Origin of the sequence: Alishewanella jeotgali KCTC 22429 (assembly GCF_000245735.1) — a bacterium.
GTDB lineage: Bacteria > Pseudomonadota > Gammaproteobacteria > Enterobacterales > Alteromonadaceae > Alishewanella > Alishewanella jeotgali.
Map to the genome: position 1 here is coordinate 346,028 of NZ_AHTH01000005.1, position 226,577 is coordinate 572,604.

Genomic DNA, 226,577 nt, shown 5'->3' on the forward strand with positions numbered 1-226,577 from the left:
AATTTTTTAGCAGCTTGCGTAGATTAAAAGTGAGACCGTCAAGGATAGAAATGATGAACACACAGCAAATAGTTAGCGACATCTTGCGATCCGTTTTACAAATTGACCGCCCCTTTACCGCCACGACTCCGCTACTCGGTGCGATCCCGGAATTTGATTCTATGGCGGTAATAGCTATCCTGACCGAACTGGAAAATCAGCTGGGAATTGCCATCAGTGATGATGAGATTTCAGCCGAAATTTTTGAGAATTTCGGGCAGTTACAACAATATGTTGACTCTAAACTTGCGGCTTGAAGTTAGCGTTGTGGCGAAGTGATGTTATTAGGTCTTAGTGTTACTTTAGGGCTCAAGGCACGCTGGAAAGAAGCGTAGCTCAGATGCAGGAATTCTTTGTCCGACAGCTTAACATTATGCATTTACCTGCTAAACTGGCTAAATAAAATACAGAATTTATCTGTCTGTCGAAACAGCGCATCAGTGATTAGTGACACTGACAGTGGTAGTCAGATCTCGACGGTATTCCGCTTTTAGTTACGGCTGGCTAAGTGGTAGTGCGGCTTGCTTTGCCGCAACACCCGCTTGCTCAGCGTTGTTGATTACCACATGGAGTGTTGTTAGATGAAAAAAATCACCTTGGTCGCAGCGAGTTTAATGCTGGCTTTAACAATAGGCTGCAGCAAAAAAGATAGTGCAGCTCACTATCAGGATGCCCTCGCTTTTATCGCTAATCAACAGTACAACTCCGCAATAATCGAGCTCAAATCAGCAGTGCAACAAGCTCCGGATAACGCTGAGTATCGCTTAGCATTGGGTTTGACCTACTTACAAATAGGTGATGCGGTGTCGGCTGAAAAAGAGCTACAGTTGGCTAAGCAGGGAGGTATTACCGCCGCCGACATTGCTGTACCACTGGTAAGAGCGAGCTATATCGCAGGCAATTTTAGTGAAGTGTTGGCTCTGTATCCGGAAGCAGAAGAGCTAGAGCAGCCGATAGCCGACTATATCAAACTTTATCGGGCCTTGGCCGAGTTAGAGCTTGGCGCTGCCGACCGGGCCGTTTTTTTATTTCATGAGCTGTCATTGTCAGAATATCAAGACATTCAGGCATTTGCTCAAAGCAATTTGATGATAACCACGACCCAGTATGAAGAAGCCATCAATCTGCTGCAGAGTATTCCAACAACCAGCCCACATTACGCTGAAACACTATCACTCATTGGTAATCTGCATTTAGTTAACGATAAGTTCGCACCGGCCAGCGAAGCTTTCTCTGCCTTAATCAAGCTACAACCCCGTAATTTCAAAGCCCGTTTACTCGCCGGCCAAGCATTAATCCGTGATAACCGTTATCAGGAAGCAAATCAGCATATTGAGATGATTTTACGCGCGCTGCCAGAACAGGCTTATGCAAACTACTTAAAGTCGTTAATTGAATATGATGCAAAAGATTTTGTAAAGGCCAAAGAATTCGCGGAAAAAGCCATTACTAGTGGTTATCGGGCACCTCAACCGCGGCTGATCGCCGGCTTATCTGCTTTCCAGTTGGGTTTAGAGTCGCAGGCCCTACATAACTTCTCAGCTATGGGCCAGGCATTGGACGCTTTTCCTTCTGCAAAGCGACTTTATGTTGCATTACAGCTTAAAGCCGGTGAACCGGGTATCGCCAGAGATGCCTTAAGTTCTACTCCTCCCAGCGCTGAAGATTTAAACCTGTATGCAACCACTGCTTTTAATTTGGCTCAGGCTGGTGACAACCGTGCCGCTGCAGAACTTATCGCTAAGTACGATAGTGCAGGCTTTAATGACATCAATTCGTTACTGACCATGGGGCAATTGAAACTGAGTGTGCCTGGCCAGGAAATGGCTGGCATCCGCGATCTGGAGCTGGCCTTGATGATGGAGCCTGGGCATCATCAAACGCGACTCATTCTTGCCAGCAGTTACATGCGACAACAACAATATGAAAAAGTTTACCAATTAGCTGATGGTTGGATAAAAGACCCGGAAACCGCCTTTATGGGGCATAATCTGAAAGCCTATGCCGAGTTGGTACAATTTAAACCCGAAAACGCAAAAGTTCATTTAGCCGCAGCGAAGGCAACCGGAAGCGATAATCCATTTACACCGCTAATGCTAGCCTCTGTCGCCGCTTTTGAAACAAACTATACCGAAGCCAAGAATATCCTGGATCAGTTACTAAACTCACACCCCGATTATATTCCGGCAATAACACAAGCCTTTATCGTCAATCATCGTTTAGGCGATACATCGTCAGTAATAAAACATACCAAGGCGCAATTGGCTAAAAATCCGCAAAACTATCATCTTCGGCTTGCTTTTGCCCGCTATCTGCACAGTGCCGCCGATTTCAATGAGGTGATAAACCTGTTGCAAGCGGTGGATACCAGTCAGCAATTACCCGTTGCTCATTGGATGATTCTGGTTGATAGCTATGTACAGCTAGGTAATAGCTCTGAAGCGAGCAAACTCAGTCAAGCATGGCATCAGCAAGACCCTGACAATATTCAGGCAACCTTACTATATGTTGAGATCCTCCGGCGAAATAATAACGTAACCGAAGCCTTACAAATCCTTGATCGACACCTGCTACGTCAAACACAACATCCGCAATTGCTAATGGCTAAATTGAAACTCCAGACCGAGTATCGCATGCCGGATAAAGCTATTGAGACGATCAAACAAAGCCCGGCTGAATTTCAGGGACTCGCTGAGGTAAAATTTCTACATGGCCGTAACCTAATGGCTTTGGGGCAAAAAAGTGCTGCGCTGAATTTATTTTTGGAAAGTTATAAAGATGACGCCTCAGCACAAACTGCGATGTTTATCGCTGAAATTTACAGGCAAGATGTCTCGCTGCGCCAAGCCATAGGCTTTGTCGAAAATCATATTGCCAAACACGACACCACGCCAGGCTTACAAATGGTATATGCCAACTTACTGATGCAAACAGATATCAGTAAGTCCGTATCCATCTATCAACAACTGGTAGAGTCAAGCCCCGATAATCTGGTGTTGTTGAATAACTATGCCTGGATGTTAATTGAGCATGGAGAGGCGGAGAAAGCTCTTACTTATGTTAGTCGGGCCATGCGTCTGGACGATAAGAATCCGGACATACTGGATACCTATGGTGCTGCTTTGCTAAAACTGCAACGTTATCAAGATGCCTTAAGCTATTTTGAAAGATCCCTGGCGATCCGGCCAGAACATGATGAGGTTAAATTGAACTACGCTGAAGCACTTATTTTAGTGGACAATAAAGCCAAAGCCTCACAAATCCTAAATTCGATAAATAGCCACGATGCCCGCTTGACACAGCGCAAACTCCAGCTTAGCCAACAGCTCTAGCAGTAACGGGCCTATGACCGGGCCCGTTCCTAGCCTCCTTAACCACGATATCACTGACTAATACTGGCGCAGGTGTCAGCTTTATTTACACTCACACTTCCCCCGGCAAATCCACAACATCCAAACTTAACGCAAACTATTGTTTTTATTTAAAAAAAATACAAGCGACAATGTTGGTATAGTTTCTGCTTATTACTAACGGGAATCACGAGAGTGGTTTAAACAGAATGCGTCTTTAGAAGGAAATTACCATGAAAAAATTAATCTTGGCTGCCTTTGCCGCATCGGGTTTGATGCTAAGTAGTGCAGCGTCAGCGGGAATGATGTATATAAATGTTGGCACAAATGATTATGATTTAGCTCGTTTACATCCAGTTTTGGCTGATGCTGATTTCAGAACAGGTAATTTTCGCGAGTTAAGTTATAACTTCCTTTGGGCAACATCGGTCTATCAGCAAGTCGGTGGTGTTTTAACCGGTACGTTCTTTGACACTAATAATTCAGCCACATTATTAGCTCTAGGTATTCCACTTGCAGGTATTACCGTGCCCAATTTATCTGAAAACGGTACTGTTAATTTACGGCATCCCGACTGCTCGCTACTAGCTGGTGAGTGTGATATTGATGCGTTAAGTCCACTGGTACCACCATTAGCATCAAATAATGAGGGATTCTTGCAATCTTGGGATATGCAGCTGTTATACACCTTTAACGGTATCCTAACTGCTACTGGTCCAAAATTTACTGGAGGCCAGATTGATTTCATTTTCAATGATTTTGCAAATCCAATAAATAATAGAACCGTACTCACTGCAACAGTAGTCGGCTCAAAAATTGACTTGGCAAATTTAGATATTTTCTTTGATGTTACCTATGCTGAAACAGGTTTCTTATGGGTGGAAAATAGTAAAGGGGTTTTCGTAGACGCGGCAGCCGGTATACCTGATGGAAAATTTGTAAGACTAGCTCTTAATACCAATGTTAGCCCACCAATCCCAACACCAACAAGTCTAGGGGTAATCGGCAACAATGCTATCCGCCAGTCGTCTCTAAATGGAGGTTTCAGTGCTAGTATCCCAGTTCCAGAGCCAATGTCAGTAACTTTATTAGGTTTGGGTTTACTGGGCATGGGCGCAGCTGGACGTAGACTACGTAGAACTGCGAAATCGGCATAAACCAATACAAATTTCGTATTCAGTTATAAAACGCCAGAGTGATCTGGCGTTTCTATTTCAGCTAATAGCAGCTGAACAACAAAACTAGTTTATACCTAACTGGCGCTTCGCCAGTTTAACTTTTAACTTAAACCATGGGTTAGCGGCACCAAAGGGCATCCAGCTGTATGCAAGCTTATTGCAATAGCCATCAAACTGCATACCTCTTGGTGCACAAATAAGTTCGCCACGACCAAGTAAAATCTTACTGGCATAGGCCGCTGCAATACCCGCACTTAAGGTACAGCCCACTATGGTAGACGGGCCACGTTTATTCGCAAGATCTACCCGACTAGGATCAACCAGATAACTTCGCTGTAATCCTTTGGGCGCCAGCCCGAGATAGAACCGGACAAACTGTTCTGACTCCGTATGTTGGGCTAAGCCAAAATACTCTTCAAAGCTCATTTCTCCCGGCATAAAACAAAGAAAAGCAGTTCCCATTCCCAGCGGCGCCGCCGTAATAGCAGGGATCTGTTTGCGATGACAAATCTCAAACATTAACCGTCGTGCTTTAACCGCAAAGAAATCCAGACTATCAACATAGAGGTCAACACCTTCTAAAAAGGCCTCTGCGTTTTGTTCATTTACACCCTGTGGAAAATCCGCTAATTGGACTTGCGGATTAATGTCCCTCAACATTTGACTGATCACCGCCAATTTAGGTTTATCCAAGGTGCTCATGGTCGCGCCGATCTGACGGTTAAAGTTTTCAATGCCGAAGCTATCAAAATCCGCCAGGGCAAAGTGTCCAATACCCAGTCTGGCGAGCGTGAGTGTATGAATACCACCCACCCCACCACAGCCCGCAATGGCGACTTTTTTACTGCTTAAAATTTGCTGTTCTTGTTCAGTAAACCAGCCAATATTGCGGGAAAAGGCAGCATGATAATCAAACGGTGGAGATAATTCTGCGTGCGTTGTTGTCATACCGTTCTCTTAACGCTCTAGATAAGGTAACAAGAGGACCTGTGGATGGAGGCTATTAAACAGATACTGATACAGCTCCAGTATTTCCGGCGACAACTTCGCGGTGTAATTTTCCTTGCGCAAATAAAACAAGGCTCTAACGCCGTGATAATCCATTTCATCCCCTAATTGCTCAAACGGAAATCCAATTCGTTCGAGCCGTTTCTTTAATCTGGGTTCTACCACAACAAACATTGCGCGGTGATGGCACATCTCAGACAAAGCGATAATACTCAGATACAATCCGACGGCAATATTTGGAAAATTACGTCTCTCCTCTTCGCTAAATACCGCTTCGTCACTACTAAATTCATTAACAACAAAGGGAGTATTTTGTTCACCCAAGCGTCGTCTAAAGGTCTCTGGCACTGCTAATCTGGAAATTTCACTATAAGAGCCTCTTTTATAGTCTGCTAAATTTATAGCACCAGGTCTTATGGAATTAAGGCAATGCGCTTCAAATGGCAATAAACACTCGGGTCTGTTTGGTGGTGATATCACCAATCTTGCAGTACCGGCATAACGTTTACTGGTTTTATGTCTGAGCAACAACGTAAACGAATAGCTATCACACTCATCGGTTTCCATCCGATCTTCCCGCTCTGGCTCCCAGCCTAATTCCTCACAATACACGGCATGACGGATCCGATAAGCCTCTTCCTGCAACGCCTTGGTATTGGCAAATTCGATATCAAAATACTGAGCAAAGTTTTCTGCCAGTGTTTTGCTGGTCATAGCGGCATCCATTAAAAGTTTCCTTTACTTAGTTTAGTGTAAAAGCCGCTACCACGCATTAGAACGGCGCTAAAGTTGTTGTTATGTCAGACATTCCAAGCATGACTACTATCATAGTATCCGAGGTTAAGTTCAACGGTATCACTCTAATTTGTAGGCTGATTTTCTACCATCTAACGAACTCATTGCTATACTGACTTTAGTATGCGCTAATCCGTCTAATATTCCAGCATCAAGCCGCGCATTTTTTCACCAGCTAAGCTAGTATTGAGCTGTTTATCAGGAACTAGAAACGGGCAGCTACGGATATGCATTTGGGGAAACTAACTTTACTCTTTGTTGTTATACTCTCTTTTCAAAATAGTGCAGAGCCACTGGTTAATACTATAGCCGCAGTAAAACCTTCAATTGTGGCCATAGGGGTATATAATCCCACCAGTTCTCCACGGATCCGCTTAGTTGGCACCGGTTTTGTTGTTCAGCCCGGCAATCAAGTCGTGACTAATTATCACGTAATAGCCTCAGCGCTGGATCAGAATCGCCAGGAAGTTTATGTTGTATTATCCGGGCATGGTCAGCAAATGAGTCGACATAATATTACCCAGCAACGCTCAGCGCCCGCCTACGACCTCGCAGTACTAACCATAGAGCAACGGCTACCAGCCCTTTCCCTTTATCAGCAGGCATCACTGATTGCTGAAGGAACAAGCGTTGCTTTTACCGGCTATCCGATCACCCAGGTGCTTGGCTTATATCCCGCGACACATCGCGGTATAATAGCAGCGCAAACACCTGTAGCCATTCCGGCCGATCACTCAGCTAACCTACAAGCAGCGGCTATCCGCAGACTCGGAGCACCCTACTTAGTTTATCAACTTGATGCGACTGCTTACCCAGGCAATAGCGGCAGCCCCCTCTATTTACCCGCAACGGGCCAAGTGATAGCGATTATAAATCAGGTACATATCAAATCAACACGGGAAGCTGTACTAAGTGACCCCAGTGGCATTACCTACGCCATCCCGGTGCAACATCTGTTGCCACTATTAGAAAGTTCAAATTAGCTATGTCATCGCTGTTTACCGCTTCCCCTGAGCAAATTGGTTTTGCTATCGCTGCCTTAGCCTATAGCATGCTGCTGCTACTACTCTTAACCACCAGAAAAACCAGTGTTCCTAAGCTGCTGCTACTTGCCTACACCGCCGGCTGTATTTCCTGGGCTCTCTGGTACACCGTGACTAATGCAATACCCTACTCAGGAACGGCGAGTAAATTTTTCGAATGGTTAAGGCAGCTACTGCTGATACTATTTCTTCTTGCGGCATTACAGTTACAAAACAGTCTAAAGCAGTTTCTACTCCGTCCTCACGTTATATTGGCCTTAGGCTTAGCCCTGGCATGGATGGGGTTAGCCTGGCTTTTGCCAGACACCAACAGCTTGCTATACACCGGTAGCTTGGCATTTTGTATTATACAGTTGGCCTTACTTGAAACCCTGTATCGTAAAGCTTCAGTTGCAGAACGGTGGCAATTTAAACCCCTGGTCATCGCACTGGGCGCGACCGCTGTGTTTGACTTCGTACTTTTGGCTGAGTCTGCTTTGTTCGCCAGAATTGATATGCAACTGTGGCAAGCAAGAGGTTTTGTTTTTGCGTTACTGGTGCCAGTATTAACACTATCCATCCGGCGCATCAAAGTCTGGGAGATAGAAGTGTACATCTCCCGCGATGTGGTGTTACAGAGCACCCTAGTATTGGCCGCGGGCATCTATCTCTGCTTGTTAGCGCTTACTGGATTTTACTTGCGCTATATTGGCGGAAGTTGGTCGGAGTTACTGCAAACCAGCTTTATGGTGCTGGGGTTCGTCCTGATGTTGCTGCTGCTGTTCTCAGGTACCGTAAGAAGAAAGCTTAAAGTTTTTATTGAAAAACACTTCTTTGCAAACCGCTTCGATTATCGTGAACAATGGCTAAAATTAACACAGGGCTTACGTCAGGTTGATTTGAACCAGCCTAATCGCTATCAGCAAATTCTCAGTGTTTGGTTGGAATCTATCCATTACCAACAGGGTGCGCTATTGCAGTTTCAAACTCCCACGCAAATTAAAGTGCTGGCATTGCTGCAACGCCCGGCGATAACAGAGTCGGAACAGCAATTACTTTACAGGTACTATCAGCAACACCAGGCTGATGCCTGGCAGTTGGATTTGAACCAATCAGAAGAGAGTTTGACGGCAGGGCTGGAGCGAAGTGAGTTAAAGTTTCAACTCCTGATGCCTATACGAACCAAAAGTACATTATGGGGAGTGTGTTTGATGCAAAGCAGCCCAGGTCAACAATTAACATTAAACTGGGAATTACGCGATTATCTTTCTGTCGTCTCAGAACAAATCGTCGCTTTGCTACAACTTATTCAAAGTAGCGATAAGTTGAGCGAAAATGCTCAGTTTGCAGCCTTTAGTCGGATGTCAGCCTTTGTGTTACATGATTTAAAAAATGTAAAAGCTCAACTAGACCTGTTATTAAGAAATGCCGTAAAACACAAGCATAACCCGGAGTTTATTGAGGACAGCTTTACTACGCTCGCCGCCATGCAGCAGCGACTCGATCATATGTTAGCACAACTTAACTCTAAACAAGCCCCGGTGCCAAGCGCGCGCAATTTCTCAGTGGCCCCCCTACTTGAAAACGTTATCAAGCAACGTTGTAGTAATAAGCTACCAAGCCCTCAGCTTAGCGTACACAGTAACACCAACTTAAATCTTGATCCGGAGCGTTTTGCCAACATCATGTTTCATCTGTTGGACAATGCGCAACATGCCACAGCTGAAGATGGAAAAATTGTGCTCGACCTGGATACGACTGCTAATGAGGTCATCATAGTTATTAGCGACACTGGCTGCGGCATGACCAGTGATTTTATCGAACAGCGCCTATTCAGGCCCTTTGATACCACCAAAGGCAATGCCGGTATGGGCATAGGAGTGTACGATGCCAAGAACTATATTGAGCAAGCTGGTGGTTCACTTTCCGTATCAAGTGAACCTGGTGTAGGTACTACCTTTACTATCAAACTTCCGCTACACTCAAATGAGCTTAGCGAGTCAATACCTGCGATTCAGGCACAAGGATTGTAGCATGCAAACCGTTCTAGTTATTGAAGACGATCTGGGTATCCAAAAGCAATTAAAATGGAGCCTAAGTGATTACGAGCTAATATTTGCCGGCGACCGTCAGCAAGCCATGACGCAGCTTCGTCGTTACGAGCCAGCAGTTGTCACACTCGACTTGGGGCTTCCTCCTGATCCGGCTAATGCGTCTGAAGGTCTGGCGTGCCTTACCGAAATACTTAGTGCCAAACCTGAAACTAAAGTTATCGTCATAACCGGTAGTACAGATAACAGCCATGCTCTACAGGCTATTGCGCTGGGTGCCTATGATTACTATCAAAAACCACTAGATGCGGAAGTGTTGAATATCATTATTCAGCGTGCTTTTAAACTATCGTCGCTAGAGTCAGAAAATCGGGCGCTAAGAGCAAGTTACCAACAACAGTCTGAAATCATAGGTAATAGCGACGCTATTGTTAAAGCGTGTCGAACCGTTGAAAAGATTGCACCCACCGAAATCACTACCCTCTTGTATGGTGAGAGTGGCACTGGCAAGGAAGTATTTGCCCGGGCTATCCACCGACAAAGCCCGCGACTAAATAAACCCTTTGTTGCCATCAACTGCGCCTCAATCCCAGAAAACTTACTGGAAAGTGAGCTATTTGGTTATGAAAAGGGCGCTTTTACCGGAGCGGTTAAAACTACGCTTGGTAAAATTGAGTGCGCCAATGGTGGCACCTTGCTACTAGATGAAATTGGCGATATGCCTATGTCATTACAGGCAAAAATGCTGCGTTTTTTACAAGAGCGCGTAATCGAAAGGATTGGTGGGCGTCACGAAATAGAAGTGGATGTAAGAGTGATTTGTGCAACACACCGTGATCTGCCAGACATGGTAGCACAGCAAAGCTTTCGTGAAGACTTATACTACCGCGTTAGTGAGATCGTGTTACAAATCCCGCCACTACGCCAACGCGGCTATGATGTTATCCTGATAGCTAAAGCTCTGTTGCATCGATTTAATCAGGAATACAAAACCGAGATCCAAGGTTTTACGGATTGTGCTACGCGGGCTATGTTAAGTCACAATTGGCCCGGTAACATCCGGGAATTACAAAATAAATTGAAGTCAGCCGTTATCCTCGCTGAAAGTAAGTTTCTAACAGCTGGCGATCTCGGCTTTAGAACAACAGAGCTTAATCAGCAGCAAACATTGCGCCAAGTACGGGAACACGCTGAATCGGCAGCTATCAGGCACGCTTATATTCTTGCTAATAACAACTTATCAAAAACTGCAGATGTGCTGGGTATCACTCGCCCTACTCTGTACGCATTAATCGATAAATATCGACTTTACGACTTACGGCAAACGGATAATGAAGCCAATTTCTGATCCCCGGACGGTGCATTTAATGTTTATCGGAGATAAAAAAACCCGCCGCAGCGGGTTTTTTATTAGCACTTGCTTTACAGAGTAATGCCTTTTACGCGGGCTTTTTCTCTAATATAGCCTTCATAACTATTCGCTTGACGCGCTGTCGTTGAATCTCGCTTAGCTTGCTGCAAAGAAGCATAAGCTTCACGCAACTTACCTTGATTCAGGAAAGCATCTACCATGCTCATATGAACGCGGCCTGAGTTACTTGAATCACGAGCCAGTGCTGCTTCAAACGCCTTAATGGCATCGTTGTAACGCTGGATCGACATAAAGGCAAAGCCTTGACGACGATAAGCATCTGCTTCGTTGGTCAGAGCTGCTAGCTCACCGTAGTACTGTGCAGCCTTGGCAAACTCACGAGCCGCCTGAAAGTTAGAAGCCACAGCAGCCAACATAGTGCGGTCTTTCTTAATCTTACCGCTCTTGAGATATTTCTCATAAATTGTTGCTGCTTTGTATGGAATATTATTATTCGCATACATTTGACCCATCATCTTCAGCTCTGACTCCAATTCCAGATAGCCATTATTGTAGGCAATTTGGAATGCGCTCAGCGATTTCTGATAATCTTCGACTAACGTGTAAAAGTTAGCCAAGTAAACCCAGAACTGCCGCTCTTCCGGGAACAGTTGTACCATAGTCTCTACAGTTTCAATTGTTTTCGGATAATTACGAGATTCGTAAAGCGCACCCATTTTCAACATATAATGCTGTCTGTTTGGCTCGCGTGCATAACGAATAGCGTTATCAATTGGTGTCAGAACTTTCTGATACTCTTGTAACTGGTAGTAGGCATTCGCAATACGTAAATAAACGTCCGGGTCATTCTCTCCGGTAAACCGGATCCATGCCTCATAGTTTTTAATCGCATCACGATGCATATTTTCCATCGACTGCAAGTCAGCAACCAGCTTCAACGATGAAGCTTGGTCGGTGAAGCTTAATAAATCTGGCTTAGTCGCTTGTTCCAGATACTTAATGGCTTGCTTCGGATCCTTTGTCGCGTAAAGATTACCGATAAAGCGTGCTAAAAACGCATTATCGAAATCGCTTCCGCCGCGGATCTCCAGCAGGACCTTTAATGCCTCATCAACCTTTTCTTCGTTATAAAGCTCAAAAGCCCGGGTAACACCCCGACCAACCCGTTCACCGGGTAAGGTCGTACGACGATTCTTGCGCTCTTCGATGCGAGCACGATCAGCATCAGTTAATGTCACCTGAGCTGAAGCCGGCACTGTAAAACTAAAGCTTGCAGCAACCAACAGCGCAGAAGAGATAAGAGATAATTTCTTCATAAATTAACCTCCCTGAGCCATGTCTAAAGTAAAGTCCAGCTGCACTTGCTGACCAGGCTGACGCACTGGTTTACCGTCCACAACTTTCGGGCTGTACTTCCAACGACGTAATGCGCGGATAGCTTCACGGTCAAACACGCGGCGTGGTTCAGCTTCGATAACTTCAACTTCATCTACACTGCCATCTTCCATAATGGTAAACCGCAAACGAACCCAGCCTTGCAGACCATCACGAGCGGCCTGAACCGGATAACGTGGTTCAATCCGTACGATTGGCGTCGCGTCACCGTCACGTAATAACGAGCCCGGATCGCCCAAACCGGTGTTAGCACCTAAGTCCAAGCCTGGCATATTGAATGACACTGCACCGGCAGTATTACTCATTTCAGGCTCCGGCTGCGGCTGCTGCGGCGGCTGTGCCGGCGGCGGCGGTGGTGGCGGTGGCGGTGGATTCCGCGTCTGTGTATCTGAGTCCGGCGGCGTGGTATTAATCTCGATGACAATACGCTCCTGCTCAGGAGGCCGGCGGTCGCCGCTGCCCTCAATGAGCAGCGCCATAATCAGAAACAACAGGAACGTTACCACGGCACCGATAATTAACGATGTTAGGAAACGTACCATAGTTAGTTATTCTCCCCGGCAACAGTAATAACCAGCGATGGGTCAGCAGCTTTAATCTGATCCATTACTTCCATTACTACACCGTGTTTCGCTTCTTTGTCAGCCTGGATAATGATGGTATCCGTCGGTGACTCCGCTCTTAAACGCTCAATGTTGGCAGAAACCCGCTCAACATCAACTGGCCGTTTGTCCATCCAAACTTCACCATTAGCACGGATCGCAATAAAGATCGTAGCGCTTGGCTTTTTCACAGCTTGGGTGGCTTCGGGTTTGTTGACATCAATACCGGCTTCCTTCACGAAAGAGGTCGTCACGATAAAGAAGATCAACATAATGAAAACGATGTCCATCATCGGCGTAATGTCGATTGCGGCCTCTTCGTCTTCGCGTATACGTTTACGTGCCATAAAAATTCTCTCTTAATGATGCGGTAAGCTGTCAACGAGATCTGCTTTTTCCCGTTTGACTTTCACTTCCAGCCGCGAACTGAAAAATACACCCGACAAGGCAGCAACCATACCGGCCATTGTTGGAATAGTTGCCATGGAAATACCCGCCGCCATAGTGCGAGGGTTACCGGTACCTTGGGTGGCCATAATATCGAACACCGCAATCATACCTGTTACCGTTCCAAGCAGGCCCACTAACGGGCACATTGCAACTAGTGTCTTTATCAGTAACATTCTTTGATCGAGTTTATCCGTCGCTTCAGAAATCCAGCAGTCACGGATCTTATGCGCATACCAGGAAGTGGTGTCTTCCCGGGCATCCCACTTCGCAACAATTTCCCGTTTCATTTTCGGAAAAATCGAAGTGACATACCAGTAGCGCTCAATCATCAATACCCACATAATGAAGAGCACCGCGGCGACAACGTACAAGACGTTGCCACCCGTATGGATAAAATCCTGTACCGATTCCCACAGCCCTATTAGCTGGAGCATCATTAGGCTTTCTCCTTCTCCGCGTGAGCCGCTACGATACCAGCGCTTTGCTCATCCAGAACTTGCAGAATTGATTTAGCACGAGATTGTACAATGCTGTGTACGAATAACAGTGGCAGTGCAGCAATCAGACCCAGAGCGGTAGTTACCAGCGCCAGAGAGATTGAACCGGCCATCAGTTTCGGGTCACCAGTACCGTACAGGGTAATTTGCTGGAACGTCAGGATCATACCGATAACAGTACCTAACAGACCCATCAGCGGCGCTACAGCAGCAAACAGTTTGATTAAGCCGATACCACGGTCAACTTTTGGCGTTTCGCGCAGGATAGCTTCGTCCAGTTTCAGTTCCAGGTTTTCTACGTCAGCATCTTTGTTGTCGTGGTAAACTTTCAGGATCCGGCCCAGTGGGTTGCCAGTAGACGGGTTGTTCAGGTTTTTCAGCTGAGCACGCATCTTGGCACCAACAGCAGACAATACCAGTACCCGCTCTAACGCGATCAGTAAGCCGATGAACAGTAATACCGTGATCAGGTAACCTACAGTGCCACCCTGGTGGTAGTATTCCATCAGTGTTGCACGTTGCTGGTTCAGACGTAACAGTGAGTTACCCTTAGTCGGGTCAACGTACAGGCTGGTTAATTCACCGGCGCGGGCGTTGTGGAACGCTGCTACTGAACTATGGATTTTTGACTGTGGAGCACGGCCCAGTGGTTGGATCTGGTCAGTGTCTACGTTACGAATTAAATAATCAGTGCCAGTGGTCAGGTGGAAAGCACCGAAACGGGTTACGCGCTGGGTAGAAGTACCACCAGCCAGTTCAACCACTTCAGCATCAAACTTAGCAATCTTACCTGATTCAGTCATTTCAGTTAACATCGCTACCCATAGCTCTTCCATTTGCTCAATGGTTGGCAGTTCAGTAGCTGCAGCGATATCACGCAGTACTACGTCACGACCTGGGTACTGAGCACTAACGATCGAGCTTGAAATAGTACCAACGGTTTTGTTCGCTGTTTGACGAACCACACCGAATACCTCACCCATAGTACCCAGGGCGCTTTGCAGCTCCTGTTGTTTCTGAGCAATAGCGATATCGTTTTGGGCATATTGTTGCTGTAAACGCTTACCACGGGCTTCTTCTTCAGCCAGTTGGCGCTTAGCAGTGTTTAACAGGGCTTGCTTGTCTGCACGCTCAGCCAGGAAAGCACGCTCACGCTCTTGGTTGATCCGGCCTTCCACAGTGCGCTGTTGTTGGATTTGCTGTAATAACTGATCCAGCTTCTGAGTGTTTGCAGTCGCGTTAAAGGCTACTGATGCAGAAAGTGTTACTGCCGCAGCGACGACTAAACTTTTAATTGCCAATTTCATCTATTCTTACTCCGCTGCGAAAAGTGGTACACGATCCATTTCAAGCGTGGCTTCACGACGTGCCATCTTGATAAAGTTACCGATTGACGGTAAGTATGAATCCGCTAACTTATCCCAGCTACCAGTGCTCTTGTTATACACCCAGCCTGAGCTGCCATCTAATGCCAGCGCCATCAGCGCTAAACGGCCCAGATGTACGAAATCAACAGTAATGTCGCTACCGCCAGTGCTCAGTGTGCCCTGGAAGGCAGCCAGCTCTGTGCCGTAACCCATTTCGATTTCATAGGCTTCTAAAATTTGACGGAATTGCTCAGAACGCTGCACGTCTGAACGGGCCATCAGATCACGTAAACGTTGTACGCGCTCTAAACGACGGTCGGTACGCAGCGGGATGTCAGCCTGAATAAATTGCTCTAATGAGTCAATCATGCGGAACATCAGTGGCACTGTGCCTTGGTTGGTCTTTTCTAAGCCGTCGATCTGACGCTGGATGCGGTCAATTTGACGTTGCTGGTCAGCAACCAGTGTAGCCAGGAAATCGTTGTAAACTTTCAGGTTGTCGGTTTGGTCAACGACAACACGATATTCGCCCAGCAGTTCCTGAGTCTGCTCATAAATAGTATTGATTTTTTCCTGAGACTGTACTGCTGCACGCTGGATTTGTGCATTTGCCTGATGCAGATCTTTTAAATCTGTCGCTGCAGCTGAACCAGCCAGGGCAAAACTGCCCGCCAGTGCAGAAGCAACAAGGCTCATATGGATTTTTTTATTAAACATAGTTCCCAACCAATTATTGCTGATTAACGTAACCTGATGTTGTAAGGGGTCGCCGTATAGCACGGCAGCAGCCCTCGTTTTAGAGGGTAAACCGCCCGCATCATTACAGGTAAAACGCCGGATGTCAACAGACAGCCAGCGCTGATAAGGCTTTCACCACCTGCCCTGTACGGAGGGTTTAGCACCAATTTTAAGCCGCGTTAAACAGAGCACTCACCTTGTTTAACGCGCATTAAAAATTCTGGTTATTTAATGTTCGGCGTTAATTTACCCGCCACATATAAATCAACCATCTTATCCAATGACAACGGCTTGATTTTACTGCCTTGCCCGGCGCAGCCAAAGGCTTCATAGCGGGCAATACAGATATCCGCCATTGCTTTTACGGATTCCTGTAAATATTTACGCGGATCAAATTCGGCCGGGTGCTTCGCCAGATAGCGACGGATCGCACCGGTCGACGCCAGACGCAGGTCGGTATCAATATTGACCTTACGCACTCCGTATTTGATCCCTTGCTGGATTTGCTCTACCGGCACACCATAGGTTTCCGGGATAGCACCGCCATATTCGTTGATAATTTCCAGCCAGTCTTGCGGCACCGAAGAGGAGCCGTGCATCACCAGATGGGTATCCGGGATCCGCTCATGAATGGCTTTAATACGGTCAATCGCCAGAATATCATCTGTTGGTGGCCGGCTAAACTTGTAAGCACCATGAGAAGTGCCACAAGCAATAGCCAGGGCATCAACCTGGGTTTCACGCACAAACTGCGCGGCTTCTTCCGGATCAGTCAGCATCTGATCATGGCTGAGCTTACAATCTGCACCTATGCCATCTTCTTCACCTGCCTCACCGGTTTCCAATGAGCCTAAACAACCTAACTCACCTTCTACTGAGACACCACAAGCATGCGCTATTTCGACAACCCGGCGGGTTACTTCGACGTTATAAGCATAGTCCATTGGCGTTTTACCGTCTTCGCCAAGAGAGCCATCCATCATCACTGACGAGAAGCCCAATTGAATGGAGCGCTGACACACGGCTAATGAGGTACCGTGATCCTGGTGCATCACCACCGGAATATGCGGAAACTCTTCCACTGCCGCCAGGATTAAATGACGCAGGAAAGGCGCACCGGCGTATTTGCGGGCACCGGCTGATGCCTGCACTATTACTGGGCTATCCGTTTTATCGGCAGCCAGCATAATGGCACGCATCTGTTCAAGGTTATTTACGTTAAACGCCGGCACGCCGTAGCCGAATTCGGCGGCGTGATCGAGCATTTGCCGTAAGGAAATCAGAGCCATTGCTTCCTCTCTTTTATACTAAGGTACAGTTTTAGGTAAAAAGTTTTCTTTTTTGTTATTGTTTAATTCTGAGCGCGTTCTTCTAAAATTGCTACTGCTGGCAGCGTTTTTCCTTCCAGAAATTCCAGAAATGCTCCACCACCGGTCGAAATGTAGGAAATTTGAGCCGCAACATCGTATTTATCAATTGCCGCCAGGGTGTCACCGCCACCGGCAATTGAAAACGCCTCGCTTTGTGCGATAGCTTCAGCCAGCGCCTGGGTGCCGGCACCAAACTGCTCAAATTCAAACACTCCGACCGGGCCATTCCAGACAATGGTACCGGCATTTTTCAAAATAGCCGTTAATTCGGCGATGGTGGCCGGGCCAACATCAAAAATCATATCGTCAGCGGCTACCGCAGCGACGTTTTTCAGCTCCGCCTTTGCCTCGGCACTAAAGGCTTTACCTGTTACCACATCGGTTGGTACCGGGATATTACCACCACGGGCTTTCGCCTGTGCCATTAAGCGCTGCGCTTCCGGGATCAGATCATTTTCACACAGTGACTTACCGACATTGTGACCTTGAGCTGCAATAAAGGTATTGGCAATACCGCCACCAACAATCAGCTGATCAACAATACCAGACAGTGACTCCAGTACGGTCAGCTTGGTGGAGACTTTAGACCCCCCGACGATAGCGACCAGTGGCCGTTTTGGATTTTTCAGTGCAGCGGATAACGCATCCAGTTCTGCGGTCAGTAACGGACCGGCGCAGGCGACCTTAGCATACTTGGCGACACCATGAGTCGATGCCTGAGCGCGGTGCGCTGTACCAAAGGCATCCATCACAAACACATCGCAAAGCGCAGCCAGTTTTTGCGCCAGCTCATCGTTGTTTTTGCCTTCGCCTTTATTAAAGCGCACGTTTTCAAACACCACGACTTCGCCCTGCGCAACCTCAACACCCTTTAGGTAGTCTGCAACCAGCCGCACCGGTGCCGTTAACGCTTTAGCCAAATAGTCTGCTACCGGCTGCATTGAGGATTCGGCGTCAAACACGCCCTCTTCCGGCCGGCCCAGATGCGACATCACCATCACTTTCGCGCCCTTGGCCAGCGCCAGTTCAATGGTGGGAATTGCGGCTTTTAAGCGTGCATCTGAGGTTACCACGCCGTCTTTAACCGGTACGTTTAAATCTTCGCGGATCAATACACGTTTGCCGTGCAGATCTAAGTCGCTCATACGGATCACAGACATCTTTCTCTCCCTGGGATTAAACTCGAATTAAAGTTGCAATTAAAAATCCTGGCTCATCACTCTGGCGGTATCCAACATCCGGTTGGCAAAGCCCCATTCGTTATCGCACCACACCAGGCATTTCACTAATCTTTTGTGGCTGACCCGGGTTTGGCTGCCATCGACAATGCAGGAGTGCGGATCATGGTTAAAGTCGACCGACACTAATGGCGCTTCAGTGTAATCTAAAATGCCGCTCAGTGCGGTCTGACCGGCTGCGCGCAATACCCGGTTAATTTCGGCGATGGTCACGTCCTGATGCAGGGTAACGCTAAGGTCCATCGCCGTAACATTAATAGTGGGCACCCGCACCGCTATGGCTTCAAAACGCCCGGCCAGATGCGGCATAATCCGCTCGATCCCCAGTGCCAGCTTGGTATCCACCGGAATAATCGAATGGCTGGCAGCACGGGTGCGGCGTAAATCCGGATGGTAGGCATCAATCACCTGCTGGTCATTCATTGACGCATGAATGGTCGTAATAGTACCGCTTTCAACACCAAAGTGCTGATCCAGTACCTGGATCACCGGTACAATACAGTTAGTGGTACAGGAACCGGCCGAAACCACCTGCATCTGCGCGTCTAACAAATGCTGATTAATGCCGTAAATTACTGTGGCATCGATATCGGCGTCCGCCGGGTGCGAAAATAACACTTTTTTGGCACCGGCCTGCAAATGCCAGTTGGCGTGCTCCCGGCTGTGAAAAACACCGGTACACTCCAGCACAATATCCACCCCAAGCTCGCGCCAGGGTAACTCCAGCGGATCAGGTTCATTAAAGAGTGCAATCTTGTCGCCGGCGACACTCAAGCCACCCGGGATCGCCGCAACCGGATAGCGAAAACGGCCATGGGCACTGTCGTAACGTAGCAGATGCGCCACACCTTCGGCTTGCGCCAGCTCATTAATCGCAACCACCTGCAACTGCTGTTGCCAGCCGTTTTCATAAATGGCGCGCAAAATGTTGCGACCGATACGGCCAAAGCCGTTTATTGCCAGTTTAATTGTCATAAGCTCAGCATGAAAAAACGGGCCCGGTAAGGGCCCGTTACAAAACCAGAATTACGCCAGCAAGTTTCTGGCAGTCGCCAGCACGTTAGCGGCGGTAATACCAAAGTGTTCAAATAGCTGCTCAGCCGGTGCCGACTCACCAAACGTCTGCATACCAATCACGGCGCCATTTAAACCAACGTATTTATACCAGGTATCCATAATACCGGCTTCCACCGCAATCCGCTTGCTGACACTGGCTGGCAGCACGGCTTCACGGTAACTGGCGTCCTGTTGCTCAAACACATCCGTCGATGGCATAGACACAACTCGCACGGCCTTACCTTCGGCTTGCAACGTTTTAGCAGCCTGCATCGCCAGCTCTACTTCGGAGCCGGTAGCAATGATAATTAGCTCAGGCGTCGCGGCAGAGTCCAGCAGCACATAGCCGCCGCGCTTAATCGCGGCCAGTTGTGCTGCGGTACGCGGCTGCTGTACCAGGTTCTGGCGGGTAAAAATCAGCGAACTTGGGCCATCTTGGCGCTCAATCGCTTGCTGCCAGGCCACCGCTGATTCTACCTGATCGCAAGGGCGCCAGTTCATCAGATTCGGGGTAACACGTAAGCTGGCCAGCTGCTCGACCGGTTGATGCGTTGGACCGTCTTCACCCAAACCAATTGAATCGTGGGTATAAACAAAGATCACTCTTTGCTTCATCAACGCAGCCATCCGCACGGCATTACGGGCATATTCCATAAACATCAGGAAGGTCGCGCCGTAAGGGACAAAGCCACCATGCAGCGCGATACCATTCATCATGGCAGACATACCAAATTCGCGCACTCCGTAGTAAACATAGTTACCGGCGGCATCGTCTCTGGTCAGCGGCTTAGAGCCAGACCAAATGGTCAGGTTAGAGCCGGCTAAGTCGGCCGAGCCACCCATAAACTCCGGTAATAGCGGGCCAAAGGCATTTAACGCATTTTGTGATGCCTTACGGGTGGCAATGGTTGCCGGGTTGGCTTGTAATTGTTCAATATAAGCCTGGCTTTGTGCCGCCCAATCGGCAGGTAAAGTACCGGCATGACGACGCTTAAACTCAGCAGCCAGTTCCGGATAAGCTTTTTCGTATTCAGCAAAGCGCCGTTGCCAACTTTGTTCTGCTGCCGCGCCAGTCGCCTTGGCATCCCAGTCAGCATAGATATCCGCCGGGATTTCAAAGGGGGCGTAAGGCCATTGTAAAAATTCGCGGGCAGCGGCAATTTCCGCTTCACCCAGTGGTGCACCATGGCAGTCATGGCTGCCACCTTTATTCGGTGCGCCATAACCGATCACGGTTTTGGTGCAGATCAGTGTCGGTTTGTCGGTCACGGCGCGTGCCTGTTCAATCGCCGCTTTAATCGCTTCCGGATTATGGCCATCAACATTGGCCACCACATGCCAGCCGTAGGCTTCAAAGCGCGCAGGGGTATTATCGGTAAACCAGCCTTCAACATGGCCATCAATCGAGATACCGTTATCATCCCAGAACGCAATCAGCTTTCCTAAACCAAGAGTACCGGCCAAGGAGCAGGCTTCGTGCGAAATCCCTTCCATTAAACAGCCATCGCCCAGGAACACATAAGTATAGTGGTCAACAATGTCAAAACCGGGGCGGTTAAACTGCGCCGCCAGCGCTTTTTCGGCCAGCGCCATCCCCACGGCATTGGTAATACCCTGCCCCAGCGGTCCGGTGGTGGTTTCTACGCCCGGCGCATAACCGAACTCCGGATGACCCGGGGTTTTAGAATGCAGCTGGCGGAACTGCTTTAGATCATCCAGTGACAATTGATAGCCGCTCAGATGTAACAGCGAATAGATCAGCATCGAGCCGTGACCATTCGACAGTACAAAGCGGTCGCGGTCGGCCCAGCCTGGGTTTTGCGGGTTATGTTTCAGATAGTCACGCCATAACACTTCGGCAATATCGGCCATCCCCATTGGGGCGCCCGGGTGGCCTGATTTAGCTTTTTGCACCGCGTCCATACTTAAGGCACGGATGGCATTGGCGAGTTGTTTACGAGATGGCATGCAGACTCCTGACAAATTGCGCTGATTATTCAGACTTGAGGTTTGCAGTGTAACCCGACACAGGCTGTTACTAAAACGATTACTGTGGGGGTTTAGATGGCTGTATTTTCACCCAGCCGCCGTCAGATGGCAAATGATTATCTGCGACCTTTTTTGCAGCGCGGTGATCTGGTAGCTCGCGTTTACGTAATTTCCGGCATGAAAGACGTCTGGGCGTAAATTTTTCTGGTAATCGCCGGGGGCTTTCACTAAAATAAGCGGCTATTTTTTTGGCGCCTGCCGGCTAAACTGAACTGGCAACAGCTGCGCCTGCTTAATCTCAGCGCTGTGACAGTGTCACGGCGCTTTATGTATTAACTAACGTGGTGGAAACTAACAGATGGCACAACATATTTTCACGTCTGAGTCTGTATCTGAAGGGCATCCGGATAAAATCGCTGATCAGATTTCCGATGCGGTACTGGATGCGATCCTGGAACAAGACAGCAAGGCGCGTGTTGCCTGTGAGACCTTCGTTAAAACAGGTATGGTGTTAGTCGGTGGCGAAATCACGACTTCTGCCTGGGTTGATATCGAAGAGCTGGTACGCAAAACCGTACGTGAAATTGGCTACACCCATTCTGATATGGGTTTTGACGCCGACTCCTGCGCTGTATTAAATGCGATTGGTAAACAATCACCCGATATCAATCAGGGTGTAGATAAAGCTGATCCGCGTGAGCAAGGCGCGGGTGACCAGGGTTTAATGTTTGGCTACGCCAGTAACGAAACCGACGTGCTGATGCCGGCCCCTATTACCTATTCACACCGCTTGGTACAGCGTCAGGCCCAGGTGCGTAAAGACGGTACCCTGCCGTGGTTACGCCCGGATGCCAAGTCGCAGTTAAGCTTTATTTACGAAGACGGTAAGCCAGTCGGTATCGATGCCGTAGTATTATCTACCCAGCACTGTGACACCATCAGCACCGCTGATCTGCGTGAGGCGGTAATGGAAGAAATCATTAAGCCAGTATTACCGGCGGAGTGGTTAAACAGCAAAACCAAGTTCTTTATCAACCCAACCGGTCGTTTTGTGATCGGTGGCCCTATGGGTGACTGTGGTTTAACCGGCCGCAAGATTATCGTAGATAGCTACGGTGGTATGGCGCGCCATGGTGGTGGTGCTTTCTCTGGTAAAGATCCATCAAAGGTTGACCGCTCAGCGGCTTATGCTGCTCGCTATGTCGCGAAAAACCTGGTTGCGGCTGGCCTGGCAGAGCGTCTGGAGCTGCAGGTATCCTATGCTATTGGTGTTGCCGAACCCACTTCAATCAGCCTGGAAACCTTCGGTACCAGCAAACTGAGTGAAGACGAGCTGATCAAACTGGTACGTGAGCATTTCGATCTGCGTCCTTATGGCCTGATCCAAATGTTGGATCTGGAACGACCAATTTATCAGCCTACGGCGGCTTACGGTCACTTCGGCCGTAACGAGTTCCCGTGGGAGAAAACCGATAAAGCTGAGCTGTTACGTCAGTACGCAAAGTAAGCGACTTAATGCTTAACGGCTGAAAAAGGAGAGGAGACTCTCCTTTTTTCTTTTTAATTTGGCGCTTCAGCCGATTTGCCGCTTACCCGCAGCGCGCTTTTGTGTATTATTAGGGCGTTTTAGCCTCCAGGGTCTGATTGCTGCTGGCAATCACACAATAAAAAAGCAAGAAAAAGGAACTGCTATGTCAGAACAAACCGCCGCCGTGAATAACGGCTGGATGAACCGTGCGCTCAATACCATTGAGGTGATCGGGAATAAATTACCCGATCCGGCCGTGCTCTTTGCACTGTTAATGGTGATCGTCTGGGGCCTGTCCTGGTTATTTTCCGGAATGACCTTTACCGAAATCGACCCTCGCAGCGGACAGCAGGTGCAAATTGTTAACTTGCTATCCGGGGCTGCTCTTACTCAGTTTGCCTCCAATATCGTGACAACCTTTGTTAACTTCCCGCCATTAGGTGTGGTATTGGTCGCGATGTTAGGTTTAGGTGTCGCGGAATATACCGGCTTTATTAATGCCGGTTTACGCTCTATTCTGGCCGTAACACCCAAGATGTTACTAACCCCGGTGCTGATTGCCGTGGGTGTACTAAGCCATGTGGCGGTAGACGCCGGCTATGTGCTGGTTATTCCGCTGGGTGCGGTAATTTTCTATGCTGCGGGCCGTCATCCACTGGCAGGTATCGCAGCGGCCTTTGCCGGTGTCTCCGGTGGTTTCTCTGCCACTTTCTTTGTGCCCTCCAGCCTGGACCCGTTACTGGCCGGTATGACTCAGGTTTCAGCTCAGTTGCTGGATCCAACTGTTACCATCAATCCGCTAAATAACTATATCTTTACCACCGCATCTACCTTCCTGATCGTATTAGTCGGCTGGTTTTTAACGGATAAAGTGATTGAACCGCGCCTGCAAGCCACTAAGGTTGATGGCGATACGTCACAGATGGTGAAAATGGATGCACTGAGTGCACAAGAGCGGAAAGGCTTACGCGCTGCCGTGATTTCGATGTTTGTCGTGGCCGCCCTGCTGGCACTGAGTATTGTTGTACCTGCCGCAACGCCTTGGGCAGCACCCGCTGAGCAAGTTGCCGAGGGGATGAACCCGCTGCTGGTTGCCGCCTCGCCACTGATGAAGTCGATTGTAACGCTGATTTTTGTATTCTTCCTGGTACCGGGTATCGTCTATGGTTATGTTGCCGGTACAGTGCAAACCCACCGCGATGTGATTAAAGGCATGAGCAATGCTATGAGTGGTATGGGCTACTATATCGTGATGGCGTTCTTCTGTGCGCTGTTCCTGTATGCCTTTAACCAGTCGAATCTGGGGGTATTACTGGCGTTAAAAGGCGCCAATGCGTTAAAAGCCATGGGACTACCACTGGCAATGACGCTGGTAGGTATCGTGTTTTTATCCGGTTTAGTTAACCTGGTTGTCGGCTCTGCTTCTGCCAAATGGGCTCTGATTGGCGCTATCATGGTACCGATGCTGATGGAACTGGGTATTTCACCGGATCTGACCCAGGCAGCTTACCGCGTTGGTGACTCTTCGACCAACATTATCACCCCACTGCTGCCGTACTTCCCACTGATCGTCGTGTTCTGTCAAAAGTATGTGAAGAACAGCGGCATTGGTACTCTGGTAGCGTTAATGCTGCCCTACTCTATTGCGATGCTGGTACTCTGGACTGCCTTCCTGCTTGGCTTCTGGGCACTGGATATTCCGCTGGGCTTAGGTGCCTCATACGAGTATATTCCTAACCGCTAAGCAACACGCGTTTTGACTAAGGCCCTGCGGGGCCTTTTTTTATGGATTAGCGCTGGGTTAAGACAAAACACTGTTAATATTAGCCTCAGGCTTTTTTCAGTTAAACAGAACCACAAGATGCGAACAATACGAATCTACCAACCATTAGCCTTGCCAGCCGGCGCTAAGCTTGCCCTGAGTGACGACGCGGCCAACCACGTCGGCCGGGTGCTGCGAATGCAAGCGGGACAGCCATTACAATTGTTTAATGGCGATGGCAAAAACTATGCCGCTACCATCAGCGAAGTCGGCAAGAAACAGCTATGGGTTACTATCGACAGCAGCAGCGACAATCCGGTCGAATCACCGCTGCGTATCCACTTAGGTCAGGGCATTTCCCGCGGTGACCGGATGGATTTTGCCATTCAAAAGGCGGTAGAGCTTGGCGTGACCGAAATCACCCCGCTGTTTACCGAGCGCTGCGGTGTAAAACTGGATGCCGAGCGTTTGGCAAAACGTACCGAGCAGTGGCAAAAAATTGCGATCAGCGCCTGCGAGCAAAGCGGACGCAGTGTGGTGCCCACAGTGCACACGGCGGTGAGTCTGCAACAATGGCTGACCACCCCAACAAAAGCTTTACGGCTGACCTTGGATCCGCGCGCTGCCGCCACCATTAAGACCCTAACTCCGGCCAGCGATATTCAGTTGGTAATAGGTCCGGAAGGTGGCTTTACCGATACCGAAGTCAGCCAGACCGCGGCCGCCGGCTTTACCGGTATTACGCTGGGTCCGAGAATTTTGCGCACTGAAACGGCAGCGCTGACCGCGATCAGCGCCCTGCAACTGCAATTTGGCGATCTCGCCTGAGGATAAGCATGACAGCAATTAAACTTGGCATCGTGATGGACCCGATTGCGGACATCAATATCAAAAAAGACTCCAGCTTTGCTATGCTGCTGGAAGCGCAGCGCCGCGGCTATGAAATTCACTATATGGAAATGGCGGATCTGTATTTACTGCAAGGTCAGGCCCGCGCCCGTACGCGCTTACTCAGTGTCGAACCCAACCCGGCGCGCTGGTATCACTTTGGTAGCGAACAGGATCTGGCGCTGAGCGAGCTCAACGTGATTCTGATGCGCAAAGATCCGCCCTTTGATACCGAATATATCTACTCCACCTATATGCTGGAGCGCGCCGAAGATGCCGGCACTCTGATTGTCAATAAGCCGCAAAGTCTGCGCGATGCCAACGAAAAGCTCTATACCAGCTGGTTTAGTCAGTTTACGCCAAAAACCCTGGTTAGCCGCGATCCTAAGCGCTTAAAAGCCTTCTATCAGCAAGAACAGGATGTGATTTTAAAACCACTGGATGGCATGGGCGGCGCCTCGATCTTCCGCTTAAAACCTGAAGATCCGAATGTCAGTGTAATTTTAGAAACGCTCACCGCCCATGGCAGTCAGTATGCGATGGCGCAGCGCTATATTCCGGAAATTGTCGATGGCGATAAACGAATCTTAGTGGTTGACGGCGAACCTGTGCCATACTGCTTAGCACGGATCCCCGCTTCGGGTGAAACCCGCGGTAATTTAGCCGCCGGCGGCCGTGGCGAAGCCCGTCAGCTGTCAGACAGCGACTGGGCCATTGCCAAAGCCATAGGCCCAACCTTAAAGGCCAAAGGTTTAATCTTCGTCGGTCTGGACGTGATCGGTGACAAACTGACCGAAATTAATGTCACCAGCCCGACCTGTATCCGGGAAATCGAAGCCGCCTTCCCGATCAGTATTACCGGTATGTTATTTGATGCTATTGAGCGTCGCCTGGCAGCAGGTTCGTAGTGAGTTGGTCGCACCACAGGTTGATCAAGGAGAACAGTATGCAAGGTTTCCAGAATCATTTTTTAATCGCAATGCCATCACTGGACGATCCGATGTTTAAACGCAGTGTCACTTACCTGTGTGAACATAACGAAGAAGGCGCCATGGGCATAGTGGTCAATCACCCGATGAATGTGTCACTGGCTGAGCTGTTAGAGCAGCTGGAAATCAGCTACGATGCCAAGAGTCCGGCGGCACAAGCCAAGGTGGTTGCGGGTGGGCCGGTACAGCATGACCGTGGCTTTGTATTGCATACCGCCAAGCCAGGTTATCACAGCAGTTTACAGCTGGAAAATGGTTTAATGGTTACCACCTCGAAAGATATTTTGCAGGATCTGACTACCGAGCAGGCACCGGAGAAGTTCTTACTGGCGCTGGGCTATGCTGGCTGGACTGCCGGCCAGTTGGAGCAGGAAATCGCCGATAACAGCTGGTTGGTGATCCCGGCCGACAACCGGATTATTTTTGATCTCAGCCATGCCGAGAAATGGCAAAAGGCCACTGCCAGTATCGGTATTCAACCATGGCAACTGACCGGTGAGGCAGGACACGCCTGATGACCGCCCGCACTATTTTATGTTTTGATTATGGCACTAAAAGTATCGGCGTGGCCGTAGGCTCAGAGCTTACTGGCAGCGCCACCTTGCTCGCAGCTTTAAAGGCCAAAGACGGGATCCCGGATTGGCAGCACATTGAACGTTTAATTCAGGAATGGCAACCACAGCTGTTGTTAGTGGGCTTGCCACTGAATATGGACGGCAGCGAGCAGGAGTTTACCGCCCGTACCCGTAAATTTGCCAACCGCTTACATGGCCGCTTTGGTTTACCTATTGCTTATCATGATGAGCGCTTATCCACCGCCGATGCGCGTAGCCGCTTATTCGCCGAGGGCGGCTATCGCAATTTAAGCAAAGATAAGGTGGATAGCCTGTCGGCGCAGATTATTTTTGAAGGCTGGTATGAACAACAAGGCTAAACCGGCGTTAGCGCCGGGTTATTATCAGCATTATAAAGGCGCTTATTATCAGTTGCTGGACCTGGCTCGTCATAGTGAAACCGAGGAATGGCTGGCGATCTACCGGGCACTGTATGCTGACTTTGGCCTTTGGGCCCGCCCTGCCACCATGTTTGCCGAGAACGTTGAAATTGCCGGTGAGCTGATCCCACGTTTTCAGTATATCGGCACTGAGCCGCCGGCAGGTTTAACGCTGCCAGTTGCCGATTAGGCTGCCAGCATTAACCTTGCTGCTGCCGGTACCACTCGCCTAAAATCAGGCTGGCCGCAACACTGACATTCAGTGACTCTACCTTGCCCGAGCCCGGAATTTGCAGCGCAATATCGGCACTCTTAGCCACATTTTTCGATACGCCAAACATCTCTTCGCCAAATACAATCACCACTTTGGCTGGCAAGGCAGTGTTATAAAGCGAGCTGCCGCCATGGCTGGACGTGGTGATCAGCGTATAGCCCGCGTCTTTACAAAGCTTAAGCGCCAGCGGCAAATCATCACATGCCAGGCCATCGACAAACTCACCACCGCCTTCAGCGGTACGTAAAGCGGCACCGGATTGCAATAACTGCGGCTCGCGCATAATAATGCCGTTTACGCCAAAGTGGGCGCAGCTACGGGTAATGGCGCCCAGATTATGCGGATTGCCGACCCCATCCAGTGCCAGTAAACAATCCTGTTTACGCTTTTGCCGCAAATACAGTGCCAGGCTGGTGACCGGCTTGCGTTTCACCAACAGCACTATGCCACCGTGGTGCTGACTGCCGGCCACTTTTTCCAGCTCAGTATCATCCACTAAGTGATAGGCACGCTTTTGCTGCGCCAGATATTTCATTAAGTCTGCAAACCGGGGCGCTAACTCGCTGTTGATATAGAGCCGGATAATCGCTTCCGGGCGCTGGCGGAATAACTCGCGACAGGCGTTTTCGCCATAAACTTTGCTTTCCTCCTGCCGCGGCGCCTTTGCCGTTTCTTTGGCCGCCACTTTTGGCAAACCTACTCCAACCGTAGCGCTCTGGCTAACTGCGGCTTTCGCTTTTGTCTGGCGCTGCCAGGGCTTTTGCAGTGGGTCGCGGCTTTTGGCGGCGGATGATTTTTTGTTGCTGGCAGACATGCGGTGTCCTGACGGGTTAACTAAGCTTAAGACCGGCGGCTATGATACTTGTTTTTTTATGCTAACGCAGTATCCTTGCCAGCCTGAACCCGATCTAAGGTTAATGCATGCTCAGTTACCGCCACAGTTTTCACGCCGGCAATCATGCCGATGTGTTAAAACATCTGACCGAAGTTGCCATTCTGGATTACCTGCTGCAAAAAGATAAGCCCTTGTGCTATCACGACACCCATGCCGGTGCCGGCCTGTACAGCTTGCAAAGCAGCCAGGCGCAGAAAACCGCCGAATATACTGAGGGTATCGGCAAGCTGTGGCACTATCAGCCGCAAAGCCCGTTACTTGGCAAATATCTGGATGTCGTAAAGCAGTTAAACCCGGATGGCGAACTGAATTTCTATCCCGGTTCACCCAAGATTGCCGCCATGCTGCTGCGCGCCGGCGATCAGCTGCAGGCCACCGAGCTGCATCCAAGTGATTTTCCGCTGCTGCAAAGCCAGTTTTTACAGCGCCGTTTAACGCGGATTGAGAATATTGATGCCTTCGCCGGTATTAAGGCGATGTTGCCACCTTTAGTTAAACGCGGCCTGGTATTAATTGACCCACCGTATGAGCTGAAAACCGAATATCAGGATCTGATTAAAGGCCTGCAGGAAGCCTATAAACGCTTCCCACAAGCAACCTATGCGATCTGGTATCCGGTGATTGAGCGCCATAGTATTGAACAGTTTATCGCGGCCATTGTCGCCACCGGCATTAAGAATCAGCTACGGATTGAATTTAACCTGCATGCCGACAGCCCGGGCCATGGTATGACCGGTAGCGGTATGCTGGTGGTTAACCCGCCCTATACCCTGGCACAAAGCCTGGCACCGGCGCTGTCTGAAGTACAGCAACAGCTGGGCAACCCAGCCAGTCATTATCAGATTATGCAACTTGTTGGAGAATAACCATGCGCCTGGCGCTTATCGTTTTATTGTTAACCCTGAGTAGCTATAGCTATGGCTTTGGCCGCACCGGTCATGCCATGGTGTGTGATATGGCGTTGCAGCTGTTGTCCGCTAAGGCACAGCAGCAAGTCGCCAGCCTGGTTGAAGCCTCGCCGCACCATGAGTTTGGTGCCGCCTGTGCCTGGCCGGATGAAGTGCGCAGCCAGGAGGAGTTTCGTTGGACGGCACCGCACCACTACGTCAATATGCCACGCGGCGAAAAACAGGTGAAGGCCGAATATTGCCCGGAGCATGGCTGCATTTTATCGGCGATTAGCATGATGCAACAGCGCCTGAGCGCCGATAGCAGCGACTGGCAAGCACTGCTTTTTTTAGCACATCACCTGGGTGATCTGCATCAGCCATTGCATGTCAGCTATGCTGATGACCTTGGCGGCAACCGCACTGCAGTCTATTTCTACAGCCACGAACTGCCAACCAATCTGCATGGCGTCTGGGATAGCAATATGCTGCATAAGCTTGGCTATGACGAAGATTTTCTGCTGCAGGAGCAGTTATTTGAACAAATTACCGCTGAGCAGCGCGCCAGCTGGCAACAGGGCGAGGTACTCGATTGGGCCAATGAGTCGGCGGCCATTACCTATGATATTTATCAACATTACCGCCCCGGCATGTTGATTGACGATGCCTATCTGGAACAATACCAAGGGGTGCTGCTAACCCGCTTGCAGCAGGCAGCAGTGCGCTTGGCGCTAGTGTTGGAACAGTTACTAGGTGAATAACTTGTGAACTTGAGGTATCTGACCCCGAACTAAGGTTCGGGGTCAGATACCTTTGGTTTTTGGTTGCTGCTACCGTTGCTATTAGCGGATCCAGCCTTTACTAATTTGCCGGAATAACTCTGTACCAGCCCGCTCCAGCCACTCAAAGGCAACCATCTCACGACTCACCAGCACCGCACCTGCCTGCTGCATCCGGTTTAACCCCAGTTGCTTATTTTCAGCGGTACGGGAGCCTACCGCATCCGTCACCACAAATACCTGATAGCCCGCCGTCAGCAAATCCATAACAGTTTGCAGCACACAAACATGGGTCTCAGTACCTATTACCACCACCTGACGGCGACCACTCTCTGCCAGGCGCTGCTGAATATGGGCTTCGCGACAGGCACTAAAATGGATTTTCTCCAGCACCGCATCTGGTGTCAGCCATTCCAGTACCGAAGGTAAGCTGTGTCCCAAGCCTTTGGGGTAATGCTCAGTAGCCAGTACCGGCACCTGACATAAACCGGCGACCTGTAACAACCAAATCGCTGCGCGTTCCACTTCATCAGTCAAGTCGATGGCAGGAGCCAGTTTGGTTTGTAAATCAATGACCAGTAGCTGACTTTGTCCGGCGTTAAGTAACATGAAGTACTCCTGAACTGATTCGGCTGACTTAAAACAGCTAACTTAAAACTGACCGCGCCATAAGGCATGACACAGGGTTTCGTCTTTATCACGGCTTAGCAGAATGCGCGCTAATATTTGATCTTCCGCACCTGCTTCACCACTGAGACCAATTTGTGCCTCAAAATGCAGTTCCGGATCCAGCTCGCCGCCGGCTAATTCTTCCCAGCCGGCACCTGGCGGCAGCAAATCGACATAACTACGGTTTTCATAGTGTTGCTGATAGGTCTGATAATCACTGGCGCTTAAATTATCCGGCGCCAGTTCGTCAAAAATATCAAAGGCATGGTCGCACAATTCATCCAGCGACCAGAGTTCTACATGTTGCATCTTTGTCTCCTGCTTGGTGTACCTCAGTATAACACTGCTGCCCGGTGCAAACAGCTTTTGCCACCAAACAACGCGTTATCAGACTGGCAATAGGTGTATAATTGCCGGTAATACACATTGCGGATCTGACTCTCAACAAGGTTGCGGGACAACAGGGTTGCAGCTCCGCTCCCAACTACAGGCTTGGTTATGTATATCTGTCCACTTTGTCAGGCGCCACTGCTACAACAGGCACAGCAGTTTCGCTGTCCACAGCGCCACAGCTTTGATCTGGCCCGCGAAGGCTATGTGAACTTACTGCCGGTACAACAAAAAAAATCTAAAGATCCCGGTGATAATCAGTTAATGATGCAGGCAAGGCGTCAGTTCCTGCAAGCCGGCTGGTATCAGCCTGTCGTGACGGCCCTGCTTGAGCAGCTGTCAGCCTTGGCGGTAAGCGAACTGTTGGATTTGGGTTGTGGTGAGGGCTATTACAGCGGTCAACTGCAGCAGGCACTGCCGGCGTTGGCAATCAATGGCGTAGATATTTCTAAAGCAGCAATTAAAGCCGCTGCCAAACAGTATCCGCAAGTTCGCTTTGCCGTTGCCAGCAGTTACCAGTTACCTTTCGCAGCCGCCAGTTTTGATGCCATTTTGCGCATCTACGCCCCTTCGCTGGATGCAGAGCTATGCCGGGTATTGCGTGACGGTGGCGCTTTGTTCAGTGTCAGTCCGGCGCCGGAGCATCTAAAGGAAGTCAAGGCGGCGGTTTACCCGCAGGTACGGTTACACAGCGCTGAGGTGGTCGCCATCGACGGCTTACAACATGTGCAGCGACAGCGGCTAAGTTTTAGCTTACAGCTGCCGGCCGATGATCTAAAGGCGCTGATTACCATGGTACCACTGGGCTGGAAATTCAGTCCGCCGGCGCTGGAGCACTTTATCGCCGGCGCACCGGCGATAAGCTGTGACTTTTATCTGGATCGCTATCAAAAACCGCTGCCCTGAACCGGCAGCAGCACTTAAACAGTTAACAATCAGCCGCTTTGGCTTGAGGTGGCGAGGCTTGAGATTGCGAAGCTGGCGCTTTGCACCCGGCCAGCATCAGCTGCCGGTCCTGCTGCTGCAAAGCCGTAAACATGGTGGACCAGAAATGGGTCGTTAATTCGGTGATCACTCTGGACTCGGCATTCATCAGGATCACCAACCCCAATTCGCGCTCTTTGGAATAGGCCAGTTCGGCGCGAAAACCCTGCACCCAGCCACCGTGAAATACCAGCTGTTCCTGTCCAAACTTATACAGGCGCCAACCCAGACCATAGTGCGCATCCTTCAGGTGAGGCCGCCACATCTGGCGATTTAAGTAGCGCGGTGTCCTGACCTTACGGCTGGTGATTTGCTCCAACAAGGGTTCAGGCAGCACGTCCGGGTTATATCCCAGTTGGGCAATCAACCAGTAGCCTAAATCAACCGCACTGGCATTAACACCGGCTGCCGGCGCAAAGCGATAGTAGCTCTCATTCACCGCGCGGGCGTGCCACTGGCCCCGTGCTTTAACATGCGGTGTGGCCCGGTTTGGGCTATCCAGATAGCCCTGTAACCCCACCGTCGCGGTCGGCATTTTTAACGGTTCAAAAATATTTCGCTTCAACAGGGTGGCATAGTCCTGCTTGGTCGTTTGCTGCATCACCGGCTCAATCAGGCTAAATAACACATTCTGATAGCCATAACACTGCCCCGGATTACACAGCGGATCGAGCTTATTAAAATGCGGAATAATCCGCTCTGGCGGGTAATTAGCCTCAATCAGGTTATCGTAGGCATTGGCTATCACCCCGGTACTTTGCGATAACAGGTGTTCAACCTTCAGCTTATTATTAAACGAGCGTGTTTTAAAGCTTAGTTCCGGTACATAACGCACCACCGGATCGTCCCAGCGAAAATGGCCTTGCGCTGCCAGTATTGCCGCCAGACCGCCAGCAAAGGTTTTGGATACGGAAGCAATCCGGAATACGGTATAGGCATCTACCGGCAAATTCGAGCCCACTTCCCGCACACCATAACCATTGGCAGCGATAATGCGGTTCTTATACACGATGGCATAGGCAGCGCCGGGAATGTTTTGCTCCGCCATTTGTTGTTGAAAAAACTGCTCAAACTCCCGTACCAAAGGATCGGGAACGGCGGCATTGGCAAGACTACTGGTGAGCAGTAACACCAGACTACAGACTCTTTTCAGCACTGGGACCTCGGCAACGTCAGGTTGCTTATTCAGTTTTCTTATATTGTTAACGCCGTTCACACCAACACAGCGTCTTATCTTATCTCACTATCATAGCAGTAACTTTTAGGCTTGCTCCAGCCGCAGCCAGCGAAAAGCCGCGATTAATCGTATTTTTTCGCCTTCTCAGCCGGCTTTACACAACCTTTACCCTACCCCCTCTTTGTCAGTCTGGCGTAACTGGTTATAGTAAAATCAGAAATTTTATGGAGTTATTTCTATGCGCCTTTGGCAGATCCTGATTGTTGTCGCCTTGCTGGCCGGGCTGGGCTGGTACCTGATGCCCGATAATAAAGAACAAATTCAATATCAAACCCAAAGCGTCAGCCGCGGTGATATTGAGAGCGTGGTCAATACTGCCGGCACCACCCGTGCCGTAGTCACGGTGGAGGTCGGTACTGAAGTCTCGGGTCTGATCACCGAATTACTGGCTGATTTTAATGACGATGTGACTCAGGGTCAGCTGATCGCGCGCCTCGATGACCGTACTTATCTGGCCAGATTACGCCAATCCGAGGCCGACGTGGTGATGGCCAAAGCCAATCTGGAGCAACAGCAGGCCAACTTATTAAAAGCCGAAGCAGAATTAAGCCGGGCCGAGCGCGCCCACCAACGCCAGCAACAACTGATGCGCCAGGGGCTGACCAACCAGAGTGAACTGGACACCGCCTTGGCAAACTTTGAAACGGCACGGGCGCAAATCAGTGTCGCCCGTGCTCAGATCAGCAGCGCTCAGGCACAATTGCTGCAACGGGAAGCGCAGTTAGAGCAGGCCAAACTGGATCTGGATCGTACCCAAATCCGCTCTCCGGTCAATGGCACCATTATTGACCGGCAGGTTGATATTGGGCAGACCGTTGCCGCCAGCCTGTCAGCACCAACCCTCTTTACCATAGCGCAGGATCTGCGACAGATGCAGATAGAAGCCGACGTTGACGAAGCCGATATCGGTAAATTAGCTGAAGGCCAGCAAGTCAGATTTCAGGTCGATGCCTATCCGAACCGCCAGTTTAACGGCCAGGTGTCGCAGGTACGCAAAGCTGCGACCAACGTTTCCAATGTCGTGACCTACAAAGTGATTATTGATGCACCGAACCAACAGCAATTGCTGTTACCCGGCATGACAGCCAATATCAATGTCATTCGTGGCCAGCAAACTGACGTGCTGCGGGTACCTAATGCCGCGCTGCGTTTTCGGCCCGCCGGCGCAGCCAACCCCGCAGCTTCGCAACCGGATCCGGCTGCTGAGTTGATCCGGGAGCTGGGATTAAGCAGCGATAAAGCCAGTGCGGTGCGTCGGGTCTTTGCTGACTTTACCAGTGGCTTACAGCAGGCGCGCAGCGCCAGTGCCAATAACCCGATGACTGATATGCGGGCGCAGATGCAGCAACTGCGACAAAAGCTAAACAATGAGTTACAGCTGGTGCTGTCGGAGCAGGAGTATCAGCGCTACAGCGAAATAAACGCCCAGCGCCGGCAGCAACGGGGCCAGGGTGACAGCGGCACGGCAGCCACTGTCTGGGTACTGGATAGTAAGCAACAACCCAAGGCCATCAACCTTAGGGTTGGCCTTAGCAATGACGAGTACAGCGAGGTGTTGTCCGGTGAACTCAGCCAGGGCGACAAGGTGATAGTCCGCGCAGTCAGGGTGGAATAAATGCAAAACGCGGTGATGGCAACCCTGAAGGTTGAAAAACACTACCGGATGGGTGAACAGGTACTTAAAGCCTTAAAAGGGGTCAGTGTCGGTATCGGACAAGGCGACTTTGTTGCGGTGATGGGGCCTTCCGGCTCGGGTAAGTCCACCTTTATGAATATGCTCGGCTGTCTTGACTCTCCGAGCAGCGGGCAAATATTACTGAAAGGCACCGATGTTACCCGGATGAGCGCCGCTGAACTGGCGACAGTGCGCAACCGGCACATCGGCTTTGTGTTTCAGCAGTTTAATTTACTGCCACGCACCACTGCACTGGACAATGTGATGCTGCCACTGCTCTATACCGCTATGCCAAGGGCACAAGCCCGGGAGCGGGCCAGGCACTGTCTGGAGCTAGTTGGTCTGGGTAAACGCCTTGACCATCATCCATCACAGCTTTCTGGTGGTCAGCAACAACGGGTGGCGATTGCCCGGGCACTGGTAAATGAACCAGATATTATTCTGGCGGATGAACCCACAGGTGCACTGGATACTGAAACCGGGCTCGAGATCATGGCCTTATTCCAGCAACTGCATCAGCAAGGTAAAACACTGGTGCTGGTTACCCACGAGCCGGATATCGCCGCCTTTGCCAGCCGGCAACTGGTATTTCGCGATGGCTTACTGCTGACCGATCGGCAAAGTTCGCCACTGGATGCGCAGCAAGCACTGGCAGACTTCAGGCAACACCGATTGGCGGAGGCACTGAAATGAATAGTCTGATGCTGTTAAACGTAGCCTGGGTGGCACTGCGGGTCAATTTACTGCGCAGTATTCTGACCATGCTGGGGATTATTATTGGTGTCGCCGCGGTTATTATTATGCTGGCACTGGGCTCCGGTGCCCGTTACGAAGTAGACCAACAGATCAAGAACCTTGGTGGTAATGTCTTTATTGTGTTTAGCCGGATGCGTTTTATGGGCGGCGCCCAGCAAGGTGGCACCGGTCAGAGCCTGACCGAGATGGATGCCCTGGCTATTGAAAATCAGATCCCGCAGGTAACAGTGGCCGCGCCCATGGTGCAATCGTCGGGTCAGGTGATCTACGGCAACCTGAACTGGGCTCCCAGTATCCTCGGTGTCGATAATAAGATTTATCAGGCCCAAAGCTGGTCACTCGCCGAAGGCCGCACCTTTACTGAAACCGAGCTAAGCAGCGCGGGTCGGGTAGCGGTAATTGGCCAGACCGTAAAACGTGAGCTATTTGGTGCCAGTGATCCGCTGGGGCAAACCGTGCGCATTAACAAGGTACCGGTCACCATTATCGGCGTATTAAACGGCAAAGGGCAGAATACTCAGGGCAACGATCAGGATGATATCGTCTTTATGCCGATTGATACCGTGCGTAAAAGGATCTCCGGTATCACGCTGTCGAGCCCGAAAGCCGTGCGCTCCATAGTAGTGCAGGTGGCCTCCGATCGGGATATGCCACTGGTGGAACAGGAGCTGGATGCCCTGCTCAGACAGCGGCTGCGCACCACCGCTAACGACCCGCCGTTTCGGATCCGTAATTTATCCGAGATGGTCGAAACCCGTGCCCAAACCATGCAGATTTTTAATGGCTTACTGGCGGCTGTAGCCTCAGTTTCGCTGTTAGTGGGAGGCATTGGCATTATGAATATTATGCTGGTATCGGTAACAGAGCGGACCCGGGAAATTGGCCTGAGGATGGCGGTTGGCGCCAGGCCGGCCGATATTTTGCGCCAGTTTTTGATTGAAGCCGTGCTGCTCTGTGCCCTCGGTGGCGCCCTGGGTTTAACGCTGGCACTGGGCACCACCTGGGCGGTGGAGCACTTTTTGGGCTATACCGCTATTATTGAGCCACAAGTGGTGCTGATGAGTATTGGCTTTTCGGCCTTAATCGGCGTCTTTTTCGGTTATTATCCGGCGCGCAAAGCCTCACGCTTACAACCGATAGAAGCACTGCGTTACGAGTAACGAAGCCTTCGCAAGGCAGCAAGATAAGAGAGGGCGTAGTTTCAAGTTTGATGCTACGCCCTGCTGGCGCTGTCGGTCAGATTAAGGCCAGCAGCAATAAGCGCAGCCAGATAATCCAGAGCACCAGACAGCCAAGTAAAAATACCCGGAAGCGGCTACGCAGCACATTACTGCCAATGTGGATCAGGCTATGCCAGTAGCGAAGTACCACAAAGGTTGCACCCAATAGTACAAAGCCAAGATCGGCAAGACCGAACTGCAGAATAAACAATACCGCGGCAATGTATAACAGCGGCATCTGGAACTGATTATCAAAATTACGGCTGGTCGCTATCACCTGCTCGTTGGCACCGCTCAGGTCCATAGTGCGAAACGCCGCCATCTTAATCTCTTTATTTTTGGCCGCCTGAAACCGCCGCCGCCCCATCAGGATCATTACGCCACTGGTCAGTAATACCTGGGCAAATACCGTCAGTAACAACCATTTTTCCATTTTTATTCCTTAGATTCTGTGGTTTACTGCCGGCAGTATGCCGCGCTCAGCCAGAAGCATGCAACTTTTTACTGTGAACCGGCTCTTAGTTGACAATGAACCGCGACTGAATCATCGGAACAAGGAATTAATGGAACAAGCTAATGCTCTGATGCTGCTAAAAAGTCTGGCCGCCGAACAAGATGGTCTGGCCTTGTTAAAAACCCTGGTTAAGTGGCTACAGGGGCCACGTTTTAGTTTTGAGCGCCGCAAAAGAGCGCAAAAGTTGCTGGAAACCCTGGCCTTGTACCCGGCCGAGCAACGTCAGATCGCCGATACGCTGCTAAGTTGGCTCTGTCAGGTGCATCTGTATCCGGCTTTGGTCAGTCTGGGCGTATTTTCCCGGCGCGGTTTTTTACGCGAGCTGTCCAGCCGACTGTACGAAAAAATCAACCCTGCGCCACGCGATCTGACCGAGCTAAAAGATGTGCTGGCGGAGCTGTATAAAGAGGTGGCTCACGACGAAGAGGCTGACGATAGCAATGAAGGACTGCTGCTAAAGCTCAGTCAACTCTTGCTGCCAGCGGCCAGCCCGACGGTATTAGCGCAATTCGATGCTCATCTGCGCGAAGAGACATTATGCGCCCTGGAGATGCTAAGCGTTTGGATCGCCGCCGAAGAGATGGAGCCGGATCTGATGCGCCTAGATAAGCGCCTGAATAATATCGACTCGGCCTTTATCGCCCTGCACCGTGAGCTGACCGCACTGGTGCAGCACTGCCGCCAGCAGCAGGAACAACCTTATGATGTCGCCCATTATCATGTGATGATGGCGCAGTGTAATGAACAGGTTGACCGGCTACGCCGGCGCACAGCAACAGCGGGGAGCTCTGTTGCGGTAGCTCATCTTCTGGAGCGACTGGAGCAAACGCTGCAACGGATCACCCAACTGGTCACACTGGTTACCTGCGGACAAGCGCCCCAGTTACGCCAGCTAAGTATTGAACTGGCCGGGCAGTTGCTGGATACCAGTCGCGATAATAGCAGTGTCCGGGCCCTGTGGCGCAGTAGCACCCAGTTATTATCGAAAAGCATCAGCGTTAATAAAAGTAGTCATGGTGAGCACTATATTGCGCGCGATAAAAAGCAGTATCTGCGCTTATTTGGCTCAGCAGCCGGTGCCGGCGTGATTATTGCCTCTATGGCTCTGCTGAAGATTTATATCGAAAGCCTGCCATTATCGGCTTTTAGCAATGCGCTGTTGGTTAGCCTGAACTATGGTCTGGGCTTTGTGCTGATCCATTTATTGGGGCTGACGGTAGCCACCAAGCAGCCGGCGATGACCGCCGCCAGCTTTGCCGCAGAAGTTGAAAAAGGTGAAAATGGCCGCGCTGCCCATAAAAAACTCGCCACTCTGCTGCTCGATGTAAACCGCTCACAGTGGGCCGCCGTCTGGGGTAACGTCAGTGTCGCAGTACTGACCGCCAGCAGTATCGCGCTGGCATACGCTGCCTGGCAGGGTAAGCCGCTCCTGGACAGCGCCGCCGTCAGCTATCAGTTACAAGCGGTCGCGCCCTGGCATGGTTCGTTATTTTTCGCGGCTATTGCCGGTATCTGGCTGTTTTGTTCCGGTATCATTGCTGGCTTCTTTGATAACAGAGCCAATTATCTGGATCTGCGGCAACGGCTTTATCACCACCCGTTGCTGAAGAAACTGCTACCCGAACGCCCCCGCCAAGCCTTTGCCAACTACTGGCATGACAACTATGGCCCCTTGGCCGGTAATTTTATCTTCGGCCTGTTACTGGGCATGACCGGCTACGTCGGCTATTTGCTGCAACTGCCGCTGGATATCCGCCATGTCGCCTTCGCCTCTGCTAATCTGGGTTACAGCACCATCAGCGGCGGCCTGGGCCCCTTTAGCTTTTTGTTTTATTTATGTCTGGTGCTGCTGATTGGCTTTGTTAACCTGTGGGTCAGCTTTACGCTGGCCTTAACGGTCGCACTGCGCGCCCGCGGCAGCCGGATCAGTAAATTCTCGCTGCTGCTAAAAGCGGTAGTGGAACAAATTAAACAAAACCCGCTAAATCTGTTTGTGCCAGTTACAGTGCTGGCAAAAACCACTGCTGCGGTTAAAAAAGCCGAAGATAGCCCTGCTGCTGTTAAAAAAGCAGAAGACAGCCCTGCTGAGCCAAAACACCAGTCCTAGCTGCCCGCTTAAATACCTGACGTGATGCCTAATTACACCGCCGCTCAACATATTGCGCGGCGGTGTTTCGTTTAAACCGCACTGTCTTACTGCTGTCATATTGCTACTTTATATTTTCTGCCAGAGTCTTGTTATACTGCGCCTTCAATTGCAAAAGGTAAGCTTATGGCGCAACTCTATTTTTATTACTCGGCAATGAATGCCGGCAAGTCGACCTCGCTGCTGCAAAGTGCCTACAACTATCAAGAGCGCGGTATGACCGTCGCGATCTATACCGCAGCGCTGGATCATCGCTTTGGTTTAGGTAAGGTCAGCTCGCGGATAGGGCTGTCGATGGACGCCCATATTTTTGACGCGGACTTTGATTTTGTGCAGCACATTGACCAGCTAAAACAACAAGGCCGGCTCGATTGCGTGCTGATTGACGAGGCGCAATTTTTAAGTAAGGCCCAGGTCAGGCAACTCACCGATGTGGTTGATACTCTTGGGATCCCGGTGCTGGCGTTTGGCTTACGCACCGATTTTCTCGGGGAGACCTTTGCCGGCAGTGAGGCGCTGTTAGCCTGGGCCGACAAATTGATTGAACTGAAAACCATCTGTCACTGCGGCCGTAAAGCCAACTTCGTAGTGCGGCTGGATGAACAGGGACAACCGGCCAGAGCTGGCTCCCAGGTACAGATTGGCGGTAATGAAAGCTATGTTTCAATGTGCCGCCAGCACTTTAAAGCGCTTGTCTGGCAAGCCGACGACGATTAATGGAGTAAAGTATGCGGATCCTCTATGGTGTGCAGGCAACAGGAAATGGTCATATCAGCCGCGCCCGAGCCATGGAGCCGTATTTACGCCAGCAGGGTGCCGAGGTCGACTTTCTGTTTTCCGGCCGCCCGGCGGAGCAGTTTTTTGATATGCAGGCCTTTGGCCATTACCAGCTAAGACAGGGTCTGACCTTTGTGACGGCAGCTGGCCGGGTAAATTACTGGCAAAGCTTCCGCCAGGCCTCTGTACGGCAACTGTGGCAGGATGTCCGCCAATTGGATCTGAGCCGTTACGATATTATTCTGAACGATTTTGAACCGGTAACGGCCTGGGCAGCACGGCAGCAGAAAAAGCCCTGTATCGGCATTGGCCATCAGTATGCGTTTTTGCATCCGATCCCGATGGAAAACGCTAACCTGCTCAGTCAGGGCATCTTTCGTTACTTTGCCCCAGCCAACTATAGCCTGGGATTACACTGGCATCATTTTAACGCCCCTATCCTGCCGCCAATTATTCATACCACCTTTGAAGCGGTGGCCAGCGAACCGACACTGGTGCTGGTCTATCTGCCGTTTGAAGATCAGCAACAGGTGTTACAGTTATTGTCGCCACTGACCGAATATCAGTTTAGTGTGTTTGGCCCGGGCCTGCCGGCACAGCAGCTGGGGCACATTCAAACCCAGCCGCCTAGTCTGGATGCCTTCAAACAAACGCTGGCGCGCTGCAGCGCAGTGCTGAGCAATGCCGGCTTTGAGTTAATTAGTGAAGCGCTGCAATTGCAAAAACGCATTCTGGTTAAACCGCTACAAGGGCAGATGGAACAGCAGTCAAACGCTCTGGCACTAACGAAGTTAGGTTTGGCAGAGCGCAGTGATAGCCTTAACAGCGCCGTGATTGCCAACTGGCTGCATAACGATAGTCAACTAAGACAGGTACAGTATCCGGATGTCGCCAGGGCCATTTGCCAGTGGCTGGCAGCTGATACGCCGGATCAGGCGGCGAGCCTGAGCAAAGCGTTATGGCAGCAGGTATCAGGTTTTTAGGTCTATACGTTGGTGAATATTGTGCCAGTTATCCGGGAACTTGCCCTGCAGCACATAAGAAAACGCAATCAGCTCGGCAATAATCAGATAAAGCTCGCGCGGGATCTGTTCGCCCAGTTCTAGCTTACTCAGCAGTTTACTTAGCTCAGCATCTTCATGGATCAAGACACCATGCTCGCGGGCCAGCGCAATAATATCGGCAGCTAACTGACCATGGCCTTTGGCAATGATCAGAGGCGCCTGACTGCCGTCATACTTTAGCGCACTGGCACTGAGTTCGGGATTGGGATTATCGGTTTTGTCCGGCATAGTGTCACCTGCGCCAGCGCAAGCTTACTGACCGCGCTGCTGGCGGTGTAAATTAAATAACAGTTCAGCTTCAGCCCGTGGCAATTCACACTCGCGGATAATTTCTTCCAGATCGGCGCCAAGCTCTACCATTTTCACTGCCCGGCTGTAGATCTTGCTTTCAGGATCGCTTAAAGCAATAACTTGCTGTTGCTGTTGTAACTCATCCAGGTCCTGACGTAAGCCCTGTTGCTGCTCCTGCATCTTCAGCACCCGCTGCCCCACGCCAATCAAGCCAGAGCGCAGCTCCTCGAGTTCGGCGTGTAGCTGCTGGTTCTGGCTTTGCGCTGCGTCAAACTGTTGCTGCAAGATGCCTAGCTGTTCAGCTTGCTGGCGCAGCCGCTGATACCCGAAAACGGCAGTGAGCAGCAGTAGGATCGCCAGCGCGGCCAGCGCAACAGTAATCAGTATGATATTCATCAGATGCTACTGATTTCGTCCCATTCTTCGTCATTCAGTAATTTATTCAGATCAACCAGAATTAGCAGCTGACCATCGCGATTCGCAACGCCCTGAATAAAGCGCGCACTCTCGTCAGTACCGACGTTAGGTGCGTTATCAATTTCAGATTGTTTCAGATAGACCACTTCCGCCACGCTATCGACCAGAATACCGATCACCTGCTTCTCAGCTTCAATAATCACTACCCGGGTATTATCGCTGACTTCTGCCGGCGGTAAACCAAAACGGGCGCGGGTATCAATCACTGTTACCACATTACCGCGCAGGTTGATGATCCCCAGCACATAATCCGGTGAACCCGGCACCGGTGCAATTTCGGAGTAACGCAACACTTCCTGCACCTGCATCACGTTAATACCGTAGGTTTCTTCCTGCAAACGGAAGGTCACCCACTGCAATACCTGATCCGCGGCCTGGTTCTTATCAGCTTGCTCTGAAAACTTACTATTCATCTACAGCTCCTTTGGGTCTGCTGGTTCAGGCGTTAATATCAAGGCCCTGGTTTAATAAATTGACCAGCTCATCAACATCAACGAGTACACATTTTTGTTCTTTAATCAGGCCCGCCATCCAGGGCCGTTTCCCCTCGTGCTCACGCCATTTTATTTGTTCTGGTTCTAGCGTAATGGTGTCAATTAATTGCTCACAACTCAAGCCCCAATCGCTGGTACCCAGCATAATAACATATTGATAGTTTAGCTCTGTTGCCAGTTCCGGGGTATATTTTTCCGGCATCACCCAACGGGCAGTATCCACCAGCTGAATTTTTTGTTGCCGATGCAGCATAATGCCTTTAAACCAGTCTGGTTTGCCAAATAACGCATTCACGGCACCGACTTCATGAATACCGCCAAGTTCGGTCAGCGGCACCGCAATTTTTAAACCGGCGACACTGAAAAATAATGCCTGAAAACGCTGCTGGCGATAGGGCTTTTCGGCTTTCACAACGGTCGCGGCTACCGTAGGTTGCGCCAGACGCTCGGCGATCGGAATAGCGCGTTGTAACATCTCCGGCGTATTCAGCACTGCGGGTGCGCTCTGAACCTCTGGTGTGGTTTGCGCTTTTGTTGTGGTTTGCACTTTTGCTGTAGCAGGCACTACCGGCTCTGCAACCTTGGCAACGGGTACGGCCTGGGCCAGCAACCGATTTAATTCCGCTTTACGACTCTGTGCCAGTTCGGCTTCAGCAAGTGTCGGCGCCGCCATAACAGGGACTGCCGCTTTCGCTGCGGCTGGCTTGGTCACAGCTGCTGGCACCAACGGCTGCTCAGCATCTTCCTCGGTTAACAACGCCTGCAAATAATGCTGGATGACCTTCTGACTCGCAATAAGACTGCTCATTTCAAGCCTCCGGACTTAACTGTAACAGATAGGTCAGTAAGGTATTATAGGCAAAAACGCCACGTGAATTACCAGCAAAGACATTGGGCGGGGTTTGTGCCAGAGAGGCATCACGAAACTTGGTATCTACCGGCACTACGGCAGACCAGACCCGGTCCTGATATTTAGCTTTCAGCTCTTTATAGGCCTCCAGTGAGGCTTTGGTCCTTTTATCGTACATGGTTGGGATTATAGTAAAGGTCAGCTCCTGCTTCGAGCTACGCATCAACGCCATAGTAGCAATCATCCGGTCCAGGCCCTTCAGCGCCAGAAATTCGGTTTGTACCGGGATCAATACCCGATCACAGGCCGCCAGCGCATTAACCATCAACACCCCCATTACCGGTGGGCAGTCAATCAGGACATAATCATAATCCTGCTCAATCAGCTTCAAACCTTTCTTTAAGATCAGGCCCATACCACTCTGGTTTCCTAACGAGCGGTCCAGCGTCGCCAGTGACATTGAAGCCGGCAGGATATCGAGCCGCTCTGCCGTACTGGGGCAAAGTGATTGCAGAATTTCCTCGCGGCTGATTGTTTTGCCCCGGGTGAAAATATCGTAGACACTGACTTCAAGTTCCTCAGCGTCAATACCAAAGTAATAGGTTAAAGACGCGTGCGGATCCATATCGACCAACAACACACGATAGCCACGCTCAGCTAACAAACCACCTAGTGTGACAGTAGTGGTGGTTTTACCGACGCCACCTTTTTGATTCGCAATAGTCCAAATTACCACGTTATGGATCCTGTCGTTCGGGTACCGCGTCGGGGTTATCGCGACGGGTAGTGATCCGGATACCGCCACCCGGCAGGCTAATCACCTGAATGGTTCCATCCTCGCTTTGTACCTCGCCAGGCTGTGGCTCGGCGATGGCCGCCGGCAGCTCAGCAGGGCGCACATTATTATCAGGCCGGTAACCGTAGCGGGAAATCGCAATTTCTACCTTACGGTTGGCAGCCCGCCCCGCAGCCGTGCTGTTATCCGCGGTCGGATAATACTGGCCATACCCCTCTATCGCCATACGCTGCGGCGGCGTGCCCTGACTTTCCAGCAATCTGAGTACTGAGGTCGCCCGCGCCACCGACAGTTCCCAATTCGACGAGAATAGCTCATTCGCGATCGGTACATTATCAGTGTAGCCGCGTATGCGTAAAAAATTATTGATCGGGTTTATAATTTTACCAATTTCCTGCAGTACTACCCGTGCCGAATTGGTTGCAGCCGCACTGCCGGATGGGAACAGCAAGCCACTACTCAGTTCAATCACTAACCAGTCTTGCTCCAGTCGAACCTTGGCTAAACCCTGGTCCAACAGTTGCGTCAGCGACTGGGTGAGTTCCTGCTCCAGCGATTGTAGCGGACTTCCCAGATAATGCTGGCGAAGATCGGTCAACTCTTTGGCATCAGCTAATAGCTCCGGGCCTTTTGCCTGCTCTAATGAGCTGCCATAGCGTTCAAAGTCACTTTGCGGTGCAGTCTGAGTTAACACGCCAGCGCCGCTGAGGCCGGTTTCACTTTGCCGCGGTTTATCAAAAATCCGGGTCAAAGACTCTGTTAAAACACTGTATTCTTCCTGCTTTAACAGCGACAGGGCGTAGAGCACTACGAACAAGGCAAACATCAGGGTCATATAGTCAGCATAGGAAACCAACCAACGGTCAAGATCTTCGCGCTCTGTAGTTTGCTGGTGTCTGCGCTGCCGGTACATAGCTTAGCCCGGTAAATAGGATTGCAGTTTAGGCTCAATGGCTTTGGGATTCTGGCCCTGAGCGATAGAAACCAGCCCTTCAATAATTAGCTCGTGGTACAGGCTTTGCTGTTGGATCAGGTTTTTTAGCTTATTGCCTATCGGGATAAACACCAGGTTGGCAAAACCTACACCGTATATGGTTGCAACAAAGGCAGTGGCAATGCCTGCGCCGAGCAACTTGGGATCACTGATATTGGCCATCGCCTGGATCAATCCCAACACAGCACCAATAATGCCGATAGTCGGGCTGTAGCCCCCCATGGCTTCAAAGATTCTGGCACCGCGCAGTAAACGCTCGCGCTCCAGGCTAAGCTCGGCATCAAGCGTCGCTTGCAATTGCGCGGCATCGGCACCGTCAACCAGTAAGTTCAGCCCGCGATGTAAAAAGGGATCACTTTCCTGCAGCGCAGCATCTTCCAGAGATAAAAAACCATTCGCCCTGGCGGCAGAACCCCAATCGACAATCCGGCCGATGGTGCGTTTCACGGGTAAGCGCGAGGACTGAAACACCCAGGGTAACAGGCGAAAACCAAGTTGAAACTGGTGAAAAGGCGTCTGCAGCATTACGGCGCCGAGGGTACCACCGAACACGATGATAAAGGCCGGTAAATGCAGTAAGGTAGCAACAGCACCACCTTCCAGCATAAAGCCACCGGTCACTGCAAAGAGCGCCAGCAACAGTCCGCCAAGCGCCAGCTTATCCATGTTTTACTTCCTGCAGCATACGGGCCGCGACATCTTCCAGACTCACTTCCTGATCCATTAAGCCCGCTGCAGCAATGGCTTGCGGCATACCATAAACCACACAGCTAGCTTCATCCTGGGCCCAGATGGTAGCGCCCTGCTGCTTTAGCAGTCTGGCACCTTCCCGGCCATCAGCCCCCATGCCGGTCAGTACTATTGCCAGTACCTTATCCTGGTAAACCCGGGCAGCAGTGGCAAAGGTAATATCGACGCTGGGTTTAAAGGTGATCCGTGGCGAATCGTCTTCTTTGATCCTTAAGCGTGCCTGACCTTCTGAGCCCTCAACCAACATCTGCTTACCGCCGGGTGCCAGATAGGCCACGCCGGGCTTTAACAGATCATTGTCTTCGGCTTCTTTGATTTCAATTTTGGCCAGACTATTCAGCCGCTGGGCAAAAGCGCCGGTAAAGGCGGCCGGCATATGCTGGATCAAAATAATCGGCAACGGGAAGGTCGCTGGCAGCGCGGTCAGGATCCGTTGTAAGGCGACGGGGCCCCCGGTAGAGGTACCGATAGCAACAATTTTATAATCCTTGCCACTGGCACTGAAATGGCTGCGTGGTGTTAAAGCCGGCCGTTCAAAACGACCGCGCTCTGCAGCCCCAGACTCCAGTGTCCGCTCTACCGCTCTGCCACCAAGTGGTTGGCGAAGCACACTGCTCTGACTACTGCGGGCTAAGGCTGAAGTACTAAAGGTTGAACGCCCCAGTGGCCTGCGTCTGGCTACCGCCCGAACCCGCTCGCGCAGTAATTCACCAGCTTCCTGTTTATCGCGGGCAATATCCTCAAACTTCTTTGGCAGAAAATCGACAGCGCCGGCTTCCAGCGCATCAAGCGTCGCTCTCGCCCCCTCGTGAGTAAGGGAAGAGAACATCAGGATTGGAATGCGTTGGACTTTTAAAATTTCCCGCACTGCCGAGATGCCGTCTAAAACCGGCATCTCAATATCCATGGTGATAACATCGGGTTTTAATGCCAGGGCTTTTTCAACCGCTTCGCGGCCGTTTACTGCACTATCGATAACTTCAAGTTCTGCGTCAGCCGACAGGATCTCCTGTAACCGGCGACGGAAGAAGCTGGAGTCATCAACGATCAATACCCTAATTGCCATAGATTACCTGCTTATCCATGCAGCCGGTTAAACTGTTCAAATTTAATCTTGGATTTCTTCGCATAATGCTTCAGCAAATTAGGCACATCCAGGATCAGGGCAATACCGCCATCAGAGGTAATGGTCGCGCCAGCCATACCCGGTGTCCCCTGCAACAGGGCGTCCAGCGCTTTAATCACAACCTCTTCCTGGCCAATCAACTGATCAACCACAAAGCCGACCTGCTGCTGACCAATTTGCACTATGACTACATGACCCTGGGCCCGGCGCAGTTTTTTATCCGAGTTTTTCACCAGCCAGTGCTCGAGGTAAAACAATGGAATGGCTTTGTTACGAACAACAATTGTCAACTGACCGTCAACAATATTGGTTTTCGCCAGATCAAGGTGGAAAATCTCGTTCACACCGGCCAGCGGTAAGGCAAAGGTCTGCTTACCGACAATTACCATTAGGGTTGGCAGGATCGCCAGCGTCAGAGGCACCTTAATTTCCAGCAAGGTGCCCTCACCCAGTTTGGAGTGAATATGCACGGTACCGTTGAGTTGGGTGATCTTAGTTTTCACCACGTCCATACCGACACCACGGCCGGAAATATCGGAGATCTGTTCTTTGGTTGAAAAACCCGGTGCGAAAATCAGGTTAAAGGCGTCGGTATCCGACATCCGCGCTGCGGTATCGGCATCAATAACACCGCGCTTTATCGCCAGATTTTTCAGCTTCTCCGGATCCATACCTGCGCCATCATCCTGAATTGTCAACAGGATATGGTCACCGGCTTGTTGCGCGGCTAACTTGACCACACCAGTACGCGGCTTACCGGCAGCCTGACGCACATCCGGTAACTCAATACCATGGTCAACCGAGTTTCGCACTAAATGCACCAGTGGGTCGGCCAGCGCTTCGACCAGGTTCTTATCCAGGTCGGTCTCTTCACCTTCCAAGATCAGGTCGATATCTTTTTTCAGAGAGCGGGCCAAATCGCGTACCACGCGCGGGAAACGACCAAATACTTTCTTAATTGGCTGCATTCGCGTTTTCATTACCGCGCCCTGAATGTCGGCAGTCACCACATCCAGGTTAGCGATGGCTTTACTCATTTCCTCGTTTTGCGCAGAGCCCGATAAACTAACCAACCGGTTTCTGACTAATACCAGTTCACCGACCATATTCATAATCTGATCCAGCCGTTTGGTATCAACCCGCACCGTGGTCTCAGCAACCACTGCCCCTTTATCTGCGGCGGCAGCACTCGCTACTGGCGCTACCGGTGCTTCCGAAGCTTTAACCGGCGTGGCAGCAGGAGCGGCAACCGGTGCTGGGGGCGCTACTTCGGCTTTAGCTGCTGCCGGGGTTACCGGTGCCTTACCCTTGCCATGCAATTGATCCAGCAGTGCTTCAAACTCATCGTCGGTAATTTCATCTGCCTTAGCAGCGGGTACGACCGGCGCTGAGGCTGCCGCAGTCACAGTAGCAGTCACTTCCGGCTTAAAGCTCCCCTTGCCATGCAGCTGGTCAAGCAAGGCTTCAAACTCATCATCAGTAATATCATCGCCTGCGGTCGCTGGCATCGCCGGCACATTGGTCGTCACCTCGGTGCGACCAGGAGCACCCGCGCCATGAAGTTCATCGAGCATGCGCTCAAATTCATCTTCGGTAATGCTGTCGATATCATCGCCGGCAGCGCTGCTATCTGGCGTGGCGGTTAGTTGCTGCACCTTTGCAACCTGTGGTGCAACCGGAGCAGTAACCGCAGGTGCAGCCTTGGCTGCCTGAGGTGCTGCCTCGCCCGGTGTTTCCGGCTCGGAATAGAAATGCAACGCAGCTAATAGCTGAGGATCGGCCGGGGTCAACGGCTGACGGGCTTTCACCTCAGTAAACATTTCATTGACCACATCCAGAGCCTGTAAGATAACATCCATCAGCTCGGGGGTAACGCTGCGCTTGCCGGTACGGAGAATATCAAACACGTTTTCAGCGCCATGGCAGGCGTCGACTAATTCGGTCAGCGACAGAAAACCGGCGCCACCTTTAACGGTATGGAAACCGCGAAAAATAGCATTTAACAGAGCAGTGTCTTGAGGATTATTCTCAAGCTCGACCAGCTGTTCTTGCAACAGCTCAAGTATTTCACCAGCTTCGACCAGAAAATCCTGGAGGATGTCTTCATCCATATCAAAACTCATCAGTAAGCACCTCTGTTAAAAACCTAAGCTGGATAAAAGATCGTCGACATCGTCCTGCCCGGTTACAACGTCGTCACGCCCTTGAGCATCAATTATTGGGCCTTCAGCCTCACCAGCCAGAATTTTTCGCTTCACTGGTTTTTGCTCCAGATGCTGCAGATTGGTTGTACCAAAGGCGGTGAGTAAGCCGATCAAACTTTCTTCCACCTCCCGCACCAATTCGATGACACGCCGTAAAATTTGACCTGTGAGGTCCTGATAATCCTGCGCCATCAACACATCTGTTAATAGCTGATTCAAACGCGTCGACTCATCAACAGTCTGTTTTAAAAAACCGTCAACGCCATGACACAGCGTCTTAAACTCACCTAGTTTCAGGTCCCGAGTCATCAATTTCTGCCATTGCGGAAGTAATAGCCCTAGCTTTTGGCTGATCTGATCTGCAATAGGTAAACAGGATTCAACTGCATCCATAGTCCGGTTAGCAGCCTGCTCCGTCATATCAATAACATGATTCAAGCGCTTTTTTGCGTCAGGGATATCTTCTTCAAGCAGGTTGTTAAGCGAAGGATCAATTTGGAAGTTCTTGAGCGAGTCATGCAGTTGTCGTGTCAGCTTACCAACCTCTGCAAATAACTCAGAAGAACCCGGCATACCGAGTTGTTGTACCAACTCGTTCGCGATCTCCTGCTCACCCATTTCCAACAACTGAACCAATTCTTTCGCCTGTTCGAGTGTGATGAGCGGGGCCGTACTAGCAGGCATAGTGTTACTCCTTGGTCAGATACGGCTTAACCTATCCGCTCAAATACTTTTGCCAACTTTTCCTGTAAGGTAGCAGCAGTAAAAGGTTTCACAATGTAGCCATTGACACCCGCTTGGGCCGCCGCAATGATTTGTTCCTTTTTGGCTTCTGCCGTAACCATTAACACAGGGATATGCTTAAGCTTGGCATCTGCACGAATAGCCCTAAGCAAATCAATGCCCTGCATACCAGGCATATTCCAGTCAGTAACCACAAAATCAAAGTCCCCACCTTGCAGCATAGGGAGCGCTGTACTGCCATCATCGGCTTCCGAAATATTGGTAAAACCAAGATCACGTAACAGGTTTTTAATGATGCGTCTCATGGTTGAAAAGTCATCAACCACAAGAATTTTCATATTCTTATCCAAAGTCCCCTCCGAAGAGAAAGTCATCCCAATATTCAGGATACACTACAACCAAGCCTGCATCCGCGCTTTTAACCGCACTAATGCCTGACTATGAATCTGACTGATACGGGACTCACTGACATCCAGCACCGCCCCGATCTCTTTTAAGTTTAGCTCGTCATTATAATACAGTGACAATACTAACGCTTCCCGCTCAGGTAAACTACTGATATGTTTTGTCAGAGCAGTGTTAAAGGCTTCATTTGCCTGTTCCTGATACAACTGATCCGTATCGACATCATCTGCTGTTACCAGCACATCCTCAGAGATACCGAGGTCCTCAATACCAATGATTCGGCCAGAGCTAACGTCACTAAGCATATGATGATATTCATCTAAAGAGATAGCAAGTTTTTCTGCAACTTCATGATCCCGTACATCACGCCCCAATTGCGCTTCGAGCTCGGCAATGGTCTCGGCAATAAGCCGCGCATTACGATGGACGGACCTGGGAGTCCAGTCGCCACGCCGAATTTCATCCAGCATGGCCCCCCGGATACGGATCCCAGCAAAGGTTTCGAAGCTGGCTCCTTTGCTACCATCAAAATTTTTCGCGGCTTCAATTAAGCCAATCATGCCTGCTTGGATTAAGTCATCTGCTTGTACGCTGGCCGGGAGACGGGCCAGCAAATGATAAGCAATACGTTTTACCAGTGGGGCATGACGTTCCACCAGTTGTTGCATGTGATCAATACCACCATAAGCGGCCAGCTTACTGTTCACAAGTCCCCCTAATCAGAATGTGGCTGCACAAGTTGCTCCAAAAAAAACTCCAGATGGCCTGAAGCGCTATCTGGTAATGGCCACTTAACAACTTTTAATGCCAGTGTTTTAATCGCCATGCTGGCAGGCGTTGTGGGATAAGCATCAATAAAGGCTTTTTGTTTTCTCGCCGCGCGACGGACATTCTCATCCTGCGGCACCGTTGCAACGAGCTCGAGGTTAACATCCAGAAAGCGGTCAGTCACCCGGGTAAGTTTAGCAAATAATTCTTGCCCTTCTTTGATACTACGCACCATATTGGCGACTATTTTAAATTTTTCTACACCATGATCCCGACTCAACAATTTCATCAGGGCGTAGGCGTCAGTAATTGACGAGGGTTCATCACATACCACGACCAGCACATCTTGTGACGCTCTGGAAAAGCTCAACACCATATCCGAAATGCCTGCCGCGGTATCCACCAATAATACATCAACTGGCGTTTCTAATTCGCTGAAGGCTCTAATTAGACTGGCGTGCTCAACCGGCGACAACTCGGTCATATCCTGATTACCCGACGTGGCCGGTACAATTTTAATGCCGAAAGGACCGTCCACCAAAATATCATCCAAGGTGGCGCTACCATTTAAGACATGTGATAAGTTTTTCTCAACCCGCAGCCCCAACATCACGTCACAGTTAGCTAACCCCAGATCTGCATCCAATACCAGTACTTTCTTTCCCAACTGTGCTAAAGCCATAGCGAGATTCAAAGTGACATTGGTTTTACCCACGCCACCTTTACCGCCGGTAATTGATATGACTTTACTTTTCTGTTTGTTCATACGTCTGAGACCACTGGCTTGATCTTCTACTGCTTCATATTTATGCATATAAGGCATCTACCTGGGACATCTCGCTCTGATACCATTGATGTGTAGCACTGCTATGTTGTAAACGTAACTTATCGGCAAGGGCGACAAGCGCAGCTGCCTCTGCAACTTTCAAATCTTCCGGTACACGTTGGCCATCGGTGAGATAACTTACCGGCAAGGCGTGTTGTAGAGCGACATTAATAGCTTCACCCAAACTTAAACTCTCATCTAACTTGGTGAAGATGCATCCAGACAAAGCGATACGTTTGAACTGCTGCACGCTCTCTTGCATTACTTTAGCCTGAGCCGTTGCCGACAATACCAGATAACTGCGAATTTTAACACGAGCGTTATTGACCAAGGATGTTAACTGCTCAGCCAGGCGTAAATCCCGCTGGCTCATTCCTGCTGTATCAATCAATATCAGTTTACGTTGTTGAAGCTGATTCAACAAGATAGAGAGCTCTTCACTATCTTTCGCTTGTTTTACCGGACAGCCGATAATACGACCAAAGGTTGCCAGTTGCTCAAAAGCGCCAATCCGGAAACAATCAGTCGTAATCAGTGCAACCTGATCGGCACCGTGCCTTTTAGCAAAGCCGGCGGCAAGTTTAGCAACTGTCGTCGTTTTACCCACTCCGGTGGGACCGACCAGTGCAATTACGCCACCACGGCGCAGAATATCATCGCTCGTCGTCGTCAACTGGCCTGTCAGAAGCTCCAGAGCAGTCTGCCAGGCATCCTGAGTATTTAAATCTTCTGGCATAAAGCAGGCTAACTGATCAGCAACCTGTTCTGATAAACCTAGCTGTTTCAAATTATCAATTACCAGAGCTCTGACCGGCTCACGTCTTGCCAGGTCCTGCCACATCAGACCGGATACCTGATGTTGTAACAATTGGCGCATTGACAACATTTCAGTCTGCATTTTCGCAAACTGCTGCTGCATTAACTCCGCCTGTTGCTGTTGTAATTTACTTATCTCCTGCCATTGCGGTGGCATTGAATGTTGATTATTCATTGGGCGCTCAAACTGTGGCGCCCTGTTCAGTACTGGGGTCTCTGCTGCTGGAGCCGCTTTGGCAGTCTGCTTTAACTCAGGGTCTCTGACTTGCTGCTTCAGCATCTGACGGGCAAGTAAAGCTTTGAGTGAATCAGCGGGCTCAACCTCATCTGATTCATCAATACGGATATTTACTTTGGGTTCAGCCCGACTACTGACCGGTGTGATATCTTCTACCCCGGCAGGTGCTTTCCTGGAGGCCGGCTCGGCGTCAATGGCCGCGACAATCTCTACGCCATCTGCGACTTTTTTATTGGATAAAATGATGGCATCCGGCCCGAGAAACTCTTTAACTTCTGCCAGCGCACTACGCATATCTTTAGCAACAAAGCGCTTAATCTTCATGAGTTACTCCTAATTCGACTGACCGATGACACTAACAATGCGGATTTGCTTATCATCCGGAATTTCCTGATATGACAATACCCGTAAACCTGGAATAGTGTATTTCACGAATCGTGCCATAACTGAGCGTAAAATTCCTGACGTCAGCATTACTGCACTTTCTCCGGTTAATTCCTGATTTTGATGCGCTTCCTGCAACGACTGCTGGATCCTGTCTGCCAGACCCGGTTCTATGCCAGCGCCGTCGTTGCCTGCAGCTTGCATTGACTGATGCAGCATCTGTTCAAGCTCAGGCGCAAAAGTAATAACCGGTATTTCCTGCTTGCTACCGACAACCTCCTGCACGATTAAGCGCCGCAAGGCTATCCGACACGCTGCCGTTAAAACGTCAATATCCTGACTCTTAGCACCGTACTCAACCAAGGTTTGCACTATGGTTCGCATATCCCGGATCGGTACTCCTTCATGTAGCAAATTCTGTAACACCTTAACCACGGCCGTAAGCGGCAAGGTTTCAGGTACAAGACCTTCAACTAACTTAGGTGAATGCTTGCCCAGCATATCCAGTAAGTTTTGAACCTCTTCGTGGCCAAGCAGGCTGGCGGCATTATTAGTTAAGATCTGACTGAGATGTGTCGCCACCACGGTAGCGGCATCGACTACAGTGTAGCCCAGAGTTTGTGCATGTTCCCGCTGATCCTTACTAATCCAAACCGCATCCAGACCGAATGCCGGGTCTTTAGTAACAATCCCCTTAACGGTGCCAAAAACCTGACCCGGATTAATTGCCAGTTCACTATCGTGTCGCAGTTCGCCCTCACCATTGGTAACGCCCATCAAGGCAACCCGATAACTGTTTGGCTCCAAATCCAGGTTGTCGCGAATATGTACCGGCGGGATCAGAAATCCCAGCTCCTGGGATAACTTTTTACGAACACCTTTGATTCGATTTAACAGCTCCCCACCCTGAGCTTTGTCTACCAGTGGGATCAGACGGTAACCAACTTCAAGCCCAATCACATCCACGCCTTGCACGTCATCCCAGCCAATTTCTTTTACCGGTTGCACATCACTCATCGCATTGCTGGCACTGGTTGGTCGCTGCTGTAACTGGGCAGCCTTAGTGGTTGCCAATTTTTTCGTATACCAGGCCACCCCACCCAAAAGCGCTGCCAATGAAAGAAAGGCGAAATGTGGCATGCCTGGGACTACCCCCATCAAGGTCATAACCCCTGCGGCAACAAAAAGCACATGGGTATTATCACCAAGCTGGCTTTGCATCTCTTTACCAAGATCGCCCTCTTTATTCTGGCGGGTGACAATAATGGCGGTACCGATTGACAATAACAGGCCAGGGATTTGGGCCACCAGGCCATCACCGATGGTCAGCAAGGTATAGATTTCCATCGCTTGGCTAAAACTGAGGCCATGCTGCACCATACCGATAAAAATACCGCCAACCAGGTTAATCACCAGTATCACGATACCAGCAATGGCATCACCTTTTACAAACTTACTGGCACCATCCATCGAGCCATAGAAGTCGGCTTCACTGGTCACCTCCTCGCGGCGCTTGCGTGCTTCTTCCTGGGTAATCAAGCCTGAGTTTAGATCGGCGTCAATCGCCATTTGCTTACCGGGCATCGCGTCCAAAGTAAAGCGGGCTGATACTTCGGCAATACGGCCAGCGCCCTTGGTAACGACGACAAAGTTAATAATAATCAGGATCAGAAACACCACGATACCAACGGCATAGTTGCCACCGATAACCACGGAACCAAAGGCTTCAATCACAGCCCCTGCGGCATCCCCGCCATTATGACCTTCCAACAGCACGACACGGGTACTGGCGACATTCAATGCCAGACGCAGAATAGTGGCAACCAGCAATACACTGGGGAAAATACCGAAATCCAGCGGTCTGCGGGTATATATCGTCACCAACAGTACCACCAGCGCCAGCGCAATATTAAAAGAAAACAGGATATCCAGCATCAACGGTGGCAGCGGTAGCACGACCATCGCCAATGCGGCCAGAATCAAAATGGGCGTCCCGATCCCTTTTAGGTGTTGAAGATGAGCTTTATCAAATTTACTGAAATACTGAGCAAATTGCATGAGCGGCCTGACAAGGTATTGACACTAACCCGTGTTTCAGCAAGAACTATTCCAGTCTGTTAGTGAGCTGTACTAAGTGCTGAAAATTACAGCGTTAGTGACGCACCTCTGGTGGGATTGGCAACTCTTTAGCCAGTGCTTTCGGCCTGCTCCCCTTGCCTTTGCGATAAAGGTTAAGCTGATAAACATAAGCCAGTACCTGCGCTACTGCGGCGAACAATTGTTCCGGGATTGGATGATCAAGCTTGGTAGTGTAATAAATTGAGCGCGCCAGTGCCGGTGATTCAATCACCGGGATCTTATGCTCTCTGGCAATATTACGGATATGCATCGCAACCTCATCCACGCCCTTCGCAACCACGGCCGGCGCGCGGAACTTGCCTTGATCATATTTCAGCGCCACCGCATAGTGCGTTGGGTTGGTGACGATAACATCCGCGGTAGGTACCTGTTGCATCATCCGCTTCATCGACATCTGCATCTGGGTGCGGCGGATCCGGGCTTTGATTTCCGGGCTACCCTCAGTATTTTTGTGCTCGTCTTTGATTTCCTGCAACGACATTTTCAACTGCTCGGTGTGATGCCACTTTTGATAGGGTGCGTCGACCAGCGCTATTACTGAAATACTGGCACACAACCCTAAAAACAACCAGCCAAGAAAATAGAGTGCCGATTCGATATTATTTGGCTCACTCATTAGCGACAACGCCATAATATCCATAAAGAACAGCTTTAGTAGCAAATAGGCAATGCCGACCACTACCGCTACTTTTAGAATGCTTTTGCCAAGCTCCATTAATGCCTGTAAACCAAACATCCGCTTGAACCCCTGGAGCGGGCTCATTTTGCTGGCTTTCGGTGCTGCGGCTTCCCAACTAAAGTTATAACCACCTAACAGAATATTGCCGATAAAGGCCGCAATCAGGATCAGTAAAAAAATGCCGGCCAAGGGTGCCGCCAGCTCTCTGCCGGCGTCCCCCCAGGCGGTAAACATACTGTTGGTTTCAAAGATATCTTTTTGGTCTAAGCGCATCAGCCGTTGGCCGATGTTTAACATCGCCATCGCTAACATCTTGCCAAAAATCAGTAAGGCAGCGGCGCTGCCAATTAAAACAAAAGCCGTGCCAAGGTCTTTTGAGCGGGCGATCTGGCCCTTTTTCGCTGCGTCTTGCAGCTTCTTGGGCGTGGGCTGTTCGGTTTTTTCGGCGCTGGAATCTTCTGCCACGTCAGCCTCCTAACAGCCAATCAGCCGGCAGCTATAGTCAATGACATGCTCCCACTGCTTTTCGTAATGAAATAGGAAGGTATCCAGCGTCAGCCACAAAATCAGTAATCCGGCTAGCATGGTGATTGGAAAACCAATCGAGAAAATATTTAACTGCGGTGCGGCACGGGTCATAATACCAAAGGACAGATTCACCACCAGCATGGCAACAATAGGTGCCAGTGCGATAGCCAGGGCGGTAGCAAACATCCAGCCACCGAATTCGATAATGGTCCAGTAACTGGTTACGTCCCACCATTGACCATTGATCGGCAGCGTCTCAAAACTGAATACCAGCATTTGGATCATAATCAGGTGGCCGTTAAAGACAAAGAACAGCAAGGTAGCCAGGATCAGATAAAACTGACCAATAGCTGGCACCGAAATCCCGCTGGCCGGATCTGCCATCGAAGCAAAAGCTAAACCAGTTTGGGTTGCCAATAACTGCCCCGCTAAAATAAAAGTATTGATAAACATCAGCGAGATAAAGCCCAGTGCAAAGCCGATGGTCAGCTGCAGCAATACCTCCAGTAACATCGCAAATGAAATGAGATCAGGATAGATAGTTTTCGGCAGCATCGGCATCATCACTAAGGTGATCAATACCACCAGCGCGGTTTTGATCCGGGTTGGAATAGTGCGCACGCCCAAACCAGCCATAATCATCAGCATGCCGGAGACCCGACACAGCGGCAGTAAAAAATCCGCTATGGTCTGCATCAGGGTTGCCATCAGAATTTCCATTGGCTGACCTAACCGACAACCTGCGGAATGCTTTGATACAGCTCAGTGGTGTAATCCATAATTACCCGCACTAACCAATGACCGCCAAAGATTAACGCCAACAGCGTAACGATTAACCGCGGTAAAAAGCTCAGCGTTTGTTCGTTAATCGAGGTCGCAGCCTGAAATACCGCCACGATCAGACCAACAAAGAGTGATGGCAGAATAATGGCACTTACCAGCAGGATCACGATAAATAACGAGTCCCGCAACACATCAACAAAGGTTTCCGGACTCATGTGCCAACTCCATAACTGGTCGCCAGGGTGCCCATCACCAGGATCCAGCCGTCAACCAGTACAAACATCATCAGTTTAAACGGCAACGAGATAATCATTGGCGATAGCATCATCATACCCATCGCCATCAGTACGCTCGCCACCACCAAATCAATAATCAGAAATGGGATAAATAACATAAAACCAATCTGAAACGCCGTTTTCAGCTCGCTGGTGACAAAGGCGGGTACCACCACGGTCATCGGGTAGTCCTGCGGATTTTCCGCAACCTCTAAACCGGCGATCTGAGCAAAGGTATCCAGATCTCTTACCCGGGTCTGATGCAGCATAAAGGCTTTTAACGGCACTATGGCTGCATCCAGTGCCTGCACCGGGTTTAGGGTTTCTTCCAGATAAGGTTGAATCGCCTGTTCATTAATAGATTTAAACACCGGCGCCATGATAAAGAACGTCAGAAATAGCGTGATACCAATTAGCACCTGGTTGGAAGGGGTTTGTTGTAAGCCTATCGCCTGACGCAGAATAGCCAGCACCACTATGATGCGGGTAAAGCTGGTCATCATAATGACCATCGCCGGAATAAAGCTCAGCGCCGTCATAATGGCCAGCACCTGCAGCGTCACGCTGTAGGACTGAGAACCATCAGGATTAGTCGTGACCGTAACGGCCGATAAGGTGCCGTTATCGGCCAGCAGTTGTGGGCTTAACAGCACCAGCAACAGAATAAACAACACTCGCAGCATGCCAACTTCTATTTTTTCAGGAATGACTGCAGCTGTGTATGAAAATCTGATGCCAACTTTTCTTCAGGAAGTGGATTTTCTAATTCAAAGAGGAAATTAACACTATGTGGGGTGACACCAATTACTCGCTGTTTCCCTTGTATTTCAATAACTAATATACGCTCTCGCTGTCCAAGAGGCATAGCAGTTACGACCTTAATATGCCGGCCACCCGGCAGGCGAAGCGTCAATTTCTTGAAAAGCCAGCCAAGCCCAAGCACTAAAAATATCACCAGTGCCAAAGAAATGACGATTTTTCCAAGTGCCATAGCGCTACTGGGCTCGGTTGCCGCCCTTGGTACTGCCTCACGACCGGCTGGCGCTGCCCGGGCTGCTCTGGCATCTAATGGCGCAGGCGGAGCAAGATCAGTCTCAGCGTCTGCCGGTTTGACTTGCTGCGTTTCAGCTGTGTCCTGCCGCAACTCTGATGACGGGCTAGCAGCGGATACGGCACCGCTCAGACACAACACCAATAATATAACCAGACTGCTTTTCATCAGCGGAGTTTCTTAATCCGTTCAATTTGACTGATCACGTCAGTTAAACGAATACCGAACTTGTCGTTAACGACTACAACCTCGCCGTGTGCAATCAGCGTACCGTTAACCAGGACATCCAGCGGTTCACCAGCGATCCGATCAAGCTCTACCACTGATCCCTGATTAAGCTGCAACAGATTACGAATGCTGATCTTGGCCCGACCGACTTCCATCGAAATCGTTACCGGGATATCCAGAATGGTATCTAGCTTACGCTTATCAACCGACGCGGCCTTATCATCCTGTAGTTCTTCTAACTCTACCGATCTGGCACCGCCTTCAGCTTCAGCCATGGCAGCTGCCCATTCGTCCATCGTATCCTGCTCATTCGCCATTTTTCGTTACCTTCTTTCCCGCTCGCCGAAATTTAAATCGGCTTCTAATTCTGAAATATCTGCATCGTTGTCTAACCGACGCCCGCCTTTGGTGAAGACCTGGAGCTCTGATTTCACGGATTCTGGCCGCTTAATTTTTTCGATAATTTTTAATGCCACATTATCGCGTGACCGCCCAACCTTAGCCCGGAATGTCGGCAACTCCTCTACCAGGACTGTAACATGCTCAGGGATATCAACCGGGATAATGTCACCTGCCTTGAGGTTCATAATTTCACGCAGCGTCAAATCAACGTCCAGCATCCTGGTGCTGAGGTCGACTTTAACATCCATGATTTCGTCACGTAATGCTTTAGACCAACGTAAATCGGTATCTTCTTTATCACTTTGCACACCGGCGTCCAGCAACTCCCGGATCGGCTCGAGCATTGAATAAGGCAAAGCAATATGAAAATCACCACCACCGCCATCCAATTCGATATGAAATGAACTGATTACCACAACCTCTGTCGGGCTGACAATATTCGCCATCGCCGGGTTAACCTCGGAGTCCAGATATTCAAAGGACACATCCATAACCGGCGCCCAGGCTTCTTTATAATCCTCGAAAATTAACTTTAGCAGCATCTGAATGATGCGCCGCTCGGTCGGCGTAAACTCCCGACCTTCAATTTTAGCGTGGTAGCGGCCATCACCACCGAAGAAGTTATCCACTAAAATAAACACCAGGCGGGCTTCCATCGTAATCAGGCCTGTGCCTTTCAACGGCCGGAATCGCACCATATTTAAGCTAGTGGGCACAAATAAGGTATGAACATATTCGCCGAATTTGATCATCTGTACGCCGTTTATCGAAACCTCGGCAGTACGACGCATCATGTTAAATAAGCTAATCCGCATGTGGCGGGCAAAACGCTCATTAACCATCTCCAGTGTCGGCATCCGACCGCGAACAATGCGATCCTGCGATGAAAAATCGAACTGGATGGTCCGCGAGCTATCAGTCTGCCCATTGCTATCTGGAATTTCTTCTTCGACTTCATCAACGCCATGTAACAGCGCATCAATTTCATCTTGCGATAATAAATCGGACACGGTTACTCACTCTATTGCATCACAAAACCGGTAAACAGAACTTCAGCGACAACCACAGTGCCAACCACACCAAGCATGGCGTTTTGTAAATCAATCAAGGCTCTGTTCTTCAATTCTTCTTTACCCGTTGTGGTAATTAGTTCGTCCGCACTAGCAGCACTAAAAGTTGCCAGCAGGGTTCCTTCGATTAGCGGGATATGCCGTAGCGCTAACGCTTGGTTCGCATCACCACGCACCATCAGTTGTACTCGGATTTGTACCAAACGGTCACGGTTACTCCCCGCAACATTAAACACAAAGGGTCTTGGCATTTGTATATACAATGCCGTTCCCTGCATAGCCGCCGGCTGGCTCGCCTCCGTTACAGTGCCTCCATCGCTCTGACTGGCTGGTGTTGGTGTTGAACCTGCGAACCAGAAATACGCACCTACAGCACCAAGCAACACCAGTAGCACAACGCCGAGCATCAGTATTTTTTTGCGTTTTGCCGCCTGATCGACTAACTCTAATTCGTTATCAGCCATGTCTGCCTGGCTCTCCTTTTGCTAAACGCCTGTACTGCCAAATATTATGCTCATCAGCTATGAACTTTGTAAATGAAAAGTCCTGCCCCCGCTACATTCTGGTTCTAATATTTCGCTTATGCGTAGTAATCAACCAGTCGCTCACTATGTTTTACATCCAGCTGTTGCCTGGCCGTTACTTCGTCTTCCAAAGTCCCCAAAGGTCCTTCGGCGTTGGCTCTTTGTCGCTGCTCAGCGTCCTGCTGTTGGCGTGATTGTTGTTGTACCTGCCCCTCACCCAACTGAATACCTTGTTGCTGCAACATATCGCGTAATCTGGGCATTTGTTGCTCTAACAATTCTTTTGCTTGCTGCTGCTGCACAATAAACTGTACCGAAGCTTGCTCCTGTTGTAGATTGATCCGGATTTGCATTTGTCCTAGCTCTGCCGGGTCCAGACGTATTTCTGCGACCTGAATATTCTGCCGAACCATTAACTGTACCCGCTCGCGTAGCTGTCCCGCGGCGTCTTGCTGCTGTAAGTTAAGTTGTTTCAGTTTAGCACTCAGCTCGGTTGATGGCGCAATGCTGGCTGCCGGGCGGCTGGATTCGCTGGTAGCAAGGCTTTCCTGTCTGGCCAGCTGGTGTACAAAGCTTTCTGTTTGATTTTGCTGCCCCGCTGTCGGTTGCATCCTAACTTCAAGATTAGTCAGCTGAAAATGACGTTGCTCTGGCTGTTGCTCTTTAGCATCTGAGTTATTTTGCCCGGTACTCCCTGCAGACGGAGCCGTGGCTGCTGCAGCCTCGGTTTTTTGGGCGTTATTATGAGCAACTTGTGAGCTTAGTGTGCCCGTTGCCGCTTGCGAAACGGTCGTTGGCTGACTGAGTTGCGCTCCATTCTCGGCATTCGGTACCACTTTTACGGCGGATTGGGCAGACTGTTCAGCATCGACGAGCGCAGACAAGGTGCCGGCAACGTCACTGCTTGGTTTGGCCTCAGCAGGCTTTACGGCGGTAAAGGCTAAGTTTGCTGTTGAGATATCCTGTTCCACAGTACCATCAACTACTGCAGCAGCAACTGAGGTTTGCTCTCGCAACGTCGCTGTTGGCGTGCCAGATACCGCGCCCTCAGTATCACTCTGCACGGTTGCTGAAGTAACTATTGACTCGGTATCTATTCCCGCTGGCCGGTCTGTTCCGGTCAAATCCGTTACCGGCGTCGATACCGGTTGCGCCGTCATCGCGGGTTGAGTAACGCCAGGCTGCTGCGTGCCACGACCTTCCGATACAGAAGGCTCTGCCAGCGACTCGTTTAGGACTTGCGCTAAGCGATCATCCGCTACAGGTTCGGAGATTGCAACGGACAACGACTGAGGAGGCTGCACAGGTTGCGACATAACGGGCTTTTCCTGTGCTGAAACTTCAGCATTGCTGCTTACTCGCTCGCTCTGTAACAACGCAGCTTGCTGATACCTTGGCTGCGCCACAGCAGAGGGTTCGTTTTGAGTAGTCTGCTGAGCTGTTGCTGGCTGACTCGGCGGAGCGGTGATTTTACCCTTAACATCACGTTGTTCTCCGCGTTCCGCAGTCGTTACTTCAGCCGGCTTGACGGTCGTTACTTCAGCCGGCTTGACGGTCGTTATTGCTTTGTCACTATGCTCAACTGACTCCGGCTCCTGCGTCAAACTGTTGACAGGCACAGCGGGGCGCGCCGCTGTCGTGCCAATCTCCTGCTGAGGCTTGGCGTTATTTGTGCTGTCAGATGTAATAGGATTGACTTGCTCAGCACCCGGCTCAACAACTTGTTCGACTGAGTTGTGGTTCTGTGCTGGCTGCATGTTCAGCGGCAGCTCCGTTGCAGTTGGCAGCTTGCTGGAGTGCAGATGATTGGCTTCCGGGCTAGCCATGGTTGAATATTCAAACTCTGGATCGGGCACTGGCCCCACGCTGTCAACCCGAGGTTCATCCTGAAGTTGATGCCATTTCGCGGCGCCTTGCAGTTTCTTCTCAAGTTGATCACTGGTTTGATTAGCGCGTTGAATCAGACCTAACCAAGTTGCCGCATTATCAGCTAGCACTAGCTTAGCGTCAGTTAATGGCGGCTCTGTTTCGATTTCCGTTACTACCGGCGGCAAACTTTCAATCGGTAACGAGGGGTTGCGTACTGCTGTGGCAGCACCGTCTTGTGATCGAGACTGCGGTTGCAACACGGCCTCCTCTGCGCTGACTTCAGCAGACACTACCTGAGCACTTTCCACTGTGACAGTTTCACGGAGCAGGGCCGCGCTACTGGCCATGGTGGTGGCAATTTCTTGCCGGCGGCTCAGTTCTGGCCGAGCGACCTGCTCATCTGCAAGTAACTGCTGAAACAAACTGGCCTGCTGCCCGCTCGCCTCATCCGTTAGTGTGCGAGCGGCCAACACTTTGTCTGTGCCGCTTAGGCTCTCAGCAGAGCTAAGTAAGAATGTTAGCGGTAAAGCTTGCGTCATCTGCGTGCTGCCTTCTGTCAGATACAGGGATTGATTACCCGATAAGCCTCGTTATATTGACGTATTGCATACAAATTCCGCGCCAACTTGATAAGGTGTTTAGGTATTGGCAACAAAGCAGTAAGCATCATCAGGGCTATTATTTAATTCGTCACCTCGTCCGCCAGCAGGCGCTGGTAAAACCGCTGCCCCGCGTATTCATCCGCCATTTTTTGTTGTTGGCGGTTCTGGAGCAGAAGATCACGCTGTTGTGCCTGCTCCACCAGTTTTTCCAGCGCCTTACGTTTGGTTTGCATTTTCAACCAGCTTTGTCGTCTTTGTTCTGCCGCATTTCGCGATTGTTGTATCACCCGTCCCTGCTGACTCAGTGCTTCGTCGAGTTTGCTGATGAAAGCGACATATTGATTATACTGACGCCCTCCCAGTCCCACCGCCCCCTGCTGCAGGCTTTGCTGAATATATTCTGTGCGGTAGTTGGCCAGTCCCTGATATTTCTGCTCCGCCTGTTGGTATAATTGCTGCGCCTTAATAAACTGCGCCTGCAGTTTTTCTTCCCGCTCTTTTTGTACCTTAATCAGCAAGGCTAGTTTGCTTTGACTCATGTTCTACTCCGTCCTGGCGGGACAAGTTGGCTGAGCGCTGTCAGACAATCGTCATAAGGGACAATTTCTTTCATACCTTGCTGCAAAAACTGATTGATTTTTGGCAGCATATTGATTGCCAGGTCAAGCTGCGGATCGCTACCCCGAACATAAGCACCAATCGCAATCAAGTCCTTACTCTGCTGATAGCTGGCATAAAGCTGTTTAATACTGCGGGCTAAAAGCTGATGCTCGTCACTGGTGACGGCGGGCATAACCCGGCTGATCGATTTTTCAATGTCGACGGCAGGGAAATGCCCGGCATCGGCCAGGCTCCGCGACAACACGATATGGCCATCCAAGATCGCACGCGAGGCATCAGCAATCGGATCCTGTAAGTCATCACCTTCAGAGAGTACAGTGTAAAAAGCAGTGATTGAGCCCTGATTTAACGCACCGTTACCCGCTCGCTCTACCAGTGCTGGTAATTTGGCAAATACTGAAGGGGGATAGCCTTTAGTGGCAGGCGGCTCACCAACCGCAAGAGCTATTTCTCGTTGTGCCTGGGCATAACGGGTAATCGAATCAATAAGCAGCAACACATCCAGACCTTGATCACGAAAATACTCGGCGACTTGCACCGCTGTTTCACAGCCTTTTAAACGCATTAATGGGGAGACATCTGCAGGTGCTGCCACCACCACGGCCCGCGATTTACCTTCCTCACCTAAAATCTCGTCAATAAATTCCTTAACCTCCCGACCCCGCTCCCCAACCAAGCCAACGACGATAACATCTGCAGCAGTACCTCGAGTCATCATACCGAGCAACACACTTTTACCCACGCCAGAACCGGCAAACAACCCCATACGCTGGCCTTTACCGACGGTTAAGATGGCGTTAATAGCCCGCACGCCGACATCCAAAGGTTGTTTAATTGGACGTCGGTGCAGAGGATTAATAGCTTTTCCCTTACCTGTGCCATAGTGGGTAGCGGCAATAGCCCCCTTACCGTCCAGCGGGCGTCCAACGCCATCAATAACCCGGCCTAACAGTGCCATACTCAAAGGAATGCCTTTGTAATGCAGCATGGGGGTGACCTTAGCGCCCGGCACAACGCCCTCGATGTCTTCCTGAGGCATTAAGAACACCCGTTCCTGAGCAAAGCCCACGACTTCAGCCAGAATATTACCGCGTGCACTTTCGACCAAACAGGCTTGACCAATAGCTGCACTGCAGCCGGTGGCTTCCAGCGTTAACCCAACCACCCGGATTAAACGCCCTGACACTGCAGGGCGACTGCTATGAATATATTTATGTTGCTGCTGAACAAATTGCAGCATACCGGAGGTATCAGCCATGCTTACTCACTTCTACACAGCACCTGTTTCAGGCGATGTTAGTCACTGTGCGTTTGCTGATGCAGGAAATGTTCCAAACTGCTGGTCAATCTTTGCGTCAAACTTCTGTCAACGCTGGATTTTTCTGATTCAACCAAACAACCACCCCTTTCCACTGTTGGCTCAGCCCGCAGTTGCCACTGTCGTTGTTGTAGTTCGTCGTCACTAAAATGCTGTCGGATAGTTAATAAATCATCCGGATGTACCTTAATCCGCATTTGGCTGGTTTGCAGAGGTAAGGCCGAAGTAGCTTCCTGCAATGCTTGCAGTATGATCTGAGGATTAGTTTTTACTTCTACCCCTAATACCGCTTGCGCCATCGCGAGCGCCAACTCAGTTAAAGCCTGTTCAACCTGAACGTCTAAACCACGTAGCGGTTGCTGCAGCTGGTCTATTAGTTGCGATAATTGTGCCCGCCTGTCATCAATTTCAGGCTGAGCCGCCGCTATGGCTTGTTTTTTACCTTCGGCCAGTCCTTGGGTGACACCATCTTGTAAGCCTTGTTCTCGCCCCTCAGCATACCCCTTGCTAAAGCCTTCCTCTTTGCCCTCAGCAAACCCCTCATCATAGGCTGCTTGCCGGATCTGCTCTATATCCTCAGCCGTTAAGGGTTTGTATTCGGGCGTATCAGCTATGACAGCTTCGCTGGCTGCCACTGGCGGCCGGCGCAGATTCAGAGCATTAGTCAACCCAGGCTTTAGTTCTGTCTCAGCAGAAAGATCCAGGGTTTTCCAGGCTCGCAGCAACTCTTCAACTTCTGCATCTGGCGAAAAGGGCTTTTTGGAGCGAAAGGCGTCTGTTGTCATGCAAGGGCTCTTTTCAGTATATTTCTATCATGCTACCGGCAGTTTCAGATACCGCTGGCAGACGATACCGGCTGATGCGTTGTATTCAAGAGACATTATAGGAACTCTTCTCCGCCGCCACCACCCAACATAATTTCGCCAGCGTCCGACAAGCGGCGTGCCACAGACAGAATTTCTTTCTGAGCCGTTTCAACCTCGCTCACCCGAACAGGGCCCATGGCCTCCAAATCATCTTGCAACAACTCTGCGGCTCGCTTCGACATATTCTTAAAGATCTTCTCTTTGAGATTCTCATCGGTGCCTTTTAGAGCCTTCATCAGCACGTCCTGCTGTACTTCTCGCAGAATGGTTTGAATACCGCGGTCGTCGACATCAATCAGGTTTTCAAACACAAACATCAGATCCTGGATCTGCTGTGCCATCTCCTCGTCGTGTTCACGGATGGCATCCATCAACTGACCTTCGAGGTTGGTATCCAGGTAGTTCAAAATATCCGCCGCAGCCTTTAAGCCCCCCATCTTCGCTGTTTGCGCGCCAGCCTGACCGGCAAATTGCTTCTCCATAATCTCGTTGAGTTCTTGTAAGGCTGCAGGTTGCACTTCTTCCAGATTGGCAATTCGCATAGTCAGATCGAGCCGCACCTTCTCCGGGAATTGCGATAAAATTTCTGCCGATTGCTCTGGCTCCAGATAAGATAAAACGATGGTTTGGATCTGCGGGTGCTCGTTGCGAATAATATTGGCAACCTGTTTTGAGTCCATCCACTTTAATGAGTCCAGACCGCGGGCACCGCCACCCAAGACAATTTGGTCAATCAGATTCGCGGCTTTTTCTTCACCCAGTGCAGCGGTAAGGGCACGCTTAATAAATTCTTCACTCTGGAAGCCGATAGTACTGAAGTTCTGAATTTGCTCAATAAAACGACGATGTACCGCAGCGATTTTTGCCTGATTTAAGTCGGTCGTTTGTGCCATTGCCAAACCGACTTTTTGCACCTGCTTTGGCTCCAGATGCTTCAGAATTTGCGCGGCATCCTCTTCTGATAAACTCAGTAACAGAATGGCTGCTTTTTCAACACCATCCAGCTTACTGATGTCGAATTCTTTTATGGCTTTATTTTCACTCATCTTCTGCTAACCAATTCTTGACGACCAGAGAGGACAATTCCGGTTCGTTCGCTACCAGCGCCCTTACCGCTCTTAATAAATCTTCGTCACCATGCAAGTCTGGCAACATCAAGGTGCCATCCGGTGCAAAACCGACTGCTTTATCATCAAATGTCGAGGCGGCCATATCGAGATCGTCCCCTAAATCCAACCCTTGAGTTAAGGCATTCTCATCATAGGCTTCACTGGTCTCAGCCGGGTTCATCAATTTCTGCAGCATCGGCTTAACGATGGCCAACAGAATCACAATCACCAATAAAGCACCCATTACTACCTTAACGACCTGCAAGAACCAATCCTGCAGATAAAATGGCTCGACCGTTTCGACATCAACCTGCTCTCGGACAAAGGGCACGGAGATCACCTCGATAGTATCACCACGTTGTACGTCAAAGCCAACGCCACCTTGTAATAAACGGCGGATATTATCCAAATCAGCCTGACTACGCGGTCTGGCAACCTGGCTGCCATCATCAGCCGTTGTCATTTGATAATCGATCGCAACAGAAACACTTAAACGCCGGATAATGCCGCTTTGTTGGCTAGTATGGCTGATGGTGGTATCCAGCTCGAAATTACGGGTTGACTCGCGATGACTACGACCCGGTATTACCGCCTGCGAACTGGCGGTAGTAGCCTGCTCCGGGATTGCTGAAGGCATTGGAGGTTGATTTGATAAAGCACCGGGAATACCACTGCTCCCGCCGCCAACGCTGTTTTCTTCCACTACCATTTCGCTGCGTACCGCAGGCAGATCCGGATTGAAGCGCTTCTGGGTTTGTTCAATTGCAGTGAAGTCCATCACCAGATCAACCTGTGCCGTGTAATTACCTAATCCCAGTACAGGCATTAAAATCGAGTCGACTTTCTGACGGTATTCATCCTCACGACTTCTCTGAATTTCTAACTCGCGGCGGTTGCGAGCGGCAGAGCCATCAATAGAACCTGAGTTGAGTAATCGACCATTCTGATCGGTTACCGTTACCCGGCCCGGAGCCAACCCCTGAACAGCAGAAGCCACTAAGTCAACAATAGCCTCAACTTCACTATCGCGAATTACCCGACCACCGCGCGCGGTAACCAATACTGTTGCTGAGGGTTGTGCTTGTTGGCGGGCAAAAACGTTTTCCTTAGGAATGGCTAGAAGCACTCTGGCGCGGGCGACGCTTTGCAACTCTTCAATGGTACGCGCTAACTGTTGCTCACGGCTATGTTTCAACCGCTCCATTTCCAAACGCTGACTAACGCCAAAACCGCTGTCTTGCAACAAAAACTCGGTTCCCAGCGAAGGTTCTTGTGTCATGCCTGCACGCGATAAACTTAAACGCACGTCCTGCAGTGTGTTTTCGGGTACCAGAATCACATTACCTTCAAGCTTATATTTGAATTTCTGCGCATCCAGATGATCAAGCGTCTGGATTAACTCCTGTGTCGCATAGGTCCCCAGTGGCCGCATTTCCGGCGCCCTGGCCCATAAAATAATCAGAAAGGCTATCGCTAACAAAATGGTTAACGCGACAACCAGAGTCACTTGTCTTAGTAAGTCACCACTGCTGTTAAAAGCGCCAAGAATACCGGGTTTCGCAGCAGGCGCTGCTTCACTCGAAAAATCGGTATTGGTTAAAGCCAGCTCTGTAGATTGATTATCTGCCACAATACTTCTCCTAATGCCCGCCTAACTTAAACCGGCATTGACATAATTTCTTTGTACGCTTCCACTAATTTATTGCGTACCTGCACTGTGGCTTCAAAAGCCAGTGATGATTTTTGCGATGCGATCATGGCTTGCGCCAAGGATACCCGGGGATCGCCCAGCTCAACAGCATTGCGCATCGCACTGGCCTGTTGCTGCAGATCATTAACGTTACCCAGGGCATTTTTGAATAAGGTAGTAAAATCAGACTGGCTACCATTAACCGGCGCGATATCCATGGCGGGTTTAGCTTCTGCCGGTAAGGCTCTGGCCTGGCTGGCCATGCTTTGCATCTGTGCGTATAACGCCTGACCTTTGATTTGCATAAGAGTGCCTGTCAAAAATTTGCTGTTAAGCTGATACAGGCACTAAAGCAAGGGTTATGCCACCTCGATACCGAGATCGCGCATTCTGGCCAACTTATAACGTAAAGTACGGTCACTGATCCCAAGTCTGGCTGCCGCCTCTTTACGTTTATTGTCACAGGCACGCATAGTGGCCAGAATTAGCTTATGTTCCTGTTGGTGGATCTCGCTCTTAAAGTGACTCTCTTCCGCCAACGTTTCGGGATCTTGGCTGGCAGCGCTTGGCACAAAAGGATGGGACTCTAGCAGGATATCGTTCGCCTCAAGTTGGTTGCCACTTTGCAGAATCAGCGCCCGTTGCATCACATTATCCAGCTCACGTACGTTACCCGGCCAGTGATGTGCTAATAAGCGCTGTTTTGCCGCAGCTGTAAAAACCGGGATGCCACGTTCTTGTTGTCGGGCATATTTTGTCAGCAAATGCTCGGCTAATGGCAAGATATCGCCCGGCCGCTCACTTAGCGCTGGCCAGCATAGGGGAAAAACATTTAACCGATAATACAGATCCTCACGTAATACACCTTCACTAACAGCCTGACGCAGCTCGCGATTGCTGGTAGCCAGAATGCGGATATCGAGTTTTATCAGTTTACGAGCGCCAAGGCGTTCGACCTCCCGCTCCTGCAGTACCCGCAGTAGTTTGGCCTGCAGGTTCAGTGGCATCTCTGTTACCTCGTCCAGTAGTAAGGTACCGCCATTAGCTTGTTCAAACTTACCCGGGCAGGCATTCACTGCTCCGGTATAGGCGCCTTTTTCATAACCAAACAGCGTTGCTTCCAACATATTTTCTGGGATCGCTGCACAGTTAATTGCCACAAAGGGCGCGCTACTGCGGCTGGACTGCTGGTGGATATAACGCGCCAACACTTCCTTACCCGAGCCGCTTGGCCCCAGAATCATCACGCTGGCCTCGCTTCGAGCCACTTTTTCTGCCAGTTGTAACAGAGCCAAACTTTTCGGATCGGCGACTACCGGCTGATTAGCTGATGCCGGCACAGTTTTCACATAACGACTGACCATCGAGACAAGCACTTCCGGTGAGAAAGGCTTGCTCAGATAGTCAATAGCGCCCAAACGCATTGCTTCAACCGCATCCTGCACGTTAGCGTAGGCGGTCATTAGCAAAACAGGCAGTTGCGGATAATGCTCATTCAGGGTTTGTAGTAAATTCAAGCCTGACACCGATCCCATCTGCACATCTGATACCACCAACTGCACCTTTTGCGTTTTCAACAGCAACAGCGCCTGCTCGGCACAATCTGCTGCCAGCGGCGAATAGCCAGCCAGTAATAAGGTATCACACAGGGCTTCACGCAGACCGGCATCGTCTTCAACGACTAGCACCACTAAATCAGACATGGCTCGTCTCCTGTTGCTGCTGTTTGGGTTTAATGGCAACTTTGCCTTTCGCATTTTGCGCCATTATTGGCAGAGTAATCGCAAAGCAGGCGCCACTGAGCTGAGCACTTGGCCGCTCGGCAGGCAATAAGTAACGGATCTGCCCCTGGTGACTCTGGATCACTGCTTGTACCACCGCCAGCCCAAGACCACTGCCTCCGGCTTTACGGGTAAAAAAGGGTTCAAAAATATGCGGTAACAACTCAGGTTCAATACCGGGGCCACTGTCGCTTAAAAGCAGAGTGAACTGTTGCGCGTTCTCGCGTTGCAACCCTAAACGGATCTGCGCACCGGGGCCGGTCGCCTGGACGCTGTTTTGTAGCAAATTTAATAGGGCTTCACACAGACTTTGCGGGTTGGCTAGCAACTGAATGTCTTCTTCAACACAACAAAATTGGAGTTCGGCGTTGGAGCTTAACAACATGGCTTCACTGCGCTCAGCAAAGATCGAGAGTAACTGCTGAAGAGACAACGGCTGCACAGCCTGGGCAGTGCCAGAGCGAGCAAACAACAACATGTCGTTTACCTGCTGCTCTAACTCTCGTAAGCGCAACACCAATTTTTGCTGAAATTGCTCGCGCCGTTGCACCGCCAACAGTGGTGTGGATAAATTCTCAGCGTAAAGCATAGCGGAGGCTAAGGGCGTGCGGATTTGATGTGCCAGCGTCGCCATCATTTTACCCAGCGTAGACAGACGCTGCAGATGATTGATCCGCTGCTGTAAAGCACGGGTTTCGGTTAAGTCGGTCAGTACGATCAGCTGGCCGGGGTTTAACGCACTGATCGCAATATGCAGGCGACGTCCGTCTTTTAACGACACTTCCAAACCATCGTCGCTACGTGGCTGAAAACAGCGGTTGATAACAGTTAACCAGCGCTGCCCCAATAAAGGTTCACCCAAGATCGCTAAGGCCACCGGATTCGCTTCCACTACCAAACCTTTAGCATCCAATATAATGACGCCTGAAGGTAAGGCTCGCAGAATTTGCTCAAAACGGAAGATATCGGACATGCAGTGATATAGCTCGGGCTTGATTAATACTAACCGGAGTTATGCAGAGATTATGCCAAAAAAAGCATAACAAAATCAGCCAGCTAGACAGTCAAATAAACGTCAGTAGTAGCACTGACCTGGGGTTCCTGTTACTTTAGTGCATCACTGTAGGGAAAAGAGAATTCTAATGGACATAATCGAAACAACTACCAAGCTACTCGCTCTTTTTAATTCGAAGCAAAACCCGCTGTTTGACGAGCGCGGCGCTCAAATTATCGAACTTGCCAATAAGTGGGTTAAACTAAACCAAATCTCGCCCTTGTCTCAAGAGGCGGCTGAGCAATATCTAGAGATGTCGTCGAAGAATCTCTATGCACTGATGTTTTTGTATTCATTGCTTGGACAAAGTAAGAGTATTAAGCTTAATTTTGATCAATTAGTTAAACAGATTACTCAATCTGAGTTGCATCCGAATGAGAAATTCTTTTTATACAATCAGTTAAAATCACTTTCTTTTCAAGGTTTAAATGCAATTTCAAAATCTGAATTAAGTGCATTGTATACTGATATTCTGTCCTCATTTAACAGCTATCTCGCCCCCAGCCTTCGCTACATCTCGGCAAGTGAGAGAAACAATAATTTGGTAATAGTTTTTACTGGCCAATTTTTGGGAATGCAGCACGCCCCCTCGAAAACGGCTTTGGACAGAATTCGCGTTTTAATAGAAACCTTAAACAAAGAAGTTGTTTTTATTAATACCTGTGAGCTTCTTACTGCAGCAGGCGCCATTCCATGGTACGGCAGTACGATTTCAACCCGCTATGAATTTGAACAGCAAATTATCGAGTTTAAGGGTTGTCATTTTAAGTTTGCACAGTGCTCTAAAGCGATGCCAAACCTTCAGGAAATGGCCTCAATACTAGATGTAGTTAAGGCATTAAGGCCAAGTTTCACCCTAACTATTGGCGAAAGCCTGCTGGCAGATATTAGCAGCCAGATAGTACCTAATCTTGTAATCGCTACTGTCTTTAGCAGCTTACCCTACACCCGAAGCCAATTTCGGGTCATTGGCCGCCCAGTTACCGCTGACGACTCCAAGTTTTTAGAGGAGCAGAATTTATCACCAGAAGGCGTTCTTGAGAGTCTTTTTACTTTCGATTTTAAGCCGCAGACTCATCACTACACCAGAACTGAGCTGAATTTACCATCAGATAAATTTGTGGTTATGATGGTTGGCGCTCGGCTGGATAGTGAAATTACTACTGCATTTATTGAGACACTCCGACCACTTTTTAATAAGGGGGTTTGTTTTGTGACAGTGGGCCAATTCGATTGCTACGAGCGCTATTGTCAGCAAATACCAGGCTTTGAGGAGAGCTTTGTTCACCTCGGTTTTCAAGAGGATATTTTGGCGGTACTTGAGTGTTGCGACCTCTACCTTAATCCCCCTAGAGTTGGGGGTGGCAGCTCGGTAGCTGAGGCTCTGTATAAACAAAAACCGGTAGTAACGTTAAACAAAGGTGACGGTGCCGTAACCGCTGGCCAAGCATTTGTTGTAGAAGACGATGAATTGCTGGTTGAGACCATCTGTAGATATAAAGAAGACGCGGCTTTTTACTTTGCACAGCAACAGGAGGCTGAACAACGCGCAGCGCTTTTGACCAACAGTGATAAAGCATTTGCAGAAGTTATCCAACTCGCTTTTTTGAATACCTTGTTTGACCTACCTTGGCAGGTTCCAACAAAATCCTAAAACCGAGGCGGGATTGTTAGATACTGCTACTCCTCTTTCCCCAAGTTATACTTCCGCATTTTTTCGACCAGCGTAGTGCGGCGCAGGCCTAATACCTCCGCCGCCCGGGCGACAATAAAATCATGTCGTTCCAGTGCCTGAGAGATAAAACGCACTTCCAGCTCGGCTAAAAACTCTTTGAGATCTAAACCTGTCTCTGGCAGCTCCTGCAGCTCAAAAGATTGGCTGCCCGCAGCAAAAGCCAGTTGAATTTCGTCAAACGCCGTATCGGGTTCAGTCGCGACCTCAAGTTCCTCATCCGGCGTCTGAAATAACGCATTGAGTAAATCGCGTTCCTGTAATTCCTCGGGATAAACTGGCTGATAAGAGTCGACCTCCAGATGCTGGTATTTTTTGGGCAGCTCTGCTACATCAACCACTTGATCCGGATACATAATTACCATCCGCTCCAACAGGTTAGCTAACTCGCGAACGTTACCAGGCCAGGGATGTAGTTTCAGACTTTCCAAGGCACGCTCAGTAAATTTGACTTTGGCCTGATGCGCCTGATATTGCCGCTGTAATAACTCATTAATCAGCAGAGGTAAATCCTCTGCCCGTTCGCTAAGCGCCGGTGTTTCAATCGGGAATACATTCAGGCGGTAATATAAGTCTTCACGAAAGCTACCATCGCTAATCATAGTTTCCAGATCGCGATGCGTGGCAGCAATAATCCGCACATCAGCTCTAATGATTTGGGTGCCACCCACGCGTTCAAAAATTCGCTCCTGCAGTACGCGCAGCAACTTAACCTGCATTGGCTGTGGCATATCACCAATTTCATCCAAAAACAGCGTACCGCCCTGCGCCAATTCAAAACGGCCTTTGCGGGTAGAAATCGCGCCGGTGAAGGCACCTTTTTCGTGACCAAACAGCTCACTTTCTAAGAGCTCAGCCGGAATCGCACCGCAGTTGATAGGCACAAAGGGGCCACTGGCCCGGGTCGACAACAAATGGATATTTCGGGCGACGACTTCTTTACCGGTACCCGATGGTCCCAACACCAGCACGTTGGCCTCCGTTTTTGCGACTTGTTGGATCAAGAACCGGACCTTTTGCATTGCCGGAGTTTGCCCCACCATGCCGTCAAATTTAGCCTGGCTGTCTGCCATTTTATGAGTTGGCAGTAAGCGATGATACTGCTGAGCATCTCGCAGCAGCTGAGTGAGGCTGTTGTAGGCAAAGGGCTCGGACAACACGCCAATCACATTTGCATGTTCGAGCAGAGACGACTGACTATCGCCAACCAGTAAAAACGCGCAGGCTGGAAATTGCCGCACCAGTTTGTGTGCATCTAACTCACCGCATTTCCCGAGTAATACCACAGCTTCTGAGTCTAGCTGCAACTTATCCTGCACTGACGCTGGATTAAGCTGCTGCTGAGCTTCGCCGATAAAACTAAGTACTGTTGCCAAACGCTCGGCTCGATCAATTTGCAAATCAAAGATATACAGCAGCGGTGTGGAAGACATAGCAACACGATTTATTCTGGTTATTTGTTTTCATTGTACAAGCTGAATGTCAGCATGCAAGATGAAATGCTGGTTTTTTGACGCTAAATTAAGACCCACGTCAAAAAACCAGCGGAATTTAATGGCTGGTTAACTAAGAAACGACAAGGCCTGCTCTGCGGAGACCCGGGCCTGCAGCGCGACATTGATTGAACTTTGCGTCAGGATATTAGCAGCGGCGCGATCGCTGCTAGCGCGCGCATAATCTAAATCCGCGATCCGACTACGTGCATCTGAGGTGGCGACTTCACGCCCAGAAACCGCGTTTAATGCACTTTGCAAACGATTAATACTGGCTCCCGTTTCCGCCTGAAAAGCACTAATCTGCTCGCTGGCAGCACGAATACTGCTTTGTGCAGTAGTTAAACCTTGTGGGTTTGTCAGATCTAAATTAAAGATATTTTGTGCTGATAGTAGCGCCTGTGCGTCACGCGTTTGCAGATTAAGTTCACCGTCACCGGCATTAAAGCTGCGCGCCGAATCACTAAATAAGCGGTTACCAGCAAATTCTGTTTGTAAACCTTGCTGTATATTGGCCAGATAGCCCTGTGCTTCTGTTTGCAATGTCTGACGGTCTTGCGCACTGTAGATACCGTTACCCGCAGCTATCGCTAAGCGGTCTAACTCCAGTAAGTTATCATTAACCCCCTGCAGCGCCTGCTCGTAAACCCGGGCAAAGGCGATGCCATCTGCCAAATTCCGCTGCCCTTGTTGCTGGGCATTAATGGCACTGGTTAAACGGTTACTGATTTGCAGGCCGGCAGCATCATCGGCTGCACTATTGATACGTTTGGCGGTGGCTTGCTGTTGCGAGAGCTTTTGTTGCTGCTGCAGTACGTTATTTAGGATATTACTGTTGGGGGGTGTAACCTTCATCAGACACCTCAGACATTTCAGATCGCTATCGGCTAAGCATAGCTTGGATTAGCCAGGCGCTCAACTTTACGACAATTAAGCCGATAACTTAGCAGTGTTTTGTCTGCACAAAAAAAAACAACTAGACTACAAGTTGAGTAAATTGATTTCGCTCGGTTTTTTTATAAAGTTGCGTTAATCTGTTGGCAGGTCTCTAATAACAATCACAATAACAGGTGAGCGAATATGTTTGATGGTAAATCAATCCTGATTACTGGCGGTACCGGTTCGTTCGGCCATAAATATACTGCTACCCTGTTAGCGCGTTATAAGCCAAAGAAAATCATCATTTTCTCCCGCGACGAACTAAAACAATATGAGATGCAACAGCGTTTTCATGACCGCTGTATGCGCTACTTTATTGGTGATGTGCGGGATGCGGAGCGTTTACGGCGAGCTATGCATGGCGTTGACTATGTGATCCACGCCGCAGCCTTAAAACAAGTGCCAGCAGCTGAATACAACCCCACAGAATGCATAAAAACTAATATCAATGGTGCTGAAAATGTGATTAATGCCGCCATTGACTGTAATGTTGATAAGGTTATTGCCCTTTCTACGGATAAGGCTGCTAACCCGGTTAACTTGTACGGTGCGACCAAACTCGCTTCAGATAAGCTTTTTATTGCAGCCAACAATATGGTGGGCAGCAGTCGACCGCGTTTTTCAGTCGTGCGCTATGGCAATGTGGTTGGCTCCAGAGGATCTGTGGTGCCCTTTTTTCAGCAACTGATTAATCAAGGTTCCGACCATCTTCCAGTAACACATCAACAAATGACGCGCTTTTGGATCACCCTGCAGCAAGGGGTCGATTTTGTGTTGAAGAATTTCGAGCGGATGCTGGGCGGTGAGATTTTTGTACCTAAAATCCCCTCTATTCGAATTACAGATTTGGCAAAAGCCATGGCACCCGATTTACCGATAAAAATTGTTGGTATTCGTCCCGGGGAGAAATTACATGAAATGATGTGCCCCGGCGATATGTCTTTTCATACCTATGAATTTGCTGACCATTATCTGATTGCGCCAGCAATTAAGTTTTTTAACCGTAGCAATGATTTCACCACTAATGCCCTGGGTGAGCACGGACAATTAGTTGAGCAGGGTTTCGAATATGTGTCGGACACCAATCCGCACTTTTTAACTATCGATGAAATCCGTCATTGTAATCTGGTGGCTGAGCAATGATACCCTACGGCAAGCAACAACTGGATGCAGCCGATCTTGCAGCAGTTCAAGAGGTACTGCAATCCAATTGGCTCACTCAGGGGCCTAAAGTGCCGGCTTTTGAACAAGCCATTGCCGATTATTGTCAGGTCTCGTTTGCCGTTGCTGTTAACAGCGCCACCTCCGCCCTGCATATCGCATGCTTGGCATTGGGCGTTGGCCCAGGTGCTCGGGTTTGGACTTCGCCTAACTCTTTTGTCGCTTCAGCTAACTGTGCCCTGTACTGCGGTGCTACTGTCGACTTTGTCGATATTGAGCTTGATTCCGGCAATATGTCCGTGGCGGCACTTGAAGAAAAGCTAAGACTGGCGCAGCGGCAAAATCAGTTACCTAAAGTGGTGATACCAGTACATTTTGCCGGTCAGTCCTGTGATATGCAGGCAATAGCCGCCCTGGCTGAACAATATGGCTTTCATATCATTGAGGATGCCTCGCATGCGATTGGTGCCCGCTACCAAAATCAACCCGTAGGTAACTGCCGTTATTCAGATATCACTGTGTTTAGCTTCCATCCGGTGAAAATTATTACCAGCGGTGAAGGTGGCATGACCACCACGCAAAATCCGAAACTTGCACGGAAAATGCAGATGTTACGCAGCCACGGTATCACCTCTGAAGCTACAGAGTTGACCGAGCCAAGCCATGGTGTCTGGTATTATCAGCAGCAATTACTTGGGTTTAATTATCGTCTAACCGATATTCATGCCGCGCTGGGTTTAAGCCAGTTTTCCAAACTGGATAGCTTTGTGAGTGCGCGCCAGCAACTGGTTGAGCATTACAACCAGGCTTTTAACCGTTATGCCGAGATTAAGCCTTTGAGCCAACACCCTGATAGCTATAGTAGTTATCATCTTTATGTTGTAAGACTAATAAGTCTGACGCAGGAACAACACAAAGTCTGTGTCGGATACCTAAGACAACACGGCATAGTTGGGCACTTGCACTATACCCCTATTTACCTGCAACCCTACTATCAACAGTTAGGATTTAAAGCAGGCTACTGCCCACAAGCTGAGAACTATTATCAACAGGCGGTAACTCTACCTTTATTTCCGGGTTTAACACCTGAAGCACAACAGTTCGTTGTAACAACTTTAAGCGCATTTTTAGAGCAGTAGCAATGAATATCGCGATTATTCCAGCACGTGGTGGTAGTAAGCGCATACCCCGGAAAAATATTAAGGACTTTTGTGGTAAGCCAATGCTGGCTTATCCGATCCAGGCAGCATTACAAAGTGGCGTAATTGATAAAGTCGTGGTCTCGACCGACGACGCTGAAATTGCTGAAGTCGCGCTAGAATATGGTGCCGAGGTGCCTTTTCTACGACAATCGCAACTCGCCGACGATTATACCGGCACTACAGAGGTGATCCGGGATGCGATTTCGCAACTGCAATCTTTGGGTTGGCCACTCGAGCACTGCGCTTGCCTTTATGCTACTGCACCCCTATTGGATGCTGGGCTAATTGGTGAACTGCTGCATAGACTTGTCGCAACTAAGGCAGATTTTGTGTTTACCGCAGCGCGCTTTGCTTTTCCTATTCAAAGAGCATTAGTGTTAACCGAAACCGGCGGAGTTGCCCCTTTTGACCCAGCCAGTATCAGTAAACGCTCACAGGATCTGATACCGACATTTCATGATGCCGGTCAGCTTTACTGGGCTAAAGCATCGACCTGGCTTGATCTGCAAAAAAGTGTGTTTAGCGCCAACTCACAACTTTACGAACTGCCATCGCATCGGGTTCAGGATATCGACACACCAGATGACTGGCGACGGGCTGAATACCTATATCGGATGTTACAACAGGAACAGAGCTAAGATGCGGGTACTGTTTCGGGTTGATGCGTCAGTAACAATAGGTAGTGGGCATATTATGCGCTGCCTAACCCTGGCAAAAGCTTTGCTAAAACATGGAGCTATATGCCGTTTTGCCTGTCGGAACAATAAAGGGCATTTAATAGATTTGCTACAACAAGCTGGCTTTAAGACGTTAAGTTTGCCAGCGGAGCTTTTTGGCGAAGAAGATGATGCACTCGCTACATTAGGGCTAATTACAGAACCCTATCAGCTGTTGGTTATTGATCATTACCAGCTTGGTCAACGATATGGCAAGCTACTGCGCCAACGTTGCCAGAAAATTATGGTGATTGATGATTTGGCAAACCGTCCTCTTGAATGCGACCTGCTGTTGGATCAAAACCTGCTTCCGGATATGGATAGTCGCTATCGTTCGCTGGTACCAGCGGGTTGTCAGCAGCTGTTAGGTCCACGTTATGCTTTACTACGCGAAGAATTTTATCAGCCGCATTGTCAAAGAATTCCAAACCACCTTTTGGTCAGTTTTGGCGGTAGCGATGAACAAAACTTAACCTCTATGGCAATAGAAGCCATTGCCAGCCTAAAGTCTCTCCCTGTTACTGCCGATATAGTGATAGGGCTAAATAACCCCTGGCAAGCCAGTATCAAACAGCAATGTGCACAGCTGTCGAATGTTCAGTTACATATTCAAACTAATGCTATGGCGGTATTAATGCAAAAAGCGCAATTGATGCTCGGCGCCGGCGGTGCAACCCATTGGGAGCGCTGTATTACTGGTTTACCAGCCTTAGTGGTGCCAGTGGCAGAGAATCAGCAAGCAACGACAGCGTATTTAGATAAACTGGGCGCCTGTGTCTGGATAGGAGCATACAGTGATATTTCGCCAAGAATTATTGCTGACAAGGTTAGTTACTATCTTAGTAAACCTGAGCAACTAGCAGCGATTAGCGAAGCGGCAAAGCGCGTAATTCCAAAAGACACCGGTACACTCCAGGTCGTAGAGCAACTTACTAAGTCGGTAGCATAAACAACATGACAGAAATTAAGATCGGCAATCGGTTAATTGGCGCCAAACAACCGCCTTTCATTATTGCAGAATTGTCCGGTAACCATGACCAATCGCTGGATAAAGCTTTGGCAATGGTCGATGCAGCAGCAAAATGTGGTGCTGATGCGATAAAAATACAAACCTACACTGCGGATAGCATGACACTAGACATTAGTTACGGCGATTTTGTTATTCAAGATGCTGATAATTTGTGGCAAGGCCAATCACTACACGATTTATATCAAAAAGCCATGACACCGTGGAATTGGCATAAAACGATTTTTGACCGTGCAGCTTCGCACGGTATGCTGGCCTTTAGCACACCTTTTGATTTGGCTGCTGTCGAATACCTCGAACAATTAAATACACCCTGCTATAAAATTGCTTCATTTGAAAATAGCGACCATGGTTTGCTGGCTGCGGTGGCTAAAACCGGTAAGCCAGTAATAATGTCTACCGGCATGGCAACACAGAGTGAGCTAGCGGAGTCAGTTGAGGTTCTTCGAAAACATGGCTGTTGTGATCTTATTTTACTTAAATGTACTTCGCATTATCCGGCCGCCCCGGTAGATGCTAACCTAGCAACCATACCACACCTCGCTGAATTGTTTGGCTGCCAGGTGGGCTTATCTGATCATACAGCAGGTATAGGGGTCGCGGTTGCAAGTGTCGTGCTCGGTGCAACAATCATTGAAAAACATTTTGTGCTGGATAGAAGTGAAGGTGGTGTCGACGCCGAGTTTTCATTGGAGCCAACAGAGTTCTCCGCCTTAGTGCAGGAATGTAATCGAGCAGCTGTCGCACTAGGCAAGGTGACCTACGGCGGAACTGAAAAGGAGCAAGCATCACGCAAATACCGGCGCTCACTTTATATTGCCGAAGATATGCAAGCAGGTGATGTGTTTAATCCAACAAATCTGCGTTCGATTCGCCCAGGACGTGGGCTGGAGCCTAAATACTTGCCAATGTTGCTGGGAAAGCCAATTAGAAAGGCTGCCAGCAAAGGCACTGCAATGAGCTGGGATTTGATTTAATCCTATGCCTATAGCAAAACGTTACCCGCTGTCTGAGTTTAAACCACTAACCATCGACTTACTCGAGCAGGTATGGCGATGGCGTAACTTGCCAGACATTCGGCGGAATATGCATAGCAACGCTAGTATTAGCTGGCCACAGCATCTTAACTGGTTTGAGACGCTGCAAAACGATCCACAGCGCAAATTTTTTGTATTTTTTCAGGATAACCGGCCTATTGGGGTATTAAATTTTACCCATCAGAGTAAAGGCGCAATGGCATGGGGCTGTTATCTGGGTGAAACCAATGTCTGGCCGGGTTCAGGCTTACTACTCGAAATTGCTGCCCTCGACTATATTGCCAACCAAGCAAACTACCACACGCTTTACGCAGAGGTGTTATCCTTTAATCACAACGTGATTAAACTGCATCAGTTATTTGATTATCAGCAACTCGAGGACAAGACTGGTGGAGTGCGCGATAATCAACCTTATGTTGTCAAAATCTTTTGTTATCAGCTCGAGCGTTGGCGGCTCAACCGCGACGTCATTTTGGCGAAATTGCCTAAACAAATTACTGCCGCCGCTAAGCAGATCTTTTTTTACTAAAAACAGGTTTAACCGTGAACATAGAACAACATATTAAAGATAGCTTAACCCAGGTCGCACAGCTGGCCAATTGTCATTTAATTACCGATATTGAACAAGATACTGTACTACTGCAAAGCGGGCTGGATTCACTTGGTTTTGCCATGTTAGTTGCTCAATTAGAAGAGGACCTGGGTATAGATCCTTTCAGCGAAATGCAAATCGCAATTTACCCACGTACTTTCGGCGAGTTTGTCAAAATTTACCAGCTGGCGCTAAAGGCTTAATTCTTGTTATGTCGCTACTGCAACGTTTAGAGCAAGCGAATTATCAAACAACAGCGATTGCAGCTGAATGTGAATGTAGCTATAGCGAATTAATCAATAATGCCCAACAAATTCGTCACCAATACCCAGATTTAAAACACCAGACCGTCGCGGTACGCTTTAAAGATTTATCAAATTTCTGTGCGCAAATACTGGCATTCGATGGCTGGTGCAGCAAGCTTTACTTGTTATCAGATAAAGCTTTACTACCTGATGACATAACATTGTTTCCCGACGGCGTTAGCAGCATAGCATCGCAGCCAGAACACCGTGAGTTGCTCTCGAAAGAAATTACTACTCACTGGTTTATGGCCACTTCCGGGACCACAGACATACCAAAGTGGATTGGTCATAGCCTCGATAGCTTAACCCGGGCAGTAAAAATAAATGTCAATAACGCAGCTCTGCGCTGGGCTCTTTGTTATCAGCCAACACGCTTTGCTGGGCTACAAGTTGTCCTACAAAGCCTGCTCACAGGAGCTACACTGGTTGACTGCACTAACGGTGATGCAGCGCAGCGATTTACTGAGATGCAAAGAGGTGCAGTCAATGCAATATCTGCAACTCCTTCCTTATGGCGTCAGTTGCTTATGACAAATGAGATGTTAAGTCTACCACTTAAGCGGATTACTCTCGGCGGTGAAATCGCCGGACAGCGGCTGCTAGATAACTTGGCAGCGTTATTTCCTCAGGCTAAACTACTCCACATTTATGCTTCAACTGAAGCTGGGGTAGGCTTTGCAGTTTCCGATAAAAAAGCTGGTTTTCCACTTAACTGGCTCAAACAAGGCCATAACGGGCTCAGTTTTAAAGTAGATAGCCGACAACACTTATGGTTGAAACCTCCACAGAAACCTGACATTAACCTAGCAGATCGAATAGATGTTGAGGGCTTTCTCGACTCGGAGGACTTAGTTGAAGTTACCGAAGACCGTGTCCACTTTCTCGGCCGGGCCAACGGCCTAATTAATGTCGGCGGTAGTAAAGTACAGCCGGAGCAAGTAGAGCAAGTATTACTGCAACACCCCGCAGTGTTGCAAGCTCGGGTCTATGCTAAAAGCAACAGTGTACTAGGCCAACTCGTTGCGGCAGATTTGCAAGTCGCGCCAAATCACGATGTCAAAACATTGAAACTTCAGCTTATTCAACACTGTATGGCGTCATTGGCTCGCTATCAGCTACCAACGCAGCTAAATTTTGTTGACAACATAGCGACCAATGCCAGTGGCAAACTAAGTCGTAAGCGAGAGGATAAAGAATGACTAAATTGGTGGTGGTAACTGGCGCTAGTCGCGGTTTGGGGCTAACGATTTGTCAGCAGTTACTAGTTTCAGGATACCACGTGCTGGCACTTGCAAGATCGCAAAGTCCAATGCTGACTGGTTTACTCGCTGAATACTCAAGCACACTAAACTTTGTCGCAGCTGACTTATCCGATTTGGAAAATATTTCATCGCTGTGCAGCAAACTAGTGCAGCAATACGGCAGGCCGTACGCCCTTGTTAATAATGCAGCCGTCGGCTATGACGGCGTACTCGCTACCATGCATAATAGTGAGATTACGAAACTTCTGGATCTCAACATTCAGGCACCTATTTTGCTTTGTAAATACCTGCTAAGGCCAATGTTACTAAATCAAAATGGGCGTATTGTAAACATATCATCAATTATCGCCCGCACCGGCTTTAATGGTTTAAGTGTGTATGCCGCCAGTAAATCTGCATTAGAGGGGTTTAGCAAATCACTGGCGCGCGAAGTGGGCAAAGCTGGCATTACCGTTAACTGTGTAGCGCCGGGCTATATGCAAACTGATATGACGCAAAGTTTACAGGGTGACAAGCTAGAAAGTATTAAAAGGCGCAGCCCACTGGGCCGACTTGCTACACCGGATGATGCCGCAGCGGCGGTGCTGTATTTGCTAAGTGAGCAAGCTGCGGCAATAACCGGCAGTATTATTACTGTCGATGCTGGTAGTGCGGCATAAATTATAGATTTTATTTTCAGCTCAACAGGTAAAGACAAGAAGCATTTATGAGCAAGCCAAACGTTTTACTGAACAAATCTGAATTAAATTTCATTGCCTACTACCAACGTTTCAGTCAGCTATATTATAGCTCGGAGACAGCCATTATCTATGGCACAGGTGACAATGCAAGGAGGGCTTTCGAATATCTAAGTAAAGGGAGTTTGTCCATAGCGGGTTTTTGTGAAAGCAGCGCCATCGATGATAAAAAAACCTTCATGAATTTACCTGTATTTTCTGTTGACACAGCTATTCGTGAAAACGTTATCATTTTAATTGCTAGCAGTTGGTACTCCGACATTATTAAAGGACTTCAGAAACGCAGCTTCACTAATTACCTTAATATAAGCCTGCTTGCAGTAGCACGATTTGCTCCTAGTACTAACATCGACGTAGAGATTTCGTGGTTAAAGTCTATGCTTGACCTCAACTCGCAACAGATACTTAGCGACCTGTTTGAAGCAATATGCAGTGAGTTGCAGTTTTCTTATCCTCGGAGCACATACCCGCAGTATCTTCACCCCGATATTTTGATTCAAGAAGACGCGCTGGTCGTGGACGGCGGTGCATGCCGAGGTGAAATTTTTGGCACTTTCGCTGGGCAACTAAGAGGTAAAACCTTCATATGCTTTGAACCTGACCCACAAAATGCGACTTTATTGCGTCAGCATCTGTCTGCTCTTGCTCCAGAAGCAACGGTTATATTAGAAGAAAAAGGACTTTGGCATAGTGACGGCATGCTTCGGTTTATTGCGGCAGACACTTCCGGTGCTCACTTCAACTGTACGATAGATGAACGCGGCACTACAGAAATTAGAACCTGCTCAATCGACACCTATTTCCAAAAATACGGGCGTGTGCCCGACTTCATCAAGATGGATATAGAAGGTGCAGAACTCGACGCGCTGGAGGGCGCCAAAGGGGTCATAGAGCATCATCATCCGGCGTTAGCGATTTGTACCTACCATTATCTTGATGACCTATGGGTAATTCCAAGATGGATTACCAGCGTCTACAGCGGCTATAGCTTACGTCTGGGCCACCACTCAAACAGCTGGTATGAGACTGTGCTATATGCGGGAGATATTAACCATTGATACTACCAAGATATAATATTAATCGATCCATTTGCCCCGGCGAACAGCTGTTATCTCACGTTCAACGTTATTAACAACATATCTATCCAGCTTAAATAAGTCCGAATAAAACTCAGCATCTCTGACTGTTCGATGTAAATTGTCACCATGCATGTCATGAGAACCGGCCTTTCTCGTAGAGATGTTTAACAATATAACTCCGTCGGACGAAAGAACACGATTTAGCTCTGTCGATAAAGTTAATATATCCTCTACATCAAGATGCTCAATGACATCAAAACAAGTGATAACATCAAAATAATTATCTTCGAAAGGTAAAACATCATTATCTAAAAGAAATAACTTGCTACTCTCTATCCCTCTTTTTTTGGCAATACTTAATGCAACTTCGCTTACGTCTATACCATAGGAATCCTTACCAAATATCTTGGATCCTAACAAGCCGACGACGAAACCAACTCCACAACCATAGTCGAGGTGTCTTTTCCCCACAGCTCTAAGGACTTCTGAATACTCGATAGCTATTCGGTATCCCGGACTCAGCTCTGCCTTCAAATACTCTGGATTGTTAAGAAAAACATGATCATAAATCTTTGAATAGAATGAATAGTTCATTTATCGTCTCAAAAACATTAAGTTTACTTAATAACAAACCATGTTGGATATTCACAATAAGGAATTGGTTCGTGACAATCTATGATGTTTAAAGAAAGAGAATTTGTTTTTACAAATGAATCAACAACCTCCATAACCATCGGCCAATCAGGATGATAGTCATCTCCCGCGAAAATTCCGTTTGGTTTCAATTTAGGAAACCAATCATGCAAGGTCTTTCCTTCCTCCTCACCTGTATGGGCATAACCATCAACATAGATAAAGTCAAAATAACTATCAGGAAATAAGTCTAGCGCTTCGTCAAACCTCATCTTAATCAAAGAGTACTTCTCTTTGAAACGTTCGAGTTTCCTCAATGCAGTTTTGTACTGATAGACATCATGCCCCCTATCGCCAGCATACATATCGACACCATACAAAAAAGACAAATGATTTAACTGCATTATTCTTTCAGATAAGACACCTTCTGCAACCCCTAATTCAATACCAACGCCCCCCTTAATCGCATTAAAAATGACGCTTTCTCTTTTAACTTTAGTCATGCTTGAGGCCTCCATGAACGAAATTATTTTCTAGCCGGGTGCGAAAATCTGTCCGGCCATAATCCGGAACATTGATACGACAATACTCATCAAACCTCTTTAATTCTTTACTCTGCAATGGCGTCAAAGGCTCGCCCAACACGCCAAAAAGAACACTAATCGATTCGTCAAAGCTCATATCATTCACACCTGAAGGCGCCAAAGAACCGCCACCTTTAAAAAAGGTATCGATTTCTAATGGAACATCATTTTTTACTATCTGCAAACCTGCTAACTCAGGATAGAGGTGACTGTCTCTGCCAATCTCTGTATTGAAACCGAAAACCCTAGCTGGGACATTGTTACGATGTGCATCGTATAACAACGTCGAGTATGTTGACAGCAAAAGATGGCAATGTACCAGAATCTGATCGACCGAGATATCCAGTAGTCCGGTAATAACATCATCGATAAGTAAGACATTTTTAAACTGACTGCCATAATTAACAGCGCAGTCCTCAGGATGAGGCCTGACGAAAAATAATATCTCCGGGTGTTTTCGGCTCATCTCTTCTAATACAGATCTTACATCAGCGCTGTTTACATTATGCGCGTTAGCCCAATGAAGGTTAGTTGCGACCATCACATATTTTGAAAACTTCTGCACCCAACTACCTAAAATCTCAGAAAGACCCTTTCCGGAACGGCAATAAACAGGTTTGACATTACCGACGGAAAATATTTTTGAACGAAATACCTGGTGACACCGAAGCTTAACCTCCTCCGCAACCTGCTCGTTCCAAACGCAGGTATATTCCGTCATAGTACAAAAAACATCTGGCAAGGTTATGCCGTGCTGCAGCGTCACGGTAACCACTCGTCGTTCACGTGCTTTCTCAATGAGTCGAGAACACGAAAAATGCATAGGAGACTGTGGACCGAGTGTTGATGTGAATAACAGGTCACCTGGCAGCAACCGGTTCCGATCAAAATCGGGGAGATTTACAGAGCTAATACAGTGATTATTCAAGAACTTTTGGACGATCATTAAATGATGAAAAGCGAAATTACTATTATTCACGATGACCTTGACAGCTTTACTACCCCAGCGGGATACCAGGCCCCTTAAAAATACAAGGTCCTGAAAAAAGTGTACTAAATAGTAAATAGCGAAGCTGCCCGCCGGTTGGGCGGAGTCTGATGAGTAGCCAACAATATGACGATCGTTAGATAACACAGGAAAGACCGAGGTAGCCTTGGTAACTTCCACAGCGTATATGTTGGGCGATAAAATATCGGATCCGTCTTTATAAGGGCAATATTTACTCCAATGCGCAGCTATTAGATTGAAACGATTATCATCAAACATTATATGCGCGGCAAGACGCGCAGTTTTAAGAACAGTAAGGCCTAATGATCGGATAATACTCAACCATTGATCTTTCGGGGCAGTAGTTTCAAAACGAGATGAAAATGACGGGCCAATTTGAAATACTAATACCTGTGAATCCTGGTTATTAAACGACGAAGAAATAAAGTGTCGCATATTTTGTAAACTGAACTGATTGAGTAGGAGGCAGTTTGGAGCATCAAGCCACCGTTGAAACAATAAGTATCCTTCCGTACCAAGGTGAACAACCTCCACAGTTGCAGCGCCTGCGTACAAGTCAGACAGACGATATATCAACCTTGTGTAGGTGTCTGAATGGGAAGACTGCGGCAATTCAGACATTACAGACCTAATAGACGGGCAATAAATTTAGAGAAAAACAACGTCTTAACCCGCACGGTGTAGTACCTAAACCCATTGTATACAAACCCCAGCCACCCATAGCTCAACACTATCTGCCCCTCATGCCACAAAGAACGTCTGATAATCCCGTAATTTACCCTACGTAATGCGTCCGACTTTCTTATTGATAACTCAAGGCTGCGGGGGATCAGAATCCTCCTCGTCTCACCACTGGCATCGTCCCGTCTTTCAGATGAGTAAATTATTTCAAGTTCACTCGGAGACGGATGGCTTAAAACTCTGTTTATCACGTTTAACACACTGTTGATGTCGTAGGGTAGCGGAGACCTGAAAAACTCTGCAATTGAAGATTGCTCGTTATTTAAGACGAGATTGACGTTTGGCTGAAAAGAAGAAAAATCGGACATTGAGGAAATATTATCCGGCTCCAAAAGCTTCTCAATAAAGTGCCAATGGCGTAAGACCGCCGTATGGTTTAATTCCAAACTTGCCGCCGCAGAGGAACCCATTAATCCATATATGAAGTCTTGATGTGATACCGGGTTTACCTTTTTGTAATTTGAAAAGTAAACAAAGCCACTAATACACCGAACATCGGGGAAAAGACCGCTTAAAACTTCTGACACTGTGCCATACAGCCCGGAGTCGACAATGACGGCATTGTCACCTGGTCTCGAAGGGAAGTTAGCTAACAACAGTTCACGTTGATAAAGCAGGTAAGAGGATATTGAATCCATATTGCCGTCAATAAGCGCGTCAACAGCAAGCCATTTACTAACAGAACCCGGAGTAATAGTAGAATTTAAGATATTTTCCTCAAAGAACGCAGTATATTTAATCGGGCAAATCACTTCCTGGCTTTCCAACAGCTTTGCGATAAGATAGCGGATAGTCTTTTGAGGGAACATTACAGAACACATATGCCCACCCCATAAACTGCTTTCTGCTAAAGCTGCCTTAACTACCACTAATCGCGATACGGGAAAATCACGCATTTCGTACCCAGGAGAAATTCTGTTGGCAGCAAGAAACATTTTATAAAATTCGTATAAAACAATACCAGAGCGCCGGCAGAAATAGAGCGTGGTGTTTCCAACTGCAGAGTACATCGTTGCCAAAGCGTGAAGCCGCTGGCAGAACTCAAAGAAATAGGGCCCCATCGTCTGACGATACAGCTGATCAAAATTCATTATTAAACTTACTCCCATACTCAGGTACAGAAATAAATGCGGTGTCCTTCCCGTCTTTTAGATCGAAATAATATTTTCTATCAAAATGATATTGCTGTTCCGTTAACTCTTCGCTACGCCTCAAAGACCATAAATACATTTCGGGGTGGACAAGCGCCAGCGGATTTTGAGTGCGTTGTGCGTCGACGAGGCCCAGTGAAGCAGCCGTTTCCGACTTAATAAATAAAAATATGTTTTGTTTATACCAAAACTCGATACCTGGGAGATCCCATATAAGCGGCCTAATTACATCGTAACAGTCGTATCCAAACGAAGAAAACAATTTACACCAGTAAGCAGGCCAGTTTTCGGTGCGGTGCCCTGTCCCCCCCTGATAAGGAATGGCTGCGGAAAATAAAACGACATCACCATGAGCACTCAAATTTTGAATGAATGACGTGTGAGACTCAACGTTAAGATGTTCTGCAACTTCCAATGAAATAATTAAATCATATTTTTTACTCAGGGTAAAAGACTTGCAAACGTCTAACTCGCGAAAGCAGGAGGGGGGGATCATCAACATATCTTTCGCAGAAGACCCACCGTCGACACCGAAGATATCTCCGACTCCGTGATTATGAGCTGCTGCGAGCCACGACCCTGTTCCGCATCCCACATCTAATACTGATTTAGGTTTCCCTATTAAGTCGAAAAGAATCGATAACGTCGCCACACCTGACCTTAGTGAGTAAGATGCTTGATTTATATAGAAATTTTCATTGTAAATGTCAGAATCACTCATTTAATATTCCTCTAAGTGTCAAATCCGTCAATAACCCCAATATCCGCTCTTTATAATAGAAATATTTGTTTCTAGGCATAAATGTTGCTGACACCTTATTTGCTAGCGGTATAAGGTAATCACTGGCATAATTGTCTCCAATATGGTGAATTTTGTCCGGCGCAACAGAGTATTTTTCAATTATCCACGTAAATGCATTCCCACGATGTTTTGAAACGCCAATTTCGTTACTCATGTAAATTTCACAATGTAGTTCAGCATTATTCTGTGTCAAAATTTTTCTAATAAATTCAGACGATAAATACATATCACTGAGTAGTATCACCTTTTTTCCAGACTTTTCCATCGTAACCAGAAACTTCACTAGTGGAGAATTCAGTTTCAATGATGAAAATTCAAAATTATATTCTGCTTCTTCTAACACAGATATCGTTATTTTTTCGTCAGATAGCATCTCACACTGTATTTTATGAATTTCTCTAAGTGATGGCTCTGCGATCAGTCTTTTCTCATATAAATTGTATAGCCATCGATGCGCTGTAAGTCGTGCCAGGAAAATGTGTTCAATGCTAGATTTCTTGCTTTGACTAAGCTTGTTAACTTCCCGGGCGGTAGCATAAAACCTGGCTTTTTCTGAGCAACCGTCGCGGAGCAATAACGTATCGAAAATATCCACACAAACCACGGTGACACCAACAGGTAACACTATTTTCAATGCCATTTAAATTACTACCCTCGATGAACTTATCATATAAATCCCACTTCCGGCGCTTCGCGCTTTATGAAATAAGCTATTTCCTGATAATAAGCAAAAGACGCTATGATAATGAAATTAATGCCAGAACCCGCTAACTCTCCCGGGTCCCGCACCGGACAGCCATTTAATTCTAAAATTCCGCCCCACCCTCTATCATATATAACCACTGGCTTAAGCCCCGCAGAAAGCAATATTTTTAGAATTCTCTGACCTGCCTCACCCGCCCCATAAACTGCAAAGTTATTTTTGTGAGCAATAGCGCACTGTAATAACTGAACCAGGTAGCGATCAGGAAAAGTATTCTCGTAAAACTTTAAATTTAACCGATAATCTATAATTTCTTGAGCGTGCCAGGGAACTGAGATGATATCTGAGGCATTCAGCACTGAAGATAGACGTTTGGCAATCGCTTCGGTACCTTCCAAATTTCCAAAAATACTTAACAGATTTCTGTCATTATATGATGTTGAACTGAAGTTCACTGATGACAGACGTTCCTCAAAAATACCGATGAGTTGATACAGATTTTCGTGATACTTGGGGGGAGTTATTTTAAGTAAGTGCGCAAAACTCGTCAGTAAAGACAACATCATGTTAGCTGAGATAACTTTTTCTTTTAAAAAATACTGCGCAACATTGTAACTCCAAACCGCAGCACGAGTCTTGTCCATTCTATCTCTTACCGTCGACATGGTCCCTTCCCGACGATAGTAGATAACACCAACAGAATGGTGAGTAACCAAGTTAACCCCGTCAACCACCATTCTTAAAATCAGATCATAATCTTCATGACCGCCCTGCACTCTTTCTTCCTGAGAAAACCCTTTATAACGTCGTAAATCTTCCGCCCAGTATAAGTAAATGTGGGGGGGGCCTATATTAACCATCAGTAATGCTGATAAAGGCGCACCGAATGCCGGGATGACATCAGTCAGATTATCAGAGTCTTCATTTATCTCTCGGAACCCTATGCAACTTACAGTATTTTTCGCCCCTAACATATACACTTGGTCTGATATACAATCTGGTAACAGCTCATCGTCTGCGTCAAGAAATTTTATGTAGGTGCCTGATGCAAGTCGTAAGCCGGTATTTCGTGCTGCAGATAAACCTCTATTTTCTTGTCTAATTAATTTTACCGGGACGCTGTAACAATGTGTGATTTCTACCGGCGGATTACTACCGTCATCTATCACAAGCACCTCAAGGTCTTTATATGTCTGCCGCTGAATAGAATCTAAAGCACGAGGTAGCAAATGTCCCTGCTGAAAACAGGGAATCACTACTGTTACTGTTCTGTTTTCTTTATTCATTATGATAATGTCCTTCTCTCAAAATACGTGCCTCTGCCAGCTGGCAACGCAATGATCCCGGTGAAATCTGCACAGGTAACTTAGATTATTCCACGGTAAGTAATAATTTTTATCTCCACGCCGGTAGTCAAATAAACTGATCTTATTGACTGTACAATCTCGCTGCAAAATGCCCTGGAGGCGACGCTATACGTATTAAGTCCTAATTTAAACGCTTCGTCTAATGTAATAACTTTTCTGTCTCCTATATAAAAGGGTCCAGACTTTGCTCGCTGGTCAATAATATATGTCACTGCTATGCCGTGGTATGTCAATAAATCAATGACTTTTGTCCCTAGATTACCTGCTCCATAAACCGCAGTTTCTAAGATATTATGGCTTTTTAATATGTGTAATAACGCGGGTGGGACTTTATCGTCATCTTGATAAACAGCCAACTCTCCGCAAAGTTGCAGTTCACCTGGGAATGCTAAGGTTAGTAAGCCAGGGTACCAGAAACCCTGTTGTTTTTGATCAGTCGCGCCATCCCTTAGTAACCGGTACGCTTCACAAGCTGAGTTAACGCTCTGCCTAACTTTTAAAATATCTGCCTCTGGCAGCAATCGAATGCTTTGACCACAAGCCAGTGGAACTGGTAGGTCTGCCACCGCAGCAGCCTCTTGCCATGTGGGATACATTACAAAACGGTATAACACAGCAATGAAATAACGACGTTCGGATAAGTTAACCCCCTGATCAAGCCAATTGGACTTCGCAGCGTTTTTGCTCCACACCATAACTGCGTGGTAAAAAGTATCTAGTTTTTTATCTAGTGTCGTTGAAACAGCAAGACGGGACACCGTTATAGGTTCAATGGTCCCCGCATTATCGGTATAGGCGCGGGTGGAGCAAAGTGTCCCATTGAGTAGGATCTCACTTATCTCTGGGCTCGCAGCCATTTGCTCTGACCAATCTTTGCATGCAACTGTTTGAAAGACATGTAACTTTTGCGTTAACGCGATTGGGATGGCTCTCTGACTAGCATAAAACATGAAATAATGTACGGTATCTAAATCTGCCACTCGATTAACGTTATGCAGCAGGCTTCCGCCACATCCCCAGTCCAGAATGGCCACCTCAGCTGAATTAATCACACCCTGCTGAGCAAGATATTCAGCTAATAATTCCTGTTGATTACTCAGGTGGTTCTTTATCTTATCGCGCTGTTCTTCTAACCAAATAACTAAGTCTTTCCAATTATCACTATGAACAATGTCGCTTAGAAATAAGGTTTGGTGTTCACTCCACATCTTTGGGCATTCCAAACCAATATCTTCAAAAAACTCAGCAAGAGTGTAGGCGCGTCGCTGGCAAAGCTGGTAGATAAGATCCACAGACCATTCTCTGGCAGGCAAGAAACTAGAACGTCGGGAAATGCTAAGTGTGCGGACCTCGATGCAGTGTCCCGGGATTAGTTTAATCAAGCGCGAGATTAGATCGCCTTCCCGCAAAATACAGAATAGAGTTTGCACCAGGTATTTTTTGCATTCCTGAATGACCCATTTAGCAAATGAGAACAGTACCGGAGCATATACCTGACCGGCTAAATACGAAATCGGTTTACCGTCGCTATACCAGCGCCATTGTTTACGAAGCGGCTCCAGCCCCGCAACTGCTAATGGCATCAAACGCCGCTCGTACTTTAACTGCGCCAGATAATCATCACCTAATGGTAAATGACAACACTTTAGTCCGGCTAATGTAGCCATCTGAAAATCTGCTATGTTATCATCGCCAATGTGAAGAACTCTCCCGGGTTCCAAGTCAAACTCTTGCAACGGAAGTCGGAACAACCCCCCGTCATGCTTGCTCGCTTTATGCTCACACGAGACGTAAAGTTTAACTGGCTTGAGGTTAGGAGTCCTGACTTCAAAAAATCGTGACATCAACCTAGAAGGCAGATACATATCCGACACTAAAACGAGAACAATCCCATTATTTCTCTGATTAGTAAGCCATTCAGCCAACACTTGGTTAAGACGCCAGTTGTTGTATTCTATTTCTAATTCTAATTCTGCTAACTTTTCACCGGATTCGCTTGGCCAAAAAGAATATATCTGATCAATTTCTACCTCACGATGCCCTTCTTTTTGATACATATTGCGTCGTGCTGTTTCCTCCGCTTCTTTACGACACAAAACAAACCAGTCTGGGTCATCATTACTTATGATTCCACGTTCATGTGCGCATATAGCTAGTTTTCGCCATAATTCGTCGATAGTTCCATCTTCACGGAAAATCAAAGTATCAAAAACATCGCAAAAAATAGCAGTAAGAGGCTGGGAAAGTACAGCTTGCTCCAACTTATTCAAACTAGAAATATCTTTCATAAGCTTCCTACTTTAATATGGTATTGAACCGAATTAATGCATTATCAACTGCATCATCCATATTAAAGTATTTATACTCTGCCAGCCTGCCAAGAGGAATTAGCTGAGGATATTGTGCCGACAGTATTTTGTATTTTTCGAACCGCTGCTGGTTATCCGCAGTAAATACCGGGTAATAAGGAATATTTCTTTCAGGATCGTTTTTATCGTAATCCTGAGGGTATTCAGTAACGATGGTGGTGCTATCTGACGGTTCAGCAAGAATATGTTTAAACTCGGTAATACGGGTAAAGTCAGGCGCATTAGGGTAGTTAACGGTGGTTGCCGTCTGAAAATAAGGGCAATCAAGCTGCCGGAATACAAACTGTAACGATCGGTAAGGCAATTCACCAAACTGATAAACAAATAGCTGATCAAGCATGCCGGTGTATATCAGTTTGCCATTAAAAGGTTTTCCATCCAGCCATACTTGTCCGTTTTCAAGTTTGATTCTATCTAACGCATTCTGCTTAAGCTGAACTTCAATATTTTGATGTGCTAATAAACGGCTTATAAGTACAGTATAACCTTCAGCTGGAATCGCCTGAAATGTATCATGAAAGTAGCGATCATCTCGGCTTAAAACTACTGGTACTCTGGCTAGCACTTCTGGTGCAATTTCTTCTGCCTTAATACCCCATTGCCGCATGGTGTAGTTAACAAAAATATTGTAGTAAATCCAGTCTGCGAGTTCAGCCAACTCTGGATCATCTGTTTCACGCAACTTAGTAATAGAAACCTTGTTACCTGCACCGTATAAAGCTAATAACTTTGCTTCAAGAGCAATAGCTTGTTCCGCAGGGTAGACTAAGTGAAGAGAGTTTAAATTAAAAGGTAATGGAATTAACTTACCAGCAACTTCAGCTAAGACTTTGTGCTGATAGGGATGCCAGTCAGTAAAGCGTGACAAATATTCCCAAACTTCTGGCTTAGATGTATGAAAAAGATGTGGGCCATATTGATGTACTGTGATCCCTTGTTCGTTCTTCTGATCAAAGCAATTTCCCGCAATATGAGAGCGCTGCTCCAGCACTAAAACTTTCCAACCCAATACGCTGGCAAATCTCTCTGCCATCACAGCACCTGAAAGCCCCGCTCCTACCACTATAGCTTGATAAATACTCATTCTGTCCATCCCAGTATTTCAGATACTTTTTCGGGTGCAGACCGATGTTGATACACTAATCGGTGCCGCTCGTCGAAATAAAAGTTATCGCTAACTGAAAGCTCAATCATCTGACGAAACAAATCAAATTCGTCTTGGCGAAGAAAAAATAACGCAGCTGAAAAATAAACGTGGTTCACTCCCTGCTTAATAGTGTCCTCATCTACACCGAAGCGATTACCTAGCCTGCAAGAATTTACTAATTCTTCAGTTACCCTTATACGACGCTGAACATTTCTCTGGGTTTGGCCGCCAAAGCTATCCTGGTGGATCCGATAACGGCCCAAAACACTATCGATTCGGTCAACTGTACCGCCAGCTAACCCTAGATTCATAATATGCCAGGGAAAGTCGCAAATAATACTATTACCATGTTCAAGCGCTGCAGTCATATTTTCATATCGCCGAACCATTACACTACTTGCTTGTAAAAAAACAGTATATTTAATCAGGTGTTTGATATCGGCTTGCTTTGGGATGTATCTATAGTTATAGAAGTCGCGTGAGAAAAATTTAATTGTCTCTCCAGTTTTGCTATCAAACATATCTGACTCATGGTAGACAATGCGACATTCCGGATGAGCATCCAGATAATCTACCTGTTGCTGAAGTTTACCAGGCAAAGCGATGTCATCGCCATCGAGATAAGCTATATACTGACCTGATGCTTCTGATAATAGATTCTTCATTGTTGATACGAGGCCCGAGTTTATGGAATTCTCGATAACGACAAGATTGTCAAAACTTGAAGAAAGATATTCAATTATTCTTAAAGATTGATCAGTCGATTTGTCGTCACAAACAACAACCTCGTATTTAAAGTTTGTTCTCTGAGTAAGCAGACTAAGTAAGCACTCATATATATATGGTGCTTGGTTGTAGCATGGAACAATAACTGATAATTTCACTGAGACACCTTTATCATATCATATGAACGAAAGAGCCTGCTCGACACTTAAAATTATCAGCGCTTCCTGTCATTTCAATGCTTTTCATAGTAAAGGACTCTATTTCAGCCAATAGCTCTCTAAAAATTCTTAACTTAAGATCTTCATCAGCCTCAAATGACAAAATTCTTCTTAAGCTTCCATAAAACATGCTAAAACTATTAAAGTATAGCAGGTCGAGAAGAGGCTCACTGGTAAAAACGCTTTCAACAAGGTCACGCCAAGTTTCTTCTAAAAATGTCTCAGCATAAGCGATTGATTTTATATTTGCATCAAGCTTCTTGCACCACAACACCAAAGAACGAAATAAGTCTTTTATATTTAAAAATGAAATATCATCTAATTTTAACAACCGAAATTTACTTTCAAGCTCGCTTAAAACTTCTTGTTTATCTAATTTAAAATTAGAAAGCAATACATTATCTGGAGACAACGAAATAGCGTTAATTACTTTCGCTCCGTCACTACAGTTATAAACATTCATACCTGTGTAATTAGAAATCAAATGGCTTAATGTCCGCCTTGCCATATCAAACTCTGGCTTTGTTTTCACGTACGCTCTGAAATTCCCTGGAACCAACTGGTTATGAGGATCAAACTGTTCAAAGTCATGTAATTCAGTTCCGTCGTCTTTAAAGTAAATAGATTTTATAGAGTGATGTTTCCCATGCTCAGCTTGACCAAAGTCCACTCCAAACAAATAAATATTTTTAAACCCTAATTCAGAAATAAAGCTCAAAGCTAAATTAGTCACCGTTGGGTAAGCATACTTAATTTCGACAAGATTTTTACGTTCATCGTCTGGAAAGAAACTTTTTAAAAATCTAGTTGCGGCCTCCCCCTCTTTAAAAGCCAAGTAAACTTTTTTAAATAAATCAGCTGTATCAGGATGTACGGCAGAAAAAGAAATTAAGTTTATTTCTTTTAACCTACCGTGATTTTTTACATTATTTACAAGTGAGTATGTTGATCTATTTTGTTCTGCTTCGGCATGGAAATCTGGAATAATATCGTAAGCTAATAGCGCGCTTAATGCCGTGCCACAAGAAACAATTATTGATCTTTCACTGTAATTTTTTATACAAGAAATAACACCATCTAAACTCGGACCATTACCAACGATAAAAAGCGGAAACTCATAAAACTCTTCAAAAGAGATAGATTTACTAAGGAACTTCGCTCCAGCTTGCACATTAATAACTGATTGATTTATTCCGTACCAAACATGATCAAAATAATCACCAACTGCATGAAAAGTTTTTATATCTGATTTTAGCTCTGTGAGTTCACCTATATTTTGTTCGGAGTAGCTTAAATTTAAAAATACAGTACTACTAAGATCTGGATGACCTGTTTGCTGAATTAAACGGAAAAATGCTGTAGAAAATTGATTTTCAACCCCAACATTTAGAGATAAACTTTTCTTTTCATTTAAGAAATATTTAAAAATAGATTCCCAATTAACCAGAAATAAACTTGCATAAAAATAATCAGGCTCCCGCTCAAAAAACACCAGATTATCAGGCTCGCAAGTTGATATAAATTTACTGTCAAACAGAGTGGAGCAACCAAGTACAACCATGTTTCTAACTTGTTGTTGCTTAACAACCGGTATGTTTTTGTATTTAGCTTCTATATCACGTATTTTTTGTAATGTCTGAAAATGTAGATAGTGTCGTAGCTTCCATGGGATAGCCTGGCCAAGTAACGACAACCCAGTCTGACCTTCTGTTTTAAAGCACTCTACCAGGGCATTAACTTCTTGCTCCCTGTTACGGAATAAAAAGCACTTTCTTAATCTATGATATAGGTTTAGTTGGCCACTATTGTCATAAGCAGGCAACCAACGCTGGGGTTGATAACTGTTAAACACCTCTGCCAAACCGGGATAATAAGTTATCAGCGCCGCAATATTCTGCTGAAAAATTTCGTTTTTATCTTTAACAAGTGCAGGTTCCAGGTTAAGAAGCGTTGAGCCAGCCCGAAGTGATACTGCATCACTTTCTGCCTGATAACCGAGAAATTGCACTCCCGACTTCGTCAACTTTTCTGGTCTACCAGACGCCTCTAACAGATAATTGAGCACTTCATCATAAATTGGGTCACAAATATGTCGATAAAGATATACCTTGTCCAGGCCAGGTAAAAACGAGCTTAGCTCTCTTAAATTATCCAGTATTTCACTACCAGGCTTAGCAATTTGAATGCTTACAGCCGTACCCACTGCAGTGGCTTGATTCAGAAACTCTTGCCAATTCAGAGCGAAAGTGGAACAGCGCAAAATACTGCTACTGCTTTCATAAATCAGTAAGTACTTAACTTTTACCCGGCGCAGCAATGCAGGTAGATGCAAACCTAAACCTACGCCAAACAAAAGTAATACATCGATTTCTTCAATCTCGGTATCGCTACCAGCCGGTTGCGAAAAAGAGATAAAAGGTGCACTTTGGATAAACTGTGCTATCTCTGTTTCAACTTCTATGGTGGGTTCAGCCGAGTAAAGAGCTAACTGACTGTGGGTATCACAGATATTCAGCTGCTGATTGTGATTAAAAAAGACGTCGAAAAGTTGATCATGCTGTTTGACAAGCTTAACCAACTCAGGAGCATAATAACTAAAAGCTTGAATGCTTTGCTGTTGGTTTTGCTGAATACGGGAAAGGATTTCTGGATGATCGGTTAAATTAAAGTTTTCGTTATACAGTAATTTGAAAGAGTTATGCATAGACGCATCACAAAGTCTTAGGGCTGTTGCATATCATGGTATCTTGCAGAGCCCTTCTTAGCTAGTTGTAGTTTTTCCAGTTCGTTAAAGACTTGCTTCTTTTCCAGTGCCAACAGCTCATTTAATTGCGATAGATAAGCGTCATAACGCTGAAAAAGATTTGATTGAAGCTGTAAATCAGGCTCACTCTTAATTAAGGTAATGAGTGTCTCACCAGTAAAGGCAACGGTGAGTGGCTCTATATCTAGCAACTCACCCTCAGCGACATTAAGCGCATTATCAAAAATCGAAAAGTAATGCGCTATTTCCTCAGCTCTATTCACTAAGCACCTACTGCCATTTGTTGTGAGGCACTGGCTCGTTGCTGATAGCCTTTTTCACGATCGGCAACCGGAATTTGATCCCAAGCAGATTTAATCGTTAACATTAAGTCCATCACATCCTGGATCTTATCTAAGCTTTGCTCACGACTGGCTAAGGTCAGATGATTAATCATAAACTCATATAAAGCGTCTAAATTCTGTGAAATCTCGCCACCGAGTTCCATATCTAATGAGCTTTTTAAGGCACTAATGATAGCGATGGCTTTACCAAGTGTTTGACCTTTTGTAGCAAAGTCCTTGCGTTCAATTGCGCCTTTCGCCTTAGCCATATTTTCCAGTGAGCCCTGCATCAGTAACTGAATAACACGATGCGGATCTGCTACTGCCAAGTCATCTTTAATACCGACGGATTTATAGGCTTTAATACCATAACTCATGTTAAAACTCCTTAGCTTGATTTTTTAGTATTCAGGCTTGGAAGACTTGAAAGTGCCGCGGTAACACTTGCTTGTTGCCGTTGCATTTGCCCTAGCAAACTATCTAGAGCAGCGTACCGTTTACGCAAAGAATCTTCGTAGCTAGCTATATATCGGCTAGCGGCTTCAGAAGCTTTAGTATTTTCTCTTAATCTTAATTGCAGATTTTCCTGACGGTTCGCGATTAAACCACCAGATTTAGTATATTCAGTTATTAAGCTATCAAGCTGCTTAACTAAGCCGTTGTCGCCACCAAACAATTTGGCCAGATCATCATAATTTTCGGTTAACGCCTTATCAAAACGCATCTTACCCGTTTCACTGCTAAACTCCGTGCTGGTAGAAATCTCCAACTTGCCACTTTTATTCAGCGTAATACCCAACGCGAACAGGCTGTTCAGTTGATCTGGTGCGCCGACAACCTCAGCACCCAAAATTCCCCTAACTTGGTTTAAAATATTCCTGGGTAATGAATCTCCAGCTAAGGCACCACTGTCTAGCGTTACAGAGCCATCAGCACCCATGATCCGGTTTCTGGTTAAAGTTCCGATCTGATCAACCAAAGCATTGTAACTTCGGATAAAAGCCTGAATATTATCTTCGGCGGCTTTCTTGTCAGTAGCAACTTGCAAGCGCGCGTTCTTGCCGCTTGGCGTTTCATTCACAACCGTAATAGAGATATCTTGTACAGCATCTTCAAACGTATTAGTAGCGCTACTAATGGCTATACCATCAAGCTCAATGATGGCATCTTGTGCTGCAGCAGCCAGAGCCAGGCCAGGTGTTGCTCCCGTAGGCTCCGTGGAAACATTATCTAGTTCAGTATTATTGTTACGGATGACTAAATCATTCCCCTGACCGGTAACGTTTGACGTTAACACCAGTTTAGTGCCAGTGGTGCCGCCTGCGTTGAGAATATTGGCATTTACCCCAAAGTTCTCGCCTGACTCATTAATACGCAAACGCAACTGATTTAGCGTCATACCTGCTGTTACCGCAACAGTAAAACTCTTATCACCGGCTTCAAATGTCAGTTCACCGTCAGTGGTAGACACCACCGCATCGGCACTGGAAAAAAGATTGTCGGCTGACTCTATGCGGCTACCTTTAGCTAGTTGGTTGACCTTGACATCAAAGGACGCGGCAGAAGCGGTATTTTTTGCAGTGGCCTGAATAAAGGTTTTACCCTCTTCGGGTTGGGTAATACTTATCGTGCGAGCTTTTAAGCTCTCACCGCTAAGTTTTTTTGCTGCATCCAGAAAACCAGAAAGTGCAGACCTCAACTGGCCAACACCGGACAAAGAGGCATTTAAAGTTGATTTTGTCTTCTCGATGCGCGCCATTTTAGTTTTGCGCTCGACATCAACAAAGGTGCTAACAAGCTGATCTAGCGGTAAACCAGACGCTGCACCCAGAAAATTGATTGAAGACATAATCCACCTCTTGTTTTGCTACTATACCTGACGGTCAATCAGAAAGCCCAATGATTGCCCCATTTCATTCTGTAGCCGTTTAATATCTTGTGCAACCTTTAGCAATTCCTCTGACGGAATCTGCCGGATCAATTGCTCAGTATTTTTATCCATCACTTTAATTATAGACTTACCTGAAGCTTCATCTACCATAAAACTTAGGGAACGCTGTTCGAACACCGCAGCTCTATTCACAACTTCTAACGCCTCATCAACTTGTACGGCACTAGGTTTAGCAACCAGAGCCTTTTCCGACGGTTGATTTGTTGCGCCAGCTTTAACGAAAGCAGCCTGGTTTTCGACATTTGCTGTTACTTTATAGTCAGCTGTTGGTGGCAAAACCGCTGTGATACTGTTGCCGGGCATCGTATTCATATGTTACCCCTTAATAAACCGTAAAGGCCAGATAAAGGCTCGCCTTTATCTGGCGCTTATCTACTAACTTAGCCTAACAGTGATAATGCTGCCTGTGGCCGCTGGTTAGCCTGGGCTAATACAGTCTGGCTAGTTTGCTGCAGGATCTGCGCACGAGTTAACTCGGCAGTCTCTTTGGCAAAGTCAGTATCACGGATCCGAGCACGCGCACCAGCGACGTTTTCTGATACGTTGGTTAAGTTACGAATCGTTGCCTGGAAACGGTTTTGCACAGCACCAAGATCAGCGCGTTTCTCGTCAACAATCTTAATTGCTTCATCTATCGCATTTAGACGTGATTGACCGTCCACGTTAGTATCTGTATCAGTGATATTTAGATTTAGGGTATGAATTCCTAATCCTTCGGCAGTGAAGCCTTTTGCAGATCCAGCACCACGACCTAAACTCACAGTGATATATTCTTCGCCCGCAGTGCCAGTTGTGCCGTTGGCACCAACTAAAAACTTGAACTGCCCCCCCTGATCTTCCAAGGCATTATTCGAACTATCTCTGTTTAACAGCTTGATATCACCAAACTTTGTAGTCTCAGCGATCCGCGTCACTTCTACTTTTAAGGCTGAGATTTCTTTTTGTAACGCTTCTTTTTCTTTAGTGCCATTAACCGCATTCTCGGACTGAACAACAAGTGTCCGCATACGCTGCAGTGAAGTCGTAATCTCCTCCATAGCGCCTTCAGCAACCTGTGCCATAGAAATACCGTCGTTGGCATTACGGGCCGCCTGATCTAAACCGTTAATTTGGCTAGTTAAACGGTTAGAAATTTGTAAGCCGGCAGCGTCATCAGCCGCACTGTTAATCCGGAAGCCTGATGATAAACGTTTAAACGCTACATCCAGTGCTCCACCTGAATTCATTAACTGCCGCTGCGCATTTAATGACGATGTATTGGTATTGACAAATAAAGCCATGAGTCACTCCTTAGTTCTTAGCCATCTAATTTAGGCCGCAAACTGTTGTTAAAAATACGGTTTTTCCGTTTAGCTGGCCAAGCTGCAACTTGGCTTACCTTCTGTATCGGCGGCTTTAACAAGAACTTTAGAAATTTTTTTAATTATTTTTTGCAAATTTTAGTAAGAGGATTGGCGGGTATTTAGAAGAAAGGCTGCCAATCGGCAGCCTTTTAAAAGCGAGTCACTCCGCTGAAGCGTTTCCGGCAAGAAGCAAGGTTACTGCAATAACCCTGATGCTTCAGCTGAAATTATTAACCTTGCAGTAAGCTCAGTGCCGCTTGCGGCCGTTGGTTAGCCTGGGCTAAAACCGTCTGGCTAGTTTGCTGCAGGATCTGAGCACGGGTCAGCTCAGCAGTTTCTTTCGCGAAATCAGTATCACGAATTCGGGCACGGGCGCCAGATACGTTTTCAGAAACGTTAGTTAAGTTACGAATTGTCGCCTGGAACCGATTCTGTACCGCACCTAAATCCGCCCTTTTTGCATCAACCGCCTCAATCGCATTGTTGATTGCAGTTAAACGTGATTCACCGTCAGTATTCACCGCACCCGTGGCCGTATTTCTGACATCAATAAGGTCGATACCTAAGCCGGCCGCACCGAAACCTGCAGTTGCTCCCGTGCCGCGTCCCAAACTGATAGTGATGTACTCATTATCAGGGCCATTAGCACCTACCAGGAATCTGAACTGGTCTGGACGATTGGCACCATCAGTACCTTTGTCTAGTAATGTCATATCACCGAATTTAGTGGTTTGTGCAATCCGGGTAATCTCAGTTTTTAACGCCGAAATTTCCTTCTGAATTGCAATTTTATCACCATCTGCGTTAATGCCGTTTTCTGACTGCACGATTAACGTACGGATACGTTGTAGCGAGTTGGTAATTTCATCCATCGCGCCTTCAGCAACCTGAGCTAGCGAAATACCATCGTTAGCATTACGGGACGCTTGGTCAAGACCATTAATCTGGCTGGTTAAACGGTTTGAAATCTGTAAACCTGCTGCATCATCAGCTGCACTGTTAATGCGGAAGCCTGATGATAAACGTTTGAATGCAACGTCAAGGGCGTTGCCAGAGTTCATCATCTGACGTTGAGCATTCAGTGATGAAGTATTGGTATTTACGAATAAAGCCATGATGTTTTCCTCGCTTTTTAACCTGTTGAGGCAATTTAGACTGCGTATTGCCTGTTTCTTGCCGTGTTAATTATTTATCGGCGCAGTGCGGGGAAACTTTAGAATTTTTTTAGTATGTTATTTAATCTTACTATTCAAATGGTTAAAAGCAGGCTTTGCGCCTGCTTTTAGTTATTAACGGATATAATCAAATAAGGTTGTGGCATTCACTTTTGAGAAAGTCTGCGAGGCAGCCTGCAGCGCCACTTCCTGGCGCTTAATTTCAGTTAGTGCGGCAGCCAAATCAACTTCAGAGATATCGGCTTTATACTGCTGATTAGTAATCAGCAAATCGGCGTTAGTGTTAAAGACACTATCAACCACGTTCAAACGCCCGCCAAGATTGGCCAGCGCACTGTCTACATTATTTGCTGTATCTGTGACTTGCTTAAGGGTATCTGCCAGCTTAGTCGTTAGCTCTTCAGCGCTAGCATTAGGGTTATTTAAAGCGTCGATGTAACTTTGCAAAGTATTAAGGATATTAGTCTGTTGCGGTGCTGGTAAGCTAAAGTCAAGTTGGGTTGGCAAGGTTGTTGCGCTATCAAACTTAAACTCCATGCCGTTAATATTAATAGGTTGGCCAGCACTGTAACTGCCGCTTATCGCTGGGTTTAACGCAGAACCATTTTGCAGTAACTGGTAAGTGCCCGCGGCATCTATCTCTAAACTGTATTGGTTGTTTAACGGATTTAAATTGTCGAAATTAGCCCGATAAAAATTATCAAACGCATTCTGATTACTAACTTGCAAGCTTGCTCCGGCCGGTAATGTAACGCCTTCTGGTTTAAAGCGGGTAAAAACACTGTCGAAAATCGCTTTACCGCTATCATTACTAGGCAAACTGATTGACTGCGAGATTTGCATTGCCCGGTTTCCATCGTCGCCTTTAAACTCAAACACCCCGGTTACCGGGTTACGCTCATAGGCAGGCGTTTTATCCTGAAAACCGGCAAAAATATAGCTACCATCAGCTGCTCGGGTATTCATCAAATCGAAGAGTTCGGTTTGGATGTTCTGCAGCTCAAAGGCAACGGCACGACGCTGTTCCAGCGAGTAAGTCCCATTACCTGATGCAATGGCCAGCGTTGAGATTCGGTCATAGGATGTCCGCATACTTGTCAGCACGGTTTCCTGCAACGCCAAGTTATTCTTTAGCAAGATACTGTTAGTTTGATATTGTTCGATTTGCGCTTTATTTTGATCTAGGCTCAGCACCTTGGCAGCGCCTGCCGGATCATCGGCAGGCGATAAAATGCGGGTTTGCTTACTCAGCTGCGTTTCTGCGTTCGACATCCGCTTTTGGGCGTTTAAGATCCCATTCAGGCTTTGATTAAACTGCATATTAAAGGTTAAACGCATGATATTACCTCACGGCCTGTAACAAGGTATCGAAAATGGTTTGTGACGTCGCCAGTATTTTGGCGGCTGCGGCATAGCTTTGCTGAAAACGCACTAAATCAGCAGCCTCTTCGTCCAGGTTTACGCCTGATAACGACTCGTACCACAGGGTACTTTGTTCCAGAATGGCATTATTTGCCTCATCCGCTGTTCGCGCCTGGCGAGTGCGCTCACCAATATTGCCCACCATAGTAGCGTAACTTTGGTTAAAACTATACTGATTCACTGCAGTACCAAAGGGTGCCGGGCTGCGCCGCACTAATGCAGCATTTTGCAGCGCAGCGATATCCAGCCCATTACGGTTATCGTTAAATCCATTGCTGTTAAAGGCGATGGTAAAAGTATCGCCCGGCCGTGGTACGCCGGTTAAATTGAAATCAAAGCCCAAGCTTTCTTTCAGCGTTGGTGGTCCTGCAGTATTATCTAATACATTATTGAAATTATTGGTATTAAACCTTGCTTCACCTAAAAGTGTATTGCTGGCATCAGTTATACGAAATACAAACTCGTTACTGATACTATCCTGCCCCTGATAGGTAACGGTATAAGGGCCGTTTATTAATGATGAACTGGTAAAAGCAGAGCTCGCCGGATCGGTTGAAAGTACCTTTAAGCCCTCGACCCGACCATTGCCCAGGTTAGTTGACATAAACTCGCCACGTAAAGGGCCGGCCAGCGCGACATCCTCCGCGCGATTACTGGCCATTTGCATTGAGCGAGCTGCCGCATTTAACGGCTTCAATACAAATTTATCCGCGGGCAACACACTACCGACTTGCAATTTCAAGCCGAACAAATCGCTATCTGCGGTATCTGCCGCACTAAAGGTGGCAGGAAACCCAGTGGCACTGACTAAGGTTTTACTGTTTGATGTTGGCCGGCCGAATTCATCCAGTGCAGTGACAGTAATGGTGTTGGCATCAATAACTTCAAGTAAAAAGTCATTCGGCGGCAACTGATTGGCCCGGCCGGCTTCAATCTCGACGTTAACCCTGCCATTACTTGGGTTACTTGCAAATGCCAGGCCCTGCGCGACCGGGAGGCGGAATAGATCCTGCCCCAAGGTTCCATTTAAGGTTAAACCTAACTTGTTTTGTGTGTTCATGCTGTCAGCCAGCGACAATGCTAGTTGACCTAGTTGGTTCTGTACCGGTTTGACCACCTGCAACCGGTAGTCCGTTAAGGCACCAATTTTTCCGCCAACACCTTGGGCACTTAGCTCCACCGTGACGGCGGCATTACTATTTAGGGTGAGCCGTAAATTACGATCAATCGGATCTGGCTCACCACGCAGTGAGAGTAAATTAAACTCGCCTCGCTCGACGACCAGCGCCTGGCCGCTTCCCATAAAGACCAGTTTTTCACCACTAGCCGAGTCAAGAGTTTGTATCTCCAGATATTCAGAGAGCTTTAAAATTGCCCCATCACGACGGTCCAGTAAATCAAGGGGGACAGGCCGGCTACTGGTACTACCGTATGACACTATGTCGTTATTGTAAGAGGATATCTGACTTATCAGATCGTTCACTTCACTGACATAGACGTCCATTTGCTGATTTAAAAACTGCTCCTGATCGGCAATTAGCGTCGACATACTATTGAACTGGTCGAGTAGCGATTGGCTGGTGCCTATAACCAATTGCCGGTTAGATAGCTGGGTGGGATCATTATTTGCGGTCTGAATTTGCTGAAATAGGTTATTCATACCAGTGGCAATACTATTCGCCGCATTGGAGAACAATGCATCTAAACGATTAGCTTCTGCCAGGTATTGTGAGCTGTAGGCTGCATTGGTGGTATCGCGCCTTAGCTGCTTTTGTGCAAACTCATTCACCAAACGCTCTGTGGTACCCTGCCCTACGCCCAAACCAAACTGTTCAGCGACAAAGGTGGTACGTTGGCGCACATAGCCCGGTGTATTAATATTGGCAATGTTATTCCCTGTTGTATTCAACAACCGGCTATTAGCTAATACCGCTGATTTACCAATATTTAATAAACTGTCTGCCATCTAATGCTCCGCCCACCACTGGGTATTGGCTATTCATCGGCCGCAGCCGCGAACTCTTGAGAACTTTCTAACTCGGCCCGCACTTGCTCGAAGGCTGAACTGCGGAATACCGACATAATTTTTTGCGCATAATTAGGATCTGTTGCATAACCAGCGGCTTGCAGTTCACTGAAATAAGCAGCAGGCTCCGCCGCCGAAGCGACCGCTTGTTGGTAGCGTACACTGTTACCGATAAATTCAGTATAGTCCCTCAGGCTTTCCTCAGGCGAGCGATAAGCACGAAATTTAGCCTGCTCTTTGCGCGCAACACCTTGCCGGTATTCCAGCGTATCAACTACCGCGGTGTCGCCTTGCCAATTCCGGCTGGCCTTAATGCCAAACAAGTTAAAGCTATTATCGCCACTGGCCGTTTTGATCATGCGTTTACCCCAGCCTGTTTCAAGCGCAGCCTGAGCAATCAGTGCCAAGGGGTCCAATCCCAAAGCACTGGCTGCTTTACGCGCCGCAGGTAACAAACTTCGAATAAAAGCAACAGGTGACTCAACTTGCCATTCACCCTCAGCTGTAGAGAGTGACGCGGCCTCAGTAGCTTTACTTTGCTCCCGCGCCGCTTCAGCTTGCGCTCGTTGTTGCTGTAATTTCTCAAGCAGTGGGCTCAATATTGACTCTTCCCTACGGCCTGGTTGTAACACACCAGCTTGTAATAATTGGTTCGCGGCTTGAGCCTGTAGCAAAGATAATTCTGGCTGTACTGTGAGTTGTTGCACATCAGGCAAGGCAAGCTCACGCTGATGTTCGCCCGGCATCGTCAGCGCAGTAGTCCCTTGGCGGCCCTTGCCCGCAGCGCTAGGATCTAACTGCTGCACTAACAGATCGGCTAAACCTAAACTGCCTTTTTGTGCTAAATCGGTGGCTAACTGGCTATCGTGCATGTCGCGATAGAACTCCGTGGTCTGACTATTCATCAACCCCTCGGCTTCAAAGGCTTTATTCGCCTGGCGCATGCTCTTTAGCAGCATATTGAAGAAAATGGCCTCAAACTGCTCCGCCGCCTGACGTAAGGCGCCCTGCTCGTCCTTCTTTGAGGCCGAGCGGATCTGCTGCAAGCTTTGCAAATCATGATAGGAGTGCTGCAGTTTGGTGCCATTCATTTTAGATCACCACCAGCTCGCCATGGATAGCACCCGCTTCTTTTAGTGCCTCCAAAATTGCCATCAAATCGCCAGGTGCGGCACCTACTGCATTCACAGTACGCACTAAATCATCTAAGGTGACACCGGGATCGAACTTAAACATTCGCGAGTTTTCCGGACTAACGTTGATAATACTGTCCTGCACTATGGCTGTATCACCGCCCGCAAATGGGTTCGGCTGCACCACCTGTGGATTCTCTGCAATGGTCACCGTTAATCCACCGTGCGTAACAGCGGCTGGGAATAACCGAACATCTTTGCCAATAACAATGGTCCCGGTGCGCGAGTTAATAATAATTTTTGCCGATTGATCTGCCGGTTGAAAGGTAAGATTTTCTAAGGTCGCTAAATAGGACACGCGTTGGCTAATATCACGAGGCGCACGTACCTGAACTGAAGAGGCATCAAGCGAATAAGCGGTCTCTGGCCCCATAAAGCCGTTAATTGTTTCAGCCAAACGTTTAGCCGTAGTGAAATCTGGCCGCTTCAAATTAAAGGTAATAAAATCACCCTGACCGAAAGGTGACTCAACTTCACGCTCAACAACAGCACCGTTTGGGATCCGCCCAACGGTAGGCGTATTGACCAGGATCCTTGAACCATCCAAACCTTCAGCGCCCAGGCCGCTAACAATCAGGCTACCTTGCGCCACCGCATAAACATTGCCATCCAAGCCGGTTAAGAAAGTTTGCAATAGGGTACCACCACGTAAACTTTTCGCACTCCCCACAGAAGAGACTGTAATATCAATAGTTTGCCCTGGCTTAGCAAATGCAGGTAACTCTGCGTGAATGGCTACCGCCGCGACATTTTTTATTTGCGTACGGGTGCCTGCTGGCAAATTTATACCAAAATTTGCCAGCATGGTGCGAAAGCTCTGTTCGGTAAAGGGACTTTGTTCACCGGTACCGGGTAACCCAACCACTAAACCATAACCTACCAACTGGTTTGAACGCACACCTTCAATATCAGCAACATCTTTAATGCGAGCCGCTTCTACCGTGAAACTTAATACAACCGCCAAACACAGGGCTATCGACAGATAACGCATGGTCAACTCCTAGAATGGCCACAAGGGGCCATTGAAAAACCGGCTTAACCATCCTGGTGACTGGCCATGATGATGGGCGCCGGTGCCACTATATTCGATACGAGCATTCGCAATTTTGGTCGACTCTACCGTATTATTGACATCCACATCCTGGGGCCGGATCACACCCGTCAGACGGATATATTCCTTTCCGGTATTAAGTGTTAGCCATTTTTCTCCACGAATTACTAAGTTCCCATTTGATAGCACTTGCAACACGTTTACTGAAATATCGCCTACCAAACTGTTACTTTGATCTGCCTTAGCATCGCCTTTAAAATCCTGGCTGCTACTGGAACCAAACTGCAGAACATTCCCTCCCACTGAGGCATTGCGCCCGGCGATATTAAGTGGGTTAACCGCGACGTTACTGTCTTTCTGAGATTCGGTTTTGGCCTTTTTTGACGCCTGGGTTTTTTCACGCAACACTACGGTGATAATATCGCCCTCATGGCGCGCTTTGTTATCAGAGTACAAACTATTAGAATGGCTCTGGGTGAACAAGGAACCGTTCTTCAACACTGGTCTTGGCGCCGGCTCAGGCGGTAGAGGCGCAAAATAAGGATCATCAGGCTTGGCTTCGTAAGTCGAGGCGCAGGCAGTTAACATACCCAAGACAATAATTAGCGACAGTCTACGCATCAGAGCCTCCTTATAACTGTTGAATCACATAACCCAGCATTTGATCGACGGTTGAGATAACCTTCGAGTTCATCTCATACACCCTTTGGCTCTCAATCAGGCTGACCAGCTCTTCTGTTACATTGACATTAGATGTCTCTAATGCTCCTTGTACGATAATTCCCAAGCCTTCCAAGCCCGGAATACCTTGTACTGGGTCACCGCTGGCCGGCGTTTCTTTAAATAAATTCTGGCCAATAGGTTCTAAACCGGCTGGGTTAATAAAATTGGTTACTGTCAGCTGTCCCAGCACCGCATTCTCAACCTGCCCAGCCAGCCGGACGGACACTTCACCGTCCTGTGATACCATAATGGCTGTTGCATCTGGCGGGATCACGATGTTTGGCTGCACCTGATAACCCGCGCCTGACGTAACCATGTTACCGTCACCATCAACGGTAAACTGGCCATTTCGGGTGTAGGAAATGGTACCATCCGGCATTAGCACCTCATAAAACCCATGGCCCTGGATCATCAGATCCAAGCTGTTTTCCGTGGTAATCATATTGCCTTGGGTAAAACTTTTTTGCGTCGCTACGACTTTGGTACCGGCACCAATCATTAAGCCATTTGGTAGTTCAGAGTTTTGCGAAGAACGTCCGCCAGGCTGATTAATGTTTTGATACAGTAAATCTTCAAATATTGCGCGGCTTTTCTTAAAACCGACGGTACTGGCGTTTGCCAGGTTATTAGAGATCACCGAAATATCACGTTGCTTGGCGTCTAAACCTGTTTTACTGATCCATAAAGCCGGATGCATTTGACCCTCCCGGGCTTTCGCCCTTTGAACCTGATGGTTGATACTGCATCATCAACCGTTTAATTAATCGTTAGCCGATAATACGCAACAGCTGGTTTTGCTGTTGGTCCATCTGTTCAGCCTGTTTCATCATTTTTACCTGCAGTTCAAACTGACGCTGCAGACTAATCATGCTGGTCATTTCTCCGACAGCATTAACATTGCTGCCCTCGTAGGCACCATGCAGCAAACTCACCTCGGCACTAGGCTCGGCAAGCTGACCATCCTTACGTCTGAATAAACCATCGCTGCCTTTTTCAATTTCTGCGTATGGAGGCTTAACCAATTTGATCCGACCAACATCCTCAAGTACATTGGCTGGCGCGCCCTGTACCCTGGCGCTAACGGTTCCATCCTGACCAATCTCCATCTTGGCTAACGGCACTGGTAACTGAATTGGACCATCATCTCCGAGCACAGGTCTACCACTGGCTGTGAGCAACATACCTGTTGGACTGAGTTGTAAGTTACCCGCTCTGGTGTAGGCCTCATTGCCATCTTTATCCTGTACAGCAAACCAGCCATCGCCCTGAATAGCGACATCCAGTTCGCGCTCAGTAATAATTAAAGCACCACTGTCAAAGTTTTGACCTGGGCGCTCCGTCATCGAAAATACCCGGGTTGGTAAGCCAGCACCAAAAGCTTGCATGGCGCGAGCTTGCTCAAAATCTGCTTTAAAGCCGACAGTGCCGGTATTTGCCAGATTATTGGCCCGCACACTGATACCATGCATATTTTCTTTGGCACCGCTCATGGCGATATATAACAAACGATCCATCACCAACCTCACATAAATAAATTGACTCTTGGTTAATAACGCTGCAAGGAAAGTGCCAGAATATTCAAGGTAAGCTAAAATGCGGCTAAGGGGAGTAAGCAAGAAAACAAAAGCCACGCTTTTACAGCGTGGCTTATAAAAGATCTCGGGGAGATTATCGGATCTGTAGGATCGTTTGCTGTAATGAACTGTTCACTTCTAAAGCCCTGGAGTTAGCCTGGAAATTGCGTTGTGCACTAATCAGATCAACCAGTTCAGTCGTCAGGTTAACGTTAGATTGCTCTAGTGCTGAACTTTGTACGCTACCAAAGGTACCGGTATTGGGTTCGCCGGCCAGTGGCTCGCCAGAAGCCAGGCTGGCTTTCCAGGATGTATTACCAATTTGGCTAAGACCTTGCGGGTTAGCAAACCGTACCATTGATACCTGCGATAAGTATTGCTGATCACCATTGGAATAAGTGGCCATAATTTTACCGCTGGCATCGATATCCAAACCAGTTAAGCGCCCTACTGTAGTACCATTTTGACTTAAGGTTCCCACTTCAAAGTTTGAGGCATATTGGGTGGGCCGGCGGGTACCGGCTTCATCGCGGAATCGCACACCAAAGGTATTCGCTGGATCACCAAAGCTCGCGCCATTATTCAATAGTGCTGTCAGGGTAGAAGTTGGGAACTCAATATCATCAAATAAGCCAGAGCCATCATTGTGCGACCCTGCAGGGATACCCGCTGAAGTAAACTGCAAGGTTCTTAATGGTAGCGCTTGCGTATTGGCACCATTTGGCAATGGCAAACCATCGAAAGCCGCATAAACCTGCCAGGAGTTATCAGGGAAGGCTGGCGTTTGTTGCTTCACAAAGTACACGCTTAAAATATGCGCCTGACCTAAACTGTCGTAGATTGTTGTCGAAGTGGTACTGTTGTAACTTGCCCGATCTTGCAAATCAAAAGGGCTTACTGTCGGAGGTAATGCCCGTGAATCCAGGTTCATGCTCAGGAATACATCCCGGGTTGCACTCGGCGCCCCGGCAGTGGTTGGAATTTGGATCGGATTAGTGGTACTTAAACTGACAGATGTAGTTGAACCTGTAGCACTATCGACCGGGTAACCTTGTAAAAAGTTACCATTGTTATCCACAATAAAGTTATTGTTATCGAGTTTAAAAGCGCCGGCCCGGGTATAGGCGTAATCGCGAGAACCAATTTCTGACGCCGTTACAAAAAAGCCATCGCCGGTAATGGCTAAATCTAATGAATTGTTTGTAAATTGCAGCGCGCCTTGTTGAAATTGCTGTGCAACCGCGGCAGTGCGTACACCATCACCGACTTTCGTTTTCGCCGACTGGAAAACCGACGAAGCATATACATCAGCAAATTCCGCACGTGATTCTTTAAAGCCCGTGGTATTAACGTTAGCAATGTTATTCGCCGTTGTGTCCAAATCTTTCTGCGCAGCAGCAATGCCGCTTAATGCAATTTGAAAACTCATATGTCACCTCACCTTAAGCGGTTATTTAACTGTAAGAAACTTCTAACACATCAGCCAATTTGACTGATCCCAAACCAATCAGATTAAGCATAATGCCATTACCATTGTTGCCCATGCTGACGCTGGAAACCGGGGTGTAGACCTGCACGGGCACGGTTTCGGTTTTACCGTTGGCACTAACTTCCACCTTGATATTGTAAAGTCCGGGTGGCATTGCTTCACCATCACCATCGGTACCATCCCAAACAAACTCGTTCTTACCCAGTTGTGGATTATCCACACTAAAGGTATTCACTAATTCGCCATTGGGTTTGGTAATAATGACTTTCATATTGTCGGCCACGGTATCGACGTTAATCTGACCACGCGATAAGGATTCACCGGTAAACACCAGTTTGTCAGACTGTGTCAGCACACTGCGTCCCACCAGTGACGACGCCTGCAGCGCCTGATTCGAACTCATACTCTGCGCCAGACTGGTAAAGTTTTCATTTAACTTTGAAATACCATCGGCCATGGTGAAGTTAGTCATCTGCGCAATCATCTGATCATTCTCAACCGGCTTGGTTGGATCCTGAAATGCCAACTGCTGGGTTAACAAGGCAAAAAAATCAGATTGGGTTAAGGCACCATTATTCTTGTCTGGCACCTTGTTTTTGTTATCCCAGTACATCCCGTCCAGGGCAGAGTTGTTATTAACGGTCGTCATCAGTTAGTCCTTAAGAGCTCTGCCCTAAGCGTAGAGTGCGCATTAACATTTGCTTGGCAGCATCGGCAGTTTGCACATTAGTTTCATAAGAGCGTGATGCCGAGATCATGTTGGCCATCTCTTCCATAATGTTGACGTTAGGCTTGTAGACATAGCCGTTTTCATCTGCCAGCGGATGATTAGGTGCATACTCCACCACCGGTGGCGCCTCTGACTCGACAATACCCAGCACTTTTACGCCGCTACCGGCATCTTGTTGCCGCTTTGCCTCGGACAGTTCTGCCGCAAATACCGGATGCCGGCCTTTATAAACCTGATCAATACTACTACTGACGCTATTAGCATTCGCAATATTACTGGCGGTGGTATTCATTCGTACCGACTGCGCAGTCATGCCTGAGCCGGCAATATCAAACACTTTAAATAAGCTCATAATTATTGTCCTGTACCTGTGATAGCTTTTTTCAGGCCACTGATTCGGCTATTCAGAAACTGTAAACTGGTTTGATACTCAATGGCATTTTGCATCATGGCATTACGCTCGCGATGCATATCGACGCTGTTGCCGTCGCCAGTATCGGGTTGATCCGGGTTACGAAACTTCACTTCCTGCCGCACTTCAGTAGAAATATGAAAATGCCCTTCATGGGTTCGGCTTACCGGCCGCGCCTGACGGGACTGCGCATTATTCAGTGCTTGTTGAAAATCGAGCTCTTTGGCTTTGTAGCCGGGGGTATCGGCATTGGCGATATTCTCAGACAGAACCTGGGCACGGCGATCACGGATCAGCAGTGCTTGCTGGTGCATGCCAAATGCTTTGTCAAAACTGATAGCCATTTTTTTGCCACCTTAAGTTGAACACTCAACCAGGTAATGCAAAGAGCAGGCCAAAAATTAGTGAAGTGTTATCAGGCTAGGTTTTCTTGCGGTAGATAATGCCGGGATTACAGCGCTGCATCTCAAAGTCTTCATTCAGACTAGACAGTGACTCGGAAGCGCCCAGAATTAAATAGCCCCGGCTGTTTAAAGCCTGCGCAAACTGGCGGATGATCTTGGTTTTTACTTCGGGAGAGAAGTAAATCAACACGTTACGACAAAAGATAATATCGAACTTACCTAACAAGGTATAAGAGTCGAGTAGGTTTAGGTGGCGAAAACTGACGTTTTTACGAACCTGCTCTTTTACCCGCATCATCCCCTTGCCACTGTCTTCAAAAAAGCGGCTACGCCGCTCTGGCGACAAGCCCCGGGCTAAGGCTAAACCGTCATACTCAGCACGCTGGCAATGCTCAAGCATGGTATTAGAGATGTCGGTTCCCAGGATATTAACTCCTCCAGGGAAGGCTCCTGGCCGGCTTTGTTGGTATTCCAGTACGGTCATCGAGATCGAATAAGGCTCCTGGCCGGAAGAACTGGCTGCTGACCAAATTTTGACACTGCGGCAAGTTTTTTCCAGATCCGGAAAAATTTGACTCTTTAATAGCTCATAAGGATAGGTGTCACGAAACCATAAAGTTTCGTTAGTTGTCATTGCATCTATTACGGCAGAGCGTAACTGTCGCTCAAAAGGGTTCATCGTTTTAGTCAGCAGTTCGGAAAGCGTAGCTATACTAAAACGTTGCATCAGGGGGGCCAGCCGGCTTTTTACCAGATATTGCTTATTGTCACCCAGAACGATGCCACATTGCTGCTCCAGAAAATCCCGGAACTGCCGGTACTCAGCGTCTTGTAATTGCTTATCTGTCACGCAAAGCCCTCAGCCATTAATCGGTATGTAACCACTTTTGTACGGATTGTGCGAGCTCGTCCGGATTAAACTTAGCGATAAAGTCTTCAGCACCGACCTTTTGCACCATTTGCTGATTAAAAACGCCGCTTAATGAAGTATGCAAAATAACATGCAGCCGGCGAAGCTTTGGATCGGCTTTTACTTCGGCAGTCAGGGTGTAGCCATCCATTTCCGGCATTTCTATGTCAGAGATCAGCAAGCCAACCTTTTCTGTAATTGACTCCTGACACTCCTTTGCCTGCTGCTGTAAATAAGTCAAAGCTTCACGACCGTTATTCACCAGGTGCATTCTGACGCCAAGGGGTTCTAGTGAACGTTTTACCTGATTACGGGCGACCGCCGAATCATCGGCAATTAAAATAATCCTGCCGCCAAGATCAGTGGTAATACTCTGAGTGACACTCTCGTCGCGGATCATGGTTGGCGACGGCGAGATCTCTTCAAGGATTTTTTCAACGTCCAGGATCTCAACTAATTCTTTATCTATTTCAGTAACTGCCGTCAGATAGCTTTGCTTACCGCTGGTCCCTTTGGGTGGCGGCATAATCGATTCCCAATTCGTATTAACAATACGTTCGACGCCACTAACCAGAAAGCCCTGCACAGAACGGTTATACTCGGAGATGATTATAAAGGCAGTAGACAAGTCCGGGATCGCTTTGCCACCTGTTGCCAGACTTAAATCAATCACTGAAATTGTTTGCCCGCGGATGTGCGCAATACCGCGCACGTAGGGGTTGCGCTTCGGCATTGCCGTCAACCTAGGGCACTGTAACACTTCACGAACTTTAAACACATTAATGCCGTACCGCTGACGGCCATTGAGCTTAAAAAGTAAGAGCTCCAGGCGGTTCTGCCCAACCAGCTGCGTACGTTGGTTAACGGAATCGAGAATACTGGACATCAATTGTTCCTCACTCAGCTAATGGGCGTGGTACTTGCATAACTCGCCTAACAGCTGGTCAATGTCAGAAATCTGACCATGATTGGCGTTGACAGCATGTTATAACCCTTTACCAGTAAAGCATAGCCAAACCATATGAAAAAGTACGAAAATTTTATCCGGTGCCTTGTGTTGAGTTGTGGTATTAGCTTAGCTCTTGCCACGCCTGCACTTTCCGAATCCACTGCGCAATATACACCAGAACAGCTGACTGATCTGGCGGCAGCCTGGCTAGAGCAGACCTTAGATGTGCAAGCTACCGATCTCGAAATACAACTCAGTGCCCTAGATTCTCGCATTGGCAGTAAAGACTGTGCACATCAGCCCACTTTTAACTTACCTAACAACTATAATCCAAGACAAACGACAGTGCAGATCAGCTGCTCAGCACCTCTTAGCTGGCAACTTTTTATTCCCGTACGCTTGACTGAGTGGTTAGAGGTGGTCGTCAGCAGACAAAATATTACTCCAGGAACCATGCTTACTGCCGATATGCTAGAATTACAACGCCGGGAGAGACGGCTGGTACGCGGGCTAATCGTACAGGATCCAACACAGATTATTGGCAGCAAAAATAAACGTAGTTTGAGTGTGGGCCAAGTGATAAGCTTACAAGAACTTTGTCTTGTCTGCCGTGGTGATGTTGTTACAATACAAATTAATCAGCAAGGGTTGGCTGTAAGTACTACCGGCATAGCCCAACACGACGGAAGTTTGGGTGACACAGTTCAGGTAAGAAATCAGCAATCAGGGCGTTCGATTAGCACTGAGGTGGTTGGCGTTAATCAGGTGCGGGTAAAATTTTAAAAAAATAGCTAAAGTTTTATCCGCGACGGCCGTTAACCTAAACATAAGGACTGTGTTTAAGGTGATGAGGTTCTATTATGGCAATTAATATCAATAACTTGCAGAATTCTCCGCAAGTAAAAGCAGACAAGGCTGATCAGTTGGTACAGCGGCAACAAACTGCTGTGCAACAGAATGCCGCGGGTCAGGCTGCCCAGAAACAAGACTCTGTATCTATTACACCCCAGGCGCAGCAGTTTAGCAAGCTACAGGAAAAAGCCGCTAACAGTAGCGGTATTGATCAGGAGCGGGTAGATAAGATCAAGCAAGCGATTGCGGAAGGCAAATACAAAATCAATGTTGAGATGTTAGCTAAACGCATTATGCAATTTGAAGGTGATTTATTTAACCGGAAATGAAAACTCAGCAGCCAGAACTCATCACACTTTTGAAGCAACAACAAGCGCAGCTGGATGCGCTTTTGTTGTTACTCGAAGCCGAGCTGGATGCTCTGGTTGGCCGCGATACTGTTCGGCTAGACCAACTCGTTACCGAAAAATCGGTGTTATTGGCAAATATCTCTCATCTTGATCAACAACTCGCTCAAGCTCCTGAGTTACCTCAGGCGACCCAAGCAACCTGGTTTCGAACCTGCGTCTCGGAAATTGAACAAAAGCTAGCCGCCTGCAAAACACAAACGGCTGTAAACCAAAAAGTACTTGAACAAAGTCAACTCACCCTTCAGCGGTTCAAAAACGAAATTCTGGGAGCCCAAGGTAAGTCAGGTTTAACCTATACCAGCAAAGGTCAACCGGCTGTCGAAAATAAAGGCCTTGGTATAAAAGCATAATCGCGGTCAACTCGTGGTCTGAATCATTCAGCAAACATATCACCACAGATAACGCACACTACGGATATTTTGTCTTGGTTGCGTATGTTGAAGTGTCGCAAAAACTTCAGCGAAATTCAGCTCAAGTTCTGTTACGTAAGTGTCGTCTACCGCGTAACTTTTAACGACTCTGGCACCACGGATTACGCCCTGAACCGACGCCTCCAAAACATCATTTTGCGCAATCATCGCACTGACTGTATTTTTGCTGTCAATTCTTTGACCATACACACGCTCAGCCAACTCACGATAGGCCTCTAGCTTTGAAGCCCGCATCGCCAACAACATGCGTTGGGTTGGATCCGTAGCTTGTTGCGCGGAAATGGGCGCGGCCCCCAGGGCTGTCAGCACTGGAAAACTTACTGGTGTTTCCTGTTGATATTCAATATGCCGGTCCGCAAACTGACTACAGCCAGTCAGTACGCCACACAGTGTTACTACCAAGCTTATGTTTCTCATCATCATACCCTGTTTACCTAGCTGAATGCGTTATACAACGGCAACCACTGTCGTTCGCCTTGAGTCACAGTACGCAAGCAAAATAAGTGCCATAAAACCTATATTATGAACAGTCCAATGACGGCATAGTCTTTGCTTGGTTTATCAAAGTAGATCTTGAGTTTTGGGGTGCTGTGAATGATAAAGAGCTTAGCGACAGTGTTGCTTTCTAGTCTAATGCTGTGTTGGACTCAGCAGGTTAATGCCGGATGGTACGAGGCGACAGGTCAGGCACCTATTGAAAAGGGTAACCTGAATGCTGCTCGTCACGCAGCAATTGAAGATGCCCTACAAAGAGCCAGTTTATTTGCCGGTGCCAGACTGCAAAGTGAACAACAGGTTATTCAGGGAATTTTACAGCATAGCCAAATTACCCTAAGTAGTGCGGCAGAGTTAAAACAAGTTCAACTGCTGTCGGAGAGTCATAGTCAACATCAAGTAACGGTTACACTGCGTGCTCATATCATTGCAGAGGCCTCTAATTGCCGCAACGACTTACGTAATCCGCTGCACCTAAGCACTATCCATCTTGAAGCCCGACGTGATGCAATCTATGGCCAGCTATTTCAATTGGGTGAACACAGTACCCGCCAGCTTAACCGTCACTTGCGTGATTTCGCACCCGGGTTGTTGCTTAGTCCTGAGGTACAACAATTGCAGCCACAGCAGCTTACCATCGAAGTGGCAGATGCACTTTTCGGCCAAGGACAACAGTTTATCGTTCTGGCCAGTATTACTGACTTATCCTTGGGCCAGAAACTTAGTAAATTCTGGCAGAGCGAGGCATTTGAGCGCTTCTTTGCACTCGAACTCTGGCTATATGATACCTTTGAGCGAAGATTCCGCTTTCAGCAGGAGTATCGAACAGCCAGTCACTGGACAGAATCCCGCCCCTCACCGGCTAGTCATAGTATGGCTTTCTGGCAATTGCCATATGGTCAGAAAATCGATCAGGTTTTAAAAGCAGCTGCACTGGACATTCAACAACAACTACAATGCCAACCCTTACTTACACAAATAAGGCAAGTACGACAACAACAAATACAGCTCGGCTTAGGTGCGGTACATGGCTTAAAAGTAGGTGACAAGGTAAAATTGATACAAGTCCAGCGCGACCAGCATGACAGCCGGATCCGCCGGCTAGTACACAGCCCAATTGAGTTAACTATTACAGAAACAACCGCCGATGGCGCCTGGGCTGCCTCAGCATCCCAACAACTGCTTAATCATATTCAGGTCGGTGATATCGTCAGTCTAGCAGCAAACTAACCACAGACTGAAAAGATTCACATAATCTTTTCAGTCTGTTAGACTCTGTGCCGCCCGCCCCATAGTTAAATGGATATAACGGCCCCCTCCTAAGGGGCAGTTACAGGTTCGATTCCTGTTGGGGCGGCCATGTCCTAGCGCAGTATTTGCGGATACAGCGAGCTAACCACAAAATGTGGGATCAACTGCTGTGAACTGGCGGCAACCACCTTGGTGCGAAAGTTAATCACTCTGGCATTCACCATAATACCTCTTGGGGTAAATACCATAGTTCCTGATAACACATAATCAATTTGCTGCATCATATCGAGCTGGTTGTGCTGCCGGCTAAAGACAAAATCACCGCTCGGTGTCACCTGAATATCGCGGGTGGTTTTAAAATCGACAACCTGGATACCGAACTGCTGGAACTGATGAATAAAGGCTTCTGCCAGCTGGTTACCAATAATATTGGTGCGGTTTAACTCACTGTCTAAATCAACAAAGGATGCCACGGCCACGCGGGATTCGACCGGGAAATAATGAAAGGTTTCAACCAGCTGCATCGCCATCTGCGCCACATAGTCATTAAGCTGCTTATTAGCATTTAAACTGGTGACATACTGGTGTGGCACCATCCAGCCATTCTGCCGCAGCGGGCTGGCGGCCTGACCAGAAGATACCGGCATAACCCGGTCGGCAGGCGCCTGGTCCTGTACCTGGCGGCGGACCTCAGTCCGGCAATTGCCTTTGCTATCACACTCCGTTCTTTGGTAACTGTAACAGCCGCTTAGCAAGACGGCACCGGCAAGCAATGCCAGATAGTTGCTTTTCATCATACGCTCCTGACCCCAGATTTAGGCTAACCTCTACTTGTCGGCGGCCTTGGCTTAAACTTTAGCAAAGCCTCAGAAAAATAACGAGGTTTGTACGGAGCATATTGATGTTAACCGCTAAGATTGTGTATTGCCGGGTACAACACCGGCAATCAACCCTGTTTCAGTTTTAGACTGTTGTCCTGGCGTTGTTGCAGAATAGCGTTATAAACCGCCGCCGGCACAAAGGTACGAGCCGCCGATACCACCCTTTTATTGTCGATCTGGATTAATCTGGCGTTTAACATCACTCCAGCCTGATGCCGCGTTACAGTACCGGTAACCACGTATTTGATCGGTAACTCTGCCGATAACTCGCTAAAATCACGACTCAGTACAAAGTCACCTTGCTCCGTCACCCGGATATAATCGGTGACTTTAAAATCCAGTACCGGCACGCCAAACAGATGCAAGTCATAGATAATGGCTTCGCTCAGGTGATTGGTAAATACCGAGCCGTGCTGCAGATCTGAGTCCAGAAATGCCAGATCCGTCACCGCAACCATGGCTTGCTCTTCTACCCGGTGATGATTTGCCATCAAATCATGCACCAGATTACGAGCATAATGGTCCAGCGTGATAACTGGGGTTTGTCGCTGCTGCGTCGGGGCCGACTCAACCGCGAACGCCTGCTGCTGTAAAATACGCTCTTGCCGTGCCAGGTCGCCGCGCATCGACACCGCGTTTTCTGGCACTACCTTGGGTTGTGCCGCTTGCTGGGCACAGCCGGATAACGCCAATAAGATGGCTACACTGACCGCCGATTTATTCATGGCCGTTCTCCAATTCGATCACTCCGATATAAAAAATTGCCTCTTTTCAGCATCTTCTCCGCACTCCACAACACATTATCCGGCACATAGTCGGTGGCCGCAGCCAGCACCTGCTGACTTTGGATATCAATCAGTCTGGCATTGACAATCCAGCCATCCTCCTGCGGTACAAAGGTACCACTGAGTAATACCCGGGCTTGCTGTTGTTGCTGTAGCTCGTGCAATAAGCGGGAAAAGGCTTGTTCATGATCCTGTTGCAGTAGTACTGCAGCACGTAACCGGATATCGACGACTTCATAGCCGCGCTGTACCGCTTCGGTGAGTAAGCTTTCCGCCAGCTGATTGGCTAAATCCGTTTGCTCCGTACCAGCATTGACCAGTGACAATTGCCGCACCGGTACAAAACTACTGATGGCAATTTTATGCCGCAACTGCGGTTGTTGTCCGGCAGGCGTTTGAAAAAGCTGTTCCGCCAGACGCTGAGTATAAAATCCCAGTGGCTGTGGGCTTAAGCCAACGGCAGAGACCTGACGAACCGGCATCGACACTGTCGGTTCAGGTTGCTGATGCGCGCAGCTGGCAAGCAATGCCACTAGCGGCAGGCCAAGACACTTGTTCATAATCACCTCTTGCTGGTTATCAACTTGCTTCAAGCAAAAAGCAGGCCACAACAAGAGATGATTTTTTGACTAGACGCTAAAAGGGTATTTAATCGGCGGGTGGCACTGATAATCGTGTAGCACAAAATCATCCGGTGTTACCCAGGTTTCCAGATCGGCTAAGCTTCGGATCTGTGGGTTGACGGTCAACCGCGGTGAAGGGTAAGGCTCACGCTGCAGCTGCATTTTCATCAGCTCCAGTTGATTCTCATAAATATGCGCATTAACGATCTTATGATACACCTTGCCCGGCTTAAGACCTGTGATCTGTGCCATCAACGCCAGCAATACAAAGCATTGCACCTGATTAAAATTCAGGCCAAGCGGCACATCACAGCTGCGCTGGTAGGACGTCAGATACAGGGTATCGCCAAGCAGGCTGAAGGTATGGGTGTGCATACAAGGCCGCAGACAACCCAGCTCGAACTCTCCCGGATTATAAAAGGTCAGGATTTCCGCCCGGTCATCAATGCCCTGACTAAGATTAGTCACCACCTTTTGTAGCTGATCCAGGGTGGTACCATCTGGTTTCTGCCAACGCCGGCCCTGCACACCGTACACCCGCCCCATATCATCCTCACCTTTACGATGCGGATTAGCCAGCCAGGCGCGATTTTCGTTCGCATTGGCATTCCAGGTATTGCAACCTAGGGCGCGAAACTGTGCCGCACTGTCGTAGCCGCGTAAATAACCCAGCAACTCGGCAATCGCCGCCTTGTAATAGCTTTTGCGGGTCGTCAGCAGTGGAAACTGATTATTTGCCACATCATATTCCAGATCGGCATTAACGACGGTTAAGCAGCGGGTACCAGTGCGGGCATTCTCCACCCAAGTGCCATGCTCAATAATACGCTGACATAATTGAAGATACTGCTTCATGCTTTAGCTCCGGCAGTTGCGGCACGGGAGCGGGCGAAAACAATAATCGCCAGGCCGGCAATTATCATCGGCAAGCATAGCCACTGCCCCATCGTCATGCCCAAGGATAAAACGCCAAGATGTGCATCCGGCTCACGGAAAAACTCGACGCTAAAGCGCGCCATGCCATAACCGGCCAGAAAGACGCCGCCCAGGGTGCCGGTTGCCGGTTTAGCACGGCGCACCAGCATAATGATCGCAAACAGCAACAGTCCTTCCAGCGCAACATGATAGAGTTGTGACGGGTGGCGGCCAATGTCGCCACCGGTCGGGAACACCATTGCCCAGGACACATCAGTCGGCCGGCCCCATAATTCACCATTAATAAAATTACCGATCCGCCCTGCAGCCAGCCCAAGCGGGATCAATGGTGCAACAAAATCGCCCAGAGCCAGGTAAGACTTGCGATACTTGCGGGTAAACAGCGCCATTGCCGCCAATACCCCAAGTAAGCCACCATGGAACGACATGCCCCCTTCCCAGATCCGCACCAGATAAAGCGGGTCCTGCAGCACATAGTTAAACTGGTAGAACAGAATATAACCCAGGCGGCCACCCAGCAGCACCCCCAGAAAGCCGTAGAACAACAGATCGCTGACTTGCTCCTTGTCCCAGCCGGAACCGGGTTCCGCCGCCTGACGATTCGCCAGCCACCAGGCGATAGCAAAGGCCACCAGATACATCACACCATACCAGTGAATTTTCAAAAACCCGAGGTCCAGTGCCACCGGATTAATTGCATGGGTGTAAAAAACTTCAGTTGTCATAATGTCCCTACTTTAATACGGTTGACGATCTCAGCTCAGAATCATCCGCGCCGCCACCAGTAACAAAAATACGCCAAATACCCGCTTAATGGTCAACACCGGCAACCGCTGCGTCAGGGTGGCTCCGATAGAGGTGGTAAACACCGAAGTACTGATTACCCCCAGTAATGCAGGTAAATAGATATAACCAATAAAGCCCTGCTGCAAGCTATAATGCTGCCAGCCTGCGCTGACGTAGCCGAGGGTACCAAATACTGCTATCGCAATACCGCTGGCCGCCGCACAACCGATAGCCCGGCGCATGTCGACACTAAAATAGTTCAGCATAGGCACAATCAGCGCACCACCGCCAATCCCCAGTAAGGCGGCGAAACTGCCCAGTAATGCCGACAGTACGGCCAACAGCGGCCTTGCCGGCAGTGGTAGCTTGCCGGTGGCACTTTGCGCACTTAACATTCTAAGCGCCAATAAACCGACAGCGACACCAAAAATAAGTTGCAGCGTCTTGCCACTTAAATTGTGCGCCAGATAGCCGACCAATAAGGCGCCGCTCCCTGCCCCCAGCATCACCGGCACGGCGATATGCCAGCTGACGTTATTCCGTTTGTGATGCGCCCGCACTGACGAGAGGGAGGTAATAATGATCGAAGCGAGCGAGGTTGCAATGGCCACCAACATCGCATGTTCAGCCGGCACTACTGCAAAAGCCGGCAGCATCACCACCAGCACCGGCACTATGACCAAACCGCCACCGATACCCAGCAAACCGGCCAATAACCCGACCAGTGCGCCCAACAAGGCGGTTAACAGGAAAATGGATAGCAAAATGACAACTCAGTTAGAAAAGTGCGCCCAGTGTAGCAGAGGCAACAGCGCTTGTTGAGCCTTGCTGCGGTCTTTGTCGGTATTCCTGGCGTGGGAAACTGTGAACTGGTCTGGGCTATCAGCGCCTGGGCCATTAGCGCCTGACCTGTCAGGTTCTGACCTGGGTTAGCAACTGCTTATGCTCAAGGAAACGCTGAACCTGCAACCGCACCTGTTTTGGCGAATGGCAACACAGCACTTCAGGCAACAACAAGGCCAGTTCAGACAGCTCTACCCGGCGCAGTAACCATTTGATCCGCGCCAGGTTGCTGCTGTTCATACTAAAGCGCCGGAACCCCATCGCCGCCAAGAGTAAGACCCCAGCCGGTTCACCGCCAAGTTCACCACAAATACTGATTGGAAACTGCAGTGCCTGCGCCTGTTGCCCTAATTGGTGCAAGGCTCGTAATACTGCCGGATGCAGCGCATCATACAGGTTTGCCACCCGGGCGTTATTGCGGTCAACGGCTAACAAGTATTGGGTTAAATCGTTGGTACCCACGGAGCAAAAATCGACCCGGGCTGCCAACTCAGGCAACAGATAAAGTACCGACGGTACTTCAATCATCACCCCCACTTTCGGCCGGGGTACCGCAATGCCTAACTCGTCACCAACCTCGAAGCAGGCTTGGCGGATCAGCCGGATGGCTTCATCAACTTCCGCCAGATCCGACACCATCGGCAATAAAATATGTAGATTATCCTGTCCGACATTGGCTTTTACCATCGCCCGGATCTGCACCAGGAAAATTTCCGGATGATCCAGCGTCAAACGGATCCCCCGCCAACCCAGAAACGGATTTTCCTCAATGATACTGAAATAAGGTAACGCTTTGTCGCCCCCAACATCCAGAGTACGCATCACTACCGTTTTCTGCGGGTAGCTGCTTAACACCTTGGCATAGAGTTCGATTTGCTCTTGCTCAGTCGGGAAGCGGCTGCGGATAATAAAAGGAAATTCGGTTCGATACAGGCCAACGCCATCGGTGTACTGCGCATGCTGATTCTCCAGCTCAACCGCCAGACCAGAGTTGACCATTAACTTAAAACGTTCGCCACATTGTGATTGTGACGGCAGCGCGATTTCTTGCTGATAGCGGGCATGCATGGCCTGATCTTCACTGATCAGGCGTAAATATTCATTGCTCAACGCCTCAGTTGGCGACAACAGGATCAGCCCCTGATAACCATCGACAATCAGTTTCTGCTCATGCCAATGCAACAGCGGCAGCTCACTGACGCCCATTACCGCCGGGATCCCGAGGGCTCTGGCCATAATAGCAGCATGTGAGTTAACCGAACCACGCAAAGACACTACTGCAACCAGTTGTTCACGCGGGATTTCTGCCAGCATGGTTGCGGTGACTTCATCAGCGACCAGCACCACCTGCTCGGGTAGTTTCGCACGCCGCTGTTCCGTATCCAGTAAATTATTCAGTACCCGCTGCCCCAGATCGCGGATATCCAGGCCACGCTCGCGCAGATAGGGATCTTCCATATCATCAAACTGGCGGGCAAAGCGCTCTACCACGCGTTTTAACGCGCTTTTTGCACACCAGCCTTCTGCGATCTGCGCTTCAATTTCCCGCCCCAGGCTGGCAGCATCAAGCAACTGATGATACACATCAAAAATGGCCAGTGCATCTTCAGGTAAATGCTGCGACATGCGTTCGGCCAGCCGGTTAAATTCCGCTTTAGTGATTTTGACAGCACGGTAAAAGTGCGCCAGCTCTTTTTCCGGGTCCTCGGCTTTTTTCAGCGAGATCGCCGCAAAATCACTGGCTGGTTGCAACACATAGGCCTGACCAATTGCCATACCGGGCGCGCCGGGTAAGCCAGCTAGCTGAGAAACCTGTTGCTGATAACCGGAACTGCGACTGGCCGCGTCGCGCATCTCGGCGTTAGCCAGCACCGACGCCAGCTGTACCCCCAGGGTAACCAGAAAAGACTCTTCATCTTCGCTAAATACCCGCTCGGCTGATTGCTGAATTGTTAGTACGCCTAATACTTTGCGGTGGTGGATAATCGGACACCCAAGAAAAGCTGAAAAGCGATCCTCGCTGACCTCGGGGGTGACTTTAAAACGCGGATGCAGGTGAGCCTGCGCCAGGTTGATCGGCTCTTCACGCTGGCCAACCCAGCCAATCAAGCCTTCAGAAAAACCAATGGAGACTTTGCCGACCGCATCCTGATTCAAACCATCGGTTGCCATCAGCATAAAGTGCTGTTGCTGATAATCAGCCAGATAAACCGAACAACATTCGGTTGCCAATGCATGCTTGACACTACTTACCAAGCCAGCGAGCGCCTTGTTAAGTATCGGCTCCTGTGCCACATCCTGAACAATTCGCCGCAACTGGCCTAGCATGCTAACCTCTTCACATTAAAGGTTGTTTATACTTTACGTTTACTGCTGTCCCGACGAACAAAAGGCAAAGCGACCGGAGCGAATTCTTTCATAACCTTGCGATAGACTTCCCGTTTAAAGGAAACCACCTGTCTAACCGGATACCAGTAACTGACCCAACGCCAGCTATCGAACTCCGGGTGACTGGTTTTCGCCAGATTGACGTCTTCTTCCCGACAGGTCAGCCGCAGTAAAAACCACTTCTGCTTCTGCCCGATACACACAGGGTTACTATCTTTACGAATCAGTCGTTTGGGTAACTTATAGCGTAGCCAGTGTTTGGTTGTCGCTATAATTTCCACATCTTCAGGCCTGAGCCCAACTTCTTCGTGCAGTTCGCGGTACATGGCCTGTTCCGGCGTTTCGCCATCATCAATGCCACCCTGTGGATATTGCCAGGAATTCTGACCGTATCGTTTCGCCCAAAACACCTGTCCAAAGGTGTTACAAATCACTATGCCGACATTGGGCCGGAAACCCTCGGCATCGATCACACAAACCTCAAGCATCTAAATTTCTGCTATACAAGGATTCTTTCATAAAGTTGTCGTGGCGGCAAACGGTATTTTCAGCCAAACATCACACAACTTATCCACAATGAGCAGAAGATAAGCAAGGGTACTGTGAGTTTTTTCACAGCTGCTGTGCATAACACTCTGGATAAGCCTAAGTTAATCACTGAATAACTTTAGGAACTTTAACAACCCGCATCAAAATAAATGCTTTTTTACCATTAAATTCATAACATTAAGTGAATCAATCAAGGTGTGATTATAAATTCTGACTGTGCATAAGTTAGTTTGTTGGCTTTTTAAGCAGCCGACAACATAAAAAAATGCTAGGGTAATCATTCATTAAGTCAAAGAATTGTCATATGCCCACCTCGCCTGCTTCTGTTACAGAGTTATTAGAGCGCTGCGCGCTGATTGCCGGTTTAACCCTGGGTCAGTTAGCGGCGCAATTGCAGGTACCCGTGCCGGCCGATTTACGCCGTGAAAAAGGCTGGACCGGACAACTGCTGGAAATGGCGCTGGGGGCAACTGCAGGTTCGCAGGCGGTACAGGATTTTCCCGAGTTGGCAGTCGAACTGAAAACCCTGCCGATTGACCAATATGGTAAACCACTGGAAAGTACTTATGTCTGCGTGGCGCCATTAACGGGTGCTACCGGTCAACAATGGCAGGAGTCGTGGGTCTGTCGCAAACTAAGCCAGGTGCTCTGGTTACCGATCCTGGCTGAGCGGCATATCGCGCCGGCAGAGCGCATTATCGGGCAGGGTTTTTTGTGGCAGCCGAGTCCCAGTGAGGCGGCGTTGCTGCAGCAAGACTGGGAAGAGTTAATGGAGTTAATCGCGTTTGGGCGCCTGGACCAGATCAAAGGCGCCCATGGTAAGGTGCTGCAGTTAAGACCTAAAGCCGCCGACAGTAAAGCCCTGACTGCGGCCATTGGCCCGGACGGTCGCCCGGTACAAAGTCTGCCGCGGGGTTTCTACCTGAAAACTCAGTTTACCGCGGCGATTTTACAGCAGCAGTTTGCTCTAGCGCACCGGTAATTCAAACTTACTGAACATCCGATCTATTTCTTCCTGGCTACGCAGTGCATTGGCCCGCTCTACCACATCTTTGGTCAGATGCGGCGCAAAACGCTCTATGAAGTCATACATATAACTGCGCAGGAATGCGCCTTTGCGAAAACCAATCTTAGTCGTCGAGGCCTCAAATAAATGGCTGGCATCGATGGCTACCAGGTCCTGATCCAGCTGCGGGTCGATCGCCATAGACGCAATAACCCCTACCCCTAAGCCCAGCCTGACATAGGTTTTAATCACATCCGCATCGGTTGCGGTAAAGACAATTTGTGGCTCCAGCTGATGGGCGGCAAAAGCCCGGTCCAGCTCGGAGCGACCGGTAAAGCCAAATACATAGGTGACGATGGGAAAACGCGCCACATCTTCAATCTGTACCTTGGCGGTCAGTTGGGTCAGCGGATGGTCTTTGCGGACAATAATGCTACGGTTCCAGTGGTAGCAAGGCAACATCACCAGATCACCATACAGATGTAATGCCTCAGTGGCGATGGCAAAATCCGCATCACCACGCGATGCGGCTTCAGAAATCTGCTGCGGCGAGCCCTGATGCATATGCAATGATACCCGTGGAAACTTTTGCATAAAGGTACGGATCACCGGCGGTAACGCATAGCGGGCCTGAGTATGTGTGGTAGCGATATTCAGCTTGCCCTGATCCGGTAAGGTGTGTTCACGGGCGATGGCTTTGATATTTTCCACCTTGGCCAGGATCTGCTGCGCAATATCAATCACCTCTTTGCCGGCCGGTGTAATATGAGTCAAATGTTTGCCGCTACGACCAAATACCTGAATACCGAGTTCATCCTCGAGCATGCGGATTTGCTTGCTGATGCCCGGCTGGGACGTGTAGAGACTTTCGGCAGTAGATGACACATTAAGATTGTGGTTCATCACCTCAACAATATAACGTAATTGCTGTAATTTCATCACTAAAGATCCTTTTGTTCTCTGCCAGTCACTATACCTGATGACATAGATATTCCAACTTCTTTCTATAATAGCAGTATCTATATCAAAATGTTGTTAGGCGAAAGTCTTAAGCCACTGAAGAAAAACCACTGAATTCTGGTGTGGTTTTTGCTAGGCTAACTCGTGTCTAATGACATTAGCCAATAGCAAGGTATCAGCGCCGACTGTTATTTGCTGTTTTTTCGGATTAAGATGTTGCTCTAGTATAAAAAACAGAGGTGTAAATGGTCTTACCCCTGATCATCACGCTAATCATCGCGCTGATGATTATCGCGATCACCGTTAACGTAGTGCAGCAACACCGGGAGCGTATTCGTGCGCTGAAACGGGCTGAATTCACTAAGTTACGCCATGGTTTGGAAGAGACAGAAGAAATTTTGTTTAATGCTGCCAATGTGCCCCTGTCCGCCGGTATTTCACAAATGCTACTGCGTCGTATTGCTTACTTATTACGAGCAATGGTCGAACTTGAGCCTGAGGTCAAAGATCTTAAGCAACGTTTACAAGACACAGAGCAACGACTAAGTGAGTTGGCTAAAAATGCGCCCACCGCCATGGACGCAGCCGGTTTACCTGATAATGACCAACAACTGCTCGCGATGGTGAAAGGCATCAAAAAATTAAGAACAATGCTCAGAGCAGAGCATGCTCGTGGCAATGTTGAGACGCAGCTAGTCATTGATGAAGATCGACGGTTAGATTTGCTTCAGTTAAGAATCAATGTCGAGAGCCAGTTAAAGCGGGGCAGAGATGCCAGAGCAAATAAAATGCTAGGGTCTGCCAGACAATATTTTGAGAAGGCGCTAACTTTCTTGCGTACCACCAGCCATCAGCATGAATACATTGTTAACCGGATCTCAGAAGCGCAGATGGCATTAGAAGAAATCACGATGGAACTCAAACAAGGCAATGCCCGCGATATCGAGAAGCGTGGCGAAAAGGACAATAAAGATATTGACGAGTTATTTGCGCCGAAGCGTAAATGGTAACAGGGGCCTAAGCCCCTGTTGATATTAGCTAGTCTTACTTACTGCTGACCACCCAACGCCCATTTTCATACCAGGCCGACCAGGCTGTGGCTTTACCATTCTGCTCCGTCATCACATATTGCTGTTTGGTCTTGCGACTATAACGCACAATCGCAGGGTTACCCTGTGGATCCTGCTCCGGCGCTTCGGCCAGATAGTGGAACTTCGGCGATAGCCGGTCTTTAAAGCGTTTTAACTCGCTGACCAGAGGTGCCCGGGTTTCGCGGGATTTCGGAAAATTCGCCGCCGCCAGAAACACCCCCGAGGCGCCATCACGCAACACAAAGTAGGTATCTGACTTTTCACATTTCAGTTCCGGCAGATGCACCGGATCTTCTTTTGGCGGTGCCGCTTCGCCGCTACGTAACAGCTTACGGGTATTTTTACATTCACTGTTGGTGCAACCAAAATACTTACCAAAGCGGCCGGATTTCAGCTGCATCTGAGCACCGCATTTATCACACTCGATCTCTGGCCCTTCATAACCTTTCAGTTTAAAGGCCCCTTGTTCGACCTGATAACCATCACACTGCGGGTTATTACCACAGACGTGTAGCTTCCGGTGCTCATCCAGCAGATAAGAATCCATTGCCGTGCCACATTTTTGACAACGTTTTTTCTGCCGCAGCGCTTCGGTTTCCAGCTCGTCATCAGCCACTAACACCGCCTCTTCACCCGACACCAGGTTCATGGTGGTGGTACAGCGCTCTTTTGGCGGTAAGTTATAGCCTGAGCAACCGAGAAATACCCCGGTAGAGGCGGTACGGATCCCCATCTGCCTGCCACAGGTTGGACAGGCGATATCGGTTAATACAAACTGATTCACCCGCATACCACCGAGCTCCGGCTCCTGCTCAGCGGTCTTTAATTTTGCGTTAAAGCCCTGATAGAACTGGTCCAGTTCTTTACGCCAATCTAATTGCCCTTTTGCAATATCATCGAGCTTCAGCTCCATATTGGCGGTAAAATCATAATTCATCAGATCATCAAAGTTTTCTACCAGACGGTCGGTAACGATTTCTCCCATTTTCTCGGCGTAGAAACGCTTGTTGTCAACCCGCACATAGCCGCGCTCCTGAATGGTAGAGATGATAGCAGCATAGGTCGACGGCCGGCCGATGCCCCGTTTCTCTAACTCTTTAACAAGACTGGCTTCGCTAAAACGGGCCGGCGGCTTGGTAAAATGTTGTGCCGCATGCAAATCAACCAGCGCCAGACTCTCTCCGGCTTTAACATCCGGCAATTCCAGCTCTTCTTCGCCTTTGCGCTTTACCGCCGGTTGTACCCGGGTCCAACCGTCGAAGCGCAATACCCGGCCTTTGGCTTTTAACTCAAAATCCGCGGCTGCGACAGTGATATTGGTTACATCGTACTGCGCTGCTGGCATCTGACAGGCAACAAATTGACGCCAAATCAGCTCATAGAGCTTTTTCGCATCGGCTTCCATATCGCCAAGTGCTGAAGCCAGAACAGACACATCTGATGGCCTTACGGCTTCGTGCGCTTCCTGGGCATTGGCTTTGCTACCGTAACTTACCGGCTCTGCCGGCAGATAGGCGGCGCCAAATTGTTTTGCAATATAATCACGGCAGCTGGATACCGCTTCCGCACTTAAATTGGTGGAGTCAGTACGCATATAGGTAATGTGGCCAGCTTCATATAAACGCTGCGCCAACATCATGGTTTTCTTCACGCCATAACCCAAACGGGTACTGGCTGCCTGCTGTAGCGTCGAGGTAATAAAGGGCGCCTGCGGTTTGCTGCTACTGGGCTTATCTTCCCGTTCCAGCACCTGATAGCTGGCCTGCCGTAATATCCCAAGTGCGGCATCGGCCTGGGCTTTATTAACCGGATTAAAAGCTTTGCCGCCTTGTTTGACTACTTCCAGCGGCAGTGCCTGCCTTGCCTGGGTCAGTGTATCGGCATCAATACTCCAATACTCTTCGGGCACAAAGGCTTTAATTTCCCGCTCCCGCTCGACTACCAGGCGTACCGCTACAGACTGCACCCGCCCCGCAGACAGGCCACGGGCGACTTTTTTCCACAGCAGCGGCGACACCATAAAGCCAACCACCCGGTCCAGAAAACGTCGCGCTTGCTGCGCATCAACCTGATCCAGGTTCAACTCACCCGGCTGTTCAAACGCCTGGGTAATAGCATTTTTGGTGATTTCGTTAAATACCACCCGCTTAAATTTTTCAGGCGTACCGCCGATCACTTCGCGCAAATGCCAGGCAATGGCTTCTCCTTCACGGTCTAAGTCGGTTGCCAGATAAACGGTATCCGCCTTTTCTGCCAGCGCCTTGAGCTCTTTAACGACTTTTTCTTTGCCCGCGAGAATTTCATAACGCGCTTTCCAACCGTGCTCGGGATCAATGCCCATCCGATCAACCAGCGCCTGATATTCTTTCTCGGCTTTACTTAAGCTTTTATCGGCGCTTTTGGCCTTGTCTTTACTGCTGCTACTGGGTAAATCCCGGATATGCCCGACACTGGATTTCACGACAAAGTCGTTACCCAGATACTTATTTATCGTTTTTGCCTTAGCCGGTGATTCAACTATTACCAGTGATTTTGCCATTTTTAATCCAAAGATCCTTAGCATTTGGCCGTAAACGGCGCCCCTTTTTAAACGTATATCCGCAAACCGCTGTTGTGACAAGTGCTCAAACTGATTATTATGCCTGTTGGCTGGTTTTTTCGCTGAATCGACCAGTCTCTGACCATAACAAAATGAAGCACATGATCCCGCGACCGTAAAAAAAACAAAAACAGCGTCGCCACAAATAAGGATAAAACTTAATGCAAGCTTATGAAGCCAATTTCGACGGCCTGGTTGGGCCGACGCACAACTATGCCGGTTTATCAGTAGGCAATGTTGCCTCACTAAACAATGCCCGTAATACCTCCAGCCCGAAACAAGCCGCCAAACAAGGACTGCAGAAAATGAAAGCCCTGCATGACCTTGGCATGGTACAAGGCGTGTTAGCGCCGCAGGAGCGGCCTGACATTGCCGCGCTGCGCCGGCTGGGTTTTACTGGCTCTGATAACGAGGTTATTACCCAGGCGGCCAAACAGGCGCCGGAAGTTTACCGGGCGGTCTGCTCGGCGTCCAGTATGTGGACCGCCAATGCAGCGACAGTCTCACCCAGTGCCGATACCGCTGACGGTAAAGTACACTTTACTCCGGCTAACCTGACCAATAAATTTCACCGCTCGTTAGAGCCTGAGACAACAGGCCGGATTTTGCGCGCCATGTTCAGTGATCAGCGCCACTTCGCCCATCACCAACACTTACCAGATAACGATCACTTTGGCGATGAAGGCGCTGCTAACCATACCCGCCTGTGCAGTGATTACGCCAAAGCCGGCGTCGAAATCTTTGTTTATGGCCGTCACGCCTTTGATAGCAGTAAGCCGGCACCGTCGAAATATCCAGCGCGGCAACCCCTGGAAGCCTGTCAGGCCGTCGCCCGCTTACATGGTTTAAGTGAGCATGGCACCGTCTATTTACAACAAAATCCAGCGGTAATTGATCAGGGCGTGTTCCACAACGATGTTATCGCTGTGGGCAACCGCAACGTGCTGTTTTACCATCAACAGGCCTTTTTGGATACGACACAAAAACTGTCTGAGATCCGGCGTAAATTTGGCGACGACAGCAGCCTGCACTTTATTGAAGTGCCGGATCAGCAAGTGTCGGTTGCCGATGCGGTTAATACCTACTTATTTAATACCCAGCTGATCAATTTACCCAACGGCGAGATGGTGATTATCGCGCCAACCGAATGTCAGGAACATGCCGGTGTACACCGTTATCTGACCGAGTTATGCCAACAGGATACCCCCATTCGCCAGGTAAAATACTTTGATGTTAAACAAAGCATGCGTAATGGCGGTGGTCCAGCCTGTCTGCGGTTAAGAGTGGTCCTGAACGAGCAGGAGCGCCAGGCCGTTAACCCTGCTGTGCTGATGAATGAGCAGCTATTTGCCACGCTAAATAGCTGGGTTGATAAGCATTATCGCGACCAGTTAAGCGAAGCGGATTTGGCGGACCCACAGTTAATGATTGAGTCCCGCACCGCTTTAGATGAGCTGACGCAAATTCTGAAACTGGGGTCGGTATATAGCTTCCAGCGTTAAGCATAATTACCGCCGACATTAACTCGTCGGTGTATTGATACAAAAAAGGAGCCAAACGGCTCCTTTTGTTTTGCTGGGCTATTAACCAGGGTTGGCACAGTTGGCGGCTACACCGAACGGATTGCTTGGTGGGGCCACGTTTTCTTGGGAAATATCAGCCGCCGCAACAGGCAGCTCAAACTCGCGGAAACTGATATTCTCTGTGCCAGAAGCAAAGCCCGATACCTGCAGTCTAACATCTAACCAGGGCGCAACATCACGTGGGTAGGTTACGTGGAATACGGCAATACCTTCGTTATTTGACGTCACTGTGCGCGGTACTGTGGCCAGATTGCCCGGTGTTAGCTGACCGTCGTTATTAAAGTCTTCTCCGGCATCCAGAATACCATTGAAATTAACATCTTCAGTTACGCAGTTCGCAGTCACCTGCGGCGCCCAAATCTTAAAGCTTTCTGGTGGCGGAGGTGATTTAACCCAGAAACCTTTGCGATAGCGCAGCGATACCGCAGCAATATTTAATTGCTGGTTAATCACCGGATTGCCAGAAGCGTCAGTTACCACAACTGAAAACTCTTTCCGATACAGGCTGGCACTGGGGGATTCCACCACATTACCGGTGCCAAAGCGGAAGAATAAGGTACGGCCACCAACACTGATATCTGTCGAGTCAGACACTGCGTTATTATTCGCCAAGGAAGCTTTTACCACCAGGTTACGCTGTTGTACGCCAGCACCAGTACTCTGATCAGCGGTAAAAGACGTGGTCGCCACCCCCTGTGAGTTGGTTACTGCCGTACCCGCAGTGATAGAGCCACCGGCACTGTTATCCAGTGAGAATGCGACTTGCTGATTCTTAACCGGGTTATTGTTGGCATCGCGCACAATAGCGCGGATCGCACTACTATCACCAGGAACCACTTGTGCCGGAAACGCCTGCACTTCGATCTTGGTGGGGTTAGTCGCGACAAATTCAATCACTCGCTGGGTATTAACCTCGTTATCGCCACCGCGCGCTGAAATAGTCGCTAAACCGGCGAATGCCGATTGAACAAAGACCTCCGCCTGACCATTTACTCCTGTCGTATTCTCGGCAACGACCTGATTAGTAGCCAAGCCGGCAGCAGTGTTGGCAATAAAACCGCGCGTGGTAGAGAACAGCACATTGCGATTGGCATTAGGGACGTTATCAGTTAACCATTCCAGAATCATCGAGGTTGGTGTATTCAGAGGAAACTCGAGGATTTCCGGCTGCCCCGTCTGCGGTAAAAACACAAAGCTGTCAGCTTTAACGCTGATGGCAAACTGCTGGTTAATACCCAGCGCCGACACAGTTAAAGTATCATTACCGCTGGTAGCCGCATCATACTGCACAGTCACCTGACCATTAGCTCCCGTCACCGGGTTGGTTACACTCAGCGGATTACCCAGCGCCGAGCTCACCGCTAATTGTTGATTGGGGATCCCCAGCCCTGCGGCATCCTGCAACGAGAAGTTAAGCGCAACTTTGTCTCCTAACACCACAGCTGATGGAGCTAGAACTTCCAAAGTGGTACCCACAACTCTAACCGAGACACGATCTTCAATGGTACCGACCCGGGCGGTAAGATTAATATCACGTAAAGATTTATCGATCTGACTGGTTAATCGGGCTTTCGCGACGCCATCCTGTTCTGTTTCTGCCGCAACAACGATCAGCTCACCGGAGTCAGCAGAGAAGGTGACAGGAATGCCGGCTAGCAGCACATTATTACGGTCACGTACCAAAGCAGATAACTGGATACCATCGGCAGCACCAGAGCCTAACTGAGTGCGATCAACCAGCAAACGGACACTGGCAATGTTAACGACGGTTTCACCACCACCATCACCGGCAGAAGTAAATCCAACAGAGCGAGTGGCTCGCGGTGTAGCGTCGGTCGCAGTACCCTCAGAATAAGTGGCCACAAGATTTCCAGCACCACTGACAGTACCAACGTTTAGAGTGATGGTAGCAACCCCATTAGCGTCAGTTAAAGCCGTACCTGTTGAGGTGGACAGAGTTGCTAATCCGCTTGGAGTAATGTTAAAAGCTATTACCTTGCCTGCAACTACTGCATTTTGCGTGGCGCTTAAAGTCGCCCGGACAGTAAGGGGTTGACTGGCTGATAGACTAGTACTGGCAGCGCCGCTACTATTTAGTAACTCCACTTGCAGTTGATATATCGGCGCAGTGCCAGTACCACCGCCTCCGCTACCACCGCCACCATCTAAGGTTCCCCCACCACCGCAGGCGGTAAGGGCAAACATAACAAACACAACCCAGAGTTGCCGGATCTTCAGCATGAAAACTCTCCCTAGCACTTTCTTATATAGTTTTGTTAATTCTGTATCTTAAACTAATAAATATCCAGCCGGCAGCGATATTTAAAAAAAATTATTCACCGGCTGCAAAGCTGCCTGACAACCTGCTACCCTAGGAACCTTTGCGAACAAATTGATTTTCAGCCTTATGACAACCAAAAAAAAACTTAGTCTCACCAGCCGCATCGTAATAGGTATGCTTGCCGGTATCGCTGTCGGTATCTTCTTTCAGTTTATTCTGGCCGGTGCTGAAGAGCGTCAGCTATCATTGTTGGGGCTATCGATACCGCTGCGCGCTTTCTTTGTCGACGGTATCTTTCACATTGGTGGTGAGATCTTTATCGCCAGCTTACGGATGCTGGTAGTGCCGCTGGTGTTTGTATCCTTGGTCTGCGGTACCTGTTCTTTATCCGATACCAGTAAACTGGGGCGGCTTGGCGGTAAATCGATTGGGCTTTATCTGATCACGACCGCGCTGGCAATCAGCTTGGCGATGGCCTTAGCACTGCTTACCGGGCCTGGTGTGGGGGTTGAGCTGCAGGCTGAGTCGACCTTTGATGTCAGTGCCGCACCGTCACTGGCGCAGGTGTTTATAAATATCTTCCCAACCAACCCTATCCAGTCAATGGCCTCTGGCAATATGTTACAGATTATTGTCTTTGCACTACTTTTCGGTATTGCCATGGCGCTTACCGGTAAAGCGGGAGAGCGTCTGGCGGGGATCTTTAATGATTTAAATGAAGTGATACTGCGTCTGGTCACCATATTGATGAATCTGGCACCCTATGGTGTGTTTTTCCTGTTAGCCAAACTCTTTACCTTTATCCGCTACGAGACCATCCTCAACCTTTTTATGTATTTTATGGTGGTTTTAACGGTGCTGCTGGTGCATGGCTTATTGGTTTATCCGGTCATTTTAAAAGCGCTGACCGGCTTAAACCCGATTATCTTTTTAAAGAAAATGCGCGAAGCCGCACTTTTTGGTTTTAGCACTTCCAGCAGCAGCGCCACCTTACCCATCACGATGGAAACCGTGACCAAAAAGCTCGGTGTCAAAAATACCATCAGCTCTTTTACTGTGCCTCTTGGTGCCACCATCAATATGGACGGCACGGCCATTATGCAGGGTGTTGCCACCGTCTTTATTGCACAGCTATTCGGCGTCGACCTTAGCTTTTCTGACTTTTTAATGGTGATCCTCACTGCAACACTGGCGTCAATTGGCACCGCCGGAGTACCGGGCGCGGGTTTAATTATGTTAGCCATGGTCCTGCAACAGGTGGGGCTGCCGGTTGAGGGTATTGCGCTGATTATCGGTGTAGATCGCCTGCTCGATATGACGCGCACCGCGGTCAATATTACCGGCGATGCCATGGTGTCAGTCGTCGTCGGTAAAAGCGAGGGCGAGTTTGATGAAAGCGTCTTTAACGATCCGCGCGCTGGCTTAAAAGAAGAAAGTATCGACTTTCATCACCTGCGGGATTCCTAAGCGTAACTAAGCAGGAATAGTAATGGCAGCTAGCCATTGCCAGGGCGTGTTGACACGTCAACACGCCCTATTCAATTAACCAAATTTTTTCCCACAGTTGACTGGTCGCCAAACGTCGGCGGCCAAATTCCTGACCGGTAATATCCAGGCTTTGCAGCAACGTGAGCTGATAGCCTGAAAATATTTGCGCTAATTCATCCGGCAATACCGCAAAAGGTGGTCCCTGACGCTCTGCCTCGGGATATTCAAGGCTAATCAACAACACCGAAGCGCCCAGCGCCAACCACTGCTTTAATTTATCTGCATAGGCCCGGCGCATCGGTGCGGGCAAGGCAATCAATGCGGCACGATCGTACAACAGCACCGAGCGTTGGATTAATGCCGCAGGTACCTGAAAGAAGTCACCCTGCCAAAGCACTATGTCTGAGCTTTGATACTGCACAAAGTCCGGCGCAGCAGCGGGTGACCTATCTACTGTAACGCTAAGCCCCTGTTCGCTAAAGAAATCATGGCAGGCAATAGGTGATAGCTCAAAACCTGTTACCGGCAAAAACTGGCGACAAAACATCAGATCCGGGCTTTTACCGCATAATGGCAGCACTATGCTGTTTAGCGCACCCGCTTTGCTGGCAAGCACGTCAGCCAGATGTGCCTGTAATAACGGATGAGGTTCAGCGAGCTGAAAACCAAGCTGCTGCTGTTGCCAGCATTGATGCCAAAATGCCTGTTCCATTAGCTTAATGCCAACGCCACTGCTGCAGCTTCTGCCACAAGGCGGCGCCAAAACTGGCCCCCGCTGTACCCAGTTTCTCTGACAGACGCTTTTTCTGGCTGTATTTAACCTGCAGTACCTGTCTCTGCTGACAAGCCTGACATAAATAATTATCACTGGTACTGATTTCATCAATCAACCCCAGCTCCAGCGCCTGATAACCAAACCAGTGCTCACCGGTCGCCACTTTATCCAGCGCTAAGGCTGGCCGATGCCGGGCGACGAAGGCTTTAAATAGCTGGTGGGTCTCTTCTAATTCTTGCTGGAATTTTTGCCGGCCTTTATCGGTATTCTCGCCAAACAAGGTGACAGTACGTTTAAATTCACCAGCAGTAAATTCTTCAAAGTCGACATCATGTTTTTTCAGCAAGCGGTTAAAATTAGGTAACTGCGCAATGACGCCGATGGAGCCAATAATCGCAAAGGGCGCCGCGAGGATCTTATCGGCAACACAAGCCATCATATAGCCGCCACTGGCGGCCACCTTGTCGACCGCCACAGTAAGCGGGATCTGTTGCTGTTTCAACCGGTCCAGCTGCGAAGCAGCAAGGCCATAGCCATGTACCACGCCGCCACCACTTTCCAACTTCAGTAAGACTTCATCCTCTGTGGTAGCAACCGACAGGATCGCTGAGACCTCTTCACGCAAGGCTTCAGCCTCATGCGCGTCGATACTGCCATTAAACTCCACCACAAACAGACGTTTGGGTTGCTCAGTTAACTGGTCATAGCTTTTCTGCGCATTCTTCTGCCATTTTTTAAAGGCTTTTTTTGGCAACAAATAGTGCTGTAACAACTCTTGTTGTTGCAAGTAGGCTTCATTCAGATCATGGATTTCAAGCTGGCCTTTGCGGGGGCGCTGTTTCAGTGCGACCCCTGCGATTAACGCAATGATAATGGCCACCGCAAGAACCAGAGTTGCCGCCTTAGCCAAAAACAAGCCATATTCATAGATAAATGCCAAAGTATTCTCCTGCAGCTGCCGCTGATGCTATTCCAGCGCGACTTAACGATGGGGGTTGAGCATCTATTATGCTTAACTGCTAAATCATAAAGCAACAGCCCGGCGCATTCTGCAGCCGGGCTGTTAGGGGTAAGGTCACTCAGACCTTAATTACCGGCAATAACCGCCGGATTCTGTACACCAATTTGCGTACCACGACTCAGGAAAAAGGTAACAGTTTGGTATTGCATTTCACCCGTAGCTGCAGCACTGGAAGCAGGATTCAGGATTGAACCATGATCGCCGGCATTAAAGCGAGTAATGGCATTACCCGTTAACACCACACCGGGTGCTTGCGCAGGTACTGATGCGGCATTTAATAAACGCGCCAGGGGTTCAGTACCAGCCAGTGCCATACGGCCTTGCGCCAGGGCTGTCAGAGGATTAAAGAAACCATTAGGTATCACTTGATCCGGTTTGTTTTCAGCACCATTGCCAACCACTTCAATTATGTAAGTCGGTGTATTACCAGCAACCAACATCTGTGCATAGTTATTCGGATCACCGCTGTCGGTTACGGTTTGCGCAGCAAAGGCAAACTGAGATAGCGTTGCCGTAATACGCGCTAACTGGGCAGTGTTACCCGTCTCCTGTAAACTGGTTAGATACTGATTGACAACTGGCGCTGCGCAAGCCGGCCAAGTCGCCAGATTTGCCGCAGACGGCGTGCTACACCCCGTATTAGCGGCAACATAGGTTACAAACTGACTGGTTAGTTCACCACCGGCACCCAACATTACGCTGGCTTTAATCAGCGGACCAAAGGACGGCGAATCTAACAGGAAGTTCGCCACAGCACCACCTGGCATCGCTAACACAGCAGATTCAACCTTGAAAGCCGCGTCTAAGGCCGTGTTGCCAGTAGGCGCATTAGCCAATGCCACCATACTTGCGCCGGTAATACCACCTAACGAATGCCCTAAGAACTGAACTCTACTAGTATCAATAGTCACACCACTGATATTGTTCAATGCGAAGCGTAGTCCCATCATATCGGCAATACTCTGCCGCAGGTTGTCACGAGTGACCAGCAGGTTAGATAAGTTCATATAGTCCGTTGCAGCGTTCGTTGACGCGTTAAACGTCAAAGTACGGTCTGTAGTGGTAAAACTGAACCCCCGACTGCCGTGCAATGGATGATCGATTGCGACTGTTGCAAAACCTTGTGAAGCCAGAGTTCCTGTGATTGCTAACATGTCTTCTTTGCGAGATGTGATGCCATGCTGCAAGATCACTACCGGCCAGCCAGTTTCTGGCATTGGAATAACATTACTATCAGGTACGGTCATTTGTACCGCGACAGTCTGGTAACTATTGATCTTTGGAATTAAATTAAATTTCGTTAAATGACGGGCGCTATCTAACGCTAAATCTCTTAACGCTCCGTTACTGACCGCACTACAAAAACCGTCGTTTTCTGAAACTGGCGCCGGAGGTTTCATACTGGGTGGAACAGCAGCAATAATGGCACCACTGTCGCAACGCGCCAACCAACGAGTATTCAAAGGTGCGGTAATATTTTCAGCAGAAGGTACCCCTAAGAAGTACGGAAGTGTCAAGCTACCTTGATAAAGTCGTGTGATCTGAAAGGCTGGAGAGCCCGCAAAGGCTGGATTTACCTGTGCTACGGTAAGACCGGTATTTTGTACCACCAAGGCACCAGGGGCATAGCCAGTAGGTGTTGGAGCTGCCATCAACTGTTTTAAATTTGCCAACACGGCGCCTGTTGACTGTGTGGTGATAGCTGCAGAATAAATAATGTTCTCTTTAGGTAAGCCCTGGCCGCTAATCACCGTCTCAAAACTATTAATTACCGCTTGTAAGCCGCGCTGTGCATCTGTTGCAAGGGGCTTGGTAGCTAAATCCTGTTTCACCAACTCATAGGTAGTGGAGGGTTTAATTGTCGCGCCAGTACTGTCTTTCAGACCATTGGTCATGGCCAGCAAATAGGTTGTCGCGGCTTCCAGGGGTTTTAATGGCACGACAGCGACATTGTTACCACTGCCGGCGGTAACGAAATCGACACCGTATTGCAATTCAGACACAATCTTACAGGCTAAGCCGCGTGGCACAGCCCGACAGGCTGTATCAGGCGAAGCAGGATCTCCCATTAGCGCTTTAAACAGCCGAACTGAGCCTGGCGCTCTGGCCGAATCCATATTTAAGGTAATTCCAGCAGGAAAACTCAAAGCAATACTGAATGGATTCTGCGTTGACCACCCATCAAGCGCGCCCAAGGCAACCTGAGGATTGGTATAATCAGGAGCAGCACCGGCATCAAGCGTAAGAGTGCCATCGGTAGTACCCTGAAATAATAAATCGTTAGGCACTGAAACTTGCCCCGCAGTCGGGTCAAATACAACCCGAGCGCTCGGAATAACCACACCGCCTTGACTAACATCCTGTTTGATGTCGTCTAACGAATCACCACAGCCTACTAGACCGAGCGCCGCGGTGACCGCGATACTGATTGCCAGCTTCTTCATATTTTCTCCCCTGTCCATCACTGGTATTTTTTATTGCAAAGCAAAACCTTACTCTGCTTATTTCTAAATTGGGCGGCTGTTAGTGGTAACAGCTACGACCAGTTAAAGTTAACTCAAAGTTTTCAAGATCGCTAGAGCAAAAACACAGATATCGTGAAGAAAGGTGCAAAATTAGGGGTTTCGGCGTATCCTGTCGCCATTTTTTCAGCTCGGGAGTGTTAAATGCAAGTTCCATCATCATACGAAGCACCAGCAGGCGTGCTGAAAGACAAAATCATTTTGATTACAGGTGCCGGCGACGGTATAGGGAAAACCGCAGCCCTCACCTTCGCACAATATGGTGCTAGTGTGATTCTACTGGGTAAAACTACTGCAAAACTGACGGCGGTTTATGACGAAATCGTCGCTGCAGGCGGGCCAGAACCAGCGATAGTGCCATTGGATTTAAAAGGTGCGACCAAAAAACACTATCAGGACCTCGCTGCGACTATTCAAGCTGAGTTTGGTAGATTAGATGGTCTTTTACACAACGCAGGATTGCTTGGAGTGCTAACCCCCTTTGAGCATATTGATTTGCCGACTTGGCAAGATATCATGCAGGTCAATGTTACTGCACCAATGTTACTGACCCAGGCGTTGTTACCGGTGCTAAAATTAAGCACAGCCCCCTCTATTGTATTTACTTCTTCAGGTGTCGGTCGTAAGGGTAGAGCGTTCTGGGGGCCTTATGCGGTTTCTAAATTTGCGACGGAAGGCTTGATGCAAATTATCGCAGACGAATACGATAATAGTGCGATTAGAGCTAACTGTATCAATCCAGGTGCAACTCGAACCAGCATGCGAGCTAAAGCCTACCCCGGAGAGGACGCACAAAAACTTAAAACACCTGCCGATTTGATGTGGTTGTATTTATACCTGATGAGTAATGACAGTGTCGGCATCACAGGACAATCTCTGGATGCGCAACCCAAATAAGCGATTAATAATAAACCCGGCCAATGCCGGGTTTATTATTAAAATGAGTTAACCTTAATTATGACCGGTCAACTTAACGCTGTTCGAGTAGCTCACCACCGTTAACTTTTGCCCAATCATTCCATACCAACACTTTTTGATTATAGTTGGCTACGGCTTGTTCTGTGGCTTCAGCGATTAACCGTTCAATATCTTTAGCAAACTTTTTATCAACTTTTGCCGCAGGAACTACCTCAATACCACGTTCCTGTAAACCCTTTTTCATCGTGTGAGTACGTAATAACTGTAGTTTTCCATTCTCTACATAAAAGTACTGACTATCTTTATTAAGGGTCTTAAATTTTGGTTTAATCGGCCGCTTTTCATCTGCGACAACACTGGCTTGTTCTGTCGCAACAACTTCAATAACTTGCTTATATCCCAGTTGCTCCAGTGTAAATCCTTTTTCACGGGCGAAGCGTTCAATTTCATTGATCGCATCCAGCTCGGATTGGCGTTCTGCCAATACAGCTTGCAACGTATCCAGAACATCATTTAACTTGGCCAGCGTTAATTCTTTTGCGGCTTTTTTCAACTCACGTTTATCAAGTAATAAAGACATCATAGACTCCCGTTTAATAATCAGCACTATCATAACGGATATATTGTTCTAAAAAAAGTAAATTTCTAAAATCAGTATATTAAGCTAAAATAATACCGCTATAGATATAGCGATATCTTATCCGAAAGCTAATTCCTACCCCGGAGTCCAACTTCCGCCATTGTTACACAACGGCTATTGCTATGCTGGTCAGTGTTGTACTTTCCGCTAAATCCGTTATTGTGTCGCGATTTTGTCTTCCATGGATCAGTAGATGCCAGATTTTAACAACCTTTTTAGCAACAATAAAAACTGGGCCGACCGCATAGAGCGTGAACAGCCCGGTTTCTTTAAACAATTATCGGAACAACAAGCGCCGGAATATTTATGGATCGGTTGCTCTGATAGCCGGGTTCCGGCTAATGAAATTGTTGGGCTAATGCCAGGCGAACTCTTTGTGCATCGTAACGTGGCCAACCTGGTGGTGCACTCCGATATGAACTGCTTGTCAGTATTGCAGTACGCCATTGATATTCTTAAAGTAAAGCATATTCTGGTGGTCGGCCATTATGGCTGTGGTGGCGTGAAGGCTGCTTTGCTGAATCAGCGGGTCGGCTTTGTCGATAACTGGCTACGTAATGTCAAAGATGTGTATGCCCTGCACCGCCAGCAAATTGATTGCCTGGAAACCGAAGACCAACGTGTTAACCGCTTGATTGAGCTAAATGTGGTCGAGCAGGTTAAGAATCTTTGCCATACCAGTTTTGTGCAGGAAGCCTGGGAGCGGGGTCAGCAACTGTCGGTGCATGGCTGGGTCTATAGCTTACGCAATGGCCGGGTCAAAGATCTTAAAGTTAGCCACTCCAGTCTGGAACAAATCGATAAGATCTACGCCCTGGACCCGCAGGAGCTGCCTGATACATACTAAAACAATACCCGCGAGCCTGTACAGCTTAGCTCAGACATCGGCACTGGCCCGGGGATGCATGCAGCTTACAGGATCACGGTTTTGTTACCGTGCACAAAGACACGATCTTCAGTAATAAAGGCTAAGGCTTCACTTAACGCCGCTTTCTCGACATCGCGACCAGCTTTCTCCATATCCTCTGCACTGTAACTGTGATCCACCGGTAACACTTTTTGCTGAATAATGGGCCCCTCATCCAAATGATTATTCACAAAATGGGCGGTGGCACCAATAATTTTTACCCCACGTTCAAAAGCCTGCTGGTAGGGTTTAGCCCCGATAAAGGCCGGTAAAAAGCTGTGATGGATATTGATAATCCGGTTTGGGTAACGGGCAACAAAGGCCGGGGTCAGGATACGCATAAATTTGGCCAGGATCAGATATTGCGGCTGATAAGGCGTAATGACTTCCAGCAGCGCCTGCTCGTGCGCCTCGCGACTCAATCCTTGGTGACTGACAAAATGATAGGGAATATCAAAACGCTTTGCTAACTGCGCCAACTCTGGATGATTGCCGACAATAGCGGCTATCTCCAGCTGCAGCGAGCCGTCGTAGACTTTCATCAGGATATCGCCCAGACAGTGCGCTTCCTTGGTAACCATGATGACGACCCGCTTTGCCTGTCGGCTTAGCAAACTACGGCTGCTACCTGCTGGCAAAGCCCGATCCAGATCGGCCAGTAAGGTCGTTTCATTAAAGATGCCGTCCAGCTCGGTGCGCATATAAAACTGCCCGCTGACCGGATCAACGTACTCGGTATTACGGCTGATATTCAATTGGTGCTTGTAGCAAATATTGGTGATCTGCGCGATCAGCCCCTTGGAGTCGGGACATTCGGTTAATAGGATGCGCTGTTCCATAAGGTCATTCCACTGCAGGTTTGGCTTATCATCATAGTCCGCATTCTGACAACATATCCATCTGGCGTCAAAACCATTTAGATGGCCAAACCAACTTTGCTTGTTGTTTGCCGCCCCGGCTTGCATAATAAAGTCTGAATAAAAACGCTGACTTAACCAAGCGAGCAGGATGACAGAGCAGTATCAGATGCAGGTGATCGGTTATATTGAATCACCTTATAAACAAAAGTTTGCGATCCCACGCCAGCCTGGCCTGATTGCGGCAGCGCATGGCAAACTGGTGTTGCGAGCTCCCTTTGCAGACGAAACCTTTGTCCGGGGTATTGAGGCCTTTAGCCATTTGTGGTTGCTGTTTGTGTTTCATGAAACCGCGGATAAGGGTTGGTCACCATTGGTACGCCCACCTCGCTTAGGCGGAAACGTCCGTAAAGGCGTCTTCGCCACCCGGGCGACATTTCGCCCCAACCCGATAGGTATGTCGGTGGTGAAGCTGGAAGGCGTGAGCCAGAAAAAGGGACAAATCGAGTTGCTAATCAGTGGGCTGGACTTACTACACGGTACGCCCATCCTTGATATCAAGCCTTATCTGCCTTACTCAGACGCCTTGCCGCATGCCAGCGGCGGCTTTGCGGATGCGGCACCAGAAACCACTATGACCGTCAGTTTTTCAGAGGATGCGGCCGGCTTTTGTCAGCGCCAGCGTGCTTACCCTGATCTGCAGAATCTGATCGAACAAGTGTTAAAACAGGATCCGCGGCCGTCTTATAAAAAGCAGCGCCAAAGTGAACAACATTACGGTATGACACTGTATAACTTTAATATTAAGTGGACTGTTAATGGAGAACATAACCATGTTACTGAAATCCTTCAGTTGCCTGAGCCTGATTGCCAGCAGTAGTCTGGCACTGGCGATCCCGGCGTTACCCGAACCGGTCAGTAACAATGCCGTTGCTGCAACCAGTATCCGGGATAAAACCTATATTTTATCGGTTGGCGGCCTGGGGCCCGGTAAACAAATCAGTGATCAGCACAATAAAGTCTGGCTGCATACGCTGGGAGAATTTAGCTGGAGCACTTTACCTGCCTTACCGAGCCAGCAGCGACTGGCTGGCCGTATCGGTAGCAGTGCGGTGGCACTGAATAACAACTTCTTTATTTTCGGCGGCGCTTTTATGCAGTCCGATGGTAATGTGACCACCGCATCAGACAGTTACCGGCTGGACCCTGTCACCCGTCGCTTTACCCGCCTCAACGATATGCCGGTGCCGGTTGACCATGCCGCGGCAGTGCCACACCAGAACAGGTATATTTATCTGGTCAGCGGCTGGAGCGATCATGGCACCGTCAATCTGGTGCAGGTATTTGATAACTTTACCCAGCGCTGGGCGCAGGCCACACCTTTTCCCGGTGCGCCGGTCTTCGGCCATGCTGCCACCATCGCCGCCAATCAGTTAGTGGTTTGTGATGGAGTCACCCTGCATTACGCCCAAGACCAGGCGCCAGCGTTACAAAAATCGCCGGCTTGCTGGGCCGGTACTCTGGGTAGCGATCCGCTTAAAATCAGTTGGCGCCAGCTGCCACATCCCGATCAACAGGGCCGGTATCGTTTAGCCGCCAGCACAGTGCGCTTAAATGGTGAAGAATTCGCAGCCTTTATTGGCGGCAGTACTACCCCTTATCGCTTAAATGGTGTCGGCTATCAGGGCGAGGCCGCAGAACCCTCGGCTGCGGTGTGGCTATACTCACCAAAGCAGCAACGCTGGTTTAAAGGCGAGGCCGCCACCGCAGTGATGGATCTGCGGGCTTTAGTAGAAATCAACGGCAGTTTTTACAGCCTGGGCGGGATGCTCGCACAGCAGCAAGTGACCAATCAGGTAATTAATCAGCAGATTAAACTTCTGCCCGAGTAAAAGCGTTGCTAGAATAGCCGCCACTTAAGAATCAGCTTTTTGCAGAGAATCGCATGCGCACCAGTCAGTATTTATTATCGACCATGAAAGAGACCCCGGCCGATGCCGAGGTGATCAGCCACAAACTTATGCTGCGCGCCGGAATGATCCGTCGTCTGGCCTCGGGGATGTACACCTATTTGCCGTCTGGTGTGCGGGTGCTGCGTAAAGTTGAGCAAATTGTCCGCGAAGAAATGAATAAAGCCGGCGCCATTGAAGTATTAATGCCGCTGGTACAACCGGCTGAGCTGTGGCAGGAATCCGGGCGCTGGGAAAAAATGGACGCTGAGCTGCTGCGCTTTGTTGACCGCCACCAGCGCGACTTTGTGCTGGGGCCAACCCATGAAGAAGTGATTACCGATCTGGTACGCCGCGAAATCACCAGTTACAAACAGCTGCCACTGAATCTGTATCAGATCCAAACCAAATTCCGCGATGAGCGCCGGCCACGCTTTGGCGTAATGCGCGCCCGTGAATTCCTGATGAAAGACGCCTACTCTTTCCACTTAAGTCAGGAATCGCTGCAGCAAACCTATGATGCGATGTATAGTGCCTACTGCAATATTTTCAACCGCTTAGGTCTGGACTACCGGCCGGTGCTGGCTGATACCGGCGCTATCGGCGGCAGCGTCTCGCACGAGTTCCACGTCTTAGCCGCCTCAGGTGAAGATGCGATTGCCTTTTCAGATACCAGCGATTACGCCGCAAACATCGAAATGGCGGAAGCCAAGGCACCGGCAGGCCCCCGCCCTGCCCCGACGCAGCAGCTGACACAGGTAGCAACCCCTGGCGCGAAAACGGTCGCTGAAGTTGCCGCACTGTTACAGCAACCGGCCAGTCAAATCAGCAAAACGCTGATTGTCTATGCTGCCAAAGCCAGTGACGATGCGCCCCAGACGTTGGTCGCCCTGGTACTGCGTGGCGATCACGAATTAAACGAAATTAAAGCCGAAAAGCTGCCACAAGTTGCCAGCCCGCTGGTGTTTGCTTCGGAAGAAGAAATCCGCGCCGTGATGGGTGCCGGCCCGGGTTCATTAGGCCCGGTAAAGTGTCCGTTGCCGCTGATTGTCGATCGTAGCGCGGCGCATCTGGCCGATTTTAGCTGTGGTGCTAATCAGGATGGCTTCCATCTGACCGGTGTTAACTGGGACCGCGATGTCACCGATTATCAGGTTGCCGACCTGCGCAATGTGGTGGAAGGCGATGCCAGTCCCTGCGGCTTTGGTAAGCTGGTGATCAAGCGCGGTATTGAAGTGGGCCATATCTTCCAACTGGGTGACAAATACTCACAGGCGATGAAAGCCGGCGTACTGAACGAAGAAGGTAAGCACCAGATCATGACCATGGGCTGCTATGGCGTTGGCGTGTCCCGTATCGTGGCTGCAGCCATCGAGCAAAACCATGACGAGCGCGGTATTATCTGGCCTGACGCGATAGCGCCATTTCAGGTGGTGTTAATTCCGATGAATATGCACAAATCAGTACGGATTGCCGAAGCCACTGAACTGCTGTACCAACAGCTTACTGCTGCCGGTATTGAAGTCCTGTTTGATGATCGTAAAGAGCGCCCAGGTGTGATGTTTGCCGATATGGAGCTGGTCGGTATTCCGCATCATATTGTCATCGGCGAGCGTAACTTGGATAACCGTCAGGTGGAATATAAAAACCGCCGCAGCGGTGCCACCGAGTTGCTGGCTATCGATGAGGTGCTGGCCTTTGTTAATCAGCAGCTCAAACGCTGAGTGACCGCTTGATAGCATAAAGGCAGCCGAGGCTGCCTTTATTTTTTTACGCTTTGAGATGTCAGAGCGCACCTTTTAACGGGATCTTAATATAACGGCTGCCGTTCGCCTCCGCCTGCGGTAACTGCCCGCCGCGAATGTTCACCTGCACCGACGGATAAATCAGCCGTGGCACCGCCAGGGTTCTATCGCGCGCTTCACGTCTGGCGACAAAATCTGCCTCAACCGTATCGGCTTTGACATGGATGTTGTGCTGTTTTTGCTCGGCGACGGTGGTTTTATATAACAGCTCGCGGCCATTCGGCTGATAATCGTGGCACATATAGATCACGGTTTCCTCCGGCAGCTGGTAGATACGCTGGATCGAGCGATACAGAATATGGGCATCGCCGCCCGGGAAATCACAGCGCGCTGTGCCTGCGTCAGGCATAAACAAGGAGTCACCCACAAACAAATTACCGGCTATCAGATAACTGACGCTGTCGTTGGTATGGCCAGGCGTATTGATCACCTTAGCCTTAATGCCACCAATCTGAAATTCTTCATTATCAGCGAATAACTTATCAAAATAATCGCCCTTGGCCAGCAACTCCTGATCACTGAGATTAAATACTACCTTAAAGGTTTGCTGCACCTTACGGATCCCCTCGCCAATGGCAATACTGGCGCCGGTTTGTTGCTTTAAATAATGCGCTGCTGATAAATGATCGGCATGAGCATGGGTTTCCAGCACCCATTGCAGTTTCAGGTTGTTAGCCTTTAAAAACGCCAGCATCTTATCGGCATCAATGGTGCTTACCGCGCCAGCTGCTGCATCATAATTTAATACTGGATCGATAATCGCAGCTTGACCTGTTGCTTTATCTGCTACCACATAGCTAAAGGTGGAGCTGTCGTGATCAAAGAACATTTCAATCAGCAAATTTTGTTGTGACATCGCATTCACCCTCTAAAATTAGTTAATACTAAATTTTAGTTGCAGCTTAGCGAAAAGGCGCCTAGAATGCAAACAAGTTATAAGCATATTCCAAAATAGAATATGGGGTGATTATGTTAGTTCTGCTTGGTGCACTCATTATCGGTATCAGTTTAGGTCTGTTCGGCTCGGGCGGTTCTATTCTGACGGTGCCGGTGCTGTTGTATTTACTGCAAATGCCGGCGGAGCTGGCCATTGCCTCCTCCCTGCTAATCGTGGCCGGAATAAGTTTACTGGGATCAGTGCAAAACGCCTGGCAAAAGCGCATTAGCTGGCGTCATCTATGGTGGTTCGGCTTACCTGGTATGCTCGGTACTTACGGTGGCGCCTGGATCGGAACTCTGGTCGATAGCCGCTGGCAGCTACTAGTCTTCGCAATCCTGATGGTGGTTGCTGCTATTTTTATGTGGCGTAACAACCAGCAGGAAACAGCAAATCAACGACCATTTCAACCGGTAAAAGTGGTTGCGGATGGTCTGATTGTTGGCGCCATTACCGGCTTTGTCGGTGTTGGTGGCGGCTTTTTAATTGTGCCAGCGCTGGTACTGATGGGCGGCTTGCCTTTGGGTATCGCCGTGGCGACCAGCCTTGGCATTATTGCAATGAAGTCTTTTGCTGGCTTTACCAAGTATTATCTGGCCTTTAGTGCTGCTGGCATGAGCTTTAACTGGCAGGTGATTGCAATAATGGTGGTGGCGGGTTTTATTGGTAGTTTTGCCGGCAACTGGCTCGGTCAAAAATTGCCAAAAGCAAAATTACAAAAAGGTTTTGCAATCTTCCTGGCGATAATGGCAGTAGTGGTGATTAGCCAGTCGGTACTGAAATAACTTTATGCTTGCAACTTAACGGAGAGCACTATGAAAACCTCACAACAGCTGGTTGCCGAAGCTAAAGCGGCAATTAAAGAAGTCGATGTTGCTCAGCTTGCTGCTTACCTGCAGCAGCAAAGCGAACCCTTACTAATTGATGTGCGTGAACCGGCGGAGTTTACCCAGGCGCATATCGTTGGTGCAGTAAACTATCCGCGTGGCGTATTAGAAATGCAATTACCCAATCATCCTCTGGTCGCCGCCAGTGGCTGCGCTGCTGAAGTGGCATTAGCGCAATTGGCAAAGCAACCGCTCTATCTGATTTGCCGCTCCGGTGCCCGCTCGGCGCTGGCAGCAGAATCTTTGCAGCGTATGGGCTTTAGCGATGTCTATTCCGTTGCCGGCGGCATGGTGGCCTGGCAAGACGCCGGTTACCCGGTTAAAGCTTAGGAGGTTTAAATGGAAAACTTTACTCCGGTATCCGCACTCATCGGCGGTGCGTTAATTGGCTTGGGCACCTTGTTATTATTGGTTGGCCTGGGCCGGATTGCCGGTATCTCCGGCATTACCAGTACTTTGCTATTTCAGAAAGAAGATAAGCTGTGGCGGCTGGCCTTTGTGCTGGGCTTAGTTGCAGGACCACTGTTAACAGCTTTGTTTTATCAGGACTTTAGCTATAGCACACCTGAGCTTAGCCCCTTTACGCTGGCCGCGGGTTTGCTGGTTGGCCTCGGCACTGCCTGGGGCTCAGGTTGCACTTCTGGCCATGGCGTGTGCGGGATTGGCCGCTTTTCGCCACGGTCCTTAGCGGCCACCCTGGTTTTTATGTTGTTTGGCGTGCTGGCTGCCAGCCTGCTGTTTTAAGGAGTCAACCATGAAACTCTTAATCGCTTTTCTCGCCGGTTTACTGATGTCAGTGGGCATGGCCATCTCGAAAATGATTGACCCACAGAAAGTGCTGGCTTTTCTTGATCTGAGTGGCGACTGGGACCCAAGTTTAGCACTGGTCATGGCTGGCGCCCTCGCGGTGTATTCTGTCGGCTACCGGTTATTTATCCATAAACCAGCGCCATTGTTTGATAAACAATTTTATCTGCCTACAGCCCGCTATATCGATAAACCTTTATTGATTGGTGCTGCTGTATTTGGCTTAGGCTGGGGTATGGTCGGTTACTGTCCGGGACCTGCTATCAGTGCTTTATCCTCAGGCAGTAGCGGTACCCTGGGTTTTGTTTTGGCGATGATCGCAGGCTGGTTTATTGCCCGAAAAATCAAACTTCCTTTCACACAAGCCTAAATTTCATTGTCTGGCTCCCGGCCAAACCACCGGGAGTCTTTCTTCTTATCGTAACGCTATCTTGGCGCCAGCGAAAAACTAGGCTATTGTCTGTAGCAACAGTCTGAAACCAGCGTTTTGGCTCGGGTACACTATTTGTTTTGTCGCCACAAGACGTTAAACAACAGCGAACCCCGCCGAGATCAAAGTTTCGCTTATCCTTTATGTTATGCTGCTTGAAAAACAGAAGAGGTCTCAGTCGTAATGGAGAGATTCATGGCCCTGTACAGCTTTATTGAGCGTAGTTTTTTCTTTACCCTTAACCGAAAAATTGCCGGCAATATGCTGTTTATTGGTATTTTCTTTGGTTTGGCGTTATGGATGGCGTATCCGGCTAATGGCGATGCGACACTTTGGTGGTTGTTATTGTTAAGTGGCACAGTCGCTTTTTTGTTTACCGGGTTTTATCTGCGGCACCTGATTGTACGGCCGGTACAGGCGCTGGTTGGCACCCTACATGAAAGCAATCGTCAGGGCGCTGATCTCAGTCAGCGCTTACCGGCCTTCACCTTTGACGAATTCCGCACCCTGTCGGAAGAGTTTAATCATTTTGTTGGCCAGCTCAGTGAAGTATTAACAAAAGTTCACGTACAAGCCAGCGACAACCATCAGATCAATGAGCAAGTATCTGACGCTGTAAAACATACCCGCCGTAATTTACAGGATACTGAACATCGGAATCAGCAGATCCGTAAAGACAGTGATGAAGTGATCGAGTACCTGGCCAGGATCGTGCAAAGCAGTGACCAAATGGGCCAGGTCACTAATCTGGCAGCGGATAAAGCCAAAGTCGCCAGTGGTCAGATGCAGCAACTGAATCGCCAATTAGCCGCTATTGCCGGCCTACTGGATTCCTTTGGCGCCACCATCAATGGTCTACAGAAAAACTCGGAAAACGTGCGGCAAATCCTGGTCATGGTCGAGGGTTTTTCTGACCAGACCAATCTGTTAGCGCTAAATGCCGCCATTGAAGCTGCCAGAGCCGGGGATGCAGGCCGTGGCTTTGCCGTGGTTGCCGATGAAGTCCGTACGCTGGCCGCCAAAGTTAATGATGCCACGAAACAAATTTCAGGCTTCCTTAATGATATGGAGCGGCTGGTCAAGGAAACCAAGCAAGAATCGGATAGCCTGAATCAACAGGCTAAAGATGCCAGCAGCCAGATCCATGACACCAATCGCGAATTTTCATTGCTGCAAACCGAGTTACAGTCAGCCCAGGGCGGCATGAAAAATATCAGCGGCAGCGTATCCAGTCTGGAACAAAAATATCAGCAAACGCAGGGACATTTGAGCGCCATCGAACAGATGACCAATCAGGCCTATCAACAAATGGCCGCCATCGATGAGGCCGCCCGCAACTTACTTAATGGCACAGCAGCAACGCAGGCGCAATTAGCGCGCTTCGCCCGAAAAAATTAGTCATGGGCTTGCCAGGGAAAATGCAACGCCCCTGTAGTACGGACTATATTGACACCGCCCTGTTGGTAAGGCGGTGCTAACCATGCTGGTAAAATTGCTCAGCCGTCGCCATCGTTGGTTACTTGGGTTATTTAGTGCGCTGCTGTTTGCTGGCAGCATTATGCTGGTTGAGTTTTTTCACCAGAACCTATTACAGAAACTGACGCTTGAGCAACAGCAAAGTCTGAGCCGGCAGTTATCCTTGGTCAGAGCTAATATTGAGTCTGAACTTAATGCCAATATTTTTCTGGCCGATAGTCTGGCCACCATTATCAGCGTTAACCCCTCTTCTGGCCCTGACGACTGGGAGTTACTAGCACAGGCCCTGATGCGAAAAGCAACCAGTATCCGGAATATCGCCGTGGCTCCCGATAATGTGATTCGCTTTATTTACCCAATAGAGGGCAATCAGGCCGCGCTCGGCCTGGATTACCGCACTGTCCCGGCACAATTTCGCACAGTGGAGCTGGCTCGGCAGCGTCAGGATATTATGATCGCCGGCCCCCTGACCTTGGTACAGGGCGGTAGTGCGGTAATCGCCCGGATGCCGATTTTTAATGATGCGCCAACCAATCAGCAATATTGGGGCACTTGTAGTGTCGTTATCGATATCGACAAACTGTTCCAAAGCACAGGTTTATTCGAACTGGCTAGCCAGGGCCAGTTGGCGATGCGTGGCGTGGATGGCACCGGTGCTGAAGGAGAGCTGTTTTTGGGGGATGCAGCCGTCTTTACCAATGCCTTTGCCATCGAGAATATTCGCCTGTTAAGCGGCAGCTGGCAAATTGCTCTCGCCTTACCTCAGGATCAACAAGGGCAGTTTGGCTTAAGTAGTCTGCTAGTCAGGCTGGTGGGTTATAGCCTGTGTATCTTGCTCTTTCTGGCACTATTTAGTCTTTACTACGCCTATCGACAAGCACGCTTAAATGCATTACAAGACCCGCTTACTTTGCTACCGAATCGTCGCTTTGCCATGCAATTGCTGGAAAGACTGGTTAATGAAAAAGCGGAATTCAGCATTCTTAGCCTGGATTTGGATAAATTTAAAGAAGTGAATGACAACTATGGCCATGCTGTAGGGGATGCTCTGTTACAAGAGGTCGCCAAACGACTGCAGGCCGGCTTGCGGGCTTCAGATCACGCCTGTCGCTTATCTGGTGATGAGTTTCTGGTGATCTTACCTCGCGTGTATCGCGAGCAGGATTTACAGCACATCATCGAAAAGGTATCGGCCCAACTTAGCAATACCGCTTTTATATTTAGCGACAAACAGTTTCAGATTCAGTACAGCCTTGGGTATGCAAGCTTTCCTATTCATGCTACTGAGCTTGATAATTTACTGCATTTCGCCGATTTGGCGATGTACCAGCAAAAAGCCGCACATAAAGCCAATACTTAACAGACTAGCTGGCTGATTCTTAACAGAGAGTAACCGACTGAACTACCGCTTAGGCTTACTAAATTGCTTGTGGAATTAAAGTGGCGGAGCGGACGGGACTCGAACCCGCGACCCCCGGCGTGACAGGCCGGTATTCTAACCGACTGAACTACCGCTCCGCGCTGGAGTGAGCTACTGCTCAAGTGATAACTTACTGAAGTGGCGGAGCGGACGGGACTCGAACCCGCGACCCCCGGCGTGACAGGCCGGTATTCTAACCGACTGAACTACCGCTCCGGATCAGGAAGCTGTTTCGATGCTAGTGGCGGAGCGGACGGGACTCGAACCCGCGACCCCCGGCGTGACAGGCCGGTATTCTAACCGACTGAACTACCGCTCCGGAAAGCATCGAAAATTGGCGGAGCGGACGGGACTCGAACCCGCGACCCCCGGCGTGACAGGCCGGTATTCTAACCGACTGAACTACCGCTCCGCGCAGTGCACCAAACTATCAGATGGGTATCGTCTGGTGCGGCGGGAATGATACGGATATGGCTGAAGGCCGTCAACATCTTTTTTGTCGCTTTTGCCTATTCCTTAATCATCCGGTAACGAAAGGTCCAGAATATCGTCTTTTTCCTGTGTTTTTGCTTTTACGGCTTTATTGCCCGGATCAACAGGCTTTGTTTGTGGGACACTTTTTCTCCAGAATATCAGACTATTAAAGCTTCGCCCCGTTAGCACCAACCAAATAGCGATACCACCTATACCGAGAATCGCCAAGTTTGATAGGATTACTACCCCCCAAGGAAAAGGTGTTGCGACTATGACGTCCTCGGTTGTTGCAACTGCATCAGGGACTGCATTCGGTAAATCGGGTAACGCTGGCGCATCATGAGCCTGTAACATCACCAGAAAACGTTCCTCAGGCAAATTTAAAACGAATTCACGACCATCGGTCATTTCACCGAAAGCGGCAACGTTCACTAAGTAGCTACCTGGCCCTTTGTTTAGCAATTCGAGTTTAAATTTCTGCGCTGGTTCTGTAAGCGAAAATTGTGACATCTCACCATCCGGGTAACGGACGACGCCTTGAAATAATAAACTCGAGGCAACCACTTGTTCTGACACAGGAGTAAATACTATGTGATGTGGTGCATTTACTTGTGCTGCCTGCACAAACTCTATCGATACTGGCGCAGCAGCTATCAGTACAGGCGCCAATTCCACTTCCCGAGTGTAAAGCGGTGTTTTCACAACAAAGCGCGGTATCCACTCGCCTGCGCCAAAATTAAGATTTACTTCACCGGTAAAAATGCCATCACGTGCAGTCGCATCAAAACCACGCCCATCATCACGAAACGTAGCTACTTCGACCAATCCTCGACCGAAATTATCGAACTCGCGGTTATTGGTGCTGATAAATAGTACTTGAAGGGTGAGAATTTCACTAAAATCGCGGGCGTTGACCACTGATTCTCCATCCATTAAACGCGCGGTCAGCTTAAAGGTTTCACCTACCATCAATGCCTCTGGTAACGGATCGACTTTAAGCTCTACATCTGTCAACACCAAAATCCGACTCTCAGGCAGAATCCTTCCTACCGCCTGCCAAGGACCTGGCATCGGTTCATTAATTTCTATCAGATCGTAAGTTGCGGCATCATGCCAGCGCATATTGTGTTGTTTAGCTGTATTATAGAAGACCTTACTACCGTCCGGACGTACTAATACGATAGACGCGGTGCCCGGGCGACGGAAAAACACCAGTGTAATGCTCTTGACACCATCATCAATCCGGAAGCGGTTATTAAGTAAGGGGATCTGGTTGTGAGTCGGCAGTTGTTCCAGAATCGTCAGACCAGGTTCATCCCGCTTTGGCGTGTTATCATCCTGAGCCTGGACCGGCAGCAGTAAAGATAAAAATAGACACAGTACTAGACGCGCCACAGGCAGGTTCCCCCTTTTTTCTGCACCAAATCCAAACGGCTCTCATGTGCAGCGACTTCCGACTCTGACGCCCGGATCACCTTTAAACGCCCCTGGCGCTGAATATGCAGTGGACTTTGTTGCTCGAGCTGTTCGGCTTGCTCTTCGGCCGCCAGATTAAGGCTGACCTGACCACCGGTCATCAGCAGATACACATCTGCCAGAATTTCCGCATCCAATAAAGCGCCGTGCAAGGTCCGATGGCTGTTATTAATATCGTAGCGTCTGCAAAGCGCATCCAGATTATTCTTTTGCCCCGGGTGCAGTTCACGAGCTAACAGCAAGGTATCAACGATAGTGCAATACTGGGCGACCGGCGGCAGCGCCGGCCGGAGCAAAGCAAATTCATGATCAATAAAGCCGACGTCGAAGGCCGCATTGTGGATCACTAACTCGGCACCCTGAATGTACTGGTAAAAACTCTGCGCTATTTCCCGGAACTTCGGCTCAGCAGCCAGACGCTCATTAGTGATACCGTGTACCGCTATCGCCTCAGCATCAATTTCCCGCTCCGGATTGATATATACATGGAAGTTGTTACCGGTGAAACGGCGGTTTACTAGCTCGACGCAACCGATCTCAATAATGCGGTGGCCTTCTTTTGGACTGATGCCGGTGGTTTCAGTATCGAGAATAATTTGTCGCTTTGCCATCTACTGTTTCGCTTTTTCACTGGATTTACGCTAGATTATACGCCGTTTTCAGCTTAGGAAAGGCCAAATGCAGAAAAGTGTTGCAATCTATACCGATGGATCCTGTCTTGGCAATCCGGGACCCGGCGGCTATGGTACCATTCTGTGCTACCAGCAACATCGCAAAGAGCTGAGTGCAGGCTTTCGACTGACGACCAACAACCGGATGGAACTGCTGGCCGCAATCATCGGCCTTGAGGCATTAAAAAGTCCTTGCCGCGTCGATTTAACTACCGATAGTCAATATGTCAGGTTGGGTATCACCCAGTGGCTAGCAGGCTGGAAACGCAACAATTGGAAAACCAGTCAGAAGCAAGCGGTGAAAAATCAGGACTTGTGGCAACGCCTGGATGCAGCCTGTCAGGGCCATCAGATCAGCTGGCACTGGGTAAAGGGTCACAATGGTCATCCGGAAAACGAACGCTGCGATGAATTAGCCCGCAATGCCGCCAGTGCAACACCGGCGGCCATTGATAGCGGCTTTGAGGCGAGTCAGGCCGCTATTTAGCTATTCGGCTTGTAACAGCTGTTCCAGTTCCGCAATAAATTTCGGATCCGTCGGATTCACCCGGCTGCCAAAGTGCAGAACTTTCTGCTCGTCTTTGCTGACCAGATATTTGTTAAAATTCCAGGACGGAGCTTCACCCGTTTTGGCAATCAGCGCTTTGAATACCGGATTAGCCTTATCACCACGCACACTGGTAGTAGAAAACATCGGAAACTCTACACCATAAGTCAGATAACAGACTTCGGCAGTCTTTTCTTCGTCACTGTATTCTTGCCGAAAATCGTTAGATGGAAAACCTAACACCACCAGCCCCTGTTCTTTATAACGCTGGTACAGCTGCTCCAGTGCTTCAAACTGCGGCGTAAAACCACACTTGCTGGCTGTGTTGACGACCAGTAAGGTTTTGCCCTGAAATTGCTCACACAGATCAACGGTTTCCCGGGTTTTTAACTGCTGGACTGAATGGCCGAGAATATCACCACACTGCGCCGCCTCAGCGGTCGCAGGTAACAGACTTAAGGTGATTAAACCTAAGCCGAATGCCAAAACTTTCATGCTGCTCTCCAAATTTTATTATTACGGACAGTGTCTACGGCTCTAAGCTTAGCTTAGATCGCTTTTGATCCGTGATCCTTTTCACCAAAAACCTTTATCGAACCGGAAAAAAATTTTCACTGTTACTGGCGCCAGTTTGGCGCTAAATAAGCAATAGCGAAAGAGGTATCACGCGATGACGACAATACAGCCAACTGAATTTGAAGAATTTAATGAGGACGCTGAACTGATTGAGCCAAGCAGTGTGAAAGACACTAAAGCCCAGCAAAAATATCAGGCGCGGCGCCGGATTGACGAACTACTGGAACAGAAACGACTGCGCGAGCTAATTGATGATTGGGAGTTATTGGAAGATTAACAGCGATTGCTATCGATAAGTGCCAGATAATGCTAATATATTTATCAGGTATCTCGACCAGAAACTAACAGGCCAGCGCCAGTGCTCAGCTTCCGCTCATTCAGACTTACAACTCTGCTCCCCTTGTTGGTGTTAATCTGCAGCGGCTCGCTGAGCATCAGTTTGCTGCATTATCTTGCAGAGCAACGACAGCTGCAACAGCAGTTCCGGCTAAATGACCAGGCTCAATCCTACGCCGGAGCTATCCAGCAGGAACTGGTCCGTACGTCGACAGCAGCCTATGCCGTAGCGGCATGGCTTAGATTAAGGCAAGGTGATCTTAACGAATTTCCAGTCTTTGCCCAATCTATCTACCCCTATTATCCTTTTCTCACCGCCATCTCAGTTGCACCAGAGGGCGTAATCCGGGCGGCCTATCCGGCCGAGCAAAATCAGGCATTACTAGGCTTTGATGTGTTTAGGGATCCGCTACAGGCCGAAGCTGCCAAACGCAGTCTGAATCAAAGTCTGGTTTATCTCAGTGGCCCCTATCAGCTCAGGCAAGGCGGTGTCGGCATTATTGGCCGCTTACCGGTAACACTGCCGCAAGATGATGGCGAACAGCGGTTTTGGGGCTTTGTTAATGTCACCTTTAAACTGGACGAACTCGCCAGCCTGCAGCGGATGGCGCAACTCCCTACTCAGGGCATTCACTATCAGCTCTGGCTGGATCAGACCGAACAGCCGACGCTGATTTTATCCAGCAGTAACAGTACATTTCAGCCGACAGCGGAAGCACAGATCCAAACGGGTACCGTTAACTGGCGCTTACAGCTGGCCGCACCGACCAGCCAGTTTAGTACAGTGCAAATTTGGCAAGTTGCTCTGGCAGTAATCTTCAATCTGTTGTTAGTCAGTTTAAGTTACCTGTTAATGCACAATTTAGTGCGCAAAAAGGAGCTACGCCACCTGGTTAACGAGCGTACCGCAGATTTGCAAACACAGCTGGCCCGTCACCGCAGTTTTATTGTCGCCAGCAATACCGGCAGTTGGGAATATGACCCTGAGCATCAGCAACTCAACTGTAGCCCGGAATACTTTTCGATGCTTGGTTATCAGGCATCGGAGTTTGCCGCTTATACCGAACACAACCTGCAACAGCTCTGGGCTGAATTACTGCATCCGGCAGATCGCGACAAAGCCAAAGCCGTATTTGAGCAGTATCAGGCATCAGAGCAGAGCGGACTCTATGAAAATCATTTCCGGATGCGCCATAAGCATGGCCACTGGGTATGGATATTATCCCGCGGTCGCAGCATTGTCACAGAGCAGGGTAAAAAGCTGACTGTCGGCACCCATATTGATATTAGCGACCGTAAAGAATCAGAATTAAAACTACAGCTATTAGCCCGGCTGTTTGAGCAAAGTTCAGAGGGGTTACTTATCACCAATGCTCAGCAACAGGTCGTGATGGTAAATCAGGCCTTTTGTAGTATCAGCGGCTATCAGGCAGAGGAGGTGATCGGTAAAGATCCACGACTCCTATCCTCAGGTAAGCATGATAAAAACTTTTATCAGCAAATGTGGCATGCTATTGCTGAACATGGCGTCTGGAAAGGTGAGATCTGGAATAAGCGGAAAGATGGTAGTCTGTATCCGGAATGGTTATCGATCAGCAAAATTGAAGGGCCTGAGCCTGGTGAAATCTACTACGTCGGTCTATTCCGCGATATCAGCCAGTATAAAGAAGATGAAGCACAAATCCGTTTTCTGGCCCAATATGACGCGCTAACTGAACTACCCAATCGGGCGTTATTGCTGGACCGCACTGAGCAAGCACTGGCCGTTGCCAAAGACCAGCAACAGCAACTGGCGATGCTCTTTATTGATGTTGATCGCTTTAAACAGATCAATGACTCGCTGGGCCATCAGACTGGCGACCAGCTACTGATCCAAATCGCCCGGCGTTTAACTTCCTTATGCCGACCAGAAGATACCCTTTGCCGACTCAGCAGTGACGAATTTGTGTTATTAAGGCCCAATACCAATGCGGAAATGGCTGCAGAATTAGCTGAGCGGATCCTACCGCTAATGCTTACGCCTTATCAGGTCAGCGGTCATGAGCTGGTGCTATCAGCATCGATTGGGATAGCGGTGTTCCCTCAGGACGGCCAAAATTTCCATGAGCTGTACCGGCACGCCGATATCGCTATGTATCGCGCCAAAGAGAATGGCCGTAATACATACTGTTTCTTTACCAGTGAGATGCAGCGCTACCATGCCCGCCATCTGCTACTGGAAAATGCCCTGCGCCGGGCCATTGAAAATAACGAGCTAAGCCTGGTTTATCAGCCACAATATTCGCTGCAGCAACAAAAGCTAACTGGCTTTGAGGCGCTGTTGCGTTGGCAGCATCCGGAATTAGGCTTAATTTCCCCCGGCGAATTTATTCCGCTGGCTGAACGCAGCGGCCTGGTGATCCCGCTGGGTGAGTGGGTACTAAAAACCGCATTAGCAGAGCGGGCCTCTTGGCAACAGCTTACGCCGGCGCCATTAACGGTAGCCATCAACCTGTCCCCCATCCAATTTCGACAACCTGGCCTGCTGACGTTAATTGATAGTCTGCTGCACGCCTCGCAGTTGCCCGCAGAGATGCTGGAGTTGGAAATTACCGAAAGTGCCATGGTCGAAGATCCGGCGCATGCTGCCAGCTTGTTGGATGCCTTCCGGCAACGCGGCTTGCGGATCGCGGTAGATGATTTTGGCACCGGTTATTCTTCGCTGAGCTATCTAAAGCGCTTTGCGCTGCATAAACTGAAAATTGACCAGTCGTTTGTGCGGGATTTACTGAGTGATGCCGATGACAGGGCCATAGTGCAGGCCATTATCAGTATGGCACATAGCCTGGAATTGGACACCATTGCCGAAGGGGTAGAGACCGCAGCACAACAAGCCTTACTGCAACAATTAGGCTGTCAGGCAATTCAGGGATATCACTACGGTAAGCCATTGCCGGCAGAACAGGCAAGAGCCTTTATTCAACAACAACTGCAGACCTGACTAGCGATCTGCAGTGTCTGCCCTCAATCAGCGCGCTAAAAACTCTGCCCGGGTACGGGCGTCTTCTTTAAAGATGCCACCCAGCGCTGTGGTTTGCGTTTTAGAATTGACGTCCATTACCCCACGCGACTTGACACAATAATGCACTGCATCCATGGTCACCGCCACATTATCGGTTTCCAGTAAGGCCTGTAGTGCGATTAGCACCTGTTGCGTCAAACGCTCCTGCACCTGCGGCCGCTGCGCAAAAAAGCGTACGATACGGTTAATTTTTGATAAGCCAATGATTTTCTTGCCAGGAATATAAGCCACTGTCGCGCTGCCATCAATGGTAACAAAATGATGCTCACAGGTACTGGTAAAGCTGATATCTTTTACTTTTACCATTTCACTGACTTGCATCTTATTTTCAATCAGGGCAATTTTTGGGAAGTTGCTATACACCAGACCGCTAAATACCTCGTCAACGTACATCTTGGCGATACGGTGTGGCGTCTCACTTAAACTGTCGTCGGTTAAATCCAATCCCAGCGTCTCAACAATCTCGGTCATCAGCTGACTGATTTTTTGATACTTCTGATCGCGGGATAAGCCGTTATCGCGCATAGGAGTTTCCAGACCTCTGGCTTCCAGGGCACTACGCACTAACATTGCTTCTTCAGTTAACATACTTTTTTCCAACACCTGACTCTGATGCAGCTTCTACGCCCTAACCCGGCATCCAGTTTAGTGGCTATTGCACAATAACTGCTATTTTACACCCATAAAACACGAAAGCCCAGCAAAGCCGGGCGTGGGTAGGCTAACCGACAGGCTTACTGCACGCGGGCTAAGGCTTCCAGCAGCTCACGCGGCTCAACTTCAGGGCCATTTAAAGACTCATCCCAGTTAGTCCCAATCAACACACCGTCGTCGTACATTTCTTTTAACCAACCTTCACAAAACACATCCAGCGGGATGGCTTCCGGCTTATAATTTTCCCATTCGTCTGAGCAATGGGCCTGAGCGTCCGCTTTATTCGACCAGAACGGCATCACGTCAGTTTCTTCAAATTCTACCGATTCCACTACCAGTAAATCTTCACCATCCGCCAGGGTCCAGACCACCCCTTCGGTTTTAGCTTCTTCGACAAAACGCTGAAAACTTGGATCATGTGCAAACTCAGACATACCTAACCTGCTTTAAAAGAAATTCACCCTGCTATTAAAGCAGAGATCGGCAACGAAAAGCCAACTTTATTAGCAGTAATGCCCCTTGCCTACCCCCTGGCATGAAAATGACGTACAATCAGCCCGATGTATCAATCCATCTGAACGGTAATTGAAACCATGGCGCAATATATTTTTTCAATGTATCGGGTATCGAAAGTTGTACCCCCGAAACGTACCATCTTAAAAGATATCTCTCTGTCGTTTTTCCCCGGCGCAAAAATTGGCGTCTTAGGTTTAAACGGCTCAGGTAAATCCACGCTGTTACGGATTATGGCCGGCGTAGATAAAGAATTTGAAGGCGAAGCCCGGGCACTTAGCGGCACCAAAATTGGTTACCTGCCGCAAGAGCCGGAGCTGGATCCGAATAAAACCGTAAAAGAAATCGTCGAAGAAGCGGTAGCTGATGTGAAGCAAGCCTTCGCCCGTCTGGACGAAGTCTATGCCGCTTACGCCGATGAGAATGCTGATTTTGATGCATTGGCGCGTGAGCAAGGTGAACTCGAAGCCTTAATTCAGGCTAAAGATGGCCACAACCTGGAGAATACGCTGGAGCGCGCCGCAGATTCACTGCGTTTGCCGCCCTGGGATGCCAAAATCGAACATCTGTCGGGTGGTGAACGCCGCCGGGTCGCGATTTGCCGCCTGGTACTGGAACGCCCGGACATGCTGTTACTGGACGAGCCAACTAACCACCTGGATGCTGAATCAGTTGCCTGGTTAGAGCGCTTCCTGCACGACTACCCTGGCACTGTTGTGGCCATTACCCACGACCGTTACTTCCTCGATAACGTCGCCGGTTGGATTTTAGAGCTGGACCGCGGTGAAGGTATTCCATGGCAGGGTAATTACTCCAGCTGGCTGGAGCAAAAGGAAGCTCGCCTGGCGCAGGAAGAGAAGTCCGAGAATGCCCGCCAGCGCTCTATTAAGCAGGAATTGGAGTGGGTACGCACTAATCCGAAAGGTCGCCATGCCAAGAGCAAGGCACGGATGGCCCGCTTTGAAGAGCTGCAAAGCCAGGAATTTCAAAAACGTAACGAGACCAATGAGCTGTTTATTCCGCCTGGGCCGCGCCTGGGTGATAAGGTGCTGGAAGTTAGTCATCTGCGTAAAACCTTTGGCGATCGGGTGCTGATTGATGATTTAAGCTTTAGTATTCCGAAAGGCGCTATCGTCGGTATTATCGGTCCGAACGGTGCCGGTAAATCGACATTGTTTAAAATGATCACCGGCACCGAACAAGCAGATGGCGGCAAGATTGAAGTAGGTGAAACGGTACAGATCGCCAGTGTCGATCAGTTCCGCGATAAGATGAACCCGAAAAACACGGTCTGGCAGGAAATTTCCAACGGTCAGGATATGCTGCAAATCGGTAACTTCCAGATCCCAAGCCGGGCTTATGTCGGTCGCTTTAACTTTAAAGGCAATGACCAGCAGAAATTTATCGGTGAGTTATCCGGCGGTGAACGTAACCGGGTGCATTTAGCGGCGCTGCTCAAAGCCGGCGGCAATATGCTGCTGCTGGACGAACCGACCAACGATCTGGACGTGGAAACGCTGCGGGCGCTGGAAAACGCGCTGCTGGATTTCCCGGGCTGTGCCATGGTGATCTCGCATGACCGTTGGTTCCTCGACCGTATCGCCACCCACATTCTGGATTACCGCGATGAGGGTAAGGTGAACTTCTTCGAAGGTAACTACTCGGATTATGAAGCCTGGCTGAAGCAAACCTACGGCGCGGCGGCATTAGAGCCACACCGGATTAAATACAAGCGGATCTAACCACCGCCCTTTCTTTGACGCCTGCGCTTGCAGGCGTTTTTATGTGCGCCCAGCATGGGCGCATTCTTGGAGGTGCAAGTCCTCCCATAAGCTGGCTACAGCGAATGAAGTGAAGCGCAACTGCAGAACGGCGACGGACTGTGGGGAGGAAGCGTGGAGCGAAACTGCGAGCCGATGAACAAGAATCGGATATGAGGCGTGACTGAGCAGGGCGAGCAGGCATAATTCTGCGAAGCTCTTGTAGCCAAAGCTTTGTGACGTAAATCCGGCGGTTGTGCAGTGAAGGAATGCGTTCTTACCTGGGGAGATCTCGCCTCATGCCTGAAAGGGCGACGTAGTGATACGGAGCGAGAAGTCAGCAGAGGCCGTAGTAGTGGATAACACGAAGGGCCGAACGAGAAGGAGTGTGAAACGCGTTGTTGATGAATAACGTCATGCATCAGATGTCCAAAGAGTTGGAGCGAGGTAAGCAAAAGCAAGGTGAAGCCTTGTTGATGCCTACCCGTGATGAAACGGTATTCCCGCAACAACAGTTCAAACACACAGGGCAAAGCTTGCTTGAGCAGGCGCTTGCGAGGGAGAACATGCGCTTAGCGTGGCAACGCATTAAAGCGAACAAAGGTAGCGCCGGAGTAGATGGTCTGACGATAGCACAGACGGCAGAGCACCTTAAGGTGCAGTGGCCGGCTATCAAAGCGCAGCTGCTAAACGGCAGTTATCGTCCACAACCGGTACGCCGGGTCGGTATCCCGAAGAGTGATGGCACCGAGCGCGAGCTGGGTGTCCCAACGGTGACGGACCGACTCATCCAACAAGCGTTACTTCAGGTACTGCAACCGAAACTGGACCCACAGTTCAGTGAGCACAGTTATGGCTTCAGACCTGGCAGACGGGCCCAGAGCGCGGTATTAGCCGCGCAACGTTATGTGCAGGAAGGCTACCAGATAGTCGTTGATGTTGACTTGTCGAAGTTCTTTGACCGGGTGAACCATGACATTCTGATGGACCGACTGAGCAAACGGCTGGACGATAAAAGCGTACTGCATCTTATCCGGGCTTATCTGAACGCCGGCATCATGGCTAATGGCGTGGTGATAACGCGCCAAGAAGGCACACCACAAGGTGGACCGCTCTCGCCGTTGTTGGCGAATGTGCTACTGGATGAGGTTGATAAAGCCTTAGAGCAACGCGGCTATCGGTTCGCCCGTTATGCAGACGACTGCAATGTGTATGTCCGCAGTCAGAAAGCGGGAGAGCGGGTGATGGCGTGGCTGCGCAGGCTTTATGCGAAACTGCGTTTGCAAGTGAATGAAAGCAAAAGTGCGGTAGGCAGCGTGTTTGGCCGAAAATTCTTAGGGTACAGCCTGTGGCGAACCCGAAGAGGCGAGGTTAAACGCGCGGTATCTGAAGCGGCACTGATGCGTTTCAAAACACGGGTAAAGCAGTTAACACGCCGACAGACAGGGCGCAGCCTAAGTGAAGTCATTGCTGGGTTACGTCGCTATATGCTGGGTTGGAAAGGCTACTTCGGGTTATCCCAAACGCCCTACATCTGGCAAAGGTTAGATGAATGGATAAGACATCGTCTGAGAGCTATTCAGCTAAAGCAGTGGCGGCATGGCAAGCGCGCGTATGAAATGGTACGCAAGCTTGGCGGCACAGAAAATGTCGCCAAGCGGATTGCCGGAAACTACCGAAGTTGGTGGCGAAACAGCCAGATGTTACTCCATACAGTACTGACGATAAGCTACTTTGACAAACAAGGTCTTATAAGACTCTCATGACCTCAACTTCTCGAACCGCCCGGTGCGGACCCGCATGCCGGGTGGTGTGGCAGGGGCCAGTCAGTTACACTGACTGCCCCTATGCCGATTTGCGCCCGGCATGGACGCCTTTTGGCACTGCGGCCCTTGCCAATTGCAAAAAAAAGCGCATAGTAATTGATAATCATTATCAAATAAGGAGTTCATAATGAAAAGCCTGCTTATCGCGACCTTAGTGGCAACCCTAAGTTTGACTGCTCAGGCCTCTGAGCGCCCGGCGCATTTTAAAGGCGCGGAAATCAGTTCTGCGCAACAAGCGCTGAGTGTGCTGCAAGAGCAGAATAGCAAGCTGGCAGCCTTACTCGCTGGCGAGCTCAATCCAACCAGCATGACCGAAATTCATCAGCTAACCTATACGCTGGAAAATGCGCTGGCCAAATTACCCGCCGCTTCGGATGAGATTAAAGAAGTACTGGAAGAAGTACATCAGGGCTCAGAAACAATGGACTATCAGCGGGTTAAGGATAATGGCGCCTATTATCTGCAACTGGCAAAAGCCCTGTTAAAATAGCACGCTAGTTATATTCTCCCGACAGCTTGGCAGCAAGCTGTCGCGGCCGCTACAATGTCACCGCCTTAGTCTGATCCCGTGCTGTTATGACATCTTTGCAACTTGTTAGCTGGCTTGTCTTTATTGCTTTGTTGCTGCGCTTTTACCCGAAAGAGCTACTGCCACGTTTGTTGCACGTCCCGGGATACCAGCCGCTAGTGTTTGGCTCTGCTGTCGCCCTCACCTTGCTGTGGTCAGTCCGTGCCGGTATTGAATCAGGTCTGGAATTGTTTTTTCTGGGCATCACCACGCTGGTGTTGTGTCATGGCTGGCGTATTGCGATCTGGATCTGTTGCCTGCCGCTGCTGTTACTACTGGCCTTTGGTATTGTCGATTGGGCCGATGGCGGCGTCTTTGCGCTGACGACCTTTATCCTGCCGGGCCTATTCAGCTATGCCATCTTTGCCTGGTCGTATCACTATCTAAGCCGGCACCTCTTTGTTTATATCTTTGTCGCCGGTTTTATCAGTGCCGCCCTGACCATCAGCCTGAAGATCCTGCTGACCTCGCTCTGGTATTACCTGCAGCAAGACTATAGCTGGCATACCATCTACCACAATTATACCCAGCTGGCGTTACTGATCTGGTTTGGTGAAGCCTTACTCAATGGCATGGCCATCACCCTGATGGCGGTATACCGGCCACACTGGCTCAGAACCTTTTATGATAACGAATACCTGTCACCCGACCGCTAAAACAACGATAGCCACTCCTCGCCAAATAAAAGACTAAAAATTAGCCAAAATCACGATATTTTAGCAATAAGACTGTTACCTAAGGTGGCAGCTGTTTGTGCCACCTTAGAAATATCATTAATTTTCATAAAGTTAATAAAAATTAAAAGTTGGCATATCGCTTGTAATAGTTAGGTCGTAGTAAACCACTAACCTTTAACTAAGCGAGAGAGATATGAAAACTGTAACTAAATTGATGATGGCCACTGTACTGGGTTTAACCTTAGCGGCACCTGCCAGTGCCAACAGCCTGAATAACCTGAGCGAAATGACCAGCGACCTGCTTAGCCGCCAACTGATAGAGGTGCGCGAATCGATCAAGGTGCAAACCAAACAGGCGCTGGAAAATAGCGTGCGTCTGGTCGCTGAACAAATGAAACTAAGCCAAAACACCGAGCAACAGGCAGAACAGACCGTTAGCGCAGAAACGGCTAACACAGCGGCCCAGCCTAAGGCGGAATAATGCCTTATTACAGCAGCAGGCGGTTTAGCAGTACGCCTTCAGGCCCCAGCGGCATCAGATTCGCCGGGGCCTGTCAGCCGCAATCTTAACCTTTCAATACCGTCGCCACGGCTTTGGCGAAGTAATCAATATTGGCATGATTTAACCCGGCAATACTGACCCGGCTTGACCCCACCATATAAATGCTAAATTCATCTCTTAGGCGATCAATCTGCGCTTTGTTAATACCGAGGAAACTAAACATACCGTGTTGACGGGCAATAAAGCTGAAATCCTGCGTAATGCCTTCGGCGGCAAACTTATCGATAATTAACTGCCGGTAGTTATTGATCCGATCGCGCATTTCCGCCAGCTCCTGATGCCAGAGTGCCGTTAATTCCGCACTGTCCAGAATATGGCTAACGATAATGGCACCATGTGCCGGTGGCATAGAATAGATCGAACGGACCACGCTCAGCAGATTCACTTTAGCCAGCTCCATCACCTGACTGTCAGCAGAAACGATACTCACGGCACCGATACGCTCACGGTACAAGCCAAAGTTCTTCGAACAGGAGCTACACAGCAACAATTCAGATACCCGTTCCGCCAGATAACGCAGGCCCTTTGCATCTTCATCCAGGCCGCTACCAAAGCCCTGATAGGCCATATCAACCAGCGGCGTAAAGCCGCGCTCCAATGCCAGCTCGGTAAAACGCTGCCATTGCTCAAAGTTCAGATCCATACCGCTTGGGTTATGGCAGCAGGCATGTACCAGTACCACATCGCCGGCGGGTACTTGCGCCAGTTCAGCGAACATCTGCTCGGTCTTCAGGCCCTTGGTATCATAATCGTAATAGGCGTACTCTTTAACTTTTAAACCCGCCGCCTGAAACAATGAAATATGGTTAGCCCAGGTCGGGGTAGTGACCCAGATGGTGGCATCAGGATTAGCGCGCTTAATAAACTCGGCCGCCACCCGCAACGCACCTGTGCCGCCAGGCGTATGCGCTGTAGTTACCCGGTTTGCCAGCAACACCGGATGGCTATTACCAAACGCCAGCTTTTCAATATGGGCGTTAAAGCCCAGATCACCGGCCATGCCGATATAGGTCTTGCTGTCTTCCTGTTTCAGGCGCAGTGCTTCTGCTTCCTTAACGCACTTCAGCACCGCCGTATGGCCCTGCTCGTCTTTATATACCCCAACACCTAGGTCAACTTTCAGTGGATTCGGGTCTTCACGGTAAGCCGCCATCAGACCCAGAATAGGATCAGTGGCAACGGGTTTTAACTGAGCAAACATAATGTTCTACCTGGATTATTGTGCTAATAAAAGGCCATCTTATACGGCCGGTAAATAGTCCGGAATGGTCAGACACACCGCCACCAGTAACGCCAGCGCGCGCTGATCAAATACCTCTGCTTGAAAATCTTCGGCATCGACAATGCCCAGTATTCTGCCCGATTGCGCATAGAGTGGCAAACAGGCTTCGGCCTGGACTTTCGGATCACACGTATAGTATTCGCCACCCTGTTGTAAATAACTGGCGACACTGTTAATCACCCGCGCTTTGCCGCTTAAGCCAACACTGCTGTTGTTACTGATGGTGGCAAACTCAGGGGTGAGAGGGAACTCGGCGCGCGAGGGCGCACCAAAGTAGCTGAGTTTGACCAATACCGCTTCGCCAGCTGGATTGGGTCGCGCCTGGTAGATACCAAACCAGGCCACGCCGGCCTGCTGTTGATAAAAAGCGGTAATTTGGCTGAGCCTGGCCAGTGCTTGTTGATTCGCCGCCGTTTGACCGCCCAAAATAGCGGTTAAATCATAAGGCTCGGCTGCCAACACGCCAAATAATGAACAGGCCCCACCCTCGCCAAGCTCGGGCACCTGGTACTGCCAATTTACCGTTGGCGCCGAGACTTGCTCAAGGTACTGCCGCAAGGCCTGCTGTTGCTGTGCTACCGCGGCAGCAAAAGCTGGCGTTGTCAGCTCGGTTAAGCCACTTAACTGCAGATACTGGGTCAGAGAGACAGAGTTACTCAAAATATAGCCGTCCAGATTTCTAAAATAATGGGCATCATTCTACCAGAAGCCACTAAAAAACCAAGCTGACCACAGAAAAACTTGCCTCTGTTCATCGCGCTCAGTAAGCTCTGCGCTATTCAAACTGACAAGCCATTTTCCGATGAGTAAGAAGATCTCGCTTGCCGACTGGCAAGCTCAACTTGGCGCCAGCACAGGCGCGGAGCCTACGGCGCCAGCCCATGCTGATAGCGATCTGGTTTATTCTACTGCCAGTGGTCGTATTAACAGCAAGGCAGCGCCAGAAACCCTGGGTACCGCCTACGCCGATGGTGCGCTGCGGGTAAGACGTGAGACCAAAGGCCGGGGCGGCAAAACTGTGCTCACCATAAGTGGTATAACCGGCAGTGCAGAGCAACTGAATGCCCTTTGCTCTGAGCTAAAAAAGAAATGCGCCTGTGGTGGTGCGGTAAAAGATGGCGTGATAGAGATCCAGGGCGATAAACGCGACCAGGTTACGGCTGTACTGCAGCAAAAAGGTTATCAGGTAAAACAGGCCGGTGGTTAGCGGACCTGCAAGTTAACAGTAAAACGGCAGCCAAGGCTGCCGTTTCCAGACTGCTGACAAAGTCCTGGACGCCGATCCAGGACTTTGATCTAATAAGGTTAGTTGATTTGAAGGCTAACCATCATGCTCAAAACTCCCTCTCCTCAACAATATCAGTTAGAAATGGTCACGCTCGAAGAGCTGGTACCGAAGAACCATTTGGTTCGCAAGGTCGATGCCGCCATTGATTTCGAGTTCATTCGTGCTGAAGTCGAACATCTCTACTGCAAAGATAATGGCCGTCCGCCGATTGACCCTGTCCGTTTGTTTAAGATGATGATCCTCGGCTATCTGTTTGGCATTCCCAGTGAGCGTCGTCTGGTACAGGAAATTCAGGTTAATGTGGCTTATCGCTGGTTTTTGCGGATGGGATTAACCGAGAAAGTGCCTGATGCCTCCACGCTGAGCCAGAATCGTATTCGTCGTTTTAACGGCACGGATGTGTTTCAGCGTATCTTCGACCGGATAGTTGAACAGGCGTATGAGCAGCGTCTGATTGGTGGTCACACGCTTTACACTGACAGCACACATTTAAAAGCCAATGCCAATAAGCGCAAGGCGGTGAACAAAGAGGTGGCGGTCAGTGCATCGGCGTATATCGCTGAGCTCAACAAGGCGGTTGAAGAGGACCGGTTAGCCCATGGCAAAGCGCCACTGAAGCAAGATGACTCGAAGGAGCCCGAAACCAAAAATCAAAAGGTCAGCACAACCGACCCTGACAGTGGCTTTATGACGCGGGAAGGCAAACCACAGGGCTTCTTCTACCTTGACCATCGCACCGTGGATGGCCGCCACGGCATCATCACGGATACCTTCGTGACGCCGGGGAATGTGCATGATAGCCAGCCCTATCTGGCCAGATTAGACCGTCAGCTTGAGCGCTTTAAGTTTAGTCCGATAGCCGTTGGTTTGGATGCGGGCTACTTTACTGCACCGCTTTGCCATTTAATCCGGGAGCGGCAAATTGCACCGGTTATTGCCTACCGTCGTCCCAATGTCACCGCTAATCCGATTAAGAAGAAGCAATTTACCTACGATAAAACAACCGATACCTATCGTTGCCCCCAAGGTGAAATCCTGACTTACAGCACGACAGACCGTCAGGGCTACCGGCATTATCAATCTAACCCTAAAGTGTGTCAGGATTGCCCGCTACGTCAGGACTGCACGAAGAACAAGCAGTATAAGAAAACGATAACCCGGCATGTCTGGGAAGAGGATAAAGAGCATGTGAGTGGTTTGCGGCTGCTGTCGTGGGGTAAGAAGATTTACAACCGACGAAAAGAGACGGTTGAACGCAGCTTCGCAGACGCAAAACAGCATCATGGCCATCGCTATGCACGGTTCCGTGGTCTGGCGAAAGTGCAGATGCAGTGTTTACTGGCGGCGGTAGCGCAAAACATCAAGAAAATGGCCTTGCTGGCCTTTTTATCGCTTTTTTATGGCCTGAAATCGGCACTATACACCTTTGCAGAGTGCATTCTGCGGCATAACAAATCCGAGATTCAATACTGCCAGATTTAATAAAAGAAAGCAGAAAACACAGATCAAAAAAGATCAGAATCCAGAAAACACAAACCCCGGCCAAAAAACCGGGGTTTGTCATTAATCTGAAAACGGCAGCCAAGGCTGCCGTTTGTGTTTAGGGCTTATTACTCGGAATTATCCGGCCGGCCGAAAACGCCGGTGAAGAAACTCTGTTTCCGCCACAGCGGCCGCTGAGCGGTATTCGCAACATCCAGCGCAATATTAAAATTAATATTGGTAAAGACCGCGCCGGCATCATAGCGGATCGGGCCGTAGTCCCGTTCCAGACTCGGAATATCATCTGAGGGCTTATGATAGTGCTTGGCAAAGAAACTGCCCCAGATCTTACCACCATCCTGAGTCGGATCCTGCGAGGTAAAACCCGTCATTAAAAAGACCGCCGGCACACCTTGCTGCACTAAACGGAAATGGTCAGAGCGGGTAAAAATCGCCTGCTCTGGCATCGGATCGGCACTCAGCTTAATGCCCTCTTTTGCTGCCGCGCTGGCGACAACATCACCCAGCGTAGAATGATTGGCACCAAAAGCAATCAGATCAGCAAACGGATATAGCAGTACCGGCATATCCAGATTGACGTTCGCTACCAGCTTTTCAATCGCCAGCGGCGGATTCCTGGCGAAGTAATCAGCACCCAGTAAGCCCTTCTCTTCGCCAGTCAGCGCAGCAAATAAAATTGAACGCTTCGGCGCCTCAGGCAGGGCGGCAAATAAGCGCGCGGTTTCCAGTAAGATCGCGGTACCGGCGGCATTATCCATAGCACCGTTATTCACTTTATCACTGGTACGTAAGTCGTTAGCCAAACCAATATGGTCTGAGTGCGCGCTTAACACCACGACCTCGTGTTTTAACGTCGGATCTGAACCCGGCAGCAGCGCCAACACATTAGGACTGCTAATGCTTTGATGGCTGCTTTCGCTTTGCAGATTAACAATACCGTTCAGGGCAAAACCTTGCGGCATGGCATCCTGTTCCAGTTGTTGAAAAATCTCATCCAGTGCTTTGCCACTTGCTGCAAACAGCGCCTTCGCCGCCTCAGGATGTAAGTAAGCACTCCCTTTTAATTGGGCAAAGCCGCGCCCCGGTTCGCCGGCTTCATTAAGCCAGGTCATACTGGGCGTATTTAAATATAGTAAACTGTTGGCATAAGGCCGGGTTTGTTCCTGCTGCGGGGTATGTACGGTTAAAATCCCGACGGCACCGCGCTCAGCGGCAAATTCCGTTTTCATACTGCCAAGGTAAGCGCGCTCTTCACTGGGTAGACTGGCCGGCAGGCCTGCCAGCATCACCACCACCTTACCTGCAACATCCAACCCGGCATAATCATTTAACGCAAAGGCATCAGACACCAGACCATAGCCAACAAACACCATCGGCGCACTCAGTGCTACTGAGGTTTGCTGTAAACTGGGCCCCGTAAAGAATTGCTGCGGATAGCTGAGCTCTTCTGTCTTATCAGCAAACTGAAAACTCAGCTTGGCACTACCAGGCACTAATAATGCCTTACGCAGTGGCACCTGCTGGTAATATCCACCATCCGCTGCGGCGCCCTTCAGGCCCAAAGCCCGGAACTGCTCGGCAATATAGAGCGAGGCAATCTCGTGGCCGCGGCTACCGGTATCCCGCCCTTCCAGCAAATCATCGGCCAGAAAACGTAAATGGCTTTCAATTTTAAGCGGGTCCGCTTTAGGCTTAGAAAGCGGTGCAGGCTTACCGCATGCCAGCAGCGTCAGAGCGGCAGCCAGCACCAGCATTACAGGTTTTTTCATTGGGTTGTTCTCTTCTACATCAACAATTTAAAAACAAAAAAGGTGCCAGAGCGGCACCTCAGAACTTAAGCGCCGGTCTCAGGGCTGGGCGCTTTGGCTTGGCTGCTGATAACGCTGTTGATAGCGCCGATGCAGTTGCTTGTGCCGGTTATCTAAATCCACACTACGGCCGTCGATCCACATCTGTTCAACCTGATGGCCGCGATAATCAAAGATATCACCGCTGGATACCACCAGACTGGCGCTTTTACCAACTTCAATCGACCCTAAACGGTCGGCAACGCCGGCAATGGCAGCGGCATCCAGCGTCAGGGCACGTAGCGCCTCGGCCTGATCCAGACCATAGCGGGTAACATGACCGGCAGCGAATACCAGGTTCCGGGTATCCCAGAAACCATCCAGCGACAGCGCGAATTGCACCCCGGCGCGTTTTAACACGCCCGGCGCACTAAAGGCCTGATCGTAGGCTTCATCGCCACGGGTTGGCAAACCATAGGGCGCGGTATAGATCACAGCGACCTTATTCGCCGCCAGCTCATCGGCAATGCGCCAGCTATCGCGCCCACCAACAATCACCAGCTTGACACCATACTGCTGAGCTAACAGCATCGCCTGGCGCATTTGCCGCGGGTCATCAGCATGCACAAACAGCGGTAATTTGCCTTCGAAGAAGCTTAACATCGCATGCCAACGCGAATCCCGACCACGATTCAGGCCCGCTTGCTCAGCCAGGTAATAGGCATGGGCGGCGCTGAAGTAATCCTGCAGCTTTGCCAATTGCTCTGCCTGACGTTTTTGCTGCTGCTCGACACTGTCACGCACCCACCAGCCGGTTTGAATCCCCATCCGCGGCCAACTGACATGTAAGCCAACACTGGACTGCACCAGCGCGTCCTGCCAGTTCCAACCATCCAGTTGCATCAGGGCTGAGCGCCCGGTGATCAGCGAGCCGGACGGGTAAATCAGGCTGTGACTAAAACCATTGCTCCGGATCGTTGGGATCACGACCGAATCGGCATTAAAGGCCACTTCAGTGCGTAGATCCGGATTGGTCGCGCTGATTTCCCGATCGTCACGGGTAGCCCGTACCGCTTCCACCTCAATCAAGCCTAGTTGATTAATCAGCGCAATCAGTCCCGGATACAGGTTCTTGCCGCTAAGATCCTGCACTCTGGCATTGGCAGGTGCCGTCAGGTTAGTACCGACGGCAGCAATTTTGCCATCCTGAATCAGCACATCCTGCACCGCAGGTGCAGCAACCACAGAGTGCACAGTAGCGTTTTTTAGTAACAAGGGTTCAGTCTGTGCCGTACCCGGGACCGGATTCACCGCACCAGCACTGCCGGCTGCCAGCACACAGGCGGCAGCCAGTAAGGATTTAATCAGTTTCATCAGTGTTGTCCTCCGTGGGCATGACCATGGCTATGTAAATGGTCGCCAAAACCAAAACGCAGTTTCAGCCAGTCGTCGTTATCCTCACAATGCCAGATCGGATCGTCCTGTTTGTAACTGTTAGTACTGCCCTGACGTGCCGATTCACCGGCGGTCAGCACTTTTTGGATCAGCTGCTGGCGCTCGTTTTCCAGTTGCTCACGCTGTGCCAAGTCGCTATTACGGTCAAAGTAGCGAGCGCCTTCAATCCAGGTTTGCTGTACCACACTGTAAACCGACAGCGGATGCTGGTCCCACAGCACAAAGTCGGCCTGCATACCCTCAGCGATAGACCCGACTTTGTCGTCAATCTTCAGCTGTTTGGCCGGATTAATAGTGACCATCTTCAACGCTTCATGCTCATCCATATTGCAGTACATGGTCGACTTGGCCGCTTCCTGATTCAGCCGGCGCAGCAGGCCCGGATCATCAGAGTTAACACTCACTAACAAACCCTGCTCATGCATCAGACAGGTATTGGTTGGGATGGCATCATTCACTTCCATCTTAAAGCCCCACCAGTCGGCGAAGGTTGACACGCTGGCACCGTGTGCCTGCATCTCACTGGCCACCTTATAGCCTTCCAGAATATGGGTATAGGTATTGACCTTAAAGCCCATCTCATCGGCAACTTGCATCAGCATCAGAATTTCTGAGGCAACATAAGAGTGGGTATGGATATGGCGTTTTCCTTGCAGAATTTCGACTAGCGTTTCCAGCTGATAATCACGCCGCGGTGGCACGGTGCGGCCCTGCTCGCGACGCGACAGCTTGTTGTAAGCCTGCCAGGCAGCCTGATACTCTTTTGCGGCCTGGAACTGGTCGCGGATAAAGGTTTCAACGCCGATGCGGCTTTGCGGATAACGGGTATTAAATTCCGTGCCCCAGTTTGACTGTTTCACGTTTTCACCCAGTGCGAACTTGATGCTCGGTGGCGCGTTACGGAACTTCATGCCCTCGGCATCCGCGCCCCAGCGTAAGCTGATAATCTGCGCCCGGCCACCAATAGGGTTAGCACTACCGTGCAATACCTGTACCGTGGTTACACCGCCTGCCAGGGCACGGTAGATATTAATATCATCCGGATTAATCACATCGCCCAGATGCACTTCAGCAGTATTGGCATGCGAACCTTCGTTAACGCCCTGCTCAGTAGCAATATGCGAGTGCTCATCGATAATACCTGGGGTTAAATGTAGTCCGGTCGCATCAATGACACGGTAGCCTCGCGGCGTTGTCAGATTCTGGCCAATCTTCTCAAACTTACCGTTACTGACCAGCAAGTCAGTATTTTGCAGTACACCAGCGCTGCTTGCGGTCCAGATAGTGGCATTTTTTATATGCAGTTTTTCCGCAACCGGCAAGGCGCTCAGACCAAAGGCACGGTTTGGATAGGTCAGTCTGGAGACTTGCGTTGCCGGCTCTGCAGCCGCTTTGGGGGCCTTGGGCTCTACCGCACTGCGTTGCAGTGTCAGCGGTTGCTGCTTACCGGTGGCATCCAGCCAGTAGCCGCTTAACTGCTCGCCAGTTAAAACACCATTAAACTGCAGCACTATCGCCTGCTCAGTTAAGGCTTTTAACGGCAAACTAAATTGCAGCCGCTGATCTTGCACCCGCAGATGCTCCAGTTTCGCTTTTTTCTCACCCAGTACTGCTTCACCTGCAAGCTTGGGAGCTGTGCCGCTGATCGTGATATCGATGCTTTGACCGTCGAGATTAAACTGGTACTTGCCGGCAAAAACCGGCGGCTGCACCGGCGCAAAGCGGTTTTCCTGCCCGCGCAGCCAGGTTGCGACAATTTCGCCCTCGGCGAACAGGTCACCGCGGCTGATCACCAGATCAGCCTGATAGCCCGGCGCCACCTTACCGAGTTGTTGCCCCAATCCCAATAGATCTGCCGGCACAGTGGTCAGCGCGGCCAGCGCCTGTTGCTGACTTAGGCCATGCTGCACCGCTTTACGCAGATTGGGGATAAAGTCGGCTTTCTTTGTTAAACCATGACTGGTAAAGGCGAAGCGCACACCCGCTTGAGCCAGTACCGCCGGGTTCGCCGGTGCCCGTTCCCAATGCCGTAAATCTGCCAGATTGACGTCCAGTCGCTGCTCAGCGGTCGTGACATCCGGCGCAGCCGGGAAATTGAGCGGTAATAGTATCGGCTTGCCGGTCGCTTTAATCTGCTCCAGCCGGCTGTACTCATAACCCGAGCCCAACAATAAGGCATTGCTGATATCAAATTCGGCTAATAAGCGGCTGGCCCGCAGCAAAGAGCGCTCATCGCTGGTATCGAACAATACGCCCTGCTGCTTTATCGTCGCCAGACCCGCCAGAGCGGCATTAAACTCCAGCGGCTGACCATTGACAGTAGTCGCTTCGCGCGAGGTCGCCGCCTGATACCAATTGGCATCGGATAAGGTCTGACGGATCAGCGCAATAGAGCCCATCAAAGACGAGGGATAGGTTTGTTTCGAACTACCCTTGCTAAAGGCCATAAAATGCTGCGCATCAGCCTTTAGTACCAGATTATTGGGTAAATCATCAGCCAAAGAAGCAACAAAAGCCGTACCGCGGAAAATGCCATCCTGCCGCGCACTTTGTACCACGGTAATACCCTGTTTCAGAAAGTCAGCAGCGGCCTTACTATCCGGCTTAAACTGGGTTACCCAGCGCTGCTGCGCATGGATCGCATCATTGGCAGCATTACCACCACGGCGCTCGTTTTCATACACCGGGCGGCGGCCAAAACTAAAACCTTCCCCCTCACCTGCCTTTGGCACCCCATACTGAGTATAGGGATCAATAAAGCCGGCATAGACCGTATAACCGCTGAGATCCCGCTGCTGATAGCCCGCAGGCACCCGGCCATTACTACTGACGGCCTCAATTTTACCATCCCGGATCAGGATGGTAGCGCCGGTTAGGGTTTTACCGGGTTCAGTTTGCACAGTGGCATTGGTCAGCGCGACCAGATTTGGTGTTTTATCGCGGATCCCAAGCTGCGGTGTTGTCTGAGCCGCGATACCGGCAGCACTATAGCCACCGAGTAATGCCAGGCTCAGCAAAGACAGGCGAGCTGATATCATAACGTTTTCCTGAGTGAAGCGGGGTTTACCCCTGCGTATTTATAGTAAAAGTAAGGTGGCTTAACTCCTGCTCGGCCAGCGGCATACTGTAGTAGTAGCCCTGTACCAGATAGCAGGCATTTTGCTTTAAAAACTCGGCCTGAACTTCTGACTCTACCCCTTCCGCCACCACCCGCAGTTGCATCTTCTGCGCCATAGCGATGATAGCAGCCACGATATCCATATCGTTTTGATCGTCAGGAATATCCTTTACGAAAGAGCGGTCAATTTTCAGTTCATCAACCGGAAAGCGTTTTAAATAATTAAGCGAGGAATAGCCTGTACCAAAGTCGTCAATAGATAAAGAGACACCGAGACGTTTTAACTGATTTAGCTGTTTAATAGCCGCATCTATGTCGCCCATTAACATACTCTCTGTGATTTCAAACACCAAATAAGCTGGATCGACGCCTGTGCGCCGGATAATTTGTTCGATTGTTTGTGTCAGTTGTTCATCATGAAATTGTCGTGCAGATAAATTTATTGACACACTTACTGCATATCCACGGCTATGTTGTCTGGCTAAAAAGCGGCACGCCTCTAGTATAATCCATTCGCCTATTTGGACTATCAGGCCGGTACTCTCAGCAATATGAATAAAACGATTGGGCGGGACCAGGGTATTATCTGGGCGCAACCAGCGAATCAGGGCCTCGTAACCAACTAACATATCGGCAACTAAATCAATTTTAGGCTGGTAATACAGCAGAAATTGCTGCTCTCGGATCCCTTCACGAAGTTGACTTTCAATTAATAAACGTTCATTTGCCGCTTCATTTAACTGTGGTGAAAAGAAGCGATAAGTATTTTTGCCGCGGGCCTTTGCTTCATACATAGCGAGATCAGCATGTTTAAGTAATAACTCCTCATCGACAGCATCATCTGGCGCGACCGTAATGCCAATTGATGCACTGATCGAAACATCCTGCGCACCTAATCTGACCGGATTTAAAAATGCCTGTTGCAGTTTCGAGGCAATGGACCCCGCTTGTACCTTATCTTTAATATCACTCAAAATCACCGCGAACTCGTCCCCCCCCAAACGAGCAATCAAATCATCATCACGTAATCGGCTTTTTAACCTTCTGGCAATTTCTATCAGTAACTCATCACCGGCATCATGACCTAAAGTATCATTAATTAATTTAAACTCATCTAAATCAAAATATAACAACGCAAAACTGTAGTAGCCTCGTTGCGACATTGATATCGCTTTGCGTAACTGATCTCGAAAATAACTGCGATTTGCCAGGCCAGTTAATGCATCGTAATAGGCCAATTGCTCCATTTTTTTCTGGCTTTGCTTGATGAAAGAGATATCCTGCAAAGTAGCAACATAATGTGTAACTTCCGCCTTCTCATCTCGGATGGGCGCAATCGCTAATGACACCCATTTAGTCGATTCTTCCTGCGGTATGACTTTTAATAACAAGTCACCATGCCAATGTTGACGCATTTCAAGTGCTTTTAAGATTTCATCGCTAAGCGGTTGCATATCGGCAATGAAAAAATCAAACAGTAAAGTACCTTGCCAGTTTTGCTTGGGCTGTTCTAACATCATCTCCAGATAGGGATTAACATACTCAACTTCCAGATGCTTGTTAGTTATCGCAATACCAGAACTTGAAAACGATACTGCTTTACTCAGCTTCCGGGCTAACAGTTCAGCTTGTTCCTTTTCATTAATCTTTAGCTGTAAACCATCCACCAGCTGATTAATTTCGTTAGACATTCTGACAAAGGCGCGATTTAACATCCCCAGCTCATCCGGTTTGAAATCAAGGAAATAGCTGTGAAGTTCCCCATGTCCCAAGCGCTCAACCGCTAAAGATAATCTCTTCAAACGTTTTAACAGTATTTGATGCATTAACAGGTACAAAAAAAAGCAACGTGAGTAAAAAGGCAATCGCGATAGTAAGCGACAGGGCTTTTAATTGGTAAGCACCTAACATACTTAGCAATTTATCGCGCTCTTGAAACAATACAAGATACCAGTCAAGTTTGGGAATGGCTGTAACTGACGTTAAATATGATGGTGCTAAATCCATTAATTCTGCAGCTGAAAGTCGGTTGGGTAGACCTTGCGCCACCAGCGCTAGCTCTGGATCTGCCGGAACGGGTCCGCGATACAGGCTTAACATTCTTGCCTCGCGATCTAAGCGATAGGCATCTAACACCCGTCCCTGACTGTCGAGCATAATGCTGCGATTAAATGAACTCCAATAGCCAATATTACTGCGGTTAGCAAGCAAATCATGTAACTTTAGGCTAAATGCCATTACACCGAGAAATATATCTTGCTGATAGACTGGTATCAGGATGGATACCTGCCAACTCTGCCAGATATCATCATAATAGGGTTCGCTCCAACGGATCTTCCGTTCCGGGTTGGCTTCTGGTGTTACTCGCTGGAACAGCATATTATCCCGGATCGCGAAGTCTGGATTAATGTGCAATGCCCACTCCGCAGGAGCAACCCGCACGTAATTATCCAAAGCCAAGAACAGTACACTCGAAAAATCTTGTTGCAACAATGGCATCATTTGCTGCCATGCAAGCGCTGTGGCGGCTACTGAACGCCGCAAGTTTCCGCTATTTTCAAAGCCTGGAGAGTAAAGTCCCGACCATTCATCAATGGAGCGAATTGACGTCCCTGTAATTATTGGGCTCTGCACACTATAGAGCTTAGCATTACTCTCGCTTAGGGTACGTACCAGAATCTGCTGCGCCCGAACAGCTTTTTGTTCCAGCTCATTTAAATAGCGATCAAGTTGCTTTTGATAGTTTTCTGCCGTTCTGTTGATCGCTTGTTGCTGTTGTTGCAGTATCAAACTTTGATGGTAAGAGGTAAAGGCGTAAGTAATGACCAAACCACAGCATAGTACGGCCAAGAATACTAACAGAGAAAATTTCAGCCCTAGCGAATTAATCCCTGTTACTTTATGCTGGTTAAGATCCTTCACCTATATGACTCGCAACTGTTATAGTGAGACCAAGTGCCTTAGTCAGGTACACTCGAGACGGTATTTTACTTTACCTTGTTTTACGATAATCGAATAGAAGAGACTATACAAATGAACAAAGTACTAATTACCACTTTACTCAGCAGTTTGTTGGCGATTCCAGCTATTGCCAACACCGCCTTTACCAACGGCAAAGACGCTGTGAGTTACCGCCAGGCCAGTTTCCAGTTGATCCGCCATAATATGGGCGATATTCAGGATATGATCCGTGGTAATGTTGCCTTTGATGCAGAACGGGTGCAACGCCGTGCTGAAGCCCTGGCATTACTGAGTCAGTTACCCTGGGAAAGCTTTACGGTACCCGGTGCTCAGGAAGCTGGCGGCAAGGTTAAGCCTGCCATCTGGAACAACTTGCCGGAAGTTCAGGAGCGCGGCGAAAAACTGGCTGCTGACGCTGCAGCACTGTTAGCTGCGGCGAAAACCGCTGAACAGGCAGAAATTCGCAAAGCCTTTGGTGACTTTGCCCGTAACTGCAAAGCCTGTCACGACAAATATAAAGCGGATTAACCGCAGTTTACGTCTGACCAAGAGGGGCAGTACTCGGCACTGCCCCATGTCGACTAATCATTATTAGATAAAACGCAGTAATACTGCGCCCTGCCAGTAATAAAACAGCGCCAGCAAGGCCGCTACCAGCACAAAGTAGCTCCAGCTGGCACGCAGCTTTGGTGCATCATTGCGATTCGCTGTTTTACTGTAGCCACTTAACATCGCCCAAATCACGTTATCGTAGCGAATACTGTGCCAGAGTGCGGCCAGAATATGCACCGCTACGCACAGTAGGATCAGATCAATATTCAGCTTATGAATTTTTGATGCCAGTGACACCCATTCTTCTGATAAATAGCGTACCAGCGGGCCATCACTGATATAGCTATTATCAAAGGTCGCCAAACCGGTCAGTAATTGCAGACTCAGCAGCAGTATCAATGCCAGGATCATATAGCCTCCCGCCGGATTATGCCCCAGTACCGGTACCGGTCGCCGTAAATAGCGCACAGCCGCCAACGGCGACGCAACAAAGTGACTAAAACGGGCACTGGCACTGCCATAAAAGCCCCAGCAAATACGGGCGATCAGCAAGGCCGCCAGCGTATAGGCCAGTAGCTGATGCTGCGCCATCAGGCCTTCATTACCGGTATACCAGAGCCCAGCCAACAGCACGACTTGTGACCAATGGAATACCCGCACCGCTAAATCCCAGACTTGTACCTTGATCAACATTGAGCTTTCCTTTTGTTGTGCTAACCTTTTGATTTTATACCAGCGGATTAGAAAGATGAAAATATTAAGCTGGCTGTTTGCGCTACTATTACTGCTGATTTTAGTCTGTTCCGGCAGCCTGTATCTGTTTTTACGGGGCAGTTTACCTGACTATAACGGCCGCTATCAGGCGGCAGTGGCGGATCCCGTTACCCTGGCACGCGATGCTCTGGGCTACCTGGTGATCCGTGCAACGGAGCGTACCGATGCCGCCTACGCGCTAGGCTTTGCCCATGCACAGGAGCGTTTTTTTCAAATGGATGTCAGCCGCCGTTTCGCCGCCGGAGAGCTCTCTGCGTTATTTGGCTTACGTGCACTGGCTCAGGACCAACAGCAAAGACCCCACCTATTCCGTCGTCGCGCTGAGCAACTGCTAACCACACTACCGGCAGACGAATTGCAATTGCTGGCAGCTTATAGCCGTGGCGTGAATGAAGGTCTTGCCAGCTTAGCCCGCCCGCCTTTTGAATACAGCTTACTTAAAGCCGAACCTGAAGCCTGGCTGGAAGCCGATACCTTACTGGTGATCTATAGCATGTACTTGGATTTACAGGGCAAGGCAGGGCGTGACGAATATGCGATGACCAAGCTCAGTGCTGCCCTGCCCGCAGACTGGTATCAGTTTCTGCAGCAACACAGTGCCGACTGGCAAGCAGCCATTGATCAGAGCCGGGTTAACGCCGTCCCGGTACCCGATAGCCCTTATCCGGCGATCTTAAGACAACAGCTAAGCTGCAGCCATTGTGCCATTAAAGATGCCACTGACCTTGGCAGCAATAATTTTGCCGTAGCAGGCAGCGCCACCCCGCACGGTGCGGCTATTCTGGCCGATGATATGCACCTGTCACAGCGGGTACCCGGGATCTGGTACAAGGTACAGCTGAACTGGCAACAACAGGGACAAAGCCGGCAAGTCACGGGTTTGAGCTTACCCGGTACCCCGGCTATCGTCGTTGGCTCCAACGGTCATATTGCCTGGGGTTTTACTAATTCCACCGCAGACTGGCATGATCTGGTCAAAGTGACCTTGTCAGAGGACCAGCAGCAATATCTAAGCCCCCTGGGCTGGCAAGACGTAAAGCACTATCAGGAGCAGATCCACATTAAAGATGCCCCGACTGAGCAGCTAACGGTGCTTTACACCGAGTGGGGCCCGCTGCTCCCCTTTCCTGACGAGCAACCTTATGCGCTGCGCTGGATTGCGCATCAACCCTATGCGGTAAACTTTAATCTGCGGCAACTGGAAGTCACCACTGGCGCAGCCGAGGCCTTAGCACTGGCACCGACTATCGGCATTCCAGCACAGAATCTGTTAGTCGCAGATGCCGCCGGCAATATCGGCTGGACAGTGTTTGGCCCGATCCCGGAACGTCAGCTCGCCGACTGGGACACCGCTCAGGTCTGGCATCAGGGCAGCAATTTTTGGGGAGAGATACTGCAAGCCGACGCTTATCCCCGCGTCCTTAACCCGGACTCTGGCCATCTCTGGTCTGCTAATGCCAGAACCATAGGGGGAGATGCCTATCATCTGATTGGCAATGGCGGCTATGATTTAGGCGCCCGAGGCCATCAGATCGCCAGCAGCCTGCAGCAGTTAAGCGACGCCGACGAAAATGCTCTGCACCGTATTCAACTCGACCACCGCGCGGTGCTGTTAAGCCGCTGGCAACAGCTACTGTTAACCGAACTCAGCCCTGCTCTGGCAGCAGAAACGGGATTAAGCGATTTTCGTCAGTATATTGCCGAGTCCTCAGATTACGCCGCACCGGATGCCATAGGTTATACCCTGCTGCGGCAATTCCGGCTTAGCATGCTGGAGCTGACTTTTGCCCCCATTGCTGCGCTACTGGAGCAAGCCGGCGCCCGCAGCAGCGATCTAAAATATTCGATGGAAACCCCGTTCTGGCTGCTGTGGCAACAGCAGCGTCAGGACACCTTACCGGCGTCCTATAGCAGCTGGCAAGACTTGCTGTTAAGCGCCGCTCAGGATAGCCAACAGAAGATCCTGGCGCAGTATGGCAGTTTACAGCAGGCCAACTGGGGCAAACGCAACAGTGCGCGCATCGAACATCCGCTGGCTTCAGCCATACCATTGCTTGGCCGCTGGCTGAATATGCCCGTTACGCCGCTGGCCGGCGACAGCCATATGCCGCGGGTACAGCATGCGGCCTTTGGTCAATCGCAACGTATGGTGGTGGCCCCCGGCCAGGAGCAAAACGGCATTCTGGTGATTCCGGCCGGGCAATCCGGGCATCCGCTGTCACCCTTTTACCGGGCGGATCATCGTTACTGGCAAGCAACGATAGCGCTACCCTTTTTACCGGGGCCGGAAAAATATCAGCAACAGTTGCTGCCGGCCCCTTGACTTTGGCCATCCAGACGGATTATGGTGCTGGCATGAAAACAGTATCAGTTGTGCTCGGTTTTTTTAGCTTTACCACCTTAGCGAGGAGGTAGCTGACCGTGCGCGCGCGTTAAGCAGAAACCTCCCAAGTCGGGAGGTTTTTTTTTGAATCGTTTTTAATAGCTATCAGTACAGAGGCCGTTATGAAATTAGATCAGATCAGAACCGCGATCAGCGATACCGATCAGCAGTTATTGGGGTTACTGGCAAAAAGGCGTGCGCTGGCATTGGCCGTCGCCGAAGCGAAGTTAACGCAGAACAAGCCCATTCGCGATCAGAAGCGGGAACAGGAATTATTACTGTCGCTGATTGAGCAAGGTAAGCCGCTGGGACTGGATGCGCAGTATGTGACACGAATTTATCATGTCATTATCGAAGACTCAGTGCTGCAGCAACAAGCTAAGGTGCAGGGCCAGTTAAATGGTGAACATACCCCGGCAGTAAGGGTAGCCTTCCTCGGCGGTCAGGGCTCGTACAGCTATTGGGCAACGCAAAAATACTTTACCCGCCGCGCCGAACGCATTATTGAACTGGGCTGTGACAGCTTTAATGACATTGTCAAAGCGGTGGAAACCGGCCATGCCGACTATGCGGTATTGCCGATTGAAAATACCTCATCCGGTTCTATTAACGAGGTGTATGACTTATTGCAGCACACCCGCTTATCGATAGTCGGCGAGTTAACCCATCCGATCGAGCACTGCTTGCTCGGCCTGCCCGGTACTGACTTAAGCAAAGTACGCCAGGTCTGCTCCCATCCGCAGGTAATTGCCCAGTGTAGCCAGTTCTTACTGGGGCTGACCAACGTTAAAATTGAATACTGTGAAAGTTCATCCGCCGCCTTTGCCAAGGTCAAAGCGTTACAGGACCCTGCTATTATCGCGATTGGCGGCGAGGAAGGTGGCAAACTCTATGGCCTGGAGGTATTAACCCGCGAACTGGCGAATCAGAAACAAAACGTCAGCCGCTTTATTGTGGTCGCCCGCAAACCGGTGCAGGTGGCAAAAGCGATCCCGGCCAAAACCACCTTTATTATGTATACCGGCCAGCAACCCGGCGCTCTGGTTGAAGCGCTGCTGGTACTGAAACAACATGGCATCAGTATGAGCAAACTCGAGTCACGCCCTATTCCGGGTAATCCGTGGGAAGAGATGTTTTATGTCGATGTCAGCGCCAATCTGAATGACTACGCGATGACCCGCGCGCTGGAAGAACTGAACAATCTGACTAAGTTTGTCAAAGTGCTGGGCTGCTACCCGAGTGACGAGGTCACGCCAACTGAGATCCAGGCATAAGTCTGAACAGCCAGGCCTGAATAGATAATATTGAGGGCAGCCCAGAGGCTGCCCTCACTGTATCAGAACAGGATCTGCTGGCCCTGCTCCGGGATCTGCGCCTTAATACCGGCCTCTGCCAGTACCTCTTGCAGTATCTGCTGTGCCTCAGGTTCGCCATGCACCAGATAGAAATCGGGCGTGCCACCAATGGCGGTGGCCCAGCGTACTAGCTCAGTTTGTCCGGCGTGCGCAGAAAAGCCGCCAATGGTGTGCAATTTGGCTTTTACCACCGTGTCCTGACCGAAAATTTTCACCCGCTTTTCACCATCCACCAAACGCCGGCCGAGCGTGCCTCTGGCCTGAAAACCAACAAAGATGAGATGGTTAGTGTTTTTCCATAAATTATGTTTCAAATGGTGCACAATGCGACCACCATTACACATGCCGCTGCCAGCTATAATAATAGCGCCATGAGTAACTCTGTTGATTGCAGTGGAATCCTCAACGGTTTCTGACACCTTTAGCATCGGCAACAGCTGCTCCAGTGTCATGCCCTTCTTATAACCGATTTTGTCCAGATCTGCCTGCTCCAGCCGGTGCAGATACTCACTGTAAATTTTGGTAATACTGATAGCCATGGGGCTATCCAGAAATACCAAGCGCTGCTTTAGCCGCCCCTGGCGGTGTAATAGCGCCAGGTAATACAGAATTTCCTGCGAGCGCCCCAGGGCAAAGGCCGGAATAAACACATTGCCGCCATCGTTATAGGCTTGTTCTAACGCTGTCGCAAACTCCTCGATGGTATTATCCAGCGGTTGATGGTTACGATTGCCATAGGTACTTTCCATCAGCACAATATCGGCCTGGTCAATCTCGGTTGGTGCCGGCAGCAGTACAGTCGCGGGATTCCCCAAATCACCGGAGAACACCAGTTTTTTCATCGCCTGCTTACCCTTTAGCCAGAGCTGCACTATGGCCGACCCCAGAATATGGCCGGCATCAGCAAACTCCAGCTCAACGCCCTGCAGCGGAAAGGCCCTTTTGTTATAGCCCAGCACCCGCACTAAGTCACTCACCCGTTCAGCATCCTGCAGCGACATCACCGGCTCATAGATTTTCTTACCGGCACGGGCGGCTTTACGGTTTTGCCATTCCAGATCTTTTAAATACAGATTGACGGAGTCCTTTAACAGCACCGGTAACAGTTCGGCGGTGCCCGGGGTACAGTAAATATTGCCGCCAAAGCCTTTTGCCACCAGCAAAGGCAATAAGCCACTATGATCAATATGTGCATGCGACAGAATAACGGCATCAATATCTTTTGGTTTAAATGGGAAGCGGAATTTATGCCATTCTCTGACCTGATCCGCGCCCTGCACCATGCCACAATCAAGTAAAAACTGTTGTTGATTGATTTTTATCAGATAACAGGAACCGGTGACCTGCCTGGCGGCGCCGATAAAGGTTAAACTGGCATTAACTGGCATGGTTAATTTCCTCATGGTTCACCGCGCTAGTTTGCGGTGCTTGTTGGGGTCCATGCAATTTGGCAAGTGCCAGCATAGCCCGGGTTAATTGTTGGTTAAAACGACGCAGCTCGGCAAAACGCAACAGCTGATCGCCGCCGGAGTCATTACTTAAACGTTCGGTCAGCACCAGCAGATACAGCTGTTCTTTCAATTTTTGCCGTTGCCGCATCAAATCACGATAACAGCTACGGATCTGCTGGGCATCATCCGGCCAATGTGCCGAACTGAGTTGTTGCCATAAAGTCTGTTCTGGCACAAAGGCTTTTGGGTCGCGCTCAGCCTGCTCTGCGAGCTCAGGTAGTAACTGTAATGTCATTTCTAACCTTAGCTGATTTTTGATTAGTTCGTTTAATGCCTGCGATTCCTGCTCTGCCAGCTGGCTTTTGCCCAACAAGGTTAAATAGTGGCTGATCTCACTTTGTAGCTGCCGGATATGCTCAATACTCTGGCTTGATAATGTCTTGCCCTGACTTAACAGCAAAGCCTGACCGCTTATCAATTGCCCAACCCTTAAACTCTCCATACTCAGGGTCTTAATGGCTACTGCCGGAATACTCAGGCTGGAGGCATCCAACACTCGTAATTGGCCGGCTTTTTGTGCCCGAAAGCGGCTATTTAAGAACAATACCAACCTGCTGGTCAGCGGCCACATCAGAAGTACGCCCAGAATATTAAATAAGGTATGAAACAGCGCCAAGCTAAGCGCCGGATTCGGGTCGTGAAACAGCGCGCCCTGTAGCAAGCTGATTAACCACAGCAAGGGAGTCAGAATAATGATAGCGGCGATCCCGGTTACCACGTTAAAGATCACATGTAACATGGCTAACCGCTTGGCTTTTGCCGTCGCAGCTAAGGTCGAGATAATGGCGGTGGAAGAAGTAGTACCTAAATTTGCCCCTATCACAAAGGCAGCCGCCACTGATAAAGGAATAACACCAGTTGAGGTCGCGGTAATGACCAACGCCAATACAGCAATTGAAGCCTGCATCACCACCGTCAGCAAGGTGCCAATTAACACCCCAAGTAACAGGCCCCAGACACCAAGCTCGCTGAGCAGAGAAAACTCAATATCGACAAAGACGGTATCGAAACTGTCTTTTAAGTACGCCAGTCCCAGAAAAAATAAACCAAAACCAACCAAGGCTTCGCCAAAACCTTGCCGTCGTGCCGATTTTGCGAAGAGTTTTAATAAGGCCCCCACGCCGATCAGCGGCATCGCCAGCGCATCAATTTTAAATTGCATGCCGACTAACGCCACAAACCAACCGGTCAGAGAGGTCCCGACATTACTGCCATAAATGACAAAAGCAGCATTTTGCAGCGACAAGATACCAGCATTTACAAAGCCGATGGTGGTAACAGTAATTACGGTTGAGGATTGCACGGCGACGGTGGCGGCCGTACCAAAGAGCAAACCCTGCCAGGATTTTTGGGTGCTGCGTTCGAGGAATTGCATCAGGGAGCGACCGGCTGCAGCTTTTAGCCCCTTACTCAGCCAGTCCATACCCAGCAGGATTAACCCGAGCGCACCCAAACCAATTAAAATATCTGATAGCATAGCCTTCCTTTTTGCTTTTCTATGTTATAACCCAACTTTACAACGCCTTAGCTGTTTTGTATCAAAAAAGTAGTAATAAAGGGGATCTTGTCATGACCGAAAGCAATGCTTTATATAAACGCCATTTTGCCACGGCCCAGGAATCATTAGACGCTATCTCGCGACTGCAGGACCATGACTCCTACAAACTGGCCTTTGCCGATACCGGTTTTTTAATGCAGGATGAGCTGCGGCATGTCCGGTTACAACTGGAATATCTGAAACCGCAACTGGTGCTGGAGCAGCATCAAATTAATGCCACCATAGTGGTATTTGGCAGCGCACGTTTCCTGGCACCTGCTGATGCAGCAAAGCAGCTGTCGGAAGTGAAACAGTATGTTATTACAGAGCCAGATAATCCGGCTGCTATTCATGCATTACAGCAGGCCGAACGCGATCTTAAGAATAGTCGCTATTATACTGCGGCGCAGGAATTCGCCCGTCTGGTCACTCAGCATAGCTGTCAGCATCCTGACTGCGCGCTGACCATTATCAGTGGTGGAGGCCCGGGGATTATGGAAGCAGCAAATCGCGGTGCCATGGAGGCTAACGGTAAAAGTATTGGCTTAAATATTGTACTGCCGAAAGAGCAGCACCCTAACCCCTATATCACCCCGGAATTCTGTTTCCAGTTTCATTATTTTGCCATTCGCAAAATGCATTTCCTACAACGGGCACGGGCGCTGGTGGCCTTTCCGGGTGGCTTTGGTACGCTAGATGAGTTGTTTGAAACCCTAACCCTGATCCAAACCAGAAAAGCAGAACGGGTACCGGTTATCCTGTACGATAAAGCTTTCTGGCAACGCTTGATCAATTTCGAGATGCTGGCAGAAGAGGGACTGATTAGCCCGCAAGACCTGGAACTGATTCAGTATGTCGACAGCCCGGAGCAAGCCTGGCAGGTGATTTATGATTTCTATCAGTTGGGTAAGTAGTATCCATAATTTCGGGCGCTAACTGCGCCCGTCTGCCGCTTTTTGCAGTAATTGCTTACTTTCCTGCAGAAATTGCTGCGCCAGCTCGCCGAAGAACTGCTGGCCCTTGGCAAATTCCGCCATTAAACCGGCTTTATCCTGCGCGGCCAACAAGCCCAGCAGCTGAGTAAAACGCTGCTGATAACGCTGCAGCAGCGCCGTCACATCAGCGGATGACAACATAATATCGGCATAAAGTTCAGCGTTCTGTGCAAACAAGCGCCCCACCATCGCCAGCTCCAGCCGGTAAATCGGTGAACTGAGTGCCAACAGCTGATGTAAATCAGCCTGCTCTTCGGCTAGATGCACACCATAGACCAAAGAGGAAAAATGCCGCATCGCCTGGATCAGCTGCATGGCGCTATCATGCTCTTCCGCGTCCTTAGTCGTCAGCTCCGCGCCCCAGATCACCAGTTGCTTTAATAACCACTGATAATCTTCCGGCTGCCGGCCATCACAAACCACGACTACCTGCTTAATCAAATTATTGATGTCCGGACCAAACATCGGATGTAAGCCAACGACAGGCCCGCTATGCTGCGCCAGCATCGCTTGCAGCGGCCGTGCCTTAATGCTGGTTAAATCGGCCAGTACGCACTGTGCAGGCAGTGTCGGTAACTGCGCAATCACCTGCTCAGTCAGCGTAATAGGTACCGCCAGTAATACCAGGGCGGCATCCTGACATAGCTGGGCTGCCTGCGGCCAGTCCTGAGGTTCCAGTATTACCACCTGATAACCGGAGCGTTGAAATAAGCTGACAAACCGCCCACCCAGCGCCCCGGCGCCGCCGACCACCACCACTTTGCCGCCACTGGGCCGGCAACAGACAAAGTGCTGATCCTGGGTAGCATAAGACTCGCGCATCACCCGGCGTAACAAGTCCTCGACCAATTCCGGCGAGACGCCTTGCGCCAGCGCTTGCTGTCGTCTGGCGGCAAGTAATGCCTGCTCACGCTCCGGCACATAGACCGGCAATGCATATTGTTGCTTCACCTGCCCAACCTGGGCTGTGACTCTGGCCCGGCGCGCCAATAGCTCGACGAGTTCACTGTCCAGCTGATCAATTTGCTCTCGCAGCGGCTGTAACGCCGCTGCAGCTACATCACTGGGCTTCACCTCAGGCCACCGCCGCCAGTTGCCGCATTTGTTGCGCTAAACTTTCCAGTAAATCTGCGGTTGTTGACCAGTCAATACACGCATCCGTGACTGAGACACCGTATTTTTCCGCTTTGCCATTGACGATATCCTGCCGCCCGGCCTGTAAGTGGCTTTCCAGCATAATGCCGATAATGGCATTATTGCCGGCCAGGCGCTGCGCCAACACCTCTTGTGCCACCTGCGGTTGCCGGTTATGGTCCTTATTGGAATTGCCATGGCTACAGTCTACAACAATGCCGTGCGGTAATTTAAGTTTATCTAACTGCGCCAACGCAGCCTCGATGCTGGCGGCATCATAATTAGGTTTGGCACCACCACGCAGGATAATATGCCCATCCGGATTACCGGCGGTTTGGATCAGGCTGACCTCACCTTTTTGGTTAATGCCAAAGAAGGTATGACCGCTGGCAGCCGACTGCAGGGCATTAAGTGCGACACTTAAGCTGCCATCAGTACCATTTTTAAAACCAACCGGCATTGATAAACCACTGGCCATCTCGCGGTGAGTTTGCGACTCCACAGTACGGGCACCAATCGCCGCCCAGCTAATCAGATCCGACATATACTGCGGGCTGATCGGATCCAAGGCTTCGGTCGCCACCGGCAATTCCAGCTCGACCATTTTCAATAACAGCTCACGGCCCCAGGTTAAGCCGGTCTCTAAATCGAAAGAGTCATCCAGGTGGGGGTCGTTGATAAAGCCTTTCCAGCCGACTGTGGTACGGGGCTTTTCAAAGTATACCCGCATCACGATATACAAACTGTCCTGATAGGCTAACTGCAGTGCTTTTAACTTATTGGCATATTCAATGGCAGCGACAGGATCATGGATTGAACACGGACCTGTTACCACTAACAAACGTTTGTCACGGCCGTGAATAATATTGGCGATGTCAGCGCGGGCCTTGGCAACAAAGTCCGCGCCTTGCTCCGATAACGGCAATACCCGTTTTAATACAGCCGGCGAACTTAAAGGTTTCTGCGCCACTATGCGCAGGTCATCGACGATCATGGACACGATTGAGCTCCTTTGCAGTGCTGCGGAGACTAAGCATAGGCAAGAGTCTGGGCTTATGCCGCCTGCCGACGCAAAAAATCGTTATTTTTCGCTATCTGCGCTAAGCAAGCTGTGCAAAAACTCGATCCAACACCGTAAACTTATCGATACAGCACGTATCTATAAAATTACAATAAGCCGGAGTTTACGGATAGATGGCTATCAGGTCAACCCTGAAAAGCAATAAAAATAAGGATAAGTGCGCTTTTAGCGCAGAAACGTAAAAGTATATTTAACTTTACAGCGGCGTAGCGAAATAGCGAATTCAGCTAATGAACAGCAGGAAGAGGTTACAGACGCTGTAAGATTTTTTGATACGCCAGTGAGATACGGACAAAGGTGGTTTTATCGCCGCCCCGATCCGGATGATGTTTTAGCGATAAACGCCGAAAGGCTTTTTTTAGATCGCTCAGGCTGCAAGGCCAATCCAGTTGTAGCAGCTGTAACGCCTCATCATCATTGAGCTGGATAGTGCTGCTGCTAACGCCATGGCGCTGCTGATAGTACTGCCAGAAGCTCGCCAGTCGCTTACTTAATGCCACCGGCGTCATCCGCCAATAGTTTTGCCAGTCGGCATAATAGGCTGCCTTGCTATCGGTAAGCAGCGGTAGATGGTCTTGCCAGGGCGCAATTTTAATCCGCGCCAGGCCAATATCCAGATAAGCGGTACTGCTTAGCGCCCAACGTTCTGCCAGTCGGTACAGCAAGTGATACAGCACAAAATGGCGTTGGAACAGTGCAAACTGGCTGTCTTGAATGGTGGTAAGGGGTTTTAAATCCAGCAGGGTCAGAAGTTGCTGCTCTGTCAGCTCGCCAAAACGGCGTAACAGGATCTGCTCCAACCGAAGCTCCAGTTGTTGCAGCTGAGTGGGATTAAGCGGTGCTGTAGCAGTCAGTTCTGCCATAAAAAAACAGGGCCGGCATAGTGCCGGCCCTTAACAGCTTAGTTAAGCTTTTCGCGGATACGCGCTGATTTACCTGAACGATCGCGTAAGTAGTAAAGCTTAGCACGGCGAACGGCACCACGACGTTTAACGGTGATGCTGTCTACCAGCGGGCTGTGCGTCTGGAATACACGCTCAACACCTTCGCCATTAGAGATTTTACGTACGGTGAATGAAGAGTGCAGACCACGGTTACGCTTGGCGATAACAACGCCTTCGTAAGCCTGTAAACGGGTTTTGTCACCTTCTTTAACTTTAACCTGAACCACTACAGTGTCACCTGGAGCGAATGCAGGAACGTCTTGTTTCAGTTGTTCCTGTTCAAGTTGCTTGATGATGTTTTGGCTAACTTTGCTCATAACAATCTCACTTTACCTGGAGTTAACTATCTTGCTGCTGCAACGCCTGGTATTCCTGTTGGAATTCTGCCAGTAACTTGCGTTGCTCCTTAGTCAGAGCCAGGGAATTTAACATATCCGGCCGTCTTAACCAGGTTCTACCGAGAGCCTGTTTCAGACGCCAGCGTCTAATTTCTTCATGGTGCCCACTCAGCAATACGGCGGGTACCTGTTTGTCTGCTAACACCTCAGGGCGGGTATAATGTGGACAATCCAACAAGCCGGCTGCAAACGAATCCTGCTCAGCAGATAAATCATGTCCCAAAACCCCGGGCACCAGTCGCGACACGGCATCAATTAACACCATTGCCGGCAACTCGCCCCCACTTAGTACGTAATCGCCGATTGACCATTCTTCGTCAATTTCGGTTTCGATCACGCGCTCGTCAATTCCTTCGTAACGGCCTGCTACCAGGAGCAGTTTCGGATGTTTTGCCAGTTCAGCCACACCTTGCTGGTCTAATTTGCGGCCTTGCGGCGACAAATAAACCGTATGCACCTTACCTCCCGCTGTGGCTTTCGCCGCACGAATGGCATCGGTCAGTGGCTGCACCATCATCAGCATACCGGGGCCGCCGCCATAAGGCCGGTCATCAACAGTCCGATGCTTATCCGTGGTAAAATCCCGCGGGTTAAAACACTGAAGCTGAATAATGCCCTGCTTTACAGCCCGACCAGTGACACCGTATTGCGTAATCGCCTGAAACATCTCCGGAAACAGTGAGACAACGCCCACCCACCTTGGTTGTTCCTGCATTAAAACGCCGGATCCCAATCTACTGTGATTTGCTTCGCGGTTAAATCCACCTGCTTGATCACGGTCTGATCAAGATAGGGAATTAAGCGCTCACCCTTACCAAAGGCATCAGTCCGGTTGGCTTTCACCACTAACACATCGTTAGAGCCGGTTTCCATTAAGTCGGTTACCACGCCCAGATCATAGCCTTGCTCATTCACTACTTTCAGCTCCATCAGATCTTTCCAGTAGTACTCGCCATCGTCCAGCGCCGGTAAGGCATTGGCAGCAACCGCGATTTCAGCATTGACATAGGCCTGCGCCTGTTCCCGGACATTAATGTCAGTCAGTTTGGCGATTAAGCCATTACTATGCCGTTTCCAGCTGCTGACTGTTACTGTCTGCCAGTTACCCTGAAATTTGACCTGCCAGGGTGTGTAATCAAAAATCCCTTCCGGGATGTCCGTGTAGGAGTTAATTTTTAGCCAGCCATTGATGCCATAAACCGCACCAAACTTGCCAAGTACTACAAAATCTTTTTCACTCAACAGTGACAACTCCACACGCCTTGCTAATTAAGCAGCTGCTTTCTTAGCGTTTTTTACCAGAGTGGCCACGCGATCACTCAGTGCAGCACCTTGTGCTACCCAGTGGTCAACGCGATCCAGGTCCAGACGCAGTTTCTCTTCAGTGCCGCTGGCGATTGGGTTAAAGAAACCCACGCGCTCAATAAAACGGCCATCACGAGCAAAACGGCTGTCCGCTACCACAACTTGGTAAAATGGACGCTTTTTCGCGCCACCACGTTGTAAACGAATAGTTACCATACCGTCCTCTAATTTCAATCGTTCAGGTTTTAAAAAATAACAAAGCCCGCAGTCGGACTGCAGGGCTGCTGCATTGTACGGATTTTTGCCGCGAATGCAAGGCATTTCGCGGCCTGGCAACCCGTCACACCAGGATCAGCGCGGTGGTAACATACCGGGTGGCAACTTGCCGCCCATGGCCCGCATCATCTTCATCAGGCCACCTTTACCACTCATCTGTTTCATCATTTTCTGCATCTGGGTAAATTGTTTCAGCAGCTGATTGATCTCCTGCACCTGTGTGCCGGAGCCGGCCGCTATGCGTTTTTTACGCGAGCCTTTTAGCAGGTCCGGAAACTCACGCTCTTTGGGCGTCATCGAATTAATAATGGCTTCCATCCGCACAAACTGCTTTTCATCTAACTGACCGGCGGCACCGGCCGGCAGATTTTTCATCCCCGGCAGCTTGTCCATCAGTGACATCATGCCGCCCATGCTACGCATCTGTACCAGCTGCTCGCGAAAATCTTCTAATGAAAAGCCTTTGCCTTTCATCATCTTCTGCGCCATTTTCGCGGTTTTTTCTTTATCGACTTTCTGCTCAAGCTCTTCAATCAGGCTTAGCACATCGCCCATACCTAAAATGCGCGAGGCGATACGATCCGGATGGAACGGCTCTAAGGCATCGGTTTTCTCACCGGTACCGATAAACTTAATTGGCTTACCGGTGATATGGCGGATAGATAAGGCGGCACCACCACGGGCATCACCGTCTGCCTTAGTTAGGATCACCCCGGTTAATGGCAAGGCTTCATTAAAGGCTTTAGCCGTATTAGCCGCATCCTGACCGGTCATGGCATCGACCACGAACAGGGTTTCAATTGGTTTTACCGCGACATGTAGCGCCTTGATTTCATCCATCATCTCGCTGTCGACATGCAGACGACCGGCGGTATCGACCAGCAGCACATCAAACATCCGGGTTTTGGCATGCGTGATGGCAGCGTTAACAATAGCAACCGGCGCCTGTGAGATGTCGCTGGGGAAAAACTCAACATTGACCGCTTTGGCCAGGGTTTCCAGTTGCTTAATAGCAGCTGGCCGGTAAACGTCGGCCGATACCACCAACACTTTTTTCTTTTTCCGTTCGGTCAGAAACTTTGCCAACTTACCAACAGAGGTGGTTTTACCTGCCCCCTGTAAACCCGCCATCAGAATCACCGCCGGCGGTTGGGTATTCAGGGCCAGCTCTTCATTCGCCTCGCCCATGGCTTCTTCCAGGGCTTTACGGACGATTTTTAGAAATTCCTGCCCCGGGGTCAGACTTTTGCTGACCTCCAGACCAACAGAGCGCTCTTTGATCTGGTTGATAAAGTCTTTAACAACCGGCAATGCCACGTCAGCTTCGAGCAGTGCCATTCGCACTTCCCGTAGCGTTTCTTTAATATTGTCTTCAGTAAGACGACCACGACCACTAATATTTTTCAGGGTCCGGCTTAAACGATCTGACAGATTTTCAAACATAGCGGAGATCCAATTCGGTAATTGCGCCGATTATAGCGCGTTGTACTGTTATCGTCAGCCTTAAGCGCATCTTACTGTATGCTGCTGGGCTTTACCCGAAACTTGCAATACAATAATCCACTTACTGCGTCACAGGAGTGTTAAGTATGCCGATGTTGTTACCCGCGCTGGCTTTGGTTGCCTATACGGTTGCAACTGTTACCCTGCTATTGCGGCTATTCCATCCGGCCGGGCCAAACTTTAAACTGGTTTTCAGTGCCGGCACCCTGGGTGTGGTATGCCATATGCTCAGCCTGGCAGGCAGCATCTTTACCGAGCAGGGACAAAACTTCAGTCTGTTGAACGTTAGCTCATTGGTCGCCTGGCTGTTAACCCTGGCGGTAACCCTGATTTCCCTGCGCAGTCCGGCTGTGTTGCTATTACCTATAGTCTACACCGCCGCCGCCTTACTGCTACTGGCTGGTCTGTTTATTCCCGGCACAGTGCTGTTACAGCATTTGGGACAAAGCCCGGGGCTGCTGGCCCATATTGGTTTGGCTTTTAGCGCCTATGTGGTGCTGATTATGGCCACGCTGTACTCAATTCAAGTGTCTTATATCAGTTATAAACTGAAACATAAAAATTTCTCTGGTGTCAGTCGCTTTTTGCCGCCATTATTACAGGCAGAGCAACTGCAATTTCGCTTGCTGGCAGCCGGTACCGCCTTGTTAATCCTGGCACTGGCTAGTGGCGTACCCTATATGAAAAGTTGGGTCGACCATAAAACGCTGCTTAGTTTGCTGGCACTAATTGTATTCGGAGTGCTGTGCTGGGGGCATGCCCGTCAGGGCTGGCGCGGTAGAGCCGCGGTATCTCTGACTTTAGTCGGCAGTGTTGTCCTCACCCTGGCCTATTTTGGCAGCCGCTTTGTAAAAGAAGTCCTGCTGGGCAGATTCTGAAACCGCTCTACACTTTGTCAGGCAATAAAGGTAATTAACTTTTGGACGCAATCTCAACCAGTACACTCTTTATTATTTTGGGAGTGCTACTGTTCATCTCGGCCTATTTCTCGGGTTCAGAAACAGGCATGATGTCCGTTAACCGCTACCGGTTAAAACACCTTGAAAATGAACAACATAAAGGCGCAAAGCGGGTAGCCGAATTATTGGACCGGCCAGATCGGCTGATCGGTTTGATCCTAATTGGCAACAACCTGGTGAATATCGCTGCCTCAGCGATTGCGACCATCATCGGGATGCGACTGTATGGCGATGCCGGTATTGCTATTGCAACCGTGATCCTGACACTGGTGATCCTGGTATTTGCGGAGGTCACGCCAAAAACCCTGGCGGCACTGCATCCGGAGCGGATCGCTTTTCCAAGCTCCGCCTTACTAAAACCGCTGTTAAAACTATTTTATCCGCTGGTCTGGTTAATTAACTGGATCACCAATGGCTTACTGGCCGTGATGGGCATTAGCCCGGAAAAACATCAGGGCAACAGTCTGAGTGCAGAAGAGCTCAGAACCGTGGTGCATGAAGCCGGCGCCCTGATCCCGGAACAACATCAGAATATGCTGGTGGGGGTACTGGATTTAGAGAATGTTACCGTAGATGACATTATGACGCCGCGTAACGAAATCGCCGGTATCGATATTAACGACGAATGGAAAGATATCGTGCGCCAGCTGGCAAACGCCCAGCACAGCCGGGTATTGCTGTATCGGGACAGTATCGATGATGCCCTTGGATTTATTCACCCACGGGATCTGGTGCGGCTGCTGCTTAAAGATCAGTTTAGCAAAGCAACCTTGCTACGCTCTGTACACGAAATTTACTACATTCCGGAAGGCACACCACTTAATACGCAACTGCTGAAATTTCAAAGTACCAAGGAACGTATTGGTCTGGTAGTTGATGAATACGGCGATATTCAGGGGCTGGTAACGCTGGAAGATATTCTGGAAGAAGTGGTGGGTGAATTCACTACTGATGTGCTCGAAGATAAACACGAGGCGATTATTCAACAACCGGACGGTTCTTACCTGATCGACGGCAGCATCAGCCTGCGGGATTTAAACCGGCAAATGCAGCTGGAATTTCCAACCGACGGCCCGAAAACACTGAATGGCCTGTTACTGGAACATCTGGAAGAGATCCCGCAAGGCGCAATGAGCGTTAAGCTGGCCGGCTATCCACTGGAAATCGTCGATGTGCAGGATAATATGATTAAAACGGTGCGGCTGGTTCTGACACGCTAACCAGCCACCAAGCCACAGACTAACCAAATAGCAGGCGGCGTAACCAGCCGCGCTGCAGTTCTTTCTCACAACCTTTTAATTGCTGCTGGTAAATCCGGGCTCTGTCGTCAACCTGACGCGCGGTTCTGAGCAACCAGGCCTTTTGCTGATGGCTGCCGCGCCGGTAACCACCCCAGCCCTCGTGGTAGTTCAGATAAAGCCGGTACGCATCATCTTTCGGCACCTTATTCACCTGATGGGTTTTATCGATATACCAGCCGATAAAATCCACCGCATCCGCAAAGTTACTGCGGCTGGCAAACAGTCGACCGGTATCCTTGACATAGTCGTCCCAGGTTGGGGTTTTTGCCTGAGAATAGCCATATGCGGAGCTCGCCCGACCATAAGGGATAAAACCAAGAAAATAACGCATAGGCGGCCGGGCGTTGTGCCTGAAACCACTTTCCTGATACATAAAACTGATCGGCACAGCGATCGGCACGCCCCATTTGTCACTGGCATTGGCGCTGGCTTTATACCAGGAGCGGTTCTCACGAAAGATCTCACAGATATCGCTTTTATTCTGCGGTGGCGGCGTCGCGCAGCCGGTTAGGACTGCAGATAAACCTATGATGATCAGGAGTTTATTTTTTTTAATCTTTTTTTGAACTATCAGCATAAGGGGGATTCTAACAAGGTGCATGGATGCAACCAAGTTTTTTGTTTTCCCTGGATTCTCCTTTACGGCTACCACCTGGTAGCCGTTTTTTTATCTGCTATTCGGCGGTACAGGCTGGTACTTCTCGAAAGTAGTCAGCCAGGTACTGTTCAAAGCTCAGGGTATCAGCCGCTTCGATTTGCTGCTGCCGTAGTAACGACTGTTCCGCCGCCGCAGCAAAGTCCTGTTCGCTGTAGTATTGATATGGCTCTGTCAGTAGCTGGCTACGATAGCTCTCTGCCAACTGTCGCATATAGGGACCATTGTCCTGCCGGGTGCTCAGCAGATGGTTGAGGATCTTACCGGACGGCGTTTGTGCCGGATCTAATAAACTTAAATAATACTGCCGCATTGCCGCCTGATAGCGGTCGGTCTGATACGCCTGATCCAGCCATTTGGCTATTGGCATCATATCGGCAAACAGTTGTTCAGCCCAATCCTGCATCAGGCGTGGCTGACCGTCCTGCAACAGCTCCAGATTCGTGCGCCGGCCATCAGTCACCACCTTTTTCAGGTTCTGCTCAGTAACCTGCTGCTCGGCAGCTGATAACGGCGGGCTTTGCTCCAGTAAACAGTACAGTAGGAACACATCCAGAAAACGCATTTGTTCAGCACTAATACCAATACTACTGAACGGATTGACATCCAGCGCCCGGACTTCGATATATTCCACGCCCCGCTTGGCCAAGGCACAGGTCGGCCGCTCGCCCGATTCGGTGGTGCGCTTAGGACGAATAGTCGAGTAAAACTCGTTCTCAATCTGCAGCACATTACTATTCAGCTGCTGAAAAACACCATCCACCTTGACACCAATGCTCTGATACTCGGCAGAGGGCTGGGTAACAGCCGCATGCAAACCACTGATATATTCCGGCAAACTATTATAAGTAATATTTAAACTGGATTGAGCGCTGTTGGTATAACCTAAATCACTCATCCGCAGTGAGGTCGCATAAGGCAGGTAAAGCGAACCCTTACCCAGTTTCTGGAACGCATAACGCGACTGTCGCCCTTCTAAAAAGGACTGACACATCGCTGGCGACGCGCCAAACAAGTAGACAATAAGCCAGGCAACACGCTTGTAGTTGCGGATCAATGACAGATACTGTGCCGAAACAAAATCTTGCAGCGTCGCGTCGTCCTGTAACAACTGCTGATACGCTTGCCAGAAGCTTTGCGGTAACGAGAAATTAAAATGCACGCCACTGATGGCCTGCATCATACTGCCGTAGCGGTTTTTCAGGCCTTGCCGGTACAGAGTTTTCATCTTCCCGACATTCGACTTTCCGTACTGTGCTAACGGGATCTGGTGCTGGTCGGTAATAAAACAGGGCATACTGGCTGGCCATAACCGTTCATCACCCAGTTGTCGTACCGTAAAGCGATGAATATCCGCGAGTTGCGCCAGAGTTTGTTCAATGTCCTCACCGGCAGGGGTAATAAACTCGAGCAGTGATTCTGAAAAATCGGTGGTGATCCAGGGGTGTGTCAGGGCAGAACCCAGCGCACTGGCATGGGCGCTTTGTGCCAGACTGCCATCCTGATTAACGCGTAAGGTCTCGCGCTCGATCCCACGCTTAATACCAAGGATACTCTGCTGTCGTCCCTGCTGTTGCAGCGACGACAAAACTGCGGTGATGCTAGCGCTCAAGATGATTCCTTACTAAGAATGGCGTTCCCCAATGATTGGGGAACGCCAAGCTGATATCAAGAGGTGGAACACAAAATTGGGTATAACGCTGTGAGCCTGGTAGCAGGATCAGTTGCCGGCGTCAGTTTTTTCGGGTTTGGCGCTCTCCGCTTTAGCTGCTGTCTCATCCAGAAAATCAGCATCTTCGGAATCGCCCACCACATGCTCCAGTTTAAGTTTGCGTACGCTACGAAAGGTCGTAATGGGTCCCGAGCAGGCATAAGCAAAGAAAATGATAAATAACATTTGCGCCGGCCGTGCAGCGATGACCACAAAGACCAGCACCACCAGCAAGATCGTCAGAAAGGACACCCGATCACGCCAGTTCAGGTTTTTAAACGAGTTATAGCGGAAATTACTGACCATCAAAAAGCCAGCGGTGATGGTCAGTAAACCCACCAGATAGCCGTACTTATCACCATCAATCTCAAAACTGGCACCGTTCCAAACCATACCGGCCACCAGGGCAGCCGCTGCCGGACTTGCTAAGCCCTGAAAGAAACGGCCATCTGTTACGCCCAGATTGGCGTTAAAGCGCGCCAAGCGTAACGCGGCACAGGCAACATAAATAAAGGCCGCCAACCAGCCGAACTTGCCAAGATCTGCCAGCGCCCAATTATAGGCAACTAACGCCGGTGCCACACCAAAGGCCAGTAAATCAGACATACTGTCGTATTGTGCCCCAAATTCACTTTGGGTATTGGTTAAACGCGCTACGCGGCCATCCAGGCCATCAAAGATCATTGCGATAAAAATCGCCACAGCAGCGGCTTCAAAACGACCGTTCATTGATGATACGATGGCAAAGAAGCCTGAAAAAAGCCCGGCGGTTGTCAGCAAGTTAGGTAACAGATAGATCCCTTTACGCGGACTAGTATCACTGTTTTTTAATTCTGTCATAAGGCAACTTCTAAAATAACGATTACACTGATTATAAGGGACATAACATAACATGGATAGAACCATGGCAAAAGTGAAGTACATCTTTCTCGGCACCCTGTTATGCCTTGCTCCGCTGACCATCGCGCAAACGGTTTATAGCTGGCAGGACGCAAAGGGTGTGATCCATTTCTCGCAACAGCCGCCGGCTGAGGGAGAATATCAGTTAGTCACGATTAAGGTCGGCAGTGGTTCATCTGCCGTCACAGCCGTCGCACAAGGCGTAAGCTCAGGCGCGGTGCTGGATCCGGTGTTGTGTCAACAAGCTCGCGACCAGCTGGCGCTGTTAAATAGTGAACAGGAACTCTTTACCAAAGAAGCGAATCAGGAAGCGGTGCGCTTACTGACGGCAGAAGAGCGCCAGCAGCAGATCCTACTGGCGAACTTTGAGATCAGAAGGCGCTGCCCGGCCACACCTTAGCCGGGCTGCTTCACTGACGCTAACGCCGGCTCTGCACTGTAAACTGCTGACCATCATGGTCAACCACTATCGTGCTACCCGGCAAAAAGTTGCCTTGTAATAACGCCTGAGCCAGTGGGTTCTCCAGATACTGCTGAATCGCCCTCTTTAGTGGCCTTGCACCATATAAGGGGTCAAAGCCAACCTCTGCCAGTTTCTCAAGCGCCGCATCACTGACCTCCAACAGGAAATCACGTTGCTGCAAGCGTTGCCGCAACCGCTGCAACTGAATACCGGCAATTTGTTTAATTTGCCGATCATCCAGCGGATGGAATACCACCGACTCATCCAGTCGGTTTAAAAACTCCGGCCGGAACTGCCTGCTTAGCACATCCATCAACATGGTTTTCATTTCGGCGTAGCTGTACTCGCGATAATGCTCCTGGATCAGATCTGATCCCAGATTCGAGGTCATAATGATCACAGCGTTTTTAAAATCCACCGTCCGGCCCTGACCATCAGTCAGACGACCATCGTCCAACACCTGTAATAAGATGTTAAAGACATCGGGATGGGCTTTTTCAACCTCGTCCAGCAGGATCACTGAGTAAGGCTTCCGTCTGACAGCTTCGGTCAGATAACCGCCCTCTTCATAGCCAACATACCCCGGCGGTGCGCCAACCAAGCGGGACACCGCATGTTTCTCCATAAACTCCGACATATCGATCCGCACCATTGCATCCGGGCTGTCAAACAGGAACTGCGCTAATGCCTTGGTCAGCTCCGTTTTACCCACCCCGGTTGGCCCAAGGAATAAGAAAGAGCCAATGGGTTTGTTCGGATCAGATAAGCCGGCCCGCGAGCGGCGGATTGCATTCGCCACCGCACTGACCGCCTCATGTTGCCCCACTACCTTATCGTGCAAGGCCTCCTCCATCCGCAGCAATTTGTCACGCTCGCCTTCCAGCATTTTACTGACCGGAATGCCGGTGGCTTTTGATACCACATCCGCAATTTCCTGATCGGTCACCTTGTGCCGCAACAGCGTCATCTCCTGCATTTCCGCCTGCGAGGCTAAGTCCAGCTTTTTCTCCAGCTCTGGAATGCGGCCATACTGCAACTCAGACATCCGTTGCAGATCACTTGCCCGCCGTGCGACTTCCAGATCCAAACGAGCTTGCTCGAGATCGGCCTTAATATACTGGGTGCCCTGCAATGCCGCCTTTTCGGATTCCCATACCTCATCCAGCTCGTTGTATCGTTGCTCCAGCTCGTCAATTTGCTCACGAATACTATCGCGACGCTTTTTGCTGGCCTCGTCGGTTTCTTTTGCTAAGGCATTATCCTCCAATTTCAACTGGATAATACGCCGCTCTAAGCGGTCTAACTCTTCTGGTTTGGAATCCATCTGCATCCGGATACTGGAAGCCGCTTCATCAATTAAATCAATGGCTTTATCCGGTAACTGCCGATCACTGATATAACGGTGTGACAGTGTTGCGGCCGCGACGATCGCCGGATCAGTGATCTCTACCGCATGGTGCAGCTCGTAACGCTCTTTTAAACCGCGCAGAATCGCGATGGTATCCTCAACCGTTGGCTCCTCAACCAACACTTTCTGGAAACGCCGCTCCAGCGCAGCGTCTTTTTCAATATATTTGCGATATTCATCCAGGGTGGTAGCACCAAGACAGTGCAACTCTCCGCGCGCCAGCGCTGGTTTTAACATATTGCCGGCATCCATAGCACCATCAGCCTTACCGGCGCCAACCATGGTATGAATTTCATCAATAAACAGGATGATCTGGCCTTCTTCTTTGGCAACTTCGTTCAGTACCGCTTTTAACCGCTCTTCAAACTCACCTCGATATTTGGCTCCCGCCAGCAGCGCGCCCATATCCAGTGATAATACCCGCTTATCTTTTAAGCCTTCAGGAACTTCTTTATTAACAATGCGCTGCGCTAAACCCTCGACGATGGCGGTTTTACCGACACCGGGTTCACCAATCAACACCGGGTTATTTTTAGTGCGTCGTTGTAATACCTGCACGCAGCGGCGAATTTCTTCATCCCTGCCAATCACCGGATCCAGCTTGCCGGACTCAGCTCTGGCGGTCAGATCAATGGTGTATTTGCTCAGCGCCTGACGGGTATCTTCCGCATTGGCATCATCCACCTTCTGACCAGCACGGATTTGCTCTATCGCAGCGCTGACCTTGTCTTTATTTATCCCCAATAACTGCAGAATGCGGCCCAGCTCTGATTTATCCTCAGTCGCGGCCAACACAAACAGCTCACTGGAGATAAACTGATCTTTACGCTTTTGCGCCAGCTTATCGCATTGCTGCAACAGCTGAGCTGTGGCTGCTGATAACTGTAAGCTACCGGCATCACCTTCTACTCTTGGCAGACGCTCTATAGCCTGGCTGACTTTTGAGCGCAGTTCATTAAAGTTTACCGCCAGCTTGTTTAATAACTCGCGTACAGTACCGCCTTCCTGATTCAGTAAGGCAAACATGATATGTACCGGCTCGATAAACTGTTGATCACGCCCCAGTGCCAGCGATTGCGCATCGGCAATGGCTTCCTGAAACTTACTGGTGAATTTATCTAAACGCATTGGCAGGCTCCCGCTCTTACCCTAACTATGATGTGTAGTAAGATTGGGCGCTGTTGTGGATTTTTCAAGCAGCAAACGTCAAAAAATTGACTTACATCAACTTAGCGCGGCTACCTCAGGGTTCTAACCAGATAGCGCTGGCCTGGCGGCCGGTTTGACCATCACGCCGGTAGGAGAAAAAACGTGCTGAGTCAGTAAAGGTGCAATACTCTGCACCATAGATGGCTCTGACTCCGGCCCGCTGCAGCCGCAGACGGGCCAGCGCATAGATATCTGCCAGATACTTGCCGCCGGCTGAGCCGGTAAAGGCCGCTTCAGCCTCTGGCATCATCGCCACAAAGGCCTGACGCACCTCAGCGCCAACTTCAAAAGCCGCCGGCCCAATTGCCGGCCCGAGCCAAACCAATAACTCTGCTGCCGGAGCCTGAAAATGCTGCAGGCTTTGTTCAATCACCCCGCCAGCAAGACCACGCCAACCAGCATGCACCGCGGCGACTTCGGTGCCAGCTGTGTTACAGATCAACAGCGGCAAACAGTCCGCTGTCATCACCAGACAAACCTGTCGTGGCTGTCTGCTGTAGCTGGCATCTGCAGTCGGTAATGGCTCAGGCGAGTGCTGCGGTAAAGTTAGCACCTGATTGCCATGCACCTGATTAAGCCAAATCGGGGTTGCCGGCAGTTGCGCTAACAGCCCAAAACGTTGGCGATTAGCACTGACGTTGGCAGCATCATCCCCAACATGCCCACCAAGGTTCAAACTGGCGTATTGTCCGCCGGATACCCCGCCAAGCCGGGTTGAACTGACCGCTTTAACGCAAGCTGGCGCCGGCCAGTCAGGGTAAAGCAACTCCGATGGCAGATCAGGGCGCATAACGTTAATCAGGTCCATACTGTGACTTACACAAAGTCCATACCGTGTAACTGGGTATCGGCTTTTAAAGCGGCATTCAGCGCTACCATATCGTCCGGTAATGGCGCATGCCACTCCAGCAACTGGCCGGTTATCGGGTGCGCCAGCTTAAGCATAATGGCATGCAGCGCCTGGCGTTTAAAATTACGCATTAACTGCAATAACTGTTCGCTGGCCTGGCGTGGCGGTCTGGGCCGGCCACCATATACCGGATCGCCAACCAGAGGATGGCTAATAAAGGTCATATGTACGCGGATCTGATGCGTCCGACCGGTTTCCAGCCGCAGCCGCAGGCGGGTATGCGCCCGATACTTTTCCATCACTCTATAGTGGGTAACAGCCGGTTTACCATTTTCATTAACTGCCATCAGGGTTCTTTTGGTCTGGTGCCGGCCGATCGGCTGTTTTACGGTACCACCGCCGGTCATAGTGCCATAGCAGACCGCTTCATATTCACGGGTAATTTCCCGCGCCTGCATCGCCTCGACCAGATGGGTTTGTGCCGGAATAGTTTTCGCTATCACCATCAGACCGGTGGTGTCTTTATCCAACCGGTGCACTATACCGGCACGGGGGACTTCTGCAATACCAGGACAGTGATGTAACAAAGCATTGAGTAAGGTACCGTCCTGATTGCCTGCTCCCGGGTGCACCACCAGATCGGCAGGCTTATTGATCACCAGAATATGTTCGTCTTCAAACACGATATCCAGAGCGATCGGCTCGGCGTCAAAACGTTCCTCTTCCGGCAACTCAGCCAGGATATCGATTTGCTCTCCGCCCAACATTTTCTGCCGCGGAATGGCACAAGGTTCACCGTTCACCTGCACGCTGCTGGCCAGGATCCACTCTTTTATCCGCGATCGCGAATAATCCGGGAACATTTCGGCCAGAACCTGATCTAAGCGCTTACCAAAAAGGTGCTCAGGTACGATTTCTGAAAGTTTTAGCTGTTTTGTCATAACGGAAGCAGTTATCCTGTGTGCAACCCCGCGATATCTGGGGTAGAATCGCATGAGCGGGTATTTTAACGATTTTACGCCGGACTAGACAGCCATTTAGCCGAAGTAGTAACGGATTTTTACATGAAACTAAAATTTATTCTGATAGCCCTGTTAGCTGTGACCCTCACCGCCTGTGCCGGAAAGCCCAAGGATGAGCAAATTAATCCCAACCAAACCGCACAAGGGATGTATCAACAAGCTAAGGATGTTTTGGATGCCGGGCTCTATAATCGGGCAATTGAACTGTTAAAAGCGGTTGAAAGTCGCCACCCTTTCGGACCAATAGCTCGTCAAGTGCAACTAGATTTAATCTACGCCTATCACCAGGCAGGCAACTTACCACAAGCTTTAGCAACCATCGACCGCTTTATCCGGCTGAATCCGAATCAACCGGATCTGGACTATGTATATTATATGCGCGGTTTAACCAACCTGAAGGCCGACGAAAACGCTTTTCAGGAATTTTTTGGTATCGAGCGTTCCGACCGTGATCTATCCAGTACCCGGCAGGCGTTTGATGATTTTCGTATCCTGTTAAATAACTACCCAGAGAGTAAGTATGCTGCCGACGCCCGGGCAAGGATGGTTGCGATTAAAGATAATCTGGCCCGGCACGAGTTACTGGTAGCAGACTATTACCTGCGCCGCGGTGCCTTTCTCGCCGCTGCCAACCGGGGCAAATATGTTGTTGAGTTTTACCGTGACTCTCCGCTGGTAGAGCAGGCTCTGGAGATTATGGTGGAAAGTTACGATAAATTAGGGCTGGATAAGCTCAGAAGTGACACCGAGCAGGTATTACGGCTTAACTTCCCGCAGAATCGTCGCTTCCGCTAAGCTCATAAGTAATACCCTCAATATAAGCGCCTCTGCCTACGCAGAGGCGTTTTGTTTTATAGCGCTTCCAAGGCCTCAGCCAGGCGTGCCACAGCGACTACTTCCATCCCGGCAATAGGTTCCTTCGGTTTATTAGCCAGCGGCACTATCGCCCGTTTAAAACCATGCTTCGCGGCCTCTTTCAGTCGTTCCTGACCACTGGGCACCGGCCGGATCTCACCTGCTAATCCCACTTCACCAAATACCACTAAATCATTCGGTAATGGCTTATCCCGAAAGCTGGAGACTAACGCCAGTAAGGTCGCTAAATCTGCACTGGTTTCATTGACCTTGACTCCACCCACCACGTTAACAAACACATCCTGATCCGCCATCTGGATCCCGGCATGGCGGTGCATCACGGCCAGCAACATGGCAATCCGGTTTTGCTCCATTCCCAGCGTCACCCGTCGCGGATTATTCAGAGGCGAATAGTCAACCAGCCCCTGGATCTCTACCAGCAGAGGCCGGGTGCCTTCCCATAGCACCATAACGATACTGCCGGATTGATCTTCCTTACCACGGGTCAGAAAGATCGCGGAAGGATTCTTCACCTCCTTCATCCCCTGGCCAGTCATGGCAAACACTCCCAGTTCGTTAACCGGACCAAAGCGGTTTTTATGGCCGCGCAAGGTGCGGTAGCGATTGTCAGCGTCACCATCCAGCATCACTGAGCAATCGATACAATGCTCTAATACCTTAGGCCCGGCCAGAGATCCATCTTTGGTTACATGCCCGACCATGATAATAGCGATATGGTGCTGCTTGGCGAAGCGGGTTAAATGCGCCGCGCTTTCCCTGACCTGTGACACACTGCCCGGAGCCGACTGAATATCAGCCAGATGCATCACCTGAATTGAGTCAATCACCATAATGCGCGGCTTTTCCTGCTGCGCCAGCTGACAGATAGTTTCGACGTTCGTTTCAGCCAACATTTTCAATTCAGACATCGGCAATCCCAGGCGCTGTGCCCGCATCGCAACCTGCTGCAACGATTCTTCCCCCGTCACATACAGTGCGCCGCCCTGCGCGGCCAGGCCGCACATAATTTGCAGTAACAAAGTACTTTTTCCGGCACCGGGGTGACCACCGATCAGGATTGCGGATCCCGGTACTATGCCGCCGCCCAGTACCCGATCAAACTCAGCAAAACCCGAGCTAAAACGTGGCACATCCTGTAAATCGACCTCATCCAGCCGCATCACCCGAGCCACAGTAGCACCAGCATACCCCCCCAGCCGACTGCTACCGGCTTTCACGGCACCCAACCGGACTTCGCTGATACTATTCCAGGCACCGCACTCTGTACACTGCCCCTGCCAGCGCATAAAGTCAGCACCGCACTCATTACAAACGTATGCTGTTTTGTTTTTGGCCATTTTCTTTCCCGTTGTATTAAAGGCACAGATATTGCTTTTCACTTTATAACATCGTAGCTTAACCTAATTATAACCGGATGCTGCCATTTATTTGGCAACTGAATCAGCTAACTATGACGTCATCTGACTTAAAAGCCTATGTTGGTATTATTGAGCGAATGAAAGGTTTGATACTCTTACCGGAGTTTGAGCAAACCTTCGCTAGCCTTACCGCAGGTTTACCCAAATCCAAACAATTTTTACTGAAAATGGAATTGAAAAGGTTAGCTCAACCCTGTAATTATTTTATTGATTTGCGGGGGCATGTCGACGGTGAAGTTAAGCCATTTCAATATCTTGATAAAACTCACTACCTGGATGACACTGCCCGCCAGATCTTTGAGTCCGGTGTACAAGCCTATGGTCTCTATACCTTAGGCGTTTATGAAGATGTGATGAATGCCGATAACAATTATCGCGTTCGTCACCGTAAGGAGACAGAGGCACGGATCCGCAACACACTCGAAAACCTCAGACGCGGTCCAACACTACCGGAAGAATCAAGTAGCCAATCTAACGAGTTAATTGAGCAAACTGAACAGGCCAATCCGAATAAATTTGTACAATTTGGTAATTATATTAGCCGCAGTGAAGAGAGGATGAACTTTGGCATTGAGGTTGAAGTCCGGCAGGGAGAAAGCCGTTATCCAGCTCTGACTAGCGACTTGTCGATCTCAGGCTGCAAACTGAAAGTGCCATCGGATAAGGTGGTGCGGGATGGTGAAATTATCAATCTCGCTTTAAAAGGGCTAGAAAAAGAGTTTACCCTTAATTTGCCTGAAGGATTGAATTATCAAGTCGTAGGACAGGAGATACAGGATAAATACGCTTACTGGCGCTTAAAGCGTATAGATCCTGAACTACATCCAAAATTTAATCATTTTCTGCAAAGTTTTATTAATGGCAACAAGCGTCGATATAAAGTTAACCTCGATAATACTACTGACGCTGTGATTACTAAAGGTTACGAACAATATTATCTGCCACGAATTAACAGCTTACCCGTTTATCTGAATATTACTGAAGGTCAAGTCACCAGTCGTTTTGGTCTGACAAGTGATTACAACAAAGGCATATGGCATTATTTTTTAGACGAACAACAGCAATCTGTACTCAGTCAGGTATTATCAGCCCGGCGATTAAAAGCGTTAATTAGTCTTAAGGTTAACGAGCGTACTGATATCTTGTATTCCTTTACGCATGCTGCTAAAGGTAAGCTCTACTTCTATGCGGCTTTGGCCAGCGAGCTCGAAACCGAGCCAACACTGAAAAGTATGTTTTTTGGCTTTGGCGCGGGCAAACCTAGCTGGCGAATATTTCACCTTAATCTATTAAAAACGAACATATCTCATAGCCAAAGCGAATTCGCATTACCTGGCTCAAATAGTGTACAACAAACCTCACCATTATTACGGGGGATGCTCGAAGATATTCACTATATCGTTGCTTTAACCGAAGTCGGTGCCAACGAATATCGTTACTGCTATACAGCACACCCTTATGATAGTACGCAACTTGCCGCCTTAAACAAATTTGGACTGAGTAAAGTCTTGCCGAGAACTTCGTGTGAAGCTATTCCGATTCATTACGTTAACTTGCGAGCCGAATCACGCTATCTTTACAAAACGACAGTGTTACTCCGAAATAAAAGCGACAGCGAACCCATAGCGGCCTTTAGCCGTGATTTCTCTGCTGGTGGATTGCAACTGGAAACTACCCAAGCAGTGAACTTACAGAAGGGTGATGTTATTCTGCTTGATCTGCCTGATTTGCAAAAAATCACCACGAAACATCAGTTACAGAGACTTCCCTACGAAATTATGGCTGTAAGTAAAAGCCGTACAATTATGAATTTAAAAGTAGCCAAAACTGATCATCATGAGGGAAAGTTATTTTTCCAACAATTAATCCAGAGTAATCGTAACAAGCTAACAGTAGCAGAGGAAACGCCAAAGTATCCTGGCCTTTCAGATGCTCTGCGTAATATGTATCTAAAAACGCTTACTAATTTTGCTATCTTTGTACACCGGAAGGGTTTAAGGCATGATATCTCAGTACTTGGACAGGGTGCACAACCAAATCCGTTACATAGCCTATTGCTGCTTGCTCAGGAACCTGGCTCTGGATTAAACTTTGAACTGCTGACCAAAGCTCATGCTCTTAATTATGAATTGGCGAATCAACTCAAACAGATGAAACGTCAGGACCCGCCCAAAGCCTACGAACTCTATATTCGCGTTTCACAAGTAGCCGGACAACAACAACTAAGTAGCTATTTCAATTTTGAGTTTGAGAATGCTGAAGATCTCAAGGTCTTTGCATTAGACGCACTGGAACATCATACTTTATTTGCTTTCCGCTTCTTTCTGACCAGGACGGGGAAATTAGATTCCGATTATATCGCTAAGGAATTGGGCTATATTAGCGTCTATGCCATCCACAAAGCCAAGTCGCTGGAAGAAGAATTGTGGCACGTTGAGGGGGTAGCAGATGGTGTAGAAATCTCAGCAGAGTTAGTTAACAGATATTCCCCTGAGCGCAGTCGCCAACAGCAGCAACAACGCCAGGCCGTTCTTGCTAAATTAACTGATTAAACCAACTTATCAATTCGGCAAAATGTTCCTGTTTGGCCGTGTCCGCAGTCAGCATCGAAATATGATCATAAGGGTGCTGATAGCCATTCGCGCGGCTTAGCAAGGTATAGCGCCCCTCTGCCTGAGCAGCTTCGTGCATAAAAGCCTGCACATCCTGCGGATGCCCGAGCAGCTGGTCATGTTCCGCCGCAAAATGCCACAGCGGCGGCCAGTTTAGCTGCTGACAGGCTGCCTGATAGTCAAAACCATCACTACAATCAACAAAGGGGGCGCCCTTGATCCAGCGTACGGTATCACACAGGAATTGCGTGGGTTCATCGTCAGCACCAAAACGCCAGCGTTTAGCGGGCACATAACCATAGCGTTGCCCCAACCAAGGCGCCAGGGTGTTCCAGCACAGGTCGATTTTTAATTTTCGCGCCAGGCTGTTCACACTAATCACTCTTTTGGTACCAAAACAGACCTTAGCCAGCACTTTGTCCGCCAGCTCAGGAAATCGCGCCAGACTGGCTGCTGCCAGCACACCGGCCCAGGAGTGGCAAATCAGAATCACCTTTTGCTGATGTTGCTGGTAAACGTAATTCAGTAGCGCCGGTATATCCCGGCAAATCATTTGTTGTTGATCCTGCTGCAAGCCTTCCGCTAAGCTCGGCTGTGACAAGCCCCGACCGGCAAAGTCAGCGACATAGCCGATAAAGCCCCGATCCGCCAGAAAGCAAGCCAGGCCTTTACCGTTCTGGCTGTAAAAAATCCGGCCATTCTCTACCGCACCGTGCAGATATAATACCGGCGCCAGAGTTGTCGCTACCGGCTGTAGCTGCCGCAGATGCAAGCGGTAAGGTGGCAGCTCAAGAAACAGCGAGGCTTGCTGATGGTTCACGGACAATCCAACAGATACAACAGTTGTAATAAGGAACCTGTAGTAATCGCCGCCTTTGCCGCCGCCTGCACCTTCGGCTTAGCATGAAAAGCGACGCCTAGCGCAGCCTCGGCCAACATCGGTAAATCATTAGCGCCATCACCAATAGCCACGGTCTGCGATGGCGCTATCTGATAACGCTGCGCCAGTTCACTCACAACTTCAGCTTTGCGTTTCGCATCAACAATATTGCCAAGCACCCGGCCGGTTAATTTGCCGTCAACGATCTCCAGCTGGTTAGCAAAGGTCGCACTCAGGCCAAGCCGCTGCTGTAGCGCCTCGGTAAAATAGGTAAAACCACCGGAGGCAATGGCAAGCTGCCACTGATGCTGTCTAAGTTGCTGCACCAACTCCGTTAAGCCCGGCATTAACGGCAGTGTTTGTAATACAGCGGTTAATACTGACTCTGGCGCACCGGCTAAGGCCTTAACCCGCGCTAACAGACTTTGCGCAAAATCCAGCTCGCCGTTCATTGCTCGGGCCGTTATCGCAGCCACTTGCTCACCGACACCCGCCAGAGCGGCAATTTCATCGATACATTCAATTTCAATCGCCGTAGAATCCATGTCCATCAACAGCAAACCGGGTTTGCGTAACGTCGGCTGCTGCGCCAGATAAACCAGCTGACAGTCGTGATCAAGGGCTAAACGACTGAGTAACGCCGGCGTAGGCTGATAAGTCAAAGGCAGGTGTAACCGCAGTGCTGCCGGCAGCGCCGGATGCGGCTTACTCTGGCTAAGCGTATAGCTACCTGATGGTAAGGCGAGTGCCTGCGCCAGGGTGTTAAGCAGCTGCCAGCTGAAGTCACGGCCAAAACAAAGCAGTACCGGCAATTCGGGTTTAAGGTCTGCTACTTTCACCTCGCTAAACTGACCGGCATGCCAGTTAAGGAGACACTGCCCACCATATGCTGTAACTAACTGCAGTGGCGCGAGATCATTGAACGGATTGGGCTGTACTGATGAGTTCAAGTTAAATCCTGTATTTTACTGTCTGTACTTTATTATCTGTGCTGTATTGACTGAGCTTTACCTATTGCGCTGTGGCAACCATTCGCCTTAGCAGGCAAAACGGTTAAATCTGTACTTATTTGTACATATCTTTACTTTTCTGTACTTGGAGCAACAGGCATGGCATCCTAGCGCCAATTCAGGCGAACCGGTATTGTCGTTAAGAAATATGCAGCACCATAGCTTATCCGCTAACCCTTCTTCAAGTGTTATTACACTGCTACAGCTGGCGCTGGCTGTACTTGGGATCTGGTTTATTCTGCACAGCTGGAGTAGTGCCAGGGCGGAAGGACAGCAGGTACTACAACAGCAAAACCAGCTGCTGATGCGTGAGACACTGAGTGCGCTGTCTCATACCGCCGGCTACTTACTGGAAAATGATCAGCTGGAAGGCTTGCAGCAACTGACACAACATATTGCAGAAAATCCGTTTCTGCATGATGTGGTGGTTTACGATGCCAACGGTGTGCGCCTGAGCTGGTCTGAAGCCAATACGCCGGCGCGTTTACTGTATAGCCCGGATCAGGCATTACCCTTGATCCCAATGGTAGAGGAAATCCGGGTTAATCAACAATTGCTCGGCTACATTAAGGTGAGCCTGTTACATGATAAAAACCTGTTCCCGGGCTATGACTTCTGGCAGCAACTGATGCAGCAGATGCTGGGACTGTTTTTATTAACTGCCGCCATCGGCATGTTGTTAAAACGTAGCTTTTACCGTCTGACCAGCCGCTATCGTAAGCTGCCGGTCAAGCAGCAAACCTGAGTTACCGTCTCAGCGGCTTAATCTCAGCACTGTCAGGCTATTCTGCCATAGCGCCGTAGCAAGATGCTCTGGTGGCTCTGGCCGCAAATTACATAAGCTTTCAAACACCCGTCGTAATTGTGCCGGCGTATTGGTTTGCCCCTGAAAGCCAGACAGCGGCATTGCCGGTGCATCCGTCTCTAGCACTAAGGCCGCAAGCGGCAGCTTTGATACCGCTTTACGGGTTTTCTCGGCACGCTCGTAAGTGATAGTACCACCAATACCCAGTTTAAAACCCTGCTCGATAAAGGCCATCCCCTGCGCATAGCTGCCTGAAAATGCATGCAGGATGCCGCCCGCGGCAAAACGTTGCCGTTTTAACTCCGCCAGCAGTTGCACCTGACTCTTGCGATGATGCAGGATCACCGGCAGATCCAGGCGGTTAGCCAACGTCAGTTGGGCACTAAATAGCTGCTGCTGCAGCTCGAAGGTGTCGCTATCGAGCGCAAAATCAAGGCCAATTTCACCTACTGCAGATATTTGCCCGCGGTGTTGTTCCAGTAAGTCAGCCAGCTGTATCACCTGCTGCAAGCTATGCTGCGCCGCCCACCAGGGATGTATCCCCAGCGCAATTTGCCAAGCCGGTTCTGTGGCCCGTAGTTGCAGTAAGTCAGGCCAGGCTGCAGCCGAGACCGCCGGGATCAGTAGTGCTTTGACACCGGCCTGCTGTGCCTGCTGCCAATGCTCCTGCTGCAGTGGTGCCAGTTGTGGTAAGTCGAGGTGACAGTGGGTATCAAAAAGCGCCAAGCCGCCTGATGGCAGGCGGCTTGGGTTAATTGTTGCAGAGCTAAATGAGGCCATGGCTTAATTAAGGACACAGCCGCTCAATTTGCCAACTGCCATCTGCCTGACGCTGATACATAAAGCGATCATGTAAACGGTGTTCGCCCCCCTGCCAGAATTCAATTTTCGACGGCTTCACCAAAAAACCGCCCCAAAACGAGGGCAAAGGCACTTCGCCATGCGCAAACTTATGTTTGATCTCGGCAAACTTTTGCATCAGGGCATGCCGGGTCGAAATTGGCCGGCTTTGCTCTGATGCCCACGCCGCCAGCTGGCTTTCTTTGGGTCGCGACAGAAAGTATTTTACTACCTGACTGCTGGGTACGCGCTCGGCGGTGCCGTAAACAATCACCTGGCGCTCCAGTGGATGCCAGGGAAAGTGCAGACTGACCTTCGGATTAACCGCCAGCTCAGAGGCTTTACGGCTGCCAAGGTTAGTATAAAACGTAAAACCACTGCTGTTGACGTCTTTTAACAGCACCAGCCGTTGCGACGGCTGGCCTGATGCATCCACCGTCGCGACGCACATTGCTGTCGGATCCGGCAATTCAGCAGCAATCACATCTTTTAGCCATTGCTCAAATTGCACTATCGGATCAGCGGCTAAATTATCCGCATCCAGCTTATCTTTGGTGTAACTACGGCGGATATCATCAATTTTCATCTTACATACGCTCCATCTATTTGAATAAGAATGGACTAACACTTGCATTTAGTCTGGCAATCTCACCTAAGTTATGTTGCAACTCACTATGGGACCAATGAGTATTGGCATTCCCACGACAATCATCGACCAATAGATGCCCAATAGTTTCATAACTTTTAGCCATAGCTCTTTTTATCGATTCCGGCTCACTCCTTGCCCCAAGAACATAAAATCTATCACACAATTCTTGAGGACATTCTTGTTTAAATTGCTGTATCCGACCCTGATAATCGTTATCAAAATCAACAAGAAGAACTAAATGCATTTTAGGGTAGTTTCTTAAGTCTTCAATTAATAAGTTTTGGAATTTACTTAAAACCTTTAACCACCCTCCTTCTGGGTTCAGAACCTGAATAGCTCTAGGTTTCACTGAAAAATGTGTTATAAACCCGTTCGCGAGCTGGCGGTTAGCATCGTCTTCTGGGACAACTAGCACATGATCTGAATACCTGTTCACAGCCATGCTAAATGTCTCCGACAATTAATGACTCAACTACGCCTTTTGGTGGATTAATTTCATCCAACAGCCTAATCACCGTAGGTTCTAGGTGGCTCTTTCTTGACATGACCCAAGTATTTTCGTTAGAAAATCGCCTAATAGCCTCTTCATTATGTGATGTCATTAGAATCTGCCCATTACCACCGAACCCTTGCCTAAGCGAAACAATAAAATGTCCTACTTCGCTCAATGATAAATAATTGTCAGGTTCATCCCAGAAACAGAACAATGGACCATAATTTTCTTGAGCAGCTAAAACAACTGCACAGATAAAGAAGCATTTTTCACCATCAGAAAGAACATCAAAAGGGAACTCAATTTTCTTACTTTCGGACTTGAACCTTACAAAAAGATTTTTTGAATCTTTCCCTAGCTGCTCAAATCTGAAATCCATAAGATCTGGCATCGTCTCTTTCAGATGTTCAATTATCGTTGCATAAGACGCTGGATACCTAGCTAGCACTCCCGAAAGCCAGTCCGAGAAATTACTGCCATTTTCTTTTGGTGATAAAGAAAAGCTGTCCGTATAACCATTGATTAACGAAGGAATCGGCGCTAATAAAACTAACTCATCAAACCAAGTAATTAGCTTATCCAAAGAAGACGACGGCTCTCTAATAATAGGAAGTGCAATCATATGCCAATCCATGAAAAACTGAGATTCCCCGCCGTCTGCTCTGTGAAGAACAACATTAGCAGAATCACGCATGAATATTAGCCGTTCTCCTTGTTCCAGCTTCTCCTCTTTTACTCTCAACTCTTTAAAACCATCAGGCAATTCTAATGAAAGAGAATATTTAAATGATTTTTGATCAATTTCTATTTCAACTTCAAAATTGATTGGAACTTCTTTCCTACCCAATGAAAAATCAGAAAGCGATATTAATGAAGAAAGACGATTTGTTCCACGTCCTATGCTTTGAAATATCTTCAGCACATTTAGTAGTGTAGATTTACCTGCACCATTTTTGCCCAATAGTAAAGCTGAAGAGCTTTTCTGCTTAAACTCAAAATTTTCGAAGCAACGATAGTTATGAACATAAAGTCGTTTAAGCATATTTATAATCATCCTATATTTTAATGAGTGTCATATTTACATATACGATGTCATGCGCAATAAGGAATTGCGAATATTACATGCGCTCCATAACCTCTATACCAAGTAAATCCAACCCTTGCCGCAGTAACTTGGCGGTGAGAATACTCAACATTAAACGACTGTCGCTAACTTTACGATTAAATCTCTCTCTGAGGATTGGGCAGGCTTCATAGAAGGTCATAAATAAACTAGCCAGTTCGTACAGGTAGCTACAGAGCAAATTCGGTTGAGCATCCTTCATCACCTGCTGCAGCGTTTCTTCAAAGCGCAGGATTTTCACCGCCAGCAGCCTTTCCTGCTCCGCGGTCAGTACGATAGGCGCTTGGAAGCTGTCTGCAACCTCAGCTTTACGCAAAATGCTGCGCACCCGGGTGTACGCGTATTGCAGATAAGGAGCCGTAGCGCCTTCAAAAGCCAGCATCGCATCCCAGCTAAAGATATAGTCACTGGTGCGGTTCTTCGACAGATCAGCAAATTTCACCGCGCCAATCCCCACTTTACGCGCGATTTCGGCGATCTCCTGCTCCGACAGCTCGCTGGATTTTTCCCGCACCACCGCATCCGCCCGCACCACGGCCTCTTCCAGTAGTTCAGCCAGCTTGACAGTGCCGCCGGTACGGGTTTTAAATGGCTTACCATCTTCGCCCATCATGGTCCCAAACGGGCAATGATCATAAGCGGTGTCGGCACGCAATAAACCAGCTTTACGGGCCGTTAGTTCAACTTGCTTAAAATGCAGCGCCTGGCGGGCATCGGTAAAGATAATAATCCGGTCCGCCGCCAGCTGTTGGCTGCGATACTGACACGCAGCTAAATCAGTGGTGGCATACAGGAAACCACCGCCGGTTTTCTGAATAATAAAGGGCGATGGCTTGCCTTCTTTATCGGCCAACTCGCTTAAAAACACCACCAGCGCGCCCTGATCTTCAACCGCAATGCCAGCTGCAACCAGTTGGTCAACAATAGGCTGTAGCATCGGGTTGTAGGCGCTTTCCGGTTTGATATCGGCATCGGTCAGCGTCACATTCAGCTTCTGATAGACTTCATTACTGTGCTTAACCGAGGTATCGATAAAGAGTTGCCACAGTTTTTGACAATGTGCATCACCGCTTTGCAGTTTCACCACGTAGTCTCGGGATTTATCCGCAAAGCCGGCTTCATCATCAAAACGCTTTTTCGCCTGACGGTAGAAGTCCTCCAGGTCGGCCAGCGCGACGCTTTCCAGATCCACGCCCTCGGCCAGTTTATCTTCCAGATGCGCAATCAGCATCCCGAACTGGGTGCCCCAATCCCCCATATGGTTTTGCCGGATCACTTTATCACCCCAGAACTCCAGGGTACGAACCACGGCATCGCCGATAATGGTCGAACGCAAATGACCGACGTGCATTTCCTTCGCCAGGTTTGGTGCCGAGTAATCCACCACTACGGTTTGTGGTTGCGGATTCGCGCTGACGCCCAGGCGGGCATCACTGGCGGCTTTGGCTAATTCGCCGGCCAGCCACTCGGGCTTTAAGGTCACATTAATAAAGCCAGGCCCCGCGATCTCAACCTTGCTGGCCAGGTCATCCAGGGCTAACAAGGCAACCAGTTGCTCAGCCAACTGGCGTGGGTTGGTTTTTAACTGTTTAGCGGCGCTCATCGCGCCATTGATCTGGTAGTCACCAAATTCCGGCCTAGTGCTTTGTGTCACCGCCGGATTGGTCTCAGCCGGCAAGCCTAACTTAATAAAGGCGTCCTGAGTTTTATTGGCTAAAAGCTGTTTAATATTCATTACTTAACCTGTTAGTGTTCACGGGTTTTGAAGAATTTGATCTTCGGATAACGCTCCATCGCCAGGTTAAGGTTAACCATGGTCGGTGCAATATAGGTCAGGTTATCGCCACCATCCAATGCCAGGTTACTGCTGGCTTTGTTCTGGAATTCCTGCAGCGCTTTAGCATCATCGCAATAAACCCAGCGCGCCGTGCTGACGTTGACGCTCTCATACAAGGCATCAACGTTATATTCTGATTTTAAGCGATGCACCACCACGTCAAACTGCAGTACGCCAACGGCACCGACTATCAGATCGTTATTATCCAGCGGCCGGAACACCTGTACTGCGCCTTCTTCTGACAGCTGAACCAGGCCTTTTAATAATTGCTTTTGTTTCAGCGGATCACGCAGCCGGATGCGGCGGAACAATTCCGGGGCAAAGTTCGGGATACCGGTAAACTGCATATCTTCGCCAGTGGTAAAGGTATCACCAATTTTGATCGTACCATGGTTATGCAAACCGATAATATCACCCGGATAGGCTTCTTCCAGATGCTCGCGGTCGCCAGCAAGGAAGGTTAAGGCCTGCGGGATCAAAATATCTTTACCAATCCGGACATGCCGTACTTTCATACCTTTTTCATACTTGCCCGACACGATACGCAGGAAGGCGACGCGGTCGCGGTGCTTCGGATCCATATTCGCCTGGATCTTAAATACAAAACCGCTAAAGCCGCTCTCTGTTGGCTCAACCTTACGACTGGTGGTTTCACGCGCCTGGGGTGCCGGCGCCCAAGCCGTCAGGCCATCCAGCATATGGTCAACGCCGAAGTTACCCAAGGCTGTACCAAAGAATACCGGTGTTAATTCACCTTTTAAAAATAACTCGCGGTCAAATTCATGACTGGCGCCCTGCACCAGTTCCATTTCGTCCCGCAATTGTTGCGCGAAATAGCCAAGACGTTGATCCAATTCAGGGTTATCAATACCTTTAATGATATCGACATCCTGAATGGTATGGCCAAAACCCGATTTATAAAAAATGACCTCATCGCGTAGGATATGGTAAACGCCCTTAAATTCCTTACCCGAACCAATAGGCCAGGTAATAGGGGCGCAGGCGATTTTCAACACACTTTCCACTTCATCCAGCAAATCAACCGGATCGCGGATATCCCGGTCCATTTTATTCATAAAGGTCAGAATAGGTGTATCGCGTAGCCGGGTAACTTCCATCAACTTGATGGTGCGATCTTCAACACCTTTGGCGCCGTCGATCACCATCAGGCAAGAGTCTACTGCAGTCAGGGTGCGGTAGGTATCTTCCGAGAAATCTTCGTGACCAGGGGTATCCAGCAGGTTTACCAGGCAGTCTTTATAAGGAAACTGCATCACTGAGGTAGTAACCGAGATGCCCCGCTCTTTTTCCATCTCCATCCAGTCTGAGGTGGCATACTGGCCGGATTTTTTGCCTTTAACGGTACCGGCTTTTTGAATAAGTTGCCCGAATAACAACACCTTTTCGGTGATAGTAGTCTTACCGGCATCCGGGTGCGAGATAATAGCGAAGGTTCTGCGGCTGTCAACTTCCGCAATAAAGGCTTGATTGGTCATAATTTCCGTAACTAATAGCGCTGAAAACTTTTGTCGCAGCTGTATTGGTAAATGCCGGCTATTATAGCAGCCGTAACGGCTCACTCACAGCATCTTGAACAGCAAGCAGCTGTTACAGCGGTAATGCCATTAAAACGGCGGCTTCACGACCCGCGGCATTAACGTAATAATTGGCGCGGCGGCCGGTTTCAATGAAACCATACTTTTGATACAACTGAATAGCATGCTTTGCTGATTCTCTCACTTCCAGCCAGGCGTCCAGCACCTGACGTTGCTGGCACTGGGCGATAAAATGCTGCAGCAGCTGAGCCCCCAGCCCCTGCCCTTGCGCATCTACCCGCACACAGATATTAAACAGTTGCGCTTCGACTGCGATATGCTGGCCAAAATAGAAACCCTGTAATTGTCCCTGCAGATAGATACCAAAACTAAAGTAACGCTCGCTAAAGCAAGAGGCGAATACCTTCTCTGACCATGGATACGGATTGGCAGCCTGTTCAATCAGATAAAGTTCGGCTATCTGTTTAGGCTCTAACGGGCGGATCTCAGTCATTGATATAATCACCCAGCAGTGCCCAGAGTGCACGTTTTTGTTGAGGAGTAAATTGGAACTGGGGATCGAGCAGTAATTGTTGCTGCTGCACGCTAAACGCATTCTGTTGCGCCGCTATGCGGTAACCTTGCAAAGAGGTCAGCGTCAGACAGGTTTCCAGATCAGCAACTAGCTGGCCACTCAAGCTTTCACCAGCTGATGGCAGAGCCTTTTCCGGCATAGCGAAAAAACCTTGCTTCGGCTGCAATGGCTTAATACCAAGTTGCTGTAACAGTAATAATTGAGTTGAATTAAGATTTGTCATATCAGGAAGTGGCAGGGGCAGAGGGATTCGAACCCCCAACCATCGGTTTTGGAGACCGCTGTTCTACCAATTGGAACTATGCCCCTAGCGTTGGAGCCGCCATTATACAAAGAAGCCAACAAAGGTAAAGCAGAAAACTGCAAAGCATTATTCAAGTGCATACAAAACATACATTATGTGCGATTAAACTGCACCTTAGCATGCTGCTCTGAGCGCTGCAATGCTGGTTAACCGGATTGCGAGAGCGGTGTAGTTAGGTATTGGCATTAATTCGTATGGCTTTGCAGATAGAGGCAGCTTGGTCGTAGTTCGATGTGTCATTGATGGCGCGGATATGGCTCGTTGTTATTGGTCTGCTTTGCTGTCTCGCTTGCGTGTCTTTATCACTATCGCAGGATGGCTCCGGTACGGCGGGCGTACCGGAGTCTGAGTGTGGTGTAAGGGTTTAGTTTGGCTCTTCGTGCAAGGGGCGCTTATACCATTCCATCTGATTTTCTGTTCTAATTATGCTAACCGAATTAGTCTAATCTTAGCTTTATGAATCAGACCTCTGAAGATATTCTTAAACTTTCCCGCGCTGAGAAAAATGCGCGTAAACGCATGCGTTTACTCGCGATCGCGCAATTCCTTGAATGTAAAAACCGCACACAAGTCGCTAATCAATTGAAGATCAGCAGAACTAGCGTCAATAACTGGGTGTCAAGTTACCTTGAAGCGGGCTTGGATGGTCTTGAAGCCCGCAAAGCAAAGGGGCGGATTCCTTATCTCAGCGCACAACAGCAAAAGCAATTAGGCGAGTTTATTGAATCGCATAGCCAGAGTGAGCAAGGTGGCAGACTGACCGGCGAGAAAATTCTTCACTACATCAAAACCGAGTTTGGTGTGGAGTACCACCACAACGCT

The 226,577-nt window shown here is 49.1% G+C and carries 212 protein-coding genes, 6 tRNA genes and 2 pseudogenes; 76 read left to right on the forward strand and 144 right to left on the reverse strand.

Annotation, left to right across the window (positions count from 1 at the left end; genetic code table 11):
* Window positions 1-50: 50 nt before the first annotated feature.
* The 3 genes from AJE_RS03135 (at window position 51) to AJE_RS03145 (ending at window position 4,546) form a co-directional block, all read left to right on the forward strand.
* Complete coding sequence (locus AJE_RS03135) at window positions 51-296, forward strand: acyl carrier protein (protein WP_237709286.1); 246 nt, start codon at window positions 51-53, stop codon at window positions 294-296.
* 324 nt (window positions 297-620) lie between these two features.
* On the forward strand, window positions 621-3,371 hold the full coding sequence (prsT, locus tag AJE_RS03140; protein WP_008949625.1) for an XrtA/PEP-CTERM system TPR-repeat protein PrsT: 2,751 nt from the start codon (window positions 621-623) through the stop codon (window positions 3,369-3,371).
* 251 nt (window positions 3,372-3,622) lie between these two features.
* Window positions 3,623-4,546, forward strand: a complete 924-nt coding sequence (locus AJE_RS03145) for a hypothetical protein (protein WP_008949626.1) — start codon at window positions 3,623-3,625, stop codon at window positions 4,544-4,546.
* 84 nt (window positions 4,547-4,630) lie between these two features.
* On the opposite strand, the gene AJE_RS03150 is transcribed toward AJE_RS03145, so the two are convergent.
* Complete coding sequence (locus tag AJE_RS03150) at window positions 4,631-5,515, reverse strand: ThiF family adenylyltransferase (protein ID WP_008949627.1); 885 nt, start codon at window positions 5,513-5,515, stop codon at window positions 4,631-4,633.
* A gap of 9 nt (window positions 5,516-5,524) precedes the next feature.
* A complete protein-coding gene (locus AJE_RS03155; protein ID WP_138984188.1) occupies window positions 5,525-6,289 on the reverse strand; it encodes a PEP-CTERM/exosortase system-associated acyltransferase in 765 nt (254 codons plus the stop codon).
* 308 nt (window positions 6,290-6,597) lie between these two features.
* Between AJE_RS03155 and AJE_RS03160 the strand changes: the two genes are divergently transcribed.
* From AJE_RS03160 to prsR, 3 genes are read left to right on the forward strand one after another with little or no spacing between them, the layout of a single operon-like run.
* Complete coding sequence (locus tag AJE_RS03160) at window positions 6,598-7,353, forward strand: S1 family peptidase (protein WP_039927946.1); 756 nt, start codon at window positions 6,598-6,600, stop codon at window positions 7,351-7,353.
* A 2-nt stretch (window positions 7,354-7,355) separates the two neighbouring features.
* The gene (gene prsK, locus AJE_RS03165; RefSeq protein WP_008949630.1) at window positions 7,356-9,425 is read left to right on the forward strand and encodes an XrtA/PEP-CTERM system histidine kinase PrsK; all 2,070 of its coding nucleotides are present in this window, start codon (window positions 7,356-7,358) and stop codon (window positions 9,423-9,425) included.
* Window position 9,426: 1 nt separating this feature from the next.
* The gene (prsR, locus tag AJE_RS03170) at window positions 9,427-10,791 is read left to right on the forward strand and encodes a PEP-CTERM-box response regulator transcription factor (RefSeq protein WP_008949631.1); all 1,365 of its coding nucleotides are present in this window, start codon (window positions 9,427-9,429) and stop codon (window positions 10,789-10,791) included.
* 74 nt (window positions 10,792-10,865) lie between these two features.
* On the opposite strand, the gene AJE_RS03175 is transcribed toward prsR, so the two are convergent.
* From AJE_RS03175 to tkt, 10 genes are all read right to left on the reverse strand, one after another.
* Window positions 10,866-12,131, reverse strand: coding sequence for a tetratricopeptide repeat protein (locus AJE_RS03175; RefSeq protein WP_008949632.1), 1,266 nt, complete (start codon window positions 12,129-12,131; stop codon window positions 10,866-10,868).
* Window positions 12,132-12,134: 3 nt separating this feature from the next.
* The gene (locus AJE_RS03180; protein WP_008949633.1) at window positions 12,135-12,752 is read right to left on the reverse strand and encodes an energy transducer TonB; all 618 of its coding nucleotides are present in this window, start codon (window positions 12,750-12,752) and stop codon (window positions 12,135-12,137) included.
* Between the two features lie 2 nt (window positions 12,753-12,754).
* Window positions 12,755-13,159 carry an ExbD/TolR family protein gene (locus AJE_RS03185; protein WP_008610054.1) on the reverse strand — a complete coding sequence of 135 codons (405 nt, stop codon included), beginning with the start codon at window positions 13,157-13,159 and terminating at the stop codon, window positions 12,755-12,757.
* Between the two features lie 12 nt (window positions 13,160-13,171).
* Complete coding sequence (locus tag AJE_RS03190) at window positions 13,172-13,696, reverse strand: MotA/TolQ/ExbB proton channel family protein (RefSeq protein ID WP_039925623.1); 525 nt, start codon at window positions 13,694-13,696, stop codon at window positions 13,172-13,174.
* 2 nt (window positions 13,697-13,698) lie between these two features.
* The gene (locus AJE_RS03195; RefSeq protein WP_008949634.1) at window positions 13,699-15,066 is read right to left on the reverse strand and encodes a MotA/TolQ/ExbB proton channel family protein; all 1,368 of its coding nucleotides are present in this window, start codon (window positions 15,064-15,066) and stop codon (window positions 13,699-13,701) included.
* 6 nt (window positions 15,067-15,072) lie between these two features.
* Window positions 15,073-15,843 (reverse strand): DUF3450 domain-containing protein, encoded by a 771-nt coding sequence (locus tag AJE_RS03200; RefSeq protein WP_008949635.1) that lies wholly within the window; start codon window positions 15,841-15,843, stop codon window positions 15,073-15,075.
* 245 nt (window positions 15,844-16,088) lie between these two features.
* Window positions 16,089-17,153, reverse strand: a complete 1,065-nt coding sequence (gene fba, locus AJE_RS03205) for a class II fructose-bisphosphate aldolase (protein ID WP_008949636.1) — start codon at window positions 17,151-17,153, stop codon at window positions 16,089-16,091.
* A gap of 62 nt (window positions 17,154-17,215) precedes the next feature.
* Window positions 17,216-18,394 (reverse strand): phosphoglycerate kinase, encoded by a 1,179-nt coding sequence (locus tag AJE_RS03210; protein ID WP_008949637.1) that lies wholly within the window; start codon window positions 18,392-18,394, stop codon window positions 17,216-17,218.
* Window positions 18,395-18,433: 39 nt separating this feature from the next.
* A complete protein-coding gene (gene epd, locus AJE_RS03215) occupies window positions 18,434-19,447 on the reverse strand; it encodes an erythrose-4-phosphate dehydrogenase (RefSeq protein ID WP_008949638.1) in 1,014 nt (337 codons plus the stop codon).
* Window positions 19,448-19,498: 51 nt separating this feature from the next.
* On the reverse strand, window positions 19,499-21,496 hold the full coding sequence (tkt, locus tag AJE_RS03220; RefSeq protein ID WP_008949639.1) for a transketolase: 1,998 nt from the start codon (window positions 21,494-21,496) through the stop codon (window positions 19,499-19,501).
* A gap of 96 nt (window positions 21,497-21,592) precedes the next feature.
* Between tkt and AJE_RS18870 the strand changes: the two genes are divergently transcribed.
* The 8 genes from AJE_RS18870 (at window position 21,593) to AJE_RS03255 (ending at window position 27,868) form a co-directional block, all read left to right on the forward strand.
* Window positions 21,593-21,715 carry a hypothetical protein gene (locus AJE_RS18870; RefSeq protein WP_272941530.1) on the forward strand — a complete coding sequence of 41 codons (123 nt, stop codon included), beginning with the start codon at window positions 21,593-21,595 and terminating at the stop codon, window positions 21,713-21,715.
* Between the two features lie 160 nt (window positions 21,716-21,875).
* Window positions 21,876-23,024 (forward strand): methionine adenosyltransferase, encoded by a 1,149-nt coding sequence (metK, locus tag AJE_RS03225; RefSeq protein ID WP_008949640.1) that lies wholly within the window; start codon window positions 21,876-21,878, stop codon window positions 23,022-23,024.
* 184 nt (window positions 23,025-23,208) lie between these two features.
* Window positions 23,209-24,789 carry an AbgT family transporter gene (locus AJE_RS03230; protein ID WP_008949641.1) on the forward strand — a complete coding sequence of 527 codons (1,581 nt, stop codon included), beginning with the start codon at window positions 23,209-23,211 and terminating at the stop codon, window positions 24,787-24,789.
* Window positions 24,790-24,906: 117 nt separating this feature from the next.
* Window positions 24,907-25,635, forward strand: a complete 729-nt coding sequence (gene rsmE, locus AJE_RS03235; RefSeq protein ID WP_039927950.1) for a 16S rRNA (uracil(1498)-N(3))-methyltransferase — start codon at window positions 24,907-24,909, stop codon at window positions 25,633-25,635.
* A gap of 8 nt (window positions 25,636-25,643) precedes the next feature.
* Complete coding sequence (gshB, locus tag AJE_RS03240) at window positions 25,644-26,603, forward strand: glutathione synthase (protein ID WP_008949643.1); 960 nt, start codon at window positions 25,644-25,646, stop codon at window positions 26,601-26,603.
* 38 nt (window positions 26,604-26,641) lie between these two features.
* Window positions 26,642-27,199, forward strand: a complete 558-nt coding sequence (locus AJE_RS03245) for a YqgE/AlgH family protein (protein ID WP_008949644.1) — start codon at window positions 26,642-26,644, stop codon at window positions 27,197-27,199.
* Window positions 27,199-27,618 carry a Holliday junction resolvase RuvX gene (ruvX, locus tag AJE_RS03250; protein ID WP_008949645.1) on the forward strand — a complete coding sequence of 140 codons (420 nt, stop codon included), beginning with the start codon at window positions 27,199-27,201 and terminating at the stop codon, window positions 27,616-27,618. Before AJE_RS03245 ends, ruvX begins: the two co-directional genes overlap by 1 nt.
* Window positions 27,602-27,868 (forward strand): DUF1653 domain-containing protein, encoded by a 267-nt coding sequence (locus tag AJE_RS03255; protein WP_008610037.1) that lies wholly within the window; start codon window positions 27,602-27,604, stop codon window positions 27,866-27,868. Before ruvX ends, AJE_RS03255 begins: the two co-directional genes overlap by 17 nt.
* Window positions 27,869-27,878: 10 nt before the next feature.
* Here the strand turns inward: AJE_RS03255 and AJE_RS03260 are convergent, their stop codons facing one another.
* Entirely contained in the window at window positions 27,879-28,766 is an 888-nt protein-coding gene (locus tag AJE_RS03260) for a tRNA/rRNA methyltransferase (RefSeq protein ID WP_008949646.1), read from the reverse strand.
* Window positions 28,767-28,873: 107 nt separating this feature from the next.
* On the opposite strand from AJE_RS03260, the gene AJE_RS03265 reads away from it, so the two are divergent.
* On the forward strand, window positions 28,874-29,713 hold the full coding sequence (locus AJE_RS03265) for a 23S rRNA (adenine(2030)-N(6))-methyltransferase RlmJ (protein ID WP_008949647.1): 840 nt from the start codon (window positions 28,874-28,876) through the stop codon (window positions 29,711-29,713).
* A gap of 2 nt (window positions 29,714-29,715) precedes the next feature.
* Window positions 29,716-30,495: a S1/P1 nuclease gene (locus AJE_RS03270; RefSeq protein WP_008949648.1), complete on the forward strand. Its 780-nt coding sequence runs from the start codon at window positions 29,716-29,718 to the stop codon at window positions 30,493-30,495.
* A gap of 81 nt (window positions 30,496-30,576) precedes the next feature.
* Here the strand turns inward: AJE_RS03270 and AJE_RS03275 are convergent, their stop codons facing one another.
* On the reverse strand, window positions 30,577-31,122 hold the full coding sequence (locus AJE_RS03275; protein WP_008949649.1) for a hydrolase: 546 nt from the start codon (window positions 31,120-31,122) through the stop codon (window positions 30,577-30,579).
* 42 nt (window positions 31,123-31,164) lie between these two features.
* On the reverse strand, window positions 31,165-31,491 hold the full coding sequence (locus tag AJE_RS03280) for a DUF440 family protein (protein ID WP_008949650.1): 327 nt from the start codon (window positions 31,489-31,491) through the stop codon (window positions 31,165-31,167).
* Between the two features lie 189 nt (window positions 31,492-31,680).
* Here AJE_RS03280 and rlmA point away from each other — a divergent pair, with 189 nt between their 5' ends.
* On the forward strand, window positions 31,681-32,478 hold the full coding sequence (gene rlmA, locus AJE_RS03285; RefSeq protein ID WP_008949651.1) for a 23S rRNA (guanine(745)-N(1))-methyltransferase: 798 nt from the start codon (window positions 31,681-31,683) through the stop codon (window positions 32,476-32,478).
* Window positions 32,479-32,500: 22 nt separating this feature from the next.
* Here rlmA and AJE_RS03290 read toward each other — a convergent pair whose 3' ends face one another.
* On the reverse strand, window positions 32,501-33,712 hold the full coding sequence (locus tag AJE_RS03290) for a serine hydrolase domain-containing protein (protein ID WP_237709289.1): 1,212 nt from the start codon (window positions 33,710-33,712) through the stop codon (window positions 32,501-32,503).
* Between the two features lie 259 nt (window positions 33,713-33,971).
* On the opposite strand from AJE_RS03290, the gene AJE_RS03295 reads away from it, so the two are divergent.
* The 4 genes and pseudogenes from AJE_RS03295 to AJE_RS19045 form a co-directional block, all read left to right on the forward strand.
* Window positions 33,972-35,408 (forward strand): efflux RND transporter periplasmic adaptor subunit, encoded by a 1,437-nt coding sequence (locus AJE_RS03295; RefSeq protein WP_008949653.1) that lies wholly within the window; start codon window positions 33,972-33,974, stop codon window positions 35,406-35,408.
* Window positions 35,409-36,161 carry an ABC transporter ATP-binding protein gene (locus AJE_RS03300; RefSeq protein WP_008949654.1) on the forward strand — a complete coding sequence of 251 codons (753 nt, stop codon included), beginning with the start codon at window positions 35,409-35,411 and terminating at the stop codon, window positions 36,159-36,161. It begins immediately after the preceding gene.
* 68 nt (window positions 36,162-36,229) lie between these two features.
* A pseudogene (locus tag AJE_RS19040) lies at window positions 36,230-36,889 on the forward strand (ABC transporter permease); the annotation flags it as partial.
* 135 nt (window positions 36,890-37,024) lie between these two features.
* Window positions 37,025-37,384 (forward strand): annotated as a pseudogene (locus AJE_RS19045) (ABC transporter permease); the annotation flags it as partial.
* A 76-nt stretch (window positions 37,385-37,460) separates the two neighbouring features.
* On the opposite strand, the gene AJE_RS03310 reads toward AJE_RS19045, so the two are convergent.
* On the reverse strand, window positions 37,461-37,877 hold the full coding sequence (locus AJE_RS03310) for an MAPEG family protein (protein ID WP_008610021.1): 417 nt from the start codon (window positions 37,875-37,877) through the stop codon (window positions 37,461-37,463).
* Between the two features lie 130 nt (window positions 37,878-38,007).
* Here AJE_RS03310 and AJE_RS03315 point away from each other — a divergent pair, with 130 nt between their 5' ends.
* The 3 genes from AJE_RS03315 (at window position 38,008) to AJE_RS03325 (ending at window position 41,864) form a co-directional block, all read left to right on the forward strand.
* Window positions 38,008-40,065 carry a site-specific recombinase gene (locus AJE_RS03315; RefSeq protein ID WP_039928021.1) on the forward strand — a complete coding sequence of 686 codons (2,058 nt, stop codon included), beginning with the start codon at window positions 38,008-38,010 and terminating at the stop codon, window positions 40,063-40,065.
* Between the two features lie 165 nt (window positions 40,066-40,230).
* A complete protein-coding gene (locus AJE_RS03320; RefSeq protein ID WP_008949656.1) occupies window positions 40,231-40,821 on the forward strand; it encodes a thymidine kinase in 591 nt (196 codons plus the stop codon).
* Window positions 40,822-40,832: 11 nt separating this feature from the next.
* Window positions 40,833-41,864: an MJ1255/VC2487 family glycosyltransferase gene (locus AJE_RS03325; protein WP_008949657.1), complete on the forward strand. Its 1,032-nt coding sequence runs from the start codon at window positions 40,833-40,835 to the stop codon at window positions 41,862-41,864.
* Here AJE_RS03325 and AJE_RS03330 read toward each other — a convergent pair.
* The 32 genes from AJE_RS03330 to AJE_RS03485 all read right to left on the reverse strand — a co-directional run bounded on the left by AJE_RS03330 (window position 41,853) and on the right by AJE_RS03485 (window position 72,616).
* On the reverse strand, window positions 41,853-42,173 hold the full coding sequence (locus AJE_RS03330) for an EscU/YscU/HrcU family type III secretion system export apparatus switch protein (RefSeq protein WP_008949658.1): 321 nt from the start codon (window positions 42,171-42,173) through the stop codon (window positions 41,853-41,855). The two genes, AJE_RS03325 and AJE_RS03330, sit on opposite strands and share 12 nt — an antisense overlap.
* A gap of 24 nt (window positions 42,174-42,197) precedes the next feature.
* Complete coding sequence (locus tag AJE_RS03335; RefSeq protein ID WP_008949659.1) at window positions 42,198-42,632, reverse strand: DUF2802 domain-containing protein; 435 nt, start codon at window positions 42,630-42,632, stop codon at window positions 42,198-42,200.
* A complete protein-coding gene (locus tag AJE_RS03340; RefSeq protein ID WP_008610013.1) occupies window positions 42,632-43,126 on the reverse strand; it encodes a chemotaxis protein CheW in 495 nt (164 codons plus the stop codon). The genes AJE_RS03335 and AJE_RS03340 overlap by 1 nt, the downstream gene beginning before the upstream one ends.
* A gap of 25 nt (window positions 43,127-43,151) precedes the next feature.
* Window positions 43,152-44,015, reverse strand: coding sequence for a chemotaxis protein CheW (locus AJE_RS03345; protein ID WP_008949660.1), 864 nt, complete (start codon window positions 44,013-44,015; stop codon window positions 43,152-43,154).
* Between the two features lies 1 nt (window position 44,016).
* Window positions 44,017-44,793: a ParA family protein gene (locus tag AJE_RS03350; RefSeq protein ID WP_008949661.1), complete on the reverse strand. Its 777-nt coding sequence runs from the start codon at window positions 44,791-44,793 to the stop codon at window positions 44,017-44,019.
* Window position 44,794: 1 nt separating this feature from the next.
* Window positions 44,795-45,766, reverse strand: coding sequence for an OmpA family protein (locus AJE_RS03355; protein WP_008949662.1), 972 nt, complete (start codon window positions 45,764-45,766; stop codon window positions 44,795-44,797).
* Window positions 45,767-45,769: 3 nt separating this feature from the next.
* Window positions 45,770-46,513, reverse strand: a complete 744-nt coding sequence (locus AJE_RS03360) for a flagellar motor protein (protein WP_008949663.1) — start codon at window positions 46,511-46,513, stop codon at window positions 45,770-45,772.
* The gene (locus AJE_RS03365; RefSeq protein WP_008949664.1) at window positions 46,506-47,663 is read right to left on the reverse strand and encodes a protein-glutamate methylesterase/protein-glutamine glutaminase; all 1,158 of its coding nucleotides are present in this window, start codon (window positions 47,661-47,663) and stop codon (window positions 46,506-46,508) included. The genes AJE_RS03360 and AJE_RS03365 overlap by 8 nt, the downstream gene beginning before the upstream one ends.
* Before the next feature lie 11 nt (window positions 47,664-47,674).
* The gene (locus tag AJE_RS03370; protein WP_008949665.1) at window positions 47,675-49,846 is read right to left on the reverse strand and encodes a chemotaxis protein CheA; all 2,172 of its coding nucleotides are present in this window, start codon (window positions 49,844-49,846) and stop codon (window positions 47,675-47,677) included.
* 15 nt (window positions 49,847-49,861) lie between these two features.
* The gene (locus AJE_RS03375; RefSeq protein WP_008949666.1) at window positions 49,862-50,611 is read right to left on the reverse strand and encodes a protein phosphatase CheZ; all 750 of its coding nucleotides are present in this window, start codon (window positions 50,609-50,611) and stop codon (window positions 49,862-49,864) included.
* A 26-nt stretch (window positions 50,612-50,637) separates the two neighbouring features.
* Window positions 50,638-51,021: a chemotaxis response regulator CheY gene (gene cheY / locus AJE_RS03380; protein WP_008949667.1), complete on the reverse strand. Its 384-nt coding sequence runs from the start codon at window positions 51,019-51,021 to the stop codon at window positions 50,638-50,640.
* A gap of 42 nt (window positions 51,022-51,063) precedes the next feature.
* Window positions 51,064-51,783, reverse strand: a complete 720-nt coding sequence (locus AJE_RS03385; protein WP_008949668.1) for an RNA polymerase sigma factor FliA — start codon at window positions 51,781-51,783, stop codon at window positions 51,064-51,066.
* 8 nt (window positions 51,784-51,791) lie between these two features.
* Complete coding sequence (locus AJE_RS03390) at window positions 51,792-52,658, reverse strand: MinD/ParA family protein (RefSeq protein ID WP_008949669.1); 867 nt, start codon at window positions 52,656-52,658, stop codon at window positions 51,792-51,794.
* Complete coding sequence (flhF, locus tag AJE_RS03395; RefSeq protein ID WP_008949670.1) at window positions 52,651-54,048, reverse strand: flagellar biosynthesis GTPase FlhF; 1,398 nt, start codon at window positions 54,046-54,048, stop codon at window positions 52,651-52,653. The genes AJE_RS03390 and flhF overlap by 8 nt, the downstream gene beginning before the upstream one ends.
* A 9-nt stretch (window positions 54,049-54,057) precedes the next feature.
* Window positions 54,058-56,166 carry a flagellar biosynthesis protein FlhA gene (gene flhA / locus AJE_RS03400; RefSeq protein ID WP_008949671.1) on the reverse strand — a complete coding sequence of 703 codons (2,109 nt, stop codon included), beginning with the start codon at window positions 56,164-56,166 and terminating at the stop codon, window positions 54,058-54,060.
* 94 nt (window positions 56,167-56,260) lie between these two features.
* Window positions 56,261-57,391: a flagellar biosynthesis protein FlhB gene (flhB, locus tag AJE_RS03405; RefSeq protein ID WP_008949672.1), complete on the reverse strand. Its 1,131-nt coding sequence runs from the start codon at window positions 57,389-57,391 to the stop codon at window positions 56,261-56,263.
* A 9-nt stretch (window positions 57,392-57,400) separates the two neighbouring features.
* Window positions 57,401-58,174 carry a flagellar biosynthetic protein FliR gene (gene fliR / locus AJE_RS03410; protein ID WP_008949673.1) on the reverse strand — a complete coding sequence of 258 codons (774 nt, stop codon included), beginning with the start codon at window positions 58,172-58,174 and terminating at the stop codon, window positions 57,401-57,403.
* Window positions 58,175-58,182: 8 nt separating this feature from the next.
* The gene (gene fliQ, locus AJE_RS03415) at window positions 58,183-58,452 is read right to left on the reverse strand and encodes a flagellar biosynthesis protein FliQ (RefSeq protein ID WP_008949674.1); all 270 of its coding nucleotides are present in this window, start codon (window positions 58,450-58,452) and stop codon (window positions 58,183-58,185) included.
* The gene (gene fliP, locus AJE_RS03420; RefSeq protein WP_008949675.1) at window positions 58,449-59,195 is read right to left on the reverse strand and encodes a flagellar type III secretion system pore protein FliP; all 747 of its coding nucleotides are present in this window, start codon (window positions 59,193-59,195) and stop codon (window positions 58,449-58,451) included. The genes fliQ and fliP overlap by 4 nt, the downstream gene beginning before the upstream one ends.
* Before the next feature lie 8 nt (window positions 59,196-59,203).
* Entirely contained in the window at window positions 59,204-59,731 is a 528-nt protein-coding gene (fliO, locus tag AJE_RS03425; protein WP_008949676.1) for a flagellar biosynthetic protein FliO, read from the reverse strand.
* Window positions 59,731-60,108 (reverse strand): flagellar motor switch protein FliN, encoded by a 378-nt coding sequence (gene fliN / locus AJE_RS03430; RefSeq protein ID WP_008949677.1) that lies wholly within the window; start codon window positions 60,106-60,108, stop codon window positions 59,731-59,733. Before fliN ends, fliO begins: the two co-directional genes overlap by 1 nt.
* 6 nt (window positions 60,109-60,114) lie before the next feature.
* Window positions 60,115-61,203, reverse strand: a complete 1,089-nt coding sequence (gene fliM / locus AJE_RS03435) for a flagellar motor switch protein FliM (RefSeq protein ID WP_008949678.1) — start codon at window positions 61,201-61,203, stop codon at window positions 60,115-60,117.
* An 11-nt stretch (window positions 61,204-61,214) separates the two neighbouring features.
* The gene (fliL, locus tag AJE_RS03440) at window positions 61,215-61,727 is read right to left on the reverse strand and encodes a flagellar basal body-associated protein FliL (protein WP_008949679.1); all 513 of its coding nucleotides are present in this window, start codon (window positions 61,725-61,727) and stop codon (window positions 61,215-61,217) included.
* A gap of 116 nt (window positions 61,728-61,843) precedes the next feature.
* Window positions 61,844-64,195 (reverse strand): flagellar hook-length control protein FliK, encoded by a 2,352-nt coding sequence (locus tag AJE_RS18715; protein ID WP_008949680.1) that lies wholly within the window; start codon window positions 64,193-64,195, stop codon window positions 61,844-61,846.
* Between the two features lie 143 nt (window positions 64,196-64,338).
* Window positions 64,339-64,797, reverse strand: a complete 459-nt coding sequence (gene fliJ / locus AJE_RS03450; RefSeq protein WP_008949681.1) for a flagellar export protein FliJ — start codon at window positions 64,795-64,797, stop codon at window positions 64,339-64,341.
* Complete coding sequence (gene fliI / locus AJE_RS03455; protein WP_008949682.1) at window positions 64,794-66,137, reverse strand: flagellar protein export ATPase FliI; 1,344 nt, start codon at window positions 66,135-66,137, stop codon at window positions 64,794-64,796. Before fliI ends, fliJ begins: the two co-directional genes overlap by 4 nt.
* Before the next feature lie 38 nt (window positions 66,138-66,175).
* On the reverse strand, window positions 66,176-66,982 hold the full coding sequence (fliH, locus tag AJE_RS03460) for a flagellar assembly protein FliH (RefSeq protein ID WP_008949683.1): 807 nt from the start codon (window positions 66,980-66,982) through the stop codon (window positions 66,176-66,178).
* Window positions 66,983-67,077: 95 nt separating this feature from the next.
* Window positions 67,078-68,109 carry a flagellar motor switch protein FliG gene (gene fliG, locus AJE_RS03465; protein WP_008949684.1) on the reverse strand — a complete coding sequence of 344 codons (1,032 nt, stop codon included), beginning with the start codon at window positions 68,107-68,109 and terminating at the stop codon, window positions 67,078-67,080.
* Entirely contained in the window at window positions 68,102-69,805 is a 1,704-nt protein-coding gene (fliF, locus tag AJE_RS03470; RefSeq protein ID WP_420167166.1) for a flagellar basal-body MS-ring/collar protein FliF, read from the reverse strand. Before fliF ends, fliG begins: the two co-directional genes overlap by 8 nt.
* Before the next feature lie 23 nt (window positions 69,806-69,828).
* The gene (fliE, locus tag AJE_RS03475) at window positions 69,829-70,167 is read right to left on the reverse strand and encodes a flagellar hook-basal body complex protein FliE (protein ID WP_008949686.1); all 339 of its coding nucleotides are present in this window, start codon (window positions 70,165-70,167) and stop codon (window positions 69,829-69,831) included.
* A gap of 54 nt (window positions 70,168-70,221) precedes the next feature.
* Window positions 70,222-71,565, reverse strand: a complete 1,344-nt coding sequence (locus tag AJE_RS03480) for a sigma-54-dependent transcriptional regulator (protein WP_008949687.1) — start codon at window positions 71,563-71,565, stop codon at window positions 70,222-70,224.
* Window positions 71,558-72,616: a sensor histidine kinase gene (locus AJE_RS03485; protein WP_008949688.1), complete on the reverse strand. Its 1,059-nt coding sequence runs from the start codon at window positions 72,614-72,616 to the stop codon at window positions 71,558-71,560. Before AJE_RS03485 ends, AJE_RS03480 begins: the two co-directional genes overlap by 8 nt.
* Before the next feature lie 169 nt (window positions 72,617-72,785).
* On the opposite strand from AJE_RS03485, the gene AJE_RS03490 reads away from it, so the two are divergent.
* Window positions 72,786-74,351, forward strand: a complete 1,566-nt coding sequence (locus tag AJE_RS03490; protein WP_008949689.1) for a glycosyltransferase — start codon at window positions 72,786-72,788, stop codon at window positions 74,349-74,351.
* Window positions 74,352-74,377: 26 nt separating this feature from the next.
* Here the strand turns inward: AJE_RS03490 and AJE_RS03495 are convergent, their stop codons facing one another.
* Together AJE_RS03495 and AJE_RS03500 are read right to left on the reverse strand one after the other, a co-directional pair.
* Window positions 74,378-75,847, reverse strand: coding sequence for a sigma-54 dependent transcriptional regulator (locus tag AJE_RS03495; protein WP_039928023.1), 1,470 nt, complete (start codon window positions 75,845-75,847; stop codon window positions 74,378-74,380).
* A 144-nt stretch (window positions 75,848-75,991) separates the two neighbouring features.
* A complete protein-coding gene (locus AJE_RS03500; protein ID WP_008949691.1) occupies window positions 75,992-76,777 on the reverse strand; it encodes a flagellin in 786 nt (261 codons plus the stop codon).
* A gap of 225 nt (window positions 76,778-77,002) precedes the next feature.
* Here AJE_RS03500 and pseB point away from each other — a divergent pair, with 225 nt between their 5' ends.
* From pseB to AJE_RS03550, 10 genes are read left to right on the forward strand one after another with little or no spacing between them, the layout of a single operon-like run.
* The gene (pseB, locus tag AJE_RS03505) at window positions 77,003-78,004 is read left to right on the forward strand and encodes a UDP-N-acetylglucosamine 4,6-dehydratase (inverting) (protein ID WP_008949692.1); all 1,002 of its coding nucleotides are present in this window, start codon (window positions 77,003-77,005) and stop codon (window positions 78,002-78,004) included.
* Entirely contained in the window at window positions 78,001-79,161 is a 1,161-nt protein-coding gene (gene pseC / locus AJE_RS03510) for a UDP-4-amino-4,6-dideoxy-N-acetyl-beta-L-altrosamine transaminase (RefSeq protein WP_008949693.1), read from the forward strand. Before pseB ends, pseC begins: the two co-directional genes overlap by 4 nt.
* 2 nt (window positions 79,162-79,163) lie before the next feature.
* Window positions 79,164-79,862: a pseudaminic acid cytidylyltransferase gene (gene pseF / locus AJE_RS03515; RefSeq protein WP_008949694.1), complete on the forward strand. Its 699-nt coding sequence runs from the start codon at window positions 79,164-79,166 to the stop codon at window positions 79,860-79,862.
* A 1-nt stretch (window position 79,863) separates the two neighbouring features.
* Window positions 79,864-80,889, forward strand: coding sequence for a UDP-2,4-diacetamido-2,4,6-trideoxy-beta-L-altropyranose hydrolase (gene pseG / locus AJE_RS03520; RefSeq protein ID WP_008949695.1), 1,026 nt, complete (start codon window positions 79,864-79,866; stop codon window positions 80,887-80,889).
* 5 nt (window positions 80,890-80,894) lie between these two features.
* Window positions 80,895-81,944 (forward strand): pseudaminic acid synthase, encoded by a 1,050-nt coding sequence (pseI, locus tag AJE_RS03525; protein WP_008949696.1) that lies wholly within the window; start codon window positions 80,895-80,897, stop codon window positions 81,942-81,944.
* A 4-nt stretch (window positions 81,945-81,948) separates the two neighbouring features.
* Window positions 81,949-82,533, forward strand: a complete 585-nt coding sequence (gene pseH / locus AJE_RS03530; RefSeq protein WP_008949697.1) for a UDP-4-amino-4,6-dideoxy-N-acetyl-beta-L-altrosamine N-acetyltransferase — start codon at window positions 81,949-81,951, stop codon at window positions 82,531-82,533.
* A 14-nt stretch (window positions 82,534-82,547) separates the two neighbouring features.
* On the forward strand, window positions 82,548-82,799 hold the full coding sequence (locus tag AJE_RS03535; RefSeq protein WP_008949698.1) for an acyl carrier protein: 252 nt from the start codon (window positions 82,548-82,550) through the stop codon (window positions 82,797-82,799).
* An 8-nt stretch (window positions 82,800-82,807) separates the two neighbouring features.
* Complete coding sequence (locus AJE_RS03540; protein ID WP_008949699.1) at window positions 82,808-84,100, forward strand: AMP-binding protein; 1,293 nt, start codon at window positions 82,808-82,810, stop codon at window positions 84,098-84,100.
* On the forward strand, window positions 84,097-84,822 hold the full coding sequence (locus AJE_RS03545; RefSeq protein WP_008949700.1) for an SDR family NAD(P)-dependent oxidoreductase: 726 nt from the start codon (window positions 84,097-84,099) through the stop codon (window positions 84,820-84,822). The genes AJE_RS03540 and AJE_RS03545 overlap by 4 nt, the downstream gene beginning before the upstream one ends.
* 47 nt (window positions 84,823-84,869) lie before the next feature.
* Window positions 84,870-85,958, forward strand: a complete 1,089-nt coding sequence (locus AJE_RS03550; RefSeq protein WP_008949701.1) for an FkbM family methyltransferase — start codon at window positions 84,870-84,872, stop codon at window positions 85,956-85,958.
* 18 nt (window positions 85,959-85,976) lie between these two features.
* Here AJE_RS03550 and AJE_RS17925 read toward each other — a convergent pair whose 3' ends face one another.
* The 30 genes from AJE_RS17925 to AJE_RS03700 form a co-directional block, all read right to left on the reverse strand.
* Window positions 85,977-86,573 (reverse strand): class I SAM-dependent methyltransferase, encoded by a 597-nt coding sequence (locus AJE_RS17925; protein WP_008949702.1) that lies wholly within the window; start codon window positions 86,571-86,573, stop codon window positions 85,977-85,979.
* Window positions 86,574-86,596: 23 nt separating this feature from the next.
* A complete protein-coding gene (locus AJE_RS03560) occupies window positions 86,597-87,115 on the reverse strand; it encodes a class I SAM-dependent methyltransferase (protein ID WP_008949703.1) in 519 nt (172 codons plus the stop codon).
* Window positions 87,108-88,826 (reverse strand): glycosyltransferase family protein, encoded by a 1,719-nt coding sequence (locus AJE_RS03565; RefSeq protein WP_138984189.1) that lies wholly within the window; start codon window positions 88,824-88,826, stop codon window positions 87,108-87,110. Before AJE_RS03565 ends, AJE_RS03560 begins: the two co-directional genes overlap by 8 nt.
* Window positions 88,826-90,037: a hypothetical protein gene (locus AJE_RS03570; RefSeq protein ID WP_008949705.1), complete on the reverse strand. Its 1,212-nt coding sequence runs from the start codon at window positions 90,035-90,037 to the stop codon at window positions 88,826-88,828. Before AJE_RS03570 ends, AJE_RS03565 begins: the two co-directional genes overlap by 1 nt.
* Window positions 90,027-90,818, reverse strand: coding sequence for a class I SAM-dependent methyltransferase (locus AJE_RS03575; RefSeq protein WP_008949706.1), 792 nt, complete (start codon window positions 90,816-90,818; stop codon window positions 90,027-90,029). The genes AJE_RS03570 and AJE_RS03575 overlap by 11 nt, the downstream gene beginning before the upstream one ends.
* On the reverse strand, window positions 90,811-91,539 hold the full coding sequence (locus AJE_RS03580) for an HAD family hydrolase (RefSeq protein ID WP_008949707.1): 729 nt from the start codon (window positions 91,537-91,539) through the stop codon (window positions 90,811-90,813). Before AJE_RS03580 ends, AJE_RS03575 begins: the two co-directional genes overlap by 8 nt.
* A gap of 26 nt (window positions 91,540-91,565) precedes the next feature.
* Entirely contained in the window at window positions 91,566-92,888 is a 1,323-nt protein-coding gene (locus AJE_RS03585; RefSeq protein ID WP_008949708.1) for a glycosyltransferase family 2 protein, read from the reverse strand.
* An 80-nt stretch (window positions 92,889-92,968) separates the two neighbouring features.
* Window positions 92,969-95,257, reverse strand: a complete 2,289-nt coding sequence (locus tag AJE_RS03590; protein ID WP_008949709.1) for a hypothetical protein — start codon at window positions 95,255-95,257, stop codon at window positions 92,969-92,971.
* A gap of 7 nt (window positions 95,258-95,264) precedes the next feature.
* Complete coding sequence (gene glf, locus AJE_RS03595; protein ID WP_039927962.1) at window positions 95,265-96,422, reverse strand: UDP-galactopyranose mutase; 1,158 nt, start codon at window positions 96,420-96,422, stop codon at window positions 95,265-95,267.
* Window positions 96,419-97,369 (reverse strand): glycosyltransferase family 2 protein, encoded by a 951-nt coding sequence (locus tag AJE_RS03600; RefSeq protein ID WP_008949711.1) that lies wholly within the window; start codon window positions 97,367-97,369, stop codon window positions 96,419-96,421. The genes glf and AJE_RS03600 overlap by 4 nt, the downstream gene beginning before the upstream one ends.
* Window positions 97,370-97,382: 13 nt before the next feature.
* A complete protein-coding gene (locus AJE_RS03605; RefSeq protein ID WP_008949712.1) occupies window positions 97,383-100,133 on the reverse strand; it encodes a motility associated factor glycosyltransferase family protein in 2,751 nt (916 codons plus the stop codon).
* A gap of 17 nt (window positions 100,134-100,150) precedes the next feature.
* Window positions 100,151-100,456 (reverse strand): hypothetical protein, encoded by a 306-nt coding sequence (locus AJE_RS03610; RefSeq protein WP_008949713.1) that lies wholly within the window; start codon window positions 100,454-100,456, stop codon window positions 100,151-100,153.
* Window positions 100,456-100,893 carry a flagellar export chaperone FliS gene (gene fliS, locus AJE_RS03615; RefSeq protein ID WP_008949714.1) on the reverse strand — a complete coding sequence of 146 codons (438 nt, stop codon included), beginning with the start codon at window positions 100,891-100,893 and terminating at the stop codon, window positions 100,456-100,458. Before fliS ends, AJE_RS03610 begins: the two co-directional genes overlap by 1 nt.
* An 11-nt stretch (window positions 100,894-100,904) precedes the next feature.
* Window positions 100,905-102,365 carry a flagellar filament capping protein FliD gene (gene fliD, locus AJE_RS03620; protein WP_008949715.1) on the reverse strand — a complete coding sequence of 487 codons (1,461 nt, stop codon included), beginning with the start codon at window positions 102,363-102,365 and terminating at the stop codon, window positions 100,905-100,907.
* Window positions 102,366-102,386: 21 nt separating this feature from the next.
* The gene (locus tag AJE_RS03625) at window positions 102,387-102,779 is read right to left on the reverse strand and encodes a flagellar protein FlaG (protein ID WP_008949716.1); all 393 of its coding nucleotides are present in this window, start codon (window positions 102,777-102,779) and stop codon (window positions 102,387-102,389) included.
* Between the two features lie 68 nt (window positions 102,780-102,847).
* A complete protein-coding gene (locus AJE_RS03630; RefSeq protein ID WP_008949717.1) occupies window positions 102,848-103,747 on the reverse strand; it encodes a flagellin N-terminal helical domain-containing protein in 900 nt (299 codons plus the stop codon).
* 293 nt (window positions 103,748-104,040) lie between these two features.
* Window positions 104,041-104,925 carry a flagellin N-terminal helical domain-containing protein gene (locus AJE_RS03635; RefSeq protein ID WP_008949718.1) on the reverse strand — a complete coding sequence of 295 codons (885 nt, stop codon included), beginning with the start codon at window positions 104,923-104,925 and terminating at the stop codon, window positions 104,041-104,043.
* Window positions 104,926-105,099: 174 nt separating this feature from the next.
* Window positions 105,100-106,323 carry a flagellar hook-associated protein FlgL gene (gene flgL / locus AJE_RS03640; protein WP_008949719.1) on the reverse strand — a complete coding sequence of 408 codons (1,224 nt, stop codon included), beginning with the start codon at window positions 106,321-106,323 and terminating at the stop codon, window positions 105,100-105,102.
* A 4-nt stretch (window positions 106,324-106,327) separates the two neighbouring features.
* Window positions 106,328-108,373, reverse strand: coding sequence for a flagellar hook-associated protein FlgK (flgK, locus tag AJE_RS03645; RefSeq protein ID WP_008949720.1), 2,046 nt, complete (start codon window positions 108,371-108,373; stop codon window positions 106,328-106,330).
* Between the two features lie 29 nt (window positions 108,374-108,402).
* Window positions 108,403-109,524: a flagellar assembly peptidoglycan hydrolase FlgJ gene (gene flgJ / locus AJE_RS03650; RefSeq protein ID WP_008949721.1), complete on the reverse strand. Its 1,122-nt coding sequence runs from the start codon at window positions 109,522-109,524 to the stop codon at window positions 108,403-108,405.
* A gap of 1 nt (window position 109,525) precedes the next feature.
* Window positions 109,526-110,617, reverse strand: coding sequence for a flagellar basal body P-ring protein FlgI (locus tag AJE_RS03655; protein ID WP_008949722.1), 1,092 nt, complete (start codon window positions 110,615-110,617; stop codon window positions 109,526-109,528).
* Window positions 110,618-110,626: 9 nt separating this feature from the next.
* Window positions 110,627-111,298: a flagellar basal body L-ring protein FlgH gene (gene flgH, locus AJE_RS03660; protein WP_008949723.1), complete on the reverse strand. Its 672-nt coding sequence runs from the start codon at window positions 111,296-111,298 to the stop codon at window positions 110,627-110,629.
* Window positions 111,299-111,308: 10 nt separating this feature from the next.
* Window positions 111,309-112,097 carry a flagellar basal-body rod protein FlgG gene (gene flgG / locus AJE_RS03665; protein WP_008949724.1) on the reverse strand — a complete coding sequence of 263 codons (789 nt, stop codon included), beginning with the start codon at window positions 112,095-112,097 and terminating at the stop codon, window positions 111,309-111,311.
* Window positions 112,098-112,167: 70 nt separating this feature from the next.
* Window positions 112,168-112,914: a flagellar basal-body rod protein FlgF gene (gene flgF, locus AJE_RS03670; RefSeq protein ID WP_008949725.1), complete on the reverse strand. Its 747-nt coding sequence runs from the start codon at window positions 112,912-112,914 to the stop codon at window positions 112,168-112,170.
* Window positions 112,915-113,068: 154 nt separating this feature from the next.
* The gene (flgE, locus tag AJE_RS03675) at window positions 113,069-114,403 is read right to left on the reverse strand and encodes a flagellar hook protein FlgE (protein WP_008949726.1); all 1,335 of its coding nucleotides are present in this window, start codon (window positions 114,401-114,403) and stop codon (window positions 113,069-113,071) included.
* Between the two features lie 25 nt (window positions 114,404-114,428).
* Complete coding sequence (locus AJE_RS03680; protein ID WP_008949727.1) at window positions 114,429-115,112, reverse strand: flagellar hook assembly protein FlgD; 684 nt, start codon at window positions 115,110-115,112, stop codon at window positions 114,429-114,431.
* A gap of 10 nt (window positions 115,113-115,122) precedes the next feature.
* Complete coding sequence (gene flgC, locus AJE_RS03685) at window positions 115,123-115,545, reverse strand: flagellar basal body rod protein FlgC (RefSeq protein WP_008949728.1); 423 nt, start codon at window positions 115,543-115,545, stop codon at window positions 115,123-115,125.
* Window positions 115,546-115,547: 2 nt separating this feature from the next.
* The gene (gene flgB, locus AJE_RS03690) at window positions 115,548-115,949 is read right to left on the reverse strand and encodes a flagellar basal body rod protein FlgB (protein ID WP_008949729.1); all 402 of its coding nucleotides are present in this window, start codon (window positions 115,947-115,949) and stop codon (window positions 115,548-115,550) included.
* Between the two features lie 76 nt (window positions 115,950-116,025).
* Entirely contained in the window at window positions 116,026-116,859 is an 834-nt protein-coding gene (locus tag AJE_RS03695; RefSeq protein WP_008949730.1) for a CheR family methyltransferase, read from the reverse strand.
* A 16-nt stretch (window positions 116,860-116,875) separates the two neighbouring features.
* Window positions 116,876-117,805: a chemotaxis protein CheV gene (locus tag AJE_RS03700; protein ID WP_008949731.1), complete on the reverse strand. Its 930-nt coding sequence runs from the start codon at window positions 117,803-117,805 to the stop codon at window positions 116,876-116,878.
* A gap of 135 nt (window positions 117,806-117,940) precedes the next feature.
* Here AJE_RS03700 and flgA point away from each other — a divergent pair, with 135 nt between their 5' ends.
* The 3 genes from flgA to flgN all read left to right on the forward strand — a co-directional run bounded on the left by flgA (window position 117,941) and on the right by flgN (window position 119,480).
* Complete coding sequence (gene flgA / locus AJE_RS03705) at window positions 117,941-118,651, forward strand: flagellar basal body P-ring formation chaperone FlgA (protein WP_008949732.1); 711 nt, start codon at window positions 117,941-117,943, stop codon at window positions 118,649-118,651.
* A 77-nt stretch (window positions 118,652-118,728) separates the two neighbouring features.
* Complete coding sequence (flgM, locus tag AJE_RS03710) at window positions 118,729-119,049, forward strand: flagellar biosynthesis anti-sigma factor FlgM (RefSeq protein WP_008949733.1); 321 nt, start codon at window positions 118,729-118,731, stop codon at window positions 119,047-119,049.
* Window positions 119,046-119,480, forward strand: a complete 435-nt coding sequence (gene flgN, locus AJE_RS03715) for a flagellar export chaperone FlgN (protein WP_008949734.1) — start codon at window positions 119,046-119,048, stop codon at window positions 119,478-119,480. Before flgM ends, flgN begins: the two co-directional genes overlap by 4 nt.
* 39 nt (window positions 119,481-119,519) lie before the next feature.
* Here the strand turns inward: flgN and AJE_RS03720 are convergent, their stop codons facing one another.
* Complete coding sequence (locus AJE_RS03720; protein WP_008949735.1) at window positions 119,520-119,978, reverse strand: LPP20 family lipoprotein; 459 nt, start codon at window positions 119,976-119,978, stop codon at window positions 119,520-119,522.
* 177 nt (window positions 119,979-120,155) lie between these two features.
* On the opposite strand from AJE_RS03720, the gene AJE_RS03725 reads away from it, so the two are divergent.
* Both AJE_RS03725 and AJE_RS03730 read left to right on the forward strand, forming a co-directional pair.
* A complete protein-coding gene (locus tag AJE_RS03725; protein WP_039927969.1) occupies window positions 120,156-121,286 on the forward strand; it encodes a flagellar assembly protein T N-terminal domain-containing protein in 1,131 nt (376 codons plus the stop codon).
* 55 nt (window positions 121,287-121,341) lie between these two features.
* A tRNA-Arg gene (locus tag AJE_RS03730) sits at window positions 121,342-121,416 on the forward strand.
* A 4-nt stretch (window positions 121,417-121,420) separates the two neighbouring features.
* Here AJE_RS03730 and AJE_RS03735 read toward each other — a convergent pair.
* The 8 genes from AJE_RS03735 to rppH form a co-directional block, all read right to left on the reverse strand.
* On the reverse strand, window positions 121,421-122,104 hold the full coding sequence (locus AJE_RS03735; RefSeq protein WP_237709290.1) for a FlgO family outer membrane protein: 684 nt from the start codon (window positions 122,102-122,104) through the stop codon (window positions 121,421-121,423).
* Between the two features lie 149 nt (window positions 122,105-122,253).
* Window positions 122,254-122,913, reverse strand: a complete 660-nt coding sequence (locus AJE_RS03740; RefSeq protein WP_008949737.1) for a FlgO family outer membrane protein — start codon at window positions 122,911-122,913, stop codon at window positions 122,254-122,256.
* Window positions 122,910-123,533 carry a FlgO family outer membrane protein gene (locus AJE_RS03745; protein ID WP_008949738.1) on the reverse strand — a complete coding sequence of 208 codons (624 nt, stop codon included), beginning with the start codon at window positions 123,531-123,533 and terminating at the stop codon, window positions 122,910-122,912. The genes AJE_RS03740 and AJE_RS03745 overlap by 4 nt, the downstream gene beginning before the upstream one ends.
* A 69-nt stretch (window positions 123,534-123,602) precedes the next feature.
* Window positions 123,603-124,451 carry a thymidylate synthase gene (locus tag AJE_RS03750; protein ID WP_008949739.1) on the reverse strand — a complete coding sequence of 283 codons (849 nt, stop codon included), beginning with the start codon at window positions 124,449-124,451 and terminating at the stop codon, window positions 123,603-123,605.
* Window positions 124,448-125,257 carry a prolipoprotein diacylglyceryl transferase gene (lgt, locus tag AJE_RS03755; protein ID WP_008949740.1) on the reverse strand — a complete coding sequence of 270 codons (810 nt, stop codon included), beginning with the start codon at window positions 125,255-125,257 and terminating at the stop codon, window positions 124,448-124,450. Before lgt ends, AJE_RS03750 begins: the two co-directional genes overlap by 4 nt.
* A 30-nt stretch (window positions 125,258-125,287) precedes the next feature.
* Entirely contained in the window at window positions 125,288-126,082 is a 795-nt protein-coding gene (locus tag AJE_RS03760; RefSeq protein ID WP_008949741.1) for a sulfite exporter TauE/SafE family protein, read from the reverse strand.
* A 148-nt stretch (window positions 126,083-126,230) separates the two neighbouring features.
* The gene (ptsP, locus tag AJE_RS03765; RefSeq protein ID WP_008949742.1) at window positions 126,231-128,489 is read right to left on the reverse strand and encodes a phosphoenolpyruvate--protein phosphotransferase; all 2,259 of its coding nucleotides are present in this window, start codon (window positions 128,487-128,489) and stop codon (window positions 126,231-126,233) included.
* Window positions 128,490-128,515: 26 nt separating this feature from the next.
* Window positions 128,516-129,022: an RNA pyrophosphohydrolase gene (gene rppH / locus AJE_RS03770; protein WP_039925610.1), complete on the reverse strand. Its 507-nt coding sequence runs from the start codon at window positions 129,020-129,022 to the stop codon at window positions 128,516-128,518.
* A 380-nt stretch (window positions 129,023-129,402) separates the two neighbouring features.
* On the opposite strand from rppH, the gene mutH reads away from it, so the two are divergent.
* The gene (gene mutH / locus AJE_RS03775) at window positions 129,403-130,080 is read left to right on the forward strand and encodes a DNA mismatch repair endonuclease MutH (RefSeq protein WP_008949743.1); all 678 of its coding nucleotides are present in this window, start codon (window positions 129,403-129,405) and stop codon (window positions 130,078-130,080) included.
* Here mutH and cysB read toward each other — a convergent pair.
* A complete protein-coding gene (gene cysB / locus AJE_RS03780) occupies window positions 130,066-131,043 on the reverse strand; it encodes an HTH-type transcriptional regulator CysB (protein ID WP_008949744.1) in 978 nt (325 codons plus the stop codon). The genes mutH and cysB overlap by 15 nt on opposite strands.
* Before the next feature lie 266 nt (window positions 131,044-131,309).
* Between cysB and AJE_RS03785 the strand changes: the two genes are divergently transcribed.
* Complete coding sequence (locus AJE_RS03785) at window positions 131,310-132,074, forward strand: hypothetical protein (RefSeq protein ID WP_008949745.1); 765 nt, start codon at window positions 131,310-131,312, stop codon at window positions 132,072-132,074.
* 34 nt (window positions 132,075-132,108) lie between these two features.
* Here AJE_RS03785 and topA read toward each other — a convergent pair whose 3' ends face one another.
* The gene (gene topA, locus AJE_RS03790) at window positions 132,109-134,694 is read right to left on the reverse strand and encodes a type I DNA topoisomerase (protein WP_008949746.1); all 2,586 of its coding nucleotides are present in this window, start codon (window positions 134,692-134,694) and stop codon (window positions 132,109-132,111) included.
* A gap of 221 nt (window positions 134,695-134,915) precedes the next feature.
* Here topA and astB point away from each other — a divergent pair, with 221 nt between their 5' ends.
* Window positions 134,916-136,256, forward strand: coding sequence for an N-succinylarginine dihydrolase (gene astB / locus AJE_RS03795; protein WP_008949747.1), 1,341 nt, complete (start codon window positions 134,916-134,918; stop codon window positions 136,254-136,256).
* An 81-nt stretch (window positions 136,257-136,337) separates the two neighbouring features.
* Here astB and AJE_RS03800 read toward each other — a convergent pair whose 3' ends face one another.
* Window positions 136,338-138,200: an Ig-like domain-containing protein gene (locus tag AJE_RS03800; protein ID WP_237709291.1), complete on the reverse strand. Its 1,863-nt coding sequence runs from the start codon at window positions 138,198-138,200 to the stop codon at window positions 136,338-136,340.
* Window positions 138,201-138,744: 544 nt separating this feature from the next.
* Here AJE_RS03800 and AJE_RS03805 point away from each other — a divergent pair.
* Complete coding sequence (locus AJE_RS03805; protein ID WP_008949749.1) at window positions 138,745-140,085, forward strand: dicarboxylate/amino acid:cation symporter; 1,341 nt, start codon at window positions 138,745-138,747, stop codon at window positions 140,083-140,085.
* 67 nt (window positions 140,086-140,152) lie between these two features.
* On the opposite strand, the gene AJE_RS03810 is transcribed toward AJE_RS03805, so the two are convergent.
* The 3 genes from AJE_RS03810 to AJE_RS03820 all read right to left on the reverse strand — a co-directional run bounded on the left by AJE_RS03810 (window position 140,153) and on the right by AJE_RS03820 (window position 144,346).
* Window positions 140,153-140,818: a class I SAM-dependent methyltransferase gene (locus tag AJE_RS03810; protein ID WP_008949750.1), complete on the reverse strand. Its 666-nt coding sequence runs from the start codon at window positions 140,816-140,818 to the stop codon at window positions 140,153-140,155.
* 4 nt (window positions 140,819-140,822) lie between these two features.
* Complete coding sequence (gene sohB / locus AJE_RS03815; RefSeq protein ID WP_008949751.1) at window positions 140,823-141,821, reverse strand: protease SohB; 999 nt, start codon at window positions 141,819-141,821, stop codon at window positions 140,823-140,825.
* A gap of 146 nt (window positions 141,822-141,967) precedes the next feature.
* Window positions 141,968-144,346 (reverse strand): VolA/Pla-1 family phospholipase, encoded by a 2,379-nt coding sequence (locus tag AJE_RS03820; RefSeq protein ID WP_008949752.1) that lies wholly within the window; start codon window positions 144,344-144,346, stop codon window positions 141,968-141,970.
* A 222-nt stretch (window positions 144,347-144,568) separates the two neighbouring features.
* Between AJE_RS03820 and AJE_RS03825 the strand changes: the two genes are divergently transcribed.
* Complete coding sequence (locus tag AJE_RS03825; RefSeq protein WP_008949753.1) at window positions 144,569-145,321, forward strand: YciK family oxidoreductase; 753 nt, start codon at window positions 144,569-144,571, stop codon at window positions 145,319-145,321.
* Between the two features lie 73 nt (window positions 145,322-145,394).
* Here the strand turns inward: AJE_RS03825 and AJE_RS03830 are convergent, their stop codons facing one another.
* Complete coding sequence (locus AJE_RS03830; protein ID WP_237709292.1) at window positions 145,395-145,925, reverse strand: H-NS family histone-like protein; 531 nt, start codon at window positions 145,923-145,925, stop codon at window positions 145,395-145,397.
* A 250-nt stretch (window positions 145,926-146,175) separates the two neighbouring features.
* Here AJE_RS03830 and can point away from each other — a divergent pair, with 250 nt between their 5' ends.
* The gene (gene can, locus AJE_RS03835; RefSeq protein WP_008949755.1) at window positions 146,176-146,829 is read left to right on the forward strand and encodes a carbonate dehydratase; all 654 of its coding nucleotides are present in this window, start codon (window positions 146,176-146,178) and stop codon (window positions 146,827-146,829) included.
* Window positions 146,830-146,894: 65 nt separating this feature from the next.
* Here the strand turns inward: can and purU are convergent, their stop codons facing one another.
* On the reverse strand, window positions 146,895-147,728 hold the full coding sequence (purU, locus tag AJE_RS03840) for a formyltetrahydrofolate deformylase (protein ID WP_008949756.1): 834 nt from the start codon (window positions 147,726-147,728) through the stop codon (window positions 146,895-146,897).
* A gap of 169 nt (window positions 147,729-147,897) precedes the next feature.
* Here purU and tsaA point away from each other — a divergent pair, with 169 nt between their 5' ends.
* The 3 genes from tsaA to AJE_RS03855 are packed head-to-tail and all read left to right on the forward strand — an operon-like array spanning window position 147,898 to window position 151,419.
* Window positions 147,898-148,626: a tRNA (N6-threonylcarbamoyladenosine(37)-N6)-methyltransferase TrmO gene (tsaA, locus tag AJE_RS03845; RefSeq protein ID WP_008949757.1), complete on the forward strand. Its 729-nt coding sequence runs from the start codon at window positions 147,898-147,900 to the stop codon at window positions 148,624-148,626.
* The gene (locus AJE_RS03850; RefSeq protein WP_008949758.1) at window positions 148,580-149,638 is read left to right on the forward strand and encodes a Kelch repeat-containing protein; all 1,059 of its coding nucleotides are present in this window, start codon (window positions 148,580-148,582) and stop codon (window positions 149,636-149,638) included. The genes tsaA and AJE_RS03850 overlap by 47 nt, the downstream gene beginning before the upstream one ends.
* A gap of 53 nt (window positions 149,639-149,691) precedes the next feature.
* The gene (locus AJE_RS03855) at window positions 149,692-151,419 is read left to right on the forward strand and encodes a proline--tRNA ligase (protein WP_008949759.1); all 1,728 of its coding nucleotides are present in this window, start codon (window positions 149,692-149,694) and stop codon (window positions 151,417-151,419) included.
* Window positions 151,420-151,480: 61 nt separating this feature from the next.
* Here AJE_RS03855 and AJE_RS03860 read toward each other — a convergent pair whose 3' ends face one another.
* Entirely contained in the window at window positions 151,481-152,356 is an 876-nt protein-coding gene (locus AJE_RS03860; protein WP_008949760.1) for an MBL fold metallo-hydrolase, read from the reverse strand.
* Between the two features lie 113 nt (window positions 152,357-152,469).
* On the opposite strand from AJE_RS03860, the gene AJE_RS03865 reads away from it, so the two are divergent.
* From AJE_RS03865 to AJE_RS03890, 6 genes are all read left to right on the forward strand, one after another.
* Window positions 152,470-153,222: a sulfite exporter TauE/SafE family protein gene (locus AJE_RS03865; protein WP_008949761.1), complete on the forward strand. Its 753-nt coding sequence runs from the start codon at window positions 152,470-152,472 to the stop codon at window positions 153,220-153,222.
* Between the two features lie 30 nt (window positions 153,223-153,252).
* Window positions 153,253-153,654, forward strand: coding sequence for a rhodanese-like domain-containing protein (locus AJE_RS03870; RefSeq protein ID WP_008949762.1), 402 nt, complete (start codon window positions 153,253-153,255; stop codon window positions 153,652-153,654).
* A 9-nt stretch (window positions 153,655-153,663) separates the two neighbouring features.
* The gene (locus AJE_RS03875; protein WP_008949763.1) at window positions 153,664-154,068 is read left to right on the forward strand and encodes a YeeE/YedE family protein; all 405 of its coding nucleotides are present in this window, start codon (window positions 153,664-153,666) and stop codon (window positions 154,066-154,068) included.
* A 10-nt stretch (window positions 154,069-154,078) separates the two neighbouring features.
* Entirely contained in the window at window positions 154,079-154,501 is a 423-nt protein-coding gene (locus AJE_RS03880; RefSeq protein ID WP_008949764.1) for a DUF6691 family protein, read from the forward strand.
* 255 nt (window positions 154,502-154,756) lie between these two features.
* Window positions 154,757-155,959 (forward strand): methyl-accepting chemotaxis protein, encoded by a 1,203-nt coding sequence (locus tag AJE_RS03885; protein WP_008949765.1) that lies wholly within the window; start codon window positions 154,757-154,759, stop codon window positions 155,957-155,959.
* 82 nt (window positions 155,960-156,041) lie between these two features.
* Window positions 156,042-157,397 (forward strand): diguanylate cyclase domain-containing protein, encoded by a 1,356-nt coding sequence (locus tag AJE_RS03890; RefSeq protein WP_008949766.1) that lies wholly within the window; start codon window positions 156,042-156,044, stop codon window positions 157,395-157,397.
* A gap of 81 nt (window positions 157,398-157,478) precedes the next feature.
* On the opposite strand, the gene AJE_RS03895 is transcribed toward AJE_RS03890, so the two are convergent.
* From AJE_RS03895 to dnaQ, 6 genes are all read right to left on the reverse strand, one after another.
* Window positions 157,479-157,555: transfer RNA gene (locus tag AJE_RS03895), tRNA-Asp, on the reverse strand.
* A 41-nt stretch (window positions 157,556-157,596) separates the two neighbouring features.
* Window positions 157,597-157,673, reverse strand: a tRNA-Asp gene (locus AJE_RS03900).
* Window positions 157,674-157,699: 26 nt separating this feature from the next.
* Window positions 157,700-157,776, reverse strand: a tRNA-Asp gene (locus AJE_RS03905).
* A gap of 16 nt (window positions 157,777-157,792) precedes the next feature.
* Window positions 157,793-157,869 (reverse strand) — tRNA-Asp (locus AJE_RS03910).
* Between the two features lie 104 nt (window positions 157,870-157,973).
* Window positions 157,974-159,326, reverse strand: a complete 1,353-nt coding sequence (locus tag AJE_RS03915) for a TIGR03503 family protein (RefSeq protein ID WP_008949767.1) — start codon at window positions 159,324-159,326, stop codon at window positions 157,974-157,976.
* Window positions 159,314-160,018, reverse strand: coding sequence for a DNA polymerase III subunit epsilon (dnaQ, locus tag AJE_RS03920; protein ID WP_008609875.1), 705 nt, complete (start codon window positions 160,016-160,018; stop codon window positions 159,314-159,316). Before dnaQ ends, AJE_RS03915 begins: the two co-directional genes overlap by 13 nt.
* A 67-nt stretch (window positions 160,019-160,085) precedes the next feature.
* Here dnaQ and rnhA point away from each other — a divergent pair, with 67 nt between their 5' ends.
* Window positions 160,086-160,565, forward strand: a complete 480-nt coding sequence (rnhA, locus tag AJE_RS03925; RefSeq protein ID WP_008949768.1) for a ribonuclease HI — start codon at window positions 160,086-160,088, stop codon at window positions 160,563-160,565.
* On the opposite strand, the gene AJE_RS03930 is transcribed toward rnhA, so the two are convergent.
* Entirely contained in the window at window positions 160,566-161,120 is a 555-nt protein-coding gene (locus AJE_RS03930) for a glutathione peroxidase (RefSeq protein ID WP_008949769.1), read from the reverse strand.
* A gap of 175 nt (window positions 161,121-161,295) precedes the next feature.
* Between AJE_RS03930 and AJE_RS03935 the strand changes: the two genes are divergently transcribed.
* Together AJE_RS03935 and AJE_RS03940 are read left to right on the forward strand one after the other, a co-directional pair.
* Window positions 161,296-161,478, forward strand: a complete 183-nt coding sequence (locus AJE_RS03935; protein ID WP_008949770.1) for a PA3496 family putative envelope integrity protein — start codon at window positions 161,296-161,298, stop codon at window positions 161,476-161,478.
* Window positions 161,479-161,640: 162 nt separating this feature from the next.
* Complete coding sequence (locus AJE_RS03940; RefSeq protein WP_237709293.1) at window positions 161,641-164,517, forward strand: EAL domain-containing protein; 2,877 nt, start codon at window positions 161,641-161,643, stop codon at window positions 164,515-164,517.
* A 27-nt stretch (window positions 164,518-164,544) separates the two neighbouring features.
* Here AJE_RS03940 and folE read toward each other — a convergent pair whose 3' ends face one another.
* Together folE and AJE_RS03950 are read right to left on the reverse strand one after the other, a co-directional pair.
* Entirely contained in the window at window positions 164,545-165,186 is a 642-nt protein-coding gene (gene folE / locus AJE_RS03945) for a GTP cyclohydrolase I FolE (RefSeq protein WP_008949772.1), read from the reverse strand.
* Window positions 165,187-165,332: 146 nt separating this feature from the next.
* Entirely contained in the window at window positions 165,333-165,686 is a 354-nt protein-coding gene (locus AJE_RS03950; RefSeq protein ID WP_008609864.1) for a DUF2750 domain-containing protein, read from the reverse strand.
* A 159-nt stretch (window positions 165,687-165,845) separates the two neighbouring features.
* On the opposite strand from AJE_RS03950, the gene ettA reads away from it, so the two are divergent.
* The 5 genes from ettA (at window position 165,846) to AJE_RS03975 (ending at window position 171,077) form a co-directional block, all read left to right on the forward strand.
* Entirely contained in the window at window positions 165,846-167,507 is a 1,662-nt protein-coding gene (gene ettA, locus AJE_RS03955) for an energy-dependent translational throttle protein EttA (protein ID WP_008949773.1), read from the forward strand.
* Window positions 167,508-167,929: 422 nt separating this feature from the next.
* A complete protein-coding gene (gene ltrA / locus AJE_RS03960; RefSeq protein ID WP_237709278.1) occupies window positions 167,930-169,291 on the forward strand; it encodes a group II intron reverse transcriptase/maturase in 1,362 nt (453 codons plus the stop codon).
* 187 nt (window positions 169,292-169,478) lie between these two features.
* Window positions 169,479-169,841, forward strand: coding sequence for a DUF6746 family protein (locus AJE_RS03965; protein WP_008949774.1), 363 nt, complete (start codon window positions 169,479-169,481; stop codon window positions 169,839-169,841).
* An 86-nt stretch (window positions 169,842-169,927) separates the two neighbouring features.
* Window positions 169,928-170,575 (forward strand): energy-coupling factor ABC transporter permease, encoded by a 648-nt coding sequence (locus AJE_RS03970; RefSeq protein WP_008949775.1) that lies wholly within the window; start codon window positions 169,928-169,930, stop codon window positions 170,573-170,575.
* A gap of 214 nt (window positions 170,576-170,789) precedes the next feature.
* A complete protein-coding gene (locus AJE_RS03975) occupies window positions 170,790-171,077 on the forward strand; it encodes a hypothetical protein (RefSeq protein ID WP_008949776.1) in 288 nt (95 codons plus the stop codon).
* Window positions 171,078-171,162: 85 nt separating this feature from the next.
* On the opposite strand, the gene AJE_RS03980 is transcribed toward AJE_RS03975, so the two are convergent.
* Complete coding sequence (locus AJE_RS03980) at window positions 171,163-172,359, reverse strand: amino acid aminotransferase (RefSeq protein ID WP_008949777.1); 1,197 nt, start codon at window positions 172,357-172,359, stop codon at window positions 171,163-171,165.
* A 39-nt stretch (window positions 172,360-172,398) separates the two neighbouring features.
* Window positions 172,399-173,100 carry a GAF domain-containing protein gene (locus AJE_RS03985; protein ID WP_008949778.1) on the reverse strand — a complete coding sequence of 234 codons (702 nt, stop codon included), beginning with the start codon at window positions 173,098-173,100 and terminating at the stop codon, window positions 172,399-172,401.
* Between the two features lie 142 nt (window positions 173,101-173,242).
* On the opposite strand from AJE_RS03985, the gene AJE_RS03990 reads away from it, so the two are divergent.
* A complete protein-coding gene (locus AJE_RS03990; RefSeq protein WP_008949779.1) occupies window positions 173,243-173,647 on the forward strand; it encodes a translation initiation factor in 405 nt (134 codons plus the stop codon).
* A 123-nt stretch (window positions 173,648-173,770) separates the two neighbouring features.
* Entirely contained in the window at window positions 173,771-175,210 is a 1,440-nt protein-coding gene (locus tag AJE_RS03995) for an IS1182 family transposase (RefSeq protein WP_008949780.1), read from the forward strand.
* A gap of 128 nt (window positions 175,211-175,338) precedes the next feature.
* On the opposite strand, the gene AJE_RS04000 is transcribed toward AJE_RS03995, so the two are convergent.
* The 5 genes from AJE_RS04000 to AJE_RS18725 all read right to left on the reverse strand — a co-directional run bounded on the left by AJE_RS04000 (window position 175,339) and on the right by AJE_RS18725 (window position 184,513).
* Complete coding sequence (locus tag AJE_RS04000) at window positions 175,339-177,000, reverse strand: M28 family metallopeptidase (protein WP_008949781.1); 1,662 nt, start codon at window positions 176,998-177,000, stop codon at window positions 175,339-175,341.
* Window positions 177,001-177,078: 78 nt separating this feature from the next.
* Entirely contained in the window at window positions 177,079-178,392 is a 1,314-nt protein-coding gene (locus AJE_RS04005; RefSeq protein WP_008949782.1) for an amidohydrolase family protein, read from the reverse strand.
* Window positions 178,392-181,511 (reverse strand): amidohydrolase family protein, encoded by a 3,120-nt coding sequence (locus AJE_RS04010; RefSeq protein ID WP_008949783.1) that lies wholly within the window; start codon window positions 181,509-181,511, stop codon window positions 178,392-178,394. Before AJE_RS04010 ends, AJE_RS04005 begins: the two co-directional genes overlap by 1 nt.
* Window positions 181,512-181,536: 25 nt before the next feature.
* Entirely contained in the window at window positions 181,537-183,417 is a 1,881-nt protein-coding gene (locus AJE_RS18720; protein ID WP_237709294.1) for a putative bifunctional diguanylate cyclase/phosphodiesterase, read from the reverse strand.
* Complete coding sequence (locus AJE_RS18725; protein ID WP_237709295.1) at window positions 183,368-184,513, reverse strand: cache domain-containing protein; 1,146 nt, start codon at window positions 184,511-184,513, stop codon at window positions 183,368-183,370. Before AJE_RS18725 ends, AJE_RS18720 begins: the two co-directional genes overlap by 50 nt.
* A gap of 111 nt (window positions 184,514-184,624) precedes the next feature.
* On the opposite strand from AJE_RS18725, the gene AJE_RS04020 reads away from it, so the two are divergent.
* Window positions 184,625-185,080, forward strand: a complete 456-nt coding sequence (locus AJE_RS04020; RefSeq protein ID WP_008949784.1) for a c-type cytochrome — start codon at window positions 184,625-184,627, stop codon at window positions 185,078-185,080.
* Between the two features lie 63 nt (window positions 185,081-185,143).
* On the opposite strand, the gene AJE_RS04025 is transcribed toward AJE_RS04020, so the two are convergent.
* Window positions 185,144-185,797, reverse strand: coding sequence for a cytochrome b/b6 domain-containing protein (locus AJE_RS04025; RefSeq protein WP_008609846.1), 654 nt, complete (start codon window positions 185,795-185,797; stop codon window positions 185,144-185,146).
* 55 nt (window positions 185,798-185,852) lie between these two features.
* Here AJE_RS04025 and AJE_RS04030 point away from each other — a divergent pair, with 55 nt between their 5' ends.
* Both AJE_RS04030 and AJE_RS04035 read left to right on the forward strand, forming a co-directional pair.
* Window positions 185,853-188,201 (forward strand): penicillin acylase family protein, encoded by a 2,349-nt coding sequence (locus AJE_RS04030; RefSeq protein ID WP_008949785.1) that lies wholly within the window; start codon window positions 185,853-185,855, stop codon window positions 188,199-188,201.
* A 182-nt stretch (window positions 188,202-188,383) separates the two neighbouring features.
* Window positions 188,384-189,535: a chorismate mutase gene (locus AJE_RS04035; protein WP_008949786.1), complete on the forward strand. Its 1,152-nt coding sequence runs from the start codon at window positions 188,384-188,386 to the stop codon at window positions 189,533-189,535.
* A gap of 62 nt (window positions 189,536-189,597) precedes the next feature.
* Here AJE_RS04035 and AJE_RS04040 read toward each other — a convergent pair whose 3' ends face one another.
* Both AJE_RS04040 and AJE_RS04045 read right to left on the reverse strand, forming a co-directional pair.
* Window positions 189,598-191,004, reverse strand: coding sequence for an MBL fold metallo-hydrolase RNA specificity domain-containing protein (locus AJE_RS04040; RefSeq protein ID WP_008949787.1), 1,407 nt, complete (start codon window positions 191,002-191,004; stop codon window positions 189,598-189,600).
* Complete coding sequence (locus tag AJE_RS04045; RefSeq protein WP_008949788.1) at window positions 190,994-192,604, reverse strand: Na/Pi cotransporter family protein; 1,611 nt, start codon at window positions 192,602-192,604, stop codon at window positions 190,994-190,996. The genes AJE_RS04040 and AJE_RS04045 overlap by 11 nt, the downstream gene beginning before the upstream one ends.
* A gap of 92 nt (window positions 192,605-192,696) precedes the next feature.
* On the opposite strand from AJE_RS04045, the gene AJE_RS04050 reads away from it, so the two are divergent.
* Window positions 192,697-193,578 carry an LOG family protein gene (locus AJE_RS04050; RefSeq protein ID WP_008949789.1) on the forward strand — a complete coding sequence of 294 codons (882 nt, stop codon included), beginning with the start codon at window positions 192,697-192,699 and terminating at the stop codon, window positions 193,576-193,578.
* A gap of 18 nt (window positions 193,579-193,596) precedes the next feature.
* Here AJE_RS04050 and tyrA read toward each other — a convergent pair whose 3' ends face one another.
* The 8 genes from tyrA to ffh all read right to left on the reverse strand — a co-directional run bounded on the left by tyrA (window position 193,597) and on the right by ffh (window position 200,240).
* Window positions 193,597-194,733 (reverse strand): bifunctional chorismate mutase/prephenate dehydrogenase, encoded by a 1,137-nt coding sequence (tyrA, locus tag AJE_RS04055; protein ID WP_008949790.1) that lies wholly within the window; start codon window positions 194,731-194,733, stop codon window positions 193,597-193,599.
* 1 nt (window position 194,734) lies between these two features.
* Entirely contained in the window at window positions 194,735-195,787 is a 1,053-nt protein-coding gene (locus tag AJE_RS04060; RefSeq protein WP_008949791.1) for a 3-deoxy-7-phosphoheptulonate synthase, read from the reverse strand.
* Between the two features lie 335 nt (window positions 195,788-196,122).
* Entirely contained in the window at window positions 196,123-196,737 is a 615-nt protein-coding gene (locus AJE_RS04070) for a DNA-J related domain-containing protein (protein WP_008949792.1), read from the reverse strand.
* A 38-nt stretch (window positions 196,738-196,775) separates the two neighbouring features.
* Window positions 196,776-197,135, reverse strand: a complete 360-nt coding sequence (gene rplS / locus AJE_RS04075) for a 50S ribosomal protein L19 (protein WP_008609837.1) — start codon at window positions 197,133-197,135, stop codon at window positions 196,776-196,778.
* Window positions 197,136-197,157: 22 nt separating this feature from the next.
* A complete protein-coding gene (gene trmD, locus AJE_RS04080) occupies window positions 197,158-197,931 on the reverse strand; it encodes a tRNA (guanosine(37)-N1)-methyltransferase TrmD (RefSeq protein ID WP_008949793.1) in 774 nt (257 codons plus the stop codon).
* On the reverse strand, window positions 197,931-198,467 hold the full coding sequence (gene rimM, locus AJE_RS04085) for a ribosome maturation factor RimM (protein WP_008949794.1): 537 nt from the start codon (window positions 198,465-198,467) through the stop codon (window positions 197,931-197,933). The genes trmD and rimM overlap by 1 nt, the downstream gene beginning before the upstream one ends.
* Window positions 198,468-198,485: 18 nt before the next feature.
* A complete protein-coding gene (gene rpsP / locus AJE_RS04090) occupies window positions 198,486-198,737 on the reverse strand; it encodes a 30S ribosomal protein S16 (protein WP_008609832.1) in 252 nt (83 codons plus the stop codon).
* 135 nt (window positions 198,738-198,872) lie between these two features.
* Window positions 198,873-200,240: a signal recognition particle protein gene (gene ffh, locus AJE_RS04095; RefSeq protein WP_008949795.1), complete on the reverse strand. Its 1,368-nt coding sequence runs from the start codon at window positions 200,238-200,240 to the stop codon at window positions 198,873-198,875.
* A 146-nt stretch (window positions 200,241-200,386) separates the two neighbouring features.
* On the opposite strand from ffh, the gene AJE_RS04100 reads away from it, so the two are divergent.
* Together AJE_RS04100 and AJE_RS04105 are read left to right on the forward strand one after the other, a co-directional pair.
* Window positions 200,387-201,178, forward strand: a complete 792-nt coding sequence (locus AJE_RS04100; protein WP_008949796.1) for a cytochrome C assembly family protein — start codon at window positions 200,387-200,389, stop codon at window positions 201,176-201,178.
* A 41-nt stretch (window positions 201,179-201,219) separates the two neighbouring features.
* Complete coding sequence (locus AJE_RS04105; protein WP_008949797.1) at window positions 201,220-202,479, forward strand: HlyC/CorC family transporter; 1,260 nt, start codon at window positions 201,220-201,222, stop codon at window positions 202,477-202,479.
* Between the two features lie 19 nt (window positions 202,480-202,498).
* On the opposite strand, the gene AJE_RS04110 is transcribed toward AJE_RS04105, so the two are convergent.
* The 3 genes from AJE_RS04110 to pssA form a co-directional block, all read right to left on the reverse strand.
* Complete coding sequence (locus tag AJE_RS04110; protein WP_008949798.1) at window positions 202,499-203,137, reverse strand: transglycosylase SLT domain-containing protein; 639 nt, start codon at window positions 203,135-203,137, stop codon at window positions 202,499-202,501.
* A gap of 97 nt (window positions 203,138-203,234) precedes the next feature.
* Window positions 203,235-204,827 (reverse strand): glutamate--cysteine ligase, encoded by a 1,593-nt coding sequence (gene gshA / locus AJE_RS04115; protein WP_008949799.1) that lies wholly within the window; start codon window positions 204,825-204,827, stop codon window positions 203,235-203,237.
* A gap of 108 nt (window positions 204,828-204,935) precedes the next feature.
* Window positions 204,936-205,766 carry a CDP-diacylglycerol--serine O-phosphatidyltransferase gene (pssA, locus tag AJE_RS04120; RefSeq protein WP_008609825.1) on the reverse strand — a complete coding sequence of 277 codons (831 nt, stop codon included), beginning with the start codon at window positions 205,764-205,766 and terminating at the stop codon, window positions 204,936-204,938.
* 64 nt (window positions 205,767-205,830) lie between these two features.
* Here pssA and AJE_RS04125 point away from each other — a divergent pair, with 64 nt between their 5' ends.
* Window positions 205,831-206,226: a DUF4124 domain-containing protein gene (locus tag AJE_RS04125; protein WP_008949800.1), complete on the forward strand. Its 396-nt coding sequence runs from the start codon at window positions 205,831-205,833 to the stop codon at window positions 206,224-206,226.
* Between the two features lie 19 nt (window positions 206,227-206,245).
* On the opposite strand, the gene clpB is transcribed toward AJE_RS04125, so the two are convergent.
* From clpB to rluD, 3 genes are all read right to left on the reverse strand, one after another.
* A complete protein-coding gene (gene clpB / locus AJE_RS04130) occupies window positions 206,246-208,825 on the reverse strand; it encodes an ATP-dependent chaperone ClpB (RefSeq protein WP_008949801.1) in 2,580 nt (859 codons plus the stop codon).
* A gap of 115 nt (window positions 208,826-208,940) precedes the next feature.
* A complete protein-coding gene (gene pgeF, locus AJE_RS04135; protein WP_008949802.1) occupies window positions 208,941-209,714 on the reverse strand; it encodes a peptidoglycan editing factor PgeF in 774 nt (257 codons plus the stop codon).
* A gap of 8 nt (window positions 209,715-209,722) precedes the next feature.
* Window positions 209,723-210,697 carry a 23S rRNA pseudouridine(1911/1915/1917) synthase RluD gene (gene rluD / locus AJE_RS04140; RefSeq protein ID WP_008949803.1) on the reverse strand — a complete coding sequence of 325 codons (975 nt, stop codon included), beginning with the start codon at window positions 210,695-210,697 and terminating at the stop codon, window positions 209,723-209,725.
* Window positions 210,698-210,820: 123 nt separating this feature from the next.
* On the opposite strand from rluD, the gene AJE_RS04145 reads away from it, so the two are divergent.
* A complete protein-coding gene (locus tag AJE_RS04145; RefSeq protein WP_008949804.1) occupies window positions 210,821-211,573 on the forward strand; it encodes an outer membrane protein assembly factor BamD in 753 nt (250 codons plus the stop codon).
* Between the two features lie 56 nt (window positions 211,574-211,629).
* On the opposite strand, the gene radA is transcribed toward AJE_RS04145, so the two are convergent.
* Window positions 211,630-212,991, reverse strand: a complete 1,362-nt coding sequence (radA, locus tag AJE_RS04150; protein ID WP_008949805.1) for a DNA repair protein RadA — start codon at window positions 212,989-212,991, stop codon at window positions 211,630-211,632.
* Between the two features lie 113 nt (window positions 212,992-213,104).
* Here radA and AJE_RS04155 point away from each other — a divergent pair, with 113 nt between their 5' ends.
* On the forward strand, window positions 213,105-215,624 hold the full coding sequence (locus AJE_RS04155; protein WP_039928035.1) for a PilZ domain-containing protein: 2,520 nt from the start codon (window positions 213,105-213,107) through the stop codon (window positions 215,622-215,624).
* Here AJE_RS04155 and AJE_RS04160 read toward each other — a convergent pair.
* Both AJE_RS04160 and serB read right to left on the reverse strand, forming a co-directional pair.
* Window positions 215,608-216,504 carry an alpha/beta fold hydrolase gene (locus AJE_RS04160; protein ID WP_008949807.1) on the reverse strand — a complete coding sequence of 299 codons (897 nt, stop codon included), beginning with the start codon at window positions 216,502-216,504 and terminating at the stop codon, window positions 215,608-215,610. The genes AJE_RS04155 and AJE_RS04160 overlap by 17 nt on opposite strands.
* On the reverse strand, window positions 216,501-217,514 hold the full coding sequence (gene serB / locus AJE_RS04165; RefSeq protein ID WP_008949808.1) for a phosphoserine phosphatase SerB: 1,014 nt from the start codon (window positions 217,512-217,514) through the stop codon (window positions 216,501-216,503). Before serB ends, AJE_RS04160 begins: the two co-directional genes overlap by 4 nt.
* Window positions 217,515-217,707: 193 nt before the next feature.
* Between serB and AJE_RS04170 the strand changes: the two genes are divergently transcribed.
* Complete coding sequence (locus tag AJE_RS04170) at window positions 217,708-218,319, forward strand: AhpA/YtjB family protein (protein WP_237709296.1); 612 nt, start codon at window positions 217,708-217,710, stop codon at window positions 218,317-218,319.
* Between the two features lie 9 nt (window positions 218,320-218,328).
* Here AJE_RS04170 and AJE_RS04175 read toward each other — a convergent pair whose 3' ends face one another.
* The 9 genes from AJE_RS04175 to AJE_RS04215 form a co-directional block, all read right to left on the reverse strand.
* Window positions 218,329-219,159, reverse strand: coding sequence for a TatD family hydrolase (locus tag AJE_RS04175; protein WP_008949810.1), 831 nt, complete (start codon window positions 219,157-219,159; stop codon window positions 218,329-218,331).
* A gap of 7 nt (window positions 219,160-219,166) precedes the next feature.
* The gene (gene pdxH, locus AJE_RS04180) at window positions 219,167-219,805 is read right to left on the reverse strand and encodes a pyridoxamine 5'-phosphate oxidase (RefSeq protein ID WP_008949811.1); all 639 of its coding nucleotides are present in this window, start codon (window positions 219,803-219,805) and stop codon (window positions 219,167-219,169) included.
* 16 nt (window positions 219,806-219,821) lie between these two features.
* Window positions 219,822-220,310: a hypothetical protein gene (locus tag AJE_RS04185; RefSeq protein WP_008949812.1), complete on the reverse strand. Its 489-nt coding sequence runs from the start codon at window positions 220,308-220,310 to the stop codon at window positions 219,822-219,824.
* A 1-nt stretch (window position 220,311) separates the two neighbouring features.
* Window positions 220,312-221,403 carry an AAA family ATPase gene (locus tag AJE_RS04190; RefSeq protein ID WP_008949813.1) on the reverse strand — a complete coding sequence of 364 codons (1,092 nt, stop codon included), beginning with the start codon at window positions 221,401-221,403 and terminating at the stop codon, window positions 220,312-220,314.
* A 76-nt stretch (window positions 221,404-221,479) separates the two neighbouring features.
* Window positions 221,480-223,219, reverse strand: a complete 1,740-nt coding sequence (gene argS, locus AJE_RS04195; protein ID WP_008949814.1) for an arginine--tRNA ligase — start codon at window positions 223,217-223,219, stop codon at window positions 221,480-221,482.
* 11 nt (window positions 223,220-223,230) lie between these two features.
* Window positions 223,231-224,817, reverse strand: coding sequence for a peptide chain release factor 3 (prfC, locus tag AJE_RS04200; protein WP_008949815.1), 1,587 nt, complete (start codon window positions 224,815-224,817; stop codon window positions 223,231-223,233).
* Between the two features lie 112 nt (window positions 224,818-224,929).
* Window positions 224,930-225,370, reverse strand: coding sequence for a ribosomal protein S18-alanine N-acetyltransferase (gene rimI / locus AJE_RS04205; protein WP_008949816.1), 441 nt, complete (start codon window positions 225,368-225,370; stop codon window positions 224,930-224,932).
* Window positions 225,363-225,674 (reverse strand): hypothetical protein, encoded by a 312-nt coding sequence (locus tag AJE_RS04210; RefSeq protein WP_008949817.1) that lies wholly within the window; start codon window positions 225,672-225,674, stop codon window positions 225,363-225,365. The genes rimI and AJE_RS04210 overlap by 8 nt, the downstream gene beginning before the upstream one ends.
* 9 nt (window positions 225,675-225,683) lie before the next feature.
* Window positions 225,684-225,760: transfer RNA gene (locus tag AJE_RS04215), tRNA-Trp, on the reverse strand.
* A gap of 451 nt (window positions 225,761-226,211) precedes the next feature.
* On the opposite strand from AJE_RS04215, the gene AJE_RS04220 reads away from it, so the two are divergent.
* A partial coding sequence (locus AJE_RS04220; protein ID WP_008949818.1) for a helix-turn-helix domain-containing protein occupies window positions 226,212-226,577 on the forward strand: 366 nt, incomplete at its 3' end.

Bases quoted from the DNA above. Each gene is read 5' to 3' on its own strand.
- AJE_RS03135 (WP_237709286.1), top strand. From the start codon at position 51: ATGATGAACACACAGCAAATAGTTAGCGACATCTTGCGATCCGTTTTA.
- prsT (WP_008949625.1), top strand. From the start codon at position 621: ATGAAAAAAATCACCTTGGTCGCAGCGAGTTTAATGCTGGCTTTAACA.
- AJE_RS03145 (WP_008949626.1), top strand. From the start codon at position 3,623: ATGAAAAAATTAATCTTGGCTGCCTTTGCCGCATCGGGTTTGATGCTA.
- AJE_RS03150 (WP_008949627.1), bottom strand. From the start codon at position 5,515: ATGACAACAACGCACGCAGAATTATCTCCACCGTTTGATTATCATGCT.
- AJE_RS03155 (WP_138984188.1), bottom strand. From the start codon at position 6,289: ATGACCAGCAAAACACTGGCAGAAAACTTTGCTCAGTATTTTGATATC.
- AJE_RS03160 (WP_039927946.1), top strand. From the start codon at position 6,598: ATGCATTTGGGGAAACTAACTTTACTCTTTGTTGTTATACTCTCTTTT.
- prsK (WP_008949630.1), top strand. From the start codon at position 7,356: ATGTCATCGCTGTTTACCGCTTCCCCTGAGCAAATTGGTTTTGCTATC.
- prsR (WP_008949631.1), top strand. From the start codon at position 9,427: ATGCAAACCGTTCTAGTTATTGAAGACGATCTGGGTATCCAAAAGCAA.
- AJE_RS03175 (WP_008949632.1), bottom strand. From the start codon at position 12,131: ATGAAGAAATTATCTCTTATCTCTTCTGCGCTGTTGGTTGCTGCAAGC.
- AJE_RS03180 (WP_008949633.1), bottom strand. From the start codon at position 12,752: ATGGTACGTTTCCTAACATCGTTAATTATCGGTGCCGTGGTAACGTTC.
- AJE_RS03185 (WP_008610054.1), bottom strand. From the start codon at position 13,159: ATGGCACGTAAACGTATACGCGAAGACGAAGAGGCCGCAATCGACATT.
- AJE_RS03190 (WP_039925623.1), bottom strand. From the start codon at position 13,696: ATGCTCCAGCTAATAGGGCTGTGGGAATCGGTACAGGATTTTATCCAT.
- AJE_RS03195 (WP_008949634.1), bottom strand. From the start codon at position 15,066: ATGAAATTGGCAATTAAAAGTTTAGTCGTCGCTGCGGCAGTAACACTT.
- AJE_RS03200 (WP_008949635.1), bottom strand. From the start codon at position 15,843: ATGTTTAATAAAAAAATCCATATGAGCCTTGTTGCTTCTGCACTGGCG.
- fba (WP_008949636.1), bottom strand. From the start codon at position 17,153: ATGGCTCTGATTTCCTTACGGCAAATGCTCGATCACGCCGCCGAATTC.
- AJE_RS03210 (WP_008949637.1), bottom strand. From the start codon at position 18,394: ATGTCTGTGATCCGTATGAGCGACTTAGATCTGCACGGCAAACGTGTA.
- epd (WP_008949638.1), bottom strand. From the start codon at position 19,447: ATGACAATTAAACTGGCAATAAACGGCTTTGGCCGTATCGGTCGCAAC.
- tkt (WP_008949639.1), bottom strand. From the start codon at position 21,496: ATGCCATCTCGTAAACAACTCGCCAATGCCATCCGTGCCTTAAGTATG.
- AJE_RS18870 (WP_272941530.1), top strand. From the start codon at position 21,593: ATGGCTGTATTTTCACCCAGCCGCCGTCAGATGGCAAATGATTATCTG.
- metK (WP_008949640.1), top strand. From the start codon at position 21,876: ATGGCACAACATATTTTCACGTCTGAGTCTGTATCTGAAGGGCATCCG.
- AJE_RS03230 (WP_008949641.1), top strand. From the start codon at position 23,209: ATGTCAGAACAAACCGCCGCCGTGAATAACGGCTGGATGAACCGTGCG.
- rsmE (WP_039927950.1), top strand. From the start codon at position 24,907: ATGCGAACAATACGAATCTACCAACCATTAGCCTTGCCAGCCGGCGCT.
- gshB (WP_008949643.1), top strand. From the start codon at position 25,644: ATGACAGCAATTAAACTTGGCATCGTGATGGACCCGATTGCGGACATC.
- AJE_RS03245 (WP_008949644.1), top strand. From the start codon at position 26,642: ATGCAAGGTTTCCAGAATCATTTTTTAATCGCAATGCCATCACTGGAC.
- ruvX (WP_008949645.1), top strand. From the start codon at position 27,199: ATGACCGCCCGCACTATTTTATGTTTTGATTATGGCACTAAAAGTATC.
- AJE_RS03255 (WP_008610037.1), top strand. From the start codon at position 27,602: ATGAACAACAAGGCTAAACCGGCGTTAGCGCCGGGTTATTATCAGCAT.
- AJE_RS03260 (WP_008949646.1), bottom strand. From the start codon at position 28,766: ATGTCTGCCAGCAACAAAAAATCATCCGCCGCCAAAAGCCGCGACCCA.
- AJE_RS03265 (WP_008949647.1), top strand. From the start codon at position 28,874: ATGCTCAGTTACCGCCACAGTTTTCACGCCGGCAATCATGCCGATGTG.
- AJE_RS03270 (WP_008949648.1), top strand. From the start codon at position 29,716: ATGCGCCTGGCGCTTATCGTTTTATTGTTAACCCTGAGTAGCTATAGC.
- AJE_RS03275 (WP_008949649.1), bottom strand. From the start codon at position 31,122: ATGTTACTTAACGCCGGACAAAGTCAGCTACTGGTCATTGATTTACAA.
- AJE_RS03280 (WP_008949650.1), bottom strand. From the start codon at position 31,491: ATGCAACATGTAGAACTCTGGTCGCTGGATGAATTGTGCGACCATGCC.
- rlmA (WP_008949651.1), top strand. From the start codon at position 31,681: ATGTATATCTGTCCACTTTGTCAGGCGCCACTGCTACAACAGGCACAG.
- AJE_RS03295 (WP_008949653.1), top strand. From the start codon at position 33,972: ATGCGCCTTTGGCAGATCCTGATTGTTGTCGCCTTGCTGGCCGGGCTG.
- AJE_RS03300 (WP_008949654.1), top strand. From the start codon at position 35,409: ATGCAAAACGCGGTGATGGCAACCCTGAAGGTTGAAAAACACTACCGG.
- AJE_RS03310 (WP_008610021.1), bottom strand. From the start codon at position 37,877: ATGGAAAAATGGTTGTTACTGACGGTATTTGCCCAGGTATTACTGACC.
- AJE_RS03315 (WP_039928021.1), top strand. From the start codon at position 38,008: ATGGAACAAGCTAATGCTCTGATGCTGCTAAAAAGTCTGGCCGCCGAA.
- AJE_RS03320 (WP_008949656.1), top strand. From the start codon at position 40,231: ATGGCGCAACTCTATTTTTATTACTCGGCAATGAATGCCGGCAAGTCG.
- AJE_RS03325 (WP_008949657.1), top strand. From the start codon at position 40,833: ATGCGGATCCTCTATGGTGTGCAGGCAACAGGAAATGGTCATATCAGC.
- AJE_RS03330 (WP_008949658.1), bottom strand. From the start codon at position 42,173: ATGCCGGACAAAACCGATAATCCCAATCCCGAACTCAGTGCCAGTGCG.
- AJE_RS03335 (WP_008949659.1), bottom strand. From the start codon at position 42,632: ATGAATATCATACTGATTACTGTTGCGCTGGCCGCGCTGGCGATCCTA.
- AJE_RS03340 (WP_008610013.1), bottom strand. From the start codon at position 43,126: ATGAATAGTAAGTTTTCAGAGCAAGCTGATAAGAACCAGGCCGCGGAT.
- AJE_RS03345 (WP_008949660.1), bottom strand. From the start codon at position 44,015: ATGAGCAGTCTTATTGCGAGTCAGAAGGTCATCCAGCATTATTTGCAG.
- AJE_RS03355 (WP_008949662.1), bottom strand. From the start codon at position 45,766: ATGTACCGGCAGCGCAGACACCAGCAAACTACAGAGCGCGAAGATCTT.
- AJE_RS03360 (WP_008949663.1), bottom strand. From the start codon at position 46,513: ATGGATAAGCTGGCGCTTGGCGGACTGTTGCTGGCGCTCTTTGCAGTG.
- AJE_RS03365 (WP_008949664.1), bottom strand. From the start codon at position 47,663: ATGGCAATTAGGGTATTGATCGTTGATGACTCCAGCTTCTTCCGTCGC.
- AJE_RS03370 (WP_008949665.1), bottom strand. From the start codon at position 49,846: ATGAGTTTTGATATGGATGAAGACATCCTCCAGGATTTTCTGGTCGAA.
- AJE_RS03375 (WP_008949666.1), bottom strand. From the start codon at position 50,611: ATGCCTGCTAGTACGGCCCCGCTCATCACACTCGAACAGGCGAAAGAA.
- AJE_RS03390 (WP_008949669.1), bottom strand. From the start codon at position 52,658: ATGCATAAATATGAAGCAGTAGAAGATCAAGCCAGTGGTCTCAGACGT.
- flhF (WP_008949670.1), bottom strand. From the start codon at position 54,048: ATGAAGATTAAGCGCTTTGTTGCTAAAGATATGCGTAGTGCGCTGGCA.
- flhA (WP_008949671.1), bottom strand. From the start codon at position 56,166: ATGCAATTTGCTCAGTATTTCAGTAAATTTGATAAAGCTCATCTTCAA.
- fliR (WP_008949673.1), bottom strand. From the start codon at position 58,174: ATGGAAATTCTGATGGCAACCCTGATGCAGACCATAGCGGATTTTTTA.
- fliQ (WP_008949674.1), bottom strand. From the start codon at position 58,452: ATGAGTCCGGAAACCTTTGTTGATGTGTTGCGGGACTCGTTATTTATC.
- fliP (WP_008949675.1), bottom strand. From the start codon at position 59,195: ATGCTGCGAGTGTTGTTTATTCTGTTGCTGGTGCTGTTAAGCCCACAA.
- fliO (WP_008949676.1), bottom strand. From the start codon at position 59,731: ATGAAAAGCAGTCTGGTTATATTATTGGTGTTGTGTCTGAGCGGTGCC.
- fliN (WP_008949677.1), bottom strand. From the start codon at position 60,108: ATGGCGAATGAGCAGGATACGATGGACGAATGGGCAGCTGCCATGGCT.
- fliL (WP_008949679.1), bottom strand. From the start codon at position 61,727: ATGGCTGATAACGAATTAGAGTTAGTCGATCAGGCGGCAAAACGCAAA.
- AJE_RS18715 (WP_008949680.1), bottom strand. From the start codon at position 64,195: ATGACGCAAGCTTTACCGCTAACATTCTTACTTAGCTCTGCTGAGAGC.
- fliJ (WP_008949681.1), bottom strand. From the start codon at position 64,797: ATGAGTCAAAGCAAACTAGCCTTGCTGATTAAGGTACAAAAAGAGCGG.
- fliI (WP_008949682.1), bottom strand. From the start codon at position 66,137: ATGGCTGATACCTCCGGTATGCTGCAATTTGTTCAGCAGCAACATAAA.
- fliH (WP_008949683.1), bottom strand. From the start codon at position 66,982: ATGACAACAGACGCCTTTCGCTCCAAAAAGCCCTTTTCGCCAGATGCA.
- fliG (WP_008949684.1), bottom strand. From the start codon at position 68,109: ATGAGTGAAAATAAAGCCATAAAAGAATTCGACATCAGTAAGCTGGAT.
- fliE (WP_008949686.1), bottom strand. From the start codon at position 70,167: ATGCAAATCAAAGGTCAGGCGTTATACGCACAGATGCAAAGCATGGCC.
- AJE_RS03480 (WP_008949687.1), bottom strand. From the start codon at position 71,565: ATGTCTGATTTAGTGGTGCTAGTCGTTGAAGACGATGCCGGTCTGCGT.
- AJE_RS03485 (WP_008949688.1), bottom strand. From the start codon at position 72,616: ATGTCCGATATCTTCCGTTTTGAGCAAATTCTGCGAGCCTTACCTTCA.
- AJE_RS03490 (WP_008949689.1), top strand. From the start codon at position 72,786: ATGGACATAATCGAAACAACTACCAAGCTACTCGCTCTTTTTAATTCG.
- AJE_RS03500 (WP_008949691.1), bottom strand. From the start codon at position 76,777: ATGAAGGTTACACCCCCCAACAGTAATATCCTAAATAACGTACTGCAG.
- pseB (WP_008949692.1), top strand. From the start codon at position 77,003: ATGTTTGATGGTAAATCAATCCTGATTACTGGCGGTACCGGTTCGTTC.
- pseC (WP_008949693.1), top strand. From the start codon at position 78,001: ATGATACCCTACGGCAAGCAACAACTGGATGCAGCCGATCTTGCAGCA.
- pseF (WP_008949694.1), top strand. From the start codon at position 79,164: ATGAATATCGCGATTATTCCAGCACGTGGTGGTAGTAAGCGCATACCC.
- pseG (WP_008949695.1), top strand. From the start codon at position 79,864: ATGCGGGTACTGTTTCGGGTTGATGCGTCAGTAACAATAGGTAGTGGG.
- pseI (WP_008949696.1), top strand. From the start codon at position 80,895: ATGACAGAAATTAAGATCGGCAATCGGTTAATTGGCGCCAAACAACCG.
- pseH (WP_008949697.1), top strand. From the start codon at position 81,949: ATGCCTATAGCAAAACGTTACCCGCTGTCTGAGTTTAAACCACTAACC.
- AJE_RS03540 (WP_008949699.1), top strand. From the start codon at position 82,808: ATGTCGCTACTGCAACGTTTAGAGCAAGCGAATTATCAAACAACAGCG.
- AJE_RS03545 (WP_008949700.1), top strand. From the start codon at position 84,097: ATGACTAAATTGGTGGTGGTAACTGGCGCTAGTCGCGGTTTGGGGCTA.
- AJE_RS03550 (WP_008949701.1), top strand. From the start codon at position 84,870: ATGAGCAAGCCAAACGTTTTACTGAACAAATCTGAATTAAATTTCATT.
- AJE_RS17925 (WP_008949702.1), bottom strand. From the start codon at position 86,573: ATGAACTATTCATTCTATTCAAAGATTTATGATCATGTTTTTCTTAAC.
- AJE_RS03560 (WP_008949703.1), bottom strand. From the start codon at position 87,115: ATGACTAAAGTTAAAAGAGAAAGCGTCATTTTTAATGCGATTAAGGGG.
- AJE_RS03565 (WP_138984189.1), bottom strand. From the start codon at position 88,826: ATGTCTGAATTGCCGCAGTCTTCCCATTCAGACACCTACACAAGGTTG.
- AJE_RS03570 (WP_008949705.1), bottom strand. From the start codon at position 90,037: ATGAATTTTGATCAGCTGTATCGTCAGACGATGGGGCCCTATTTCTTT.
- AJE_RS03575 (WP_008949706.1), bottom strand. From the start codon at position 90,818: ATGAGTGATTCTGACATTTACAATGAAAATTTCTATATAAATCAAGCA.
- AJE_RS03580 (WP_008949707.1), bottom strand. From the start codon at position 91,539: ATGGCATTGAAAATAGTGTTACCTGTTGGTGTCACCGTGGTTTGTGTG.
- AJE_RS03585 (WP_008949708.1), bottom strand. From the start codon at position 92,888: ATGAATAAAGAAAACAGAACAGTAACAGTAGTGATTCCCTGTTTTCAG.
- AJE_RS03590 (WP_008949709.1), bottom strand. From the start codon at position 95,257: ATGAAAGATATTTCTAGTTTGAATAAGTTGGAGCAAGCTGTACTTTCC.
- glf (WP_039927962.1), bottom strand. From the start codon at position 96,422: ATGAGTATTTATCAAGCTATAGTGGTAGGAGCGGGGCTTTCAGGTGCT.
- AJE_RS03605 (WP_008949712.1), bottom strand. From the start codon at position 100,133: ATGCATAACTCTTTCAAATTACTGTATAACGAAAACTTTAATTTAACC.
- fliS (WP_008949714.1), bottom strand. From the start codon at position 100,893: ATGAGTTATGGTATTAAAGCCTATAAATCCGTCGGTATTAAAGATGAC.
- fliD (WP_008949715.1), bottom strand. From the start codon at position 102,365: ATGTCTTCAATCAATTTTCTGGGTGCAGCGTCTGGTTTACCGCTAGAT.
- AJE_RS03625 (WP_008949716.1), bottom strand. From the start codon at position 102,779: ATGAATACGATGCCCGGCAACAGTATCACAGCGGTTTTGCCACCAACA.
- AJE_RS03630 (WP_008949717.1), bottom strand. From the start codon at position 103,747: ATGGCTTTATTTGTCAATACCAATACATCGTCATTAAATGCGCAGCGG.
- AJE_RS03635 (WP_008949718.1), bottom strand. From the start codon at position 104,925: ATGGCTTTATTCGTAAATACCAATACTTCATCACTGAATGCTCAACGT.
- flgL (WP_008949719.1), bottom strand. From the start codon at position 106,323: ATGCGTTTAACCTTTAATATGCAGTTTAATCAAAGCCTGAATGGGATC.
- flgK (WP_008949720.1), bottom strand. From the start codon at position 108,373: ATGGCAGACAGTTTATTAAATATTGGTAAATCAGCGGTATTAGCTAAT.
- flgJ (WP_008949721.1), bottom strand. From the start codon at position 109,524: ATGAATGGCACCAAACTGCAGCACTCCTATCATGATTTGCAAAGCTTG.
- AJE_RS03655 (WP_008949722.1), bottom strand. From the start codon at position 110,617: ATGCGTTATCTGTCGATAGCCCTGTGTTTGGCGGTTGTATTAAGTTTC.
- flgH (WP_008949723.1), bottom strand. From the start codon at position 111,298: ATGCGTAGACTGTCGCTAATTATTGTCTTGGGTATGTTAACTGCCTGC.
- flgG (WP_008949724.1), bottom strand. From the start codon at position 112,097: ATGCATCCGGCTTTATGGATCAGTAAAACAGGTTTAGACGCCAAGCAA.
- flgF (WP_008949725.1), bottom strand. From the start codon at position 112,914: ATGGATCGTTTGTTATATATCGCCATGAGCGGTGCCAAAGAAAATATG.
- flgE (WP_008949726.1), bottom strand. From the start codon at position 114,403: ATGAGTTTTCAAATTGCATTAAGCGGCATTGCTGCTGCGCAGAAAGAT.
- AJE_RS03680 (WP_008949727.1), bottom strand. From the start codon at position 115,112: ATGACGACCGTTAATAACAACTCTGCCCTGGACGGGATGTACTGGGAT.
- flgC (WP_008949728.1), bottom strand. From the start codon at position 115,545: ATGAGCTTATTTAAAGTGTTTGATATTGCCGGCTCAGGCATGACTGCG.
- flgB (WP_008949729.1), bottom strand. From the start codon at position 115,949: ATGGCTATCAGTTTTGACAAAGCATTTGGCATGCACCAGCAAGCACTG.
- AJE_RS03700 (WP_008949731.1), bottom strand. From the start codon at position 117,805: ATGTCCAGTATTCTCGATTCCGTTAACCAACGTACGCAGCTGGTTGGG.
- flgA (WP_008949732.1), top strand. From the start codon at position 117,941: ATGAAAAAGTACGAAAATTTTATCCGGTGCCTTGTGTTGAGTTGTGGT.
- flgM (WP_008949733.1), top strand. From the start codon at position 118,729: ATGGCAATTAATATCAATAACTTGCAGAATTCTCCGCAAGTAAAAGCA.
- flgN (WP_008949734.1), top strand. From the start codon at position 119,046: ATGAAAACTCAGCAGCCAGAACTCATCACACTTTTGAAGCAACAACAA.
- AJE_RS03720 (WP_008949735.1), bottom strand. From the start codon at position 119,978: ATGAGAAACATAAGCTTGGTAGTAACACTGTGTGGCGTACTGACTGGC.
- AJE_RS03725 (WP_039927969.1), top strand. From the start codon at position 120,156: ATGATAAAGAGCTTAGCGACAGTGTTGCTTTCTAGTCTAATGCTGTGT.
- AJE_RS03735 (WP_237709290.1), bottom strand. From the start codon at position 122,104: ATGATGAAAAGCAACTATCTGGCATTGCTTGCCGGTGCCGTCTTGCTA.
- AJE_RS03740 (WP_008949737.1), bottom strand. From the start codon at position 122,913: ATGAATAAATCGGCGGTCAGTGTAGCCATCTTATTGGCGTTATCCGGC.
- AJE_RS03745 (WP_008949738.1), bottom strand. From the start codon at position 123,533: ATGAACAAGTGTCTTGGCCTGCCGCTAGTGGCATTGCTTGCCAGCTGC.
- AJE_RS03750 (WP_008949739.1), bottom strand. From the start codon at position 124,451: ATGAAGCAGTATCTTCAATTATGTCAGCGTATTATTGAGCATGGCACT.
- lgt (WP_008949740.1), bottom strand. From the start codon at position 125,257: ATGACAACTGAAGTTTTTTACACCCATGCAATTAATCCGGTGGCACTG.
- ptsP (WP_008949742.1), bottom strand. From the start codon at position 128,489: ATGCTAGGCCAGTTGCGGCGAATTGTTCAGGATGTGGCACAGGAGCCG.
- mutH (WP_008949743.1), top strand. From the start codon at position 129,403: ATGCCCACCTCGCCTGCTTCTGTTACAGAGTTATTAGAGCGCTGCGCG.
- cysB (WP_008949744.1), bottom strand. From the start codon at position 131,043: ATGAAATTACAGCAATTACGTTATATTGTTGAGGTGATGAACCACAAT.
- AJE_RS03785 (WP_008949745.1), top strand. From the start codon at position 131,310: ATGGTCTTACCCCTGATCATCACGCTAATCATCGCGCTGATGATTATC.
- topA (WP_008949746.1), bottom strand. From the start codon at position 134,694: ATGGCAAAATCACTGGTAATAGTTGAATCACCGGCTAAGGCAAAAACG.
- astB (WP_008949747.1), top strand. From the start codon at position 134,916: ATGCAAGCTTATGAAGCCAATTTCGACGGCCTGGTTGGGCCGACGCAC.
- AJE_RS03805 (WP_008949749.1), top strand. From the start codon at position 138,745: ATGACAACCAAAAAAAAACTTAGTCTCACCAGCCGCATCGTAATAGGT.
- AJE_RS03810 (WP_008949750.1), bottom strand. From the start codon at position 140,818: ATGGAACAGGCATTTTGGCATCAATGCTGGCAACAGCAGCAGCTTGGT.
- AJE_RS03820 (WP_008949752.1), bottom strand. From the start codon at position 144,346: ATGAAGAAGCTGGCAATCAGTATCGCGGTCACCGCGGCGCTCGGTCTA.
- AJE_RS03825 (WP_008949753.1), top strand. From the start codon at position 144,569: ATGCAAGTTCCATCATCATACGAAGCACCAGCAGGCGTGCTGAAAGAC.
- AJE_RS03830 (WP_237709292.1), bottom strand. From the start codon at position 145,925: ATGATGTCTTTATTACTTGATAAACGTGAGTTGAAAAAAGCCGCAAAA.
- can (WP_008949755.1), top strand. From the start codon at position 146,176: ATGCCAGATTTTAACAACCTTTTTAGCAACAATAAAAACTGGGCCGAC.
- purU (WP_008949756.1), bottom strand. From the start codon at position 147,728: ATGGAACAGCGCATCCTATTAACCGAATGTCCCGACTCCAAGGGGCTG.
- tsaA (WP_008949757.1), top strand. From the start codon at position 147,898: ATGACAGAGCAGTATCAGATGCAGGTGATCGGTTATATTGAATCACCT.
- AJE_RS03850 (WP_008949758.1), top strand. From the start codon at position 148,580: ATGTTACTGAAATCCTTCAGTTGCCTGAGCCTGATTGCCAGCAGTAGT.
- AJE_RS03855 (WP_008949759.1), top strand. From the start codon at position 149,692: ATGCGCACCAGTCAGTATTTATTATCGACCATGAAAGAGACCCCGGCC.
- AJE_RS03860 (WP_008949760.1), bottom strand. From the start codon at position 152,356: ATGTCACAACAAAATTTGCTGATTGAAATGTTCTTTGATCACGACAGC.
- AJE_RS03865 (WP_008949761.1), top strand. From the start codon at position 152,470: ATGTTAGTTCTGCTTGGTGCACTCATTATCGGTATCAGTTTAGGTCTG.
- AJE_RS03870 (WP_008949762.1), top strand. From the start codon at position 153,253: ATGAAAACCTCACAACAGCTGGTTGCCGAAGCTAAAGCGGCAATTAAA.
- AJE_RS03875 (WP_008949763.1), top strand. From the start codon at position 153,664: ATGGAAAACTTTACTCCGGTATCCGCACTCATCGGCGGTGCGTTAATT.
- AJE_RS03880 (WP_008949764.1), top strand. From the start codon at position 154,079: ATGAAACTCTTAATCGCTTTTCTCGCCGGTTTACTGATGTCAGTGGGC.
- AJE_RS03885 (WP_008949765.1), top strand. From the start codon at position 154,757: ATGGCCCTGTACAGCTTTATTGAGCGTAGTTTTTTCTTTACCCTTAAC.
- AJE_RS03890 (WP_008949766.1), top strand. From the start codon at position 156,042: ATGCTGGTAAAATTGCTCAGCCGTCGCCATCGTTGGTTACTTGGGTTA.
- dnaQ (WP_008609875.1), bottom strand. From the start codon at position 160,018: ATGGCAAAGCGACAAATTATTCTCGATACTGAAACCACCGGCATCAGT.
- rnhA (WP_008949768.1), top strand. From the start codon at position 160,086: ATGCAGAAAAGTGTTGCAATCTATACCGATGGATCCTGTCTTGGCAAT.
- AJE_RS03930 (WP_008949769.1), bottom strand. From the start codon at position 161,120: ATGAAAGTTTTGGCATTCGGCTTAGGTTTAATCACCTTAAGTCTGTTA.
- AJE_RS03935 (WP_008949770.1), top strand. From the start codon at position 161,296: ATGACGACAATACAGCCAACTGAATTTGAAGAATTTAATGAGGACGCT.
- folE (WP_008949772.1), bottom strand. From the start codon at position 165,186: ATGTTAACTGAAGAAGCAATGTTAGTGCGTAGTGCCCTGGAAGCCAGA.
- AJE_RS03950 (WP_008609864.1), bottom strand. From the start codon at position 165,686: ATGTCTGAGTTTGCACATGATCCAAGTTTTCAGCGTTTTGTCGAAGAA.
- ettA (WP_008949773.1), top strand. From the start codon at position 165,846: ATGGCGCAATATATTTTTTCAATGTATCGGGTATCGAAAGTTGTACCC.
- ltrA (WP_237709278.1), top strand. From the start codon at position 167,930: ATGAATAACGTCATGCATCAGATGTCCAAAGAGTTGGAGCGAGGTAAG.
- AJE_RS03965 (WP_008949774.1), top strand. From the start codon at position 169,479: ATGAAAAGCCTGCTTATCGCGACCTTAGTGGCAACCCTAAGTTTGACT.
- AJE_RS03970 (WP_008949775.1), top strand. From the start codon at position 169,928: ATGACATCTTTGCAACTTGTTAGCTGGCTTGTCTTTATTGCTTTGTTG.
- AJE_RS03975 (WP_008949776.1), top strand. From the start codon at position 170,790: ATGAAAACTGTAACTAAATTGATGATGGCCACTGTACTGGGTTTAACC.
- AJE_RS03980 (WP_008949777.1), bottom strand. From the start codon at position 172,359: ATGTTTGCTCAGTTAAAACCCGTTGCCACTGATCCTATTCTGGGTCTG.
- AJE_RS03990 (WP_008949779.1), top strand. From the start codon at position 173,243: ATGAGTAAGAAGATCTCGCTTGCCGACTGGCAAGCTCAACTTGGCGCC.
- AJE_RS03995 (WP_008949780.1), top strand. From the start codon at position 173,771: ATGCTCAAAACTCCCTCTCCTCAACAATATCAGTTAGAAATGGTCACG.
- AJE_RS04000 (WP_008949781.1), bottom strand. From the start codon at position 177,000: ATGAAAAAACCTGTAATGCTGGTGCTGGCTGCCGCTCTGACGCTGCTG.
- AJE_RS04005 (WP_008949782.1), bottom strand. From the start codon at position 178,392: ATGAAACTGATTAAATCCTTACTGGCTGCCGCCTGTGTGCTGGCAGCC.
- AJE_RS04010 (WP_008949783.1), bottom strand. From the start codon at position 181,511: ATGATATCAGCTCGCCTGTCTTTGCTGAGCCTGGCATTACTCGGTGGC.
- AJE_RS18720 (WP_237709294.1), bottom strand. From the start codon at position 183,417: ATGCATCAAATACTGTTAAAACGTTTGAAGAGATTATCTTTAGCGGTT.
- AJE_RS04020 (WP_008949784.1), top strand. From the start codon at position 184,625: ATGAACAAAGTACTAATTACCACTTTACTCAGCAGTTTGTTGGCGATT.
- AJE_RS04025 (WP_008609846.1), bottom strand. From the start codon at position 185,797: ATGTTGATCAAGGTACAAGTCTGGGATTTAGCGGTGCGGGTATTCCAT.
- AJE_RS04030 (WP_008949785.1), top strand. From the start codon at position 185,853: ATGAAAATATTAAGCTGGCTGTTTGCGCTACTATTACTGCTGATTTTA.
- AJE_RS04035 (WP_008949786.1), top strand. From the start codon at position 188,384: ATGAAATTAGATCAGATCAGAACCGCGATCAGCGATACCGATCAGCAG.
- AJE_RS04040 (WP_008949787.1), bottom strand. From the start codon at position 191,004: ATGCCAGTTAATGCCAGTTTAACCTTTATCGGCGCCGCCAGGCAGGTC.
- AJE_RS04045 (WP_008949788.1), bottom strand. From the start codon at position 192,604: ATGCTATCAGATATTTTAATTGGTTTGGGTGCGCTCGGGTTAATCCTG.
- AJE_RS04050 (WP_008949789.1), top strand. From the start codon at position 192,697: ATGACCGAAAGCAATGCTTTATATAAACGCCATTTTGCCACGGCCCAG.
- AJE_RS04060 (WP_008949791.1), bottom strand. From the start codon at position 195,787: ATGATCGTCGATGACCTGCGCATAGTGGCGCAGAAACCTTTAAGTTCG.
- AJE_RS04070 (WP_008949792.1), bottom strand. From the start codon at position 196,737: ATGGCAGAACTGACTGCTACAGCACCGCTTAATCCCACTCAGCTGCAA.
- rplS (WP_008609837.1), bottom strand. From the start codon at position 197,135: ATGAGCAAAGTTAGCCAAAACATCATCAAGCAACTTGAACAGGAACAA.
- trmD (WP_008949793.1), bottom strand. From the start codon at position 197,931: ATGCAGGAACAACCAAGGTGGGTGGGCGTTGTCTCACTGTTTCCGGAG.
- rpsP (WP_008609832.1), bottom strand. From the start codon at position 198,737: ATGGTAACTATTCGTTTACAACGTGGTGGCGCGAAAAAGCGTCCATTT.
- ffh (WP_008949795.1), bottom strand. From the start codon at position 200,240: ATGTTTGAAAATCTGTCAGATCGTTTAAGCCGGACCCTGAAAAATATT.
- AJE_RS04100 (WP_008949796.1), top strand. From the start codon at position 200,387: ATGCCGATGTTGTTACCCGCGCTGGCTTTGGTTGCCTATACGGTTGCA.
- AJE_RS04110 (WP_008949798.1), bottom strand. From the start codon at position 203,137: ATGCTGATAGTTCAAAAAAAGATTAAAAAAAATAAACTCCTGATCATC.
- pssA (WP_008609825.1), bottom strand. From the start codon at position 205,766: ATGACAGAATTAAAAAACAGTGATACTAGTCCGCGTAAAGGGATCTAT.
- AJE_RS04125 (WP_008949800.1), top strand. From the start codon at position 205,831: ATGGCAAAAGTGAAGTACATCTTTCTCGGCACCCTGTTATGCCTTGCT.
- clpB (WP_008949801.1), bottom strand. From the start codon at position 208,825: ATGCGTTTAGATAAATTCACCAGTAAGTTTCAGGAAGCCATTGCCGAT.
- pgeF (WP_008949802.1), bottom strand. From the start codon at position 209,714: ATGGACCTGATTAACGTTATGCGCCCTGATCTGCCATCGGAGTTGCTT.
- rluD (WP_008949803.1), bottom strand. From the start codon at position 210,697: ATGACAAAACAGCTAAAACTTTCAGAAATCGTACCTGAGCACCTTTTT.
- AJE_RS04145 (WP_008949804.1), top strand. From the start codon at position 210,821: ATGAAACTAAAATTTATTCTGATAGCCCTGTTAGCTGTGACCCTCACC.
- radA (WP_008949805.1), bottom strand. From the start codon at position 212,991: ATGGCCAAAAACAAAACAGCATACGTTTGTAATGAGTGCGGTGCTGAC.
- AJE_RS04155 (WP_039928035.1), top strand. From the start codon at position 213,105: ATGACGTCATCTGACTTAAAAGCCTATGTTGGTATTATTGAGCGAATG.
- AJE_RS04175 (WP_008949810.1), bottom strand. From the start codon at position 219,159: ATGGCCTCATTTAGCTCTGCAACAATTAACCCAAGCCGCCTGCCATCA.
- pdxH (WP_008949811.1), bottom strand. From the start codon at position 219,805: ATGAAAATTGATGATATCCGCCGTAGTTACACCAAAGATAAGCTGGAT.
- AJE_RS04185 (WP_008949812.1), bottom strand. From the start codon at position 220,310: ATGGCTGTGAACAGGTATTCAGATCATGTGCTAGTTGTCCCAGAAGAC.
- AJE_RS04190 (WP_008949813.1), bottom strand. From the start codon at position 221,403: ATGCTTAAACGACTTTATGTTCATAACTATCGTTGCTTCGAAAATTTT.
- argS (WP_008949814.1), bottom strand. From the start codon at position 223,219: ATGAATATTAAACAGCTTTTAGCCAATAAAACTCAGGACGCCTTTATT.
- prfC (WP_008949815.1), bottom strand. From the start codon at position 224,817: ATGACCAATCAAGCCTTTATTGCGGAAGTTGACAGCCGCAGAACCTTC.
- rimI (WP_008949816.1), bottom strand. From the start codon at position 225,370: ATGACTGAGATCCGCCCGTTAGAGCCTAAACAGATAGCCGAACTTTAT.
- AJE_RS04210 (WP_008949817.1), bottom strand. From the start codon at position 225,674: ATGACAAATCTTAATTCAACTCAATTATTACTGTTACAGCAACTTGGT.